The sequence below is a fragment of the Halomonas sp. N3-2A genome, from assembly GCF_002216165.1.
Classification (GTDB): Bacteria; Pseudomonadota; Gammaproteobacteria; order Pseudomonadales; family Halomonadaceae; genus Vreelandella.
In genome coordinates, this window is the sequence record NZ_CP022286.1 from 4,300,793 (window position 1) to 4,531,478 (window position 230,686).

A 230,686-nucleotide genomic window follows, 5' to 3' on the forward strand; every position below is an offset into this window, starting at 1 on the left:
GCGAAACTTACACCCTTACCCAAGCCGATGTGGGCGCTGCTATCAGCGTCCGCGCCAGCTACACCGATGATCAGGGCACGGCCGAAGCGGTGACATCTGGCGCAACGGATAGCATCGCCAACGTTAATGATGCGCCGATGGGCAACGCTATCATTACTGGCACCACGACTGAAGATGAAACACTCACGGCCGACACCAGCGCTCTAGTCGATGAGGATGGTCTGGGCACTTTCAGCTACGTTTGGAAGGCCGATGACACCGCCATCACCGGTGCCACCAGCAGCACCTACACCCTGACTCAGGCTGAAGTGGACAAGGCAATCACCGTTGAAGTCAGCTACACCGATGATCAGGGTACCGCCGAAGCGGTCACATCCGCTGCCACGGATAGCGTGGCCAACGTCAATGATGCACCGACGGGTGGCGTGGCCATCAGCGGCGATGCGGTAGAAGATCAGACACTGACCGCCTCTAATACGCTGGCTGATGAAGACGGCCTGGGCGCAGTAACCTACCAGTGGCTGCGGGATGGTAATGAAATCACCACCGCCACCGGAGAAACCTACACCCTGACGCAAGCGGATGTGGGCGCTGCCATCAGCGTTCGCGCCAGCTACACCGATCAACAGGGCACGGCTGAAGCGGTCACATCCGCTGCCACGGATAGCGTGGCCAACGTCAACGATGCACCGACGGGCGATGTCATCATTACCGGCGATGCGGTAGAAGATCAGACACTGACCGCCTCTAATACGCTGGCTGATGAAGACGGCCTGGGCACGGTGACCTACCAGTGGCTGCGCGATGGCAACGAGATCACCACTGCTACCGGCGAAACCTACACCCTGACCCAAGCCGATGTGGGCGCTGCCATTAGCGTGCGTGCCAGCTACACCGATCAGCAGGGCACGGCTGAAGCAGTCACGTCTGTCGCGACGGATAGCGTGGCCAACGTCAACGATGCACCGACGGGCGATGTCATCATTACTGGCGATGCGGTAGAAGATCAGACACTGACCGCCTCTAATACGCTGGCCGACGAAGACGGCCTGGGGGCGGTGACTTACCAGTGGCTACGCGATGGTAATGAAATCGCCGCCGCCACCGGCGAAACCTACACCCTGACGCAAGCGGATGTGGGCGCTGCCATCAGCGTTCGTGCCAGCTACACCGATCAGCAGGGCACTGCCGAAACGGTGACATCTGGCGCCACGGATAGCGTGGCCAACGTTAACGATGCGCCGACGGGCAACGTCATCATTACCGGCGATGCGGTAGAAGATCAAACTCTGACCGTCTCTAACACCCTGGCAGATGAAGACGGCCTGGGCGCAGTGACCTACCAGTGGCTGCGCGATGGCAACGAGATCACCGATGCCTCCGGCGAAACCTATACCCTGACGCAAGCCGATGTGGGTGCTGCCATTAGCGTCCGTGCCAGCTATACCGATCAGCAGGGCACGGCCGAAGCGCTCACATCCGCTGCCACGGATAGCGTGGCCAACGTCAATGATGCACCGACGGGTGGCGTGGCCATCAGCGGCGATGCGGTAGAAGATCAGACACTGACCGCCTCTAACACCCTGGCCGATGAAGATGGCCTGGGCACGGTAACCTACCAGTGGCTGCGCGATGGCGTTGAGATTACCGATACCACCGGCGAAACCTACACCCTGACGCAAGCCGATGTGGGTGCTGAGATCAGCGTTCGCGCTGGCTACACCGACCAGCAGGGCACGGCTGAAACGGTGACATCTGGCGCGACGGAGAGCGTGGCCAACGTCAACGATGCACCGATAGGTGTCGTTACAATCAGCGGAGATGCGGTAGAAGATCAGACACTGACCGTCTCTAACACCCTGGCGGATGAAGACGGCCTGGGCACGGTGACCTACCAGTGGCTGCGGGATGGCACGGAGATCACCGATGCCTCCGGCGAAACCTACACCCTGACGCAAGCCGATGTGGGCGCTGCCATCAGCGTTCGCGCCAGCTACACCGATGATCAGGGCACGGCCGAAGCGGTGATGTCCGCTGCCACGGATAGTGTTGCCAACGTCAACGATGCCCCCACTGGCGATGTCATCATTACCGGCGATGCGATCGAAGATGAAACGCTCACAGCCGACACCAGCGCTCTGGCCGATGAGGATGGTCTGGGCGCTTTCAGCTACGTTTGGAAGGCCGATGACACTGCCATCACCGGTGCCACCAGCAGCACCTACACCTTGACTCAGGCTGAAGTGGGCAAGGCAATCACCGTTGAAGTCAGCTACACCGATGATCAGGGCACGGCCGAAGCGGTGACGTCTGCTGCCACGGATAGCGTGGCCAACGTCAACGATGCACCGACGGGCGATGTCATCATTACCGGCGATGCGGTAGAAGATCAGACACTGACCGCCTCTAATACGCTGGCTGATGAAGACGGCCTGGGCACGGTGACCTACCAGTGGCTGCGCGATGGCAACGAGATCACCACTGCTACCGGCGAAACCTACACCCTGACCCAAGCCGATGTGGGCGCTGCCATTAGCGTGCGTGCCAGCTACACCGATCAGCAGGGCACGGCTGAAGCAGTCACGTCTGCCGCGACGGATAGCGTGGCCAACGTCAACGATGCACCGACGGGCGATGTCATCATTACTGGCGATGCGGTAGAAGATCAGACACTGACCGCCTCTAATACGCTGGCCGACGAAGATGGCCTGGGCACGGTGACCTACCAGTGGCTGCGCGATGGTAATGAAATCACCACCGCCACCGGCGAAACCTACACCCTGACCCAAGCGGATGTGGGCACTGCTATCAGCGTGCGTGCCAGCTATACCGATCAGCAGGGCACCGCTGAAGCGGCCACATCCGCTGCCACGGAGAGCGTGGCCAATGTTAACGATGCACCGACAGGTGTCGTTACAATCAGCGGCGATGCGGTAGAAGATCAGACACTGACCGCCTCTAATACGCTGGCTGATGAAGACGGCCTGGGCACGGTGACCTACCAGTGGCTGCGCGATGGCAACGAGATCACCACTGCTACCGGCGAAACCTACACCCTGACCCAAGCCGATGTGAGCACTGCTATCAGCGTGCGTGCCAGCTATACCGATCAGCAGGGCACGGCCGAAACTCTTACATCGATGCCAACGTCTGCTATTAGTGCTAATCCTGATAGCGATAATGACGGCATTTCGAATGAAGATGAAAATCGCGTACCATCGCTAGATGGAAGCACTACCGGTGATGGCAACGGCGACGGCATTTCTGACGCCGAGCAAAGCAATGTCAGTTCTACACCGTTTTTATTGACGCCGACGGCTGTCTCTAATCCCGAAGATGCCCCTGAAGCGTTTATCACGCTGACGTCGAACGGCAGCCGTGACGCCGAGAGCGATGATGACTTACTAACGTTGCGTAATGTGCGACAGTTGGATGCGCCGAATGACCGACCAGATGACCTTGATATGCCATTTGGTTTAATCGCTTTTGAAGCGGATATAGAAACCGTTGGTGGGTCTAATGTGTTTTCTCTGTTCGTCGCCGATGATGTTGAGGCCAATGGTTACTGGAAGCAGAACGCGGCTGGAGACTGGGTAAATCTGGCTAGTGCAGCCTTTGGCGGTAGTCTGACAAATGAAGGTAATAAATTACGCTTTGATTTTGTCATTGAGGATGGCGGTGAGTTTGATTCTGATGGCGCCGCTAACGGCGTTATTGTTGACCCTGGTGCCATTGGATTCCGCTTACCGGAAACCCCCGAGGATCCAGAGCCTATACCGGATGTCGATGATGGAGGGGTAAACAGCGCACCTATTGCGCGTGACGATGAATTTTCGAGCCGGTTTGGTTGGTTACTGCGTGGGAACCTGTTGGAAGACAATGGCAACGGCATTGACCAGGAGGTTGATGGTGATGACTTCTCAATCACTGATATTGATGGTCAAGAGATTCTTTTTGATACCGCGCTTGTTTTGTCATCTGGTGCGACTCTCACCGTTCAGGAAAATGGTGATTTCCTCTACGACCAGAGAGGGGCTTTTGTGCCTTCACAAGAGGTAGACCGCGTCAGCGATATCTTTGAATACTCGATTGAGGACTCGCAGGGAGCATCAAGCACAGCGACAGTTTCTGTTGAACTGGGCGATGTCACGGATACGGTCGAGATCTCAGTGCTTCATGCATTATATAAAGTCGCGTTTGATCGAGAGGCGGATGCTACAGGGCTAAATTACTGGTCTGGTGTGCGTGAAAACGGTGTGAGTATGTTTGATATTGCTGATTTCTTCATCGAATCGGAAGAGTTTACCGATGATCACGGGAGTAGCTTCAGTGATGATGACTATCTGACCCTGCTATATGCCAACGCCTTTGATAGAGCTCCTGATGCTGATGGCTTTGCGTACTGGTCAGATGTGCTTGAAGAGCCGACGGTTGATCATGGTGATGTGATGACCTATTTCGCTACTTCTGAAGAAATGCAGGTGAAACATTTAGCGGAAGGTTTTATTTTCGCCTGATGCATTGACGTTAGGCAGAGCACCAGCGGCCACTCTTCGCCTGCGGGAAGAGTGGCCGCTTTTTATGTGTATCCGTTTTTGATGCTTTTGGCCGTGAGATTGCCAGGCCCGGTACTCACGTCTCCGTGGTTGATCCGATGATATCTTTGAACGCCACAACTAAATCATCTGACTGAGAAAGGTCAGGCCGCTAAAGACGTTGGCAATGCCGATATTGAGGCGTTAATCGCCCAAGGCCTGGTGGAAGCACAGCCGATTACCTATGAAGACTTTCTCCCAGTCAGTGCGGCGGGTATTTTCCAGTCGAACGTCGGTGGCACGGGGAGCGAAGCTTACGCGGGTAATGCTAATCGGGATGCCTTTGAAGAGGCACTGGGTGCCCAGGTAACAGATGAGCTATCGCTCTATGCTGAGCGCGAAAACGCCTCTAAAGCGAAGGTGCTGGCAAGTTTATAAGGTGAAATTTTCGCTTAAACCCTGAAAGCTGGTGGCGAAAAGGTGTGCTATCAGCGATTTTCAATCCGTAAAGGTTAGAATGTGCGCCAGACTAATTTTTGGCGCACATACAGCAATAAGACAATAACATGTTACCGATAACGTCTAGCAGTACACCCAGTTATCTGAATCCTAAATTAGCATTACAATCTAGATATCTGCCTTGCTGTTGCTATTAGTAAACCTGATAAATTCTGTTCCAGCTCCTCAGGCATGCTCCGTGCTCGAGACATTGAGATACTGACAGCTGCTCGCGGTCGGTTATGTCTATCTAAGATAGGCACCGAAATTGATATGTCGGATAGAAAATATTCCTCTACCGATATTGCATACCCTTGGCGCCGAAATCTTTCTAAGCGATCCATTATCGCAGGTACTTCGGAGATGGTATTGGGTGTATAAGCCTTTCGCTGAGTTTGCTCCAACAGAGTAAGGGCCTCTTTTTCATCTAATTGCGACAGCATTGCCAGCCCTGGTGCCGTGCAAAAAGCCGGGAGTCGCGATCCGATAGTGATATCGGTATCGAGCATGTTTCGGCTCAGCAGGCGAGATAGATACACCACATCCTGTCCATCCAAAATCGTAAGGCTGACTGAGCCTTCTGTTTCTTTGCTCAGGTTCAGTAAGTAGGGGCGAACCTTATCGACCAATGGATGCGCATGAAGGTAGTGCGCGGCAATATCTAGTGTGCGCACGCTAGGTTCGATCAGTTGTGTTTCCTCGTTGCGCTGCAAGTAGCCTAGCTGCATCAACGTGTGTACAAAGCGCTGTGTTGCGCTTCTGTCCATGTCACAGCGTTCTGCAAGGTTCTTGATGCTCATCGCTGGATGCTCTGCATCGAAAACCTCAAGAATCCGAAACGCTTTAACCACGCTCTTGACCATTAAATGGTCCACCTTTTTCTTTTCGTTCAATTTTTCACCTTTTAATTGAATGGTCTCTGCGCAAGAAAATCATTTTTGTATCTTGATAGCTTTACAGTGAGTATATATCGACTATATTGATTGTATGTTGATCAACATTGATCGCATTATAATCACTCCAAGAGCAAATAGAGAGATAATCATGTCTGAACATATTCTCACCAGCAAGCAAGGTCGCGTAGGTGTCATCACTTTGAACCGTCCAGAAGTTCTTAACGCCTGGCATAGTGAAATGCGCCAGCAACTTATCGCCGCGCTTGAGGAGTTAACAAATGACGATTCGCTCGGCGCCATCGTGCTGACTGGGGCGGGCGGGCGAGCTTTCAGTGCTGGTCAGGATCTCAACGAGACCCGATCTTTTGACGCCGAACGGGCCAAAAGCTGGGTTGGCGAGTGGGAGATGCTCTACGACAAACTGCGCAGCAGTCCTAAGCCCATCATTGCTGGCCTCAATGGAGTCGCGGCTGGTTCGGCCTTTCAAGTAGCTCTACTGTGTGACTTCCGCATAGCCCATGCCGACGTTCGTATGGGTCAGCCCGAAATTAACTCGGGAATCGCTAGCACTACCGGCCCCTGGATCATGCGCGAACACCTGGGGCTAGCTCGAACCATCGACCTGACCCTAAGTGGTCGCTTGATGAATGCCGACGAGTCTTGTGCTCTCGGTTTGATCAATCGACTGGTTGCAGCCGATCAGGTCATGACTGAAGCGCTAGCGCTGGGTGAAGAGCTCGCCGACAAGCCTCCTGTTGCAATGCGTCTGGATCGTCAGCGTTTTCAAGAGATCACCGAGCCCGGTTTCCGCGACTGCCTTGAGGCGGGGATTCGCATTCAGGGGGAGGCTTACGCATCGGGAGAACCGGCACGCATGATGGAACTCTTTCTCAAGCGTTAAGACGGTAGAAAACATAGATTGAACAACTGTCGCTGGAGCGACGCGTGAGAAGCAAAGGACATTCGGATTGCTATGATATTCAACCTCAACGATCCCAGTTTTATTCTCGCGCTGCGCGATATCGCAACGCGTGAGCCAGAACGCTTATTCGGGAACTTCGATCAACGTCCATTGACATTTGGAGAGCTCGATCGTCAGTCCGAGGCTCTCGCCGCCCACCTTCGCAGGGAGCTGGGTATTCACCCTGGCGAGCGTGCCGCAGTTATGATGAACAACGGCCCGGAGGCCATCGCTATCCTATTCGCACTGGCCAAAGCTGGCATCATTTGGGTGCCAGTCAATGCCCGTCAACGCGGCAATGGCTTGAAATATATTATCGAGCATTGCGCTCCTGCGGTCTTGTTCACTGATGCTGATCTTTGGCCTGTCGTTGTCGATAGTGGGGCGGACTTCACGGGCAAGACGTTTCTGCTGGGCGGCGCTAAAGACACAGTATCAGAGCACTTGGAAGGCAGAGAAAGACTAGATGCACCGGCGCCTGCTATGTGGGAACTATATGCTTTGATGTATACCTCAGGCACGACGGGAAAGCCAAAGGGAGTACGCGTTACGCATGCGATGATGGCGTATGCCCTGAAGAGCGTTGAGCTGCTCTGTTCGATCAAACCGGGTGACGTCTTCTTTCAGTGGGAACCCTTCTATCACATTGGCGGCGCCCAAATGCTGTTACTGCCGCTGTTCTTCGATGTGCGGCTCAGTCTGACCGAGCGCTTCAGCGCCAGTCGTTTCTGGGAGCAGGTTCATGCAAGCGGTGCGACTCATATCCATTATCTGGGTGGCGTCTTGCAGATATTGCTGAAGCAGCCACCTAGTAAACTGGAGTCTACCCACAATGTACGTATTGCCTGGGGCGGGGGGTGTCCAAGCGACATCTGGTTAACCCTCCAGAATCGTTTCGGCTTTGAGATCCGCGAGTGCTACGGAATGACGGAAGCCTCAAGTCTAACCACCTTCAATGCGGTAGGAAGGCCAGGGTCGGTGGGGCACGCCGTTCCCTGGTTGGACGTCGCTATTCACGATGATAGGGGGAATCCGTTAGCGCCAGGCGAGCCGGGTCAGATCGTGGTTCGTGAAACGCAGCCAGGCGTGCTATTCGATGGTTACTTCCACAATGCTGAGGCTACTGAGAAGACACTAACGAAGGACATGCTGCAAACCGGCGACCGCGGCTGGCTCGATACGGACGGGTTTCTCTACTTTCTCGGACGTATTACCGATAGCGTGCGCTGCCGAGGAGAGAATGTCTCGGCCTGGGAGGTGGAGTCGGTCACCCAACAGCACCCCGATGTTGAGGAGTGCGCGATGATAGGAGTTGCCGCTGAGATCGGAGAGCAGGAAATCAAGCTCTTCCTGAAGCCGAAAGCTGGACGTGATATCAAACCACGTGAACTTCATCTTTGGCTAAAAGAGCGTTTAGCCTCCTACCAGTGCCCTAGGTACCTTGCCATCGTGGAGGAGTTCGAGCGGACTCCCAGCCACCGCATCGTCAAGCACTGTCTGCCCAAGACCCTACACGAAACCTGGGATAGTCAACGTCTTCACCAAACGTAATCCAGAGGAAAATATGAACAATAACGACAAGAAAAAAGTTCCGGCCACCGTTCCTACAACTAGAAAAAAGGAGACCAACAGCATGGTCCATGTACTGCACAAGACTGCTGCTATTACGACGTTATCTTTAGCAGCCAGTGGCATTGCCTACGCCGACGTCTGGGATTTACCTTCCCCGCAACCGGCGGACAACTACATTACAAAGAACGTAAGCTGGTTCGCCGATCAAGTACGCGAAGTTACCAATGGAGAGTTGGATATACGCGTTCACCCGAGTGGATCGCTGTTTCCTGGCGATCAGATCAAGCGCGCTGTCCAGCGTGATCAGGCTCAGATCGGTGTTCACGTGCTTTCCGCCCATCAGAACGAGAATATTCTTTATGGTATTGACTCAGTGCCTTTTTTGGCAGATTCCTTCGAAGAGTCCGCACAGCTCTGGGAAGTGACTAAGCCGGCGCTGGATGAGTTGATGGCGGAGCAGAACCTTCAATTGCTTTATCACATCCCTTGGCCTCCTCAGGGCATCTTCTTTGACCGAGAGATCGATACACCCGAGGATGCAGAGGGGCTAAATTTCCGAGCCTATAATACGGCTACGGCGCGTTTTGCAGAACTGATGGGCATGACGCCAACCTTGATTGAGGAAGCCGAACTTTCACAGGCAGCCGCCACTGGCATGGTGCAGTCACTGATATCTTCCGGCGACCCCGTCTACAACCACCAGTTATGGGACTACCTCCCTCACTTCTACGATGCCAAAGCGTGGCTCGTGCTTAGCCACGTCTTCGTCAATAAGGACCGCTGGGAAGCCCTTGACGAGGAAATCAAAGAGGATGTTCTGGCCATTGCCACAGAAGCCGAGCAGCGCGGCGAAGAGCAGGCCAGAGAACTTACCGATGAACTCAAGAGCCGACTGGGCGACAAGGGGGTTGCGATCAACCAGCCTAATGAAGACCTGCAAGCGGAATTTAACCGTATTGGTGAAGCTATGCAGGAGGAATGGCTAGAGAAGGCTGGCCCACAAGGCCGGCAACTGGTAGAGGAATATCGTGCCATGCAGTAACGGTACGATTCATGTCCTCATTCCGAAGAATGGGGACTTCGCTTGGCTGGTTGAACTAGGGACTGCTCCTATGAACACCTTCTCTTCCCGTGCAGTTAAATGCCTGGAAACGCTCTATCGTGTCTTCGGCTATCTTGCCGCGCTATGCATTTTTATCATGCTGATAGTGATCGTCGCCCAGGTGGTGCTGCGTTGGAGTGGCACGACTCTGCCTGGTGCTACCAATTACGCTGGCTACCTGATGGGTGCTAGCACATTCCTTGCTGCGGCCTATACCTTTCACGAAGGCGGGCATATCCGTGTTGGTCTCCTGGTGGAGCGACTCGGGCGCTTTCGCCCCATTGGCGAGCTGTGGTGCCTCTTGGTCGCAAGCGGCATTGCTGGCTTTATCACGTGGCATGCTTTCGACGCGGCCTACTGGTCCTATCGGTTTGGTGATGTCTCATCAGGGCAGGATGCGACTGCACTATGGATACCTCAGACGCTGCTCGCGCTCGGTTCCACAGCATTTACGATTTCAATTCTTGACCATTTCGTGCGTACCCTGGCCACGCTGTTTTGTTCTTCGGCTGCCAACCGCCACGAAACCCATCCCATGAGGAGTCTCTGATGGACTTCACCGAATTGGCCATTGCTCTGCTGCTCATCCTCTTCTTACTGCTGGGATCTGGCGTCTGGGTGGCTCTGTCCCTGGTCGGGGTAGCCATTGTATGCATTACGTTTTTCACTGGTCGCCCGATTGGGGCCTCAATGTACAGCACACTGTGGACGTCTTCGACGAGCTGGACGCTAACGGCCCTTCCTCTATTTATCTGGATGGGAGAAATCCTGTATCGCACACGGCTTTCCGAAAGCCTTTTTCGCGGGCTGAGCCCCTGGCTCAGTTGGTTGCCCGGTCGGCTAATGCATACCAATGTCATCGGTTGTACTTTGTTTGCTGCAGTCTCTGGCTCTTCTGCAGCCACCCTGACAACGGTAGGCAAAATGTCTATGCCGAAACTCAAAAAGCGTGGCTACTCCGATTTCATGAGTGTAGGGACTCTAGCAGGCGCTTCTACCCTTGGTCTTATGATTCCACCTTCCCTAACTATGATCGTCTATGGCGTGATTACCAATCAATCAATACCGATACTATTTATCGCGGGTATACTCCCTGGGCTGATATTGGCCACGTTATTTATGGGATATGTCGTTGCATGGGGGATATTGAAAAAGCCTAATATTGACCAAGAGCCATCCATGACAATGAAACAGCGTCTTTATGAGTCGCGACTATTGATACCCGTTGCGTTACTGATAATTACCGTAATTGGTTCAATGTACTCCGGTCTTGCTACTGCGACTGAAGCGGCTGCACTTGGGGTTGTCGGCGCTTTATCACTTGCGGCAATACAGCGTAGCTTGACCTTTGCTTCGCTGGTAGAAAGCCTAATTGGAGCCGCTAAAACCTCTTGTATGATTGCACTTATTTTGGCGGGAGCTTCGTTTCTAACCCTAGCAATGGGGTACACGGGGTTGCCCAGAGGTTTGGCGGAGTGGGTGGGCACACTCGATTTAACGCCTTTTATGCTTCTGATGGCATTAATGGTTGTTTACATTGTATTGGGGTGCTTCTTAGATGGCATTTCAGCCGTGGTGCTGACCATGGCTGTGGTCACCCCCATGTTGAACGAAGCAGGTATCGATTTAATTTGGTTCGGTATATTTGTGCTAGTCATGGTAGAAATGGCTCAGATTACTCCACCGGTGGGCTTTAATCTCTTTGTAATGAAAGGCCTAACAAATCATAGCCTCGGCTTTATTGCCAAAGCAGCCGCCCCAATGTTTTTAATTATGGTTTTTATGGCGCTATTGCTAATTATATTCCCTGAACTTGTAACCTTTCTACCCAGCTATATGAACGAAGCAAAAATGTAAACGGGGAAATGTAGTTGTAGCCAACTACGGTCTGAAATGGTATCAATGCAGGCTTTTAGGCCTGCATTGATGGATTTTTTTGTCTTAGTTAAATTATTATTTTCTCAGATCTTGTTTTGTTTAAATGCTAGGATGTTAAATAATATTAGTTTATGTGTTAGTTTCATTTAATATCCAGCTGAGGCTGATAGCCAAAATTTTTAAGAGGCACTGGGTGCCCAGGTGACGGATGAGCTATCGCTCTATGCTGAGCGCGAAAACGCCTCTAAAGCGAAGGTGCTGGCAAGTTTAAAAAACTAATCCATCGTTAATTAAAGAACGGCAGCACAGGAATGTGCTGCCGTTTTGTTAAGCAATAACACCGTGATTAGATCAGCACTCGTAGACACTGACCTGCATGATACAGCGAGAAACCACCCTCATAGGCGCAGCTCCACAGCGGGCGGGCTTTGATGGGTTTGGGCTTTGACAACGGCAGCGGCAGCAGGCTGTCATCCTCGTTTGCAATGTAATGGGCAAAACCTTGCCCGACCACCGTGCCGGTAGTGATGCCGCGTCCGTTATAGCCAGTGGCTGACAATATCCCAGGGGCCGGTTCAAAAATACGTAAGGTGTGGTCCGGTGTGAACGCGACCTTGCCGGTCCAGGTGTATTCCCAGCGTACGTTGCCGAGCCCAGAGAAGTAATGATCTTTTATGGTATCGGCCCAGCGGGTTAAGTAAGCCAGCGGCTTGCCTTCACCTTTCCCCAGGCTACCCAACAGTAAGCGGCCTGCCTTGTCCCGCCGAATGCTGCTAAGTACCGTGCGTGTGTCCCAAGCGCCTTGCTTTTCTGGCAGTATCGCATCGGCGGCTTCGCCCGTCAGGGGTTCTGACGCCAGTTGATAATAATGGCCGATAAAGAAGTGTTGTCGAACTTGGTTCCAGTCGTCTTCGGTATACGCATTGGTCGCCATGACGACTTTGTTCGCGGTTACGCTGCCATTTTGAGTTAACACCCGCCAGCGGTCTTCCTGTCGCTCGATGCCTGTTACGGGGCTTTGGCAATAGAGAGTGGCCCCTAGGTTTGCAGTAGCGCGGGCGAGCCCTCGTGTATAGGCGCACGGGTTGATAGTGCCAGCGCGCTTATCAAGCAGCGCGGTATGTATCTGAGCGGTTCCCGTCATCCGCTCGCATGCTTCACCTTCCAATAGGGTCACCGGGGCTCCACGGTTTTGTAACTGCTCGTGGCGGCGTGTGAGCTCTTGGCAGCCTTTGGTGTTATGGCCAAGGTGCAGGGTGCCTGTACGCGTTGCATCGCACTCAATGGCATAGCGCTCAATAATGTCGAAGACTTTTGCTGGCGCGCCGCCCAAAATAGTATTAACGCGTTCGCCTGTTTCTTCACCTAGCGCGGCCACGATGTCATCGGGTGGAATCCAAAGCCCGGCATTCACCAAGCCAACATTGCGGCCTGAAGCACCCGTGGGGATATCTCCCGCCTCCAGCAAAATTACCTTGATGCCTTTTTCGGCCAAATGTAACGCGGTGGACAGGCCTGTAATACCGCCACCAACAACACAGACCTCGGCCTCTTCCTGGTTCGCTAACGCAGGATAGTGTACTGGGGCTTCCGCGCTCGTTTGCAGCCAAAGGCAGCGCTCGGAGAGGGTCGTTTGCATCTTATAGTACCTCCTGAAAAGAAGCGCAGGTCGGCCATAGGTCCTGGTACTTTTAGTAAGGGCCCTGCAGGGAAGGGCCCTTATAGAGGGGAAGGGTTAGTCGAACTTAATGCCTTGGGCCAGTGGGAGTTCACGAGAGTAATTCACGGTGTTAGTTTGGCGACGCATATAGCTCTTCCAAACGTCGGAGCCAGACTCGCGACCGCCACCGGTTTCCTTCTCGCCCCCAAACGCACCGCCAATTTCAGCACCGCTAGGGCCGATGTTGACGTTGGCGATCCCGCAGTCACTACCAACCGCAGAGATGAAGGTTTCGGCTTCGCGAACATCGGTGGTGAAAATACACGATGACAGCCCCTGGGGGACGTCATTATTGGTAGCAATAGCCTCATCCAGCTCTTTGTAGGTGAGGACATAGAGAATGGGCGCAAAAGTTTCGTGCTTGACCAGCTCGTTTTGCTCGGTCACTTCAACAATGGCGGGCTCGACGTAGTAGCCTTCGTTGCTGTTGGCGATCTCTACACGGTTGCCACCGAACACATTCGCACCTTGTTCACGCGCCTTAGCCAGCACGCTTTGCATCGCATCAAAGGCTTGATGGTCAATTAGCGGGCCAACCAAGTTACCTTCAAGCGGGTTGCCGATGGACACCGCGCTATACGACTTCTTCAGACGCGCTAAGATTTCGTCTTTAATGGATTCATGAACGACTAGGCGACGCAGTGTCGTGCAGCGTTGCCCAGCCGTACCCACCGCAGAGAACAGGATGGCGCGAGTTGCCATATCAAGGTCTGCGCTTGGCGCTAAGATCATGGCATTGTTGCCACCCAGTTCAAGAATGCTGCGACCGAAGCGCGCTGCCACTTGTGGGCCTACTTCGCGACCCATGCGGGTGCTGCCGGTAGCGCTGATCAGCGCAACGCGAGTGTCATTGACCAACTGCTCGCCAGCAGCACGCTCACCAATAATCACCTGGCTCAGGTGCTCAGGGGCTTCATCGCCGAACTCTTCAATGGCACGTTCCAATAGTGCTTGGCAGGCCAGTGCCGTTAACGGTGTTTTTTCAGACGGTTTCCAAAGTAAGCTATTGCCGCATACCAGCGCTAAGGCTGAATTCCATGCCCAAGGGGCGACGGGAAAGTTAAACGCCGTAATTAGCCCAATCGGGCCTAGCGGGTGCCAACTTTCGCGCATATGGTGACCGGGGCGCTCGGAAGCGATGGTCAGCCCAAACAGCTGGCGAGATTGACCAACGGCGAGGTCACAAATGTCGATCATTTCCTGAACTTCGCCAAGCCCTTCCTGGAGAATCTTGCCGCACTCCCAGGTAACCAGCTCGCCAAGTGCTTCCTTGTGCTGGCGCAGTTGGTCGCCAAACAGGCGAACCAATTCACCACGACGGGGGGCAGGCACGCTTTTCCAAGCTTGAAAGGCTTTTTCTGCGTTCGCGATAGCGGTTTCAACGTCGCTGCTAGAAGCCGTTGTAAGACGGCCAATTTCGCTACCATCAATCGGTGTGGTAACAATCAGGTCGCCGCCTTGATACTGCTCTTTTGCGACACCCATTTTTTCCATCAGGGAATGAATCATTGCTTCACCAAATATTGAATTGTGAGTAAATTGGTTACAGGAGCAGTATTGCCAAGCATGTGGCAGCTCATCAAACGATGTTTGTGAAAAACATCATTCCTTAATTTCACCAAGTAGGAATGCTATGCGTCGTCGAAACTTACCTTCTTTGACCAGCCTGAACTGTTTCGAGGCCGCGGCAAGGCATCTCAGTTTTACGCGGGCTGCGGATGAGCTGAGCCTGACGCAAAGTGCGGTGAGTAAGCAGGTGTCACAACTAGAGGTTACCCTGCAACATCCGTTATTCAGGCGGGTGAGAAAGCGTCTGCACCTGACGCCAGAGGGAGCGGTCTATCTCGGCGAAGCGCGTAAAATATTAGCCCAAGTCGAAATGTCCACGCGTTATATGCAGTCTTACGGCGTAGAGGCAGATGTGCTGAATATCGCCACATTGCCCACCTTTGGGGCGCGGTGGCTTATCCCCAGACTCAACGGGTTCCGCTTTAAATATCCCAATATTAATCTCAATATTGCTAATCGTACCGAACCGTTTGATATGCAAAAAGAGCGTATAGAGGCGGCGTTCTTTTTTGGTCATGGCGTATGGCCGCGGGCGGAATGTATTAAGTTGCTGGATGAAGAGGTGGTGCCTGTCTGCTCGCCTACCGCCATGGAGCAGACAACCGTTCGCGACCCATTAGACTTAACAGACATGGTGTTGTTACAGGTTTCTACTCGGCCCGAAGGGTGGCATGACTGGTTTGAAGCACAAGATCTCTATACGGAGCACAGCTACCATGGCCCAAGATTTGATACGTTCTATATGGCGTTAAGAGCGGCCCGCGCGGGCTGCGGTGTTGCCCTAGTGCCAAAGTTTCTTGCTCAGGAAGAGCTTGATGAGGGGAAGTTAGTCATTCCTTGGCAGTTCTCACTTAAGAGTCAAGATGCTTATTATATGGCGTACCCAGAGCATATGGTTGAAGTTTATAAATTGCGCGCTTTTATTGAGTGGATTCGTGCGCATTTAGATTGATAACGATCAATCTAAATGCTTTGTTGGCGGTGGTTTAAGAATGACTGCTTTTTTATAGAGTCATCTAATAATATGCTAAGTTATTAACCGATATCTTATAAGGAGGGCTAAAATGTCAGACTTAGCCGAAGCATATCTTTGTGCTGAATTCCATTTTCAATGATAGGCTCAGGATAGTTCTTCAAGAAAAAGTCTTTATCAATGCAATCAACCCTAAAGCCCTGGCGTTGGTAGAAGGTCAGTTGATAGCCGAATGTGCCCGTTCCCACCTCTAGGCGCTGTGCACCTGATTCCTTCACTTTTTCGATAACATATCTAAGCAGTTGGGTGCCAACACCATGCTGTTGAACCGATGGTGAAACGGCAATGTTCATCAGTTCCAGTGCTCCCTCATAAATTGGTTTGATAACACAAGCTCCGACGATTGCCCCTTTGTCGTAGGCTGCGAAGCACCTTGATTGATATAGGTACCTTTTAATGGCCTCCTCGGACGGGTCCGCTAAAAGAAGTAGCTCCATTGGTACTTCAGAGGGTGTTATCTCAGCGATTTGCAACGCAACCTACTCCTCTCGTATTCAGAATAATTTACATTCTATTTTTGTATGGATGTCTTTATGTGAGCGTTTGGGTGATTTTTTGACTTTAGGCCGCGTGTTCTGATTTGGATAGGCACACGTGGCCTGTCACTATAAAATTAAAGTATTTATGTAACATAAAAAGCCTGGGTGCAAGCTGCCTTAGGTAGGGGCATTTTGTTGCTGTTGGTTTGAAAAAGCTGATGTGCTAGCTCACCGGCGCGAAGTTATTCACACGAGATCATCATGACCCTACTGGATAAACGTGCATTTTACTTATTTGAGGTAAGCAGCTGCGGCGGCATTCGTGCGGCGGCGGAGCATCTGCATATCAATCCCTCTGTGGTAAGCCGTCAAGTACGGGGGTTGGAGCGGGAATTGGGCATGGCGTTGTTGGAGCGTCAAGGGCGGCATGTGACGTTGACCGAGGCAGGCCAATTGGTAGTGGAAGGGTTTCTTGCTCAGCGGCGGTTGAATTCAGAGCTGGGAGATACGCTGTCCCGGTTACGCAATTTACAGTCGGGGAAAGTGGTCGTCTCGGTAGGTGACGGCTTTGTGGATAGTTTTATCAACCATGTGATGCGCCGTGTTTCCGAGCAGTATCCCGATGTGCTGATCGAGATTAAAACAGGGATTTATTACCCCCGAGAACCCCATGAGATGGTGGCCAGCGACGAGGTAGATATTGCGATTACCTACGGCCCCATTTCAGACCCACGGTTAGTGGTGCACTCCTTTGAACGAGGGCCGTTGTGTGCGCTGGTAGCACCGTCCCACCGGCTTGCTCGCCAAGAGAGCGTGTCGATCACGGAGTTATTACAGCACAAGTTGATTTTTTTACCGGATGTCTCGGGCTCTCAGCAGTTCGTGAATGCGCTATTTGGTGCTGCCGGGCAGTTGGCTACGCCTGCCTATCGTTGCAACCTGCATTCGGTGTCTCGAAGGATGGCTTGTGCCGGGATTGGCGTGTCGTTTATGACGGCTGCTGCTGCACGCAGTGAAATAAATGCGGGTTTGCTGAAGGCGATTCCCATTGATCACCCTATGGCGGCTAGCAGCCAGGGCAATTTGGTGCGTAGAGTCGGCAGAAGGCTTTCGCCCGCTGCCGACTATTTGTGGAAGTTAATGATGGCGATGCAGTGACTTACTGAAGTATCAGTTAGCCATCATGTATACGCCTGGGCCAATTGGCCAGCCCATGGCCAGCCAGAACATCAAAAACGCGGACCAGGCGAGCAAAAAGCCTATGGCTAACGGCAGCATGGTGGCTATCAACGTGCCTAGCCCCATATCTGGCTTATAACGCTGCATATACACCAGTGCTACCGAAAAATATGGGCTCATGGGGGAGATAATGTTCGTGCTGGAATCGCCTATGCGGAACATTGCCAACACAAAGGCTGGGTCGAAGTCGATCATCATCAGCATCGGTACGAATACCGGAGCCATTAATGCCCACTGAGCGGAGCCGCTGGTCATAAAGACATTCAGTACTGCGCTCATCGCAATAAACGCGCCTACTAGCGGTAGCCCAGTAAATCCGGTGCTTTGCAGAATATTGGAGCCTTCAATAGCAATAAATTGCCCCAGTTCTGACCAGCGGAAATAAGCAATAAACTGCGAAATTGCAAAGAACAGTACTAGGGTAGGTGCTAAGTCACTGGCAGACTCCGCCATGCGTTGTGGTACATCACGGCTGCTGGTGATCTTACCGGTGGTGATGCCATAGACCAAGCCAATAGTGACAAAGTAGCCAAACATCAGTGGCACGAGTGAGCGCAAAAAGGGCGAGGGAATCAAACCGCCTTCTTCATTGCGCAGTGGCGATGCTTCGGGTACCACGGCAATTAAGATCAGCGCTAGGTAAATCAGTGTGGCAACGCCTACCCGCTTTAGACCGCGCTTTTCTGCGTCGGTTAATGCCGGTTTTATGATGTCAGTTTTAAAGTCTTTGCTCATCGGTAGGGTGCGTTGCAGCCTCGGCTCTACGATCTTATCGATGACTAACGTGCCAATAATTGCCAGCACAAACACTGAGCAGGCCACAAAGTAGTAGTTATCCACAGGTGAGACGTAGGCGTCTGGGTCTACCAAGCGTGCAGCCTCCGTGGTTATGCCAGCAAACAGCGCATCCCCGACGGTAATAAACAGGCTGGCATCAAACCCGGCGCCTGCCGCCGCATAGGCGGCGGCTGCACCGGCGATTGGGTGGCGGCCCACCGAGTAGTACACCATGGCAGCTAGAGGGATCAGGATCAGGTAGTTGGCATCGGAGGCAATACTGCCGCAAATACCCGCCATAAAAACGCAGAAAGTGAGCAGAGCGGGTGGTGCTTTCGCCACGCTCACCTGCATCAAGGTCGACATTAAGCCCACTTTATCGGCCAAACCAATGCCAAACATCACCACCAAAATAAGGCCGAGGGGAGGGAAGTTAACGAAGTTACTGACCACGCTGGTCAGCATAAACTCAATGCCATCAGCCGAGAGTAGACTGCGTACCTGCACCACCGCGTCGGTTTGCGGGTTAACCGCTGAAACGCCGAGTGACGAAAGCAGGGCTGAGAGGATTACAACAGTGCCCGCTAAAATGGCAAAGAGAATAAACGGGTGTGGGAGCTTATTACCCACACGCTCAATAGATGAAAGAACACCTTGCATCGTATTAATCCTTTTTTCTTAACGTTATTTTTTTAATCGTAATGAGAGGCTTGCAGAGAATTAAGTTCGTGATAGCAACTCTTTTGCCAACGCCACAAACATCCCGCCTGCGACCGGCAGAACAGCATCGTTAAAGTCGTAGTGCTCGTTGTGCAGATAGGCGCTATCGCCATTACCGACAAAGAAGAAACACCCCGGTACTTCCTGCAGGTAGAACGCGAAATCTTCCGCCCCCATGGTGGGCATATAGTCCAACTGCTGAATGTCGTGGCTTACTGCGTGCTTGTTGGCAATCGTTAGCACGCGTTCTGACCACGCTGAGTCGTTAACCAGTGGTGGCACCTGGTGTAGGTGTTCCAGATGAAACTGCGCACTGTGGGCTGCGCATACGCCCGCGGTTACCTGCTCAAGCTTGCCTGCGAGTGCTTCGCGTGAAGAGGGGCGGTCACTGCGGATATTCACTAACAGTTCGGCTTGGCCAGGAATCACGTTGGCGGCGTCGCCCGCATGGAAAGCGGCTACAGTGATCACGCCTGCTTCCAGCGGCGATTTGTGGCGGCTCACTAACCCTTGCAACTGCTGTATTAGTGACGCCCCGACATAAATAGGATCGACCGCCAAGTGCGGCATGGCGGCATGGCCAGAAGTACCTTCAATAGTGACTTTATAAGTGTCGTTACCGCCCATAGCTGGCCCGGGTTTAACAAACAGTTGGCCTGCTGGGAAACCAGGGCGGTTGTGGTAGCCAAATATCGCGTCCACCTTGGGGTTTTCCAAGACCCCTGCCTTGACCATGATGTCGGCACCATTGCCACCTTCCTCGCCAGGCTGAAATAGCAGTTTAATGTGCCCACATAGCTCGTCACGCAGCGCTATGATGGCCTCGGCAGCCAATAACAGCGTGGCGGTATGCCCATCGTGACCACAGGCATGCATCAAACCTTGCCGTTGGGAGCGATGCTCAAACGTGTTGGCTTCATCGATGGGTAACGCATCCATGTCGGCGCGAAAGGCAATCACTGGGCCTTCGCGACCGGTCGCTAGCTCAGCCATAACGCCTGTAGTGGCAATACCTTCGGTAACGCGATAGCCAAGCGCTCTTAGCCGCTCCGCGACCAGCGCGGCGGTGTTATTTTCCTGGAATTTAAGCTCGGGCTGCTGGTGCAACCGATGCCGCAAAGCGGTGGCTTCACCAACTTGTTTATCTGAAAACATTTCCTATCCCTACTGTTGTCGGTGCCTTTATTCGGCTTTTTGTAAGCTAAGCGACTTGGCGGGTAGAAAGGAGTCGTTTTAATGACGAATTTGTTGCTTTCAAAGCAACAATAATGGGGGGATACAACCGAAGCTGCTTCCTAGCGATGTTATCAACGCCCTTGGCAGCTAGCGGTGAAATTTTCAGTGTCACCTTCTTTAATGCTTATTTTTAACTTAAGCATTCTGCTTATCGACTAAATCATACCTCTTTGCGGCAGCCGCACAGCAGGAGATTGCAATCACCCAGCAAAGTAGGCTATTGGTGGCGCAGTTGATAGATCAGCTTGATGCACAAGACACACACGGCCGTGGAGTGCTCGGTATGAAGACCTTGTCGAACATGGGGTTTGCCCTATTTGGTGCAGCGCTGGTCGCGATTAGTTATGGACTTGCGCGCTTTGCGTTTGGTTTGTTTGTACCTTCCATTAGCGCCGAACTAGAACTGACTGCGTACTTAGTTGGTATTATCGGGGCGCTGCCGTTTATTAGTTTTGTCTTGGCGACGTTGTTTGCACCGCTTGCAGCCGATCGGCTTGGTGCGCGTAATTTAGCAGTGTTATCCGGTGGATTCGGTGTGGCCGGGCTGGTCTTTATCAGCCAGTCGTCTGGTGCCTTCTCGCTCGGCGTAGGTGTGTTTGTCTGCGGGATCTGTACTGGCTTGATGATGCCCGCTCTGACGGCTGCTATGCAGGCGTTGGTGAGCCGAACAATGCATGGCCGCGTTAGCTCTATCATGAATGCTGGCACCAGTATTGGCATTATCGTAGCAGTGCCGACAGTCGTGTTCCTGGCCGATGCGTGGCGCTTTACCTACACTAGCTTTGCTGTTTTGGCGGGTTTAGGGGTGATTGCTGCCTGGTACTTTATCCCTTCGGTCTCTCGGGTTGTGCCAGCCAATGCGGCACCGCCACCGCCAATCACGCGGCTACAGTGGTCGCGCCTTACTCGGCTATCACTCTTTGCTTTCGCGATGGGGTTTGTGTCTTCGCCATTCTGGCTTTTTGCGCCTGATTTGGCCGTTACCCTTGGTGGGTTGCCTCCTAATCAAACTGGCTGGCTTTGGTTTGCCGTAGGACTTGCTGGGCTTGGAGGTGCCGTAGTGAGTGATTTGGCTGACCGTAATAACCCTCCTATTACGCAGGCACTAATGCTAATGATGCTGTCTTCAAGCTTGGCGTTGCTTGCTGCCAGTCCCAGCCAGTTAGCATTGGCGATATTTTCCGCCATGGTGTTTGGACTTGCTTACATGAGCTTAACGGGACTGTATCTGATGACGGGCATTCGGCTATTGCCGGGGCGGCTTTCCATGGGGCCCGTCTTACCTTTCATGGCCTGTGCGCTTGGGCAGGCAGTAGGCTCGCCGGTTGTCGGTATGCTGGTGGACGGTTTTGGTTATGCCTATGCATTTTCGCTATTTTCGGTCGTCGGCATTGTGGTGGCGATTATATCGCCAGCTTATCCCGGCCACATTGATTACTGGGCAGACTTGGTGGAAGAGTCAGCGCAAGAAGAACCACTGCAAGAGGAGCAGCCCGCTGCTGAAGAGACGGGTCTCCAAGCAGCCTATGACCACCAATTGCTGGATGAGAATGGCGAGCCCATCGAAGAGCCCGTTACGAAAGAGGATAACGTAGCCTAATGCGTTTCTGATTAGCGTTATACGGTCGAAAGCCATGGAGGAATTGGAGAAGATGCCAGGAGGGCGATTTGCCAGGGTTTGCTATCACCGGTAGCAGAGGGGGGCTAGAGGCAACGGATACCTAGCGGCATCGGCGATAAAAACGACAACGCCAGCTGAACCCAGAGGCTAGCGTTGTCGGACGAACAGCGATCAGGCGAAGGCGTTCAGACACCAGGTAATGGCGGGGATGGCGACAATATCGATCAGCACGGCGCCGCACAGCGGGACGATAATGAAGGCCTTATGCGACACCACACGATAGTGCTCGCACACCGCACTCATATTTGCCACCGCATTGGGAGTCGCGCCTAGGCCGTGGCCAATAAAGCCCGCGGTAAGCACTGCGGCGTCGTAGTTGCGGCCCAGCAGGCGGAACATCACCACCACGGCCAGGAAGACGATGGCCAAGGTCTGCACCAGCAGGATCAACAGCAGTGAGCCGCCCATCTCCTGGAGCTGCCAGATCTTGAGATTCATCATTGCCATGGTCAGGAACACGCCCAAGGCCACGTCGCCCAGAGTGGCGAGGGCGTTGTCCGGCATGCTGACCCAGTGGAAGCGATCATTAAGATTGCGTAGCAGGATGGCGACAAACATGGCGCCCACATAGCTCGGTAGGATGATCCCCAGGTGGGTCGACAGAGCCTCTTTGAACCACACGCCCAGCACCATGATCGGGACTATTACGGCCAGCACGCGCAGCAGGGTGCGGCTGTCGATGGGCGCTTGAGAGGGGCGCTCCTCGGCTTGCAGTTTCTCCAGGTCATGCACGTCCTCGGCGACAACCGGGATCTGCCGACGGTCGATTATCCAGCGGGCGATAGGCGCACCGATCACACCGCCGACAATCATGCCGAAGGTGGCAGAGGCAATGGCGGCAGTAGTGGCTCCCTGGGCGCCTAGGGCTTCCGCCTCAGGGCCAAAGGCCGCTGCTGCGCCGAAGCCGCCCTCTAAGGAGGTGGCTCCGGCCATTAGGCCGATCAGCGGGTCGAGGCCTAGCAGGCTGGCCATGCCAATGCCCACGCCGTTCTGCATCAGCGCCAACAGCCAGCAGGCCACTAGATAGATACCCAGCGCCTTGCCGCCTTTTTTGAGCAGCGCCAGGCTTCCGCCCAGGCCGACGGTGGTGAAGAAGGCGATCATCAATGGGCTCTGCATCGCCGTGTTAAGTTCGAAGGTAACCAAGCCAAGATCGCGCAGCAGCCAGGCCAGCAGAGCGAAGCCGAAACCGCCGATCACTGGGGTGGGAACGCAGAAGTGTTCCAGCCAGTTGAGCCGGCGCTTAAGCCCGGCGCCAAATGCAAGCAATATCAGCGCCAGTGCCGTGGTGGACACGGCATCCAGAGTAAAGTGCATGGTGATGCTCCATGAGTTGTTATGTGCCGCTCAGGGCGGTCGGGTAGGGGTGGCCGTTGACGACCGGTTAATCGTTGGTTAGCGCGCCAGGCGCTCGACCAGACGGGCCGCCACACGGGCTGTTCGCGCGTCTATATCCAGGCTTGGATTGAACTCGGCTACGTCCACTACTGGCAGCGCAACGCGTGCGGCTAGGTGATCAATGACATCCTCAACCAGGGACAGCTCGATGCCCCGGGCGGAAGGGGCGCTGACGCCCGGGGCAATCCAGGCGGGTAGGGCGTCTAAGCAGATGGTGAGGTAGAGCCAGTCAACCCGTGTCAGCAGCCGCTCAAGAGCGGTTTTCATCGCGGGGCTATCCAGCGAGCGACACTGCTCGTCGAGCACCCACTCCACTCCCAGCGACTCGGCGCGGGCGAAAAGCGCTGGCGTATTGCCGCCGCGACTCACGCCAAGGCAGGTGTAGTGGAAGTCGATGCCCGCCTCTTGGCACAGCTCGGCGCACTGCCGAAAGGGCGTGCCGGAGCTGGCGCGCTCGGCCTGGCGCAGATCGAGATGGGCATCCAGATTGAGGATGCCTAGGCGCGGCATCGTCGTCTGACGCTGGGCGTGAGCCAGCAGCCCCGAGAAGCTAGCGAAGGCGATCTCGTGGCCGCCGCCTAAGCCGATAACCCGATGCCCCTGTTCGAGCAGTTCGGACACCCGCCCGGCGAAGGCTTGCTGGGCGCTCTCTAAGTTGTCGCCTTGGCAGACCACATCGCCAGCATCATACAGCGGTGCCGTCAGATGATACGCCTGGTTAGCTAGCTGGCGACGCAGCGCCAGGGGCCCTTCACTGGCCCCCGTCCGCCCTTGGTTGCGGGCTACGCCAGCATCAGAACAGAACCCTAACAAAGCACGCCCCGGCGCCTCGGCCCGAAAGGCCGGACGCATCACCTGATGCCAGCGCCGTGCGTCACCTGTCTCCGTGCTATCGACCCGGCCTTGCCAGGGCGCCATCAGCGCCGCCTCATTATCTGCTTGTGTCACTGCAGGAGTTCTCCCAATCGTTGTGCACTGAGGCGCGTGGCCTCGCTCAGAGTCTCGGCTCGGTCTTGAGCCCGGGCGCTGGGGGCCATCACACTGATCACCGCCTTGAGACGACCGCGGCCGTTGAACACTGGCGCGCTGGCGCCCCACACCCCTTGATCGATTTCGCCCAGACTGACCGCTACGCCCTGCTGGCGAATAGCCTCAAGGCCGATCAGGGCATCGTCCCGCTCCGCCTCCGAGCGAAGCATCAGTGCCATCTGGCGCTCTTCTTCGCTCATCCAGGCCAGCAGCGCTCGAGCGCTGGCACCCTTGAGTAACGGTTGCACCTGGCCTCGGTGGTAGCAGCAACGCAGCGGCTGTGGGCTATCGATCATCTCTACGCAGAGGGCGTGGTCACGCGCTGCCACCAGCAGCGCCGAGCTCTCTTGAGTGGTCTCGGTCAACTCGGTCAACACTGGGCGAGCCCAGCGAAGCAGCTCGTTGTTGTGCTCGAAGCCCTGGTGCAGACGTACCGCCTGAGGGCCCGGCGCATAGGTACCGCCCTCGCGCTCGCTGACTAGGCCCCAGGCCAAAAGTTGGCGCAGGTGGCGGTATGCGGTTGAGACTGGCTGAGCGGTCAGCTCGGCCAGCGACTTCACCGTCATTGCTTCCCCTTGATTGGCTAGGCAGCACAGTAGCGCTAGCATGCGGTCGGATGGTCCCATCGCAATTACCTCAAATTTTGATAAACGATACGCAGCAAAATAGATAAAAGAAAAAAAAGTTATCAATTTTTGATAATTAAAATTCTTAGACTTTAGTCTTGCTATGGGAGGGTGGGGTATTGTCGGCGTGAAATAGCAAGGGGCAACGCGATGTTCCAGCGGTATCAGTAACGTCGGATTTTTTAAAACGCCTAACGCAATGGTTGTGCTTTACCGATGCATTTTTACTCTGTACATCGCGCTATCAGCATGCCTGAGCAGCGTATCTGCATCGTCTCCATCGATGGGGTAGCAAGCTGTACCAATACTGCAAGACGGCATGTTGATCGCACCGAATTCTACGCTCAGTGGCTCGGCCATGATGGCGAGAATCTGATTTACCTTGTGTGTAACGGCCTCCATTGATTGGATGCCCGTCAGTAGAATAGTAAATTCATCACCGCCTATTCGCGCGGCCGTGTCTGTTTCACGTAGACAGCTTTCCAGTCGTCGAGCCACCGTACAGAGCACTTCATCTCCTATGGCATGCCCATAGGTATCGTTAATCACCTTAAAATCATTAATATCCAGAAACAGCAGCGCAAGGCTGCTCTGATGGCGATGAGCCGCGCCCAAGCCTGAAACGAGCCGATCATAGAAGAGTGATCTATTCGTCAGCTTCGTTAGTGGATCGTGATGGGCAAGGAAGCGCAATTCTTCTTCGGCTTGCATTAGGGCGGTTACGTCTCGGGCGACGCCGATGCGAACTTCCTCGTCTTTATACCAGCGAGCAGACCATAGAATGTGCACCGTGCTGCCATCCTTGCGGAGGTAGCGGTTGCGGAAATCGACGTGTTGTTGACCGCTCATGACCCGCACAATGGAAGCTTGCGTGAGCGCGAGATCGTCAGGATGCATGTAATGGGTGATTAAAGTGCCGGTCAGTTCATCGGCACGGTAACCAAGCAGTGACTCACAGGCATCACTCACAAACATGATTTGGTGGTCTTCATCGACCACGAAGACCGTGTCCAGCATCAGATGCACTAGTTTGGGATAGAGCGCTTGCAGGTCAACGGGCATAGGCGAATCCGGTGAACGTTGTTCAGTGGCAGGAAAGCTGCCAAAGAGCGATCATAACCTATGACCCAATGCCTAATACGTTGACCAGACAAAGTCAGTCGTTTAGCTGGTTAAGCCCACTAGCCCCATCATGAGCTTAATTCCCAGTGAAAGCAGTAACAGAACACCAACACTCGACAACCAAAGGGTCATTAACCAGCCTAAACGCTTAGCGAGTGATTTCATTGCATTGCTCCTGTACGTTCCTTAATACCAGTACGTTGATCAACGTCAGCTTGTTCAATGGTAGGCATCACCTGGCTTCACTTTGCCGCGGAAGACGTAGTAGCTCCATGCGGTGTACATCAAAATAATTGGTAAAATAAACAGTGTTCCCACTAGGGCAAAGCCTTGGCTTTGGGGCGGAGCGGCAACCTGCCAGATAGACGCATTCGGTGGAATAATGGTTGGCCACAAGCTAACTCCCAAACCGCTATAGCCTAGAAAAACCAGCCCTAGTACCAAAATAAAGGGAAGCGCGTTGCGCTGATAAGTAATGGCACGCCACAGCCACCAGCCGGTGATTGCCACTAATAGCGGCACCGGTAAGAACCACAGTAGATTGGGTAACGAAAACCAGCGTGACGCAATGTTTGGATAGGCAAGCGGTGTCCATACGCTTATCAGGGCGATCATTATGAGTAGCCCGATGACTAACGGTTTAGTGATCTGGTACATCCGCTGTTGCAAGGGGCCTTCAGTTTTCATAATCAGCCAGGTGCTGCCAAGCAGTGCATAAGCAAACAGCAGGCCGATACCGCAAAACAGCGAGAATGGCGTTAGCCAATCTAGCGCACCTCCGCTGTAGCGAACGCCATCGAAAGCGATACCTTGAATATAAGCACCTAATGCAATGCCCTGGGCCGTCGTTGCCAGCAGCGAGCCGCCAATAAAGGCTTTATCCCATACATGCCGTCGCTCGGGGGATGCTTTGAAGCGAAACTCAAAGGCGACGCCACGAAAAATCAGCCCTAGTAACATCACGATTAGTGGAATAGCGAGCGCTTCCAACACGACTGCATAGGCGAGGGGAAATGCAGCAAACAACCCTGCTCCGCCTAGCACCAACCACGTTTCGTTACCGTCCCACACTGGCGCAACGGTGTTCATCATAATGTCTCGGTCTTGCTCGTTATGAACATGCACAAAGAGCAAGCCAATGCCCAAGTCAAACCCATCCATGACCACATACATCATCAATCCAAACAGAATGATAATGGCCCAGGTGAGTGATAGATCAATTCCCATGGTGCGCCCCGTTCTAATTAGTGAGTCGTGTTGCTCAGCGTTTCATTGGCTGCCGAGAGAGGCCGAGCAGGCGTGCGATGATGGCCCGGACCGCCTAACGTAGGTGCGGAGGGCTCGCTTGGGCCTTTGTTTACCAGGTGCAACATGTACATAACGCCGGTGCCAAAAACCGCCAGATACACCACCACAAAAATAGTTAAGCTAATGCTGAGGTGAACAGCACTGTGTGCGGAAGCTGCATCGGCGGTTCTTAATAATCCGTAAACCACCCAGGGTTGCCGGCCTACTTCTGTGGTAAACCAGCCCGCTAGCAGTGCCACCAATCCTGCTGGCCCCATGCATAGGGTGCAGATAAGAAATCTACGGGACCCATAAAGTCGGCCTTTGACGCGCAGGATGTTGCCCACGATGGCAAGCAAAATCATTAATACGCCCAACCCCACCATCAAGCGAAAGCTCCAAAATACGATGGTCGAATTGGGTCTGTCTTGTGGGGCGAACTCGTTAAGGGCGGGCACCTGCTCGGTCAAACTATGTCGTAACAGCAGGCTTCCCAGCACGGGGATCTCCAGTTTGAAGCGGGTTTCTTCGCGCGCCATATCGGGCCAGCCGAATAGAATGAGTGGGGTGGGCTCGCCGCTGCTGTTATCCCAATGCCCTTCGATAGCGGCGATTTTGGCAGGCTGGTGCTTAAGCGTATTGAGACCATGAAAGTCGCCCACCACGGCCTGAAGCGGAGCGGTGATCGCCAGCATAATCAGCGCCATGGAGAGCATAGTGCGCACCTCGGCGGACTGCTTGCCCCGCAGCAGCAGCCAAGCGCCGGAGGCGGCAACGAATAAGGCTGTGCTCAAAAAGGCGGCTAGCGCCATATGGGCAAGTCGGTAGGGGAACGAGGGGTTAAAGACAATCTTCACCCAGTCAACTGGAATCACAGCACCATTAACGATTTCGTGCCCTTGAGGTGTCTGCATCCAGCTGTTGGAGGAGAGAATCCAAAACATCGACACGATGGTGCCGAGTGCGACCATACAGGTAGCGAAAAAGTGTAAGCCTCGGCCGACACGCTCCCAGCCAAATAACATTACGCCTAAAAAACCGGCTTCTAGGAAGAAGGCGGTAAGCACTTCATAGGTGAGCAAAGGCCCTGTGACGCTGCCTGCAAAGGCGGAAAAGCCGCTCCAGTGGGTCCCAAACTGGTACGCCATCACAATGCCGGATACCACACCCATCGCAAAATTAACGGCGAATATTTTTGACCAGAAATGGTAAAGGAGACGATAGGTATCCCGCTGGGTTTTTAGCCATAGCCCCTCTAATACCGCTAAGTAACTGGCTAGCCCGATGGTGATGGCAGGAAAGATAATATGAAAGGAAATAGTAAAGGCAAACTGAACTCTGGCCAGGTCAATGGCCTCAATTCCGAGCATGGTGCTTCCTCCGGTGACAGCCACTCTCTTTAACTCAATAGTGGGCCGGTATAGCCGCTGTGTGGCTTCATCGGAATAGTCTATTGCCTGCTGTGTTTCATAACAGACTCAGTTTTTCATTAAAAAACCATATCAGTTGAGAGGTGTCACGAGGTAAGCAACATAACAGCAATGAGTTATGGCCGATCTACTAGAGCCGAGTTGTTAAAACAAGGGTATTAAAACAGAGTTAATAGTTGCCCCAGGGTTTCCATGCCCCGCTCGCTGCGTGCTGTCCACGGGTGGCCATAGCTTAAGCGTACACAGTGTCGGAACTGTTGGGTTGCAGAAAAAATAGGGCCTGGTGCTAAGCTAACACCGTGGTCGAGCGCCATGTTAAATAAACGTAGTGAGTCAACTTTTTCAGGAAACTCTACCCATAAAAAGTAGCCGCCATCAGGGCGAGTGATACGTGTTTGGGTGGGAAAGTAGCGATCTGCAGACGCCAGCATACTACCTTGTTGGGCTTCTAGAGCGTGGCGTAGCTTACGTAAGTGACGGTCATAGCCGCCGTGCTGTAAATAGTCGGCAATGGCTGCCTGTGCGGGAATGGAAGGCGAAATAGTCGTCATTAACTTCAGTCGTGAAATAGCTTCGGCATAGCGTCCCCCCGCTACCCAGCCAACGCGATAGCCAGGCGCCAAACATTTCGAGAAAGAGCTGCAGTGAATCACTAACCCCTCATCATCAAACGCTTTCACTGGGGTAGGCGGTGTGCTGCCAAAGTACAGCTCGGCATACACATCATCCTCTAGCATGGGGACTTGGTGCTGCTTTAATAGTTGATAAAGGGTCTGCTTGCGTTCATTGCTTAGGCTGGCGCCGAGCGGGTTTTGCAGATGGCTCATAAACCAGCAGGCTTTGATAGGTAGCGACGCCAATCGCTCTGCTAACACATCAAGGTCGATACCCTCGCGCGGATGCACTGGAATCTCCACTGCACGCAGTTTTAGCCGCTCCAATACTTGCAAGCTGGCATAAAACGCTGGGGACTCGACGGCCACCAAATCGCCAGGTTGGGTCACGCACTGCAGGGCTAAGTTGAGCGCTTCCATCGCGCCATTGGTAATCACCAGCTCTTCCATTGGAAGCTGAATTCCCCCCAGCATGTAGCGCAGGGCGATTTGTCGGCACAGGTCGACATGCCCGGTGGTCATGTCGGCCACTACCTGCTGAGGAGAAAGCTCGCGCAGACCACGTGTCATGCTGGTGCTCAGCCGAGAAAGCGGGAAAAGCTCAGGGCTTGGGAAGGCCGACCCAAAGGGCACCGTTCGATCATCCTGCAGTGAATCTAGCACCGAGAACACTAGCTCACTGACTTCTACTTCCGCGGGGTCGGTGGGCTGCAGCGTCACACGTGGCTCACCCAGCAAGCGCCGAGCATGTTCACGCACAAAATAGCCTGAGCGTGCTCGTGCGGTGATGAGACCACGGTTTTCGAGTAGGTAGTACGCCTGAAACACTGTGGATGGGCTGATCCCATGGTGACGACTGGCCTGGCGAACCGACGGAATTCGCTCCCCAGGGCCAAGCACGCCCTGACGAATCAGTGTGGCGATCTCATCGGCAAATTGTTCGTAACGTTTCATGGGATAAACCGTCGGTGCGTTGAGGATAGCCCCAGGGTACTCCATCACAGTTTTAAGTGGCACAAGTGAAACTCTCTGCTAGAGGGAAATGCCACTGTGACGGATGTGGGAAATTTAAAACAGGCTCAAATTCATTAATAAAAAGCATATCAGAAGGTAAATTTATAAGCTGTTTCGACTCAACTGATACGCAATATTTATCTAAAACTGCGCCTGTTTGTTAGTCAGCGTAGTGGGGATAGTGGTGGTTAATAATCGGCGACGCCCCTCGACCGTATGACCTCCATTCCCTCTATTCTGGATATCGGTATGACGCAACGCATTCCACTGCAAAATTTAACCACTGAGGCAGCGGTTGAATACCACTCGCCTTCTGCCAATGATTCCCGTCATCAGCCTGCTAGTAACAAGCCACCCAGTAATAAGCCATCCAAGCTTGGGCATATTTATGTGCGAGAAATTGGCGGTTTCTTTCAACGCATCCGGCGTTACTCAAACTGGTTGTTAATGGCGCTGTATTTTGGCTTGCCATGGGTTAATTGGGGGGACCGGCCGCTGGTATGGTTTGATCTCGCTGCGCAAGAGTTTCATATTTTTGCGGCGACGTTTTATCCACAAGACTTTATCTTGCTCACCTGGATCTTGGTGCTGTGCGCCTTTGGCTTGTTTTTGATCACGGTAGCGGCGGGGCGCGTGTGGTGTGGCTATAGCTGTCCGCAAAGCGTTTGGACCTTTCTGTTTATCTGGTTTGAGCATCGCTTGGAAGGGCCACGGCACCGTCGTATACGTCGTGATAACGCATCACGCACTTTTGACACGCTGTGGCGCAAAACCGCTAAACATGCGGCTTGGCTGCTAATCGCGCTGGCAACGGGGATCGCCTTTGTCGGTTACTTCACGCCGATTAGAGCGTTAGTGGTGGACTTTGTCAGCTTGAGTGCGCACCCCTGGGCGCTATTTTGGATCGGCTTTTTCACGGTTTTTACGTACCTGAATGCGGGTTGGCTACGCCACCAAGTATGCCTCCATATGTGTCCTTACGCGCGTTTTCAGTCGGCAATGTTCGATGCTAATACACTGATTGTTTCTTATGATGCTGCGCGTGGTGAGCCTCGCCGTAATCATCATCAAAAAGCTGCTAAGACATCCAGTGTTGGTGACTGCATCGATTGTGAGCTGTGTGTTCAGGTATGCCCAACAGGGATCGATATTCGTGATGGGCTGCAGTACGAATGCATTGGCTGCGCCGCGTGTATTGATGCCTGTGACAGCGTCATGGCACGGCTTAATAAACCGCTTGGCCTCGTACGCTATACCACGGAGCGCGCGTTGGAGGGAAAAGGCACCCGTTTCTGGCGCCCTCAACTGATCGCTTATGCTGTGGCGTTGCTCTCTATGGTGGTGCTACTCGTTGGCTTCTTGAATACCCGTGTACCCATTGATGTTGATATTGCGCGAGATCGCCAAGCGTTGTTTGAAGGCACCGAAAGTGGACGCATCGTCAACTACTACAACGTAACGCTGCGCAATCAAGATACCGATCCTCACCGCTATGTGTTAACGGCATCCGGCTTGCCAGGGCTGCGCTTACAAGGCATGGAAACCATTGACGTAGAGGCTAACGAGACTCGTCGCTTACGGGTTGCTCTCAGCGCCGATGAGGGTGTTTTGACTCACCCCAGCCACCCCATTGAGCTGCGCTTTACATCGCTGGAAAAGCCATCGGTAACGCGTGTTAGTGAAACGCGTTTCCTGGGGCCATCGAGCAATTAGTAATTAAAATGCATAGAGTTCTGAGTGACTACTTACTCAGAACTCTATAAAACGCACTCTGCGAACCATTTGTTAAGCATCACCTGACGTTTTGTCAGTCCACATACTCAGTTTATTTATGCATTGTTAATGCAATATGGATCGGTGGATACCGTTGCTGATCAACAAAAATGAATAAGTGCACTGAGGCCGTTATGTCTTCCCCGTTTGAAAACATTCGTGTTGTTGATGCTACCCACGTATTGGCGGGCCCTTTCGCTACCTATCAGATGGCGGTGTTGGGGGCCGATGTGATCAAGGTTGAGTCGCCTAGTGACCCAGACCAAGCACGTATGCAAGGGTCTGACCGAGCGCTTAATGACCAAGGGCTGGGAACCGCCTTTATGTCCCAAGCCAGTAACAAAAAAGCCGTGGCGATCGATTTTAAACATCCCGAGGGGCGTGAGGCGTTAAAGAAGTTGCTCGTCACCGCAGATGTGTTTGTCGAAAACTATCGGCCTGGGGCGTTAGAAAAGCTGGGACTGGGTTACGAAGACCTGAAACTGCTCAACCCTCAGCTGATTTACTGCTCTATTTCAGCCTTTGGCAGCACTGGCCCGCGCCGAGAGCTCACCGCCTACGATAATGTTATCCAAGCCTACTCGGGCATGATGGCAATGACTGGTGACCGGCATACCGGCCCGCTAAAAAGTGGCGCGCCAGTGGTAGATTATGCCACTGGCACCACCGCCGCGTTTGCCATCTCAACCGCCCTGTTCCAGCGTGAGCGCAACGGCGGTAACGGTCAGTTTGTGGATGTATCGATGTCGGATACAGCGCTTATGCTGTCCAGTCCTTATCTGACGGCGTTGCTATGGAACGGCAAAAAACCAGAGCCCAAAGGCAATACTTTTCCCTTTGCCACGATTGGCTGTTACCAAGCGTCTGACCAGCCGTTAATGATTGCTGCCTCTAACTTAACTCAGCAAAAACGCCTGTGGACGGCCTTGGGCAGGGAGGACATGATTAAACAAAATAATAATCAACGGCTTGATAGTCATGCAGAGGAAGCAAAAGTCATTGCTGAGATCATTGGCACCATGACCGCTGACTACTGGGAAACTTTTTTGCAGAAGCGGCGGATTCCTGCCTCGCGGATTAGGCAGCTAGAAGAAACGTTGGACGATCCACATATTCATTCCAGGGGCGTTTTGCATGCTCAGCCGCTAAGCCCAGACATAGAGCAAGCGCTCACTGTTCCAGTGTCAGCGTTTTGTATGTCCGAAGGTACCCGAGGCATTACGTCACCACCGCAAAAAGTGGGCGCGCAAACCGTCGAGGTGCTGATGAGCTTGGGCTATTCAAAGCAGGATTTAGAGACGCTTACCGCTGCTGGGGCAATTGCTGGGCCTTTAGAGAGTACCACTGATGTAGAGATAGGCATGGGTGCAGATAGCAACTCAGGAGATCAGCCTTGAATAACACTATGCCCAACCCGCTTGAACAACTGGCCCAATCTGCTTATTACTGGAGCACCCGCCCGCTGGACGCTGAGACTGACTGGGCCGCTCGTCGGGCACTGTTGGATTGGTTCGCTACGACGCTGCCAGGGTGTAACCAAGCGCCTGCCACGCTGTTATCAGAAGCCTTTTCCTCAACTCGAGGGAAGGGCGGCGCGGTTTGTTATGTGGATGGGCACCTCGGGTCGCCACGTTATGCCGCTTTACTAAATGCCACGGCGAGCCACACCGTTGAGTTTGACGATATTTTCAAGGATGGCGGTTACCATCCAGGTAGCTCAACGGTTGCCGCGGCATTGGCCGTTGCGCAAGATATCCAAGCCACCCGTGAGCAGCTTCATCGCGCCATTATTGGCGGGTATGAAGTGGGCTGCCGCATTGCCCTAGCCATCCAGCCAAGCCACTACCGCTTCTGGCATACCTCCGCCACGGTGGGCACCGTCGGGGCGGCGGTTGCTACCGCGATGCTGCTCGGTGCTACTTCAGTACAAATTGGTCACGCTATTGGGTTGGCCAGTAGTTTTGCTGGTGGTCATCAGCAGAACTTGCAGGGCGAGGGCATGGCCAAGCCGCTGCATGCTGGCCATGCCGCCGATGCAGGATTAATGGCGGGAATGGCGGCGGCAAAAGGGGTAACCGCATCGCTGGATAGTCTGCATGCCAGTAATGGATTTGCGGCCGCCACCAGCGACTCAACCGGTAATTGGAGTGCAGCACTTGAGGGGCTTGATGATTGGACGCCGATTACCCGCATGACAGTGAAAAATCACGGCTGCTGTGGGCATATTTTTCCCGCGTTGGATGGCTTAAAAGCGTTGCAAGCTTCCGCGCCAATCACCGCGGATAGCATTGAATCCATTCATATCGAAGGTTACGGAGCGACGTATTCTATGTGCAATCGCCCGACTCCTTCCACTGCTCAAGAGGCGCGCTTCAGCATTCAGTACTGTATTGCCGCTTACTTGGTGCTGGGCAAGGTCAGGCTGCAAGCGTTTGAACCGTCAGTACTGGAAGATGCGCATATCCGTGCGTTAATGCCCAAGGTGAGTGTTTCTGAATGTGCCGATATTGCCGCCCGTTATCCCCGCCAACGGATGGCCAATGTCATTGTCACCACCGTTGATGGCAATACCTACCAGCATCTTCAGGAGACCCGGAAAGGGGATCCTGAGGATCCGATGACCGATGCTGAGCTGTTTGAAAAGTATCACGAGTTAGCAAGCGACTTGCTTTCACCTGTTGCGCGTCATGCGCTGGAAGAAGTCGTTATGTCAAGTAACGAACTGCCAGGTTCAGTCGAGTTTTTTAATTCATAAGTGACAGACAATAAGTTAACCAAACCCCAATTTATCGTTGGTGGTCGGTAAGTGGGGGCTGTGCCAGTATCGAAAAAGTGGTTATCACAATTATAATGATTGAGGTATTTAACGTGGTTAATAAGAAAACTCCTTTACGTAAGTTAATAGCTGGAGCTGCATTAATATCAGTGGCACTTCCATTGACTGCTGCAAACGCGAGTGATGACAGTTGGCCGCAAGGTCCTGTTAGTTTTGTTATGCATACCCAGGCCGGTGGGTCGGCAGATGTATTTATAAGAACACTCGCCGAGTCATTGGAACCACAAATTGGCCAGCCGATTGTGGTGATCAACTCTCCGGGAGGTGCGGGTGCTACTCAGATGTCGCGTCTTGAGGGGGCAAATCCCGATGGTTTAACGCTTGGTATTAATACGCTATCCCACTTTACTGGGATGCTGACCAATTTAAACGGTGTTTTTGCGCTGGATGATTTTTCCTGGATAGCCTCTACCCAAGAAGATGTTCATATTGTTTTTGCAAACCAAACATCAGAAATAGATAGCATTGATGCACTGATTGATAAGGCGAAAGAGGGTGGCGGTAAAGTTAGTGTGGGCGGGTTTGGCCCTCGAGGATCCACACAAAATATCGCTATTTCGATGCTTGAGAATGCGGCTGATGTCGAGTTTGAATGGATTGCATATAACGGTACCCCTGACATTGTGGCCGCCGTGATGGGCGGGCATGTGGATGTTGGGGTTTCTAATCTTAGTGCGTTAAAAACGTTTTTTGATGCCGAAAGAATTCAGGGGCTAGGCGTTATCGCTGATGAGCGCCTTGCGTCCCTTCCCGATGTGCCGACTTTTTCTGAGCAAGGCGTTGATGTGGATACCAGCTGGGTACAAGTTAGGGGTGTATTTGGGCCACCAGACATTCCGATGGAAACTCAGCAACAAATTGCTGATGCCTTTCATGAGGCCATGAAGAGCGAGCATTATCAAACCTATGCCCGGAATGCGGGAATTACCGACTCTTGGATGGGGCCGGAAGCGTACACCGAGTTTGCGTATCGCATTAGCGAGGTGGCTAGAGCGGAACTAGATCAGTAGGTTTGCAAGTTAGTGGTTTTAGTTTTGCTAACGGGAAGTAATTAACTAACGCTCCTTAGTGAGTGAAAATAAACTCTCAACTATATTTTAATAACGCTATAACAATAGCTATAAAAGAGCTATCAAAAGAGGTGCATGCCCATGTTTACTATAAAGAGAAATGTAATATCTAAGATACTGTTGGGCGCTACAGTCATATCAGTAATGGCGACAAGCGCTATGGTGTCTGCTAGTGAAGAAGAGTGGCCCCAAGATACCGTCCGCGTGATTATGCATACCAAAGCAGGTGGTTCCGCCGATGTGTTTATGCGTACGTTGGCTGAATCATTGGAGCCCCAGATAGGCCAGTCGATTGCGGTAGTGAACTCGCCTGGCGGCGGTGGCGCTAGTCAGATGACACGGGTACGCTCTTCTGCGCCGGATGGGCTAACGCTTGCAGTCAATACGCTTTCTCACTTTACCGGCATGCTGACAAATTTAGAGGGCGTTTTCTCTATAGACGACTTTAGTTGGATCGCGTCTGCACAGGCCGACCCTAACTTGATTTGGACGCGCAGTGACTCGCCGTTAGATGATTTAGATGCCCTGATTGAAGAAGCTAGGCAGCGTGATGGCAAAGTCACCGTTGGTGGGTTTGGCCCCCAAGGCTCCACACAGCATATTGGCCTTAGCATGCTCGAAAATGTTGCTGAGGTAGAGTTTGAGTGGGTGCCATTTAATGCTACGCCCGACATTATTGCCGCCGTGTTAGGTGGTCATATTGATGTGGGTATGTCTAACTTGAGCGGCGCCCAAGCGTATTTTGATGCAGGCCGTTTAAAAGGACTTGGAGTGCATGGTGAAGAGCGACTAGAGAGTCTTCCTGATGTCGCCACCCTTGAAGAGCAAGGTTACGACGTTGACTCAAGCTGGGTACAGGTGAGGGGGATATTTGGCCCCGCTGATATGCCTATGGAACTGCAGCAACAAATTGCGGATGCATTCCATGAGGCGATGAGGACCGAGCATTATCAAGCCTATGCGCGTAGTGCTGGGGTCACTGACTCCTGGATGGGACCTGAAGAGTACACTGAATTTGCCTATCAAATTAGTGAAACAGCTCAAAAAGAATTAGATAAAAGTAAAGATTGATCATAATTGATTTTAATGCGGCGAATTCTTTCGCCGCATTTTTTAACGCCGCTTTCCTAGTATTTAATCTCTTCGTTATTTTAAGTTTTATTTTCTTTGCCTAACTATTTAATAGGCGAACCCTTATTTTTCGTCAATGGAAGGCGTAAAGCATTGTTGTCAAACTAGTCTCCTGGCCTTTTTAGTTTTACTAATTCCGCAAATAATAACTTATTAGAAGGTGTTGTTATGACTCAAGATTCGTTAGTGACCTGCTCAATCAATAATGGTATTGCCCTGCTGACACTAAACCGCCCCGATAAGCGTAACGCTATGAGCGACGCCATGCGCGCTGAGTTGGTAGCCCATTTACTTGATATTCGTACTGACCGTTCTATTCGTGCCTTAGTGCTAACGGGAAGCGGCAAGGGGTTCTGCGCGGGCGGCGATATTGCCGGTATGAAAACGCGGATGGAAGCAGATCCCGCGACCGTTGGCTTTAACGGTTGGGAACGACAGCAGGGTGTTCACTATGCTGCAAGCTTACTCCTCAATTTACCTATTCCTACCGTCGCGGCGGTGAATGGGGCAGCGGCTGGTTTGGGCGCAGATTTAGCGCTTTCTTGTGATTTCGTGATTGCTTCTGATTATGCCCACTTTACCTGGGCTTATATCGCTCGTGGGCTAGTGCCTGATGGCGGTGGCATGTACTTCCTACCACGCCGAGTAGGGTTGCCGCGTGCCAAAGCACTGATTTTTAGTGGGCGAAGGGTGAGTGCGGATGAGGCGTTGCAGTTAGGTATTGCTGATCAGCGCTGCAGTGCTGATGAATTGCTCAGCGTGGCTCACTCGATGGCTGACGAAATGAGCAGCGGTTCGCGTACCGCAGTGGCCCTCACCAAATCAATCATCAATAAAAGCTATGAAATGTCTGAACAGCAAGTGTTTGCTGAAGGCAGTAAAGCTCAAGGTATCTGCTACACCTCCGAAGAACACCGTACCTCAGTACAGGCATTTCTTGATCGTATGAAGGAGGCTCAACAATGAGTCAAATTAACGCCCTCCTTAACCCTAAAAGCATTGCTGTCATCGGTGCCTCAGCGGATCCGAAAAAAACCTCCGGGCTGCCGGTCTCTTATTTACTTAAGCATGGTTTCAAAGGCTCGATTTACCCAGTTAACCCGAAAGCCACTGAGATTCAGGGGCTCACGTGCTATCCCAATGTTGAGGCATTACCCGAGGCTCCCGACGTGGGGCTGGTGTTGCTGAATGCTAAGCGCAGTATTGAGGCGGTGCGCTCTTTAGCACAGCTAGGCTGTAAAGCGGCCGTTGTGCTGGCCAGTGGCTATGCAGAAGCTGGGGAGACAGGCCAAGCATTACAGGACGAGCTGAAAGAAGCCGCGGGCAGTATGCGAATCCTCGGCCCGAACACTATTGGCTTGGTTAATTTATCGGCAGGTATTCCGCTCTCTGCTAGTGGCGCGCTGGAAGTCAGCGAGTTGCCCAAGGGCAGCGTCGCGGTGGTTTCTCAAAGTGGTGGTATTTTGGGAGCGCTCTTGTCGCGGGCGGCAGGGCGGGGTATCGGCCTATCGTCACTTATTTCCACCAGTAATGAGGTGGATCTGGAAGTCAGCGACTTTGTGGATTACCTGGTTGACGATCCGAATACTAAGGTGATTGCGCTGTATCTGGAAAGTATTCGCCACCCCGCTCGTTTTCGTGAAGCTGCCTTGCGTGCTCGTGCGGCGGGCAAGCCGCTGGTGGTATTTAAAATTGGTCGTTCAGAGGCTGGCGCTAGTGCCGCTAGCTCGCATACCGGAGCCCTGGCTGGAGAAGACCGAGTTTACGATGCCTTTTTCCGCGAGTTAGGGGTGATTCGCGTTAACACCTTTGACGAGTTTTTGGATGTGCCTGCGGTTCTAGTCGCTGGCCGCCAGCTTGCTGGTCGTCGTGTTGCTGTGCTTACTTCTACCGGTGGTGCTGGCACATTGATTGCCGATAGTTTGGGCGTCAATGGCTTTGATACGCCAGCGCCCGATCACGCTACGGCAGAAAAATTGCGCGCTTTGCAAGGCGATACGCCTACCGCGCTAGATCGTAATCCGATTGATGTCACTCTGGCGGGGTTGCAACCTGATTTGTTGCGCCAAGCTATTCGCATTCTGCTCGAAAGTGACAGTTACGATGCTTTGATAGTGATTATTGGCTCTTCCGGGTTGGCGATGCCGGACCTTGTGGTTGGAGCGATCAGCGATAGCTTAGCGACCAATAATAAGCCACTGCTGGCCTACGTTAGCCCCTATGCGCCGGGCACCTTGCAGCGTTTGAATCGAGCGTCGATTCCTGGCTTTAGTTCACCGGAGAGTTGCAGCGCGGTGCTGGAAGCATTGCACTTTATTGGCCAACCGCTGCGCGCAGACGGTGAGCCTTCAAAAGTATCACTGCCTGACTTGAGTGCTTTGCCAAATGGTGCAATTGATGAAGCCGCTGCCAAACAGATCTTCGCCCAGGCAGGCATAAACGTACCACCCAGCCGAGTGGTTCATTCTCGTGAGGAAGCAGAGCGTGCGGCCAGTGAGCTAGGTGATCCCGTAGTGTTAAAAGTGATGGATGCCAACTTGCTGCACAAAAGTGACATTGGTGGCGTTGCGCTGCATTTGAATGGCGATACGATTGGTCAGCGCTTTGATCAGATGGTGAGTGACGTTGAAGCGCACGTTGCGCGTCGCCCTGATACCTTCTTGGTGGAAGCCATGGTGGCAGGTGGTCATGAGCTAATTCTGGGGGCTAATCGCGATGCGCTAGGCACGGCAATTCTGTTGGGTGCTGGTGGCGTGACGGCAGAGTTATTTAAAGATACGGCGATTCGCCTACTCCCCGAACAGGGTAGCCTGACGTTAGAGCAGGCGCAGGAAATGATGCAGCAACTGACTACTTGGCCACTGCTCGATGGTTATCGCGGTGCGCCACGGCGTGATACACAGGCGCTAGCTCAAGCAATCGTTGCTTTCTCAGCCTTGGCTGCTGAGTTAGGTGATCGACTGACGACAGCTGAAATTAATCCCCTCTTTGTCATGCCGGAAGGGCTGGGTGTGGTTGCTGCCGATGCGGTTCTAGTGTTGGACGACAATGCAATAGGAGATAGCTCCCATGGCTGATACACAGGGGGCAGGTCGTGTTCACTTTCGCCAGCAAGGCGCGATCGCCATCATTGCCTTGGATAATCCACCGGTGAATAGCAGCAATGACGCGGTGCGCCGAGGAATCTTGGAGGCCTTGGCTAAGATTGATACTCAGCAAAGTCGTGCCGTGGTGCTGATGGGAAAAGGCCCGAACCTAATGGCGGGGGCCGACCTGCGCGAGTTGGAACATGAACCGACTGAGCCCACTCTACCGCAAGTCACCGCAGCGCTTAGTGCCTTTCCAGTGCCGGTGATTGCGGTGATTAGCGGGCATACGCTGGGCGGCGGATTAGAGCTAGCGTTAGCCTGTGACAGCCGCATCGCAACCACTAGTGCACTGCTGGGATTGCCTGAAGTGACAGTGGGAGTCATCCCAGGAGCTGGTGGTACCCAGCGTTTACCTCGGGTAGTGGGTCTACCCCTGGCGCTGGATATGATCGTCTCAGGCAAGCCCATAACGGCGCTTGAAGCCCATACAGTGGGGTTAGTAGATGAGCTGCTCCAGGCCAAGGAAGACAAGGCTCTAGAAGCAGAGATAGTGGACTACGCCAATCGCTACCAGGGTGGCAAACAGCCACTAGCGGAACGCGGTGTGCCACTGGCTGATGAGCAGGCACTACAGGCTAAGGTCAGCAAGCTGCTGGTCCGTGCCAGAGGTTTGCCCGCAGCACCGGTCGCTGCTGAGGTAGTGATGAGGGCGGGTAAGCTAAGCTTTAGCGCCGCTATTGCCGAAGAGCGGGCTCAGTTTCTAGCCTTGCGGGGCAGTGAGTCTGCTCAAGCGCTGCGTTATCTGTTTTTTGCCGAGCGTGAAAAATCCTTCGTGCCTACCCAGCCAGTTAAGGCCATGCCAATTGCACGTATCTCGGTGGTAGGTGCAGGTACCATGGGCAGCGGTATTGCCCTTTGTGCGCTGAAGGCAGGCTATAGCGTCGATTTATTAGAGTTAAATGATCAGGCACTTAAAGCAGGTGTGGCGCGAATTACTCAGGCGTTGGATGAAGGTGTTAAACGCCAGCGGTTAACACAGGCGCGGCGTGATGACGCGCTATCTCGCCTGAAGACTACTCAGCATTTACCTGATGTTGCTGGCACTGAGTTGGTCATTGAGGCCATTGTGGAAGATTTGTCCATCAAGCGCTCGCTGTTTGCTGATTTGGCCAAGTGGGTTAGCGAAAGCACGCTACTGGCAAGCAATACCTCCTACCTTGATATTGATCAACTTGCTGAGGGTATTCCCCACCCGGAGCGTGTACTAGGGCTGCATTTCTTTAGTCCTGCCGACCGAATGCCGCTAATGGAGATCGTGCGCTGTAAAACCACCAGCGAGCAGACCTTAAGCACCGCAGCGGCCGTTACACGGCGATTAAAGAAAAAAGCGATCGTGGTCGCCAATTCATGGGGCTTTGTGGGCAATCGGCTCTATGCGGCCTATCGGCGCCAGTGTGAATTTATGCTGGAAGAGGGGGCTAGCCCTGAGCAAATTGATGCCGCTTTGGAAGCCTATGGTTTCGCCATGGGGCCCTTTAAAGTGGCGGATATGTCTGGGCTGGATATTGCCTGGAAAATGCGCCAGCAAACCGCTGATACCCGGCACTTGAGACGCTACGTCGGCATACCGGATCTACTTTGCGAAGTGGGCCGTTTAGGGCGTAAAACCGGCAGTGGCTATTACCGCTATGACAAGGCAATGCGACTAACTTCTGACCCAGAAGTCGCTCAGATTATTGAAGGCTACCGAGAAGAGCACACCATCGCGGCTAAAGCATTTAGCGAGCAGGAAATACAACAGCGCGCTGTACTTGCCTTGATCAACGAAGCCCTGTTGTTGCTGGAAGAGGGTGTGTGCCAGCGGCCTGAGGATATTGATATTGCGTTGGTCAATGGCTATGGCTTCCCACGATGGCGAGGAGGCCCCCTCTTTATTGCTCGCCAGATGGACAGTGGCGAACTTCAGAGCGAGCTAGATAAGCTGGCCGATATTAGCGGCAAAGGTCATCAGCGTGCTAAGTCGCAGAAAGTAAACCTGAATAATCACAGGCTTGAGGAGTCCTCATTATGATAGACGCATTGATTTGTGATGCCGTTCGCACACCGTTTGGGCGTTTTAATGGGGCACTTTCCGCTATCCGTGCTGATGATCTTGGGGCATTGCCGATTCAAGCGCTAATGAGCCGTCATGAGCAATTAAGCGGGCAACAAATTGATGAAGTGATTTACGGCTGCGCCAACCAAGCAGGCGAAGATAATCGCAACGTAGCAAGAATGTCTGCGCTTTTAGCGGGATTACCTACCAGCGTTTCTGGTGTGACGCTTAATCGGCTGTGTGGTTCTGGGCTGGATGCGGTGGGCAGCGCTGCCCGTGCCCTTCGCTGTGGAGAGGCGCAGCTATTAATTGCAGGCGGTGTTGAGAGCATGAGTCGCTCACCGTATGTTATGGGTAAGGCCGATAAACCTTTTTCACGCACCCAGCAGTTAGAAGATACCACCATTGGCTGGCGCTTAATTAACCCTAAAATGCAAGCGATGCACGGCGTTGATGCTTTACCCTTAACGGCTGAGAACGTTGCTGAAGAAGAAGGGATTTCACGCAATGATCAGGACGCTTTTGCATTGCGTAGCCAACAGCGCTGGCAAGTGGCACACGATGCAGGTTTTTTTGCCAAAGAAATCATACCGGTAACTGTTTCTCAGCGTCGTCAGCAAGACATTATTGTGAATACAGATGAGCATCCACGCCCTGCAACGACGCTGGAGGCATTAAGTGGCTTGCGTGGTGTCGTCAAAGAGAATGGTACTGTAACAGCAGGCAATGCCTCGGGGATTAATGATGGTGCCTGCGCATTACTGCTGGCGAACCCGCAAGCAGTAGAACGTTTTGGGCTACGCCCACGAGCACGCATTGTGGCCATGGCAACGGCGGGGGTCGACCCCAGAGTAATGGGAATGGGGCCTGTTCCCGCTGTTGAAAAAATCTTACGGATGACGGGCCTAACCCTGCAGCAAATGGATGTGATTGAGCTAAATGAAGCATTTGCAGCTCAAGCCTTAGCGGTATGCCGGCGTTTAGGGCTGGCAGATGAGGATCCAAGGGTTAATCCAAATGGAGGTGCTATTGCGCTAGGCCATCCGTTAGGCGCATCAGGTGCTCGGTTGGTGACAACGGCGTTAAACCAGCTAGAAAGCATAGAGGGTCGCTACGCACTGTGTTCTATGTGCGTGGGGGTTGGACAAGGGATTGCACTGGTCGTTGAGCGGCTCTGAAGTGAGTCCCCAGTAACCGTCTTTCAAGCCAATACTTTCCTCCCTTCTCTATTGTCGATAATCCTTTAGTGGTATTTCAGCCTAATGTTAGTGGTGGCCAAACCTGATAAATGGTCAGTTTCTCTTTTGGCCACCCTAAGCCATGATTAAACATAAAATTGCTTCAAAAAAAATGTTGTTAGAAGCTTGGCTGTTAGAAACAGGGTGTCGATAAAACTAAGTGTATGAATGCATTTTTTATTACACCTATTAACTATAAAAATACTGGAGGTCGCCAATGAGTAATGAAAGCTCAAATACCCCTTTATCTGAAGAAGGGGTGAAAATATTGAAAATAAATAAAAAGTGGCTTGAGTTGGTAATTTACTTATTACTACTCATTGCTACTGTTTTATATGTAAGAGAAGCCGTGAACCTACCTAGCTATGGCTCCTCTGGTAGTGTTGGTGCTAGTGGCTTTCCGCTGCTTGTCTCAATGCTGATTGGCGCTTCGTTGATACTCTTGATCGTTGTCAATTTACTGAATAGACCAAGCCAAGAAAGTGAGCTGTTTATTGAAGTTGGTCGACCTCTACAAGTATTGCTAACAATTATTGTGATGGCTGCTGTTGTATTAACGCTCGAGTGGGTAGGGCTAATTGTTGCAATTACGCTACTCGCTTTTTTGTTAATGAAACTTGGAGGTGAAACACGTTACTCGCTATTGCTGACGCTGCCACCGCTGTTGTCTTTTGGCATATACGCAATTTTTGTGCTGGTGCTCGGCGTCTATTTTGATTGAGGTTCGAACATGATTGATAATCTTTTAATAGGGCTGAATGCTTTTGCAGACCCCATGGTACTTGTGGGCCTTGTCGCAGGTGCTTTTATTGGCTATCTAATAGGGGCTATTCCAGGGTTAGGGCCGAGCTTAGGGATTGCCTTGATGATTCCCTTCACCTATAGCATGGATCCGCTTGTTTCTATCGTCATGCTGGTCGCTCTTTTTGCTGCAGCCGAGTATGGCGGTGCGATATCAGGGATCTTATTGAATTCCCCAGGGACAGCAGCAGCGGTGGCAACTGCATGGGATGGCTATCCGCTAACCAAGCAAGGCAAGACCGGTATTGCGCTGAATATCTCGATCATCTCGTCAGGTATCGGCATCTTTGTCAGTACGGTACTGCTATTTTTAACTGCCGTTCCGCTATCTGAGTATGCGTTAAACTTTGGACCCTCCGCTTATTTTGCACTTGCTCTGCTGGGGCTGAGCCTAGTGTCTAGTTTCTCCTCGGGGTCGCTGTTAAAAGGTGCCCTTGCAATGGGCATCGGGCTAGCTTTGGCTACCGTGGGGCTAGATAGTCAGACTGGCGTACCTCGCTTTAGCTACCATCCGGACTTTTTTGAGGGTCTTCCATTAGTACCTGTGCTGTTAGGCTTATTTGCCCTCTCAGAAGTGCTTTTCATGATTGAGGCGGGAGCAAGCCATAAAATAAAGAATCAGCCCATGAGCGGTATTTTAGAGGTGCCTTTCAAAACCTTTTATAAGATGAAGTTCCTGTTTTTACGTAGCTCATTAATTGGTTACTTTGTGGGCGTTATACCTGGTGCAGGGGCGTCGATTGGCTCTTTTGTCTCCTATGCAGTAGCAAAGCGTTTCTCAAAGGAGCCTGAGTTGTTTGGTAAAGGTAGTTACGAAGGCATCGCTGCGTCTGAAACGGCCAATAATGCCTCGGTTTCTGGGTCGCTTTCTCCACTGCTCGCATTGGGGATTCCCGGCTCCGCCACCACGGCCATTATGATTGGTGCTTTAATGATCCATGGCGTACAACCAGGGCCCTTGCTATTTACCACCAGTCCTGAAATTCCCTATACCGTTTTTGTTTCGCTGTGGATCAGTGTGCCTATCATGGTCTTTATTGGCCTTGCTGGCGCGAGATTTTGGGCCAAAGTGGCTGATATTCCACGCCCAGCTATTGCTGCTATTGTAGCCTCGATTAGTTTGATTGGTGCTTATGCGTCGACAAGCTCTATGTTCCCGGTCTATGTAGCACTAACGTTTGGTGTAATCGGCTATTTGTTGCGTAAAGCGAATATTCCTCTAGCGCCGATCATCTTAGCCCTGGTGCTGGGTGATATGTTGGAGACAAACCTGCGTCGTGCGCTGTCTATTTCAAACGGTGATGTGACCACCTTTATTACCAATCCGCTTAGTGCAATATTGCTGATGGTCGCAATATTGTCATTTTTACTTCCTGCGCTTGGTGTGTTCCGAAAAAAAGTGAAGGGGTACCGGCGCGCTAATTAACAAGAGGTTATTTAGAGAACCATTAGCGACATTGACAGGGAGGTCAGCGTGCCATGCAAAAAGGTGCTATGAATAAAGAGTTTGCCTGTATTTGTTTAAGTTTAGGCACCGCTTTTGTCGTACAGACGATGTTGCTGGTAGCGGTGCCACTAGCCGCCATTGAACTAGGCGCAACGCCGTTAATACTGGGCTTAATCGTCAGTGCTCCCTACATATTGCCACTGCTACTGGCACTTCCTTTTGGTTCACTTGTAGCGCGGCTAGGTAGTCCCCGTACGTTGCAGCTTGGCGCTGCCGCAATGGTTATTGGCGCCGGTTTATTGGTAGTTATTCCAGGCTTTCAAGGGCTAATTGCGGGGCAGTTAGTCATTGGTTTGGCCCAGTTGCTGATGATTATTTCTGCGCAAACGGCAATCACCTATCTCGGGCAGGGTACGACACTTGAAAAGTACTTTGGCTGGTACACCACCTACTTATCGATTGGCCAAATGCTAGGGCCGTTACTGGCTGGTTGGATCATTGATCACCGCGGTGGTCCTGGAGCTGCCTTTTATGGTGCCTTTATTGCCTCTTTAGTGACACTGGTGTCACTGCTAATGTCCAACCAGCGAGCGTTGGCGAACAAACAGCCGAGTATTAGTTTTTTAACTAGTGTAGATCAGCAGTGGCATCTACTGAAAACCTCCCTAGGTGTGAAGTTATCTTTAATTATTTCTTTGGCCGCTATGTTGGCACTTGGTGCCCATGGCAGCTATTTTCCTGTTTATCTTGAAAGCTTAGCACTCTCGGGAACTACTATTGGGTTGCTAGTAAGTCTACGTGCGTTTGCCTCCATGGCGGTTAGGCCGTTTACCAGCGCCATTGTTGGCCTACTTCATGGCCGATACGCCACCATGTCACTCACTCTGGTATTTATGGCGTTGGGGTTAATGTTGGTCGGCATGACGGGGAATATTTATTGGTTATGCTTGTTTTCGGTTTTTGTGGGTCTAGGAGTGGGACTTTCACAACCGCTTTCTATGGTGGTTATCGCCGAGTCAGTGCCTGAGCATCAGCGCGCACATGCCCTGGCGGTGCGTTTAATGGCTAACCGGGCGATGCAGTTTGCTGCGCCACTACTGCTAGGGCTAGTTACGCAGCTTAGCGGTTTTACAGTGGCGTATTTCGCCTGTGGAGTACTGCTGCTGTTGCATTTGGCAGTGTTTCAATGGCTGAAACGACAGCACCAAACTTTGTAAACATCAATCAGACTGGCCTAAAGGGTGTCCTATCAGCGCTTTCATCCATTCAAGAAATTTGATGAGCGCATCAGAAGGGCGAGCGTCTTTTGGCCAAGTTAGGTAGTACGCCTCTCCAGTGCGACACACCGTATCTGATAAGGCAACAAAACTCCCTTCCTGCAGTTGGCGTTCGACAAATACTCTAATCGCGATGGCGCAGCCAATATTCATTGACGCTGCTTCATAGGCTAACGCTGAGTTATCGAACTTCATGCCAGACTCTGCATTAGCGACCACGTGACCGCTTTCTGCGAGCCATGTCTTCCAGTCGTCTGGACGCGCCATTGAGTGCAGTAGACGTACCTTGGAAAGATCATCTTTAGCCAAGCCTTCTGCATTCCATAAAGAAGCAGAGACAATCGGAATAAGCTCAATATCAACTAGTTTCTCAGCGTGTAAGCCTGGCCAATCACCATGTCCTGAACGAATAGCGGCGTCGACGCTTTGAGTAGGAAAGTCTACGGGCTTTAAGGACGATGAGAGTTTGACCTCAAGCAATGGATTTTTATTGTGAAAGTCGGCCAATCTAGGAATTAACCAACGCTGCGAGAAGGTGGTATAGGATTGGATCGACAGTACATCGCGTTGATTCCTGCGTGACACCTTGCGTGATGCCGTTTCGAGTTCACGGAAGGCATTCTTAACCCCCGCGTAAAGTTCCGCACCTTCTTGCGTGAGCTCAATGCCGCGATGTAAACGAGTGAAAAGCGCTACCCCAAGATAATCTTCTAACACCTTCACTTGGCGGCTAACCGCTACTTGCGATACATGCAGTTCATCTGCCGCGCGGGTTAGGCTACGTAGACGGGCAGCTACCTCAAACGCTCTGAGAGGATTGAGGGGGAGTAGTGGATGGCTCATAGGGTTACCAACGGTGTCGCTGACAGCTGACGTGTGGGTGAGTGCTGCTGCATAACAATACAGTAACACTCTGATAGTAACCCAATGGCTAGTGTGAATCGAGGCTAGCGAGGGGGCTTTTGCTGAAGCACGTAACGTCTGCCCAGTGGTAAAAGGCCGTTAGCAATTAAAGACGACCCCCTGCTTTGGCCGCTCATCGACGGTTAGCTCGAATACATCAGGGCGGGAGTAATGCCCAACAACATCAAAGTCATAGCGTGCCTGAACGAGTTGGGCGGTATCTACCTGCGCTGTTAGCAAGCCTGACTGTTCGCGCATCGGTCCTGCAAGCACGTCTCCTAACGGGCCAACGATCAGGCTGCCGCCGCGAATCAGCGGGCGATTGCTGTCCCAATCTGCTACCTCAATGCCAAGCTCGGCGGGAGAGGGTTGGATCTGGCAGGCGCTAACGACGAAACAGCGCCCTTCGTGGGCGATATGGCGCATGGATGCTTGCCATACATCGCGTTCATCCACTGTGGGGGCGCACCATATTTCAACCCCCTTGGCGTACATAGCGGTGCGCAGCAACGGCATATGGTTTTCCCAGCAGATAGCGGCACCTGCAGTCCCCGCTTGGGTATTCACAGTGGTTAGGGTGGAGCCATCGCCTTGAGCCCAAATCAACCGTTCTGTGCCTGTTGGCATCAGCTTGCGATGCTTGCCGATAAGCCCCTGTTCAGGGTCGAAGAATAGCGCTGAGCAGTAGAGCGAGCTGCCATCACGCTCAATAACGCCTACCACGAGGGTTGCCCCGGTACGCGCCGAGAGATCAGCAAGAGCTTCTGTTTCAGGGCCAGGAACATCAATTGCGTTAGCAAAGTAAGCAGCGAAAACGTCACGGCCCTCGGGTAGCCGGTAGCCAAGCCGAGTGCCGAAAATCTCCCCTTTGGGATAGCCACCGAGTACGGCTTCGGGCAACACCACTAAGGTGGCACCCGCTTCAATAATTGCAGATTCATAGGAGAGGATGAGATCGAGTGTAGCGGCTTTGCCTGAGGGGAGTGAGCCGATTTGGAGAGCGGCAACGGTCGTTTGCGTCATGCTGGATACCTTTGGAAAAAACGCGTCAAAAGTTGATTACAAAAAAATGCTATAAGCTATAGCGATATTAATGAAGATAGGTTTGTTTCTGTTTGTTATGAATAAAGTTGATATCGCAAAAACGGACCTGAACTTACTCAAGGTATTTGAAGCTCTCTATGAAGAGGGCAGTGCGAGTCGCGCAGCAACGCGGCTAGGGTTGACCCAATCGGCGGTGAGTGCGGCATTAAAGCGCTTGAGAGACGTTTACGGTGATCCGTTGTTTCTGCGTACCGGGCGCGGGCTGGCGCCGACGCTGCTTGCTCAACAGTTGAAGCCCGTTGTTTCAGAGGCGCTGCAAAAAATTCGCCAAAGCCTTGCCATGGTGTCGCCATCAGGACGCAGTTTTGAGGGGCGGTCTGTGACAGTTGGTCTTTCCGATGACTTTGAAATCGCCATTGGATCACGTCTGATCGAGCGTGCGGCGCACGCAATGCCCGGCTTACGCCTGGTTTTCCGGCAAGCTCACAGCCAGGTGGTCGCTGATGCCCTGGCAGGACGAAACTTGGACTTGGCGATTAGCTCAGGAGGATTGGCAAGAAGTGGCTTGAGCCGATGTCTACTCGGTGAGGCGAGTTACGCCTGTGTAGTGGATCCTGAACACTGGACGACAGCAATGCTAGATATCGAAGGCTTCGTTTCCGCTGAGCATATCCTGGTGTCATCGGGTGGTTTTGTGGGTATCGTCGACGAAGCATTAGCGGAGCGAGAGCTGTCGCGCCGTGTCGTCGCTGCTACAACGCATTTTGCTGCCTTGCCCTACTTACTGAAAGGGACGTCGGCGATTGCTACCATACCGGCGCACGCGGCCGTTTCAATTGCTGCCATGACAGGGCTGCGGGTGCTGCCCTGTCCGCTACCGTTGGGCCATTTTTCGGTTGAGCTAGGGTGGAGAACGGCTGATGGGAATGATGTGCTACTAAGGGCAATACGCCCATTGGTAGAGGAGTGTTTTCATTCTATTTAGTCAATGTGGCGAGATAGCGAGGGAGGCCGATTAGCTGTGCCGGCTTCCAAGGTGGCGTTGGCGTCACTCATGCGTGGATATTGGTGGTTCAGGAGAGGCGCCGGCTAAGTAGTGGGTGACTACTTGATCGAGTCACAATTGAGAGCGTGTAGCGACGTTTAGCATATTGATGTCGCTGACCCAGGTTGGGCTCTTCTGCAACCGTCTTGATGTCAACAGGCAATAGGCAAGTCGTCACAGACATCAAGTGGAGAGGACTTGCCGTTTGACCATAGCCTGGGCCATTTTAAGCATTCATCTTGGTTATACACTCACCGATTGGCGAATGAGCTGTGCTTTTTCCATCAATAGCGGCCGGTAAGTTTCTAGCAGCGTAGGCATATCCACGCGGGCGGCATTGGTACTGATATTCATCGCGCCGACCAGTTTCCCATGGGTATCAAATACGGGGACAGCAATCGAACGCAGGCCGGAATCCAACTCTTGATCGGTAATCGCATAACCCTGTTCCCGCGCTTGCTGAATCGCCGCTTTTAGTGATGCGCTATCGGTAATAGTTTTGTCGGTATAGCGCGTTAAGGTGAGCTGGCTCAGGTAGTTATCCAGCTCGCTATCCGGCAGCTGGGCAAGGAGCACTCGACCCATGGATGTGTATGCCGCCGGTAGGCGAGTGCCGACGGAAAGCGTGATTGCCATCAAGCGGTGCGGGGCAGCTGAGCGGGCCAGATAGATAACGTCGTCACCATCGAGCACCCCAAGCGATGAAGACTCACCACACTGGCGGGTAATATCCTCCAGATACTGCTGAATGACGCCTCGGTAATTATTAGACGCTAAATAGGAGTAGCCCAGTTGTAGCACTTTGGGGGTTAGCTCGAAGTAGCGTTGCTGTTTGCGTACATAACCAAGGGCGTGGAGCGTCAGTAAAAATCGCCGTGCTTTCGCGCGGTTCATGCCTGTGCGCTCGGCGACTTCACTGAGTGTCATCCGCGTGTGCGTCTCATCAAACGCCATCACGACTTCCAGCCCGCTGGCCAGCGCGGCAACAAAATCACGATCCGTCGGTTTTAAAGCATCTTCTGGTAGGGCATTACTCATGAGTGTCTCGGCTGCGTCGATGTGGATACGAAGCGAGAAAATAACATTTTGTTCGAATGGCGAACAACAAGAGACGTTTCTCCGTGGTGAATCGGAGTTAACTTACGGGGGCTTAATAAAGACCTAACAGCAAGTCTCTAGAGATTGCTAGCGAGCATTTGCATCTATGCAGGGGCATCAGCGCTCATATATCTCTCTTTCTATCTATGAAAAAGGGTGGACCAAAAGGCCCACCCATTAGCAAATTCCTGATTTAGGAAGGTTGCTGATTACTTCGAATTTCTAATCGGTAACTCAGCAGCACTGAACGTGCTCGCGTCGGTTTGGTGTTGCGCTGATGAATCAGGGTAGGAGATCTTATTGGCTTCACCAGAGCCGCGCTCGGCAAGTGCTGCACCAGAGAATAAAATTAGAGCGGCGGCTGCTACTGTATTGATTAACTTCATAACTTTTAACCTCACGTTAAATAAAACGTCTCTACATTTGCGATGACTGTTCATCGCTATGTGGACGACGAGAGATATTGTAAGCAGGCTAACATAATTATAAAATTGATTAAAAATATTCGAACCATTCTATTATTTAGAATGTTTTTGAGAGGGCTAGGTTTGGTCACTAACGCACAAAAACGAGGCGCGACGGGTGAAACGTCACGTGGCTCCCGTGAGGTCAAACGACTGCTTTGTGTTAGGTAGCGGGTGGCAGGGGGCAAATAGTTGCGAATAGGCTAATGCCGTTGCCAAGCAAGACCGAAAGGCGCTTACTTGGCAAGGCAATGAAGTGGCGAGCGGTGAAGTATTACGCTGCGCTTAGTTTAGCGTAGCTTCAAGGCGTTCTGCTCGTTCACCCGGGGCGGGGTGGCTGGAGAAAAAGCTGCTGTTGTTGCCGTATGCTGCTTCCAATTTGCGTAGCGCAGTCAAAGAGGCTTCTGTATTCAGGTTGTACTGCTGCATCAGCTCAACAGCGTAGTCATCAGCTTCATTTTCCTGACGTTGGGAAAACTGGGCATTCACCAACTTTTCGCCTAGCTCACCAAGTTGAGAGCTTGACAGTGCTGCTGCAGTAGCACTTCCGCTGGCAGCGGCGGCTTCACGCGCAGCCGATGCTGCGTAAGCAACTTGGAAAGCACGTTTGGAGTGTCCTAGCGCCACGTGGCCAATCTCATGAGCGATAACGTAACGCACTTCATCGTCTGTCATTGCGTCCATTAGGCCGGTATGCAACCGGATAGAGCCGTTGGGTACCGCAAAAGCGTTGATGTCATCCAACTGATAGACATTGTACTCAAGGTCGTTTCCGTCGATGTTTTCCCAACCTTGGGTCAGGCTTGCCAGCCGCTCGGCATATTGACTGTTGCTGGCGACAAGCTGGTTTTCGGCATCAAGCTGGGCAATTGTCTGGTCGCCGAGTTGCTGCATTTGCTCGTCGCTCATAGTGGCAGCGCCTGCTAAGCCGGTGCCAGCAGAGATCATGCCGCCTATATCCGCGCCTGATTGACAGCCGGTGAGGGTGAGTACGGCAGCTAAACCTAAGGTGTAGGATGTTTTACGTACTAGGGGCGTTGTTTGCATCGCCAGTTCCTTTGTCGATAGGTATGAATAAATAATGGAAGTCGAGAGTCTAACATGACGCTTATTCCAACAGGCTAACTATACTGTATATTAATAGGTGACTCTATACTTCTAGCAACGTATGGGGATATCTATGGGGATAGATAAGTGCAATATCTGACATATCAGGCTGATTACCTCGACTAAACGACGTTGGCCTTCAGCGTGGTGCTTGTTTAGGATCAAGAGTGATCCTTCATCAATTAGCGAGCTGTTCTTATGAAGCCTGAAACCATTGCCCTCCACCATGGCTATGCGCCTGATTCACAAAACGCAGTTGCTGTGCCGATCCACCAGACCACGTCGTTTTCATTTGATAGCGCCCAGCACGCGGCGGATCTGTTTGATCTGAAAGTGGAAGGAAATATTTACTCGCGCATTATGAACCCAACCTGCGCCGTGCTGGAGCAGCGGGTGGCCGCGCTAGAAGGTGGCATTGCAGGGTTGGCAGTGGCGTCTGGTATGGCGGCGATTACCTATGCGATCCAAACCATCGCTGAAGCGGGCGATAATATCGTCTCGATTAGTGAGCTGTATGGCGGCACTTACAACTTGTTTGCCCACACTTTGCCACGCCAAGGCATCCAAGTACGGTTTGCCGATAAAGATGATATCGATGGCCTTGAAGCGTTAATTGATGAGCGTACCAAAGCGGTATTTTGCGAGAGCATCGGTAATCCATCCGGTGGCGTGGTAGATCTGCAAAAACTGGCTGATGCAGCGCACCGTCATGGGGTGCCGGTGATTGTTGATAACACCACCGCTACGCCGTTTTTATGTCGTCCCATTGAGCACGGAGCGGATATTGTCGTTCACTCGGCCACGAAATATATCGGTGGCCACGGCACCACGGTGGGCGGAGTGATTGTTGATTCAGGTACATTCCCCTGGGCGGAAAATGCCAGCCGTTTCCCGCTGCTTAACGAGCCAGACATCTCCTATCACGGCGTTAGCTATACCCGCGATGTAGGCGCCGCCGCCTTTATTGCCCGTGCCCGCGTGGTGCCGCTGCGCAACATGGGCGCGGCGCTTTCTGCCCAAGCGGCCTGGAACCTGCTTCAGGGGCTGGAAACGCTATCACTGCGTATTGAGCGCATTTGTGCCAATGCGTTAGCCGTTGCCAAGCATTTGGAAAACCATCCGCTGGTGAAGTGGGTGCACTACGCGGGCTTGGAAAACCATCCTGACCATGCGCTGGCCAAGCATTATATGAACGGCCATGCCTCGGGAATTCTTAGCTTTGGTATTGAGGGAGGCCAGGCCGCTGGTGAGCGTTTTTACGATGCCCTGGCGCTGATTCTGCGTTTAGTTAATATCGGCGATGCTAAAAGCTGCTCTTCCATTCCAGCCTCCACCACGCACCGCCAGTTAAATGAGCAGGAGTTAAAGGCCGCAGGCGTTACGCCGGATATGGTGCGCTTGTCGATTGGCATTGAGCATATCGACGACCTGTTAGCAGATATTGATCAAGCGCTAGCGGCTTCTCAAGGGTAACGCGCCTCTCATTCGGATGCCGTCCACGTTTTCTAACGCTAGGTGATAGGTAGTTAACTACTTGGTTGCCTAGCGTTATTACGTTGTGTAACGCAACTTTTAATCGCTACTTTCTTTGCGCGCCCCTTCGGCTAAGTGCATGACGTTAGAGGCTTCGATCCGGTTCAAACAAACGGGTAGGGGCTGATGTTAGGCATGTCTCAACGTTAGATATCACTTTAAATTTGACGATATTGCTAATGCTATCAAAACTAAAGCTAGCACCATAAAGCTAATTCCATAAGCGATAGCAGCGATGCAGGCGCTTTCCCATAGAGTGGGATCACAATAACTAACAAAACCTATCAAAGAGGGAACTGTCATGGAGTTGAATCACAGCGTGTCGACTCATCGTCTCAAGGCAGCGGTAGTGGCTAGCGTATTACTTTTTCCTGCCGCACAAAGCGCATTAGCGGATGAGGTTGTTGAACAGATCGAACTAGGTCTTGAACTCTATCAAGAGCAAGAGTACGGCGCGGCAATTACCGAGTTGGAATTTGCTATTGAAGATATGCGCAAGATGATGTCAGGCCTGATTGCCCAAACCTTCCCTGACGCACCGGAGGGTTGGACGGCACATGAAGCGACCTCCGGCGGCGCAGGAGGGGGAGCCGCCGCCATGTTTGGCGTTGGTGGTACGTCGCTTGAGCGCACTTATCAACAAGATGACGGCGATGGTCAGATAACCGCGAGCATGATGCTTGATAGCCCGCTGATACAAAGCATGGGGGCAATGTTTAACAATCCGGCAATGATCGCCGCGCAGCCAAATATGGAGCGTGTTCGCTTGGGGCGTGAAGCAGCAGTGGTGAAGTGGGAACCTGAGCGCTCCCATGCGGAAGTGACGTTATTACTCGATGGTCGGATTATGATGCAGGTGAAGGGGGAAAACCTGGAATCCCAGGATGTCGCCGTCGACCTAATGCGTGACTGGGATCTTGCTGCTGTGCGTGAGCAAAGCGCACGTTAACGTCGCCTTGCACGTGTGACTCCATGTGATCATCAGTAGCCGTCTACTTCTCAACGACTTCTCAACCTTATTCCGCCTCAACGCTGTGAGCGAAGAGGCGGCAACGCGAAGCGAGACTTACACGCTTAACTTTTCAACACGCTTAGACGCGGCCAGCGTATATAAAAACTCTAGCCCTAACGTGGCTGCGGCGAGTGACGTGATATCGCCATGGTCGTAAGCAGGGTTTACTTCAACAACATCCATGCCTATTAACGGCATGCCGACCATGCCACGGATCACTTTTAGCATCAGGTCGGTAGACATGCCGCCACATACCGGTGTCCCGGTGCCTGGCGCGTAGGCAGGGTCTAAGCCATCAATGTCTAGGCTGATATAAGCTGGATGATGGCCAACACGGGCACGGATACGCTCCAGTACGGCGGCAGGGCCGTGATCATTTACCCAGTCTGCATCCAGCACTTCATAAGGGTGGTTATGGCGGTCATAGCTGGTGCGAATACCAATTTGCAGCGAGTGCTCCGGCACTACCAAGCCCTCTTTTAGGGCATGGTGGAAAATAGTGCCATGGTCAAAGCGCGTGCCTTGCTCGTAGGTGTCGGTGTGGGCATCAAAATGAATCAGTGCCAGTGGGCCATGCACCCGAGCATGAGCGCGTAGCAGGGGCAGGCTGATATAGTGGTCACCGCCCAGTGTCAGCATTTTTTTATCGGCTTTTAGCCACCGCAATGCGTGGGTCTCAAGGTTGTCGACTAGGCTTTCCGGCTCACCGTAGGCGTAGTCCAGATTGCCCGCGTCGCATACCCGCAGCCGCTCTTCCAAGGCGAAGTCCCAAGGCCAGCGTTTGCCTTCCCAGATCAGGTTAGCAGTGCTTTGACGAATGGCGTTTGGGCCCATGCGGGTACCTGATCGTCCTGAACACGCTAGATCAAAGGGCACACCGCTCACCACGACCTCAGCATCGGTCGTTTTAGGGTCGGTGGCCTTCGGCACGCCCATAAAGGTAGAGATAACATCACCAAACAGGCTTGGCATGATCTGAGATGGGGTCACCGATCGTGTACTCCTATGGCGTGCAGTAGCAATAAAACAGGGGGATAGGGCTTGAAGTAGCGCGACGATAAGGAATTTTCAGCAATGAATGAAATGAATGTTTAGAATGAAACCATTCGCTGGGTAAATAGTGAGGCGCTATGCGTTCGCTTCGTCATTTTGATTTGAATCTTCTGCTGGTATTTGAAGCGTTGATGCGTGAGCGTCACGTGACACGAGCAGCGGAAAAGCTGCATTTAAGCCAGCCCGCCCTTAGTCATGCGTTAAAACGGCTGCGCGATGCGTTGGACGACCCATTATTAATACGTACCAACAATGGTCTACAGCCAACGCCTCGTGCGCTGGCGCTGTTGCCAGTCGTGCAGCAGGCACTGGCCATGTTGCAGGAAGGCCTCGCCCCGCCGATCAACTTCTTACCCGCCACCAGCGAGCGGCATTTCACCCTGGCCACCACGGATTATTTTGAAGAGGTGATGTATCCGGCGTTTGTTAGCCAATTGTTGGCTTATGCGCCGGATATCAGCTTTTCCATTGAGCTGATCACCCCCAACGTACTGAGTGAAGGGCTGGAGCAGCGCCAAGTGGATATGGTGGTCGGGCTGGATAGCCAAAGTGTGCTGCCCAGTGGTGTCATACAGCATCTTTGGATGGATGAGGAGTTGGTTTGTTTGGCAGCGACTGACAATGATCGCGTAGGTGATGCACTGACTATTCAGCAGTTTGCCTGTGAGTCCCATGTGGCACTGTCTGATATCAGCGGTTTAAGACCCAGTAATATCGATAATTGTTTAGTGCAGCACGGCTTAAGCCGCCGGGTGATTTCAAAGAACTTAAATTATATTGCGGCAGCGCGGGTCGTTGCGCTCACTGATGCGATCATGACGTTGCCACGCCAAATGGCCGAACGGTTTATCACGATGCTGCCGGTGCGGATCGTCGCGCCGCCTAAAGAGTTACCTGTACTTAATATGACGCTGATTCAGCATGGGCTGTATGCCAACGATCCCGCCCTCATTTGGTTGACGCAATCGCTGATCGAATTTGCTAGCACCTTTAAGCAGAAAGCCGCTGAGCAGTAGCCGGGCTCCGCTTGGTGGTGGGAAGTTGCTTCACTAAAGGCGGATGACCCCGTAGTGGTGACTTAGTAGAGATGACTTAGTAGAGTGTTATAAAAGACACAGTAAGCGGGATTTGGCTAAACCACAGGCAACCATAATAATGACAGCGACATATAAACTCCTGATTGCCGACGATCATCCCCTGGTACGCGATGCCATGGCGCGAGTGATCCGTGAAGCTTACGCAGATGCTGAGGTTATCGAGGTAGAAGACTTTGATTCGGCCCTCGCCCATGCCCAGCAAGATCCTGATCTTGATTTGATATTGCTAGATTTAAATATGCCCGGCATGAACGGGTTAACAGGGCTTTTGCAGTTGCGTAATGAGCAGCCTACGATTCCGGTGGTGATCGTGTCTGCGGAAGAGGATAAGCAGATTATTCTGCAGGCAGTCTCTTGTGGTGCGGCGGGGTTTATCACCAAATCACTGCCCCGTGATCAAATGCGCCACGCCATTGCCCAGGTGTTGGAAGGCAATATCTTTCTACCTGCCGATGCCATGCGCGCACCGGACAGTATCCGCAAGCGTCGCCATCAGGACCAAGGGTTTACCGCGGAACAACTGCGCCTGCTGACCCGCAAGCAGCTACAAGTATTGGAGCATATGACGCGCGGTGAATCTAACAAGATGATTGCCTATCACCTTAATATTGCGGAAACCACGGTGAAGGCCCACGTGTCAGCGATCTTGCGCAAGCTGGGGGTGACCAGCCGAGTACAGGCGATTTTATCCGCCAACGATATCGATTTTTCCCAGTTCCTCAATCGCTGACAAAATAGTGGCCAGCGCTATCCAGCCAGTGGGTTTGCCAGTGGCCCAGGGTGTTTACCTGAGAGAGTAAATTGGTAAGGGCCTGTGAATCGATGCGTTGTTGTCCGAGGCGATGCAGAGGTTGATGGGTGCCAGCCAAGAGGCTTTGCCACTGGAGAACCAGCGCCGCGAGTGGCGTTTCAGGCGGTGTTAGCGTCGACAGTTGCGCCTGCAGAACGCTATCCGACGTTTTCCAGAGGGCGTCGGTGATCGATCGTAGCTGTTCCGCTATCCGTTTTTCCTCTATCGGCTTCCCCCCTGCCGAGCCCGCGTCTTTGCTGATTTTCCCTGCCTTACTAGTTTGCACGACATAGCCAAGCGAGCAAGGCGCGCCGTCGCCCCTGCGAACCGCCGCCACATAGCCCAAGTGATGGTCATAGCGCGCCTGCTGAAAAAAAGCCGCGCTGTGGTGCTGCTCCGCAAATGCCAATAGTAATCGCTGGCTGGGTGTGCCCGGTAGGCTCAGTGTCCGCATGATGGCGGTGCTAGTCGCTAGGCTAGCAGGGGGAGGCTGCTCAGCGCGTATTGCGACGCGGCTCGCTAGGTTTGCTAGCGCTTGGCAAACGGCAGCGGCGCCTGGGTGATGGGAAACCCATGCCACAGGCTCGGCAGGCAATGGTGTTAAGCGCTGTATCAACTGCTGAGCCAGCAGCCCTTGTTGAGCCTTAGAGACAGCCAGTACGGCGTCTTCCAACAGCGCCACCATGGCCTGGTTGGCTTGACTACCCATCGCTATCACCCAACTGCCGTGGGGCGAGTTCTCCTGCTTGAAGACAATAGCCTGAAGCGCCAGCCGCTGAGCGGTGAGCGGGCTGGGTACAATCACTGCGCCGGGCACAAAGCAGGCCGCCCAGGCGGTGGTGGCAAGTGCCGCAAAATCATCGCTAACACCGTACTGACCGCACCAATGCTGCACGGCGGGGTAAGCCGCTGGTTGTCTATCAAAAGCATCAAAAGCGGGTGGTGAGGGCGATGGAGACGGGGACGCGTTATCTAGTAGCCAACGGGCATTACTAGCCGCAAACAGGATTGCGGCTGGCTGATGTTCAGAGGGTGGCGTAGCAAAGCGACGAGCTAGCGCTTGGCGGCGGGCGTGTGCAAACCAAGCCGGGGCTAACTGCACCGTCTCAGCGGGTGGCTGCCAAACGATGTCGTGATCGTTAGGTGCTGTGCCGAGCAGGGTTGCGAAGAAGGCTGCTAAGCGCTCACTGAGGGCCGCCGCAAGGGCTTTCACCTGCTCCTGTGTCGCAGTGCCGCTTAGCGTCAAGCTAAAGGCGTCTGTCGCCCCGCTAGGGGACAGCGTTGCGCGGTAGTCGGTAATCGAATCAGGTAACTGCTCCACTAGGTAGCCTTGCTGTACCGAATCAGCTAAGCCGCTAAGGGCGATAAGCTGATGACGAGCAATGGCCGAGGGCAGCGGCCACAGTAGCTCAACGGCGTTGCCCGTCCTGGCTATCTTCGCGTGGGGCAGATGGCTCCACCGGGGCGTAATGGCAAGCGAAAGAGCGCTGGGTGTGGGTGGGCTAAACAGCGTTGCCATGCGTTTAATCAGGCGGGCCATCGTTTCCGTGTCCCAAGGGCTAATAATGGCGATGCTAACGCGGCCGCCGTGGTAGTGGTCGCGGTGAAACGCGGTGAGCGCTTCAAGTAATAGCGCCATGTCGCTACCTAGGGTTTGCGCATTGCCGTGACGGCAGCCAGCACAGATATGTTGAGGGTCGCTGAGCGTGGCGATGGCTGACAGCCGTTGCATCGCCGAACTGTGCTGGCGGGCCTGCCACTCGGCATCGATAGCGGCGACTTCAGCACAAATGACGGATGGCGAAAACGCAGGCCTGGCGAGCTGGCTGGCAACCGTGAGCGCCGCTGATTCTAAGGTCTCTGCTGGTATCGAGAAATGTACATCGGTGACGTAGTCATCGGTATGGGCGTTCAGGCTACCTTGGTGTTGGGCAAGCCAAGTAAGCAGGCTGATGTTAGAAGACGCTTCCAGCGGCGCGGTAGTGAGCACGTGCTCGAGCAGATGAGCCAGCCCTGGCAGGGCGCGCGGCTCATCCAAATAGCCCGCCGCAATGGCGATGCTAACGTGAGCGCGGGTTAAGTGGGGCGCTTGGGCCAGCACTCCCTGCGCCCCGTTCGGCAGGGAGATACAGTTTTGTTGAAAGCTAAGCTTAGCCATTAAGCAGGCTACGTAGCAGCGCGCGCAGTTTGCCGGGGCGAACGGGTTTGTTTAATTGCGGCACGCCAGCATGACGCAGGCGGCGCTGCCAGTGGTCAGAGCGGTCGGCGCTGAGAATAGCGGCTGGAAGGTGCGGGTCGTGCCAGTGCTGGCGAAGTTGGCGAATAGCCTCCAGGCCGGTCATATGGTCATCTAAGTGCAGGTCGACCAGCAGCATATCCGGTGCTTCCTGGCTGGCTTTAGCGGTATCGACATCCAGGGCTGTATCGCAACTGATCTGCCATTCACTTAACAGCAGCGCCATGCCTTGCAAAATCGTTGGTTCATTATCCAGGATCAGCACGCGAAGCCCTTCAAACTCATTGCCAGCGGAGAGCGGCGCGCTGGGAGCGGGGGCTTGGCTAAAGGAAATAGCGCTGGCACGCGGCACCGTAACAGCAAAGCAGGAGCCTTGGCCGGGTGCAGAACGCACAGAGAGCGGATGCTCAAGGCGCTGGCTAATCCGTTCTACAATGGCAAGCCCCAGGCCAACGCCCTGGCGGTCCCGTGCACGCGTAGCGTTAAGTTGGTGAAACTCGCGAAAAATAAGCTGGTAGTCGCTTTCGGGAATACCAATACCACTATCGACAACTTGCACGGCCAGGCTGTCGTCGTTATGGCGGCGGACACCCAGGCAGATGCCGCCACGCTGGGTATAGCGGCAGGCGTTAGCAAGAAAGTTGCGCACAATGCGGCTGAGTAGATAAGGGTCGCTGGTCACCGCTTGATGAGAAGGCACGTAGCGCAGCGTGAGCCCTTTACGTTGCGCCACCGGGGAAAATTCATCCGCCAGATTGCTGAGGATATCGTCGAGTTTAAAGTGGCGTAGTTGTGGCTGTACCTGGCCGTGATCCAGCCGTGAAATATCCAACAGATCGGAAAGAATCGCTTCGGCGCCTTCCAGTGAGTTTTGCACACTCTCAATCAAAGACAGGTTCTCGCTGTCGGTCAGCCGTTCCTGTAGCGAGGCTACCAATAAGCGTGCAGCGTTCATGGGCTGTAGCAGGTCATGGCTCGCGGCGGCTAGGTAGCGGTCTTTACTTTGGTTAGCAAACTCTGCGGCATCGCGAGCGCTTCTAAGCTCCTCGTTGAGCCGTTCAAGCGCTTGGGTGCGGTCAGCTACCCGTGCTTCCAAATGGGCGTTGAGGGTTTCTAAATGCTGGCGCGCGCGCTCGCGCTCGGTAATATCTGCCACAAAGCCTTCGATCAGGTCTTCGTCCCCGGCAAGCTCGGCGGGCTTACGTATTAGGGTAATTGCCACGGGTACTTGATGCCCGGATGCGCCCTGCAGCCAGGTGGTTTGGCCGGTTACGTGGCCTTGCGCGAGCAGCAGATCGCGCAGTTGTTGCCCAGTCGATGCGTTAACAAACAGCGCGTCAAAGCGCGCGCAGCGCTCGAGTGTATGCACCACGCTACTATCATCAAGCATGGCGGCAAGCGCCGGGTTAGCGGCGCGCAGTTTGCCGGACAGCGATGCTTGAAAAATACCGTGCAGCGCGTTTTCGAACAGCCATTTATAGCGATTACGCTCCACCTCAAGCTCTTCTAAGCGTACGGAAAGCTCGCGATAGTAGCTTTTACGCGCCGACTGCTGGCCAAGCCCGAGTAGGTCGCTGACCGAAAAGCCCGAGGGATCGCTGGCTTTTTTCATAGTGCCTCTTCGTAAACCACCGCCACGTCTCTTGAGCTGGAACGGCGTGGATTGGTCAGGATGCAGGGATCACCTAACGCATGGTTAGTGAGAAATGGCACATCGCTACGCGAGACGCCCATCACGCCAAGGGTTCCGCCTAGGCCAACGGCATGTTTTAAGTCGACTAAGTACTGAAACAGTGCTTTTTTGATCTGCTGCTGTGACAACCCCCGACAGTCGATACCCACGGCGTCGGCCACCCGCTTAAAGCGGTCTGGGGCGGCTTCGTAGTTATAGGCCACCACGTGCTCTAGCAGCATGGCATTGCATAAGCCGTGGGGTAAATCCAGGAAGCCACCTAAACTATGGGACATCGCGTGTACCGCGCCCAAAATGGCGTTTGAAAACGCCAGACCCGCTTGCATACTGCCCAGCATTACCTGGGCACGCAGCTCGCCGTCGGTTGGGTTCGCCACCAGTGCTTCAAGATGGCTACTGATTAAGCGCATGGCTTCTAAGGCATGGGCATCGGTAAGCGGGCCGCTACCGGTTGAAACAAACGCTTCGATGGCATGCACCAGTGCATCGACCCCGGTACACGCGGTGAGATAGGGCGACATGGTCATAGTGACTTCAGGGTCGATCAGCGACACATCCGGCACCACGGCTTTGCTGATGATTGAGAATTTCATACGCCGCTGCTGGTCGGAAATAATCGCAAACTGGGAAATATCCGCCGAAGTACCCGCTGTTGAGGGAATAAAAATTAGCGGCGGAATGGGCACGCGAATCGTATCCACACCTTCGAAATCAAGAATATGTCCGCCGTGGGCGGTGACGATGCCGATCCCTTTGGCACAGTCCATGGGGCTGCCGCCGCCCACTGCCACAATCGCTTTGCAGCCGGTTTCACGGTAGACCTCGGCACCGGCCATAATCTCATCGACCCGTGGGTTGGGTGATACGGCGGTAAAGCGCTCAACGGCAATGTTGGCTTCCAGCAGCTTGGCTTCAATATCGGCGACCCAACCTGCCAGCAACACACCGGGGTCGGAGACCAGGAGTACCTTTTCTGCCCCGAATGTAGTGGCGTAGTTGCCCGCAGCGTGGCGCGCCCCGTCGCCAAAAATAATTTCAGGAGCGACAAACTTACGAAGTTGTGTGAGCGGCGAAGTCATGGGGCGGTCTCGTTTATCGTTGTTAACCATTATCTTAAGCACCTTAAGGGATTGTTGCGCTACGACCTTGGTGCTGTCGTTAGGTGGCTAGATTGATAAAAGGCTAGCTCGCGGGCCAGCATGGTTTGGCGAGCTTTGGGGTGGCGAATGCCGTGGTATTCGTTATCAAACAGCAGTGTTTGTGCTTCGCCACCGTGGAGTTCGATATGCCGCGCCATGGCATGAGTTTGTTCTGGCACCACGATGGCGTCTTTGCCACCCTGAATAAACAGTGCCCGTAATGGGCGCTGACAACGGGTGACGTGGTAGCTAGGGCTGCGCTGGGCGAGCTGGGTCTCGTCTCCAATTAACCAGCCCAGGTAACCGGATTCAAAGCGGTGTGTTTGTGCCGCTAACGTTAATGCATCGGTGACTCCGTACAAGCTAGTGGCCGCAGCAAATAGCGGCGTGGCCGCCAAGGTATTAAGAGCAGTCAACCCGCCAGCGCTTTGGCCACGAATAAAGCAGCGCGCTGTATCGATCGCAAAGCGTGTGCAGGCGGCGCTAACCAAGGCGATGACATCCTCAGTATCGCTGATGCCCCACTGGCCGGCTAAGCATTCGCGATAGCGGCGGCCAAAGTTGCCGCTGCCACGGGGGTTGATATCCAGTACGTGAAAGCCCTGCTGTTGCCAGTAGGCTACCAGCGGGTCGTAAATAGGGTAGGCGGCGGCGGTGGGCCCGCCATGAACGCGCACAATCAGCGGCGCAGCGCGGTTGGCTAAGGCTGAGTAGAAAAAGCCGTGAACCGTTTCGCCTTCGTTGCCAACAGGGGTTTCCAGCCACTGTGTGGTGGCAGAGTTTGCAGTCACTAGGTTTTGCGTTACGTTACCCTCGACCTTACCTACTAGACAGTTACGCGAGCCATTGTCGTTGAAGCGTATAAGCTGACCGCCGCTGGTGGCGCTTTGCACAATGGCGTAGTCACCGTGCTTGGCTAGCGTGATGCTTGCCACGCGGCCGGAGTCTGGTAACAGTGCTTCCACCTGTTCGCTGCAACGGCGATAAAGCTGAGCTGCCCCCTGGTGCAGTTGGCAGTAAACCTGCCGATTGTCTCGCCATAGGTGCTGGCGCTCACCCAGTTGCCACGGTGTGGTGATGTGGTCCACCGGGGCACTGCTCAGGCACACAGGGGTGGCCAAATTTACCTGCCAGGGTTGCCACCAGCCAGCGTGATCGCTCATGCAGATCAGCGCGTTGTGGGGGCCAAACTGTGGCTGGCTAATCGCTGCGCCGAAATCCCAGTGCTCCAATATTTCAAGCTGACCTGTGCTGGTCACCCGCGCGAGATGTAGCTGGCTGCGTTGCCAAGGCATGTGTGGCAACGACCAACTGACCCAGGCGAGGTAGTTGCCATCGTCGCTTAATACCGCTGCGCCATAAAAATCAGCACCTTCAGCCAGCACTTGCCTGTTATCGCCCGTTCTGCTGCTGTCAGTAACGGCGACCAGCCGTTGACCTTGTTGATCCTCTTCTACCGCAATCACCCGCTGGCGCTTTGGGTCGGCGCACAGCCCACCGTAGGCTGTTTGCGGGCGCTGTTGCCAGCAGTGGCTTACACCGTGGCGGTCGAGCTGCATGATGGCTTGATCGTGCTGGCGCACCCATACGACGCCTCCTAATAATGGCGTGTAGCTGCCACCGCCGTACTGGTTTACGCGGCTACCCAGCGCCTCTTCTATTACACAGCGCGGTGTCTCGTTGCTGTCGGCTCGCCACTGCCAAAGCTGCATGTCGCCCGTTTGCGGGGAGCGTGCGAGCCAGTAAATAGCTTGGGCGTCGCTGTGTAACTCGGCCAAGGTATCAGTGGGTTCGGCGGCATCTGCCAGGGTAAGCAGCATAGGTGTGCTCCTTAGTGTGGGGCGCCCCACAGCAACCGTGCTTCGTAGCGTGGGTAAAGCTGCATTACGCTGCGGGTAAACTCATATTCGGTGAGTGCCATGGTGCTAAACGAGTCGGGAATTTCAACGGCCAACGCATGGTTTGCACCTAGCCCTTCGCTAGCCACATCACTGAGACGTTGGTCCAGCCATTCAAGGTAATGCGTGGTTTGGCCAATGATCGTTTCGGGCGGCGCACTTGTGCCATGACCCGGTACCGCAGTGCTGGCGTTGAGCGCGCGCAGATCATTCAGTTCTTCCTGCCACTGTTGCAGGCTTGGGCTGTGGGCAGTGGCGGCTGCGCGTTGGTAGAAGCCCATGTCGCCTAAAAACAGCACGTCGGTAGCATGGTCCATAATCACTAGGTCACCACCGCTATGGCCGCTCATGGCGAAAAGCGTGAGCGGATAGTTGCCAAGGGTTATCTCGCCTGCCTCGACCACCTTGGGTAGGGCAATAGACGAGTGCTCCAAACTGTGCCCGGTTAGTCGCTCTACGTTATCGATCAGTGCGTCACGGTCGCGGGCCATCAACGCACGAGTGCTGGCTAAGGTGAGGTGCTGTGCCTCGCCGAAGGCGGCATTGCCAAAAAAGTGGTCAGGGTGGTGATGGGTATTCAACACCCAGCGTACGGGTTGAGCGGTGTGCTGAGCAATGAGTGTTTTGAGTGCTTCGCCAAAGTGTGGGCTGCTGCCGCTGTCGATAAGGACGACACCACTGGGCGTCACTATAAACGCTTGGTTGCCAATATGGCCGCAGTTGCTGGTGGAAAGCTCTTCTCTTAAGCCTTCCACCATCCAGGTGTTTTCCGCGACCGCTTGGGCGGTTAGCGGACGTTCGCAGAACATCACCGGTTCGCTGGCTGCCAGCGGCGTGATCAGCAGTGTACTGAAGGCGGCCAGAAAACAGGCTTTCATGGCTGCAGACCAATAGAAAAGCGGTTGCCGTTGTTATCCCGCGCGCCAATCACATAGCCGCCTGGTGAGGGGCGCATATGCAGCCCTAAGGTGGGGTTGGCGCTCACCGATGCGTCGATATCCAGGGCGGCCACTTGCTGGCCCTGCTGATCCAACAGTTCAAACGACTGCACATAAAAGGCGGGCTGGCTGGGGATTAAGCCGCTGTCCATGGGGTGAGAAAGGCGCACTCGCAGGCGCTGTTCGTCCTCATTGGCAAATAGCCGACCCTGCAGCTCGCCGAAGGTGGTTTCCCAGTCGGTGTCAGCGCTGGCAATGCCGGGTGTGGTGCAGCCACCGCCTTCCGCTTCAATGTAGGTGCCACCCACATGCCAGGTATCGCCCTGCTTCACTGCGACGCGCACCGCGGAGGCCTGTTCCAAGCGAATATTTAGCGACAGCTTGGCTAATCCATGGCTCATCGGGGAGTAGCGGAACAGGCGGGGAATCGGGTTGAGATCCACCCAGGCAATAATGTCAGTGATCGGCTCGCCGCTGGCTTCTAAGGCGCTGGCGTCTAGTTCTAGGGGCACTTGTCCTGAGTCTTCGGCGAACCCCGGCGCGTTAACGATGACGCGCTCATCAAACACCACGGGGGCATCGCCCAGAAAGCGCTCGCGGTACACAGGCCACATAAAGGAGTTAAGCGGATCCTGTTCAGCCGTGCTCGCTGTGGCCAATGCGGTGGTCGGCAGCGCGAGCAGTAGCCAGCAAAGCGCCGCGAGTGGAAGGGCAAGGGGGGCGGCGAACGTCGCGGCGAGCCGTTGTAACGTGATGATGGGGTGTAGGGTTGCCATGGTGCCTCCCAGTGTTGGGATTATTGTCCGATAGTTTCCATGCTGACCGTTTCCAACCAGGTGCGAATGGCCCACAGCCCTTCTTGGCTAACGTAATCGGACATACGCGGCATTAGCACCCGGCCGTTGCGTTCGGAACCATTGGTGACCAGCTCTTTAAACCACTCATCGCCCCATGCGCCATTTTCCAGCTCGCGCAGGTCGGGAGCGATGCCGCCAGATTTCGCTTCTAGCCCGTGACAAGCGGCGCAGTTGCTGTTGTAAGCGCGGGCACCAATATCGATGGCAAGTTCTTGCTGGGGGTGATCACGGTAGGGGTTCTCTTCCCGCCATTCGTCGCCTAAGCGTTCGAGGTCTTTAATATCAACGGCTTGAGGAGTCACGCTGCCGTGAGACCAGGCCAGCGGCGAAGCCAGCAACGCGGCAACAGCGATAGCACCCACTTGGCTGCTGAGGCGTAGGGGAAATGTTGCGGCGATTGTTTTTGCCAGTACGGTTTCTTTAAGTACGGTTTTTGTAATAGTCATGGGAAATGCTCCTCAGAGGATCAATGTATCGTCACTTGAGTGAGCTTAGGCAGGCAGGCCTTCCGAACCTATAGCACCTTAGGCATCGCTAGGCTCCTCCTTTGGAAGTAGTGCTAAATCAGGATGAGAACGCGACTGGAGGGGTAGATTGGTTTGTTATCCGAGCTTCTAAGCTGGACTTAGTCTTGCTGGCACCACGCAAGCAGCAGCTTGGCCGCTTTGCAGCCATTGCATTGTGATCATTACTCGGATGGAAAACCCATGACATACGCTATCAATAACAACACGTCAGCCCGCAAAATTTCGTGGCCCTTTCGCCTGCGTACACTCACCGCCGCCGTTGCTTACGCTTCTGCCTTAGGCGTCGGGGGCATTGCGCTGACAGCCCACGCCAGCGAGGTGACCTGGGACGATATTCTCAATGACCATAACAACACTGAAACGGTGTTGATGTACGGCATGGGCGTGAAAGCACAGCGCTATAGCCCGCTTGATCAAATTAACGCAGATAACGTCGAGATGCTGACACCTGCGTGGTCTCTCTCCTTTGGCGATGAAATGCAGCGGGGTCAGGAGTCGCAGGCACTGGTTCATGAAGGCGTTATTTATGTCACCGGCTCCTATTCACGTATTTTTGCTATTGATGCGCGCACTGGCCAGCGGCTGTGGTCCTACAACCATCGCCTGCCCAGCGATATTCGCCCTTGCTGTGACGTGGTGAACCGTGGCGCGGCCATTTATGGTGACAAGGTATTCTTCGGTACGCTGGATGCTGGCATCGTGGCGCTGAATAAAGATACCGGTGAGGTGGTGTGGCGCGAGCGCTTTGGTGACCACCGCGCGGGCTACACCATGACCGGTGCGCCAACGATTGTCGAAGATAGTGAAACAGGTCGCGTGTTGCTAATTCATGGCTCTTCGGGAGATGAGTTCGGCATTGTGGGTAAGCTGTATGCCCGTGACCCTGATACCGGCGAAGAGATTTGGATGCGGCCCTTTGTTGAAGGCCACATGGGACGTCTGAACGGTGAAGAGAGCACGCCGACAGGCGATGCCAACGCACCTTCATGGCCCGATGACCCCGATAGCGAAACCGGCAAAGTACAAGCCTGGAGCCAAGGTGGCGGTGCGCCATGGCAGAGCGCCAGTTTCGACCCTGATACCAATACCATCATCATTGGTGCCGGTAACCCTGCTCCTTGGAATGGCTGGGCACGCACCTCGGAAGACGGCGACCCGTCGGACTACGACAGCCTTTACACCTCTGGACAGCTGGGTATCGACCCTTCGACTGGCGAAGTGAAGTGGTTCTATCAGCACACGCCCAATGATACCTGGGACTTCTCGGGCAATAATGAAATCGTCTTGTTTGAGTACGAAGATGAGAATGGCCAAACGGTGAATGCGGGTGCCCACGCTGACCGTAATGGCTTCTTTTATGTCACCGATCGCACCAACGGCGAGCTTATCAACGCCTTCCCGTTTGTCGATAACATTACCTGGGCCACCCATATTGACCTGGAAACCGGCCGTCCGGTTGAGGCTGAAGGCCAGCGCCCACCGCGCTTGGAAGAGGGACAAACCCGCTCTGAGCCGGTTGAAGTTTCACCACCGTTCCTGGGGGGTAAAAACTGGAACCCAATGGCTTACAGCGAAGACACCGGGCTGTTCTACGTGCCGGGTAACCACTGGAAAGAAGATTACTGGACCGAGGAAGTTGAGTACGTGGAAGGCGCGGCCTACCTGGGTATGGGCTTCCGCATTAAACGTATGTACGACGACCACGTCGGTATTCTACGTGCTGTTGATCCGGTCACCGGTGAGTACGCTTGGGAGCATAAAGAGCCCATGCCGCTGTGGGCAGGCGTGCTAGCGACCCACGGTGACCTGGTGTTTACCGGTACTGGCGATGGTTACTTAAAAGCATTCCATGCAGAAACCGGTGAAGAGCTTTGGAAGTTCCAGGTCGGCACCGGCATCATTTCACCACCGGTTACTTGGGAGATGGACGGTGAGCAGTACATTGGTGTTACTGCAGGTTATGGCGGTGCAGTTCCACTATGGGGCGGCGATATGGCTGAACTGACCCGGCCGATTGCTCAGGGCGGCTCGTTCTGGGTCTTCAAGTTACCTTCCTTCGCTCAAGATCTGGCTAACCGTTAAGTTATTGGCACCTCTTGGGCGGCTTTTGCCGCCCTTTTTTGAATGGAGATAACGGTAATGGAGAGAATAACAATGCTAACTCGCAGTGCTCCGCCTTTATGGAGCCGCCAAGCAACGGCGGTTTTCCTCTGCCTTAGCGCGATAGGCAGCGTTGTCGCCGATGATTATGTTGAAGCGTATCAACCGCCAGTGCATAACGGCTGTGAGTTGGTGCCAGGTACTCAGTGCGCCAATATGGATTTATCCGGCGGTGACTTTTCCAATCTTGACCTACAGGGCGCTAACTTTGCGGGCAGTAACCTAGAAGGCTCGGATTTCCGCCACAGCAACCTACGCAGCGTTGATTTTGAAGGCGCATCGCTGAGAAATGCCAACCTCAATCGTGCGCGCATGCCCAACACGCATTTACGCGGTGCCGATCTTTCCCATGCCAGTTTGGTTGGGCTGGATAGCTGGAGTATTTATGCCCAGGGAGCGACATTTGATTATGCCGATTTGACCGGCGCTAACCTTGAGTTTGCCCGGCTTTCCGGGGCCAGCATGCAAGGAGCAACGCTGATGGGCAGCAATCTGGAAATGGCCTGGATGAATAAGGTCAACCTGATCGGTGCAGACCTGCGCGATGCTAATCTGCAAGAAGCCAAAATGAACATCACGCGCCTCAATGATGCGGATATGACTGGTGCACGCATCCACTACGGCAACTTCCAAATGGCCCAAATGGAGGGCTGTACCGGCTGTCCGTTTGATTGGGAGTAATGTCACCATGACGACACAACTTTCGGCGCACTCTGTGTGCCGCTATCTCCTCTGTTTGGTGTGGGGGAGTGGCATGTTCAGCGGGGTGGCAGGCGCTGAAGCGCCCGCCGCGGCATTTAACCAAGAAGGCTACCGCTTGCCGCCTTTTAAAGCGCCGGTTACTGCACCGCTACCAGGGGTGACCACGTTAGATGACCATGCTTTTCAAGCGCTACTGGAGTCACCGTCAGTGATTCTGGTGGATGTCTACGCGCTGCCCTGGCATAACGGGCTTTTTCTTCAGGACAGTGCGCACTTAACGATCCCAGGCAGCGTTTGGCTGCCTAATGTGGGCGCGGCTAGTTTGGAAGAGGAGTGGGTGGATTACTTCACCACAGCACTGGATACGCAGCGTAAGCACGCTGAAGCCGCGCCGCTAGTATTCTTCTGCCGTGCTGACTGCTGGCTTTCCTGGAACGCTGCACGGCGTGCTGAGGCAATGGGCTATGAAGAGCTCTATTGGTACCCAAATGGGGTGGATGGCTGGCAAGCGAGCGGACATTCGTTAGCAGCCGTTTGCCCGCAGCTGCCCGCCCATGCTGAGCGAGCCACCTGCGAGCCTTAATCATTTTATTACTGATAAACAGGTTTATTGCCGATAAATCAGCTCAAGTGGTTGGCGGGGCGAAGGCGCCGCTGAACCAGTTTGATGGTCAGCCTGACGTTCAACCTGATTCTGTAACTGCTTTGTTTGCAACTGCTTTGATTGGCGGGCATTGCGGGGAATCAGCGTCGCTTGATCGGGCGTGTTGCGGCTGTTTTCTGCGATTAGGCTCTCTAACAACCCATGCTGGGGAGAGTGCTGGCATACCGGGTCGGTGGCGTTCATATCGCCGGTTAATAAATAGGCTTGGCAGCGGCAGCCGCCATGGTCCTTGTCGCGATCGTCGCACTGTTGGCAAAGCGTAGGCATCCACTGGGTGCCGCGAAAACGGTTGAACGCATCGCTTTGGTACCAAATGTCCTGCAGCGACGTCTCTTTGACGTTCGGAAATGCCATCGGTAGCTCCCTGGCGCTGTGACAGGGCAACACGGCGCCATCCGGGGCTACGGTCATAAAGATACTGCCCCAACCACCCATGCACGCTTTAGGCGCTTGCTCAAAGTAGTCCGGCACCACAAATAGTAATGACATATCGCGGCCACGTGCCGCGAGTGTTTCACGCCAGCGATTGGTTTCCGCCTCGGCGCGTACCAGCTGTTCACGGGTAGGCATCAACGCCTGGCGGTTCAAAAACGCCCAGCCGTAATACTGGCAGTTGGCCAGTTCAACCGCATCCGCGCCTAGCTCATCGCAGAGGGCAATCAGATCGCCAATTTGATCGATATTGTGCCGATGTAGCACCACGTTTAATACCATGGGGTAGCCAGCGGCCTTGACCGCTTTGGCCATGGCCAGCTTGTTGGCGTGGGCCTTGGTAGAGCCTGCCAGCGCCTGGGCCAGTTCGGGGTCGGCGGCTTGCAGGCTAATCTGGATATGATCCAGGCCCGCTTCTGCCAAGGCGTCTACCCGCTGGGCAGTGAGGCCCACGCCGGAGGTCAGCAGGTTGGTGTAAAAGCCTAGCTGGCGTGCTTCGCTTACCAGCGCTTCCAGGTCTTGACGAATCAGCGGTTCGCCGCCGGAAAAACCAAGCTGTGCTGCCCCCATGGCCCTGGCTTGGCGCAGCACGCTAAACCATGCGTCGGTATCCAGCTCGTTTTGGTAACGGGTAAATTCCAACGGGTTAGAGCAGTAAGCGCACTGCAGTGGGCAGCGGTAGGTGAGTTCCGCCAGCAGCCATAAGGGCGGTGAGGTCGTTCTATTAACCACAATGAACCTCCTTCACGGCTAGCCAGCCGTTACCGCGGGCTTCCTCGATAAACTGCACGACATCGTCTGCTAAGGTGTCCGCGCCTGGGTAGCGCTGCTGTAGGGTGGCTATAATGTCAGCGATGGAGTGGTGGCCATCAACCTGCTCAAGAATCGCGCCGGCAGTCGCGCTGAGCTTGACCATGCCTTCGGGATACAGAATGACGTGGCAGCCCTGAATGGCTTCCCACTGTAAGCGCCAACCGCGTCGCAGCTGGTAAATATCTTGATGTGATATGACGAGTTGCTGTGACATGGTGAATTCCCCAACGCTAGTCGATCATTGCCTAGTAATGAGAGTGCTCAAGCCCACGGTGATACACCGCTTCGCGGGTGACGGTGTGGTAAGGCGGGCGGTCTAACTGATAGGCCATGGTCATGGCATCCAACATGCTCCACAGCACATCGAGCTTAAATTGCAGAATATCCAGCGCGCGCTGCTGCAGCGCCACCGTGGTACACATGCCTAAAGCGATTTCCAGACCGTGCTCGACGTCTCGGCGGGCTTCGCTGAGCCGTTTCCGAAAATAGCGATAGCCTTGCTCGTTAATCCACGGGTAGTGCTGGGGCCAGGTGACCAGGCGGTTTTGGTGGGCAAGCGGCGCAAATAGCTCGGTAAGCGATGAGATCGCCGCTTCCTGCCAGGGGGCTCGGGCGACAAAGTGGCGGTAGGCATCCACCGCAAAGCGCACGCCGGGTAGCACACGCTCCTGGGAAAGCAGTGTATGACGGTGTAGCCCTACGGCTTCACCTAGGGCTAACCAGGCCTCAATCCCGCCTTCATCTCCGGCGTGGCCATCATGGTCAAGCAGGCGCTGCACCCATCGCCTGCGGGTAGCGGCATCTGGGCAGTTGGCCAGCAGCGCGGCGTCTTTTTGGGGAATCATCAACTGGTAGTAAAAGCGATTAGCCACCCAGCCTTGTAGTTGTTCCTGGGTAAGCTCGCCGTTGGCCATCGCCTGTTGAAAGGGGTGATTAAGATGGTAGTACTGCCCTTTACCCATTAGCGCTTCACGGAACGCCTCCCGACTGAGCGGGGTGGCAGAAGCACTGGGCGTTATCGCTGTCATCGCCATAGTCGATTTCCTGGTTATTTTTGTAATATCTAATGTATGTGTTGCTGATTTACATGGTTTTTATTTTTATCCATTTTTTATGCATAGGATTTGTTTGATGAAACAGGTTTTTGGGTTATAGCTCGTTCTGTTTGAATTATTTTATAAAGTTATATGCTTATTTTGGTTTAATTTTATCAGGACCTGTTTCCTCACTTTTTACCGATCTACTATCTTTTAAATTCTACTAACCTAGTGCTTTTTTAATCTAAGATTTAGGTCTAGATGTTAATAAATTAATACTCAATAATTCTAAGATAAGAGAGTGTTTAAGGTCTGGGGAAGTCGACCTAAAACGTCAGTTTCATTCCGTCATAAGCTGTTTCGATGCCTGCGGCCTGCAATGCTTTCGCTGCATCGCTAGCGCCGTCCAAAATCGGGTTGGTGTTGTTGATATGAATCAAAATACGCTGCGTGCTGCTGGGTAGCTCGTTCAATAGCGCACACATACCGCTGCTGCCATTGAGCGCGAGGTGACCCATCTGTTGGCCTGTGGAGGTGCCCACGCCAAGTGCCGGCATTTCGTCGTCTTCCCACAGGGTGCCATCCACCATCACCACATCTGCGGCGCTTAAGAAACGCATGGCCAGCGGTGTCGGGTTGCCAAGCCCGGGGGCGTAGCACAGCGACTTGCCGCTGTTGCGGTCAACAATATATAGCCCCAAATTATCGCCACAGGAGGGCGCGCCGCGCCGTGGTGAGTAGGGCGGGGCATTGCTGTGTAGTGCAAAGGCGGTGAGCGCGATATCTGGCAGAAAGGGAATCGAAAACTCGACAACTTCCTGATGATCTTCCAACTCAATCGGCTGCCAGCGTAGTCCGCCCCAGTGTTCCAGCATCGGGAATAGCGGAAAACCAGTCGATAAATCGCGATGCACATTAGGCGTGCACCACACCTCTAACGGGCAGCCTTCTCTTAGGGAGAGTAGCCCGGTGACGTGGTCGATTTGGGCATCTACCAGTAGCACGCCACGAATACCGCTACCACGCAGATCACTTGGCCATAATTCCGGGTTGGTATTGAGCTGAGCGCGAATATCTGGGGACGCATTGCATAGCAACCACTGCTTGCCATCCACGCTTAACGCAATCGATGATTGAGTGCGAGGTTGATGATCGGCACTGCCCAGGCGAGCGTGGTAGCAGTTAGGGCAGTTGCAATTCCATTGGGGAAAGCCGCCGCCTGCGGCAGCCCCAAGAACTAAAATCTGCATAGACTGACCTCCTACGTGAGTGCTGTGGATGTGCTATGAATCCCGGGTGAAAGCCCCTACCTGATATAAACCCAATAAGTCAGGTAGGGGCCGCGGTTCAGTCGCTAGCGATTAGCGGGTAGAGATATACAGCGTTACTTCAAAGCCAAGGCGCATGTCCTGATACGTCGGTTTAGTCCACATAAGTGACTCTCCTGCGTTGTTAAGCATGTTGTTGTGAGTGTCGTTACAAACGTCGTGACAAATGTCGTTATAAGTACTGTTGTGGGCGTTTTTGGAGGTTAATCATTATTGCCATACCCACTACTTCAGTTAATCATGGGTAGGACGAATTGAATGCGGTACTTTGGAAGTAGTTTTCTCTAACTTTTGGTGGGGAATCGTTGTTAAAAAGGGTAGTGTTGTAGTTAAACAACCCAATTGAATCGAAGGTTGAATAGTAACTGGCGGTCGCCGCGTTAGATCCTAAACTGCTATCTGGCGCGACGACGCATGTCAGTAATAATGCCCAGCGTCCAATAACCAAGGGTGAAAATATGACTGTTTTGGTCATGACGCTGGAAATGGGCTAACCAAGGGAGAAAGCGTGTGAAAATAGGCGCACCGAAAGAGACAGCTCAAGGAGAAGCGCGTGTAGCGCTTACTCCTGAGAGCGCAAAACAGCTTCAAAAGCTAGGCCATGAGTGCTTGGTGGAAGCCGGCGCAGGGGCTGCTGCGGGCTTTAATGACGACACGTATCGCGACGCGGGTGTCAGCGTTGTGGAAAGCGCGGAAGCGCTGTGGCGTGATGCGGACGTGGTGATTAAAGTCCGTGAACCTTCGGAAACTGAGGCTCACTATTTACGTGAAGGTCAGACGCTGATTGCGTTCTTCTGGCCAGCACAAAACGAAGCACTGTTGGAAACCTGTAAAGCTCAGGGCGCGTCTGTTATTGCGATGGACATGGTGCCACGTATTTCCAGAGCGCAGAAAATGGATGCGCTCTCCTCAATGGCCAATATCGCGGGCTACCGTGCGGTGATTGAGGCGGGCAATAACTTTGGCCGCTTCTTTACTGGCCAGGTAACCGCCGCCGGTAAAGTTCCTCCTGCCAAAGTATTGGTGATCGGCGCGGGTGTGGCGGGCTTGTCGGCGATTGGTACCGCGGCTAGCCTTGGCGCTGTGGTGCGTGCGTTTGATGTACGCCCAGAGGTGTCCGAGCAGATTGAATCCATGGGCGCTGAATTCCTGTTTCTCGATTTTGAAGATAGTCAGGACGGTTCAGAAAGCGGTGGCTATGCCTCACCCTCTAGCCCAGAGTTTCGCGAGAAGCAGCTAGAGTGTTTCCGCGAACAAGCACCGGATGTCGACATTGTCATCACCACGGCGCTGATTCCTGGCAGGCCCGCGCCAAAGCTGTGGCTGGAAGATATGGTGGCAGCCATGAAACCTGGCTCGGTGATTGTCGACTTAGCCGCTGAAAAAGGCGGTAACTGCGACTTAACCAAGCCGGATGAACGTGTGGTATCTGATAACGGCGTCGTGGTGGTCGGCTATACCGACTTCCCCTCACGCATGGCCACCCAAGCGTCGCTGCTTTACGCCACCAACATTCGCCACATGCTAGCCGACCTCACGCCTGAGAAAGACGGCGTCATCCATCACAATATGGAAGATGATGTCATTCGCGGTGCTACGGTCACGCACCAGGGCGAAGTCACCTTCCCGCCGCCGCCACCCAAAGTAAAAGCTATCGCTGCGGCGAAGCCAAAGAAAAAAGAGAAAGAACCAACGCCTGAAGAGAAGAAGGCTACTGAACACGCGGCGTTTAAAGCGCAAACCAAGCGTCAAGTAGGCTTGCTCGCCGTTGGTGGCGCGCTAATGCTGCTGTTGGGCCAAATAGCCCCAGCCTCATTTATGCAGCACTTCATTGTGTTTGTGTTGGCGTGCTTCATTGGCTTCCAGGTGATTTGGAAGGTGAGTCATTCGCTGCACACGCCGTTAATGGCGGTCACTAACGCTATCTCCGGCATCATTATTTTAGGGGCAATTTTGCAAATCGGTTCAGGCAGTGGCGTCGTTATCGTGCTGGCGGCCATTTCGGTACTGATTGCATCGATTAATATCGTGGGTGGCTTCCTGGTGACACGCCGGATGCTTGCCATGTTCCAAAAATCCTAAGCGGCGGAGAAACGAGATGTTAGGACAAGGATTCGTATCTGCCGCGGCAATTGCGGCAAGTGTGCTATTTATTTTATCGCTAGGCGGCCTGAGTAATCAGGAGAAAGCCAAGCGTGCCGTATGGTACGGCATTGTGGGTATGGCCGTAGCGGTGTTCTTTACCTCCCTCGGGCCAGGTATTGGCGGCTACTGGTGGCTGGTTCCGGCGATGTTGATCGGTGCAGGGATTGGTGCCTATGTCGCAGGCAAGGTCGAAATGACCGAAATGCCTCAGTTGGTAGCGGCACTACATAGTTTTGTGGGTTTGGCAGCGGTCTTTGTTGCCTGGGGCGCAGATTTAGAGCGCCGCCGGGTGCTGGCCGCACAAGCGGCCGACGGCGCGATGCAAGAGTTTTCTGCGTTTGCCGCATTGGTGGCCACGAAGGCTCCTGCTGAGCTGACCTTTTTGCAGATTGAGGTGGTGTTCGCGATTTTCATCGGTGCGGTGACCTTTACCGGCTCGGTGATTGCGTTCGGTAAGCTGGCAGGCAAAGTGGATGGCAAGCCTCGTCAACTACCGGGTGGGCATATGCTCAACGCCGGTGCTGCGGCGCTTTCGCTGCTGCTCGCGATTATGTACCTCAATGGTGCAGGCTTCTGGACATTGCTCGTGCTGGCGGCGCTGTCATTCTTTATTGGCTATCACCTGATTATGGGCATTGGCGGTGCGGATATGCCAGTGGTGGTGTCGATGTTGAACAGCTACTCCGGCTGGGCAGCGGCGGCGATTGGTTTCACACTTTCCAATGATCTGTTGATTGTTACCGGCGCACTGGTGGGGTCCTCAGGGGCAATCCTGTCTTACATTATGTGTAAGGCGATGAACCGCAACTTCGTTAACGTGATTTTGGGCGGCTTCGGTGGTGCTCAAGGGCCAGCGGCTGAGATTGAAGGCGAGCAGGTCGCGATTGATGCAAGTGGTGTGGCGAGTGCCTTAAACGACGCAGATAGCGTGATTATCGTGCCGGGGTATGGCATGGCGGTGGCTCAAGCACAGAGTGCGGTGAGCGATCTAGTACGCAAGCTGCGGGCATCGGGTAAGACCGTACGTTTCGGTATTCATCCGGTGGCAGGGCGTCTGCCTGGACATATGAACGTGCTCCTGGCTGAAGCCAAAGTGCCTTACGATATCGTGCTGGAAATGGACGAGATCAACGACGATTTCTCAAGTACGGACGTGGTGATCGTGATCGGCTCCAACGACATCGTAAACCCCGCTGCCGAGGAAGATCCCAATAGCCCTATCGCCGGTATGCCGGTATTGAAGGTTTGGGAAGCCAAGCAGGTGTTTGTCAGCAAGCGCGGTCAGGGCACGGGCTACTCTGGCATTGAAAACCCGCTATTCTTCAAAGAGAACACGCGCATGTTCTACGGCGATGCGCGGGATAGCTTGAACGCACTGTTGCCAATGGTGGAGTAAAGGTAAGAAAACGCTACTATCCTGATAGTGGTATGGGCAGGGCGTCTGACGCCCTGCCTTTTTTTATGGGCTAAGTTTTATTGACTAAGTTTTTATTGGCTAAGAAATAGCTAGCTTAATAATAAATAACTATCGATCTATTGGTTTATTACAAATTGTGACTATCGGTGAGGTGCTTTAAAACAGTACATATCAACGCAACGCTTGCTGATTACCTACACTGTAGACAGCAATATGAGATGTCGATCATCTGTTTCCTTGGCGAGTCCAAGGCAAAGAGCAAGAAGGGGAGAGAAACATGAGTGGAAAATGTCCTGTAATGCATGGTGGTAATACGTCTACTGGCACCTCCAACAAAGATTGGTGGCCAGAGGCGTTGAACCTAGACATTCTGCACCAGCATGATCGTAAAACTAACCCGATGGATCCTGACTTTGACTATCGGGAAGAGGTCAAAAAACTCGATTTTGACGCCCTCAAGCAAGATGTTCATGCCTTGATGACTGATAGCCAAGCATGGTGGCCAGCCGACTGGGGCCACTACGGTGGCCTGATGATCCGCATGGCATGGCACTCTGCCGGAACTTACCGCATTGCCGATGGCCGTGGTGGCGGTGGTACCGGTAACCAGCGTTTTGCACCGCTCAACTCCTGGCCGGATAACGTAAGCCTTGATAAGGCGCGCCGTTTGCTGTGGCCAGTGAAGAAGAAGTATGGCAATAAAATCAGCTGGGCCGACCTAATCATTCTTGCGGGTACGGTGGCCTACGAATCTATGGGACTGCCCGCTTACGGTTTCTCGTTTGGCCGCGAAGACATCTGGCACCCAGAGAAAGACATTTATTGGGGGGCTGAAAAAGAGTGGTTAGCGCCTTCTGACGAGCGTTACGGTGACGTTGAACAGCCGGAAACAATGGAGAATCCGCTGGCTGCGGTTCAAATGGGACTTATCTACGTTAACCCAGAAGGGGTTAACGGCCAGCCAGATCCGCTTAAGACAGCTCTGCAGGTGCGCGAAACCTTCGCTCGTATGGCGATGAACGACGAAGAAACCGCTGCCTTAACAGCGGGCGGCCATACCGTGGGTAAATGCCATGGTAATGGCGACGCCGCTGCGCTAGGTGCCGAACCTGAAGCCTCTGACGTTGAAAACCAGGGCTTTGGCTGGGGCAACCCGACCATGGATGGCAAAGCGAGCAATGCCGTGACGTCGGGTATTGAAGGCGCTTGGACCACCAACCCAACCAAGTTCGATATGGGCTATTTCGACCTGCTGTTTGGTCATGAGTGGGAGCTAAGAAAAAGTCCTGCGGGTGCTCATCAGTGGGAGCCTATCGACATTAAAGAGGAAGATAAGCCGGTTGATGCAACCGATCCCTCTGTGCGTCACAATCCGATCATGACCGATGCGGATATGGCGATGAAGATGGACCCGACGTACCGTGCTATTTGCGAAAAATTCATGGCCGATCCGGAGTACTTCAAGCAAACCTTTGCTAAAGCGTGGTTTAAGCTAACGCACCGTGATCTAGGCCCGAAAGCACGCTATATCGGCCCAGAAGCGCCGGCTGAAGACCTTATCTGGCAAGACCCTGTGCCTGCAGGTAGCACCGATTACTGCGAAGAAGTGGTTAAGCAGAAAATTGCTGAGAGCGGCTTAAGCATTAGCGACATGGTCAGCACCGCGTGGGATAGCGCGCGCACTTACCGTGGTTCCGACATGCGCGGTGGCGCCAACGGTGCGCGCATTCGTTTGGCTCCCCAGAAAGATTGGCAAGGCAATGAGCCAACGCGTCTTGCCGATGTGCTAAAAGTATACGAGCAGATCTCTGCTGATACGGGTGCCAGCATTGCCGATGTGATTGTCTTAGCGGGTAGCGTGGCTATCGAAAAAGCGGCCAAAGCAGCGGGCTATGAGGTGCGTGTGCCGTTCCTTAAAGGCCGTGGTGATGCCACTGATGAGATGACTGACGTAGACTCTTTTGAGCCTTTAGAGCCACTTGCCGATGGCTTCCGTAACTGGCAGAAGAAAGACTACATCGTCAAACCCGAAGAAATGCTGCTGGATCGTGCCCAGTTGATGGGGCTCACCGCACCGGAGATGACCGTGCTGTTAGGTGGAATGCGTGTGCTGGGCACCAACTATGGTGGTACCAAGCACGGTGTATTCACTAACCGTGAAGGCCAGTTGACCAACGACTTCTTTGCCAACCTGACCGATATGGGCAACAGCTGGAAGCCGGTGGGCAATAATGTTTACGAAATTCGCGACCGTCAAACGGATGCGGTTAAGTGGACAGCCTCTCGCGTTGATCTGGTGTTTGGTTCTAACTCACTGCTACGCTCATACGCAGAGGTGTACGCCCAGGACGATAACGGCGAGAAGTTTGTCAAAGACTTCGTCGCCGCCTGGACGAAAGTGATGAATGCGGATCGCTTCGACGTCGTATAAACGTCTAAGCAACCATTGCTCTAAGTAACTTCCCTGTTCTAACCCGCATCTCTCGATGCGGGTTTTTTTAATGCCAATGGCTTAATTGCTTCCGATAGGCAATTTGCGCTTGGCTGGCGCTGACAGGGCTCAAACGCACTTCGGTCCCCGGTACGCATTGAGCAAGCAGCGCACAGGCCATCGGGGTGAGCGCACCTAAGCGTGGATAGCCGCCAATGGTTTGGCGGTCATTCATTAAAACAATCGGCTGACCGTCGGGTGGGATTTGCACGGCGCCAAGAGGAATCCCTTCAGAAATAATGCCACCGAGCGTGCAATGCAGAGGCTGACCGGTGAGACGAATACCCATGCGATCAGCGCGGTTATCTACTGTCCAAGGCTGGTTAAAAGCGTTGTACAGGCTGCGTCCGGCGAAACGTGAAGCCTGCGAGCCAAGCACCATGCTGAGTTGGCAGCTTTTTTCCGGCATGGCGGGGGCTGTTCCTTCAGGCAAGCTGCGCTCACTGGGTGAGTTACCTTGCCAGGTGAGCTGGTCGCCGGTTTGTAGCGGTCTGCCGTCGTCATGGAGCCCGCCAATTTGCTCGCGGGCAGTGCAGGCACGGCTGCCCAGAATCGTTGGTGCGTCTAATCCGCCAGGAAACGCAAGATAGGCCCGTAGGCCACGCCGGGGCTGGCTGAAAATGAGTGTTTGACCGGAACGCAGCAGAAAGCTGGTGTTGGTGGCTAATGGCTGTCCATCGATGGTAGCGCCAAGGTCGGCCCCAGTGAGTGCTAAGCGCACCTCGGCATTGGCAACCAAGCTGAGGTTGCCACCCATAACAATTTCCAGTGCCGCGCTATCCGGTGCGTTACCGAGGAGCCAGTTTGCCCAGCGAAATGAAATCCAGTCGGCGGCACCTCCCTGAGTGACACCCAAATGCCCCACGCCGAACCGCCCTAAGTCTTGAATCAGAGCCAGTGGTCCGGCCTGCTTAACCGTTAGCATTGCCTGGCTCATGGCCGCTCCTCCATTGGCGTTGTATCGCCGCCTGATGCTTCAAACTCTGCTTTGCCAATCGCTTTAAAGCGCACCTTATCGCCAGGGCGCAGCAGGGGCTCGCCCCGCTTAGCGTATTCAAATAGCGGTACGGCGGTGCGACCTAAAATATTCCACCCCCCTGGAGAAAGGAGCGGGTAGATAGCCGTTTGTCGATCGGCAATCCCCACACTGCCTGCCGCGACTTTGCGGCGGGGTGTTTTCAAGCGAGGCGTGGCGATGCCTTCGTCTACCAACCCCATAAAACCGTAGCCGGGGGCAAAGCCCAGCGCGAAGACGCAGTAATCATGGCCGCAGTGACGCTCGATCAGAGAGTCAACGCTGAGCCCTGCGCGTTTTGCCACCAGCGGAAGCTCAGGGCCAACGCTTTCGTCATACCACACGGGGATCTCATGCAACTGACCGTTCTGCGATTCGGCAGGCGTTAAGTGGCGCAAGGCATTGCGAATCAGCGTAGCGACTTGGCCAAAGGTTAGTTGCTGGCTGTCGTAGTGCACCAGCAGCGTGGTATAGGAGGGAATCAGGTCAATGAGTGCCTCGCCCAGCGCATCGCGCAGGGTTTGATCGGCAGCGATGATCCACGCCATATTGGATTCATCGATAGTGTCAAACAGCCGTACCGTTACGGCGTCCATGGCCGCCGTTTCTAAACGCAGTTTCACGCAGACTCCAGCGCCGTAAAGGCATCACGAATCGCGCGCACGGCAGCCACCGACTCAGGGTTGTCGCCGTGCACGCACAGGGTGTCGCAGGGTAGGTGCAGCGCGCTACCGTCGCGGGCGGTCAGCGCCTCGCCTTTGGCGAGCGCAACGGCTTGCGCAACGATAGTGGCTTGGTCGTGGTGGACAGCACCCGCCAGACGGCGAGAGGCGAGATGGCCGGTCGCTTCATAAGCGCGGTCAGCGAACGTTTCAAACCACAGGGTAATGCCCATTTTTTTCGCCAACTGACGATGAGGTTCCGGATCAGCAGTTGCCATGACCATCAGCGGAAGGTCGGCATCATAAGCACGTACCGCACGCATGGCGCCTTCCAATAACTCAAGATTCGCCGCCATGTCGTTATACATCGCTCCATGGGGCTTTATGTAGCTCAGCGTCACGCCTTCGGCTTGGCAAATTCCGGCCAGCGCACCGACCTGATACAGCATCATATCCTCTACTTCTGCGGGCGAGCATGCCATAGAGCGACGACCAAACCCCATTAAGTCAGGGTAGCCGGGGTGGGCGCCAATACGCACGCCATGCTGACTGGCCAAAGCGACCGTGCGACGCATGACATGGGGGTCTGAGGCATGATAGCCACAGGCGATATTGGCACAATCGACATAAGGCATTACGTCAGCATCTAAGCCAATCGACCAATTACCGAAGCTTTCGCCCATGTCACAGTTGAGCAGTGGGATTGCCATATCGTCTCCTAGCCTGTTTTGAATTTATTAGAGTCACTTGTTGGTTAACAGCGAGTTGTTAGTTAGCAGCGTTGGCCAAGAACGCTTATTTTTTAATTACGGAGTGCTAATGTTGAAGAATTTGTTGTTAAAGGTGCGGTTGTCTGTGTTTGTTATGACTGCCCAGTGTAAATAGTTAGCTTGATTATTACTGTGACGTCTTAAAACCAATATATGAACCTATCCTGTTAAGTTCCAATCGTTTTTAGCGATACTTAGTATCGGTGCTTCCTATCGTGCTGTTATTTATTGGAAAAATGGTTGACGCTAGGGGGGAATACGATTATCAAATAAATAAAGCGACTCGATAAAAGATTATAAAAAAAACGCTCACGCCAGCCCTAACGAATACCCGCAGCACTAATAATAATCGGGGGTCAGTGAGTCGTTTTGAGGAGTGAAACATGCAAACGTCGGCCATGAGCCAGCTCATCGCTGTTCAGCTAGACACTGTTCAGCGAAAAACAGTGGGTAATCCCACCATGCTGGCCCTAAGATTGCATTACACAGCAATGCGACCATTTCACCCAGTGACACATTGCGCTAGGGGGCGGCACTGCGCGCGACGTTACCTGCGCTGTGTAGGAATCCCCGCCGATGTTACTGCAACCGTTGGTTAGGCAAATGTATGCTTGATTTCAAGGAGCTAGACGCTTTTGTATGGGCGGTAAAGCTTGGCTCTTTTCGCAAGGCGGCGGTACGCCTACATATCACGCAGCCTTCTGTTTCTGAGCGTATTTCACGCTTGGAAAGCACCGTAGGTGAGCTATTGCTTGAGCGCTCGGCGCGTCCGGTTCAGCCGACCATGCGTGGCCGCGAGTTCTTTCTGCATGCTGAGCGCATACTGCACCAGCGTGATGAGGCGCTAAAGCTATTTGATAGTGCCGAGACATTTTCTGCGCCCCTTAGGCTCGGCACCATTGAAACCATTGCACATAGCTGGTTTCCCGCGTTCATTCAGCAGCTTACTGAGCGTTTTCCAGAACTCATTATCGAGTTAACAGTTGATTACTCGCCGGCTCTTAATGATCGGCTGATGCGCAACGAGATTGATATTTTGCTGGCAATGAATGGTTACTTGGCTCCGGAGCAAATTGAGTGCGAGACGTTAAGTCCTTATGAGATGGGCATGTTTGTTTCACCTCGTCATGCCGCGCTGCTAAGCGAACACCCCAACGCTTGGTGCCAGTCGTTGCCGTTTATTTCCTTTGGCAGGCAGGCTCGCCCCTACGAAGAACTGGTTCGTTACCTTTCTGATGTGGGCGTTCAGCAGCCTCGTATCCATAGCGTTAGCACATTGATGACCATTGCACGAATGACGATGGAGGGGCTGGGAATCGGTGCGCTTCCGGTCGCCACCGTATTAGATGAGTGGCGGCGGGGTGATCTATACCGTTTAGCGCTACCCGTGCCGTTACCGCCTATGAACTATGATGTGATATGGCGCAGTGCGAATCATCCTCGCTTTTGCCGAAGTGTGGGGCGGATCGCCCAAGAATGTGCAGCTAACTATGCCATAGAGCGGTGCGCTGACATGGCAAACACAAGTTTTACCGGCCGCTGGGTTCGCCCTAGCGCAACCCCTACCACTCCCGAAGCAACACCTCGATCAACCTGAACTTCCATTAATATGAATAAGAGGACGTCCCCATGCATAAACGTATAACAACGCCATTACTGTTAGTGACCGCTTGCAGTCTTGCCGCTGCGGCGACCGCCCATGCGGCTGAATGGACCATGGCAACGCCTTATGGTGATGCAAGCTTCCATACCCAGAACAATAAACAGTTTGCAGAGGATGTGGCTGAGGCCACAAACGGTGAGTTAACCATTACGGTGCACAGCGGTGGTTCTCTGGTCTCACATGGTGAAATTAAGCCGTCGGTGCGCCGCGGTACGATTGATGCTGGCGAAGTGTTCCTCTCCATTCTTTCCAACGATGACCCTATTTTCGAAGTGGATACGCTGCCGGGGGTAGCCGGTAGCTATGAAGATGCCTATGCCTTGTGGGAAGCCACCAAGCCGATGATTACTGAGCTATTTGACTATGAAGGAATGGTGCCTTTGTATGCTGTCGCTTGGCCAGCGCAGGGCATTTACACCTCTGCGCCGTTAACCGATCCCGATCAGTTCGACGGCTTGCGGGTGCGTGCGCCAAATATTAATACTCAGCGTTTCGTTGATAATTTAGGTGGCAGCCCGACAGAAACCGAAGAGTCTGATATTCCTACTGCGTTTAGCACCGGTCGTGTGGATGCCATGATTACGTCCAGTTCTACCGGTAACTCCATGGCAGCCTGGGACTATGTGACCGACTACACCGATGCCAACTTGTGGCTGCCTAAGAATATTGTGTTTATGAGTCAGCGCAGCTTTGATCGTTTAGATGAAGCTACCCAAGACGCGTTGATGGAAGCGGCTGCTCGGGCTGAAGAGCGTGGCTGGCAGATGAGTCGCGAGAACAATGAAACTAGCTTGGAGGCGCTGAAGGAAAATGGCATCTCAGTTTCTCAGCCTAACGAGACGGTGTCTGCTGCTCTGCAAGCGGCGGGCGATGAGCTGTTTGCCGACTGGGAATCCCGCGCTGACGATGACGCAAAACAAGCCTTAGAGAGCTATCGCGAACAACGCGGTAACTGAGTCTTAACAACTAATGTTGGCTTTAAGGGCGGCTGTTTGTGCCGCCCTTACCACCCACGCGCTCAATGAGACTGCGAACATGATGTTTAAATTCGACAAACTCTACCGCCTCGGTGCTTGGGGTGCTGCCGCGTGTATGGTGGCTATTTGTACACTTATTGCACTGCAGGTTACGTTTCGGTTAGTAGATGCGCTGCTTGTTTTGGTTGGCCTTAGCCGGCTCGGCGTGAGCATCACCGGCGTTTCTGAAATGGCGTCTTATCTGTTAGTTGGGGCAACGTTTCTTGGGCTTGCCTACACCTTTGTTCACCATGCGCATATTCGGGTGACGTTGCTTATCTCGCGACTACCCTCAGCCATACGCGTCTGGTTTGAGGTGTTTGGGTTACTCATTGCGGTAGTGATCAGCCTGTTGCTGGCTTATGGCTTGATTGGGCTAGCAAGAGAAAGCCTTCAATATAACGATGTATCGTCAGGCTTTTTATCGATTCCCTTATGGATACCGCAATCGGTATTAGTTATTGGAGTAGGGCTCTTGGCATTGGCACTTCTGGAAGCCTTGTGGATAGCGCTGCGTATCGCTATCCACGACCCTGCGAGCTTCCGTGAAGCAACCGCCATCGACGACAACGAAGCGCATTAAGACGCTACCCAGGAGACACCCTCGTGCTATTACTTAGTTTGGCTACCATCTTTACCCTTGTGGTGCTGTTAGGCAGTGGCGTCTGGATTGCCTTTGCTCTGATTGGCACTGCTTGGGTTGCGCTTCAGTTTTTTAGTCCCTTCGACCCCGGCCCTATTCTTGCCTCGGATTTTTGGGGAGCAAGCTATGGCTGGGATTTAACGGCGTTGCCGATGTTTATCTGGATGGGGGAGATTCTGTTTCGCTCAGGTCTTGCCGACAATATGTTTCGTGGCTTGTCGCCCTGGTTAAATCGCCTGCCAGGACGTTTACTCCACACCAATATCATTGGCAGCGGCATGTTTGCCGCCGTATGTGGCTCTTCAGCGGCGACCTGTGCAACGGTGGGGAAAATGACCCTGCCGGAACTTGAGCGACGCGGCTATGACAGCAACATGGCGATTGGTACATTGGCCAGCGCTTCAACGCTAGGTTTGCTGATTCCGCCTTCCATCGTGCTGATTGTTTATGGCGTAGTGACTGAGCAGTCCATTACTCGGCTATTTATGGCAGGCATTGGGCCGGGGCTGATGATCTTAGCCATGTTTATGACTTATCTGGTGCTGTGGGCACTGTTGAAAGGTAACCGAAACGGGTTAACTGGTGCTGATGAGTCGGGCATGAGCTTTGTTGAGAAGCTACGCAATACCTGGTCGCTGGTGCCAATTCTGCTGCTGATTGGCGGTATTATCGTATCGATTTATGGCGGCCTAGCATCACCAACAGAAGCTGCCGCGGTAGGCGTTGTGCTGTCGATGGTCATTGCGCATTTTAATGGCCACTTTAACCGAGACATTTTTACCAGCTCGTTATTTGCCGCAGTACGTACCGCGTGCATGATCGCTTTTATTATTGCTGGCGCGTCATTTCTGACCTCTGCGATGGGCTTTACTCAGGTGCCAATGCAGCTAGCTCGCACGATCGGTGAAATGGGGCTATCCCCCACGATGCTGCTAGTGGCCTTAACGGTGCTGCTGTTGATCATGGGCTGTTTTTTGGATGGTATTTCACTGATTCTGCTAGTCACGGCCATTATTATGCCCGTGGTTAGCGCCGCTGGATTTGATCTGATCTGGTTTGGTATCTATCTGGTGATTGTGGTTGAGATGTCGCAAATTACACCGCCAGTGGGCTTTAACCTATTTGTCATTCAAGGACTCACCGGTAAAGATATTGTCACCATCACGAAAGCCACACTGCCATTCTTCCTGCTGATGCTGCTGGCGATTGCTTTTATGCATCTCTTCCCTGAAATCGCCTTGTATCTTCCCCAGGCACTGAACAGATAGTAGACGGCTAACGGTTAATCTTGGCCATGAATGGAGATGCCCCGGCGGCCAGAGCGTTTGATGAAATACATGCTCTGGTCGGCGGCATCTATCAGCTCCCGCTCATTACTGAAGTTGCCATCGCTTAAACACGCAATGCCCATAGAGGCAGTGATATACAGTGCTTCTTGGTCAATTTCCAACATCGGTTGCTCATTTAAATGCAGCGCAATGCGTTCGGCTAACTGTCTCGCAGTTTGAGCGGTCTCATCGGGCAATATAATTAAAAACTCTTCACCGCCATAGCGACCAGCCAAGTCGCCTGAGCGAGTTAATGACGCGAGCGTTTTACCAAAACGTTCCAGAATTAAGTCGCCTGCCTGGTGGCCATATTGGTCGTTAAGCACTTTGAAATGATCTAAATCGATAAACACCACTGACATTGTGCGGCCTTGCTCATTGCAAAGCGCAAAACGTTCCTGGAGTTGCTGCTCTAACCACGCACGGTTAGCCAATTGAGTGAGTGGGTCAATACGGCTGCGTTCTTCTAATGCAGAATTATGTAGCTGTAGTGTATCCAACTGCTGTTGCTGAGCATCTAATCGTGCGGTGAGCGTCAAAGAGTGTTGATAGAGCAACTGTTGTGCGTCCGCCAGCAGTGTTTGGCTATCCACAGGCGCGGGTACGGTGAGCTCCAAAATATCTGTTAATAAATCAATTTGTTCTGACAAGCGATGGAAAAGCGCTTCAATGACATTCGTAGGCAGTGTTTCTGTGACCGCTAACTGCCTAAGCAACATTGCTAAGGTGGTGCTTGGTTCAGGGCTGAGCCATGCATCGGCGATTGGGCCGGATAAACGCAGGCAGAGTGTCGCCATGTCATCGGTTAAAAAACCGTCATGGCTTTGGTCAATAGCATGCACGATCGAGGACGGTAGCCCCCATTTGGCGGCTAACCAAGCACCAATCAGTGTATGGTCACTGCCAAAGTGGCGGCGTTCAGCGTTGACCAACTGTGCGTGAGACATTCTGCGTTCAGCGTATAGTGCCTCGGCCTCGTCTGGGTAGGTAGAGAGGATCGCCAAAATGCCTATATCTTGCAGTAGGGCAAGCGTGAATGCGCTGCCAACCTGTGCGGGGCAGAGTTGGTGAGCCAGCTTGCTTGCTACCACGGCGGCAACAATGGCGCGTCGCCATGTTTGCAGAGCCGCGTTCTCTGTAGGTGGCCAGGGAAACAGAGTGAAGCTCAATACGGTGGCGAGCGTTGCGTCTAATCCCAGTCGCTGGGTGGCTTCCAAGCTGGTTTGTGCAGGATGAGCTGAACGCAGGTAGTGCACGCTATTCGCGGCCGCAATAAGGCGCGCCGTTAACCCAGGGTCGCGTTCAATAACGCGCGCATAGTCACTCAGAGAAGCTCGGGGGGAGCGTGCGATATCAAGCACTTGCATGGCAATAGCAGGAAGCGAAGGTAGGCTAGCCGAGCGTAATAACGCATTACCAAGAAAACTGGGAAGCTCGCTAGTGAGCGAAGTATAAAGTGTTTTGTCTTCCGCTAAACGGCTCGTCATATTATCCCTCAACGTGCTGTCCAGCATAGCGAGCAGCCACTAAGTTATGTGCTAAATAATCAATTATAGCGTCTGCGTGTGTTAGCAGAGTCATAGATAGGCATGGTAAATCAGTAAAATAACTGTTTATGCTGTAGCCCGCTGCATTTTATTGCAACAGCTTATTATAACAGTGCTCTGTGGGCAGCTGCTCTACGATGACAAAAGTGAGTGCGCCAATGCACACCAGAAACGAAGCGTCGGAGATTTTCCGTCAGTTGGCGGAAGGTTTAGGACGTAGCGGAAGACCTGACTTTTATACGACGCTTGTCGAGCAACTTGCCCAACTGCTTGGGATTGATCATGCGTTGATCGCTGTGGTCACCGAGGCGCATATGGCTACAACATTGGCCGTTTGGTCAAATAACGATCATCAGGAAAATATCGCTTATCCTCTTATGGGAACGCCTTGTGAAACGGTTGTAGGTAGAGAACCTTGCTTGTATGCCTGCGATGTTCAGGCGCGCTTTCCTAAAGACGAGCTGCTCAGCCAACTGGGTGCAGAGAGTTACATGGGACTGCCTCTGTTTTCATCCGATGGCTCGGCCATTGGCATCTTGGCGGTGTTAAGCAATAAACCGATGCAGCTCGATGGGCTTGAAAACGAAATCTTGCGCATTGTGGCCGCTCAAGCGGGAGCCGAGCTTGGCCGCTGCCAAGCCGAGCAAGCACTTCGTCAAAGTGAAGAATTGGCCCGAGAGAGTGAGCGGCGTTTAAACACATTGCTTAATCACCTTCCTGGCATGGCCTACCGTTGCCTAAATGATCAACACTGGACGATGCAGTTGGTTAGCCAAGGGGCTGAGGCGCTCACGGGCTATCATCCGGACGAATTACAAGATAATCGACTCATCAGTTTTGCCTCCCTCATACACGAAGCCGATCAAGATCGCGTTCATCTAGTCGCACAACAGGCAATCCAGCAGCGTCAGCCGTATCGTGTGGTGTACCGATTGCGCCATCGGGACGGCAGTTACCGTTGGATGTGGGAGCAAGGGCAAGCTGTTATCGATGATGATGGCCATGTGGCCTATCTCGAGGGCTTTATCTCAGATGTGACCGACCAGCACGAATCACAACGCGTGCAGGATGCGGTGGTACAAGTAGCCTCTACAGTTACCTCACGCGTAGGAGACGATTACTTCCACCAGCTAATCATCACGTTAGCCACGTTATTAGAAGCAGATGCTGGATTTATCGCGTTACTGGATCAACCCGTTCCACAGCCTTTGGGAACATCTAATAAGATAAACGCGGTGCTACCCGCAACAGCAGCCCAGACCGTTAGTTTAGTCGCGAATGGCCAGTTAATAGATAACCAAACGTTTATGCTGCAGGGAACGCCTGCTGAACGAGTCGTGTTTGAAGGCGAAAGCGTTGTTCAAAGTGGCCATGCGTTTACGCTGCCGGGAACCTCGTTAAGTACCCAGGCGTGGATAGGCCGCCGCTTGGATAATGCTAAGGGCGATGCCATTGGTGTGATGATGGTGTTTTATCAAACACCACTGACGACCAATGCGTTTGCAACTTCCGTGTTGAAAATTCTCTCTACGGGTGCTGCCGGTGAGCTAGAACGTCGCCGTGATCATCGTCACATGCAACGTCTTGCCTATACAGACAGCACAACAGGATTGCCTAATCGTGCGCGCTTTATGGAGCTATTGGCCAGTATGGGAAAAGAGGCATCTAGTCAGGGTGACTCTCTTTCGCTGCTGCTGCTGGATATCCGGCGCTTTAAAGAGGTGAATGATTTACATGGCCACGAGGTAGGAGATCAGTTACTCGCAACCGTGGCCGAGCGCTTACGGCAAGCTAGCCTATCTAAAAGCGCTGTCGCACGACTTTCCAGTGATGAATTTACCGTACTGTTGCCCAGCATTGAGGATGTTCGCCTTCAAGAAGTGGTGTTTCAGTTATGCGAACTTATCAAACGCCCTATCCAGCTGGGGCATCGTATTTTTAACCTCGATGTCAGTATCGGGATTGCTAGCTATCCAAGCGATGTAGCGGAGGCCGGTGAGCTGTTTAACGCAGCCAGTATCGCACTCCATCACGCAAAACGCCGTGATAATAGCGTATGCCCCTATACACAAGTGATGCGTCAGACGCTGGAGCGCCGCCAATGGATGACCGAGCGCCTGCATCAAGCCATTACTGAGCGGCGCTTACAGCTTTATTTTCAACCGCAGTTCAGTCTTACGAGCAAAACATTGACGGGGGCTGAAGCGCTGTGCCGCTGGTTTGACCCTGAGTGGGGATGGGTAAGCCCTAGCGAGTTTATTGCTTTGGCGGAAGAGCGTGGCTTGATCCGCATGCTGGGAGACTGGGTGCTAGAAGAAGCGGCACGTCAGTTAAGTGTTTGGCAGGCCGGTAATACGCCACTGCCAGGTAGGCTCTCAATCAATATTTCAGCGCAACAATTTGCCGACCCTCAGCTAACCGCACATGTGGCTAAGCTAACCGCCTGTGTACCTCCAGACACCATTGCGCTTGAACTCACTGAAAGTGATTTTATGCGTGATCCCGATCAGGCGGTCACAATTACTCAGGCTATGCGTCAGGCTGGCTACGCGCTGTTTATTGATGACTTCGGTACAGGCTACTCATCGCTCTCGTATTTACGGCGCTTTGCTGCGGACGCGTTAAAAATAGATATTTCGTTTGTGCGTGACATGCTCGATAACCACCATGATCGGGCGATTGTGCAAACCATTATCGCTATGGCTGACACGCTTGATATGAAAACCCTTGCAGAAGGCGTTGAAAGCCCTGCCCAGGCCGATTTGCTCGCACAAATGGGCTGCAGCGAAGCTCAGGGGTACTGGTTTGGTCGTCCGCTACCCGCCGATGAGTTTGCCTCAATGTGGTTAACCCCTTAAGCCATTTTATTGACAGGTAGGGCGAGCAATTTCCATTCTCAGTAATGGCGTCATCGTCCTGTCATCATCGTTGGCATACCCTACGCGCCGCCGAACTCGCGAAAAAAGGAGTGCCACATGCGCCTCGCTCTGTTTGATCTTGATGACACCCTCCTGGATGGAGACTGCAGCGACCGCTGGAATTTATGGATGATTGAGCAGGGGTGGATCAGTGATGCCGAGACCTTTATAGCCCGTGCCGAACAGATGCAGCAGGCTTACCACGCCGGTAAGTTAAAGCTAGAGGAGTACTTGGCAATGACCTTGGCGCCGCTGCGGGGCCGCCGAGTAATCGATGTACAAAAAGAAGTTGAGCGCTTTGTCGCTACCCATTTGCAGCCCCGTATTTTTGATCAAGCCTGGCGCTGCCTGGACGCGCACCGTCAGTCAGGCGATATCCTGGTCCTTATTTCTGCGTCATCGCATCACCTGGTCGCGCCGATTGCGACGATGTTAGGGATTGAGCATGTGCTGGCGGTAGAGCTTAGTGTCGAACAAGCGGCAAGCGGGGCAAGCTACACCGGCCATAGCAAAGGCGTGCTTTCTTACCGTGGGGGGAAAGTAGTGCGTTTTCAGCAGTGGTTAACCGAGCAAAAAATTGCCCCTAGCCATACAACGTTCTACTCAGATTCCCGCAACGATATCCCGCTGCTGCAGTATGTCGACTGCCCAGTGGCGGTTAACCCTGATCCCGTGCTGGCTGAGGTGGCTAGTGTAGAAGGGTGGCAGCGCTTAGACTGGCGGATGGCAGCGTCGACAGACGCTTCATCGGCCAACGATCTATCAGGAAAATCGGCGCATGCCTGATGCCTACTATTTACAGTTAACGGAACAGCTTCGTTATTTAATTACCCAGCATGCCACGCAGTGGGAAGGCAGGTTGCCCGCTGAGCGAGCGTTGGCGGAGCGCTTCTCTACGACCCGCGTTACGTTACGCCAAGCCTTAGCGCAACTGGAGGGGGAAGGGCTCATCCATCGCAGCAATCGGCGTGGTTGGTTCATTTCACCGGCCCGGCTGGTGTATGACCCCACCCGGGACGCAGGCTTTAATGACTATGTGGGCGCTCAGGGGCGGCAACCACGCACGGCGGTTCTAAAGCTGGAAACCCGCTCACACCTGGCGGCAGCCCGTGCCTTGGGGCTGCCCGATGACCAGCCGTTTCACCATATTCGCCGTCGCCGCTACGTGGATGATCGCGCTGTGCTGGTGGAGTCGCTTTGGGTGGTGCCAGAGCGTGCGCCAGAATTGCTAGACATCTACAGCGGACAATCACTCTGGGGGTTGTTAAGAGGGCGGTGGGGGCATCACTTGGCCAATCGCTCGATACGCATGGTGTCCGAAGCGCTGTCGCCATTAGATGCAGAAGAATTACTCGTTGCCCCAGGTGCGGCCGGGCTAAACATTTGCCGCGCCATTTTTGATGATCAACAGCGCCCCATTGAGTATGACGAAGAGCACTGGTTACACGATTCGTTATGCATCCGTGTTGAGCTGTCGGGTCAGCAGTAGCCTGATTGCAGAGACAAGGACGCTCACGAGATCCCATCCATACGCGTACATAACAACTTAAAAAATCAGTCAAACAAGCGTCATCGCACTGTCATCTAACGACGGCAAACTTCTGGTCTATACCAAAACGCTGGGAGCCTACCATGTCGAAACTTCGCCGTTTGTTCCAACCTACTCAGATTGCAACTGCTCTGCTTGCAACGACTGCCGTTGCCTTCACTTCGATGGCTAGCGCCACTGAGCTAACGGTGTACACCGCCGTTGAGTCAGATGACCTGCAAAAATACGCCGAACGCTTCAATGCCGCTCACCCCGATATCACCATTAACTGGGTGCGAGATTCTACGGGCGTGATTACTGCGCGCTTGCTGGCGGAAAAAGATAATCCCCAGGCAGACGTCATCTGGGGCTTAGCCGCCACCAGTCTGCTGGTGCTTGAAGAAGAGGACATGCTGGAGCGCTATGCGCCCGCAGGCGTTGAAAACCTTGATCAAAAATTTATTGATGCTGCTTACCGTAACGGTGAAGACCCTGCGTGGGTAGGCATGGACGCCTGGGTCGCGGCCATTTGCTACAACACCATTGAAGGCGAGCGTCAGGGCGTGCCGATGCCGACCTCCTGGGAAGACCTGACCCAGCCTGAGTTTGAAGGGCATGTGATTATGCCTAACCCCAACTCCTCGGGTACCGGTTATCTGGATGTAGCCAGCTGGATGCAGCTATGGGGCGAAGAGCAGGGCTGGGATTACATGGACCGCCTGCATAACAATATTTCCCGTTACACCCACTCCGGCTCTGCTCCTTGCAGCCTGGCGGCCACCGGTGAAGCAGCAGTCGGTGTGTCGTTTGCCTTCCGTGGTGCACGGTTAAAATCCCAAGGCGCACCGATTGAAGTGATCTTCCCGGAAGAGGGGCTTGGCTGGGATATGGAAGCTGCCGCCATCGTTGCGGGAACCGCCAAACAGGAAGCTGCACAAACGCTGATGGATTGGGCCGTTTCCCGCGAGGCTAACGAACTCTATAACGAAGGCTACGCCGTGGTGGCCTATCCCGGTGTGGCACAGCCGATTGAAAACTATCCCACTGACATTGCCGATCGCATGATTGATGCCGACTTCCAGTGGGCCGCGGTTAACCGCGAACGTGTGCTAGCAGAGTGGCAGCGCCGCTACGACGGTAAAACCGAACAGTAAGCACGAACAGCTGCCCCGGCCAAGGCTGGGGCTTGGAGATGTTATGCAGACCACACTGACATCGCCGCTGACGGCTCACTCGGCGGCGAAAACCCTCTCACCTTCCGCGCACCTAAGCATAGATGGTGTCACCAAGCGCTTCGGTAGCTTTACCGCGCTGGACAACATTGCGCTACAGATTCAGGAAGGCGAATTTGTATGTTTTTTAGGGCCTTCAGGTTGTGGCAAAACAACCCTGTTGCGCACTATTGCAGGCTTAGCTCAGCAAACAGCAGGTAGCTTAATTCAGCGCGGCAAGGATATTTCCACGCTGCCCCCGCAGGCGCGGGATTTTGGCATCGTGTTCCAATCTTATGCGCTGTTTCCCAATCTGACGGTGTTCGACAACGTTGCCTACGGGTTACGCAACCGTCGCAGTAATCGAGCGACGATTGATGCCCGCGTGGCGGAGTTACTTGCGCTGGTTGATCTTAGTGGCAGCGAACATAAATATCCTGCCGCGCTTTCTGGTGGGCAACAGCAGCGGGTTGCGTTGGCGCGGGCGCTGGCTACTGAGCCCGGCCTGTTGCTACTTGATGAACCGCTCTCAGCGCTGGATGCGAGGGTGCGCGGCCATTTGCGACATCAGATCAAAGCGCTACAGGCGCGCCTTGGCGTGACCACCATTATGGTGACCCACGATCAAGAAGAAGCACTCACCATGGCTGATCGTATCGTAGTGATGAACCACGGGGTGATCGAACAAGTGGGTACGCCTGCCGAGATCTACCACCAGCCCGCTAGCGCTTTTGTGGCGTCATTTATCGGCACCATGAACTTTTTAGAGGTGACCGCACAGGCGAATAACCACGCGTTGCTAGGCACTATTTCCTGCCCTTGTTTGCCGCACGCCTACCCGCAAGGCCAAGCAGCTCAACTGGCCATTCGCCCCGAAGCAGTCGCGCTTAGTGCCAGCACCACTGGGCTGAGCGGTGATGTTATGGGCATTGAGTTTTTAGGTGCGTTTCAGCGGGTATCGCTGCGTCTTAACAATACCGAACAATGGTTGCTAGCTGATGTTCCCAGCCGTGATAGCGCCACACTAGGATTACGGCTAGGGCAAACCTTGGGTGTCCATTTGCCTGCCGATGCTGCCCGCTTATATCCGGCAGGGAGCAACCAGTCATGAAGGCGAGTATATTTTCAGCGCCTGCAGCAACGCCTTCGCTGGAAGCATTGATACGTCTGATCGTGCTGCTAGCGGCTGTGGCGCTGTTAGTGTTCGGCCTGCTGTTTCCGCTATTTGCAATGTTGGTGAAAAGCCTGCAAGACCGCAGCGGCGACTTTATTGGGCTAGCTAACTTTGTGCAGTATTTTCAAACGCCAGCACTGGTCAATTCGATCGCCAATTCATTGCGCGTTGCGTTCACTACGACGGTGGTCGTCGCAGGGCTCGCCTTTTTATGCGCCTACGGCATTACCCGTACCTGCATGCCTGGCAAACGGCTGTTTCGAATGTTGGCGATTTTGCCCATTCTAGCCCCTTCGTTGCTACCCGCCATTAGCTTGGTTTATCTGTTTGGTAACCAGGGGTTTTTGAGCGACGTGCTGGCAGGGCATTCGATTTATGGGCCGATTGGCATTGTGATGGGCATGAGTTTCTGGATTTTTCCTCATGCGCTAATGTTGCTAACCACTGCGCTGACCAATAGCGATGCACGCCTCTATGAAGCAGCAGAAGCATTGGGCACGCCGAAGTGGCGTACGTTTTTGACGATTACGCTGCCCGGGGTGCGTTACGGGCTGATTTCATGCCTGTTCGTTGTCTTTACGCTGGCCATTACCGACTTTGGTGTGCCGAAAATTATTGGCGGCCAATTCAGCGTGCTCGCCACTGATGTGTATCGCCAAGTGGTGGGGCAGCAGAACTTTCAAATGGGCGCGGTGGTTAGCGTTATTCTACTGATGCCTGCAGTGCTATCGTTCATCGTCGACCGCTGGATACAGAAACGCCAAGTGGCTCAGCTCTCGGCTCGGGCAGTACCCTGGCAGCCAACGCCTAGCCCGCTGCGAGACTGGACGTTTGCGCTGCTGTGTTATTCGGTCGCGGGCATTATTCTGCTGGTCATTGGTACCGCAGTGTATGCGTCGCTCATACAGTTTTGGCCCTATAACCTGTCGTTCACGCTGCAGCATTACACCTTTCAGGGCTTAGCCGGCGGTGGCTGGGGGGCGTGGTTTAACTCTCTCAAACTGGCCTTTAGCGTCGCGTTAGTGGGGACACTGGTGATTTTCTTCAATGCGTGGCTGATTGAAAAGAGCGAAGGCTATCGCCCGCTGCGCCAAGGCCTGCATTTTATGGCCATGCTACCCATGGCGGTGCCGGGTATGGTGCTGGGTCTGGCTTATATCTTCTTTTTCAACCAGGCAGGTAACCCCCTTAACTGGCTTTACGGCACCATGGCGATTCTGGTGCTCAACACGCTAGTGCACTTCTATACGGTGTGTCACCTCACCTCTGTCACTGCGCTGAAACAGCTCGATCCGGAGTTTGAAGCCGTGGGGGCCTCGTTAAAAGTACCGTTCTGGACCACGTTTAGCCGCGTGACATTACCGGTATCGCTGCCTGCCGTGCTGGATATTTCTGTCTACCTGTTCGTCAATGCGATGACGACAGTGTCTGCGGTAGTGTTCCTCTACAACAGCGATACGCGGCTTGCTTCAGTGGCGGTGCTGCATCTGGACGAGGCGGGCTATTTTGCTAGCGCCGCGGCCATGGCTGTGCTGATTTTCCTTACCTCCCTGGTGGTTAAACTACTCCACACGGCGCTTACCCACGTTCTCTTAAACAACGCTCAGCGTTGGCGTCAGGCGGGCTAAACAGCCCGCTACGCCAGCGGCTAATATGTGCTTATAATCTGGTATAGACCAAAATGATGAATCATTCACAAGCACCTTATCTCTTAACCCCAGGGCCACTAACCACCTCCCAGGCGACCAAAGCAGCCATGTTGCGGGACTGGGGCTCCTGGGATGACGACTTTAATCGCGTCACTGCCGATGTGCGTGCGCAACTGCTTGCCATGGCCGAGGCGGCAAGCGACGTCTATGCCTGCGTGCCGATGCAAGGCAGCGGCACGTTCGCCGTTGAAAGTGCGCTGGCCTGCGCAACCGACCCCAACGGCAAGGTGTTGGTGCTAATGAACGGCGCTTACGGCAAGCGGGCTGCTCAACTGCTCAATATGATGGGCCGCCGTTATGTGACGCTGGACAAAGGTGACTACCTACCGCCGCAACCCGACGAAGTGGCGGCGCTGCTACAGCAAGATGCTGACATTACCGCAGTGTTTCTGGTTCACTGCGAAACCAGCTCCGGCATTTTGAACCCGCTGGAAGCCATCGCTGAGGTGGTGCGTGATCATGGGAAAACGCTGATCGTTGACGCTATGAGCTCGTTTGGAGGCGTACCGATTAGCCTGGCAAAAACGCCTATTGATGTGCTGATCTCATCGGCCAATAAGTGCATCGAAGGCGTACCGGGCTTTGGTTTTGTGATCATTCGCCAGACGCTACTTGCTGCTGGTAAGGGGCGTGCCCACTCGCTGAGCCTGGATTTACACGCCCAGTGGGACTACATGGAACGCACTGGCCAGTGGCGCTTTACTCCGCCCACGCATACGGTGGTGGCCTTTCAAGCGGCGCTTGCCCAGCACCGGGAAGAGGGCGGTGTGACGGGGCGCTGCGCACGTTATACCCACAACCGTAATGTGCTGGTAAAAGGCATGCGGGCGTTAGGCTTCAGCACGCTTTTAGAAGATGAGTGGCTATCGCCGATCATCACCACCTTTTTGAGCCCTAGCGACCCTGCGTTTGAATTTAAGGCGTTCTATGCAGCGCTGAAGGCGCGTGGCTTTTTGATCTACCCGGGCAAGTTAACTGACGTCGAAAGTTTTCGCATCGGCTGCATTGGCCAGTTGGATGCGGCGGTGATTGAGCAGTTACTCAGTGTTATTCAAGACGCCCTAACGAATATGGGTGTTTCTCTCTTCATTGAATCAAGGAGTGCCTGATGCACTATCAATCTCCTCAATGCCTGCAGGCGGTGATTTGTGACTGGGCGGGTACGCTGGTCGATTTTGGCTCCTTCGCACCGACCCAGATATTTGTCGAAGCCTTTGCCGAACTGGGTGTGGCGATCAGCCTAGCAGAAGCACGCGGCCCGATGGGCATGGGCAAATGGGACCATATCCACACGCTGTGCAATCAGCCTGAGATAGCCGAGCGCTTTCTCCAAGCCGTCGGCCACCTGCCGACTGATGCCGATGTGACGGCGCTTTATGAACGCTTTATGCCGCTGCAGATCGCCAAAATTGCCGATCACTCGGCGGTGATTCCTGGGGCGCTGGATACGCTCACTTGGTTGCGAGCGCAGGGGCTAAAGATCGGCTCGTGCTCTGGCTATCCGGCCGTGGTGATGGAAAAGGTGGTGGCGCTAGCCGCCGATAATGGTCTGAAGGTGGATCATGTGGTAGCCACCGACGAGGTGCCCAACGGTCGCCCACACCCTGCCCAGGCGCTGGCCAATGTCATTGCGTTAGGCATCAGTGATGTTGCTGCCTGTATCAAGGTGGATGATACCGCCCCAGGCATACTTGAAGGGCGCTGTGCAGGAATGTGGACGGTCGCACTCACTTGCTCAGGCAACGCCTTGGGGCTAAGTTACGATCAGTATCAAGCGCTAAGCGATAGCGAGCGCTATGCCGCCCACGAGCGAGTAGCCGCACAGTTTGCTCCCTCAAAACCGCACTACAGCATTGCCACTATCGCCGAGCTGCCAAGCGTTGTAGATGACATAAATGCCCGTTTACAGCGAGGAGAGCGCCCTTGAGCCCAGCCGCACTGGCGTTAGTGCTGTTTTCGGTGTGTATGCATGCTGGGTGGAACGTGCTGGGTAAGCGCAATGCGCCGTCGCTGGCTTTTTTTGCCTTGGCATACGGGGCAGGCGGTGTGTTGTTGCTGCCGCTAGTGTGGCTTGGGCCATCATTAGCGGCGCTACCCAACGCATTTTGGGGATGGCTGGCGCTTTCAGGGCTGTGCCAAATGCTCTATATGGGTGGCTTAGCCTGGGCCTATGCGCGTGGGGAAGTCAGCGTGCTTTATCCCATCGCTCGGGCGCTGCCGGTGGTGCTTGTGCCGCTCGTATCCATTGCGCTGCTCGGCAACCGCGCGCTGGATGTGGCGGATGGCATTGGCATGGCCTTGGTGGTGGCGGGGGCGCTGTGCCTGCCGCTAAGCCATCCAGAGGCGCGTAGGCTATCGACCTACTTAACACCAGCTATGGGGTTTGCACTGTTGGCAGCCGCCGGCACGGTTGGCTATTCGCTGATAGATAAACAGGCATTGGTGTTGATGCAGCTAGCCGGTCATAGCAGCTTGACCGCCGGCGCGGTGTTTATGGCGTTACAAGCAGTGATGACCTTAACCTGGGCGATTCCGCTGCTGATGCTGCTGCCCACGGAGCGTCGCCGGTTGCCCGCCATCCGCCAGCAAGGCCTAGTGATGCTGGTCGTCACTGGGTTGATGATGACCTGCACGTATGGCTTGGTACTCATGGCCCTGGCACTAACCGACGAAGTGAGTTACGTCGTGGCGCTGCGCCAGCTCTCTATTCCGGTGGGGGTATTAATGGGTGTACTGTGGCTAAAAGAGCCTGCATCGACGGCAAAAGCCGCTGGTACACTGATCATGTTGAGTGGGCTGCTGCTGGTGGCACTTTAAGCTCGTGCTAGCTGACCGCTTGCCAGATTAGGTTGATTCCCACCAAGAACATGGCCAGGATCACGAGGCGGTAAAATAGCGCTTCGTTGACGCGGCTTTGCAGCCACAGCCCGTTGCGCACGCCGATCCAAGCGACGGGTACCAACAGCAACGATGCCCAGGCGCTGGTGACATTGATTTCACCCAGCCACATATACGGCGCTAGCTTGATCGTGTTGACTACGGCAAAGGTTACTGCACAGGTGGCAATAAAGGTCTCTTTCGATAGTTTGCGCGGCAGGAGATAAACGTTTAGCGGCGGCGCGCCCGCATGGGCCATAAAGCTAGTAAAGCCGCAGACGCTTGCCGCTGGCAATGCCCAGCGAGTGGAGATTGGTTTTTTAGAAACGGGCTTGAGCAGCATATAGGCGGCGAACAGCAAGGTGATAACGCCGAGCGTCAGGCGTAAGCCCTGTTCGCTTAAGCTGCCAAACAGCAGCGTCCCCACCGTCACGCCGATAAACAGCCCCGGCACAAAGCGCCAGACCTCAGTAGCATCCTGCTTGCCCCACCATGCCTTCACCGCAAATACATCCATCACCAGCAGTAGCGGTAGCAGCAGGCCTGCCGCTTGGGTGGGGCTGATCGCCAGTGCCATTAGCGGCACCGAGAGCGTGCCGAAACCGCCCGCGAAACCACCTTTTGAAACGCCAGTCAGGTAAACAGAAAATACAATCAACACCCAAGCGATGGTGGAGTAATCGGGAAGCATAGGGCCTCTATGGTCTTCTATTAAAGGTAATGCACAAAAAAGCCCCGCATCAGCGGGGCTATAAAGCATAGCATTAGATAAACGTTAGCGGGCGAAGAGTCGTTCCATCAAGCGTTCATCAACCATTCGTGATCCGGGTCGTTGTGAAATTTCCACGCCCGCTTGGGCCCCGCCATGACATTTAAGTAGTAGAGCGAGTAGCCATGGGAAGCGCCCACAGGGTGGTAGCCCTTGGGTACCAGCACGCAGCAACCGTTCTCTACCGCCATGGTTTCATCAAGGCTGCGGTCATCGGTGTAAACGCGCTGAAAGGCGAACCCTTGTTCAGGGTTAATACGGTGGTAGTAGGTCTCTTCCAGGTATGATTCGTGAGGTAAGTTATCCACATCGTGTTTATGTGGCGGGTAGCTCGACCAGTTGCCCGCGGGTGTGAATACTTCAACCACCAGTAGGCTATCGGCGGGCTCGGTTTCCGGCAGAATATCGTGTACGTGGCGGGTATTAGTGCCCTGGCCACGGGTGCTCTGCTTGATGTTGTCGGGGGAAATCAGCCTTGGGGCGTGATTACCATGCCCAGGGGCAGCGCACACCGCTAGCTCTAAGTCCGTGGTCGCTTCCACCGCGTAGCTAACATGGTCAGGCAGATAAACCGCGTAGGGAGGGATCTGCTCAAAGATATCCATGCGCTTGCCGATGTCTTCAAAGCGGTGCTCGCCGCAGGTCACTGTGGCCCGCCCGGTGAGCAGCACCAGGCAGACTTCCTGGTCATCGCTGCTGGCCTCCAGGCGCTGGCCCTTGGCGAGTTTATGCACCCGAAAGCCAACGTGCGTCCAGCCAGCCGATTCAGGGGTAACGTCAATCACGGTGCCTTGGGCATCTGGGGCGGTGGGGCGTACCAGTAGTGAAGCCATATATCGCTCCTTCTGATGGCTAGCTGCTCGGTTGGCAGCTAGTTGTTGTCGATATGCAAGGTCTACACAGACCCGTCTGCGTCTGTTTAGACCGAGGCGTCGAGCAGTATTTTGCGACCTTCACGCAATGAAAGCTCCGCTGCATCGGCTAAGCGCAACGCCTCTAGGCCATCTTGGGCACCGGCGAGTGGCGCACGCTTCTCTTGCCAGGCGGCGACAAAGTCGCCAATTTCAAGTTGGTAGGCTTGGGCGTAGCGCTCCAGGAAGAACCACTTGGGTTTATCCTCCACTTGGCCTGCTTCCCCCGTAAAACGCAGCCGAGTGTCGCTCTCGTTCTGGACTTGCAGCATGCCTTGGCTGCCAAAGGCTTCGATACGCTGATCGTAGCCGTAGCTAGCGCGCCGTGAGTTGCTGATTTGGCACAGCTTGCCACTGGCGGTGGTAAGGGTGACCATGGCGGTATCTACATCACCTGCTTCACCAATCGCTGGGTCAATGATGCTACTACCGACGGCAAAGACACTTTCAATCGGCTCATCCAGCAACCAGCGAGCCATATCAAGATCATGGATCATCATGTCGCGGAACAGACCGCCGGACTCAGCCACATACTCGGCAGGCGGGGGAGAGGGGTCGCGGCTAATAATCGTCAGCGTTTCAAGTGCGCCAATACGCCCTTCGGTAATCGCTTTTTTTAATGCTGCAAACTGAGGATCGTGGCGGCGGTTAAAGCCTAACGCGCAGGTCACCGGGTGTTCGCTAAGTACCTGTAGGGCATCGCGCGTGCGCGCTAAATCCAGGGCGATAGGTTTTTCGCACAGAACCGCCTTGCCTGCACGGGCGGCACGCTCCAGATACTCCGCATGCGTAGGCGTGCTTGAAGCAATCAGTACGGCATCAATTTCATCATCTGCGAAGATTTCATCCACAGAGGCCGCTCGGCTAGCGTACTGCTCGGCCAGGGCTTCTGCGGCAGGCTGATGAAAATCAGCCACGGCAACCAGCGTAACGTTGGGGTGTGAATAAATGGCCTGGGCATGCACCTTGCCGATGCGTCCAGCGCCGATAAGCGCGAGTTTCATAAGCACTCCTGGTTTGTTGTTGCTGTTGGCTTGGTGTTTATGTCTTACGTTTTTTAGTCGAGGCTTTTTCTTGGGCTTTGTCCCGGGATTTGTCTTGCCGCACGCCCAGGGCAATTGCCAAGGCTTGGGTTAAGCAGAGCGATGCGGTCAAGCCGCGAAAACTTTTCACTTCAGCTTCGTTAACCACGAAAGCAACATCCGCGAAACGCGCCAGTGGGCTAAGGCTCGAATCGGTAATCACCACAATGGGTAGGCCGCGCTGATGGGCGTCTTCGCAGGCTTTTTGGCTCTCTTCGGCATAGGGAGAGAAGCTAATGGTCAGTAGCGCGTCGTGTTGGCTCATCGCGCGCAGTTGCTCGCCGTACATTCCTCCCAAACCGCTGACCAGCAACGCAGGTTTATCCACATGCGCCAGGGCATAGGTCATGTAGCTGGCGACCATGAAGCTGCGTCGTGCGCCCATTACATGAATCGCATGGGCCTTTTCAAAAATATCCAGCGCCTTCTCTAGGCTCTCTGGATCAATACGGCTGGGTAGCTGCTCAAGCACGGCGCGGTTGGCGTCAGCGAACTCCCATAATAGTTGGGTGCTATCGGGTGTTTCTCCGGTGGCGCTGCGTACCGCGCGAATGCGTTCGGTGTAGTTAGGCAACTCATCGACCAGACGGCTGCGAAACAACTGCTGCATTTCGGAAAAGCCCTTAAAGCCCAAGCTATTGGCTAATCGAATTAAGGTGGATGGCGTGACATCCGCTTGTTCGGCAATTTTGGCCACGGTCGCTAAAGCAACTTCCTGAGGGTGATCAAGCATAAAGCGCGCGGTTTGCTGTAAGCGTTTGCTCAGTGTGGCGTACTCGGCGGTGATCAGCGTTTCCAACTCACGGTAGCTCTGTGGTGGTTGTGGCATACAAATTCCTTCGCGTTGGCCCATCTAGCAGCCTTCTGCTTATGTACTAGTGGATATGCAGTACTGAGCAAAGTGACTCGTTGCTGTGCAGTCTAGTTGATTGGAATAAATATTCCATTTATACCAAAGTATAGAATAAATAATTTGCTATAACTGATGTTTGGAATCTATATTTCATAACGCCAAGGCATTTAATGCCACTTCCCTACCAACAACGATAACGTTATGAGGAATTATTTATGGCACGTCTATCTCAATGGCTTCTAGCCTCTGCCGCTACCACGGCATTAATGGCAGGTGTCGTTCAAGCACAGGAACCAGAGCAAGAAGAGAGCCGTTTCGTCATGGTGACCCATGGCGTTCCCTCTGATCCTTTCTGGTCGGTGGTTAAAAACGGTGCAGAAGCCGCCGCTGAAACCGTTGGGGCTAGCTTGGAGTATCGCGCGCCCTCCACCTTTGATATGGCCAAGATGCAGCAGCTTGTAGAAGCAGCAGTGGCATCTGGTCCTGATGGTTTGATTCTCTCTTTTACCGACGAAAATGCCCTGGGCGGCGCTGTGCAAAATGCTGTCGATAACGGCATACCCGTCATCACTATTAACTCAGGTGGCGACGTGGCAAGGGATTATGGTGCCCGGCTGCACGTTGGGCAGAGTGAATATGAGGCAGGTAAACAAGCTGCTGAACGCATGCAGGAGATGGGCGTCGAGAAAGGCGTCTGCGTTAACCATGAACAAGGCAACCAAGGACTTGACCAGCGCTGTGATGGTTTTGTCGACGGCTTCGATGGCAATGCTGAGCAGCTAGCGACCACTTACGACCCCACCAATATTCGCAATGCCATTGTCGCTTACCTCAACGAAAACAGTGATGTGCGTGGTGTGTTGACCTTGGGTGCATTAGCCGCTGATCCGATGATTCGGGCCATGCGTGAGCAGGGAGCAACCGATATGTTCACTCTCGGCACCTTTGACCTTTCACCCGGTATTTTGGAAGCCTTGGATGCGGGTGAGCTGGACTTTGCGATCGACCAACAGCAGTACATGCAGGGCTATTTACCTGTCATGTTCCTAGATCAGTTCGTCAAGAACGGTCTGCTGCCCGCAGGGGATGTTGCCACCGGCCCTGGATTTGTTACTCAAGAAAACGCTGCTCAGGTCATTGAGCTGAGTAGTCAGGGCATCCGCTGATAACTACCTAATCGGAAAAGGCTCGGCGGTGTCGAGCCTTGGGAGTCGATCGCTATGAATTCCACTGAAACGAAACCATCGGTTGCGCCAGCAGCGGCTGATCAAGATGAGCGTATCCAGAGAGTCTCTTTCTGGAAGAAAGCGCTTAATCGCCCGGAGTTGGGGGCGCTGGCCGGTGCCGTGTTGGTGCTTGCCTTCTTTATCGCTGCTTCCAGCGGCACCGGGATGTTTACCCCAGCGGGTATTATTAATTTTCTTGAAGTTGCCGCTCAGCTCGGCATTATCGCCACGGCGGCTGCGTTGTTGATGATCGGCGGAGAGTTTGATCTGTCGATTGGCTCGATGATTGGCTTGGCAGGCATCCTGATTGCCATCCCCGCGGTGGAGTATGGCTGGCCGCTATGGGCCGCAATTTTATTGGCGTTCGCCTGTGCGGGCTTGGTGGGCTGGATTAACGGTAATCTGGTCAATAAAACAGGCTTGCCGTCATTTATCGTTACCCTGGGCTTCCTGTTCATTCTGCGTGGCCTGGCTATCGGAACCAGTCGCTTGTTGACGGGGCGTACTCAGGTAGGAGGAGTGCAGGATCATATCCCCGGAGATTGGTTTGCGGCGCTTTTCTCTGGAGAAGTCGCTACGGGCCTATTTAGCTGGATGGCAGCAAATGGCTGGATGGCGACCAACTTTGCGGGCAACCCCACGGTTACCGGTATTCCTGTCTCGATTGTCTGGTGGCTGGGCTTAACCGCTGTAGCGACTTGGGTGCTGCTGTGCACGCCTTACGGCAACTGGATATTCGCTAGCGGTGGCGATGCCAATGCGGCGCGCAACTCAGGCGTTCCCGTCCAGCGCGTCAAGATTTCACTGTTCATGTTCACCGCTTTCTCCGCCACCATCTTTGCTTGCATACAGGTGATGGATACCGGCTCGGCGGACACCATTCGCGGCCTATTAAAAGAACTGGAAGCCATCATTGCCGTTGTCATTGGCGGTGCTTTGCTGACCGGTGGCTATGGGTCTGCCATTGGTGCGGCGCTGGGGGCACTGATCTTTGGCATGGTGCAAATGGGCATTTTTTACACCGGCGTTAATACCGACTGGTTCCAGGTTTTCCTCGGCGTGATGTTGCTGGTGGCGGTGCTATTCAACAATTACATGCGCAAAAAGGCGATGGAGGCCAAATAACATGACCACACGTACGCCAATGATTGAAATGCGCAGTGTCAGCAAACACTTCGGCAGTGTTATCGCCTTAAGTGATATCTCGATGCAGGTCTACTCCGGTGAGGTTATGTGCCTGCTAGGGGATAACGGTGCTGGCAAGTCGACGTTGATTAAAACCCTTTCCGGTGTTCACCAGCCCACCCACGGCGAAATGCTACTGGATGGCAAACCCGCTCGTTTCAAGTCCCCAGCTTATGCATTAGACGCTGGTATCGCGACCGTTTTCCAGGATCTGGCGATGGTGCCGTTGATGTCGATTACCCGTAACTTTTTTATGGGGCGCGAACCGACGGTGGGCTGGGGGCCTTTAAAGCGCATTGATTGGAAATATGCCGACCGGGTTGCCAAAGAGGAAATGTCCAAAATCGGTATTGATGTACGCGACCCAAGCCAGCCGGTGGGCACGCTTTCAGGCGGGGAGCGCCAGTGTGTGGCGATTGCTCGTGCCGTCTATTTTGGTGCCAAAGTGCTGATTCTGGATGAGCCCACGTCCGCGCTTGGGGTCAAGCAGGCGTCTGTTGTACTGCGCTACATTGCCAAAGCCCGCGCAGATGGCCTTGCAGTCATCTTTATTACCCACAATGTCCACCATGCTTACCCTGTGGCCGATGCGTTCACCCTATTGTCACGCGGCGGTAGTTTGGGCTCCTTCCGCAAAGAAGAAGTCAGCCGCGAAGAAGTGCTCAACATGATGGCGGGTGGTGCTGAGCTTGAAAGCCTGGATGCAGAGCTTGCGGAATTCCAGCGGGAGGATAAAGCCAAGAAGGCCAGCTTAGCCGATCAAGACACTCAGCCTGCCGATGCAAGCAGCGCCGAGCAAACTTCACCGCGAGCGGCAAGCGGCTATTAAGGAAGCATGATGAATAAGTTGACCCCATCATCGCCGTTCACGCTGGCTGTCTGTGCTGAAATGATCTTCTGCGATTTGCCGATATTGGAACGCGTTAAGCGTATTTCTGAACTGGGCTTTCAAGTCGAAATCTGGGACTGGACGAAGCACGACATTGACGCACTGGCCAATAGCGGGGCGACGTTTTCATCCATGACCGGCTATGTCACCGGCACCCTGGCAGATGCCGCCGGGGCAGATGAACTGCTACGCACCGCCGCTGAGTCGGTTGAGGTAGCAAAGCGTCTTGGCATTCCGCGCCTTAACCTGCATGGCACCGGGCTAGATGGTAATGGGTTGCCCGTTCAACCTTGCCAGCAGATGACGGGCGCTATGTGGCTCAAAGCCCGCGACACGCTCAATCGGCTGGCAGATCTTGGCGAGAAGAGTGACGTCACCTTCGTGCTTGAAAACCTCAATACCGACGTTGATCACCCCGGCGTGCCGTTTGCTCGCTTGGAAGATGTTCTAGCGCTAGTGGAGAGTGTTGATCGGCCTAGCTTGCGCATCATGCTAGATGTTTATCACGCCCAAATTGGCGAAGGTAATCTGATTGAATTGATTCGCCGCTGCGGGCCGTACATTGGTGAAGTGCAGGTAGCCGATGTGCCTGGGCGCTGCGAACCGGGGACTGGCGAGATTAACTACCCGGCCATTGCTCAAGCGCTGAACGACATAGGTTATCGCGGCACGGTGGGGTTAGAAGGTTGGGCCTCTGGCGATGACGGCCTCGCCCTTGATCGATTCCGTGCTGCCTTCTCATTTTAGGTAAGCCTCATCGATAGCCACCCAAGACGCTTTTATGCCCAGTGCCCTCTTTTGCCCGATACCACGAATTTGTGACGTGGGGAGACATTTATGCTGAATAACAATAGTCAACACCGGCCGCTAGACCTGATTTGCCTGGGACGTGTGGCGGTCGACCTGTACGCCGAGCAAATTGGCAGCCGCTTAGAAGACGTGGCGAGCTTTGCCAAGTACCTAGGTGGTAGCTCGGGCAATATGGCTTACGGTACCGCTCGTTTGGGATTGAAGTCTGCCATGCTCTCGCGGGTCGGCGATGAACAAATGGGCAACTTTGTTCGCGAGGAATTAGCACGAGTGGGGGTGGATACCTCCGCGCTACAAACCGACCCCGAGCGCCACACCGGCTTGGTGCTGCTGGCGTTAAAAGATCGCGAAAGCTTCCCGCTGCTATTTTACCGCCGCGACTGTGCCGATATGGCCATCGACGCCGACGCCATCGACCCTGAATTTATCGCTCGGGCCAAGGCGCTGGCGATTACCGGCACCCACCTTTCTACCGATACCACTCGCCGGGCGTGCCGCAAAGCACTGGACGCTGCCGCCCAGCATGGCGTGAAGCGAGTGCTGGATATCGATTACCGCCCCGTGCTGTGGGGGCTGACCAACCCCGGCGATGGCGAAACCCGCTTTATCGCCGATGATGAAGTGACCACCGACCTGCAGCGCTGGCTGCCAGATTTTGACCTGATTGTGGGCACCGAAGAGGAGTTCCATATTGCCGGTGGCAACACCGACACCTTAACGGCCCTGCGCGCGGTGCGTGAGGTTAGCCAGGCGACCCTGGTATGCAAGCTGGGCCCCATGGGCTGTGTCGTATTTGAAGGGGCGATTCCTGACCGCATTGAAGATGGCATTCTGGTCAAGGGCGTTCAGGTCGAAGTACTCAATGTACTGGGCGCTGGCGATGCCTTTATGAGTGGGCTGCTACGTGGCTGGCTACGCAATGAATCCTGGCAAACCAGTGCCAGCTATGCCAATGCCTGCGGCGCGCTGGTGGTCTCCCGCCATGGCTGTGCCCCTGCCATGCCCACTGAAGACGAGTTATTTGATTACTTGGCGCGCCGGGATGAGGTATCTCGTCCGGATATCGATCAACGCCTGAATCATCTGCACCGCGTCACCACCCGAGTGCCCGTTCAGTGGCCCGAAGTGTTGGGATTGGCATTTGACCATCGTCGCCAACTCACCGATATGGCCCGCGAAGAGCATGCCGATAGTGCGCGCCTTCCTAAGCTTAAAAAACTCCTGGTCAGCGCCGCTGAAGAGGGCGCCAAGCTGGGCGGCATCTCCACTCCCGCTATCCTGGTTGATGACGTGCTGGGTCAAGACGCACTCAATCAAGCCAGTGGAAAAGGCTGGTGGATTGGTCGGCCGGTGGAGCTGCCAGGCTCACGCCCGCTGCGTTTCCAGCATGGCGATGACTTAGGTGCCTGCCTACGCAACTGGCCTAGAGAACAGATCATTAAATGCTTGGTGTTCTACCATCCTGACGATGAACTCTCGCTGCGCCTAGAGCAGGAGGAGCGTCTGCGCCAGCTCTATCAGGCGGCCTGTGCTTATGGGCTGGAGTTACTGATTGAGATAATCCCCCCCGCTGATATGCCAAGCGATAACACGACGCTACCGCGCAGCCTTCAGCGGCTCTACAACCTAGGCATTCGCCCAGACTGGTGGAAGCTACCCTCAATGACGGATGTTGCCTGGCAGGCGGTGGGCGAGACGATTGAGCGCGAGGATGCCTACTGCCGCGGGGTTGTACTGCTCGGGCTCGACGCCCCTATGGACGACATGAAACGCGGCTTTGAAGCAGCCGCCAATCATGCCTGCTGTAAGGGTTTTACCGTTGGCCGCACGCTATTTGCCAGTGCGAGTCGTGATTGGCTGGCCGGACGTATCGACGACGCTAGCTTGGTAGAGCGCGTCGCCCAGAACTATGCCGAACTGATAACGGCGTGGCGGCAATTAAGGCAGGCGCAGCCGCAAACACTGGCCCACACCGAGGAGGCGTAAGATGAGCACCATTCGACTCACCATGGCTCAAGCGCTGGTTAAGTATCTCTCCGCTCAGCGTATTGAGATCAATGGCCAAGAAGTGGCGCTTTTTGAGGGGGTATTTGCGATTTTTGGTCATGGCAACGTGGCGGGGGTAGGCGAAGCGCTTTACCACGTGCAAGACGAATTGCCGACCTTTCGTGCCCACAACGAGCAGTCCATGGCCCACGCGGCGATCGCCTTTGCTAAAGCCAATGGCCGCCAGCGCCTAATGGCGGCGACTAGCTCCATCGGCCCAGGAGCGACCAATATGGTGACCGCCGCGGCGCTCGCTCATGCCAACCGTTTGCCGATCCTGCTGCTGCCGGGGGACACCTTTGCCACCCGCGAACCCGATCCGGTGCTGCAACAAGTGGAACATTTCGGTGACCCGACGATTAGCGTCAATGACTGTTTTCGCCCGGTATCGCGCTACTTCGACCGCATTAACCGCCCCGAGCAGTTGCTGACCAGCTTGCCCCAGGCGATTGCCACCCTGCTTGACCCGGAGCACTGTGGCCCCGCGACCCTGGCGCTGCCCCAGGATGTGCAAACCTTTGCCTACGATTATCCGGAGGCATTTTTTGCCCCCAGAGTGCACCGCATTCGCCGCTCGCCGCCAGATGCTTTCGAACTTCGCCAAGCCATCGCCGCACTGCAACAGGCCAAGCGCCCGCTTATCATTGCTGGCGGCGGCGTACATTACGCGGCTGCCTGCGACGCTTTAGCCGAATTTGCCAAAAAGCGCGCTATTCCGGTGGCTGAAACCCAAGCAGGCAAGGGCGCGCTGGCCGATAGCCACGCTTGCGCTGTGGGTGCCATTGGGGTGACCGGTAGTGCAGCCGCCAACCGGTTGGCGGAGCAGGCGGATGTCATTCTGGCGGTGGGCACGCGCTTGCAGGACTTTACCACTGGCTCTCGGGCGCTGTTTGAAGACAACGATAAAACACTGATCGCCCTTAACGTTGGCCGTTTTGATAGCTTGAAGCATCAAGCGTTGCCGCTTAGCTGCGATGCTTTGATCGGGCTGGGGCAACTCGACGCAGCGCTGGGCGAGTGGCGCGGTAGCGATGAATGGCGCGAACAAACTGGCACGCTCAAACGCGAATGGGCCGACATAGTGCGTCGTGTAACCGCAGATCAAGGGCTGGCGCTGCCCACCGATGCCCAGGTGATCGGTGCGGTCAATCGTCAGGCAGGCAACGATACCACCGTGGTATGCGCTGCCGGTGGTTTGCCCGGCGAGTTGCACAAACTCTGGCAATGTTCGGGCCCCGGCAGCTACCACGTTGAGTACGGTTTCTCCTGCATGGGCTATGAAATTGCCGGCGGGCTGGGCGTCAAGATGGCCAAACCTGACAACGAGGTAGTGGTGATGGTCGGCGATGGCAGCTACCTGATGCACAACTCGGAGCTGGCGACCTCGGTGATGCTGGGCCACAAGCTGATTGTGGTGGTGTTGGATAACCGCGGTTATGGCTGCATCAACCGCTTGCAGCACGCCACCGGCGGCGCGGGGTTTAACAACCTGCTGCAAGATTGCCGCACCGTCGAGGCTGGTGCACCGAAAACCGATTTTGCCGCCCACGCTAAAGCGTTGGGCTGTGAGTCTGAATCAGTGAGCGGCATTGCGGAACTGGAGCAGGCGCTGGTGCGTGCTCGCAGCGCCTCCTCGACTTATGTGATTGCTCTGGATACTGACCCACTGCCCAGCACCCAAGAAGGCGGTGCCTGGTGGGAAGTAGCCGTGCCCGAGGTTTCCGAGCGCGAAGCGGTCAATAAAGCCTATCAAGGTTACCGCAAGGCTAAGCAGCGCCAGGCCCGCTAATCGAATGCAGAACATCAGAGAGTCGGCGATAGGGTAAAGCGCCCTAACGCCAAAAATACTCAGACAAAAATGACAAGGAATACGCTATGCCGACGGTTACTTTAGGCATCAATCCGCTCACCTGGACCAACGATGACTTGCCCAGCCTGGGTGGCGCAACACCGCTGGAAACCTGTTTGAAAGAGGGGCGCGAGGCAGGCTTTAGTGGTTTTGAATTAGGTAACAAGTTTCCCCGCACGCCCGACGCCTTGAATCAGGTGCTTAGCGCCCACGACTTGGCGCTTGTGTCGGGCTGGTACTCTGCGCAGCTGTTGGAGCGCACGCCTGAAGAAGAGATTGACGCTATTCAGGATCACATGAATCTGCTCAAGCAGTGCGGCGCTAAGGTGATGGTGCTATGTGAAGTTACCCACTGTGTACACGGCGATCAGGAGCGCCCGCTCTCCCAGCGTCCGCATCTTTCCGGGCAACAGTGGCAGCGCCTGCTGCATGGTCTTGAGGTGGTGGGTGATTACCTGAAATCCCAGGGCATTCAACTGGTATATCACCACCACCTGGGCACGGTGATCGAAAGCCAGGCCGACGTTGAACGCTTAATGGATTACACCGGCGAAGGCGTGGGGCTACTGCTTGATTTTGGTCATCTGCGCGGTGCAGGCGGCGACCCGCTCGCCATCGCCAAACGCTACAGCCAACGTATCCACCATGTGCACTGCAAAGACCTGCGCTTTCCGGTGCTGGACGCAGTGCGCAACCGCGACAAAAGCTTTTTAAACGGCGTGCTAGACGGCCTGTTTACGGTGCCGGGGGATGGCGATGTAGATTTTCTGCCCGCCTTAACCCACCTGTGCGAACAGGGCTACCAGGGTTGGTTAGTGGTTGAAGCCGAACAAGACCCCGAAGTCGCCCATCCGTTGACCTATGCTCGCCTGGGGTATCGCAACTTGCGCCAACTTGCCGAGCAGGCAGGTTTCGACATTGCCAGCTAAACAGTGCCAGTCGCCGCCTTTTAATCAGGAGCTTGTATGAAGACGTTATCCCATTATCTTAATGGTGAGTTCTCCACCGGTCAGAGCCAGCGCACTTCGCCGGTTTATAATCCGGCCACCGGCGAACAAAGCGCCCAGGTAGCGCTAGCCACCGCCGATGAAACTCGTGAAGCCGTGCGCATCGCCGACGAAGCCTTTGCCGGCTGGTCAAAAGTCTCGCCGCTAAAGCGCTCGCGCATCTTGTTTAAATTTAAAGCGCTGGTCGAGGAGCACTCCGATGAGCTGGCGCGACTTATCTCCAGCGAACACGGCAAGGTGTTTTCAGACGCCAAAGGCGAAGTGACCCGCGGCCTGGAAGTGGTTGAGTTTGCCTGCGGCATTCCCCACCTGCAGAAGGGCGAGCACTCCATGAACGTCGGCACCGGCGTTGATAGTTACTCGATGATGCAGCCGCTGGGCGTGTGCGCCGGTATCTCGCCGTTCAACTTCCCCGCCATGGTGCCCATGTGGATGTTCCCCATCGCTTTGGCCTGCGGCAACACTTTCGTCATGAAGCCTTCGGAAAAAGATCCCTCCACGCCGCTGCGCTTAGCCGAGCTGCTTAAAGAGGCGGGCCTTCCGGGTGGTGTCTTTAATGTCGTCAATGGCGATAAAGAAGCGGTAGATGTGCTGCTCACTGATGAGCGTGTTCAGGCGGTAAGTTTTGTGGGTTCCACACCCATTGCTGAGTACATCTACGCCACCGCATCAGCACATGGCAAGCGTGTTCAAGCGCTGGGCGGGGCTAAAAACCATATGGTGATTATGCCCGATGCGGATCTCGACCAGGCCGTGGGTGCCCTGATGGGCGCGGCTTATGGCTCAGCAGGCGAGCGCTGTATGGCGATTTCGGTGGCTGTACCCGTGGGCGAAGATACCGCTAACCGCCTGCGTGAAAAACTGGTGGCTGAACTGGATAAGCTGACGGTCGGGCCTGGCCTGGTTGATGGCCCTGATAACGATATGGGGCCGCTCATCACCCGCGAGCATCGCGACAAGGTAGCGGACTATATTCAGGTTGGTGTGGATGAAGGCGCAGAGCTCGTGGTCGACGGTCGCCAGACAGCGGTTGACGGTGCAGGTGATGGCTACTTTATTGGCGGCACTTTGTTCGATCATGTGACGCCAAAAATGCGTATTCACTCCGAGGAGATCTTTGGCCCGGTGTTGGCGATTGCTCGCGTAGCGAGCTTCGACGAAGCGGTCAGCATGATCAACGCTCATGAATACGGCAACGGCACGGCAATCTTTACCCGCGATGGCGATGCGGCGCGTCAGTACTGCGAGCAGATCCAGGTCGGTATGGTGGGCGTGAACGTGCCGATCCCGGTACCCATGGCGTTCCACAGCTTTGGCGGTTGGAAGCGCTCGCTGTTTGGTCCGCTGCATATGCACGGCCCCGACGGTGTGCGTTTCTACACCCGAATGAAAACCATCACCCAGCGCTGGCCCAGCGGCATTCGTGAAGAGACTAACCACTTCACCATGCCGACCATGTAAGCAGTCTACGGGGCACGACATCATTCAACGCCGGGCCCAGCCCGGCGTTATTGTTTTAGAACAGGGATAACCACAATGAAAACCCTCAAAATTGGCCTGATCGGCACTGGTTTTATGGGCAAAGCCCATGCCATTGCCTTTAATGCAGCATCCAGTGTTTTTGAACTGCCCGCCAAGCCCGTTTGCGAACTGCTGGCGGATGTCGACCTTGCCACTGCAGAGAGCCGATCGCGGGCCTGGGGATTTGCTCGCGCCACCGATGACTGGCGCGCCCTGGTGGCCGACAGTGACGTGGACGTGGTGGATATCTGCGCGCCTAACTTTCTGCATAAAGAGATGGCGCTGGCCGCCATCGCCGCTGGTAAGCATGTTTACGCCGAAAAACCGCTGGCGCTGAGCACGGCAGACGCTGACGAGATGGTCGCCGCGGCTGAAAAGGCGGGCGTCAAAACTCTGGTGGGCTTTAACTATATTCGCAATTCCGCCACCCAGTTGGCTCGTCAGATTGTCGCCAGCGGTGAAATTGGTGAGCTGATTCACTTTCGTGGGCGGCACAACGAGGATTACCTGCTCGACCCGCACAAGCCCCACGATTGGCATACCAAGCGCGCGACCGCAGGCGCCGGTGCGTTAGGTGATGTAGGGTCGCATATTCTCAATATGGCCGAGTTTTTAACCGGGCAGCGGATTAGCGAGGTATGCGGCCAACTACAGACTGTCATCCCCACTCGGCCCAATGCCGACGGCAGCGGTATGGCCGCGGTGGAAAACGACGATCAGGCCCAGGCCATGCTGCGGTTTGATAAAGGGTTAATCGGCAATATCGAAACGTCTCGGGTGGCGGCTGGTCGCAAAATGGGCTTGGCCTACACACTAACGGGCACCAAAGGTGCCATTGTGTTTGATCAAGAGCGCATGAGCGAGCTGCAGTTATATCGCCACGGCGATGCCCACGGCAGGCGCGGGTTCATTACTCTGTTGGCAGGCCCGGAACACCCCGACTACGCGGCCTTTAGCCCCGCACCGGGCCATGGTTTGGGCTATAACGACCAGAAAATTATCGAGGTGCGCGACCTAGTGGAGGGCATCATCAACCACCGCCCCCTCTATCCAGATTTCCGCGAAGCGGCGCGGGTGAATCGTTTGATAGATGCCATCGAAACGTCAGATCAGACGGGGCAGTGGGTTCAAGTCTAATATCAGCAGCCCCGTGCCTGATGATGCCGATGGATAAAGGCGTACTTCACTTCAGGTTTTTCGCACAGTACACCGCAGCGGCCCCCTCCAGTTGCAACGCTACAAATAACAACTAACAGGACAAGGCCGCTAAGGATCTGTCAGGAAAACGGAGCCAGCATCGCGCCAATGTCTTTGTCCTCATAGGGCGGATAGACATCGACGGTCTTGTCGGCGGGCGAGATCAAAAGCGACTTAGCGTTGCTGAGTGCATCGAACCCCGTCTTGCCGTAATACTTCCCTATCCCTGAATTGCCGACCCCACCGAAGGGCAGCGAGCCGACCCAGCAATGCAGATTGGTCAGGTTTACGCAACCGCCGCCGAAGGACACTGACTGAAGAAAGTGCTCGATCGTCGCCTCATCGCGGCTGAAGATATAGGCGGCCAGCGGTTTGTCTCTTGTCTTCAGCATTTCGATCAGCGTGGCCATGTCGCCGTAGCGCAGGATTGGCAGCACCGGACCAAACACCTCCTGCTGCATCGCTGGGTCCGACCAATCGGAAGGATAAAGCAGGGTGGGCTCGACGTAGCGGGCAGGCACATCGAAGCGGCCCCCGAGTACGGTTTTGTCCGGCAGGATATAGGAGGCAACGCGCTGCGCATCTTTCTCGCTGATCATGCGCGCGAAGTCAGGGCTTTGCGACGGATCGGCCCCGTACATGCGCGTGATCGCCGCTTTCAGTTTCTCGACAAAAATGTCTGCGACACTATCATGTACGCAGACGAAACCGGGCGCGATGCACCATTGACCCGAGATCGCGTTATGCCCCCAGGCGATGGCATCAGCGGCGCGATCAAGGTCTGCGGTCTCGTCGACGATGGTCGGGTTCTGTCCACCCAGTTCCAGAATCACAGGCGTCAGGTGCTCGGCAGCCGCCCGCATGACGACTTTGCCCACCGCCGAACTGCCGGTGAAGAAGATAAAGTCGAAGGGCAATTCCAGCAGCGCTGAGATCTCCTCGCGTCCACCAGTGACCACGGAAACGTCTTCGGGCTCGAAATACTGAGGCACCAGTTCCGCGAAGAGCGCAGCCGTTGCTGGCGTGGTGTTGGCCGGTTTCAGGATCACGGGATTGCCCGCTGCCAGCGCCGCGATGGCCGGATCGAGCAACAGGAGGATCGGCGCATTGAATGGCCCGATCACCAGTGTCACGCCGAAGGGTTCACGTCGGATCACACCGCGCTGGCCGAGCTTTGCCAGCCCCTCAGGGATTTCGACCTCTTCCGGTGCCATCAGCCGGTCCAGATTGTCGCGATAATAGGCGATATTTCCCATCGGCACCGTGATCTCGAACTGCTGTTCGAACGGCGGCTTGCCGAAATCTTGATGAAGTGCCGCACACCAGCGTTCGCGATGTTCAAGCAGCATGCGCTCCATTCTCGCGAGCTGATCTAGCCGCCAGTCGCGTGATTTCGTGCGGTCGCTGAGAAAAGCTGTTTTCTGGCGGTGGAATAGCGTCTCATACGGATTGTTCATATGTCCGGTTCCCCATTAGCGTGCAGGTGTTAACGGTCATTCACTCGACTTCATCCTGTGCTGCGAGGGCCGGTTCAGCTGTCATACTGCTGCTGTAATGTTGTTGTCCGGTGAAGTCGGTCTATTTATTTCCTTCGTTCTTTCCCTCGGCCAGCAGCTTTCCGTTCGACAGTTGTGCCCTGAGCATTGGCATCTTGTGTAAAAGATGACTCGCTCATCAGAATCGCCTATTGCCTGATTCCCTGCGCTATCCGGAGCCGTGCCGCACATAGCAGAAATATATGGGCACCTTCTCCAAGTCAAGCGGTGCTTAGCGATTTCTCCTTTCAAGTGTTGCAGTGCCCGCCAGGGGCACATGGTTATAGGATGATTAAAGTAGCTAACCCCAAGAACGACATAAAGCCGACCACATCGGTAACGGTGGTTAAGATGACGGCACCTGATAATGCGGGGTCTATTTGTAACCTTTTCAACACTAAGGGAATCAGCACGCCTGATAAGTTCGCTAGGCTCATATTCACAAAGATGGCCAGCGTAATCACCAGCGTAATCAGCGGATCGCCGAACCACAGGTAGGAAATACCACCAACGACGAGTGCCCACACCAAGCCGTTACTCATCCCCACCCACAGTTCTTTGTTATAGAGCCACTGTTTGTTATTACCGGCGAGCTGGCCGAGCGCTAGGCCGCGTATCACTACCGTGAGGGTTTGGCTGCCCGCAATCCCGCCCATACTCGCGACCACCGGCATCAGGATGGCTAGCGCTACAATTTGATCCAGGACCTCTTCAAACTGCCCAATTACGAAGGCCGCTAAAAATGCAGTGAGCAGGTTAATGCCCAGCCAAATGCCGCGGCTCTTTGCACTGCGGAGTATCGGAGTGAAGACTTCTTCTTCGTCGCTGACGCCCGACATGTGCTTTAACGTCATGTCAGCATCATCTTGGGTGATTTCTAATACATCAGCGGCGTTCAACTGGCCCACTAACAGCCCGTCGCTATCGCAAACCGGAACAAAAGGCAGCTCTTTAGAGCGGAGCAGTGCGGCAGCCTCGCTTACCTTCATCTGGTCATTGAGTGTGAAGGGGGCAACCATGTACTCATCAACGACGCTCTCCTGTGGTTGTTTGACTAGATCAATGAGCGTCAGCGTGCCCAACAGGCGCTTATCCTTGTCGGTAATCATGATCTGTTGCGATTCATCATCCAACAGCTGATGAATACGGATATAGCGCTGTACGGCTTCCAGCGATACGCCCTGTTTTACATTAACCGTTTCTGGGTCCATGTAACGGCCGACCACGTCATCTTCATAAGAATGCAGGTTCTCAACTTGGGCGCGGATCTCTTGATCTAAGCTGGCATAGACGGTCGTTTTGATCTCTTCGTCGGCGACGTCGAGAACTTCAGCCACTTCCTGGGCATCTAGGCCTTTAACGATTTTTTCTACATCGCTGGCAGAAAGGTCTTCAATGTAGTCGGCACGAATATCTTCATCGACTTCGGCGAGTACTTCGCCGAGCAGTGCTTCAGGAATGTACTCCCACAATCGGTCGCGAGTTTTGGTTGGAAAAGACTCGAGCGTGCGCGCAATCGATAAAATATCGAGTTCAGTAAACAGCTCGCTTAGGGCGGCGGTATCTTCCTCATCTAACCGTTTTTGAAGATAGAGCAGTTGCTCCTCTGAATTTGTGTATTTTTCCTCATCGCGCATAGAGCCCGTCCTTATTGGAAGCTTAGTGTTAAAGAAGTGCAAACTCCTGGCGGCTCGCTTTATGAATGTTATAGACAGGTAGGGTTGAAAGCCATGGCGGTACTGTGATGCAAGCACACGATATACCAGCCCATATCGAGCCCAAGCAGCGCTACAGCTGGAAGTGGCGATCACTTCACTAAACGATGAACTATTCAGTCACACTTAGCTATGAGACGAAGGCTCTGGCCGGGTAGCCAGCCAAAGGGCAATCAGCATTAGTAGGGCCACCACTGCCCCGCTTAACCAGCCAGGCCCGAGTGACCAAACGGTGATTATGGCACTCAACGCTATCGTGCAAACGGCAAAAATCTTAGCGCGCTTGGGTATGGCGCGCTCTTGTTCCCAGGTAACCAGCAGTGGCCCGACATAGTGGCGGGAGCGAATCCAGGCTTCAAAACGTGGAGACCCCCTTGAGGCACAGTAAATAGCGATTAGCATAAACACGGTGGTCGGCAATAAGGGCAGAAAGATGCCTAATACGCCGATGCTAAAACTCATCCCTGCCAGCATTACCCACATGAGGCTGATCAGTCTCATTCTTGCTCCCCAATTGGCACACGGTAATGCATATATTGCCCGTTACGTATGGGATAAGTATGGACTTTTATGAAGGCTTTGCCACTCTGCGGGATAGAGCTCGTTGGCTGCTGAACGTTATCTTAAGGCGTTAGGGCGAGAAGAGGGGCTGCAGCGTTACGGCTATTGATAGGCTGCAGCTCTACGTCATAAACCTCCGCGATGGTGGCGGGGGCAAGCACTAGGGCGGGTGAGCCGTGAGCAATACGCTGACCTTGATGTAACAGCCATACCCGGTCGGCGTAGGTGCTGGCGAGGTTGAGGTCGTGCAGCACGCAGACAATCGCCATGTGGTGCCGTTCTGCCCAGGCGCGTAGTTGACGCATTAAGCGCTGCTGCTGGCCGATATCGAGTGCGCTAGTGGGTTCATCCAGCAGTAAAAGCCCGCCATCTTTAGCGCTAGGAGAGCGCCGTGAGAGTAGCTGGCAGGCACCTCGTGCAATCATTACCCGTTGGCGTTCACCGCCAGAGAGGGAAAGTACGCTGCGTTTAGCTAACTGCGTCAGATCTAGGTCATGCAGCAGTTCCGCAATCAGTGCGTTACTGGGGTTGCTGCCTAAGCTCACCAGCTCAAAGGTTTGCCAATCAAAGCCGGGCAGCTCCTGTTGGGCGACCAGCGCCCGGCGATTGGCAAGCTCGCTGATTGGCCACTCACTCAGGCGTTTTCCATCTAGATGTAGCTCGCCCTGTTCACAGGGGCGAAATCCCGACAGCATGTTAAGTAGTGTGCTTTTGCCCGCGCCGTTGGGGCCAACAATGGCGAGTAGCTCACCAGGGCGAAGAGTGCCGTCCAGCGGCGCGATTGAGGGCGTGGTGGTAAAACCCGCCTGATGTAGAGTTAGCATGCCCGATTCCGACGCATTAGCAGGTAAAGAAAATAGGGGCCGCCCAGTAGGCTGGTTAACAGCCCGACGGGGATTTCGGCGGGGGCACCGAGGGTGCGCGCCAGGGTATCGGCCACCACTAGCAGTAGTGCACCGCCTAACATAGAGGCGGGTAGCAGCAGGCGATGGCCAGGCCCGAGCCAAAGTCGCAGGCAGTGGGGGACGAGCAAACCAAGAAAGCCAATCACGCCGGTCAGCGCGACGCACAGCCCTACACCCAGCGAGGTAGCAACGACCACGCGGCGTTTTAAGCGCGTTGCATCCAGACCTGCCGCATGAGCGGTAGATTCGCCTAGCTGAAGTAGGTCAAGCTCACGAGCGCTGCGTATTAACAGCCATAGGGCAACAGCAATCAGGGCAAGGGCTACGGCGGTGGTGCGCCACAAAGCGTTGGTAAGCGTGCCCATTCCCCATAAGCTGAGCTGACGAAGTTGATCGTCGCTGGCAATAAACGCCAGTACGCCGCCTCCAGCGCCTGCTAACGTGTTGATTGCTAAGCCTGCTAGCAGCAGTGACATGACGGCGGCACTGCCACCCCCTTGGCGCTTGGCAATGCCAAACACCACTAAGCAAACGCTAAGCGCACCGAGAAAGCCCGCTGCAAACTGGCCATAGAGGCTACCGACAGCGCTGTCCTGAAATAGCACAATCCAAAGTGCTACAAATAGCCCTGCACCACTGGCAAGGCCTAATAGCGTTGGGTCGGCCAATGGGTTTCTAAATAGCCCCTGCATGGCGGCACCACTGCCCGCCAGCATCGCCCCCACGGCAACCCCCAGAAGTAGGCGCGGTAGGCGTAGCTGCCACCACACTTGGACACTGAGCTCATCTGCGCTGCCATTAATGAGTGCCCAGGGCGACACACCTAACGCGCCTGAAGCAGCACCCCAGCCAAGGGCGATCAATAACGCCAGGGTAAGGCCACTTAACACTCGTGCTGTTCGACTAAGCGGTAACAAGGGACGATAACGATCATGGGAAGCGCTGGTGATCATCGGCTGACCTGCTCTGTGCCCAGCAGTGCTTCAATGTTCTGACGTAGGGTAAATAGCTGGTCAGGCGTGCGAGGGCCAAAACCGAGCAGGGCCTGATCATCAATCACAATAAGCCGCTGTTCGCGTCCTGCGGGCGTTAAGCGCATACCCGGTAACTGCCATAGCGCATTTTCACCGCCCAGCGCGTCTAACCCCCGTTGGGACATAATCACCAGTGCGGGTGCTTCTTTTGCCAGCGCCTCTGCGGCAACGCTTTGATAGCCCGCCATATCGCCAAAAGCATTGTCGAGGCCAACGGCATCCAAGGCTATATGGGCGGCGGTGTCGCTGCCGGCAACCCGCGGTGTTAGGCCACTATGGTGAAGAATAAACATTGCACGCGTATCAGGCAGCGGGGGAAGAGCCGCCAAGCGCTCAAGCGTCGCGGTGAGTGAGGCTGCTAACTCGTCACCCCTTTGTTGGCGTTGCGTGTGCTGAGCCACTGTGCGGACTTTCTCGGCAATCGAGGAAAGGTCAGCAGGGGCATCAATCACATCAACCGTTACACCCACGGCCTCTAGCTGTTCCAACACCTCTTTCGGGCCGGAATGTCCCGCTGCTAACACACGGTCCGGCGCCACTGAGAGGACGCTTTCTGCCGACAGCTGGCGCAGATAGCCTACCGAGGGCAGTGCGGCCATTTCGGGCGGGTGGAGCACCGTATCATCGCGGGCAACGATCTCGATATCCGCGTCAAGCGCGGCGATGGTTTCAGCGATATCGCCGCCCAAAATGACCCAGCGTTCGTTGGCTAGCGCCCCGCCAGTGGTTAACCAGCCAATCAGTAGCGCGGCAAGCGAGTGGCGTGCGAAGCGTGTGACATTCATGCCACGGCCTCTTGGTTGCCGAGTTCATTCAGCAACTGCCGCCACTCGGGCCGCTCCACGCGACCTTCCTGGCGCTCAGCGTAAATTTGCAGCACCAAAGAACCCTCTGCATCAAAGGCTTCTACACTGGTGACGCCACCGTCGCGGTTAGGCTTGCTGACCTGCCACACTTGCTCAATGGCAGTGTCATTAAGGTGCAGCGTGAACTGCTCGCCAAACAGGTTCAGCCAGCCGCGGGCGCGCTGAGGTTCAGGTAGTGTGCCCGTGCGAATTTGCACGCAGCCAGGACTGGCCACGAACAGCATCAGTGGCAGTGCGCGCTGACTTGCTTTGGTCAACAGGTTTTCCAGGGCATCGACGGGCAGCGCGCGAGTATAACGGCCTTCCATTAGCTGGTTGGCTTCCAGACGCTCTAGATGGTGGCGCTGAAGCAGGGCGAAAAATTGGTGCACATCACGCATCGCCGCCCATTCGCTGGCGAGTGTCGGCGCTTCAGGAAGCGCACGCTTTAAGCGGGGCGCGCTTTGGGTAAACGCGGGGGTATCTAGGGTGCCTAGGGCAGCTAATGCGCCCCATGGGCGGGGCAGCGGATTTTCCAGCGCAAAGCTTTTGTGAATGGCACAGCCATGCTGATTGAAAATTTGCAGGCTCCAGCGCCACTGGCCTTGTTCATTCTCCGTTGGCAGGGGGGCGCGGTTAGAGCCATGGATAGGAGCATGAATAGGGTCGCGGATTAGGCAAGCCCAGTGCCAATGGGAATACAGCAACCGTAAATCTAGGCCACCTGGGTCAAGCAGCAAGCCGGTTTGCGGCCCGCCATCCAGGTCAGGGTAATCACCGGTTTGCTCAAGCACGGCTAAACGAGAGCGGGTGAGCGCTTTGACTCGTCCTAATAGAGGGAGGCGAGCCGCAAGGTCTTTCGGCGCGAGGGGCAGCGTCCATACGTCACGGCCTAAGCGCGCGGCCTGAAGTTCGCCTTCACTGATTGATAAGCGCTCGGCAATATCAATCGCTGGCAGGCGAGGCTGTGCTGCTCGTGCTGCGTCAAAGGCTTCAAGAATTGCGATCTGCTGGGACTCAATCATACGTCACCTCTAGGCTTAACATTGCAAGGAGTTACCACTGCCAGTTGAGGGTGGCGAACAGGCTACGTCCGTCGCCCAGACTGCCATCGGGCCGATACCACACTTTGTCGCCGAGGTTGGCGAGGCGCAGCGCGGTATCAATAGCGGGGGTGATTTGCCAAGCAAGGTGGATATCGTGCAGCCCATAGCCTGGCAGGCGTTCATCGTCGCCCTGTTTGTCGAACGCCTGAGCAAAGCGACTTTGCCAGCCGACCCGTACAGCGCCGTTATAAAGTGCAACGTCACTGCCCAGCGTCATTTCCAGAGGTGTTTGGCTACCCAGGGCCTCACCGCTGTCGCGATCTTTGCCGGATACCTCTGAAAGACCTACAAAGCTGGTTAGCAGCGGGAATGCGCTAGGTTGCCAAGTAAGTCGGGCGTCATAGCCCCATAGCTGAGCACGCTGCACGTTTACGGCCTGAGTGGTGCCCGCCATGATATCGACCTGAGTGTCGATGAAGTCGTCTGCACGAGTGTCGAAGTAGCTGGCGCGCGCCTGCCAGTCGCCTTGGTGCCATACCACACCGCTTTCCCAGGTGCGGCTGGTTTCAGGCGACAGGTTAGGGTTGGGAATCCAGTAGTTATCCGGCGTGCAGAAGGTGGGCCCGGCGCAGAAACCGGCAAAGTGGCGCTCATTAGCGTAAAGCTCGGAAAGACTGGGTGCGCGGAAGGCTTCGGCGTAGCCGGAGAACAGCATCAAGGAGTCGTCGGGTCGCCAGGCAAGACGGAAGCGCGGCGACACTTGGTCGTGCACGCTGTCGGCATCGTTTTGACCGCTGGCGTCATAGCGGTCATAGCGCGCGCCAATGCCGACGTCAAACTGCCCCGCGCCGCCCTCTGCTAAATAGCGGCCCGCAGTAAGCGTGGTGTCAAGATAGGCCGACTGGGTATCGATATCAGCGTGGGGGAAACCATTCGCTTCACCGTTAGGCCGTTGGCGGGCCTGCTCCAGTTCAGCGCCAAACACCAGTGTTTGTGAAAGCCAGCCATGGTCGATGCTGTGATAGCCATCGCTTTGCAGGCCGACCCGCTCAAGGGTACGGCTAGCCTGTGGCTCGTCGATATCCTGTTGGCTAAAGGTGAGTTGTGAGGTGATTTCAGTGGCACCACTCGGTTGCCAGCGGTGGCCAAGTTGTACGTTATTACTCTCAACATCACGGTCGCGTAATGGGTTGCTAGCGTTGGTTGATAGCTGCTGCGGATTAGCGGGTTGGGTGGCGCGCTCATCATAGTGCTGCCAGCTAATAAACACCCGTTGGTCGTCGCTTGGTTCCCAGCCGCCTTTTAAAAGCAGGCTATTGAGGCTGGCATCTTCTACTGCTTCATCACCGCCCGCGCGACGAATATCGCCGGACTCGCTACGGCCCACAGAAAATAGCCCATCCACTTGCCCGTTAGCCGTGTCGCGGCGGCCAAACGCCGTCAGGCTTCCGCGTAGCTCGTCGTTAGCTGTTGCCCCGCCTAAGGAAAGACGTGCACCGCTATCTTCACCTGGGGCTAATAGGTCGCTGGCCTCTACACTGGTAAAGCTAACAACGCCGCCCATGGCATTGCTACCGTACAGGCTGGAAAGCGAGCCACGGGCAATCTGCACTTCTTGGATCAGCGCGGGGTCGAGGAAGAAGTTGCCCACATGGCCAGTGGAAATATCCTGGCGAACACCGTCCAGGCGCACCAGTACACCATTGCTGCCGAAGCCACGCATACTCAGTGTTTGACCGTTACGGCGTCCTTGGCCAGCCACATGCAGACCAGGCTGGCGGCTCAGCACGTCTTCAACGCGACTCGCGGTGGCAAGCGTTGCGTCTTGGCGGTCGATGATGTCGATAATCAGCGGTGCGCGGGACAGGTCCGTCGGTGCGCGGGTACCGGTGACTGTTAGCGGGGCTAAGTCTGAGTCGTTGGCGTTGGCAGGCAAAAGAGGGAGTAAGGTAAGGCAAAAGCCTAACGTGTGAGTTGGTTTCATGGGCCAGACAGTTCCAGCAGAAAGTGATGGATAATGTTGCTGGCTGGGTGCGATGGGCTACCTGGCTGGCTAAAAGGGTTAGTAGTAGGTACGTGATTATTTTAAAAAGGCTTACGCTGTTAAGATCAACTTGCCGCTTTTCGTGCGGCGCAGCACGTAGCGTCGCTGTTCATGGTGAATAACCAACTGACCGTCTTGATCAAGCAGCGCCTGACTTGTCACTTCGCGACATGCGCTAGGCGAGCCTTCTGGCGGAATGTCTTTTTTTCTGGGCTGCATGAGAGGTTGTTTCCCGTGGTAATGATAACTATTAGCATTAATTTAGCAGATTTGACTACCTCTCACAACCATCACTCCCAACCTTACCTAACCACCGTGCAGATGCTTAACCAACAGTTTTTAAAGGTGGGGAATAGCTTGCTAATGAACGTTCACCTAACCGTAGAGTGCTCGTCATTACCCTGTCATTTAAATTGATTAGTGTCCTCTTAACATAAAACTAGCGCGTGTTAACCGTGACGAGAGGACCGTTGTTATGAGCAAGGAAATTGAAGATCATCGCCTGTTTAATCAGAGCAGCAACCAGCCGTTTGCGGATGTGTTAGCGCAGCATGTTTCGCGACGAGCGGTAATGCGGGGCGGCTTGGGTTTGGCCGCCGCTTCAATGCTTGGCTTTGGCGGTGCCGCCCAAGCACTGGCTTCAAACGGGGCGCAAAAAACGCCGTTGACGCTAGCGTTTGAGGCGGTTCAAGGATCGCTAACGGATGCTGTCGTAGTGCCTGAAGGCTATGTTGCCCAAGTGCTGGTGCCGTGGGGCACGCCGTTGAGCGCTGATGACAGCTGGCAATCCGACCAGCCAATGACTGCCGAGCGTCAAGCCGCTAGCGTGGGTATGAACCACGATGGAATGGCTGGTTTTGCCCTGGATGCCGATAACGCCTCACGGCGCTTTGTGCTGGTGCTCAACAACGAATATATCGATCAAGCAGCGCTGTGGGCACCTCAAGGTGGTCCCACTGATGCTGAAGGCAAGCGCCCCGCCGAAGAGTCGCGTACTGAAATCAACGCTCACGGTGTCACTATTGTGGAAGTTGAGAAAGGCGCTAACGGAGACTGGTCGCATGTGCCTGGCTCCCGCTATAACCGCCGCCTTACCAGCGCGACGGTGATGGAAATTGCAGGCCCAGTGGCGGGCAGTGACTATGTGAAAACGCGTTTCTCACCGGCGGGTACGCAAACCCGTGGCACCAATAACAATTGTGGTAATGGGTTAACGCCCTGGGGCACTTATATCGCTTGCGAAGAGAACTGGCCCAATGTGTTTGTTAATCACGGCCAACTCTTCCAGGACGACGCGCGGATTGGTATTCCTACCGATAAAAGCCGCTATGGTTGGGATACCTCGGCGGGTGATGCCTCTGAAGAAAACGATGAATTTGCCCGTTTCAATATCACGCCACGGGGCGAGCGTGCTGAAGATGATTACCGCAACGAAGCGCGCACCTTTGGCTACCAAGTTGAAGTCGATCCCTATAGTGATGCTCACGCGGTAAAACGCACGGCACTTGGCCGTTTCCGTCATGAAGGGTGTTGGCTAGGTAAGCTGGAAGCAGGGCAACCCGTGGTGTACTACTCTGGCCACGATTCCCGCAACGAGTACGTCTATAAATACGTTTCTGACGCTGCCTGGGACCCCGCTGATGCCAATCGCCCAGGCGAAGCGTATGACCGACTCGCCATTGGTAGTAAATATCTGGATAACGGCACCCTCTATGTGGCTCGCTTCAACGCTGATGGCAGCGGTGAGTGGTTGCCGCTAACACCTAGCGCGCAAACACGTGATGGCCGTTCGTTGGCAACGGCTTTGGGCTTGGCAGAGGATGATTTAGCTGGGGTGATTATTAACACCTGTGATGCAGCGGATCTAATGGGAGCGACACCGATGGACCGCCCGGAGTGGGCAACCGTGGATCCTTCCTCTGGCGAGGTGTATCTAACGCTGACCAATAATTCGAAGCGTAGCGAAGAAGCCTCAGCGGCTACTTTCACCAATCAAGGCGATGACATTGCTCAGCTAGGGGTAGGCTATGAGACAGCCCCGGCCAACGCCGTTAATCCACGTGCTAATAACGAAGCAGGTCACATTATCCGCTGGCGTGAAAGCCGCCTGCCGAATGCCTTTCGCTGGGAAGTATTTGTGTTTGGTGCCGCCACTAATGATGAAGGCAATCATTCCGGCCTGACTGAAATGAACCAGTTTGCCAGCCCCGATGGTCTGTGGTTTGACCAGCGTGATGATGGTCAGGGCATACTCTGGATACAGACCGATAATGGTTACGAAGGCATTACCGAGTACACCAACGATCAGCTATTAGCCGTGGTGCCTAACAGCCTGGACGAGATTCAAGGTACCGGCCCGGTGATTAACAATAGCAATCAGCAGCAACTGAAACGCTTCGCCGTAGGGCCTAACGGTTGTGAAGTGACCGGCATTTTTGCGACGCCGGACAAAACGGCGCTGTTTATTAATATTCAGCACCCCGGCAACTGGCCCGCGGATGGTGGCGCACTGACCCAAGATGCCACCACTGAGACCAGTGGCCAAGTACGCCCTCGGGCATCTACCGTTGTTATTCAGAAGCGCGATGGTGGGCCGATAGGAGTGTGAAAATAGCGGTTGAGTCCTAGTCACCATTGTGGGTGCTTAAAACGCTATTGAGAGCTTCCATTAAAAGCTTCGAATCTGTGAAAGGTTCGGAGCTTTTTTTGATCCTGGGCCTTTTGGGCTTACCGCTTTTTCTGCCGGGCTTCTAACGCGTGGATGGCGTCGATCTTCAATGGGAGCTTGTTGGCCCAGAGAATATCTTCGCGGCAATGGCCAATATCTAGCAGCACCTGATCATCGTAGGCCAATAGCGGCAGTATATGGCGGCGGAAAAGACAGCGCCGCCGGAAACGCCACCAGCCCATATCTAGCGCGCGAATTAGCCTCATTGACGGCATGGCAGGCATGTAAAAATCTACTTGTGGTGGCTTTGGGGGCGGCGCCAATTGGCTGGCTTTTACCCATGCATTTTGGGCATGTTGGGCTGAACATTCACACTTCATCGCGCACCTCTTTTTTCACAACGACTGTGCAGGCAGCGGTGTCTGGGCACCGACTGGACAGGTATGGTTTGTGGTCAATAAGTGAGAGGGTCGCGACCTCTTGTGAACAGCTTGGTACTTCGCCTTGGATCAATCAAACGAAAAGATCTACACTAATCGTTAAGTTTTTCTGAAAGGTAGGCGTGATGAATCAACTATCGACCATAGCTCCCAGCCGAGCTGCCTTGCCGCTACTGGATAGCGAGGTGCTACGCACCTTTGTGACGATTGCGGAGAGCGGCAGTTTCACCCGCGCCGCCCAACAGCTATTTCGTACTCCATCTGCGCTGAGCATGCAGATCAAACGGCTAGAAGAAACGCTTGGCCAAACGCTATTTGTGCGCGAGGCGCGCTATGTGCGCCTGACTACCGAGGGGGAAGTTCTCCTGGGCTATGGTCGACGGCTGCTTAAGCTCAATGCGGAAGCCGTTACTCAGTTTTTAGCTCCCACCATTGAAGGGCGCGTCGGGCTGGGTATAACTGACGACGTCGTTGGGCGTATTTTACCCAATGTGCTTGCTCAGTTTGCTCGCTCGCATCCGGCCGTGCAGGTCGATGTCGTCGTTGGACGCAGCAAAGACCTGCTCGCTAGGCTGGATGAGGGAGAACTCGACTTGGCGCTGGTGATGGGCGGAGAGCCTGGTCAGGCGGCGCGCGGTGATGTGGTGCATAGCGAACCGTTAGTGTGGGCGGGTCGTGAGGATGGCGTTGCCGTAGAACGAACACCGCTGCCGGTGACCTTGGCTCAACAGGGGTGTGCGTGGCGGAGGATCGCGCTAAACGCCCTTGACCATGCTGGGGTTAATTACCGGATCGCTTACTCCTGTGACCATTGTGCTGGTCAGGAAGCGGCTATGCTGGCTGATCTGGCTGTGACGGCTTTTCCGAAAAGTTTGATTCGCCCACCGCTCAAACGGCTAAACAACGATGCTCTACCGCCGTTGGGAGATTATCAGGTATTTCTTGTCAAGCGTGCGGGCAGTAGTGATGCCAGTGAGGTATTGGCTGAACGAGTGGTAGAGGCATTACGGGAGGGGTGAGCTTAACGCACTGCATTTAGCGGTAGTGAGATTCCCTGGGATGGCCCGTTCAGGACGAGCCACTACGTCATCACATGATCGTCGCAGGAGGCATGTGCTTGTCATGTCTGTTACGCCTGCTTGCCATACGCCGCCAAAAACACATCCACTGCGTTACTGACCTGACGGTGAATCTCTTCATCGCTGGGGAGCTGACGAACCCCCATACGCACCTCCATAACCAACATGCCTTGCCACATGCTACAGAGTTGGTCGGCGGCTAGTGTGGGTGCGTTAAGTGTTAAATGCCCGGCGCGAGCTAGCCCCTCAAGCTTTTCCTGCAGCCACTTTTTAGTGGCCCAGGGGCCTGATTCGAAAAAGGCCAGTAGCAGTTCGGGGTACTGACTTCCCTGTGTACTCATAACGCGCTCAACGGCTAACACATGGGGCTCTAATAAAAAGCGCACGAGGCTTGTGCCGACTTCAATCAGCGATTGACGCACGGCTTCGTGAGTGTCGGGAAGCTGTTCTAGCCCATGACGAAGGAGGGCGGTTTCACGCTGAATGACGCTGCCAAATAGTGCTTCTTTGTTTGCAAAATGGCCGTATACGGTCACTTTGGAAACACCCGCTTCACGGGCAACGGCTTCCATGGTCACCCCTTCGAGTCCAAAGCGAAAAAATAGGCAGGTCGCCGCGTTTAACATCGCGTCGCGCTTAGCCATATCTTTGGGGCGGCCGACGCTGCGTTTTTTGTCAGGCGGTAAAGGTTGCGAGTCCGTCATTCCGTAAAATCCGTGCCTATCGAATAAATAAATATTGAACGCTGGCGTACACATATTATAGTGAACCGTATCGTTCAAGAATAAACCATTTCGAGGCCATTATGGACACTTCCTTCAATACTTCCTGGCGCCACCGGAGTCGTGGCACGTTGGCGGCCTTAATTATGATGAGTATCACGGCAGTTGCGGTGGTTGCGCTGACTAGCCAGCACAGTCGTGCCCAGTTGGCTAACCAGCAAGAAACGGATAACGCTTTGTTGCAAGTGGTGACGCAGTCTCTTGCCCACTCCGAACAGCTGGAGCGGGACGTGCGCTTAACGGGGCGAGTGGTTGCACGTCAGTCAGTGTCGCTTGCCTTTGAACCCGCTGGCCGTGTTAGCGAAGTGTTGGCTGATAGGGGGAGTGCAGTTGAGCAGGGCGATGTGCTGGCGATACTGGATACCCGTCGTCTTGAAAGCCGTTTGGCAGAAGTGGCCGCACGCAGTGAGGAAGCCCGCGCCGGTCTGGCTTTTGCTCAGCGCCAAGAAGAGCGTGAAGCGCAGCTTAATCAAAGTAACTTCGCCAGCCGTACGACGTTGGACCAAGCGCGCACGGATCGGTTAACGCTTCAAGCCCGTCTTGCGGCACTGGCGGCTGAACGAGACAGCCTTACTGCTGATCTTGAGGACAGCACGTTAAAAGCGCCCTTCGCCGGACGCGTCATTGAGCGTCATGTCAGCGTTGGTAGTTTAGTGACTAGCGGTACCGCCGCGTTTGAGCTGATCGATGTTGAGCAACTTGAAGCGCATCTAGGATTGCCTGCTCGGTTAGCGTCGACGTTTACACCAGGCGAGACGGTAACACTCAACGTTAATCACCATGCTATCGGCGGTAAGGTGCGTGCTCGGCTACCCCATATTGACAGCGACAGCCGCACGCAGACGCTGGTTGTCTCGCTTGACGCCTCAAACAGCGCGGTGCCTGGTGATCTCGTTGAACTTGGCTACGCAGTGGTAGAGCCTGCCAGTGGCTATTGGGTGCCGCTAGATGCCTTACGTGCTGCCGAGCGAGGATTGTGGAACGTACTGGTGGCAGAGCCGCTGGAAGAGGGGCATTTTCGTGTGGCACGGGCGAGCGTGGAGTTGCTACACACTGAAGGCGATCAAGCCTTTGTGCGCGGAACCCTTGAGCCAGGAATAAGGTTAATTACCAGCGGCATTCACCGCATCACCCCTGGGCAGCAGGTCACCCTCAGCGAGGATATGGCTTATGCAGCGCATTGAGTGGTTATTTAACCGCCGTTTAGTGGCACTAACCTTGGGGTTGCTGGTTGTGGCTGGGCTATCGGCTATTCAAACGCTTCCTCGGGCAGAAGACCCTCATCTGATTGCGCGTATGGCTACCGTGCTTGCGCCGTTTCCTGGTGCTACGCCTGAGCAGGTTGAAGCGCTGGTAGCGCGGCCTATTGAAAACGAGTTGCGCACTATTTCAGAAATCCAAGTGCTTGAATCTACGTCGCGCCAGGGCATCGCTGTTATCAGTCTTGAATTAGAAGACGCGGTTATTGATGTCGCCCCCGTGTGGAGCCGAGTACGAGATAAATTAGGCGATATCGCGCCAACCTTGCCAGCCGGTGTGCAAACACCAGAGCTGCTGGATGACCGCGGTTACGCTTTTAGCATGGTGGCCGCCCTGCGCTGGACATTGGATTCTTCGCCCAACCCGCAGTTGATGGAGCGTTATGCTGAACGCCTAGAAGACCAGTTTAGGCGTGTTGCAGGCACGGAGTACACCCATCTGTTTGGTGTCGCAGGAGAGCAGGTCGAGGTCATGGTCGACCCCTTAGAGCTAAATGCGCTGGGGCTTTCCGTAGGCCAGCTGGCCGCCGCCATTGAAGCAAGTGATGGCCGCCGCACGGCAGGCGAAGTGGTTACTCAAGGTCATCGGCTAACGGTCGGGCTGAGCGGTGAATTTGATACGTTGGACAGGTTGCGCGATGTCGACGTGGCTATCCGGCAGGGCCAAACGGTGAGGCTAGGTGAGATTGCCGAGCTGCGCCGCGGCGTGCAGGACCCGCCCGCCGCCATGGCGCTGCTTAACGGCGAGCGAGCCGTATTTGTGGGTGCCCGTATGGCTCCCGGCCAGCGTATTGATGTTTGGGTTGAACGGGCTCAGCAACAACTCATGGCGTTTGCTGACGAGCTGCCCGTGGGCCTTGATGTTGACGTGGTGTTTGAACAAGCCAGTTACACCAATCAGCGCTTAAGCGATGTCGCTAGCAGCCTGCTGATAGGGTTAGTGCTGGTAGTGGCTATTCTGTTTTTAAGCATGGGCTGGCGCTCGGCGATCACGGTGGGACTAGCGATTCCCGCCACGGCGCTGCTCACGTTGGCGTTTTTCAAGCCACTGGGCATTGATATCCACCAAATGAGCATTACCGGCATTATTGTGGCGCTGGGGTTAATGGTGGATAACGCCATTGTCATGACCAACGCCCTTCGTGAGCGTTTCTTGCAAGGGGACTCAGTGATTGCCGCGACCCGAGATGCCTTGCGCCATTTAGCCGTGCCGTTACTGGCCAGCACCCTGACGACCATTCTGGCGTTTATGCCAATTGTGCTAATGCCTGGGCCCGCCGGAGAGTTCGTAGGACCGCTAGCCCTGGCCGTTATTGTAGCGCTGGTGAGTTCTTACTTGGTATCGCTGCTGTTAGTGCCAGCGCTCTCTCCGATGCTGCTGGCCAGCGTGGCGAAGAAACCGTCAGGCTCACAAGATAACGTGATTAAGCGTGGTTTTCGGGGGGCCGTACGTAGCTCGCTGCGTCATCCGGTGGCTGCCATGATCATTACCTTATGCGTGCCTGTGAGTGGTATCGCGCTAATGCCAACGTTAGACGTCGCGTTTTTTCCACCGGCAGACCGTGACCAATTCCACATTGAAGTACGCTTGCCACCGGCTAGCAGCATCGCCAATACCGCTGCGTTGGCCGATGAAGCCGTAACCCTTATCCGAGAGCTGCCGGGCATCAAGCGGGTGTCGGCATTTATCGGCGAAAGCGCCCCCATGATGTACTACAACGTATTGACCAATGAGGATAACAACCCGGCGTTTTTACACTTGATTGTTGATGCCGAGTCGTTAGCGGTGACTAACCAGCGGGTGCCAATGCTGCAGCAAGTGCTTGATCAACACTTTCCGCAGGCGCAAAGCGTGGTGCGTAAGTATGAGCAGGGGCCTCCGTTTAAAGCACCGATTGAGCTACGAGTCTATGGCGATGACTTGGACATACTGTCATCGCTGGGACTTGAACTAGCGCATCTAATGCATCAGTTGCCTCAGGTAACCCATGTGCGCGCAGGCATGCAGCGCGACCTGCCCAGGCTAACGCTGGATATCGACCAAACGGCGCTCCACGATGCAGGCCTTACGCCACAACGCCTAGCGGAACAGGTTGGTGCTGCACTGTCGGGCCAGTCTGCAGGCATGCTGTTGGAAGATACTCAGCAGCTTCCCGTCCGAGTGCGTTATGTTGGTGAATGGCGCACCGATGCTGAACAGCTTGCTGCGCTGCGCTTAGTCAGTGATGGCGTCGCAGAGGGGTTGCCGCTAGCGGCAGTGGCGGAGGTATCGCTAACGCCAGCCTGGAGTGTGATTACTCGCCGTAATGCGGAACGGGTGCAGTTAGTGCAAGGCTACTTGGTAGCCGATGCGTTGCCGGCAGTTTCCATGGCACAGCTAGAGGACGCGTTGCAGAACGCGCTCAATGCAGGAGAAATTCACCTCCCTTCTGGCTATCGCATTGAAACCGGTGGTGAGGCCGCCGAACGTAGCGAAGCCGTGGGTAACCTGCTGGCCTCGGTGATACTGTTGGTGATTGCCATGGTGGCAACGGTCGTGCTGGCGTTTAATTCCTTTCGCCGCGCTGCCATTGTGTTTATTGCCGGTGCCCAGGCGATGGGCATGGGCATTGTAGCGCTGCTGCTCAGTGGTCATGCATTCGGTTTTGTCATTATTGTCGGCATTATGGGGCTGGTGGGTGTGGCGATTAATGCCACTATTATCATCATTGCTGCGTTTGACGACGATGAAGCGGCACGCCAAGGCGATATCGATGCCATGTTAGCGGTCATTAGCGGCCCCACCAGTCGGCATATTATCTCAACGACGATCACCACTTTCGCAGGATTAATTCCATTGATGATGGCGGCAGGTGGATTGTGGCCACCTTTCGCGCAAACCGTCGGATTTGGGCTACTTTTGGCAACGCTGGTGTCGTTTTTCTTTACCCCAGCGCTTTATCGGCTTTGGGTGGCAAGAGCAAGCTCGTCTACCGATAGCAAGCATGCGGTAGCGGGAAACGCAATCTGAGCATCCTTGATAAGGTGGTGTGAGTTCTAGGCGACGATGCCCTTTACCTGGAGTGGCATCGTGCCTAGTCAACTACAGCTGTCGGCGCCAGCGATTCTCAATGGTGTCCAACTCTGCCGGGCCGTAATGCGCCTGCTGATGTGACCCGTAGTAGGCCCATAATTGATCGCCGTAATCGAAGTGCCACCACTCGCTAGGCAGGTTAGTGAAGCCTTGCTGTTGCATGGTGTGATACAGCAGGCGGCGATGATCTCGGGCGTTAACTTGCTGCGGCGTTAGCGTTTCCAGGTGCTCGAAATAGTCGCTATGAGAGGCGGGGATCGCTTCATCAAACAGTGTCCCCATATCCAGCGGCAGGCCATCGGCATCACATAGCGTGACATCGACGGCGCCGCCGGTGAGATGTGGGCTGGGTGCTAATGGGTCGCGGCTGGGGACCGAGACAAATTCCCGTGTGCGCTCCAGTAGCTCCGCTTCACTGAGGTCGGGCTGATGATGTTGGATAGCTTCGTGCAGGGTATCAAATAAGTACTGCTGTACCCGCCATGGACGCCAGCCGTCGAGCACGATTAGACCGATCCCTTCGGGCAAGCTGCGCGCTGCGGCGAGTAGCGCCCGATAAACGCTTTCCCGAACGAAACACTCCGGTACCGCGCCGGGAATGCCCAGCCGAGCATAGGCGGGGAATACGCTAATCGGTGCCGGGGCGAGGCTCATTGGCACCAAGCGCTCACCGTTATCTTCAATAGATGTTCGGCGCAGCTGTTCCCAGTTTGGCGCTAGGTGGCTGGGTAGAGGCGGCAAGGCCTTCAATAGTGTGTTCAAAGACATCATGTTGTCCAAGCAGAGTGTTATCAAAACAGGTTCTTAAAACAGGCTCTTAAAACTGAGCAGGCAGCCACAGCGTCAGTGATGGAAACAGGATGAGTAGAATAAGCACCGCAATCGCTGTCAGTACAAAGGGCCAAATGGTTCTGAACAGCGACACTATCTCAAGTCGACTGACCGCGGCGGCGACAAACACGCAGGCACCTAGCGGCGGGGTGATTAACGCAATGGTAATGTTAAGCGTGATGATGACACCCAGATGAATGGGGTCGATACCCGCCATCATCGCCACTGGCGCAAAGATAGGCGTCAGTAGCATCAACGCTGACACTTCCTCCATAAACATTCCCGTGACGAAGGTGATCGCGCTGAGCAGCAATAAAATAACCACGCTATTGTCTACGTAGGGCGATAGCAGCGAGACAAATTGCGCGGGCACTTGCGCATAGGAGAGTAACCAGCTAATTGTCGCTGAGGCGGCCATAATCAGAAAAATCGCCGAGGTTAAGCGTGCCGTATCGACGATAGCTTTCCAGCACTCTTTAAAACGCAATCCTCCCAACACGACCCCGCACAACGCGACATACAGCGCTGTCAATGCGCCTGACTCTGTTGGCGTCACGAAGCCCAGCACGATGCCAGCAACAATAATAAAAGGGGCAATAAGTGCCGGCAGAGCGGCTACGAAGGCTACGCCAAGTTGGCTGAGTGAGGGCAGCTGGCCACTTTTGGGTAACTGATGGCGCCAAGCATACCAAGCGTTCATGCCCATAAAGGCAACGCCCAGTAGCAATCCCGGCACAACGCCTGCCAGAAATAGATCGCCGACCGAGGTGTTGGTCAGTGAGGCGTAGAGAATCATAAAGATACTGGGTGGAATAATCGGGCCGATTAACGAACTGCCGGCGGTCAACCCAGCGGCAAAGGCTCGTGAGTAGCCCTCTTTCTCCATAGCAGGCACTAACAGCGACCCAAGTGCCGAGGTGTCCGCCACTGCTGAGCCATTAACACCCGCGAAAAATACGCTCGACACCACATTGACGTGACCCATTCCGCCCCGCAAATGCCCTACCATCAGGCGGGCGAGCCCCATCAAGCGTTCAGTTAAGCCGCTGACGTTCATCAGGTTGCCAGCGAAGATAAATAACGGAATCGCCATCAAGGAGAATACATTGATACCACCAAAGAATTGCTGGGGCAGCATGCGTGGAATCATTGAGGGGTCGACAAACAAAAAACCGACTATTGCGGTGGTAAGCAGGGCGATAAACAGAGGCAGCCCAAGCAAGACGTGGCCCAGGAAAACAACCAGCATAGTGACAATCATAGGTCGTCCTCGATGGTCTTGAGTGGCGCAGGGCCATAGAGAAGCACATGCCAAGCCAGTAGCAGAAAGCCAATAGGTAGCGAGAGCAGTGGCACCGTGCGGCTAATGCCGAGCCCAGAAGTGGTAAACATGCTGACCGATAGCGCATAGCGATAGCTAACCCATGCACCCCCCGCTGCAATTAGCAGGGTGAGTAGCCATTGGTACACGTTTAGCAAGCGAGCAAAGGTGGCGGGCAGCCGTTTCTCTAACAGGCCAACGCGCATATGTCCTCCTTCAGACCAGACAGCGCCAGCCGCGAGCATCACGGTGGTGATGATCAAAAAACGTGAAAGCTCATCTGTCCAGATAGGCGCGCCACCAGCGATGTAGCGTGCAAACACCCCAAACAGAATGGCCGCAACATTGAGCGATAACAGTGCGCCCGCCAGAGTTAAGGTAACAGGGCGGCTGATCGCTAAAAGACGGGATCGAAGCGTATTAAACATGGCAGCCTTCCATGAAGCACAGAAACGTTAAGCACTTGAACATTAAGTGCTAGGGTCTTAAGTACCGGAGTATTAAGTACTAGGATATTAAGTACTGGAAATAGGGGGCCGGTAAGGTGCCAGCCCCTGTTGTTAACAGCCGTTAGTCGAGCAGTTCGCTCATGCCTGCATCTTCCAACGCCATATCGATCCAGCGCTGCTCGATATCACGCTCACCGAGCCACTCAAGGTAGGCAGGCTGGCCGATTTCGCGGAAAGCGGCTAGCTCTTCTTCAGAGGGACGAATGACTTCCATACCTTGCTCTTCCAGATAGGCGATACGCGCCTCTACCTGCTCCTCATTGTGCTCACGGGCATTGTGATTAGCTTCGGAGACGGCCTCCATAAAGGCGCTGCGAAGCTCATCATCCCAACCTGCGATCATGTCGCTGTTGCCTACCAGGAACTGGTCGGAGTACTGGATATTGGCGAGGGTCAGGTAGTCCTGCACTTCGTAAAGGCTGCCTAAGATGATATACATCGGCGGGTTCATTTGCCCGTTAGCCACCCCGGTGCGCAGTGCCATATAGGTCTCTGTCCAGGGGATGGGAGTGCCGGAGGCGCCGAAGGCCTCATAAAGAGCGACTTGGCTAGGGTCCATGGCGCGGAAGCGGAGTCCTTCGAAGTCGTCAGGATGGCTGATCGGTCTTTCGTTATTGGTGAACGCCAAAAAGCCGCCCTCTTCCACAACGGCTAGCATATCGATACCGGCACGCTCCTGCAGAGCGTTGCTGACTTCCTGCCAATACTCACCCTCATCGAAGAAAGTGTGGGCTGCAGAAAAATCGTCGAACAGAAACGGAATAGCGCTAACGAAGATTTCATCCACAAGAGGAGAAACACCCGCAAATGACGCCACATTGAGCATGGGCGTATTCATGGTTTGTTCCATGCGCTCCTCTTCTTCGCCGAGCATGCTATTCGGATAGAGCTTAAGCTGGATCTCACCGTCAGTTTTTTCGTCTACCAACGTTTTAAGATTCTCTGCAAAGACGTGGACAGCGTTCTTTTCCGGGTCTGGGGCACCGTTGTAACTTAGATTAATCGTAGTCGCTGCAAGCGCGTTCCCTGCCATCAAAGCAGAGCCTACTAGGCATGCGGAAATAAGCTGTTTAGGCGAAAAGTGTTGGCTCAATTTTGCTGGGTACATAGTCAGTCTCCTGGTTTATTGTCGTGAGCTACGGGGCGCTATGGGCGCGTTATTAGATTTATAAGGAGTGCCTACTAGAAGACTATGTATTGAGGTGTTGACTATGCAATACCTAAACTGTGGCTTTTATTGCAACAGTCGTGGTGCATCGGCGGAGAAAAAGCGCATGCCTTTGTGCAAATGATTGATGCAAGTGATTGAAGCAACGGGGAGTTCCTGTCCTTTCAGGCTAACAATTTGTGCCCGCGTACCGTTCATCACCGGGTACTGCATGGGGAGTGTGAAGATCTCACCGCGCTCAATCTCATCCGCTACGGTGAGTTCGGGCATGAACGTAACGCCGATGCCTGAGCGGACAAAATTCTTTAACACCGCAACAGAGTTTGTATGCAGGCGTGCTTCAAGATGAATGCGCTCCTGGTGAGCCACCATATTGACCATTTGCCGCATACCAAAAGGATTGTCCATTAACGCCAGAGGCCACTCCTTTAAGTCATGCAGCGTTACCGGGCGATTAAGATCACTAAGTGGGTGATTGGGGGGGACAATGACATCGAGCGGCTGGCGCGTTTCCACGTGGCAGAAAAGTTGCGGGTCTACCGGCGGTGCATAAAGTAGCGCTATATCCACCTCGCGATCGTGGAGTAACGACATTGCTTCATTGACACCCGCCATGCGGATTTCAACTTTGATACCGTCAAACGCTGACATGAAAGTGCCTAACGGTGCGGCGATCAGGTCAGCAATAAATCCTTCTCCCACGGCAATGCGAACTTCCCCTTTCGCGAGACTTTGCAGTGCCATTAGTTGGGAGAGCACAGCTTCTTCTGAAGCCCGCTGGGCATGAAAATGGTGCACCAGTAGCTGGCCCGCTGCAGTGGCACGCATTCCTCTTCCGTGTCGCTCGCATAGCTGGGTATTCAGCTCTTCTTCTAGTGCTTTTAGTTGGCGGCTAACGGCAGAGGCATCGACATTCAGGTGGGCGGCGGCACGCCTGAGCGAACCGCGCCGAATCACTTCATTGAGGTAGGTTAATGCACGCTGGTTAAGCATAAAACACGCCTATGTTGGGGTGCTCTATATCTTACCGGAAGCCTGCCCGGACTTGTCATGGTTGGCACTAGCTAAGCGGTTGGGGGGCTGGCTCGCGGAGGATATTTTTCTCTTCCACCGCATCCGCCAGCATTTCGGCGGTAATGGCTGACAGTGTCCAGCCTAGATGGCCGTGGCCAGTGTTATAGAAAACAGTCGGTAAACGGCCAGGTCCAACTTTGGGCAGCATATTAGGTAGCATCGGCCGCAGGCCTGCCCAGGGCACTACGCGTTGGGTGCTCACGCCAGGGAAACACTCTTCTACCCAGCGAACCAGCGGTTGAATGCGGTCGTTGCGTATATCGCGATTCGCGCCGTTAAATTCAGCGGTGCCAGCCACGCGGAAGCGGTTGAGCCCCAAGCGGCTGGTTACCAACTTGGTTTCATCGTCTAGCAGGCTGACGGTTGGCGCGGCTTGCTGAGAGGCCTCGTCATCTAGCTGTACGGTTATCGAGTAACCTTTTACGGGATAGATATTAACGCGATCGCCTAATTTGGCGGCAATGGCGCGGCTGCCGGTCCCCGCACAAACTACCACGCTGTCAAAACGTTGGCTCATGCTGTTGTTATCTACCGTGGCGCTTACCCAAGCCCCATTCTCGTCAGCACCAATATCGTCAATATGGTGGCCATAGTTAAGCTGCACGCCACGCTTGGCGGCTGCTTGAGCAAGGCCGTTGGTATATTTATGGATATCGCCAGTGGCGTCGCTTTCGGTATAGAAACCGCCATAGTAACTACCTGCCAGGGTTGGCTCGATGGCGCGCATTTCATCCGGCGTGACCGACCTGCGTTCAAGGCCGCCTTTCGCTAACAACTGCGACACGCGCGAGGCGTGATCAAAGCCAGCTTTGTCGCGGTAGATATGCAGAATGCCTTGCTGTTTAAGATCAAAATCAATCTGCTCGTCTTTCGCCCACTGGAATAAGTGTTCTCGGGCAGCAATGGCTAACCGAGTGGTTTCCGTGGTGTTGTCGGCATAACGGGGGATGGCGGCGATGAACTCTGCAAACCAGCTGAGTTTGTGCCAACTAGGGCGAGGGTTGACCAGGAGCGGCGCGTCGTTTTTTAGCATCCAGCGCAGGCCTTTAAGCACCGTCGGCCAGTGGTTCCACACTTCAGCATTCGATGCCGACAGCTGCCCGCCGTTGGCAAATGACGTTTCCATTGCCGCATAGCGGTGTTTCTCAAAAACAGTCACATCAAAGCCGCGCTTTGCCAGAGCATAAGCACTTGTAATACCAGTGATCCCACCGCCAATAATAGCAATGCGTTGCATAAGTCTCTCCAGATTGTATGAGCGTCAAGCGATACCCCTAGCAACATTGGCTAGGCGTACCCCTTCCGTCATGGAACCTGAGAGATTCACGCATCTGTGGAGGCGCTTGCTCCTTCGGTGTGCTGAGTGACGCAGTCATCAGCCGCTCTTCGGAAAATGTTAGTAGTTACTGTGTTAGTAAATACCATAACGATAGCGGTCCGGTGGCCTGAGAGTTTCCGGGGTCGTTGCTCCTTCGGCGCTGGTGGCTAGCACCAGTCTCTCCCGCTATTGCTTTAATAAATAACGTTGTAACGCGTCAGTCGAAAAAGTGAAATAGGGTAAACGTCTTAAGGGGGGGACGCAAAGACGCAAAAGAGAGGAGCACGCTGCTTAATGGGCATGCTTTGCAATAGCGTGGTTTTAACTGACAATATCGAAAACCTTTTAGCGATGGAAATAACGCATGCAGGCAAACGGATTTTTTGATGGTGTAGGCGAAGCGATTGGCGATGCTATTCGCGTGGTGGTGGAGTTTTTATTGGGCTTCTTCACCAACTTTTTCGGCGCGTTTGATGACTTTATTGATGGTCTAACCCGCTCTCTGGGTATCAATGCGTCGTTCTTTAGCATTCTGGTGTTGGTAATTGGCTTGTGGCTGTTATGGCGCGGCTTTCGAGCGCTGCTACGAGGCTCCTTACTAGGAGCCATCGTGCGTATTGTGCTGGCGCTGTTTATCCTGTCGTGGCTAATGATGTAGAGAGGGCGAGCGCCCTTGAGTCAGTTTCATTAGATAAGTGATCAATTGTCATTTGCTTATTTGGTGCATTTTGCCATTATCTGCACTCTTTTTGTGCAGAGAGGGAGCAATGAAAGCTTATCTTGGCAAGATGCGAGGAGAGCCAACGGCGCGCCGCCCCGTCGGCTGGCAAGATGCCTGCTGGTCATGGCTGGGCGCTTTTACTGGCATGGCCGTTATATGCTGGCTAAGCGCCGCTTGGCTCTCGCAGCAGTTATTAATCGTGGGCTCCTTTGGGGCAACGTCGGTGTTAGTTTATGCAGCGCCTGAAAGCCCGTTCGCCCAGCCAAGCCATGTACTGTTTGGCAGTGTTTTGTCGGCGCTGGTAGGGGTGGGTTGCTACCAACTGCTGGGCGCGACGCCTATCTCGATGGCACTAGCGGTGTCGCTTTCCATACTGGTGATGCAACTGACACACACCGTACATCCACCGGGGGCTGCCGCTGCGCTGATTGCAGTAGCGGGTGGGGCGAGTGTCCACAAACTGGGCTGGTGGTATCCGCTGATCCCCATTGGCGCTGGATGCGTGGTCATGCTGGTAGTGGCCATCTTGGTGAATAATTTAGCGCGCCATCGCCGTTACCCACGCTATTGGTAGCGGTGTAGCTGCTCCTCAATGGCGAAAACGTGCGCATCGTCTGTGCCTAATTCGCGTAACGCCTGGGCTAAGTTCAGTAAGTAAGCTTTATTCGAGCCGCTCGGGCCATGGGAATGGGCAATTTGGTGTGCAATATCATCCAACGATGCCTCGCCCAGAAAGGCTGGGTTATCTTCAGTAGCTAAGTAAATTAGCCCTTCCGTTGTTGCCTTTGCCGCCTGCACATTGCCCCGCTGAGCTAGAAAAGTGAGCGGCACTTTTTCACGCAGATAGCCGTTCTTTTCACGTACATCTAGCGGTGCCAGCACGTCGGGTGTAATGCGGTACGCCATGCCGTGACATACTTCCCCTTGGGCACGAATCAGCGTAGCGACGCGCCCCGGTGCGTCCGGCGTGCCACGGTGATCGTGGGAGCCTTGCCAAAAACGTCGCGCCCAGCCGGTAATGTAGGCGGGCTGACGTTCCAAGTAGGCAAAGTCGGCCTTCCAGATCAGCGAGCCATAACCAAACAGCCAGATATCGGTATGGCCGTCGAAGAAGTTTCTTTGCTGGTTCAGGGCGGTAGTATCAAACATCGCTATCAAGCATCATGAGTACGGTACATCGGTTAAAGCGCTCATCTTATCATGCCTTTAGTGATGACTTACTTGACCATCTCCGGAGACCGACATGCGCGCTATTTTTCTCGTCGATAACGGCTCATTACGGCCTCAGGCAACCCATAATCTGCGCCGCGTAGCGTTTGCGCTCAGCCAGCAGTTAGGCGAAACCGTACAGGCGGCTTCCTTACTACACTCCAATAAAATCCCACCCGACGAGGTCGACGGCATCCCCGCGATGACTCTGGGCCCGGCTGCTGAGCGCAGTGCCGAGAATGGGGCGACAGAGATCATTGTGCTGCCGTTTTTCTTTGGCCCAAGCAAAGCACTGACGGGCTACTTGCCAGAGCGCATGGCAGCACTGCAGACGCGTTTTCCTCAGGTGAGCGTTCGGGTGGCCCAGCCGCTGGTGGATGAGCGGGGCAATAATGACCTGCGCTTAGCCAAACTGCTGGCCGACAACGTGCGCGATAAGCATCAAGCGGGAACGACGCCGCATGTGGCGCTGGTCGATCACGGTAGCCCGATTCCTGAAGTGACCGCCGTGCGCAACCGCTTAGCCGGTCAGTTAAGCGTGCTACTGGCAGATGAGGTTAGCTGCGTAGTGGCAGCCTCTATGGAGCGTCGTGAAGGTGACGAATATCGCTTTAACGAGCCGCTGTTGGAGCATTTATTGGATACACCGGAGTTCCAAGCAGGCCCGGTCATCTTAGCGATGCTGTTTCTCTCGCCTGGGCGTCATGCGGGGGAAGGTGGCGATATCGCCGAGATTTGTGAAGCCGCGGAACAGCGCCACCCAGGTTTGAGTGTGACAACCACCGCGCTGGTTGGCGAACACCCTGACATCGTCGCGATACTGCACGCACGGCTGCGCCAAGCACTTGATGGTGAACGTTTTCTACTCGAACTTCCGGCTACGCTAGACAATGCGCACTAGGTGGGAGGTGTAACGCTGCCCAAAGGCGCGTAGAATCGCGAGCCTTTGAATGCGCAATTACACTGTTAACCAGGGCTCACATCTTGATCGCAACCGCCAATATCACCATGCAGTTTGGGGCCAAGCCCCTGTTTGAAAATGTCTCCGTCAAATTTAATAACGGCAATCGCTACGGTTTGATTGGCGCCAATGGTTGCGGTAAGTCCACCTTTATGAAAATTTTGGGTGGCGAGCTTGAGCCTTCTTCCGGGCAGGTCATGCTGGATAGCAGCACGCGGCTGGGTAAGCTACGCCAGGATCAGTTCGCCTACGAAAATGAGCGAGTCATCGATACCGTTATCATGGGGAACGCTGAGCTGTGGAAAGTGGCCGCCGAGCGCGAGCGGATCTACTCCCTTGCAGAAATGAGTGAAGCGGATGGCATGGCGGTGGCCGACTTGGAAGTACGCTTTGCTGAGCTTGACGGCTATACCGCTGAGTCTCGCGCCGGGGAGCTACTGCTGGGGCTAGGTATTCCCATTGAACAGCACACCGGCCCGATGAGCGAAGTTGCCCCTGGCTGGAAACTGCGTGTGCTGCTGGCCCAGGCACTGTTTTCCGACCCGGATGTGCTGCTGCTCGATGAGCCGACTAACCACCTGGATATCAATACTATCCGCTGGCTGGAAGATATTCTCAAAGCGCGCAGCAGTACCATGATTATCATCTCCCACGACCGCCACTTCCTGAACAGTGTGTGTACGCACATGGCGGATCTGGATTACGGGGAAATTACCCTGTTCCCCGGCAACTACGACGACTACATGACTGCCGCCACTGCTGCCCGCGAGCGCCAGCACTCGGATAACGCCAAGAAAAAAGCCCAAATTGCCGAGCTTCAGCAGTTTGTTAGCCGCTTCTCGGCCAACGCCTCCAAAGCCAAACAGGCCACTTCACGGGCGCGCCAGATCGACAAAATCAAGCTGGAAGATATCAAGCCTTCGAGCCGGGTTAGTCCGTTTATCCGCTTTGAGCAGAATAAAAAGATTCACCGCAATGCCGTGAATGTAGATGCCATTACCAAAGGCTACGACGATGAGAAGCCGCTCTTCGAGCGTTTCTCGATGACCGTAGAAGCGGGTGAGCGCATTGCTATTATCGGCCCCAACGGCATTGGTAAAACCACCCTGCTGAAAACCCTGGCGGGTGATTTACACCCCGATGCCGGTGAAGTGAAGTGGACCGATGCGGCGGAAGTTGGCATGTTTGGCCAAGATCACACCGACGACTTTCCTGTTGATGCCACGCTCTTCGAGTGGATGAGCCAGTGGACCAAAGGCGGCGAGCAGGTGGTGCGCGGCGCGTTGGGCCGGATGCTGTTTTCCAGCGACGATATTGGTAAATCGGTGAAGGTCATTTCCGGTGGCGAGCAGGGGCGCATGCTGTTTGGCAAGCTAACGCTCACCAACCCGAACGTGCTGCTAATGGATGAGCCGACCAACCACCTGGATATGGAATCGATTGAGGCGCTGAACTTAGCGCTGGAGAACTACCCAGGCACGCTGATATTTGTCAGCCACGACCGCGAGTTTGTTTCCTCGCTGGCCACGCGCATTATCGATATGCAGCCCGAGGGCCTTGTCGACTTTAGCGGCAGCTACGACGACTACCTGCGTAGTCAAGGCGTTGTTTGATCGCTAACCGATCAACCAATAATGTGTGTGTAAGTCGACTCTGAGGCGGGTTGCTGCTCGGCATCGAGTAAGTTGCCGCTAAAGGTTTCGTTTAGCTCTTTGGCGAGCTCTACATAAACGTACATCTGCTGATTGCGACGTTTATGTAGCGGCGGCTTAACCAGCAAGCTAATCCCACGAATGGGTTCGTGGGTCTCGCCTTGCAGTAGGTCGGGCATTTCTCCAGGTGGAAAGGCGTTGGCGATTGTGATTGGGTTCGAGGGTTGTTTGCCTTTGATAAAGAAAACCTTTTTGACCGCATCATAGCTGGCTTCTTTTCCCCGTAGCCATTCGGTCAGGCGTTCGTCTGTCGTCGCATCGGGGTGAGAAAAAATCACAAACAGAGAGTGCTGCTTTACTTTCGCTGTGCGCTTGGCGGGCACCGGTTCTTCTGGTTCAGGCGAAGGGGGCTGTGGTTCTGCTTTGGGTGCTGGCGGCGGCGTGGCGGCCTTTGCTTTGGCGCGGCGTTGTTTGGGAATAACCACATAAACGAAAATAGCCGCAGCCACGACCCCCAGCACTAATGAAGCAATAGCGAGCAAGAACGGAAGTGAAGTGGTGTCCATCTCATTGAGTCCTATCTGTCGGCGCTTAGGCCCTATTATTTAGTCGTAAAATAGCGGCATTCAGTGTTAACGCAAGCGCCACCCAAAGCCAATGAGGAATACCAGTAGAGTGAACAGCGAACTGAGCATGACTCACCAGTATATGCAAACTAAAGAATCAATAGCCTAGCAGCGTTTTGGCGTGTTCAGATATAAAAAAGCACCACCTAAGTGATGCTTTTCATTCATAAGGGTTCTGGCTTGGCAAGAAATCTAGCCAATACGATCGTAGCCGTTATCCATAAACGGATAATCGGTGTAACCCTTTTCATCGCCGCCGTAGAACGTTTCATGGTTCGGCTCGGTAAGGGGGGCATTCACTCGGAAGCGTTCCGGCAAGTCGGGGTTAGCGATATAAGGTCGACCAAAGGCCACGGCATCGGCGGTGTTTTGATTAATGCGTGACTCCGCGCGTTCTGCATCATAGTTGCCGCAGTAAATCAGGCTGCCGTTAAAGCGCTCGCGCATTTGCTCGCGAAAGCCGTCAGGGAAAGTGATATCGCCACCGATCCAGTTAGGCTCGTTTAAATGCAGATAGGCTAAGCCGCGTTTGGACAGTTGTTCCGCCAAATAGAAAGCCATGGCTTCAGGTTCATCATCGGTCAGGCCGAACAGTTCGATAAAGGGCGTCAAGCGAATGCCCACACGCTCTGCACCGAACACCTCAATCACCGCATCGACCACCTCTAGCGGGAAGCGCGCGCGGTTTTCCAACGAGCCGCCGTACTGGTCGGTGCGCTGATTGGTGCCGGTGGCCAGGAACTGGTTAAGCAGGTAAGCGTTAGCCGCGTGGACTTCCACCATGTCGAAGCCTGCGCGTTTGGCGCGAACAGCGGCTTGGCGGTAGTCATCAACAATGCCTGGGATCTCATCGGTTTCCAGTGCCCGGGGCGTGCTGGTAGGGTGCTGACCAGCGGTGCCGTCTTCAAATTCAACAAAGCACTGAGCGCCTTCACCTTTTAACGCGCTAGGGGCAACAGGCTGTTGTCCATCCGGTTGCACCATTTCATGGGACACACGCCCAACGTGCCACAGCTGCAGCGCGATACGGCCACCTTTGGCATGCACCGCATCCACTACGCCTTTCCAGCCAGCTTCTTGTTCATCCGTCCAGATGCCAGGTGTATACACATAACCCTTGGCTGTGGGGGAGATGTTGGTTGCTTCACTAATAATCAGCCCTGCGCCTGCCCGCTGGCCGTAATAGGCTTCCTGCAGGGTGCCCGGCACGCTATCTGGAGTGCGCGAGCGTGTCAGGGGAGCCATGATGACTCGGTTTGGAATCGACAAGCTACCTAACTGAAGAGGGGTGAAAAGCGCTTCATACGCCATGAACAGACTCCTTTTTGAAGCGGTCAATTAAATCGTGGCGAACAGAATAGACCAGTTTACTAGTAAATGCTAACTCAGTAATTGCCAGCCGCTACGGCGCAGTTATGGGGTAAGGTTTTTGAAGGCAAAACATAGAGGGCTCCGCAGACCAGTGTGAAAAGGCAACGAACAACCCACGCCATTAAAGAGAAGGTTGCATGCTTGCTAATTGCATTTACAGGCACCGTTCTACATCATGAGGTTAACTTAAATGTTATAAGGCTTAACACGTGTTATATGACGCCAACCAAACGCCTGAGCAAGCCGCTCGGGACAAGATAGATGGGCGCTTGCGGGCATGTGGTTGGCACGTTCAAGGCAAGGGCTCGCTCGACTTCAATACTGATTTAGGCATCGCCGTACGTGAGTATCAGACGCCGCTTGGCCCCGCTGACTATGTACCGAAAGTAAAGAAACGGAAGCAGCATGGCGCCTAATAAACTTCCCATCAACATCGATGACTTACTCCACCACCGCACAGTGGAAAGCGAGAGAGTTGAGTATAAGGAAGGCTGGAACCCTGAATCCATCCTGCGTACCTTGTGTGCCTTCGCCAACGACTTTCACAACCTGGGCGGCGGTTATGTGCTGGTCGGGGTTGCGGAAGAGAATGGCCAGCCCCAGTTGCCGCCTGCTGGTCTGTTACCTGAACAAATCGATGCCATCCAAAAAGAGCTGTTAAACCTGGGGCATTCGGCCATTGCGCCGCATTATCATCCGCTAACCGCTACCTATGAGATTCAGGGCAAAACTATTCTGGTCCTGTGGGCCCCAGGTGGGGAATCACGCCTTGAGTAAGAAGGGTGATTGGGCCTATTACCTGCGTAAACATACCAGCACGGTCAAAGCATCAGTCCAGGATGAGCGCGAGCTGTTAAGCTTGGCGGCAACTGTGCCCTTTGATGATCGCTATCGCCAAAGCGCGGACTTAAGTGATCTTTCGCCCTACTTGATGCGTGATTTTTTGCACGATATTGGCAGTGAGTTATTGGCTGAAGCCCGCGAGCTGGATATTGAAACCCTGGGGCGCAGAATGAACGTGGTGGGTGGGCCAAGTGAAATGGCCTTTCCCAAGAATGTCGGCCTACTGTTTTTTAATGAGCAACCCGAGGGATTTTTTCCAGCCACTCAGATAGACGTGGTGTACTTTCCAGATGGTGCTGGTGGTGACCATTTCGAAGAAAAAATTTTCAAGGGCCCGCTGGGCCGCATCACTCGCGATGCCTTGGGCTACATTAATCGCAACTATTTAAAAGAGGGCGTAACCAAACACGCTGATCGACCTCAGGCGGAGCGTTTCTGGAATTTCCCGCTGGCTGCCATTGAAGAGGCGGTGGTGAATGCGGTGTACCATCGTTCCTATGAAATTCGTGAACCCATTGAAATACGTATCGATGGCCAAGAGCTGGTAGTGCTGAGCTTCCCTGGGCCAGACCGTTCTATCCGCTTACAAGACCTGCAGGCAGGCAAAGCAGTCTGCCGCCGCTACCGTAATCGGCGCATTGGCGAGTTTTTAAAAGAGTTGGATTTAACGGAAGGCCGTTCAACGGGCGTGCCAAAGATCCTTCGAGTCATGAAAGCGAACGCTTCTCCAGAGCCGATATTCGAAACCGACGATGATCGCAGTTACTTTGTCATTCGTTTGCCAGTTCACGAAGGATTCCTGGTTGATACAGCGGCAGTAGCCGAAGTCACCCCCGAAGTCACCCCCGAAATGTTACGCCTGCTGGGGGCGTTGGAGGGTGAGATGGGGAGAGTAGATTTAATGGCGGCCTTGGGGCTGCAAGATGAAAAGCATTTCAGAGAACATTATCAGCAAAACGCCATTCAACAGGGGTTAATCGAGATGACGATCCCTGATAAACCCCGTAGTCGTCTGCAAAAATACCGATTAACCGTTTTAGGTCAGCGAGTGCTGGCCATCAAGAATATGCATTAATGAACACTGCCCCTATTATTTCCAAGATCTGGAGCTTCGGTACCACGCTACGCGCAGCGGGGCTTGTAGTATTTGTTGTCTAAAGGCCTTTCAACTTCTCTTCATCCAAGGCCAGCGGCGTTTGGCTGGTATGTTGATTTGCTCAATAGCGTTGGTCAGCGCCAGCATGATGGCGCTTAACTGGCGGTGGCAAACGGCGCTGCTCAGCACGCCGGGGCACTGCTTGAGGAGTAAGTCACACTGCTGTGAGGCAATGAATATTTGCTCGGTGACGGGAGGGGCGAAGAGCGGCTTCGCTTGCTGGCTGCAGCGGGTTAGTTCCCGTGACAGTAGGGTGAGCATGCTGGTGTCTAGCCAGCAGGGCAGCGGGTCGTCTAGCCGACCGGCAATCGAGTGTTGCACTGCTTCGAAAGAGGTGCGTAAAAAAATCAACGTTTGGCGAAGCTGGCGCTGTTCACTAGTCATGGTACTTATCCATAGTACTTACTCTTAGTACTTATCCATAGAACTTACTCATAGAGCTCATTCATAGTACTTATCGTTACCTCAACTGATCGTCACCTCAGTTAAATGAGATCATGAAAAGATAGTGTTTCTCATTTGCATCTTTGGTGACGATAGCGCTGGTTAATCGTACTGTCAATCTTGGGCTATAAGTGTGGTTCTCTATTCGCTACTTATCCATTGCCTGATAAAGCTGCCAGTCGTTGTTAGTGAGTGGCTTGGCGCCGTGTTGAGTGACCACCACGGTATCACTGATCCCTACGCCCCACTGGCCAGGAACGCGTAGGCAGAGCGGTAAGTGGAAGACCATGTTCTCTTCGAAGGGACGATGCAGGCCTTGGGCAATATAGCCGGTGCCTTCAACCCAACTAGGAGGGAACTGTGCACCCACCGCGTAGCCAAACACCCCCGAAAAGAATAGTTGATCACGGGTAGGTGCCAGCAATGCATCCGCTGCCTTCGCGGCATCATCAAAGGTGTGGCCTGGTTTCATATGGCTGCACAGGGTCTCGAACAGCGAGCGGCACAAGTCGCGGGTGGCGGTTAACTCGGTGTTAGGTTTTCCAGTCACCGCTGTGCGCATCATCGGCGCGGTATAGCGCTGGTAAGCGGCGCCAAATTCTAAAAATATCGGTTCATTGGGCTGTATGACGCGACGCTTGTGGTTCACGTGAATCATCCCGATGCGGTGTCCGCTGGTCACGATAGGCTGCAAGCTCATGAACTCGCTGCCGTTTTCTAGCAGTGCTTTAGCACCGATAGCGGCAATATCGTTATCAGTCATGCCTGGGCGAATAGCGGCCATCGCAGCCTCTAAACCTGCCGCAGTGATTCGTGCACTTTCGCTGAGCATTTCAAGTTCGGCGCTACTTTTAACAATGCGAATCGTATCGAGCAGGTCGCCTGCTTCACAGAAGCGCTCTTTACCCACCGAGCGGGCCAGCGCGTCCATCACGCCCACTCGCAAACCGCTGCTCCAGCCATCAATGCCAATTTGCTCGCAAGCAGTGAGTAAGTCCGCGAGCGGCGTGATGATCTCATCCAGGTTTTCCCATCGGTAACCAATGATTTCATCGACACGAGCGGTGACCACTGCTGCCCCTGTTTCAATGGATGCCACCTGCAGTACCAGCTGTGTAGGTGTGCACACTAAGCAGGCGTGAACCGATACCTCGAAGGTGTGATAGCCGGTTAAGTAGTTAATGTCGGCAGGGTCGGTGAGCAGTAAGGCATCTAGCCCGCGTTGTGTCATTGCATGGCGCACTTTGTCTAGGCGCGTTTGGTATTCGGCAGGTGCAAAGGGCAACTCACTTTGGGCAAGCGTCTCGGCAAGGGCGGTGCGGTAGTGTTGATAATCCATAGCGGTCTCCGGTGGGGGCTATGGTGAGTATAGGCAGCTGCTCTAGCGTTACGCCGCTGTGGTTATCAACGCTAGCAATAGTAGCGAGTTGTGCCTCAATCGTACCCGGTAATACGACGCAAACAGGAAGCACGTGGCCTCGCCCTCAATGGGGGCGGTGCATAAAAACGTGTGGTGATTATTTTCAGTGTAGTGGTCGTGTGTTTTATATCCTGGTGTTGCTTTTTTAATAACATTTATCTTATGGAAAAAGGTGTTGTTCGCCTCTATAAGCCCATTTAATGCTGTTGCTTGCGCATTTGCACGTCGGTCTATATGATCAGATTGGTTAAAATAATCAACAAAAGGAAGGTGGCAAATGCAACCTCAAGCGTCTTCTGGTCATGTCGCGTCTTACTACGCGGCATCGTCAAACTCCACATCTCAAAGGCCCATGCTGGAGGGGGATGTTGAATGTGATGTCTGTGTCGTGGGGGCTGGCTTTACGGGCATCTCTGCAGCACTACATTTGGCGGAGCGTGGTCATCGGGTAGTGGTGCTGGAGAGTGTGGCGATTGGCTTTGGGGCGTCCGGGCGCAACGGTGGCCAGATCGTTAATAGCTATAGCCGTGATATGGATGTTATCGAGAAACAAAACGGCGCTGAAACCGCTCGGGCGCTGGGTGCGATGGCATTTGAGGGTAACCAGATTATTCGTCAGCGCATTGAAAAGTATCAGATCGACTGCGACCTAAAAGAAGGCAACTTGTTTGCTGCTTGTAACAAGAAACAGTGGCAAGGCTTAAAGGAGCAAAAAGCTTTATGGGAGCGCTACGGCCATCAGAAACTTGAGCTGTTGGAAGGTGAAGAGGTCAGACGAGAAATAGGCAGCGATCGTTATGTGGGTGCGTTGGTGGATCACTCTGGTGGGCATCTTCATCCTCTCAATTTAGTGTTGGGGCAGGCGGCAGCGTTGGAGTCGTTAGGTGGCAAGATTTTTGAGCACTCCCCCGTGACTCGCGTGGAGCACGGTGAACCGGTGACGCTGCATACCCCCAAGGGTCGCGTGACCGCTCAACGGGTCGTTATGGCTGGCAATGCCTATTTGCAAGGGTTGCTACCCAAGCTGGAAAGCAAGGCAATGCCGTGCGGCACCCAGATTATTACCACTGAGCCGCTGTCTGCAGAGTTAGCAGCACGATTACTACCTAACGATAAAGCGGTAGAGGATTGTAATTATCTCTTGGATTACTACCGCCTGACCGCCGATAACCGTTTGCTGTATGGCGGCGGAGTGAACTATGGCGGGCAGGAGTCCGCCAGTATTGAGGCAGCTATTCGACCGAAAATGCTGTCTACCTTTCCAGAGCTTGGCGATGTCCGCGTCGATTACGCCTGGAGCGGTAACTTTTTGCTGACACTCAACCGCCTGCCGCAGTTTGGCCGCATTAATAGCAACGTTTACTACGCCCAGGGGTACTCTGGCCACGGGGTAACGTGCTCTCATCTGGCTGGCAAGTTAGTGGCAGAAACGATTAGCGGTGAAGAGACGCGTTTTGAAGCTTTTGCACAGATTTCCCACCTGCCAATGCCCGGCGGACGGCTGTTACGTGTTCCGCTTTCCGCGATGGGAGCGTGGTTCTACGCCATGCGTGACCGGCTGGCTGTTTAGCGCTGATTAGTTTGAGGATTGCTTGGAAGCGGGCTGGCGAATACGTTCGTCAGCCCGTTTTTATTTGCCACGGATGCTCACGGATAACACGGCATAAAAAGCTAATAGAAGGACGGGGATAGCAGCATAAGATAGGCAGAAGCAATAAAAGAGAGACGCCGAGCAGCGCCTCTCTCTATTCTCTTGGTGGGTTCTATTGGTGGTTTATCAGCTTATACGTGGCGCAGGTACCAGTCATACTCCATGGCACTAACTTCGCGCATGGTTTCGGCGCGCTCTGCTTGGCGGTTGGCAATGAACACTTCAATAAAGTCTTCGCCAAGCTGTTCGCCAAGTACACGGTTGTTGCTTAACAGGTGCAGCGCTTGGGTCCAGCTGTTAGTTAGCTGGGGTGCGATTTGGTCATAGGCGTTGCCGATGATTGGCTCCGCAGGTGTAGTCTGCTGAGTTAGGCCATGGTGGATAGAGGCCAGTACGGTGGCCAGTAACAAGTAGGGATTAACATCGGCACCCGCTACGCGGTGTTCTATGCGCCGCGCTTCTTTTGGCCCGGCGGGAACGCGTATGGCCACAGAGCGGTTATCGTATCCCCAGGTAGGTGCCAAGGGCACATAGAGTCCTTCCTGAAAACGGCGGAACGAGTTGAGGTTGGGAGCCAGCAGTGCCATGGAGTCTGGCATCAGCTCCAGCAGTCCTCCTACGGCGTGTTGCAGTGCGGTGCTCTCCAGCGGATCGTCGCCGTTTTCGGCAAAGATATTGTGTCCGTCACTATCTACCAGACTAACGTGAACATGGGTGCCGCTACCCGCTTCTAAGCCGTAAGGCTTGGCCATAAAGGTAGCTTCAAAGCCGTGCTTTAATGCAACGCCCTTGATCAATCGCTTGAGTAGTACTGAGTGGTCGCAGGCACTTAACGCATCATCTGTGTGAATCAGATTGGCTTCAAACTGGCCGGGTGCACACTCTTTCAATACCGTATCCAGCGGCAAGCCTTGCGCCTGGGCGGCACTCTGCAAGTCATTGATAAACTCAGCGTACTCGTCTAGCTCAAGCACCGAATACAGCTGACTTTGAGTGGCTCGCTCGCCGCTGCAGGGAGACTGCGGTGGCTGAATCAAGTTTTCTTCGTCGCGTAAACGATCAACCAGATAAAACTCTAACTCAAGGGCGACGACAGGGGTTAAACCACGCTCGGAGAACTGCTCAAGAATGCGCCGCAGAATCTGGCGAGGATCGGCAAAAAATGGCGCGCCGTCCATCTCCTCCATGGTCATCAATAGCTGGCCATACTGGTTGTTATTCATCCAGGTGACCGGATTGAGCGTGCCGGGAATGGCGCGACATACGCGGTCGCCGTCGCCGCTGGAAAGCCCCAGCCCCGTCTCTTCAACGGTGTTGCCATTGATGTCCAACGCAAATACCGAAGCAGGCAAATAAATGCCTTTTTCAAACACTTTGCCAAGGTTATCGCTAGGGATGCGTTTACCACGAATGACACCGTTAAGATCACTGATTAACAGGTCAATGCTGGTGATCTCTGGGTGACTGTCAAGAAAGTCCGAGGCTACGTTTTGAGCGTCTGTGTTATTGGCAGAGGACATACGTTGTACCTTATTTTTATGCCGTTTTAGTTGTGTTTCTGCTAACAGTATCCTTGCTTCGGCAGCCGCTTGTGTCAAATATTTAATAACAAAAATAGTGTCATTATTTTTTGTCGGTAACAGATGTGTTTTTTAATTCTTTGTTTATCAATGATTTAATATGTTTTTTCATAAAAATACTATTTTGCTATTGGAAAATAAAACAAGCCACGCTATGTTGAAGTGACTGTTGAATAAAACATAACAACTGACAAAGTGGTTTGACTATGCAAGCAACGCATTCCCCACGCCCACTGGTGGGTGTTATCGCCTGCTGCCGAGAAGTGGAAGGCCATCCCGCGCAGATAGTGACCGATAAATTCCTGCAGGCGCTTTACCACTACGGCATCACGCCGGTGATTCTTCCTGTGTTAGCCGCCGATACATTGACGCCCGAGCAGCATGCTGAACAGGCCATTGCTCTGTTGGGCAGCCTGGATGGCTTGCTGCTAACTGGCAGTTATACCAACGTCGCTCCTGACCGCTATGGTGCAGAACGCGCCCCAGAGAATACCCGTGCTGACGCACGGCGCGATGAAGCGGCACTTTGCTGGGTGCACGAGGCATTACGTCAGGCGTTGCCTCTATTTGGCATTTGTCGCGGCTTTCAGGAAATGAATGTCGCCTTTGGAGGCACCCTTCATCAGGCAGTTCAAACGCTACCAGGCATGCTCGATCATCGTGAGCCGCCCGCTGACGACATGGCGGGCCATTATGCGCCCTCTCATACGGTAAAGATCCGCCCGGATGGCGCCCTGGCGGCGCTCTATAGCAGCGAGCATGCTGAGGTGAATTCACTGCACCAGCAGGGGATTGATCAGCTTGCACCAGGTCTGGATGCAGAAGCCTGGGCACCTGATGGATTAGTTGAAGCGATTTCGGTGCGCGACGCGGCTGCGTTCGCCCTGGCTGTGCAGTGGCATCCGGAGTGGCGTCCTAAAGAACATCCTTTCTATGACGCACTATTTCAGGGGTTTGCGGCGGCCTGCCGTCAGCATCGTACCCAACGCGCCGCCCAGCCAGTTAATAGCTGAATGCTTGTTGCAACGACTTGAACAGGAGCCGACCTATGCAGACCCAGGACTATCAGGCGTTGGATCGCCAACACCACCTTCATCCATTCACTGACTTTAAATCACTTGGCGAAGAGGGTAGCCGCATCATCACCCACGCCGATGGGGTATACATTTACGACAGCCAAGGCAATCGTATTCTTGATGGTATGGCGGGTCTTTGGTGCGTCAATCTCGGCTACGGCCGGCAAGAGTTGGTGGATGCCGCCACCGAGCAGATGCAGCAGTTGCCGTATTACAACAACTTCTTTAAAACCACCCATCCTCCGGCAGTAAAGCTGGCCGCTAAGCTGAGTGAGCTGGCACCCGAGCATATCAATCATGTGTTCTTCACGGGTTCCGGGTCTGAAGCCAACGATACCGTGCTGCGCATGGTGCGGCGCTACTGGGCGATCAAAGGCAAGCCGGAGAAGCAATGGGTCATCTCGCGTGAAAATGGTTATCACGGCTCTACTGTCGCGGGCATGAGCCTTGGTGGCATGGCGCCGATGCATGATCAAGGTGGCCCGTGTGTGCCGGGGATTAGCCATATTTGCCAGCCTTACTGGTTTGGTGAAGGGCGCGACATGAGTCAGGAAGCCTTTGGCAAGCAGTGTGCCCAAGCGTTAGAAGAGCAAATTCTGGCGTTAGGTGAAGACAAAGTGGCGGCGTTTATTGCTGAGCCGGTGCAGGGTGCAGGCGGTGCAATCATTCCGCCGGACAGCTATTGGCCAGCGGTGAAAGAGGTGTTGGCCAAGTACGATATTCTGTTGATTGCCGATGAAGTGATTTGCGGGTTCGGGCGTTTAGGCGAGTGGTTTGGCAGTACTCACTATGGCTTACAACCTGACCTGATGCCGATTGCCAAAGGGTTGTCGTCGGGCTATCTGCCCATTGGCGCGGTGCTGGTGGGAGATCGCGTGGCCGATACGCTGATCGAAGACGGCGGTGAGTTCTTCCACGGTTTTACTTATTCCGGCCACCCTGTGTGTGCAGCGGTTGCGCTTAAAAACCTCGAATTGCTGGAAAGTGAACGGGTAGTCGAGAAAGTCCGCGATGAATTGGGGCCCTATCTGGCTAAGCGTTGGCAGGAACTGGCTGAGCATCCGTTAGTGGGTGAAGCCCGTTCGTTGGGCTTGATTGGGGCACTAGAGCTGGTCGCCGACAAGCGCACCGGTGAACGCTTCGATAAGTCTCTTTCCGCGGGCAACTTGTGTCGTGATTTGTGCTTTGAGCATGGCCTGGTGATGCGCTCAGTGGGCGATACGATGGTGATGTCTCCGCCGCTAATTATCACTCGCGATGAAATCGATGAATTGGTCAGTAAGGCACGTTTGGCGTTGGATAAAACCGCTGAAAAGCTGGCGATAACACACCCTATGGAGAGTGCATAATGGCGGCAGATACACCGAAAACCCTCGCCGACTGGCAATCAAAAGCCGCATCACTGAGCTTTGAAACGCGCGCTTTCATTAATGGTGAGTTTGTCGCTGCCGCTGATGGTAGCACGCTGAGCAGTATCAACCCTGCCACCGGACATGTTCTTGCTGAAGTAGCCAGCTGCGATGCGCAAGAGGCTGAGCTTGCAACGCAAGCAGCCCGTGCAACCTTTGAAAGTGGTGTCTGGTCGCGTTGCCACCCGAGTAAGCGTAAGCGGGTGCTACTGCGTCTAGCCGAGCTGGTAGAGACACACCGCGATGAACTGGCGCTGTTAGATACGTTGGACATGGGCAAGCCGATTTCCAGTTCGCTAGGTGACTTGGCAGGCACCGTCGCCTGTCTGCGCTATCAGGCGGAGTGTATCGACAAGCTTTACGGTGAAGTGGCTCCTACTGGAGATCGTGCGCTAGGGTTGGTGCTGCGCGAGCCAATGGGCGTTATCGCTGCCATTGTGCCGTGGAATTTCCCACTAATGATGACGTCGTGGAAGATTGCTCCGGCACTGGCGGCAGGCAACAGCGTCATTCTCAAACCGTCGGAAAAATCACCTTTGTCAGCGCTGCGCTTGGCCTACCTTGCCAAGGAAGCGGGTATTCCCGATGGCGTCTTTCAGGTGCTGCCAGGGTACGGCCATACGGTGGGCAAGGCTCTGGCACTTTCCATGCAGGTTGATGGTCTGGCGTTTACCGGCTCCACCGGTGTGGGTAAACAGCTGATGCAGTACGCGGGACAATCCAACTTGAAACGCGTGTTTCTGGAGTGCGGTGGCAAAAGCCCCAACATCGTTTTTGCCGACTGCCAACACCTTGATGCCGTCGCCCAAAGCGCTGCGGAAGCTATTTTCCACAACCAAGGCGAAGTCTGTATTGCCGGTTCGCGCCTGCTGGTGGAAAACAGCATTCGCAAAGATTTTGTGGCTCGCGTAGTGAAAGCTGCTGAGCACATGCAGCCGGGAGACCCGCTCGATCCGGGTAGCTTCATGGGTGCCATGGTTGATGAAGCGCAGTACCAACGAGTACTGGCGTATATTCGCCAAGGCGAAAGCGAAGGCGCCACCCTGAAACTGGGCGGCGAGCCTAGCGATTCCAATGGGTATTTCCTGCCGCCTACGGTCTTCGATGATGTGACTCCCGAAATGCGTATTGGCCGCGAAGAAATATTTGGCCCTGTGCTGAGTGTGTTTGGGTTCGACAGCGAAGAGCAAGCCATTGCTCTGGCCAATGACAGCGACTACGGCCTTGCTGCCGGCGTTTGGAGTCAAGATATTGACCGCATCATGCGGGTCTCTCGGCGGCTGCAATCCGGTCAGGTCTATGTGAATAACTGGGCCGGTATCGATCAGACCGTTCCCTTCGGCGGTGTTAAGCAGTCGGGCAATGGACGCGATAAATCGCTTCACGCGCAGGAGAAATACTGTGAAGTGAAGACGGTATGGATGTCGCTTAGCCCTTAAAACATCTTTACCACGTATTGATTTGAGTCATCCACAGCGCCAGACGCCGCCGTATAAGCGGTGGCTCTGGCCATGGCTTCCCTGTGCCTGAGCGCCGTATCAGAAAGGTAATAACAATCTCTGCGATGGTCTCTGCAATGGTCTCAGCGATGACCAGCACAAAGGTTTCTAACGCGGTTACATCACTATCAACACCAACAACAAGCAAATGCTGAGTGAGGACATTATGTCGACCGACACCACTGTTAAGGAAGATCAGGAAATACCACGGCCAAGTTTAAAAGCGACCATGATCCCCACTGTGTTTATGGCAGCATCTTTGGGTGTATTTATTGGCTACTTCGAAACGGATCCGCACTTGCCGCTGTTTTTAAGTGCGATTGTGGCAACGGCGGTGGCCCTTGCGACAGGTAGCCGCTGGAAACAGCTTGAAGCGGGCATCATGCGCTCTATTGGCCTGACGACTCAGGCGATTGTCATTCTGATCATTATCGGCACCATTATTGGCTACTGGATTGCCGGTGGAATTGTGCCCACCATGATCTATTATGGCCTGAGCATTCTGGCACCGGATTACTTTTTGGTCGCGGCGTGCTTAATCTGCTGTTTGGTATCGTTGGCTGGTGGTAATGCCTGGACGGCGGCCGGCACCATTGGTATCGCCTTGATGGGCGTCGGTGAAGGGCTAGGCCTTAACCCGGCCATGGTCGCGGGAGCCGTGATCTCCGGCGTGTATTTTGGTGACAAGATTTCTCCGCTTTCCGAAACCACCAATATGGCGCCGGGTGTGGTTGGTGTCGACCTGTTTGAACACATTCGCTATATGCTCTACACCACGGTTCCTGCGCTAGCGGTTGCTCTGGTGCTTTACACCATTATCGGCCTGAACATGACGCCTTCCGGTGATGGCGCGGCACAGGTAAACGAGTTACAGCAGAGCCTCAATGAGCTGTTTATCATTAGCCCCTGGCTGCTACTGGTGCCAGCGGCCGTCATCGTGATGATGATTAAGAAAGTACCTGCCATTCCGGCACTTTCTATCGGTTCGCTGATGGGAATTGTCTGTGCAATTGTGGTTCAGGGCGTCCCGTTAGGCGATAGCTTTACTATTTTTGTGGAAGGCTACGCGGTAGACACTGGAAACGTTACGGTGGACGACCTGCTAACCAACGGCGGCGTTAGCGCCATGATGTGGACGGTTTCGCTGATCATTATCGCGATGAGTTTTGGCGGGATTCTTGAGTCAGCAGGGTTCTTTCGCACCATCGTGGAAAGTCTGCTCAAACTGGCCAAGACCACTGGCAGCCTGATTGCTACCACAGTGGCAACATCAATGGCCGCTAACGTCGTAGGTTGCGATCAGTATCTCAGTATTATTCTGCCTGCCCGTATGTATGCCAGCGAGTACAAGCGTCGCTCGCTCAAACTGAAAAACCTGTCTCGCACAGTGGAGGATGCAGGCACCATGACATCACCCCTGGTGCCCTGGAATACCTGCGGTGCCTTTATGTTTGCCACGCTTGGGGTCAGTGCCTTTAGCTACGCGCCCTACGCCTTTCTGGCGCTGCTGAGCCCGATGTTCGCGATTATTTATGGCTTTACCGGCTTCCGTATCGCCTATGAAGATGGGGCGAAAACGGCAAGCGCCGACTCGGAGTTGGCGGGAGTTCGTAGCGCCTGAGTGGAACATGATGATTGAGGCTGATCAAGACGATTATTTTTTCATAACGCCACGTTAATTGAGAGCTTACCCCACAGCCGTGGGGTTTTTTTTGCGCTATTATGTGCCCGTCAATAGACCGTCAACGTAATTTAATTTACTTATTGATAGGGAGTGAAAAAAGCATGTCGGATGACGTGGGTGCGAGCTTGCGCTCCTTGCGCAAGCAGCGAGGGATTTCGCAGCGTGAACTGGCAAAGTTGTGTGGGGTGACCCACTCAAGTCTTTCGCTAATAGAGCAAGGAAAAGTTAGCCCATCAGTCAGTTCCCTGAAGAAAATCCTAAACGCATTCTCTATGAGCGTCGGTGATTTTTTTACGATGGATCTTGATAGTCAGGAGCAGATTTTCTATTCGGCGGATGACTTGGTTGATATCGCATCCGGTGATATTTCCTTCAAGCTTGTCGGGGCAAATCGGCCTAACCGTGCGCTGGCGTTTATGGTTGAGCGATATCTGCCGGGGGCTGACACTGGGCAAGCCATGATTACCCACTACGGTGAAGAAGCTGGCTTTGTTGTAGAAGGCGAGATCGAAATCATTGTGGGGAGCACCGCCAGGCGCTTAGGGCCGGGGGAGTCTTATTATTTCAAGACAAGCGTTCCACATCGTTTCCGAAATATTAGTGATGCCCCCTGCAAGATAATTAGCTGCGCTACGCCCGGTAAGGCGTTCTGATATTACTGGTTTGCATTGTGCGGCAATTGTCGCAGTAATGGTGGCGTGCACATAGCTTGGGCACTGCCCAACGTTAGCGGGTGAGTAGAAAGAGCCCTTGCAGGAAATAGAAACTCCCAATACCGGTCACGATCCAGCGCGTCCAGATGCGGAAGTTGGCATCAGTGAGGCGCTGCAAAATACGGTTGCCGGTGTGGGTGCCAAAAATCGCAAACGGCGCTGCTAGCAGCACAATACCCCATTCGCTGGTGCTAAGCGCCATGGCTGCGCCCAGATAAAAGAGAATCTTGATGCTGTGAGCCACTACCTGAATCATCGCCTTGGTGGCTACCACTTGTCGTCGATCCATTTGGGAGCGCACAAACAAGATATCAATTAGTGGCCCAGAAACCCCCGCCGCAATGGTAAGGCTCCCAGCGGCAATGCCACAACCTAGCGCGTGGCTGGCGCGATTAGCATCTAAGTGAAACCAACGTTTGGGAATCCATACGAGTATTGGCATTAAGCCAATGAACAGGGAAACCGTCGCGGCATTGGGGCTATAGCTGAACAGCAGCAGCAAACCAGCGGCGATCAACACGCCCAATGTCATCAGCATAACAATTCGCCAGACGATAAAGCGCCGCGACAACCATGCTCGCGATCCGTTAGACGTGAGTTGAATGACCCCGTGTACGGCCATGGCAGTCCCTGCAGGAAACATGATCAGCAGAAACCACAGCATTACTAAGCCGCCCGCCATGCCAAATACGCCAGACAGCATCGATGTCAAAAACACGACACTAATTAAGGCCAAGCCACTCATTAGAGACATGGGTGGGGCCCTTAACTACGACAAAACGGCCAGACCTGATAAAACTTGCGGCACTTAAACTCTGCTTCGCAAGCGTTGAGCTGCGCTTGATAACGGTTAGCGCGGGCAGCCACTTGGCTGCCTGCGCGCAGCACGTGGGGTTTACTGCGATAGGAGCCTCGCTGATAGCCACCTGCGCCTTCATGGTAAGCGTAGTAAAGGTGTTCAGGGTTACTCAGCGAGATACCTGCCTGCTGCTGAGAACGGCGGTTATACCAGCCAATAAAATCCGTAGCGTGCTTCATATGGGTTCGGCGGGCAAACAGGCTGCCCGCTTGATCCTCATACTCCTCCCAAACGGGGTCTTGGGCCTGGGCATAGCCTTTGGCGGAGGAGGGGCGTGGGCCGGGGATAAAGCCCAGGTAATACTTGCGGTCTGGGCGCACATGACTGCGAAATGAAGACTCCTGCTGAATAAATGACATCTGCGTGGCAATCGGTGTGCCCCATTTCTCTTCGGATTCCTGGGCATAGTCATACCAGCTTGGCTGCTCACGAAAGATTTCACAGATATTGCTCTGATCTTCCGGCGGGCTAGGTGCAAAAATTGCGCAGCCTGAAACTGCCAGCACGGCGCACAGCACCATCAATAGGCGAAGCGTTGAGAGAAGCACCGAATTATCAACAGGGTGGCGCATGGCAAAATCCTTGTGAATAAGTTTTTTTAACTAGGCATACAGTGTGATGCTCAACACGGTCTAAGCCTACCTCGCCTAGCGAAGTAGTAACTCTAAACAGCGCCGCAGCCGTTGGGCTTCACGCACTAATGTCTCTCCCGATAGCATGCCCACGCCCATTACCAATCCTGTCCGTGAGTCCTTGTCAGCGCACACGGGGCTTAGCGGGCGAACAATTAAGTGTTCTTTGAGCAGTGCTTGGGCAAGTGCTACATCATTAACCCCAGGCTCAAACTCAACGCACAAGCTAATCGCGCTAGTCGGGGGGGACACATTGCGTACTTTGGGTAGTGAGCTAAGCTGGTCGTGCAGCACCTGCTGACGACCTAGATAGTCGCGCTGGATGCGGCGACACCAGACGTCTAAGTCACCATCAAAAATAAACTGCGCTAATACCGCTTGATCAAGCATACGGCCTTCGCGAAACAACTCGCTGCGTAGGCGGTTCATTGGACCTGCCAAATGGCGTGGCACCACCAAATAACCAAGCCGCAGGCCGGGAAACATCATTTTAGAGAATGAGCCTACCAGTAAATGGCGTTCCGAGTTGGGATCAAACAGTAGGTTAGTGTGATCGTCGCGAGTGAATTCGTAATCGTCTTCAACGATGTAGGTGGGCGATAACGCATCGCAAAACTGCTGCTTATGAGCAGCGCGTGTGGGCACGCTGAGCGGATAGTGATGAGAGCCGGTCAAATATGCGAGCGCAATATTGCCGGTCGTCTGCGGTAACACATGCCCACTATCGGAAAACCAAGGCAGCATCTCAATCGAAAGCCCTGTGGCTGTGAATACGTTGCGCGCCCCCCAATAGCAGGGCGACTCCATCGCCACGGTATCGCCCACATCGGCCAATGCCATGGCGCATAGCTCAATACCGTTATGGGTACCATCGGTGATGATGATCTGCTCAATGTCACAATGAATATTGCGCCAGCGCGCCAGAAACTCCCGGATTGCACGCTTAAGCGGCCCATAGCCACCAGTAGAGTAAGAGAGCAGTAAGGCATTTTGCGGCACGGTGACGCTGGCATACAGCTGACGCCACTTGCGCATTGGAAACTGGGCGATATCCGGTATGCCAGGCACAAAGGCACCGCTTTGAACGGTGCTGGCGCCAGGCCAACGCAACACTTGTTGAGCGCGTTTTGAAAGTTGAACGCTGGTTGATGTGGTCGCGACAGAAGTTTCCTTCTTACAACTCCAAGTGCCCTTGCCATGAAACGTCGTTAGTAGGCCTTCTTCAATGAGCGAGGCTATGGCACGGGACAGTGTGTGTCGCGCAACGCCCAACGTTAATGCCAACTGACGGTGCGACGGCAATCGAGTTTGGTTTGGCCACGCCTTAGTAACCGCCTGCCTCAATGCCTGCTCCAGTCGTACTTGTTTGCTTAAACGCTCAGGTTGCTGGGCATAGTGTTTTACAAGCTGCTGTAACACGTCCTGGCGGTCCATTCACATCCTCTTATTGTCATGATGCTTCCCGTTTAGATAGTAAAACAGAAAAGTGGTCTGGTTGAACGCGAAAGTGGTGCATTCGTTCACCAGCGCATTACTGCTAGCGTGCATACCATGTTGCAGATCAGGAGAAGATCATGAGCTTTATCGAACAGTGGTTACACGATGCAGTACCCACCCTGGTGGGTGGCGAGTGGCGCAAGGGCCAACAGACCTTTGCCGTCGATAACCCCGCAACCGGCGAGACGATTGCCCGGGTTGCCGACTTAGGCGCTGATGACGCCCGCGACGCAGTGGCCGCAGCGTATGCCGCTGGGCCAGCCTGGCGCGCAACGCCAGTGAAACAGCGCTCGGCATTGCTGCGCCGCTGGTTTGAGCTGATCAATGAGCACGCCGATGACTTAGCCCGCTTGATGACCCTAGAGCAGGGCAAGCCGCTAGCAGAAGCCAAGGGCGAAGTGACTTACGGCGCCTCATTTATTGAGTTTTTCGCTGAAGAAGCCAAGCGTATGGCTGGGGAAACCCTACCCAGTCACGGCGCGGATAAGCGCCTTATGGTGCTGCGCGAGCCGGTCGGCGTGGTAGCAGCGATTACCCCGTGGAACTTCCCCCTGGCGATGATTACCCGTAAGTGTGCCCCGGCCTTGGCCGCAGGCTGCACCGTGGTGATTAAGCCCGCCGAAGCCACGCCGTTAACTGCGTTGGCAACGGCTTACTTGGCGCTTGAAGCAGGCCTGCCAGCCGGCACTATTAACGTGATTACCGCCTCAAAACCGGCAGCGGTGGGTGAAGTGCTCACCACCGACTCACGGGTGCGTAAAGTCTCGTTTACTGGCTCGACCCCTGTGGGTAAACACCTGCTCGCTCAGTGCGCGAGCACGGTGAAGAAAACCGCTATGGAACTGGGCGGCAACGCGCCGTTTATCGTCTTTGATGACGCTGATGTGGACGCCGCCGTAGAAGGGGCGATTGCTTCAAAATTCCGTAATGCCGGGCAAACTTGCGTGTGCACCAACCGCTTCCTAGTGCAGGACGGGGTTTACGACGCGTTTGTCAGCAAGCTGACCGAGCGTGTTAGCGCGCTGAAGGTCGGCGATGGTTTAACGGAAGGCAGCACTATCGGCCCGCTGATTAACCAAGCGGCGGTAGAAAAAGTGCAGAGTCACGTAGACGACGCGGTAAATCACGGAGCGCGACTGCTCTGCGGTGGCAAGCCCCACGCCGCAGGCGAGCGCTTCTTTACCCCCACGGTGCTTGCTGACGTAACCACCCAGATGGCGGTGTCCGATGAAGAAACCTTCGGGCCCGTCGCGCCAGTGTTCCGTTTCCAGCGTGATGAAGAAGCGATCGCCATGGCCAACGATACCCCGTTTGGCTTGGCAGCCTACTTCTACGCCACGGGTTACCGCCGTATCTGGCACACCATGGAGCAGTTGGAATACGGCATGGTTGGCGTTAATGAAGGCCTGATTTCTACCGAACTGGCGCCGTTTGGCGGCGTGAAAGAGTCTGGATTAGGGCGTGAAGGTTCCCACCACGGGTTAGATGAGTTTACTGAACTGAAATACGTCTGCGTTGGCGGTCTATAAGGAAAACGATGATGAATAACCAAGAATTGAACGAACTGAAAAATCGCTATGTGGCCAACGGTGCCGCCACGCCTACCACCCAGTTTGCCGAGCGTGCTGAAAACGCCGAGTTATGGGATGCCGATGGCAACCGTTGGATCGACTTCGCGGGCGGTATTGGCGTGCTGAACCTGGGCCACCGCCACCCGAAAATTGTCGCGGCAGTAGAAGCGCAGCTCAAGAAAGTCATGCACACCAGCGCGGCGGTGATCTCCTACGCCCCTTACGTGCAGCTGTGCCAAAAACTTTGTGAACTGACGCCGGTACGTGGCCCCGAGCGTAAAGCAATGCTGGTTAATACCGGTGCTGAAGCGCTGGAAAACGCCGTGAAGATCGCCCGCGCGGCGACTGGTCGTACAGGCATTATCACGTTCGACGGTGCTTTCCACGGCCGTACCATGATGACGCTGGCCATGACCGGCAAGGTACTGCCCTATAAGAACGACTTCGGCCCTATGCCGGGTGATGTTTTCCGCGCGCCGTTCCCCAACCCGCTGCACGGTATCAGCGAAGAAGCGTCGTTAGACGCCATTCGTACGCTGTTCAAAACCGATATTGCCCCGCATCGCACGGCGGCTATCGTGATTGAGCCGGTACAGGGCGAAGGCGGTTTCTACATCGCCTCACCGGATTACCTGAAAGCGCTACGTGCGCTGTGTGATGAGCACGGTATTCTGCTGATCGCCGATGAAGTGCAGTCTGGCTTTGCCCGTACCGGCAAGCTGTTTGCGCTCGAACATAGTGGTATTGAAGCGGACATCCTGACCACCGCCAAGAGCCTGGCGAACGGCATGCCGCTATCGGCGGTTGTGGGTAGTGCCAAAGTGATGGACGCCTCTGGCCCCAACTCCCTGGGTGGCACCTACAGTGGTAACCCGCTCTCCTGCGCAGCGGCGTTAGCGGTCATCGAGGTGATCGAAGAAGAAGATATCCTGGCGCGCAGCGAACAGATGGGCAAAATGCTGGCCGAGCGTTTTGCAGTGTGGGAAGCGCGTTTCCCTGCCGTTGCCCACGGCCGTCAATTAGGCGCCATGGCCGCTTTTGAATTGCTCGATAGCGAAGGAAAACCCGATACAGCGCTAACCGGTGCGCTCTGTGCCAAAGCCCGCGAGAAAGGCTTGATCCTGCTCTCCTGTGGCTTCTACGGCAACAGCATCCGCATTCTGGTGCCGCTGACGGTCTCTTCTGCCGTGCTGGAAGAGGGCTTGAGCATTATCGAGGAATCTCTGGAAGCGCTTAGTTAAGCCGTCCTTCTAGGCATCATCAAACCCGTCATCGCCAAACAGTGAAAGCTGTTGGCGATGGCGGGTTTTGCTTTTCTAGCGCGCTTATTCACAATGGATTGATGCCCAGGTTTCCGAGTGGCGGCGAAGCTACAGCATTTACTTCCAGCGGTACTGTCTTGGTTGAATTCATGTATATTAGAATTTTACGTCTACAATATATTCTCTATGAGTTTTCTTAAGTAAGTAAGTGTCGACTAAGGAGATGCATGAATGAAAGTTCCTCAATGGATTGTTTGGGATCTTGGTGGCGTTGTCGTTGAATTGGATTTTAGCGGCATGATGGAAGATGCCACTGAGAAATTTAATATCGATAAATCAGAATTGCTCCCGTTAATTCGAGAAGAATTTAAGGTGTCTCCATCAAGTTACAGTCTTACTGAAAAAGCAGTCGCAGGGTTGATAACAAAAGAGATTTATATTTATGAAATAAAGAGTGCAATAAGTAGAGATGTTCCCGAGTACGGGATAGAGAGCTTGCTAAAAAGAGTATTGGTCGGCGAAAAAAACGAAACAGTATTGTTAATTAAGAAATTAGCTCAGCGTGGTTTCCGCCAAGCTTGCATGTCAAACATCGATCAAACACATTGGGAGAAAATACAGTCCTTTCCGAATGTTGATAACTTATTTGAGAAAAAGTTTTTATCTTTTGAGCATAAGCTTGTCAAACCTAATGCCGATGCTTTTTTAAAAATGTTGGAGATTTTAGGTTGCGATAGAGATGATGTTGTTTTTATCGATGATCGTGAAGATAATGTTAAAAGTGCTAGGGATAGTGGTATTGATGGGATTGTTTTTGAAAACCATGCTCAGCTCTTGAAAGATTTATCAGCGCGTGGCCTGTTAACTTAATTGGCAAAGGAGGGAGGGCATGAGTGGAATAAAGAAAGGACAGTTTACTGTTACCTCAAGCAAAACAATTTATAAGAACCCCTGGATTGAAGTTACCGAAGACAGTGTTATCCGGCCTGAGGGTGATAGGGGGATATTTGGCACTGTTGATATGAAAGACGGTGTTGCAATTCTTCCTTTATTTTCTGATGGTACGGTATTGCTTGCCCGTGAGTATAAATATGCTCAAGATGCTGAAATGATAGAAATCATTGGTGGAGGGATAGACGAGGGGGAAGCTCCTGAGCAAGCGGCTGCTCGGGAGCTTGCAGAGGAGGCTGGCATCGGTGCAGGCCACTTTAAATCTATCGGTGTAACGGATCCTTTTACAACTCTAGTTAGAACAAGAGATCATCTTATCATTGCAACAGAACTCTATGAGCTAGCTGCTAGGCCTCCTGCCGATGATATGGTTGAACCTTTCAATGTTTCTCTTAATACTGCTGTTGAATACGTTTTAAATGGAAGTATTACACATACTACTTCATGCCTTTTGATTTTAAGAGCAGCATTCGAATATCCACAATACGTAAATGCAAAAGTAGCTGGTTTGTAGTGTGTGGTTGTCAGCTTTTTCGCGTTTGAACCAAACGACCTGGATGGGGGCCTTAGCCATGCTGTATCCTGATGGTTTGCTCGGCATAACGCCTATTCGTCATAAAACCATGACGTTATCATCAAGTGATAGACGTCGTAAGCGGCAGGCCGCTACGCTAGCGTGTTAGACAAACTCAATAGGAGAGAGTGCATGTATATCGCCATGAACCGTTTTCGGATTGCCCCAGGCCGCGAAGAGGATTTTTTAGAGGTGTGGCGCAACCGCGATTCTCATTTGGATGAAGTGCCGGGCTTTAAACAATTCCAAATGCTGCAGGGCGAAAGCCAGGAAGACCACACCGTGTTTATCTCCCACAGTGTGTGGGAATCGGAAGAAGCCTTCCGCGCCTGGACCAAATCAGAAGCGTTCCGCAAGGCTCATGCTAACGCCAAAGCGCCGGAAGGTATCTATCTTGGCCCACCTAAGTTTGAAGGGTATGACGTGGTGCTGTAAGCCAAATCCAATAAGGTTGGCGCTGGAGATCCAGACGTTTGGGGGGAGTGTATCGGTATGGCGTTTCAACCCTCCCCCAGCGAGCCGCTTATCGCTCATGAGGCGACCTTGGCCTCCTCTTGGCCGCTCTGTTTGAGCGCTTCGGCAACGAAGCCATTTGCCTTACGCGCTTGTAGGAAACTCTCTACCCAAGCGATCACGTCCTGACGATCTCGCGGCAACGCCATGGCCTGCTCGATCTGGGTAAAAGCATCCGGCAACACGCGGTATGCTGAGTGCTCTTGAGCAAAACGTTCGAGGGGTTGACGCACTCCGGCGGCGGCTTCCAGGCCTTGATCGACAAACCAGTCAACGGCAGCCGTAGAAGTGGGGGCACGCACCAGCGATGCGCATTGCAAGGTGCGTGTTAGAAAGAGGTCATAGGCAGCCCCCTGCCCAACGGAGATGCGCACTCCCTCCTGGTCTAAATCCGTCACGCGCACGTTAGACGATTCCCTCGGCACTAAATATGTCCCTTCAATGATCACATAGGGGTCGGTAAAGCATATCGTTTCGGCCCTTTTGGGGTCTCGGGCTAGAAAGGCTAGATCCCAAGCATCCTCTCCCAGCGCGGTCACCACCTTACCAGCGGCGTCGAAGGGCACGAGGCGAAGCGGTACGTCGATCCATTCAGCCAATGCCCGAGCCAGGGCGACGGAGACGCCCGTCAGCTCGCCGCTGAAACTTTTTTGTGCCAAGACGGGATTGCCCAGGTTGATGGCAGCTCTCAATTCTCCACCCGGGGCCAGACGTCGTTTCAACTGATCGTTATTTAAAGCCATGACGGGTACCTTTTATGCTTGTAAATGTTGAAAAATGTCCCGGCGTTTACCGGGACGAAAAGAATCAACTCCTCAGGGAATGGGTATGCTGGTGATAAGTGCCCTTCAGTCGCCTTCTGGATTGCCAGTGGTGGGGGGCGATACTCTCATTCGACGACGCAGGATCGGGCCCAGGATATAGGGCAGTACTAATCCCAGTGTCGCAAAAGCCCACAAGCCGATAGCCAGTCCACTGCTCCATAGGATCATCCAGTCCCCATCGGAGATATCCATGGCATGGCGCAGGTTCTTCTCCATCTCGGGCCCCAGCAACAAGCCAAGGATCACCGGCACCAGCGGAATCTCCAGCTTGCGCAGAACGTAGCCGCCCACCCCAAAGGCCACCATGAAGTAGAGGTCAAAGATGGTGTTACTGATCGAGTAGATACCCACGAAAGCGATCATTGTGACGATCGGCAGCAGGTACATCGGTGGTACGGAAAGCAGCTTGACGAAGATGCCTACCAACGGAATATTGAGGATCAGCAGTAAGAAGTTACCAATTAACAGCGCAGCAATAACGCCCCAGACGATGTCGGCATTCTGGGTGAACATCAACGGACCTGGTGTGATATTCAACGAGATCAACAGCGCCAACAGTACCGCTGTGGTGCCGCTCCCCGGCACACCGAGGGTCAACATGGGAACCAAAGCACCGCTGGAAGCGCCATTATTACCCGCTTCAGGCGCTGCGACACCGCGAGGGTCACCCTCTCCGAAGTAGCCTTTCTTACCCAACACACGCTTTTCCAGGGTATAGCTGATGAAGCTACCCAACGAAGCACCGGCACCCGGTAGCACACCGGCAATAAACCCCAATACCCCACCCCGGAAGCTGGTGGGCAGGATATCGCGGATATCCCTCCAAGAGAGCGAAAGCTTGTTGACCTTCATCTTCTCCTTGCCGCCACCGGCTCGCTCTTCAATAAAGAACAGCAGCTCGGAAATAGCGAACAAGCCTACGATAGCGATGATGAAGTCGACGCCTTCGAAGAGTTCGAGCACGCCGAAGGTGTAACGCTGAACGCCAGTATTATCGATACCCACAGTGGCAATCATTAGACCAATACAGGCGGCGACCACCGTTTTGATAGGGTTTTTGCCGGTAATGCCACCCAAAGTAGCGAACGCTAACAAGAAGAGCGCGAAATACTCCGCAGGGCCGAACGTCAGAGCGAAATTAGCCAGCAGCGGCGCCAGCAAGATCAAACCGACGGTGGCCACCAGGCTACCAATGAAGGAGGCCACTGCCGAGATAGCGAGCGCCTCCGACGCCTTGCCTTTTTGGGCCATAGGATAGCCGTCCAGGCAGGTCATCATGGCCGGTTCATCGCCGGGAATATTCAACAGAATCGACGAAATACGCCCACCGTACATGGCCCCGGCATACACTGAAGTCAGCATAATCAGGGCGGTTTCTGGCGCGAGTCCCAAACTGAACGCCAGCGGAATCAGGATAGCCACGCCATTGGCCGGGCCTAACCCCGGTAAGGCGCCGATCAAGGTGCCTAGAAAAGCCCCCAGCAGGGCGAACATCAGGTTATGGGGCTGCAGAGCAACGCCAAAACCATCCATTAGATAACCTAGAGTTTCCATTAGTTTACCTCCAGGAATGACAGCAGACCCAGCGGCAAGGCGAGATCAAGTGCAAAACTAAACAGAAAGTACACCACCACTCCCGATACTGCCCCGGTAATGTAAGCATTGAGCGGGCGAGCCCCCATGCGCCAGCAAAGCGTTCCCACCGCCAGCGTGGTGCTAATGATGAAGCCCAGCGGCTGAAGCAGCATGGCGTAAAAGATCAGCACCACTATGGCGATGATTAGCTCAATACCGGTACGGCTCCACGGCCAGGCGTTGTCGGGATCAGGACGTACAATCAGATATAGGCTGGAAATGGCTAAAACGATGGCAAGCAGCGTTGGGAATGTCTCCGGGCCAACAGCTTCGCCACCACCGAACGGTTCCGGGAACTGAGTGGCGCCCCAGCCGTACGCAGCGGCCAGGACGATCATCAAAACCCCAAAGATGCGGTCATTGAATGTCATTACTGAATCATTCCCAGCTCAATGGATAGTTCGCGGATATCATTGATTTGCTCTTCCATGAACTCCTTGAATGCTTCACCGGTGTAGTGAAAGGGCATGAGGCCGTTGTTTGCCATTACCGTTTTCCACTCATCACTGGCATACAGGGTTTCGATAGCACCAACCCAGTATTCATAGGCATCATCCGAGATGCCTGCTGGCATATAGAAGCCGCGCCAATTCGGCCCGACAGCATCAATACCCTGCTCTTTGGCAGTCGGGATATCTGCAAAATCACCCGGTAACCGTTCAGGCGCCAGAACGGCTAGGATTCTCAGGTCGCCCGATTCCCAGAAGCCACGCGCTTCAGAGATATCGCCAGTAAAAGCATCGAGGTGGCCTCCCACGACCTGAGTCAATGCCTCACCGCCATTGTTGTACGAAAGGTAAGGAACCTCTCTGAGTGTCTCGACCCCTGCCGCTTTAGCGGCGATAAGCGCTTTTAAGTGATCCCAGCCACCCTTGGCACTGGCGCCGGCAAATTTAACGGATCTGATGTCATCTTTGATGGCATCCATGAGCTCATTAAGGTTTTGGTAGGGGGAGTCATCAGGCACCGCGATAACCCCATAATCAGACCCGACAGTACCGATCCAGCGCACCATATCAACGTCCATGCCAGGAAATTGCTCCTGTGCCAGACGCGTCGGCACAGCCGTTGAGGCGGCGATGAGAACGTTCTCCTCACCTTCGCGTTTGCTGACGACGTGAGAGTAAGCTACACCGCCCCCGGCCCCCGCCATATTGATCGTCTGTACGTTACCAGGGACAAGCCCCAGATCGGACAACACCTTACCGCCGGTACGGCATGTGAAGTCCCAGCCGCCACCGGGGTCTGAAGGGGCGATGCACTCTACTCTGCGGGCTGGTTCATATGAAAAAGCAGAAAATGAAGCGGTACTCAGGGCTGCAGAAAGGGCAGTAAGGGCGATAAGGCGCTTGTTCATTAGTAAACTCCGCGGTCGGAAGACTGTTCGTTATTGTTGGCATTCGTATGGTTCACGAGTGATGCTAGGGAACTTGTCTCGACAGGAGAATCTTCGTTTGGGAAACGCCCCTTTTCCATATGGGTTAAGCGACTCAAGTATCTGTTAAATAATGAATTAATCGTTTACTTATTAGAAGGAATTAGACTTATGTCTAGCTCTTGGATATGCCATGCTGATTAAAAAAATGCCCCAGCATTAAATGCTGAGGCATGTTGGCGCGTTTTCCTCAAACTAATAGTCACTAAACAGACACTAATAAGCACCCTGATCAGGCAGCAACACGGCCCCTTATTTGACGATGTCCATCACCTCACGCAATGACGCCACCTGTGCGTGGAAAAAATCTTCGAACTCATCGCCGGTTAAATGGAAAGGCATCAGACCTCGCCGCGCCATGATGTCCTGCCAATACTCGCTTTCATAGACATGCGCTATGGACTGAATCCAGAACGCTTTATCTTCTTCGCTAATACCGGCAGGCGCATAAAAACCGCGCCAATTCGGGGCTACAACATCGACGCCCTGCTCCTTGGCCGTGGGCAAATTATCAAACGGTGCGGGCAGACGCTCCTCCGCCAGAATCGCGAGCACACGCAGACCCCCGCTTTCCAGATAGCCCGTGATGCCGGAAATATCGCCAACGAACACATCCAGATGGCCACCCAATACCGGCGTTAGTGCACTACCGCTATTGTTATAATCAAGGAATGTAACGCCGCTAAGCCCTTCGATGCCCGCCGTATGCAGCACTCTAAGGACATTGATCTGATCCCACCCCAGCACACCACTGCCCGTGGCAAACTTGACCGATTTGATATCGCTCTTGAGTGAGGTAATCACCTCATTAAGATCCTGTATCGGGGACTCTTCTCGCACGGCCAGAATGGCATAGTCCGCACCCAAGGTACCCAGCCAGGTGACATCGTCGGCGCTCATGCCCGGGTAGAGATCCTGGGCAAGCCTTGTCGCATTGGAAGAGGAGGCCGCGACAATCAAGCCGTCGTTCCCCTCCCGTTTGCTGACCACATGGGCAAAGGCCACGCCACCGGCGCCACCCGCCATATTTTTAGTCTGCATGGTTTGGTCAATCAGCTCCGTTTCACGCAAGCCTTGTGCAAATTGGCGACAGGTAAAGTCCCATCCACCACCGGGGTCAGCAGGCGCTAGGCACTCAAGCCGTTCAGCAGGATGCTCAGCGCTGACGGGGTTGCCCAGCGCCATGAAGGGCCAGAATAGGGCAGTGATGGGGACTAGCTTTAAAGCAGTCGATAGCGTTGGCATAAGACACTTCCTATTGTTGTCATAATGTTGTTGTCATCATATTCGGCATCTTTTCATGATGACGGTGTATTGCCACAACGCCACGTCGTGGCGAGTTTCAACTCAGCTCATGGGTATCGCAGGGGCTGGCTAGGCTTGTGGATTTGGTTTTAATCCTCCCGAAAGGTTAGGCAGACGGGGCTCGGCGTCGTCAACTGATGAAGCGGGGCGGGCTGCCGACTCATAAGGGTGGTGATATCGAAGGTGGCGACGGTATCGTCGTCTTCATTGGCGATGTGAAGGTGGCCAGGGCCGCAGTCAAAACCCAGAAAGCGTGGTGTTTTGCCGCCGGAGGGGAAGCTTCTGATGTAAGCCAGATGACCACTTCGCGGATTGACTTCAAATACAGCGACACTGTCCTCTCCACGATTGGAGGTCAGCACATGGCGCCCAGAGGGGTGGACAACAACGCCTGCCGCGCGGTTGTTCCCCGTATAAAAGGGAGAAACACTGGGCAGAATTTGCAGTGGCGTCATCTCGCCACTGGCGTAATCAATTTGATAGGTCGCCACGGTCGAGTCCAGCTCGTTGATGACGTAGGCGATGTTTAGTTCGGTGTGGAAGTCGATATGCCGTGGACCTGCTCCTTCCCGCGTTGGCGTTTTAACCACCTGAGGGGCGTGGAACTTGCCACGATGGCCATCGAACGGGATCGCAAACAGGCAATCAAGCCCCTTGTCGGGCACTAAGACGTGACGCCCATCCGGTGTGAAAGGGTTGGCATGCGGCTTGGGAAAGGGCTGTTCTATACGATGAGGCCCCAATGTACCGCTTAGTTCAATGAAGTCAGTAACCCCAGTAAGGGTGCCATCCGCGGCCAAACCAATCACCGCCAGCGAACTGGAGATATGGTTGGAGACCACGATGAAACGTTCACTGGGGTCGAGCGCCAAGTGCACTGGATTGGCGCCTCCCGTGCTCATCTGGTTAAGCAGCTTTATCTCACCACTCACCGGGTGAATAGCGAAGGCGCTTATTTCACTGCGATCGCCGTGAATGCAGTAGAGTCGATCACCATCACGGTTGAGCGCTAGGTAAGAGGGGTTGGTAAGCCCTTCCAGCAGTTGGATCTGTTCCCATTGCTGCGCTGTATCGTCAACACGATAGACGCTGATGCCTTTGCCGCGGGCCTTGCGCCGCAGCGTGGTACGACAGCCAATGTAAGCCAGCATAAGTTGCTTCCTGTGTCATTTGGAACGGGTCATCAATAGCGGTAGGGCTCAGTGGCTAGACTGGCCTTCCTCCAGTGTCTTACGCACCACAAAGGGCAGAATGCCGCCGTGCATGAGGTAGTACACTTCCTGGGAAGAGTCGATGCGCAGATCCAGCATTAACGTAACGTCCTCTCTTCCAGTACCACTTAGGTGTAGCAGCACCGGGTTTTTACCCACCGCCAAGGGTTCTCTAACGTCGATGGCAACGCTTTCATCACCTGACAACGCCAAGCCATCGGCAGTCACACCAGCGGGGAATTGCAGCGGCAGTACCCCCATACCGATTAAATTGCTGCGATGGATGCGCTCGAAGCTACCGGCGACCACCACCCTTACCCCCATTAGCGCTTGGGCCTTGGCTGCCCAGTCGCGGCTCGACCCCGCACCGTAATTAATGCCCGCGAAAACCACTAAAGGGATATCTTTGTCGAGATAGCCTTGGACAGCCTCGAACAGTGGCTGTGGCTCGCCGCCATCAACGGGGCGCGCCCAGACGCCCTGACCACTTGGCATGCCCGGCAAAAGGTTATCGACCCGCTGATTGGTGAACGCCCCCCTCAGCATCACTTCATGGTTACTGCGCCGAGTCGAATACTGATTGAGGTTGGCGGGGTCCTCACCCATTCTGATTAGATAGCGTCCCGCTTGGCTATCCTCAGGAATGGCCCCTGCAGGCGAAATATGGTCGGTGGTAACGTTGTTACCCAGTTGCATCAGTACCCGCATATCCGTGAGTGACAGAGAGCTGCGTGGCTGGGGTGATACATGCTCCAGGTAACGTGGACGGCGCAGATAGGTCGATTCAGAATGCCAGTTGAAACGTAGGCTGCTCTCAGCATTGAGTTTTTGCCAGTGATGCGTTCCCTCCCAAAGCGTCGCGTTACGAACGGCATGCCCCTCGGGGGTGACAAACGCATTCACTAGCTCGGCAACCTCGTCGTCGCTAGGCATCAGCTCTGACAGGTACACTGGCCGTCCAGAGGCATCTTCGGCGATGGGCTCGCAGGTAATATCCCGAGTCACATCACCCGCAATGGCGTAGGCAACCACAAGCGCAGGCGACATTAGATAGCCAGAGGAAAGACGTGGGTTTACCCGCCCCTGGAAGTTACGGTTGCCAGACAACACGGCGACGCCGTCCAGACCCGTGTCGACGCGCGCCTCCACCGCAGGAATCAAGCTGCCTGAATTGCCAATACAAGTCATGCAACCGATGCCCGTCAGTGAAAACCCGAGTGCATCGAAATCCTGCTGCAGACCTGCACTTTTTAGGTAATCGGCGACGACCCGCGAGCCCGGTGAAAGCGATGTCTTCACCCACGGCTTGCGCGTCAAACCACGCTGGCGTGCACGCCGCGCTAGCAATCCAGCTTGAATCACCTCAGTGGGGTTGGCGGTATTGGTACAGCTTGTGATCGCTGCAATCACTACCGCGCCATGATCGATCGTGCGAGCCCAGCCGCTCAGATCAGCGGCGCTATCATGGCTGGTTGCCAATAGATCAACGGCCTTGTGCGATGGACGACCGAGCCGCTGATACGAGGCTGCCAATTCACTGAGTGCATGCCGCTGATGAGGTTGGTGGGGACCGGCAACACTGGGTTCTATACGGGATAAGTCGATCTCAAGGCAGCGATCAAAACAGGGGGCGGGAGCGTCGCTATGACGCCACAAACCTTGGGTTTCTAAATAAGTCGCTACCCGGGTGCGCAACGCCGCATCGCGTCCACTCAAGGTTAAGTACTCCATGGTGCTATCGTCGAACGGAAAAAACATGACGGTTGCCCCGTACTCTGGCGCCATATTGGCAACGGTGGCCCTTGCCGCTAGATCCAGACCAGCCAGCCCAGGGCCACAGAATTCGACGAATTTGCCTACCACTCCCTCAGCGCGCAGTAACTCAGCAATAGTGAGGGCTAAATCCATGGCAGTGACTGTTGGGCCAAGCTGGCCGGTGAGACGAATCCCGATGACCTCGGGAAGGGTGAGCGTCACGGGCTCCCCCAGCAAGGCTGCCTGCCCCTCAAGCCCACCAACCCCCCAGGCGAGCACGCCCAAAGCGTTAATCATCGGGGTATGGCTGTCTGTCGCCACCATATTGTCGGGATGCAACCAGGATGGGCCACCATTTTCGCTTTCACTCACCCACACCACTTCAGCCAGTGACTCCATATTCACTTGGTGAATGATACCGGTGCCGGGGGGGACCACTTTAAAGTTATCCAGGCTCTGTTCAGCCCACTTCAAGAAGCGGTAACGCTCCTCATTGCGATGAAAATCGATGTCCAGATTGCGTGCAAATGCCTCTGGCTGATCGAAATGCTCAACGATCACCGAATGGTCAATGGCTAATACGGCGGGTATTGCCGGGTTTATTCGGTTAGGATCGCCGCCCATCTCAGCCACCGCATCTCGCATCCCAGCAAAGTCGGCTAACGCAGGCAGGCAGGTGGTATCGTGAAACATCAAGCGATTAGGATAATAATTAACCTCTCCTTCACTCGTCTGACCTGCTAAAAAGCGAAGAAAGCCAGGCACGTCGTTAGGGGAGCGGCGTGCCACGTTCTCTAGCAGAATGCGCAAGGAGTAGGGCATTTGCTTAAGCCGTTGCTTATCGACCAAGTCAGCCAGGGCAATGTAACGGTACTCCTGGCCGTCTACTGTCATCCTGCGCGGCTGGAAGGTAGGGCGCTTATCTTGGGGCATTGGGGGTCTCCTTGGGCACCGAGCTGAGGCGCAATGGAAACCACGTTATAGGAAGATCTTCAAAGGGAAAATTGAAGCTTCGCCAAGCGAGCGTTCGTCAGCGGGTAACAGTCGAACGCGACCTGCTACTCCAGAGGCTCAGATAGGTAACCTTAAGCCGATGAAGAGAGTCGAAGATGCTCGACAAAGGCTTTTACTGTCGGGGGTAGCATACGAATATCCCTAATCCCGATTTGTAGTTGCCGCTCTGCCCAACTTTCGTTAAGCGTAATGCCGACAATAGGGATTGACTGTGCATAGATGTTGATAACATGACGAGGCAAAATCGCGATGCCCAGGCGGGAAGCCACCAACTGGCACATGCAGTCAAAGCTACTGACCCGAATTTTGACCTTGGGCGTAATGTCCAGTTTCTGAGCTTCACGGGTAATTAAAGCGTAGAGAGCACTTTCGCTGTGTGAGGCAATCAGCTCGTGGCGAATAAACTCAGCAAAATGTAGGCTTTCCCGCTCTGCTAGCGAGTGACTCACTGACACCGCGACGGCGAGCTCATCGCTACGGTAGGGAAACGTTTCAAGCTCAGGCGATGCGGTGTGACTGGCAAAAACACCCAGATCCGCATGCCCGTCAACGACCTCGCGCACGATAGCAGCCCCCACGCGTTCCTCGATATCGAGCTTTATGCCCGGGTATTCGGCGGTGAATGATTCAATATCGGCGGGCAGAAACTGTGCCAATGCAGAGGTCGTGGCGTGGAGCTTAATATGTCCCTTGATCCCCCCCGTGTAGTCGTTTAACTCCTCCTCCATCTGGTGCAGGGTCTCGAAAACCTTACGGGTGTAGGAGAGCATGGATTGACCCGCAGGCGTTAGCTCCACCCCCCGTGAAAAGCGTGTGAACAAAGGTGCCCCCACGCGACTCTCAAGTTCAGCAATGCGCTTGCTAATGGCCGACACCGCTAAGTGCGCTCGTTTCGAGGCCCGGGTAAGACTTCGCTCTTCGGCAACGCAAAGAAAGATTTTCAAGGTAGTCAAGTCATAGCGCATTGAGCCGCTCACAAGCTGATAAGAGTGAATGATAGCCGTGGCAAGTTTGGATGGTTTATCTGCACTCAGCCGTATAAGCCCTAACGCTGAAACGGCAGATCAGCCATATTTTCTGGATAGTCTATATGGTAAGCATGATGGCTGTTCAATGGAAACTTCCCTGTAATGGCTCATCTCCTTGCAGCGGGCTCTTCTTGAGTTGGTCGATGAACGTTGACCTCGATCAGTTGATGTCCATTGCGATTGATGAAGTCGCCTATCCCGCGATCAGGGCGCCAATCATTGCTAAGCTCCGCCGGATGCCTGCCTGGATAGCGGATCATCAAGAGGCCAAAAAGTCGCGTAGAGCCTTTATTTCTGTGGTATGCCATCTGAGTAATCATGGCACTGGACTTCGGCCTCTTGTAGTAACCAGGCCCTGAATGCCTCCGCATGAGGGTGAAGATATTGCTGATCAGAATAGGCTAGGTGAAAAGCCTCTGATGTGGCGATACGCTGCTCAAAGGGGGCGATCAGTTTGCCGCTTGCGATCATTCCTTCCACCAATGAGCTACGCCCAAGCGCGAACCCTATTCCTTGGGACGCCACTTCTAGCGCGGCAATCAAGGTATCGAACTGGAGCCCTTGGGAAGTATCGAGATGACTTCCTCCCGTCTTATTCAGCCAGTAGCCCCATCCTTCCTCATAGCCGATCACGTGCAGCAGGGTATGCTCGGCCAGGGCCTCGAGAGAGTCGGTGGGTGATGTTCTTGTGAATAGCGATGGGCTGCATACTGGAAATAACTCATCCCAAGTGAGCCGCTCTGACTTCATCCCCTCCCAACCTCCCTGGCCGTAGCGGATCTCCATGTCGGCCTCCTCCTTCTTATAGCCCTCTCCAGCCCAGATATTGCTCGTGAAACGCAGGCCGATGTTGGGGTACAGAGTCCGGAAGCGAGAGAGGCGTGGGGCGAGCCAGGTGGTGAGGAATACTAAATTGACTCTGACAGTAATCAGCTTGGGACGCCCCTGACCGAAGATCTCATCGGTGGCGACCGCTAGGCGCTCAATGGCCTCGTGGATAGCTGGCAAGTAGGCCAACCCTGCATCGGTCAAAGCAATACCTCGGGGGAGGCGCTTGAACAGTTGGGTGCCAAGCTGTGACTCGAGCGCCTTGATCTGCTGGCTGATAGCCGCTTGGGTGAGATTGAGCTCAACCGCCGCCCGGGTAAAGCTTTGAAGGCGGGCGGACGATTCGAAGGATCGCAACCAATTCAGCGGAGGAAGCCTTTTCTTCATGATTATCTTCATCGCAGTAGGTCACCGAGTTTAGTCGGTCAATTTATCAGATGTGGGCTTGCGTATCAGTCGCTACGAGCTACTCACGAAGGAAAAAATGAGATGTCCTACGAGGGTCATGGATTCTTCCTGTGTTAAAAATTTAGGGGGACGACCAAAGCCGTTGGTAGAGCCCAATGATCTCGTCGGCGTCGGGAACTCGAGGGTTGTTTCCGGGCGAACCGGAGGCCAATGCCTGTTCGGCCATGTTGGTCATCAGCTCAAAGAAGCGCTGACGCTTGATGCCAAACTGCTCAGGAGTGGGAACTTGAAGCTCATCGTTGAGGGCATTGAGTTCATCAAGCAGTTTGTGATTGGCGACGTCGATACTGTCCTGCTCGCTGGCGATGCCAATGGCACGAGCGCAGTCGGCATAGCGCTCCGGGGAGGCCGGTATCGAGAACGCGGTCACGGTGGGCAGCAGCATCGCGTTGGAGAGGCCGTGCGGCACATGAAAATAGGCGCCAATGGGACGGCTCATGCCATGTACTAGTGCCACAGAGGCATTCGAGAAGGCCATGCCCGCAAGGGTCGACCCCAGCATCATCGCCTCACGGGCGCGTTGGTCATCACCGTGGTGATAAACGCGACGGAGATTAGGGCCAATCAGTCTCATCGCTGAGAGAGCTTGGCTGTCGCTGAATGGGTTGGCTTTCTTGCTGATATAGGCTTCGATCGCGTGGGTCAAAGCATCAATTCCGGTATCGGCGGTCGTCCGCTTTGGCAGGCTCAGGGTCAGACGGTAGTCGATTATAGCTGCCACCGGCATGAAGCCAGATCCAACACAAAGCATCTTTTCGTCGCTGTCTTCGTCAGTAATGATGGTGAATCGGGTTACCTCGGAACCGGTACCCGCTGTCGTAGGGACCGCGATGATGGGGAGGCCCACTTCACTCACCTGGCGGGGGAACTTGTAATCTCGCATTTCACCGCCGTGCTTGGCCAGGATGGCAATCGCCTTGGCGCTATCGATGGGACTCCCACCTCCCAGGGCGATGATACTGTCGTAGTGACCTCTACATGTCTTTTCCACGCCGGCTTGTATGGAGCTAATGGTAGGCTCTGGTACGGTATCGTCGAAGACATCTGCAGCAATCATATGGTTAGAGAGCGTTGCTTGAATTTGCCCGACGTAGCCCAGTTGGACCATCATCTTATCGGTGATGATGAGAGGGCGCTGGCAGCCGAGGTTTGCCAGGATATGGGGAATCTCCTGGCTTGCGCCTTCGCCCACCTGCATAAGACGAGGAAAAGAGATCTGAGTGGACATGACGTCTCCTTTGGTAATGGGTCTCAAGGACGGCGGTATAAAGACAACCCCCGTGAAATTTGTGTTTATTTATTAACGAGTTCCGAAAGTTCGGCGGTGGAGCAGGGGGCGAGCGCCTCCAAGGGGGCTTCTCGTTCGGCTTGCCCAGAACGCGGTTCTTCTCTTAGCGACTTGCATAGGCCATAGATGGCCAGCACTACCACGACTGAGCACGGCAGGGCGGAAACGATCGAGGCGGTCTGCAAGGCTTGCAAGCCTCCGGCGAGTAATAGCACTGCGCCCACTGCACCCACCGCGATCCCCCAGAATACCCGCAAGCGTGTCGAGGGGTGTTCATTACCCATGCTGACCAGAGTGCAAATCACCAAGGCTGCGGAGTCTGCGGAGGTGACGAAATAGGTCACCAGCATGACGGTACAGATCGAGGCAAACAGTAGCGTCAGTAACTGCCCCAGCCCCATCAGTTCAATGGTCGTGAACAGTGCTATGGTGACGTCGTCATTAACCGCTGCGGTCACGCCACCGCTTCCGTAGAGCTCTATGAAGAGAGCAGTGTTGCCAAATACGGTGATCCATAGGGCCCCCAGAAGCGTTGGCGCTAACAGTACACCGAGTACGAATTCGCGGATCGTGCGTCCCCGGGAAATGCGCGCGATGAACATGCCAACGAACGGGGCCCAAGCTATCCACCACCCCCAGTAGAAGATGGTCCACGCTCCTTGCCACTGGCTCTCAGGGTCGGGGTCGACCCAAAGTCCTAGCTCCACCGCATGAAAGAGATAGTCTCCTAAGTTGGTAAAGAAGGCTCCTAGCAGGTAAGCAGTCGGACCGAAAATGAGAAACAGCGCCAGAATAATCCCTGTCAGTTGCATGTTCAGCATGCTGAGGAGTCGAATGCCCTTGTTGACACCGGTGACGACCGAGACAGTAGCGATAGTCGAAATTAGGATGATCAGCATCACCTGATGAGAGGTCGATACCTCGAAGCCGAACAGATACTGGAGGCCTGCGTTGATCTGCTGGGCACCCATTCCCAAGGAGGTGGCGATGCCGAACAAGGTTCCGAACACGGCCAACAGATCTACCACATGCCCGATGGGGCCATAGATACGATCACCGAAGATTGGGTACAGGCTGGAACGAATGGAGAGAGGAAGCCCTTTTCGATAGGAAAAATACGCCAGCGCCAAGCCGATCACCGCAAACAGTCCCCAGCCGTGTAGCCCCCAATGGAAGATGGCGATGCGCATCGCCACTTGGGCTGCCTCAACGCTCATCTCTTGGCTTTCGCTGATGAAGGGGTTGCCTTGGAAGTGAAAAATCGGCTCTGCGATACTCCAGAAAAGAATGCCAATGCCGATACCAGCACCAAATAACATCGAGAACCAGGCAAAGTTACTGAACTCCGGTTTTTCCCCTTCGCTCCCTAGACGGATACTTCCGTAGCGGCTAAAGATGAGCCAGATCGAGAAGAATAGGATGAGAGTTATTAAGGCGATGTAATACCAGCCAAAATTTGAGCTAACAAATTTATTGGCGTCACTGTAAATGGCGCCAGCGTACTCTGGATCAATAACGGTAAAGATAATAAAAGCTATCACCAACAGGGCGGATCCGATCGTCATGGTCGGATGACCTCCCCCTAACAGGCCTATCTTTCGCATCGCGTCTTTATTGTGCTTGTACATGATGCATATTCCTCCTTTCTCGCTCTGGTGAGACGAACCTAGAGCACAGGTTGTCTCGTTATCGGCTTGAAGCGACTGACCCACACTTTTATCGCTTCGGCAAAATTTCCACGTTGCGAACAAATGTGGCTTGGGGGTCATTCTTGTGAAGGCCGGGAGGGATAACAAGCAACGAAACATCGCCCTAAGACCTCGTTATTTTTATGGATAAGCCGTTAGGCTGTTTTTTCTTGGCCTGCGTTGAAGCAAGCAGTGCCGTGGTTGAGTTAAAGGATTTCTACCTTTTGAACGCAGTCGGTGTAGCTCGTCATCGCTGCCCTACCGGACGTATTGTTGCCTTGGGGAAGTTTTGCCCTATCAGATCGTCTGCTTTCCCGTTGTTCTCCACGCGCAGCTTCACTTAGGCATCAAAAAACTTATGCCTCAGGGGGATTTTTTATTGCTGGTTAGGCAAGTTGCCACATCCTAGTATCCCGGTTGTCAATCAGGCGAAGGGGCAGTCACTGCGTTCTGTTTTCACTCGCCGGACGTTATCCAGTTCCACTTCATTTCTAGGGAAACACCGCCATGACAACCAACAAATCGCTCCCCTTGTCCGGCGTCCGTGTCGTCGACTTTGGCCAGCAAATCGCCGGTCCCGCTACCGCAATGGTACTCGCTGACCTCGGTGCCACCGTGATACACGTCGATCCTCCGCAGGGGCCTCAGTGGGATCATCCGGCTAATGCGGTCTTGAACAGAAATAAGCGCTGCCTACGCCTTGACATGAAAACGCCCACTGGCCTGGAGCAGGCTTTGGCATTGATCGATACGGCCGACGTCATCATTGAAAGTTTTAGGCCCGGTGTCATGGCGAAACTGGGGGTGGATTTTGCCCGTTTGCAGGCCGAACGTCCGGCGCTGATCACGCTTTCAATGCCAGGCTTTGCCAGTAACGATCAACTACGCAGCGAATGGAAAGCCACTGAGGCCGTTGTCGCTGCCACGTCAGGCGCCTTTACCGATATGGGCTTCAACCGTGTGCTAATGGGGCTCAATCCTAGTTTCTCACCGCTGCCTCTGGGGTCCGCCTACGCGACTACCCTGGCGGCCAGTGCGGTTGTAATGGCACTGTTTGAACGTGAAAAGACGGGGCGCGGTGATGTCATCGAGGTGCCCATTGCGTCGGCGTTGATGGAAGGGTTGTCCTACAACTCCATCGTGATCGACGGCCTGCCTGAACGCTACAAAACCATGCGTGAGAAGGAGATCGAGTATCGCAAGGCCAACGATATCCAGATGGATGTCGCTTATACCGACTTGCAGGAGTACCTTGATCCTTTCTATCGCACCTATGAATGCGCAGACGGACGCATGTTTTACTGTGTATGTCCGTCGCATCGTAACCATGCACGCCGTGCTCTTGAGGCTCTGGGGCTTTACCAGGAACTGGTCGCTGAGGGGCTGCCGGAGGTATCTGATCTGCACTTGCCCGTCAGCGAATGGGAGGGCGAAACGTCCATCGGTGTGTACCCGCTTCCCAAGAAGTGGGCAGATATCATTTCGGCTAAGATGAAAAAAGCCTTTCTCACCAAAACGTCTACTGAATGGGGCATTATTTTCGGTGAAAACGGCATACCAGGTGCTCCTCACCGCACCACACAGGAGTGGGTTAACGACGAGCACACTAACAAGGCTGGCTTAATCGTTGAGGTTGACGACCCCGAATTTGGCCGTATGAAGCAGCCAGGACCGATCGCCTGGCTGGAAGGCTATAGCGAACAAATGTTAGTGCCTCAGCCCAGGAAGCAGGTCGGTTTCGAGGAGGCGCTTGCAGAATTGAAGGCCGTTGCATACCAAGAGACGCTTACCCGTCCGCTGGGTGCGGACATCAAGCCTGCCCAAAAGCAGGGCTGGCTGGAGGGGCTGCGAGTACTGGACTTGACCAATGTTATTGCAGGGCCGCACTCCACCACATTCCTGACTCGTTTCGGTGCGGAAGTGATCAAGCTGGATCCCGTTAAGCCTCTTTATGACCCGCTGATCGGAACGCTTTTCACCTTTCAGACTGGCATGGGCAAGCGCAGTGCACTGGTCGACATCATGACCCCTGAAGGTCGGGAAGTTTTCGAGCAGTTGGTCAAGCGCGTCGACCTAGTGGTTATAAACGCTCCAGAGCGCCAGATAGAGCCACTAGGCTTAGATCATGCCACTCTTCAGTCGGTTAATCCGGGGGTTCTGTTCTGTCGTCTGGATTGTCTCGGCGGCCCGCGCCGTGGGCCGAAGACGAATTACATCGGTTATGACGATATCGTCCAGGCCAATAGCGGCATCATGAGTCGTTTCGGCGGTCCTGACACGCCCGAAGAGCACGCCCACCTTGGCACGCTTGACGTCAATTGTGGATTTGCCGCCGGGCTGGGTATTGCTGTGGCGCTTTATCATAAGCACAAGACGGGTGAGGCAACCCGTGCTAGGACGTCGCTGTCGGCGGTCACAAACCTGGCTCAAGTTCCCTTTGCCTTCGACTACGTGGGGCGCGGGCCCTTCGATGAGCCCTCTGGCCGCGAGGCGCTGGGCTATCATGCCCTCTCGCACTTCTATGCGACCAGCGATGGCTGGATCTATCTGGATTCGAACCAGGCTGAATTGCCTCGGTTGGAATCTGTCGAGGGCCTAGCGGGGATCGAAACGGCCGAGCACAAAGGCGACTTCCTAACCGAGGCCTTTAAACGGGCACCCGCGTCTTACTGGCTGGAAGCCCTACATGCTGCTGACATCGCCGCCGCGCTACCGCTGGGTATCGAGGAGTTGAGGAACAAGTACAGCCGTCGGGCAGATGGTCGAATGGGAATCGACAAGGGCAGCTACGCCTTTTCAGTCTATGCTGATCATCCGAGTGGTCACTGCATTACACAAATCGATCACTATGCTATTCGCCCCACGCAAGCTCAGATCCTCGCACCGACACCAACAGAAAGGTTTGGCGCCTCGACCCGACTTATCCTGGAGGAGCTGGGGTATAGCGCAGATGATATCGACGCGATGATCGCGCGGAAGGTGGCTGGCGTAGGCTGGGGGCGTGAGTTCTTGCCGAGTTAAGCGTGGTGGACTCGCTATCGGAGGGGGATCCCCTCCGATTAACCATTAATTAGGTGGTGTCAGCGGTGGCAAGTAGCGCTCAAGTAACTGGGCGGCATGCAGCACCTTGAGGTCTTGATATTTGCCCGCCACTAAATGAAGGCCTACTGGCAGCCCTTGATTATCCAAACCGCAAGGAAGGGATGCCGCGGGCTGCTGGGTGAGGTTGAAGGGGTAGCTGAACGGCGTCCAGTCCATCCAGTCTCGGTAGGTTCCCCCTGGTGGTACGTTGTGGCTCGCTGCAAAGGGGGCAATGGGCATCGTAGGTGTAACCAGTAAGTCATAGCGTTCATGAAAGGCTGCCATTTGGGCAGTCAATTCACTGCGCTGACGTCGGGCGGCGAGATAGTCGGAAAGCGATACATCCTGCCCGCGTCGGGCAATATCGAGAAACCCAGGGTCGAGTGATGCCTGCTGCTGTTCGTCCAGTTTTTCTAGCGCTTGGGTAGCACCTGCAAACCAGAGGGTGTTAAACGTCTTGATTGGATCGCTAAAGCCAGGATCAACGCGGGTTACTGTGGCGCCCAGCTCTTCGAAATAAGCAATGGCTTGCTCTACCTTTCGAGCAATGTCTGAGGCTACTTCTACGTAGCCAAGATCTGCACTATAGGCGATGCGCCAGCCCTTTAGGTTAGCAGGCGGCGGCGTTAGCCAGTCTGGCCCAAGGGGATTGCCGGAGTAACCATCCCTGGCATCTGGCTGCGCCATCACGCTAAGCATTAGAGCACTGTCGGCCGCTGTGCGGGTCATTGGCCCTAAATGGGAAAGTGTACTCATGGCGCTGGCGGGCCACTGGGGAACCCAGCCAAAGGTTGGCTTTATGCCAAAGGTACCGGTAAAGCTGCATGGGATGCGGATAGAGCCACCCGCGTCACTGCCTTGGTGTAATAGACCTAGATTAAGCGCCGCTGCTGCCCCTGCGCCGCCGGATGATCCCCCTGGCGTCAGTGCGCTATTCCACGGGTTGCGGGTAATGCCGTGCAGGGGGTTATCAGTGACGCCTTTCCAGCCGAACTCGGGCGAAGTCGTTTTGCCAATGACGATGGCTCCAGCATTGCGAAGGTGACGACTGATTGGCGCATCTACCTCCCAAGGGCCGTCTGATGGAGTGGTGGTTGAACCCAGGCGTGTCGGTAGGCCCTTCGTTAAGGTTAAATCTTTAATAGTGACAGGAATGCCATCTAGCGGGCCGCAGGGTTTATCTGCCTGCCAGCGCTGGGCAGACGCTTCTGCCAAGCGCCGAGCCTCTATCTCGTTCACGCAAGTAAACGCATTGACCTTTGGGTTGTCGCGGGCAATCCGCTCCAAGCAGTCGTTTACCAGCGCCTCTGGGGAAAGAGTCCCCTGGCGGAAGCGGTCTAATGCTTCCACAGCCGTGAGTGTCTCAAATGTCTCGGTCATTGTTACTCCCCAGCTATGCTAACGCTGTCTTCAACACCGGCCGCATTCAACATGGCCTGTAGAAGGACGTTACAGCCAGCGTGAACATGCTCTGGGGTAGCGCTTTCAATTTCGTTGTGGCTAATGCCGTCCTTGCAGGGCACAAAGATCATTGCAGCCGGGGCTACACGACCGACGAACATGGCATCGTGACCAGCACCGCTGATGATATCCATGTGCGATAGGTTGAGTTGCTCGGCCCCTTCGCGCACTGCATCAACACAGGCTTTATTGAAGTGCTCAGGGGCAAAATCTGCGGTGGGTGTTAATTCATATTCCAGCCCATGACGTTGGCAAATTTCCTCGACGACCGTCGCTAAGGATTGACTCATTGAGATCAGGGCTTCTGGCTCCCAGTGGCGCATATCCAGGGTCATTTTAACTTGGCCGGGAATAACGTTACGCGAGCCAGGATGTAGTGACATACAACCAACCGTACCGCGCCCGTGGGGCTGATGATCCAAGGCAATTCGGTTAAGTGCTTGGGTGACTTCCGCAGCGCCCATCATGGCGTCGCGGCGCAGATTCATGGGCGTGGGACCCGCGTGGGCTTCAAGCCCGGTTAGGGTTAAATCAAACCACTTTTGACCAAGACCACCGATAACCACGCCGATGGTGGTGTCGGTATCTTCTAAAATCGGCCCCTGTTCGATATGTGGTTCAAAGTAAGCTTTTATCTCACTGGGTGAGACCTCATCGCTACCACGGTAGTGAATGGCATCCAGTGCATCACTTACCGTGACGCCATCGGCGTCAGTGCGTGCCATCATGGCGTCAAATTCAAGCACGCCAGTAAATACTCCAGACCCCATCATGCAGGGTGGGAAGCGACAGCCCTCTTCGTTAGTCCACGCAACGACTTCAATGGGCGATTTTGTGGTGATGTTGTGTTCATTAAGCGTTCGGATTACTTCTAGACCGGAAAGTACCCCAAAACAGCCGTCATACTTCCCACCAGTGGGCTGGCTATCCAAGTGGCTGCCCGCCATGACGGTTTTGGCTGTTGGATCGCTGCCTTCCCGCCGGGCAAAAATATTACCGATATTATCAATGCGGATGGTGCAGCCTTCAGCACGACACCAGTGGATAAATAGGTCGCGTCCCTGGCGATCAAGATCCGTTAGCGCCTGTCGGTTAACGCCGCCCTTAGCCGTCGCGCCCAGCTTCGCCATGTCCATCAGCGATTGCCAAAGCCGATCGCTGTCGGTGCGCAGGTTAGTGATTGCGTTTGTTGGCGTTATGTAGGTAGTCAATTTGCTATCCTCTTAGGATGAAAAGGGTGCTAAAGAACGCATTTTTCATTTATAAATCATATAGTTTTGAACGATTGGCTAGAGTGCCCAGCAGGTCGTTGCTGACTAGCATTTGTGCGGCCATTTCGGCTTCCAGCGCGCTCATGTGGTGCTCTGCATCTAGCATATGCTCGGCCATCACTTGACGGACACGCGAGGTATCTTCGGCTCGGTAGGCATCTAGCAACTGTCGGTGATAGTCCTGGTTAGCGTGATCGAATTGTTTACGCTCAGGCACGTAAGCTTTTTTGATCACGACTAGGTCGCGCAGCATGTCGTTTAAAAACTGGCATATAAATGCCAGCAGTGGGTTCGGGCAGGTGCGCGCCAGCAGTTGATGGAACTCCAGCTCTAAAAAGCGCTGGCGCTTATGGTCTTCCTCGCCGCTACAACAAGTGCAGGATGCTATATTCGCTTCAAGCTGTTGAAAGTCTTCTTCCGTGAGTCGGCCGACGACGGATGCCGCCAGCTCGACCTCTAACAGCTTGCGCAATTGATACACTTGCTTGCCATCTAACTGTTGGAAATGCAGAAAATTACGTAGCATGCGGCTGGCGGGCTCCATGCCCGGCTGATTAATAACGGCTCCTCCTTGAGGCCCGGTTTTTAAAGTGATGAGCCCCTCAACCTCAAGAATCTTAAGCGCTTCGCGTATAGTGGCTTTGGCGCTGCCATAGAGCTCCATCAGAGCTCGCTCATTTGGCAGGCGATCACCTTCACCGAGCCCCTCCGATGCAATCCAGCGTTTGATATCATCACTGGTAAGCTCGGCGAGTTTAGGGCGACGCTTAACGGTTGAACTAGTAGTTGAACTAGCAGTTGAAAAAGGGGCTTTGGCCATCAATACACTCCTTTGTTGATTGTTAGCGATCAGCTATAGAGGGTTTAGCTTCTTGTGCATAAGATGGTTTAGGTTCTTGTGTATAGCTAGGTAAACGCTCGGGATGGTACTCCGCATCATAGTCGTAGCGTGCCTGGGTAAAGCGTTCCACAACCGCTGTGTCACGGCGATGCAATGCATGGCTTAGGCCAACAAACAGTGCGATGTTGAGCAGTAGCCCCCAAATACCTGCATGGAAGCCAAGAGGGGCACTTAGCGGGCCAAAGGTCATCAGAAGCACGCAGCCAACGCCGCTCCACAAACCTGCTAGAGCAGCAGTAGGGTGAGCTTTTTTCCAAGTGATGGCACCGAGTGTCGGGATCACTAATTGTGCAGTACCAGCCAGAGCAGCAATGCCGATAGTGACCAGAACACCGGGTACGGTAAGCGCCATGATATAAGCCACCAGTGAGAAGCCCACCAGTGATAAGCGACCGATATAAACAATACGGGCTTGGCTTGCGTCACGGTTCACATAGCGTTTGTAAATATCCATGGTCACTACCGTGGATACCGCGTGAATCTGTGAGTTTGCCGTTGACATGGCGGCTGATGCGCCCGCTGCCATAATCAGCGAAGCAAGTAGATATGGCGCATACTCCATTAGCATGATGGGCAGGATTTGGTCGGGATTTTCCACATTCGGCTCAAGCAGTACTCCCGAGTAACCTGATAGCACAGAACCTACATAGGCAAAGGCTGCTAAGCCCAATAAGAAGGGCATTAAGTTAAACAGCTTGCCGTGTTTGACTGAGTACATGCGCAACCAGATTTGTGGGCCCATAAAGGCGCCAATAGCCGTTATAGCAAACAGCGAGAACCACATGGGATAGCCCATCGTGCCGTTCGGTCCTGGCATAGTGAGGTGTTCAGGAGAGGTTTGCTGGAGTTGGCTAAACAGAGCGGATGGCCCACCCACTTGGGTGGAAATATAGTAGCCTGCGTACATCATGCCGAAGAATAGCAGAGCCCCATAAATGACGTCGGTCCAGGCAATGGCACGAATGCCACCAATCCATACATAGATAATAATAATGAAGTAAAACAGCAGCGCGGCGAGCCAGAAAGGAATTAAGCCACCAGAGGCAACTTCAATTAAATAGGCACCACCCGTTAACTGGATCTGTAAATACGGTACGGTGAAAATCAGCGTAATAGCAGCAACGGTAATGCGCAGCGCTTCGCTGTTATAAAAGTCGCCAATTAAATCTGATGGCGTTAAATAATTGAATCGCTTTCCTAAAAACCAAACCCGCTTGCCGATCCAGTAATACATAAAGCCAAACAGCAAGTTCCAGGCTAGCGCAGTCAGAAAGACTGGACCATTGGTATAGAACGTAGCGTTAGAACCCAAGAAGGCAAATGCACTCCACCACGTGGCCGCTACGGTGAAAAATACCGCTATGCTGCCCATAGCACGGCCTTGAACGAAGAAGTCTTCACTCGTTTCTTGCGATTGACGTGCCGATAAAACCCCTACCAGTAAGGGGATGATCATAAATGCGGCAATAATTAATAAGCTACCGGTCATGCGTTATCCCCCCTTTTATGGCTGCTTAATGGTGTGGTTAGCCGTTGATGATGGGCTGCCCCAGTTTGTCAAATACGCCACTAAAAACAGCGCCGTTAATGCAAACCACCAAAAGAGATTCCAGGCCAATAAAAAGGGGATGCCCATCAACATGGGTTCTATACGATTGGCTAGCATGATGATGGGACTTTCTAGCATGAAGAACCCAAGCAGCATGCCGCTATAAAGCGCTAGTTTAAGAGGAGGTAGATATTTCATAACACGTTTGCCCTTTGTTTATGGTTTGTGTGTGAGCTTGGTTTTCAGCGCAAAGCAATCCAGCAAAAGCTATCCAACAGCAGCGTTATTAAGCGCAGCGCGGTTGCCAAGCGTTAGTGGGGCGTGAACCACTCATTTGTTGTATTTATTCGTATAGATATAACAAATAGGCGTTTTTCAAAATATCGTCAAGCCAGAATGGATAACGAGAGCCTGCTTATTACGTATAAATTTTCTAACGTGAACACAAGAAAAGCGTAATTTTATAAACATGTTCAGTGGCGCATGCTGAGGCTATGTCTCATAGTGATGGAGCTGGACACCATGTTTGACCTACAAAACAACACGACCCCTCAAGCGTTTATTGACGAACAAAACGCTTCTCCCAGTGCGCTTAATCAGCACTATTGGATGCCGTTTAGCGCTAACCGTGATTTCCGCGCCAATCCGCGCATGATTACTGGCGCGGAAGGGCGCTATTACATCGATGACCAGGGCCGTAAGCTGTTTGATTCACTCTCTGGCTTATGGACCTGCGGCGCAGGTCATAACCGTGAAGAGATCCAAAAAGCGGTGGCGGCGCAGCTCGGCTCTCTCGACTTTGCGCCAGGTTTTCAAATTGGTCATCCGCTGGCGTTTAAGCTGGCAGAAAAAGTGACCAGCCTTACACCTGCTGGCTTGGATCATGTGTTTTTCACTAACTCTGGTTCAGAAGCCGCTGATACCTCTGTCAAAATGGCCAAGGCCTACTGGCGGCTAAAAGGTAAGCCCGAGAAGACGCGCATGATTGGCCGTGCCAAGGGCTATCACGGGGTGAATATTGGTGGCACCAGCCTGGGTGGCATCGGTGGCAATCGTAAGCACTACGGCCAATTGATGGACGTAACGCATCTGCCGCACACGCTGCAGGCAGGTCACGCCTTCACCCGTGGCCAAGCCGAAACCGGCGCTGAGCTTGCTGATGCGCTGCTTGATCAAATCGCCCTGCACGATGCATCCACCATTGCGGCGGTGATCGTTGAGCCGATGTCTGGCTCTGCTGGGGTGATTGTGCCGCCTAAAGGCTATCTGGATCGGCTGCGCGAGATCTGTACCGCCCACGATATTTTGCTGATATTCGATGAAGTCATCACTGCTTTTGGCCGCAGTGGCGCAACCACCGGCGCGGAAGCGTTTGGCGTTACGCCGGATATCATGAACGTTGCCAAGCAGATCACTAACGGTGCTATTCCTATGGGCGCGGTGATTGCTTCCAGCGAAATTTTCGACACTTTTATGCACGCTGGCGGTGCCCAACACTCCATTGAGTTTTCCCACGGTTATACCTATAGCGCTCACCCCGTTGCGTGTGCAGCTGGTTTAGCGGCGCTTGACATGATGGAGCGTGACAACTTCCCTGCCCAGGTAAGTGCTATCGCGCCCGCTTTTGAACAAAAGCTGCACGCTCTAAAAGGTCGCAATCACATTGTTGATATTCGCAACTATGGCTTAGCGGGTGCACTTCAATTGGCACCCCGAGATGGCGACCCCACCATTCGCCCTAGAGATGCTCATTTAGCCTTATGGGAAGCTGGGTTCTACGTGCGTTACGGCGGTGACACGCTGCAGTTCGGCCCTCCGTTTGGCTCCACCGAGGCTGAACTAGAGCGGCTGTTTGATGCCGTTGCCACCACCCTGGATTCGTTAGCATAAGTTTTATCAACATAAGTTTTATGAACATAAGATTCGTCGGCATAACCGACTGACCTAAATTTCAGAGAGTTTAAATATGAGTGTTGTTTCCCATCTGATTAACGGTGAATTAATCGACAGCCAGCGCACGCTGGACGTGACCAACCCTTCAACGGGTCAAGTGATTCGCCAAGTGGCGGACGCCAGCGCCGCCGACGTAGAGCGTGCTATTGCTGCCGCCCAAGCTGCATTTCCTGCTTGGCGAGATACGCCACCTGCTAAGCGCGCCCAGGTGATGTACCGCTTCAAGCAATTGCTAGAGGAGCACGCCGACCGCTTGGTGCAATTGGTCAGTGAAGAGCACGGTAAAACCCCTGAAGATGCGATGGGCGAACTGAAACGCGGCATCGAAAATGTCGAGTATGCCTGCGGTGTGCCTGAGCTATTAAAAGGTGAGTATTCCCATAACGTTGGGCCGGGCATTGATGCGTGGTCCAATTTCCAGCCATTGGGCGTAGTGGCTGGCATTACTCCGTTTAACTTCCCTGCCATGGTGCCGCTGTGGATGTATCCGATGGCGATTGCTTGCGGCAACACCTTTATTCTCAAGCCTTCGGAAAAAGACCCTTCGGCGGCGATGGCGGTAGCCGAGCTGTTGCAAGAAGCAGGGTTGCCAAAAGGCGTGATGAATGTGGTGCACGGTAGTCGCGAAGCGGTGGAAACGCTGCTAGATGCTAAGGCCGTTAAAGCCATCTCGTTTGTTGGCTCAACGCCGGTAGCGGAAGCTATCTATTCCCGTGGTTCGGCCGCTGGCAAACGCGTTCAGGCTCTGGGTGGGGCGAAGAATCATGCCGTGGTGCTTCCCGACGCCGATTTGGAAAACGCTGCCAATACCCTGATGGGGGCGGCTTTTGGAAGCTGCGGCGAACGCTGCATGGCAATCTCGGTGGCGGTATGCGTGGGTGACGAGACGGCAGATCGACTAGTTGAAACGCTGCTGCCTAAAATTGCTGAGCTCAAGGTTGGCCCTGGTACCGATAAAGGCTTGGATATGGGCCCGCTGGTGACGGCAGAGCACCGTGACAAGGTATTGGGCTATATCGAAGACGGCATAAAGGCCGGCGCGTCGCTAGTGGCCGATGGCCGTGAGCTGAAAATCGCGGGTCATGAAGATGGCTATTTCGTTGGTGGTTGCCTGTTCGATAACGTCACCACCGAGATGCGCATTTACCAGGAAGAGATTTTTGGGCCAGTGCTGTGCGTGGTGCGGGTCGGCAGCTTAGATGATGCTATGCAGTTGATTAACGACCATGAATACGGCAATGGCACCTGCCTGTTTACTCGCGACGGCGAGGCTGCTCGACGCTTTACCGATGGCATCGAAGTGGGCATGGTGGGTGTTAACGTACCGCTTCCCGTACCGGTGGCCTACCACAGCTTTGGCGGCTGGAAGCGCTCTTTGTTTGGCGATCTTCACGCCTACGGCCCCGACTCTGTACGCTTCTATACCCGCCGTAAAGCGGTTTCCCAGCGCTGGCCTTCGGTGAGCGAAGCCACACGTGCCGAGTTTTCGTTTCCCACTAACCAACGTTGACGCCGTAAGCTAACTACGCCATCTTCTCTGCACCACTGCTAAGCGGTGGTGCACTTTTTTGGTGTGCGTATCTTAGTCGTAAAGGGACGAGCAGCGTGGCGAGAACACAGGACGAAATTCGGCAAACCAACGTAAAAAAGATTCTTCAGGCGGCGGAGCAATTGTTTGCTGAAAAAGGCTATGCCGGAGCGTCGATGGGGGAAATTGCCCAGTTGGCCGATCTGCCCAAATCCAACGTGCACTACTATTTTTCCACTAAAAAGGCGCTCTACCAGGAAGTGCTGCTAGCGCTGCTGGAAATCTGGAAACAGGACGCGCTGTGCTTTGAACTCTACGACGACCCACGAGTCGTGCTTTCTAGCTATATTCGCGCCAAAATGAATCATTCTCGCTACCGCGCTCACGGCTCGAAAATATGGGCGGCGGAAGTAATGCAGGGCGCACCCATTCTGAAAGAGCGCCTGCGCGATAACTTATACGAATGGGCTAAATTGAAAGAGTCGAAAATTCGCGAGTGGGTTGAGTCGGGCCAAATTAACCCCGTTGAACCGTCCTATCTCCTTTATATGATTTGGGCCTCCACCCAGCACTACGCTGATTTCGACTACCAAATCTACCTGCTTAACGACGATAAACCCTTAGACGACCTGCAGTTTGAAAAAGCCGTGCAGTCGGTGACCTCGGTAATTTTGCGAGGGATTGGGTTGACGGCGTAGAGTTCAGGCCATATCACACCAAAATTTATAGCATGAACTCGGATGGGATTTTCTAACCTTAATTGATGGAAATCTTGCTATGAAAAGCTTCTGGCCGACAAGCTACTGGAAGTTGGCCGTCCGACATCACATTGAGCAGTGTCGAATCAGTGAGAGCTCCTCCGGTCACTCTCACTAATCGTAGTCCGAATTGTTCAGAAATCCTAAGGGGACATGATATGGCAACATCCACACTACAATTAGCTAAAAAACTATATTCTTATCTAAGTATGAGATCTTACTTCATGGAGGATATTGACCTGATTGTGGTCTGTTGCTCTTATGATCTCCGTGTGTGCGATTATGCTTGTCATGTTTTTAATAAAAAATTACCAAAGGCCATGATTTTTTCTGGATTAACAGGGAATTGGACAAAACACTTGTGGGACGAGCCAGAAGCGGTTGTTTTTGCTAATCGGGCTAAAGAGCTAGGTGTTTCTAAAGAAAAGATATTTATTGAAGATAAAGCTACCAACACAGCAGAAAATATTTTCTTTTCAAGGGAAATGTTCCCGGATGCTAATAATGTTTTATTTATATCTAAGTCAAATTCTTTGCGTAGAATATATCGTACAATCCCTATTCAATGGCAGGGGATAAATTTTTATACAGATGCTCCAAGTTTAGACTACCCAGATGATGCTTCGAAAATGGTTGGAGTGCTAGGATTGATTGATGAAATGGTCGGCGCTATTCATCGTTTAATTGTATATGCTGAAAAAGGGTTCCAAACTAAAGAAAGTATACCAAGTGATATTATTGAAGCATGGGAGAGTTTGATTAAACGCGGCTTTGATAGACATTTAGTGAAATGATTAGTCGCACATGTAGATCAAATCTAAGCCCAATATAGCTTTGTCAGAGAATGATTCATGGCGGGTCTCCGCTGGTGATATGTAAAGGAACGAGTGATGAGCAGCATCGAACAATCGATTATCGGCGTTGGCGCTATTGTTATCCGTCCAGACGGAGCCGTACTGCTTGGATACCGTGACAAGCCCGGTGAATCGCCATGCTGGTGTTTACCTGGCGGTCATGTTGAGGCAGGTGAGTCATTTGAGACAGCGGCCGTGCGCGAAATTGCAGAAGAAACGGGCATTACTGAGTTGCAATGCCTGGATATGTTGGCGGTAATCCAGCACCTGAATAGCTCAGTCTCAAACGCGACGGGAGCAGTGCTAGCGACGGTTCAGCAGGATGCTGAAGCACTCGTGCTTGAGCCAGAAGTATTTACTGAATGGCGCTGGTTTAGCCCCAGCGCTATTCCCACTCCGTTATTTCCGGCAAGCCAGGCGGTACTTGCGCACTGGTTGGGTGATGAGTCGCCAACCGGTTGGCAGACGTACTCTATTAGCCAAGCAGTGTGAACCTTGCTATGTAGAGAGTTGAATATCCACCTGCACAGACGTATCAAACTTATGCCGTTTTCGCGATAGTAACGTGCGGAACTTGCGTAGGTTGTCGTGGGCATAGAGCACGCTGTCGCAAAAGCGGTCGTACTCATCTAAGTTAGCGACGGCCACGATCAACACAAAATCACACTCACCCGTTACTTGATAGCACTGCTTCACTTCAGGGGCGTTGACCGCTGATGTTAAGAACTGCTGGTAGAGTAACTTGTTATCCCGCTCCATGGTGACTTCCACCACCATATGTAGGCGCTGGCCTAGGGCGTCAGGGTTGAGTAGCGCCACTTCACGCTCAATGACGCCAGCATCGCGTAATCGATTAACCCGCTTTAAACAGGCAGAGGGGGAAAGCCCTATTTCATCCGCTAATGCTTGATTGGTCAGGCTGGAATCGCGTTGAAGCTGGTCAAGAATTCTTCGATCAATAGCGTCCATGAAATAAGATTCTCTTTGTATGTTTATAAAGAACGAATAGTGATTGTAGGCACCGTATTGGACAGAAGATTCTGCGTCACCTCCATTATCATAACGTTTGTTAAAACGATGGCAATGGAGGGCTTGATGCGGATCACAATTCACTATTTATTGGCGGTGGTAGGTCGTGTACTGCAAGACGCGCTGCGCGTGTATGTGACATTACTCAAAATCCTGATACCTGCGTTGCTCATCGTCAAAGGGTTAGAACTACTCGGTATGATCGAGTGGCTGGGGGCGGTATTAGCTCCTTTAATGAGCACACTCGGTTTGCCTGAACAAATGGGTGTTGTGTGGGCGGCGGCGCTCTTCACCAATTTGTACACCGCCATTGCGGTGTTTTTCCAAGTCGTCGGTGAAACGCCTTTGAGTGTTGAGCAGGTAACGGTGCTAGGGGCATTGATGCTGGTAGGGCATTCGCTTCCCGTTGAGGGAGCGGTAGCCAAGCGCGCTGGCGTACCGTGGTGGGGAACGTTGGTTCTGCGTGTCGGCGGGGCGTTACTGCTTGCTTGGCTGTTACACTGCTTCTACTCGTATTTTGGTTTGTTGCAAGCACCCGTTGAATTGGTATGGCAGCCAAGTTTTTCATCAGCACCAACGCTCAGCAGTTGGGCGTGGGCGCAGCTGGAAACGTTAGCGCTTATTTTTGTGATTATTTTAGCGCTGATTGTGCTCTTAAAACTTTTAAAAAAGCTGGGCTTAGAGCGTTGGATTCATCTTGGCTTGCTACCGTTGCTCAAGCTATTAGGCATTGGTCGTTCGGCTGCGAATGTGACGGTCATTGGTTTCACGCTGGGATTAAGCTATGGCGCAGGGCTGCTGATTCGTGACGTGCAAAATGGAGTGCTAAGCAAGCGCGACAGCACGCTGGCGCTGTGTTTTCTCGGCCTCTGCCATAGCGTTATAGAAGATACGCTGCTGATCTTGATGCTTGGAGCCGATATAACGGGCATTTTATGGGCACGGCTGTTGTTTGCCGTTATTGTCACCGCGGTGATTGCCCGCTGGCCCAAAACTACGGGGAATCAGCTAAGCCCCTCATAAACAAAGGCGGGCGAGCCACCATGGCTTGCCCGCACTGATAGCGATTGGCTTGATATGTCGCGAAATCAATACTTTTATTGTTTTGTTAATAGCTTCAATCGTTCAAGTAAAGCTTACCTTCGCCAGCGATGATCGCTTGCCCAGCTACGGTTACAAACCCTTGCTCTACAGTGCCATTGGCGGCGGTGTGGATAACGCTGGGCCGCCCCATTTCAACACCCTGGTGAATCTTGCAGTGCAGGGGCTCTGGCTTGAGTGACGCTAAATAGCCGGTTAACGCTGCTGCAGCGCTGCCAGTGGCGGGATCTTCGCAGAGACTGGCGTGCATGCAGAACATACGGCTCCGTACAATCGTCTCTTCGTTATCGTGTTGCTCCATCACATAAAGGTATATCTGCTCAGTGCCGCTGCGCGCAACGGCATCCGCCCATACTGCACCGGCGATTTGTATGTGCTCAAGGGCTGCTAGGTCAGCTAGTTCAATAAGATGAAAGGGCAGCCCGAAAGAAGCAATGATGGGATCGCCAATGACTTGGTGGATGTCTAGCCCCAGTAGCTCAACGGCCGTGAGGCGATCAATCGTGCTGCCCGTGACCATGACGGGCTGGGCGGTTTTGAAGGTTGCTCCCTCTCGTTCATAATTAACCGCTAATGCACCGACAGGTGGCTGTAGCACAATGCCTTGCTCGCGGTTGACGAGGTTTAACTCCGCTAGTAGATGCGCGGTACCTACCGTGGGGTGGCCAGCAAACGGCAGCTCAGCCGTGGGTGTGAATATCCGCATAGGGTAGTGATTAGCAGTCGTCGGCGCGCCTAAAAATACCGTCTCTGCCAAGTTAAGCTCATTGGCAATTGCCTGCATGGTGCTGGTTTCAAGCCCATCGGCATTTAAAAAAACTGCCAACTGATTGCCCGAAAAAGGCTTATCAGTAAACACATCCAACAGGTAATACTCAGCAGTTTTCATAGGGACCTCTTTTGCATGACGAGTGCTTCCAAAACGGTTTACATCCCTCTTTTTGCGCTTGAGTGCGGGTGATGCCGATATCTTTCAGCAATCGGTCATCAAGGGCTAGTAACTGGCGACGGCTACAGCGGCGTTGATAATAGTGGCGTAACTGACAGCGAATTTGGGTGAGGTTGAAGCGTAGCATGGCAGTTCTCCTTGATGGCGATATGCTCAACCAGATTACGCAGCCATGCTCGATCAATACAGATATAGGATTTTCTATTTTTAAGATACAGATGGTGTATGTTATACCTCTGTATGCTTGCTGGGCAGGGTATCTGTATTGTTTTTAAAACGTCTTCAAGAACGTCTTGAAGAGCGATTTTAAAAGCGTTTCAAAGATAGAGGGCTGGAGTTATGACGCGCTACGAAGAGGTCGCTTGTATTTTGCGGGAGCGAATTGAGCACGGTATTTACCGCGTGGGTGATCGCCTGCCTTCTATTCGAGCGGTATGTCAGGAGCTTGATGTCAGTATCTCGACTGCTCAGGAGGCTTACAGGCAGTTGATGGATGTGTCGCTGATCGAATCACGACCGAAATCGGGCTACTTTGTACTTCCAAGCCGGGTGCCTGCGGTGCTGCCTTCTGTCTCTCGTCCTGCACAGTGCCCGCTGGATGTCTCCCAATGGGATCAAGTATTAGAGCTGGTCGCTACCGAGCGTGACGATAGTCGGCTGCTGCTTGGGCGCGGTGTGCCGAACCTGGCTTATGAAACGCTTAAGCCGCTGTCGAAAATATTGGCGGGACTGCACCGTAAGAGCGATCTGAATGGCTTTAACTACGACAAGCTGAATGGTAGCCCCGAGCTGCGTCAGCAGGTAGCGCGCTTGGCCATTGCCTCCGGCTGTTTGCTGCACCCGGATGACATCATGATCACCACCGGTTGCCAGGAAGCATTGTCGATAGCGCTGCGCACCCTCACTCAGCCTGGCGACGTGGTGGCCGTGGACTCGCCCAGCTTTTACGGCACCATGCAGATCCTAAAAGCCAATGGTCTAAAAGCGTTGGAGATCCCCACTGATCCGCAAACCGGTATCAGTTTGGAAGCATTGGAGATGGCGTTGGAGCAGTGGCCGATCCGTGCCATCCAGGTCACTCCTACATATAACAATCCGCTGGGCTACACCATGAGTGAGGCGCGCAAACAGGCGCTGTTTCAACTCGCCCAACGCTTCGACGTGGCCATCATTGAAGACGATATCTACGGTGATCTCGCCTATGCCCACCCAAGGCCGGTGACGGTGAAGTCTTTCGATGACGATGGGCGGGTGCTGTTGTGCAGTGGCTTTTCGAAAACGGTTGGGCCAGGGCTACGAGTGGGTTGGCTGGCGCCGGGGTGTTATCGAGATAAGGCACTGCATATGAAGTATGTCTCTACCGGTGCCTCGGCCACATTGCCGCAGTTGGCGGTGGCGGAGTTTGTCGCCAAAGGCCACTACGAGCGTCACCTTCGCTATGTTACCCGCCAATATCAGCGCCAACGGGACATCATGATCAACTGGGTGCAGCGCTATTTTCCAGAAGGCGCGGGCATCAGCTATCCACAAGGCAGTTTTTTGCTATGGGTGGAGTTACCTGCCGCCGTGGACTGCGTACGTCTTAATGAACGCTTAGCCAAGCGCGCCATCCATGTGGCTCCTGGCTCGCTATTTTCAGCCTCGGGCAAGTTTCGCCAGTGCTTGCGACTTAACTACGCATTTACGCTAACACCGGCCATTGAAGATGCCGTGCGCACCGTGGGAGAACTCGCCACCGAGATGGTGGGGGAGGCACAGCGGTATGAGGTATCGCTAAGCTAAAACGCCTCTTGAGCGGTACGCCATACGCACATGCCGATGAAGTAAACGGATGCAATGCCCCACCCCCATAGGGCCCAGGCGGCGTGCACGGGGCTGGAGAGCACCAGTGACGTTGTACATGCGCACCATAATAGCGTGACGGCGATATTGAGTGGCATGAACTGACGAACACGAAACGGATGCAGGAACTTCATCTTGGTCACGGTAAGAATGGCGAGAAAAACGATAGATGCGAAGGTGATGAAGGGCGGTAAATCGAGAATATAAAAATAGGCCGCAGCAATGTTCCAGGCAGCAGGAAAGCCAACGAAATAATTATCCTGGCTTTTCATATTAGTGTTGCAGAAACAGAACATCGATGACAGCAGAATGATAAACACTGACAGCAATTCGAAATTGGGCGGTAACTCGATAAAGAAGTAAATAAACAGAGCGGGAATAAATGCCCAGGTTAGGTAATCGATGACCATATCAAGCGTCGAGCCATCGAAGTGGGGCAGGATGGTTTTTACTTCATACTTGCGTGCCAGAGTGCCATCGAAACCATCGACCATCATCGCTGCGCCAAGCCATAGTAAGCAGGCGACTGGATTGTTGTCGATCAGCGAGAGCAGCGCCATTGTGCCGAGCAGTACGCCGCTGGCCGTGAATATATGCACGCTCCAAGCTTTCCATATCGAAGCGCGGGATTCTGTGTGCGAAGAGAGCGTTTGGACCACGTTGACCCCATTGGGAACGTGATGTCCCCTTGCTGTTCGGTGTATAGATGAGTGTGTAAAAACCATACCCTACTACAAGACGGCACCCAGCGAATACGTAGGCCAGCTATCTGGGTATGGCACGTTTGTGCAAAAAGTATCGTGTCTTGTGCCTCTGTGGCTATTTTGGTCGTTGAAATTGCTGCCTTGCCTGTTCGACGTGCTCTCGAGTGATGCACGTTGGCGAGTGATCATTGAGTAGCCCCATCGCCTGCATAAACGCAAACGCAGTGGTTGGACCAACGAATTTCCAGCCGCGTTTTTTCAAATCTTTAGCAAGTGCGATGGATTCAGGCGAGGTGGTCTGAGTTTGTGGTGCGGCAAGTGAGTCGAGAGTTGGCTCGAAACGCCAGAAATATGTGGCCAGTGAACCTTCCTGCTTGACCATCTCCAGCGCCCGTTGGGCATTATTAATCACCGCCTCGATTTTGCCACGATGGCGAATAATGCCTGCGTCCTGCAGCAAGCGCTGCACATCCTCTTCGCCAAAGCGGGCAACGTGATGGAAGTCAAAGTGATGGAAGGCAGCGCGAAAGTTCTCGCGTTTGTTGAGAATGGTGCGCCAACTTAAGCCCGACTGAAAACTTTCCAGGCAGAGCTTTTCGAATAGCCGCTGGTTGTCAACCACCGGAAACCCCCACTCGTTGTCATGGTAGGGCAGAAATTCGGCGGCACCGCCACACCACTGGCAGCGTGGAAGATTATCTGGGGCAATAAAGTCAGGCATTGGGCGCTCCTTAGCAATATCCCAAACGTCATAAGTTGAGTGTGTTACCGCGCATAGGTATCAAACGCCCGTGATCGATGATGGGGCCTGTGGGTTGACCGTCAGGTGCCCCCCCTTGTGGTTCTATACTGACGGCGAGGTCGGCATTGAATAGTTGCGCACGTAGCTCCGCGCTAGGGTGTAGCCGTAGGTTACCTTGCTCAGGTAGTAAACCTAACGAGATTGGGGTGCCTTCGGCGATTAACCACAGTTCCCCAGTCTGATTGCTGCTGACTTGAGTAGGTTGAACGGCTTGCACGATCAGTTCGCCCCCAGTGGTCGCGCTAATGATCCAGCCCGGCGTGCGCGATTCATCCTGAACCACAAAGACCGCCTCGCCCTGAGGCAATGTAGACAGTTCAGCCTGCTGCCAAAGAGTACCAAAAACTATTGCGACTGCCCCAAATCCGGCAGCGATTGTTTGCCATACGCCTAAGCGTTGCCACCAGGGAGGGGGAAATGCCCCGGTTGCTTGGGTAATACGCTGCCAAACTTCTTTGGGAGGTGTTCTAGGATCAAGTTGCTCGTTGAATAACTGCAAGTGCTCTCGCCAACTATCCACATCATTTTGTAGATCATGGCTGACGGCCAGCAGCGCTTCAAAGTGTGTTTTCTGTTCTTTATCCAATACGCCGAGTACATACTCACCAGCCGCTAGGTGGCGTTCATCGGGGTTGGTTAAATCCCATTGGTTAGACATGTTTTTAACCTCTCAAGCCCACGACGAATCCAGCTTTTAACGCTGCCCAGCGGTTGGGACAAAGAGTGAGCAAGCTCGCTATGCGTTAACCCCTGAAAATAAGCCATCTCCATTAACTGACGCTGATGAAGGCTTAGTGTGTCCAGACAATCATTAAGTCTGTCTTTTTTCTGGCCGCTTATGCTGTCACCTTCAGGGTCTTCGGTACCTAACAGCGTTGCTAATATAGGTTCGTCGGTGGTTGCATCCTGCGGCTTCTGGCGGCGTAGCCAGTCGATGCCAGTATTGCGGGCAAGTGTTGAAAGCCAGGTCATAGGTTTAGCACGAGTGGCATCGTACTGATTGGCAACGCGCCATATGTTGATAAAGACATGCTGCAGGCAATCCTGGGCAGCGCTTTCCTCTCTTACTATACGCAGCAGTTGGGCATATAGATGCGCACTAGTGGCACGATAAAGGCGCGCAAATGCTTGGCGGTCGCCTTGGGCGCAGCCACTGAGCTGATCAATAAGGTACTGTTGGCGTTGCGTGGCATCTTGCATTCAGGCATCTCTGCGCATTAAACCGAACTATCAGTCTTGGGTAGCGTGGCGTTGAAGGCAATAGACTTCATATTAGTGGCCGATAAAAAATTCTGAAAAGTTTGCATCCACCTGGGCATTAGCCACGTAAGTGTTAATGAGCTTGCATTGTTGAGCCATTTTAATCACAAGTAGGAGATGCCCCAATGAAACTCAAACTTCTTACTGCTAGCCTTTGTGCCGCTGCTCTTTATGCTAGTGCTGCCGTTGCTGATCATGGCCCTACCATGGTGGGCGGAGCCAGCATGCTTCCCGAGCGTAATATTATCGAAAATGCCGTTAACTCAGGTGACCACGAAACGCTGGTGGCTGCAGTGCAGGCAGCTGAGCTAGTGGATGTGTTACAAGGTGATGGCCCTTTTACCGTCTTTGCACCCACGGATGAAGCCTTTGCGGACTTGCCCGACGGCACCGTTGATACGTTGCTACAGCCTGAGAACCTTGAGCAGTTGCAGACCGTTCTGACTTATCACGTGGTGCCAGGCAACCTGACGCGGGACGCGTTGTGGGAAGAGGTTATGGAGAACGACGGCACCGTGGCTTTTAAAACCGTACAAGGCGGGCATCTTTCCGTTATTCGTAACGGTAATAACCTGATGGTGATGGATGCGCAGGGCAATAGTGCCAATATAACGGTGATTGATGTTGCCCAAGCTAACGGCGTTATTCACGTGGTTGATCGTGTATTAATGCCTTAATCGATCGGATGCTGGCGACTAATGAACACTCATTCGCCAAGTGACTGTCCCGCTGCCTTGAGTCTTAAGGCAGCGGTAGTTTTAATATTTGACGACTGACAGCTTCCTCTCGCTGCCAACCAATGACAGCGCGGCCGCTGAACGCCCTTAGCGAATAGATATTACCCCTGGCGTAAGTTTAACCATGCGTTGCTAAGCCAAGCACCTGCGTTGATAAGTTCGCTTTCCGTTGAACCTGCATAGCCGAGCACTAAACCAGGTCGCTTATTCTCACCAAGGTAATAGCGGGAAAGAGGAGAAAGCGTAATACCCGCTTCATTAGCACGCCTTACCAGTATCTCTTCTGTTTCAAAATTATCGAGCTCAGCCAGAAGGTGCATGCCTGCATGGCCGTCAGAAAGCTGAAGCCCTGCGGCCACCGCAGGCGCTAACGCAGTGCGCAGGCAGGCTTGGCGTTGGCAATAAGCAGCCCGCATGCGAGCGATGTGGCGAGTAAAGTGGCCGTTGGCAATAAGTTCAGCAAGCGCTGATTGTATGGGGTAGTTACCCTCGCGGTGCAGCCGCGTATGGGCGCGCTTAAAGTCTTCGGCAAGCCTATCAGGCAATACCAAATAGCCTAAACGCAAACCGGGGTAAAGCACTTTACTGAAGGTGCCCACATAAATCACCGGCGTCTGTTCGGCGAGGCCTTGTAGAGAGGGAGTAGGCGGCGTGTCGTACCGAAATTCACTGTCGTAATCATCTTCGATGATCCAGCTGCCAGCATGAGAAGCATACTCTAACAATGCTAGTCGGCGTGGTATTGGCATGGTAACGCCACTGGGGTATTGGTGAGAAGGTGTTACATAGATTAGCCGGGGGGAGGGGGCGCCTGCAGGCGCTAGTGAAGGGTTTAGTCCTTCTTTATCTACGGGTATGAGCGTTGTCGTTAAGCCCGAGGCTAGGAAACATGCTTGCGCTCCGCGGTAACCAGGCTCTTCCATCCAAACCGAATCGCCGCTATCGGTGAGCAGTTGGGTAGTCAGCTCAAATGCCTGCTGAGCTCCTTGGGTAATCACGATCTGCTCTGGTTGACAGCGCACCGCGCGGGAGAGGCGTAGATAGTCACAAAGGGCTGCTTTAAGTTCAGGCAGCCCACCGTTGGTTTGATAATCCATCCATGACATTTCTGCGTGATAATAGTGACGTCGCAAAAGGCGTTGCCATAGCTCGCGGGGAAACAGATCGAGTGCCGGAACGCCAGGGGCAAATGCTCGATGGCCGTGGCTTAACGCGCCGCTTAGCGTTAGTAGTGTGTTGCCCCGGTTTGAATAGCGAACAGGCACAGGGGAGGGAAGTTCGGTTCTGTTTAATCGTGTGGGTAGTTGTGCCACATAGAGCCCCGCTCCCTGGCGAGCGATCAGCAATCCTTCCGCCAGTAGCCGGTCCATAGCGGCCAGCACCGTATTGCGGCTAATACCTAAAGCGGTGGATAAATAGCGAGAAGAGGGAAGTGCATCGCCTGCCGTCAATTCGCCATGTTGAATCCAATCCTTAAGCGAACGGTAGAGCTGTTGAACAAGCGTGGCTGCTTCATCCGCTGCTAGCCTTATCGCTAGCGCCTCCGTAATCCAATCGCTAGCAGCGTTACGTCGTTTCACTGGTTCCCTCAATTTAGCGATAAGTGGCTCTTTGTTATAGACCACTATAGCGGCAAGCTGAGTTTGTTCACCATCTTAATGGAGTAGTTGCCATGGTTAATATTCGTTCAGCGGTACTGTCTGACTTAGAGGCACTTAGTGGATTACTCGACGGCTATCGACAGTTCTATAATCAGCCGAGTGATCTCGGTGCGGCGCGGGATTTCTTGCGTCAGCGCTTTGGGCTGGCGGATTCGCGCATTTTAGTGAGTGAAAATAGCGACGCTAACCTCACTGGTTTCGTGCAGCTTTATCCTGGGGTTTCCACGGTGGGCTTGAATGCGCGTTGGACGCTAAATGATCTTTTTGTGTTGCCGGAGTGTCGCGATAAGGGCACGGGAAGGGCGTTGATGGAAGCCGCCACCCAACTGGCTCGCGAGCATGGTGTCGCGCGCTTAATCCTTATGACTCAGGTAGAGAACGAGCGCGCCCAGCACCTTTATGAGTCCTTGGACTGGCAGCGCAACACGGCGTTTTACGGTTATCTGCTGGATATCAAATAACGAAAATGATGGCTAATAAGCAGCCATTTCAAGCCCGGCGTTCAGCCGGGCTCAGACGACAGTGACTTACAACACAGCTTTTTAAGCGCAATACAGGTTTATGCGTTGCTTAGCTTGCGCGCTCGATGCAGGTTTTCCATCGTATTCAGACACGCCTGGGCGGCTTCTTGCCCTTTGGTAACAAAGTGCTGGGTGTAGAAGTCGTGGTGAGTGCTGTGCTCATGGAAGTGGTGTGGTGTTAGGACGACCGAGATAATCGGTACTTGCGTATCTAACTGCACGCGCATTAAGCCATCAATGACCGCATGGGCGACAAAGTCGTGGCGATAAATGCCGCCGTCTACCACAAAGCCTGCCCCGACAATGGCGCCGTAGCGGCCACTTTCGGCGAGTACCTTTGCCTGGAGGGGGATTTCGTAAGCACCTGATACGGTGAAGATGTCCACTTGTTCGGCGTTAAGACCGCAGCGTTCTACTTCAGTGATAAATGCTTCATAGGCCTTCTCGACAATGTCGTGATGCCAGTGGCCTTGAATAAACGCAATGCGCTGGGCCGTGGTGTGTGTTGAAAGCGTTAGCGGAAATGTCTGATTCATGGTCATTCTCTTGGATAAGTTGTACCAGAATCAGGGCACGCGGGACCGGTCGTCAGGCAACCGAAAAAGGTGGCTGAAGCCACTTTTTAAGTTGCGTGTCTAAGGTACCGTTCTCTTTCATCCGGACTATCACCGTCGGCTTCGGCTTCTCACCGAATCTGCTGACCTCAAGAAATAAAAAAACCGTCTTGAGCGCTCGCGGGCTTAGATGACAAAAATTTATTCAGCCATCATCACCGCCGGTGGGGACTTTCACCCCGCCCTGAGAACTTTGCTGATTATCAGCCCGGCTATATTACGCTTTTTCTAAATACCAAGCCACGGGGGTGTCGTAATCTTTGCGGGGTCGCGCTGCATAATGATCTCACCGTGGCGAACGGAAAGTAGCACCTCGCCCTGAGTACGCAGCACGCTGTAGTCATCCTCGCCCTCCAGCAGGTTGAAGCTGGCGGGTTTGCCGACCTCGATACCGTAACGCGCTTCAATATTGAGTGTGCGTGCGCTGTTGTCAGTGATAAGCGACAGCGCCTGGCTGAAATCCTGATAGCCCATCATTTGGCAGATATGCAAGCCAAAATCGAGCGTCCGCAACAGCTTACCGTTACCCAGCGAGTACCAGGGGTCGAAGATCGAATCCTCGGCAAAGCAGACATTAATGCCCGCGGCGTTTAGTTCTTTTACGCGGGTAACACCACGACGTTTTGGGTAACTATCAAAGCGTCCCTGCAGGTGAATGCTTTCGGTGGGGCAGGAGACAAAGTTGATGCCCGAACGTTTGAGCAGCAGAAACAGCTTAGAGCAGTAGGCGTTATCGTAGGAGTGCATCGCCGTCGTGTGGCTAGCGGTCACGCGGCTGCCTAAATCGTTAAACAGCGCTTCGCAGGCCAGCACCTCAAGAAAGCGCGAGTTAGGGTCGTCTATCTCATCGCAGTGCACATCCACCAAGCGGTCATATTTGATCGCTAGCTCTATCACCCGCTTCATGGAAGCGACGCCTAGTTCTCGGGTGTACTCAAAGTGGGGAATGCCGCCGACAACGTCCGCACCGATCTCCAGCGCCTCTTCCATCAGGCGGTCGCCGCCGGGGTAGGAAAGCAGGCCATCTTGCGGAAAAGCGACCACTTGGATATCGATTTTATCTTTCAATTCATCGCGCAAGGCGCATAGGGTTTTAATGCCGATTAGACTGGGGTCGCTGGTGTCAGCGTGTGTACGCACAAACTGGACGCCGTTGCCTATCAACAGATTCAGGGTGTTAAGCGCGCGTTCGCGAATATCCGCTTCGGTGAGCATGGGCTTACGCTCACCCCAACGCTCGATGCCTTCAAACAGCGTGCCGCTTTGATTCCAGCTTGGCTCGCCCGCTGTTAACGCGGCGTCCAAGTGAATATGCGGTTCAATGAACGGCGCGCAAAGCAGCTTGCCGCCCGCATCAATTTGCCCATCCCCCGCCGTTTGTGGCGCGTCTTGAGCGGTAATTGCTGTGAACGTACCGTTCTCAATCTCAAGCCGGTAAAGCTCGGGGCGCTGGCGTAGGCGGGCGTTAATGATCTGCATGCTCATATAGTTAGTGGCTCACTTATTGTTTGGCAGTCGAAGGGGAGGTATCACTTAGCGTAGCGTGGTTTAAACGAAGCAGTACAGCGTAGCTAACTGCCGCTACCACGACACCTACCAATGGGGGGAGCAACGGGGAGAGGTAAGCGGCTCCAGCGCCTAATGCATAGGCGGCTAACCCTCGGCGATTAAAATTGGGTAGCTGAGTGGATTCCAGAGTAGGGTAGCGGCCTTTATGTTTGAGCCAGAAGTCCGCCATGATCACCCCGCCCATGGGAGGAATAAAGGTGCCTAGCAGTACTAGAAAGGGAATCAGCAGATTATACATACCGCCTACCGCCAGTACGGTGCCAATCGCTGCGCCACACACCGTGACTAAGCGGCGTTTCTCGGTGCGCAGCAAATTGCAGCCCGCTACGGCAAAGTTGTAAATGGTGTTGTCCTGGGTGGTCCAGATATTTAGAAACAGCATCAGCACCGCGATGGTGACAAAGCCCTGCGCGATCAATACATCGACGATATCCGCCTGCTGGTAAATCATGGTACCCAGTGCGCCAGTCAGCACCATTAAGCCGTTGCCCACAAAAAAAGCCGCCAGAGTCGCGATCACGGCAATTTTCGGCGTCTTGGCGAAGCGGCTCCAGTTAGTCGCTTGGGTGCCTCCGCTAATAAAGGTGCCAATGATGACGGTAATCGCTGCCGCTACGCTCATGCTTTCCGTGGGCGTTTGCTGGCTTAGTCCGGCAAATCCGTGAGCATCCACCAGCCCGGTGAACAGGCTAATCAAGATAAACAGCATCATGGCGGGGACGGCAAAGCGCGAAAGCCAGTCCATCCCTTTATAGCCAATCATGGCCGTCACGCAGAAACCAAACCCAAATAGCACCATTAAGGGGATTTCCAGCCATTCAGGCATTCCTGTGGTGCGTACTAACACTAGGGCAATGGTGGCGGTGCCCCAGGCGTACCAACCAATCTGGGTAAAGCCGAGAATAAAATCGGAAAGTTTGCTGCCTTTTTCACCGAAGCAGAAGCGTCCCATCAGCACGGAGTTAAGACCGCTTTTACAGGCAATGTAAGCGAGAGCTGCCGCGTATGCGCCCAGCAACAAGTTACCCACCAGTATGATCCAGAGCAGTTGGCCAATCGGGAACGACTGGCCAAGCGAACCACCGGCCCACATGGTGGCAGTGAAAAAAGTAAAGCCGAGTAGCACAACGGAGGTGGAGAGCAAGCCCTTACGGGCGCTAGTGGGGACTTCACTTAGCGGATAGTCAGAGTGGTGCATGGGGAGACTCCAGGTGAGTATTATTATCCTAGGAACCTCTGATTAACTATTGCGCTTGGCCATACTGCGTTAAAAATCGCCTCGTGCGCGAGCCCGGTCAAAATGCTCATTTACAACCCGTAAACTCCGCTTTTTCGTTGATTTTTTCCTTGTCTGGCCTGCGCTCATCACATTAATCAGAGGCTCCCTTGTTATATAAGCAACCTGCGTGCCAAGCTTAGCTCCCCAAGGCGTTTAAAGCGTCCTCTCCAACAACCCTCGCATTAACGTTTCGATCATACTCTCGTACTCGTCTGCTAATGAGAATTGCTGCGGATCTTGTAGCCAATCAAAGCAAATGCCGATTAAAAAGCTATGGTACTGACGCCGGGCGCTGGCGGGCGTGAGATCAGCGCGCAGATGGCCGGCTTGCCGGGCTTTCTCAAACAGCTGCTCAACCTGCATTTCGGCATGCTCAGAAAGCCGAGTGATCATGCTGATACGTGGATGATCATCTTCCAGCTTTTCGCAGCGATGCAGCACGATGGTGGCGGCGCGCTGTAACGGAAGGTTATGGCAGATAGCGCCAAGAGCACTCAGGGCAATCTCTTGCAGGCATTTGGTGGGGGTGTGGCCCAGTCGCAGCACAGCATCATCGACGATTTCATCGAGCGGCACGCGAACACGCTCTAGCAGGGCATCGAATACCGCCGCTTTATCCTCAAAATGCCAGTAAATCGCGCCTCGGGTAACGCCAGCCGCTGCGGCAATATGGGCCAGTGTAGTGCGCGAAACCCCTTGAGCGAGAAACTGAGTTTCTGCAGCATCAAGAATGGTCTCGCGGGTGCGTTCAGCCTCAGCTTTGCGGCGTGACATAGCGGCTCCTAACAAAAAAGTGCACTTATATTGGCATTACTGAATGGCAAAGTCGCCAGTAGGCGATTAGTATACACATTCACTGACATTCATGAATGTCAGTGAAATTTTTATGACTACGTATTGATAACACCACCGAGGAGTCCGCTGTGCGTAACACTGTGATTCGATTGCTTCCAGCGCTGCTGGCCCTGCTGCTGGCAACAGGTGACGCTTATGCCGAGAGCCAGAATGAACCTCCTCCTCGGCCGGTGAAGCTGGTGACATTAGAAGCGTCTGGTGCCGCGCTGCAGCGCCAATTTCCTGCGCGCGTTGAGGCCACTACACGCAGCAATCTATCGTTTCGCATGGCGGGTGAGCTGTTAGAGATTAACGTGAGTCCCGGTCAGCGGGTAACGGAAGGTACCCTTATCGCGCGTATTGATGATCGTAATATGCGCAGTGAATTGGATAGCGCCCGTTCACGGTTAGAGCTAGCGCGGGCCACTCACGAACGCATGCGCTATACCCTAGAACGTGGAGCGATTAGCCAAGCACGGTTTGATGAATCAGAGGCGGAGTTGCGTGCCGCTCGGGCGACCTTTGAACAGGCCGAAGAGCAACTGGAAAATACCCAGCTGCGCGCACCTTACGATGGTGTGATTGCCCAGGTGCCGGTAGATAATCGGCAGATTGTCCAGGTGCAGGAAACCGTGGCGGTGATTCAGCAGCCAGGGCAGCTTGATGTGATCTTTCATTTACCGCAGCAAATCGTTCAGCAGATACCCCACAGTGACGAGGTGACCCCGTTTGAAACGGCGATGGCCTTTGAAGTGCGGTTTGGCAATAGCGAAAAACCTTACCTTGCGCAATTGGCGTCTTACACCACCCAGGCCAGCGCCCAAAGCTTGGCTTATGAGGTAACGCTTCGGCTACCGCAGCCCGACGATATCACGCTGCTTGATGGCATGAGCGCCACCGTGCGGCTTGATTTAGGCCAACTGTTACCCGCGTCTGAAGGTCTTGTTTGGCATTTGCCGCCTGACGCCATTAGCTATCAAGGTGAGAACTCGGAGCAGGCGGTGGTGTGGCGTTTTCAGGCACCGAACCGTGTAGAGGCGGTGCCGGTCGAGGTGGGGCGTTTAACCTCTAAAGGGTTAGAAGTGAGTGGCGAACTAGCCGCGAATGATCGTGTGGTGGCAGCGGGAGCCCATCGTGTCAGCGCTGATATGCGTGTAACACCGTGGGAAAAGGAACAGGGGCTATAAGATGGTTGATTACTTCTTACGCCACCGGGCCGCTAGTTATTTAATGACCGTGGTGCTGCTCTTCGGCGGGGCGCTTGCTTTCACTGGCATGGGGCAGCTTGAGTTTCCTGAATTTACCATTCGCAATGCGCTAGTCACTACCCAGTATCCTGGTGCTACGCCAGAAGAAGTGGAGCAGGAAGTCACCTCGACACTGGAAGAAGCCATTCAGGAAATGCCTGCGATTAAACGTATCAGCTCGGTGAGTTCAAACGGGTTTTCGCAAATTACCATCGAGCTGCAAAGCACGGTGCAAAACGATGAGCTTCAGCAGCTGTGGGATTCATTACGCCGTAAAGTTGGCGATGCGCAGGCCGCACTGCCGCCAGGCGCCAGCCAGTCACGAGTTAACGACGACTTTGGCGATGTGTTCGGCTTGATGATTAACCTGACCGGTGATGGCTATGCCATGCCCGATTTGAAAAGCCAGGCCGAGTTTCTTAAGCGTGAACTCGCCTTGGTCGACGGCGTTGAAAAGGTGTCGCTGGCGGGGGTGAGAGACGAGCGCATTTTCATTGAAGTCGACCGAGAGCGGCTACGTGCGCTGAACATTCCGCTAAGTTCACTCCAGCAATTGCTGAATACGCAAAATGCCGTAGTGGACTCGGGTCACTTGAAGCAGGGGGGGCAGCGTTTCCGAGTAACGCCTTCGGGTAGTTCCGCCGATATTGAGGATTTACGCGCGTTAATCGTTAGTGAAGGTAACGGCGAGCTGGTAAGGCTGAGCGATATCGCAGAGGTTTCCCGTGGCTTGACCGAGCAACCACAGCAGCTTTATCGCGACATGGGGCGACCGGCTATTTCCCTGGGCATCTCGTTTGAAAGCGGCGTCAACGTGGTCGAAGTAGGTGCCCGACTTGAACAGCGGCTTGACGAACTGGAGGCACGCACCCCGTTAGGTATGGAGCTCAACGTGGTCTATGACCAGCCGAGCGTGGTGGATGAGGCGGTATCCGGTTTCTTAATCAGTCTGATCCAGGCGGTGGCCATCGTCATTGTGGTGCTCATGCTGTTTATGGGCTGGCGCAGCGGCCTACTAATGGGCTTTATTCTGCTGATTACCATTATTGGCACCTTTATGCTGATGCGCATTCACGGTTTGCAATTGGAAAAAATCTCGCTGGGGGCACTGATTATCGCCTTGGGGATGCTGGTCGATAATGCCATTGTGGTCACTGAAGGCATGCTGGTGGGCCTAAAGCGTGGCCAAAGTATTCGTGAGTCAGCGCATCAGGTGGTTCGACAAAACGCATGGCCTCTGCTGGCAGCCACGCTGATTGCAGTTGCTGCCTTTGCACCGATTGGGTTGTCGCCAGATACCACCGGTGAATTTATCGGCTCGCTGTTCTATGTGTTGCTCTATTCACTGCTGCTAAGTTGGCTGACAGCGCTGACGCTCACGCCGTTCTATTTCAAACTGCTGTTTCGCAATGTGGCGCCTAGCAGCACTGATGAAGATCCTTACAAAGGGGTGGTGTACCGCTTGTTTAGCCGCGTGATTGTGGCGGGTATCCGGCTGCGTTGGCTAACACTTGGTCTGGTGATGGTCATACTGGCAGGTGCGGTTGTCGGTTTTGGTTCCGTCAAAAATGCCTTTTTCCCTGCCTCGAATACGCCCATCTTCTTTGTTGATTACCGCACGCCGGAAGGCACCGATATTCTGGAAACCCAGCGGCGGGTGGCAGAGTTGGAAGAGGTGGTGATGGAGATGGAGGGTGTCCGCCATCTCACCACCGTGGTCGGCGGCGGTGCCCAGCGCTTTACCCTGACCTATGCGCCGGAAGACCGCTATGCCAGCTATTCACAGCTAATTGTTGAAACCGATAACAAAGCGATACAGCAAGCGCGCATGGCGGATATCGAAGCGGTACTTGAGCGCGATCACAGCGATATCGACTATAAAATCGCCCCGCTGGAAGTTGGCCCTGCCCCGAAAGCCAAGATCGAAGCCAGGTTTTACGGCAGCGACCCCGCCGTATTACGCCAGCTAGGTGATCAAGTCGCGGCACTGTTTAGTGATACGTCCAATATGGTCAGTGTTCGCACCAACTGGCGTAACCGTGTTCAGGCCGTGGTGCCAATTTTTGCCGAAGACACAGCGCGACGGCTGGGCGTTACGCGCGAGAATTTGGCGGCCACACTGGCGCTGAGTACGAGTGGTAGTCAGGTGGGCATCTACCGTGACGGCAGCGACCTGATTCCGATTGTCGCCAGAGCGATACCCGAGCAGCGCAACGATATCGATAATGTCGGGTCGCTTAACGTATGGAGCGCCGAGCAGGGGCGCTACATCACTGCGGATCAAGTGATGCGCGATGTGACGACCCAGGTAGCAGATCCACTAATCATGCGCCGCGACCGCGAGCGCATGCTGGCGGTATATGGCGAACCCGACCCGCTAAGCGGAGTGACGGCGGCTAGTGTATTGGCTCAAGTTCGACCCCAAGTAGAAGCGCTTGAATTGCCACCCGGTTATCGGCTTGAGTGGGGTGGTGAATTTGAGACCGCCGGTGAAGCCCAGAGCGGCCTATTTGCATCGTTGCCACTTGGGTTGGTGATGATGTTTATTATCACGGTGGTGTTGTTTAACAACTTCCGTCAGCCGCTGGCGATCTGGTTTTTGGTGCCGTTGACCATTGTCGGCGTAGTGGCCGCGTTACTGCTAACCGGGTTGCCTTTCTCGTTTATGGCGCTGCTGGGCACGCTGAGTTTGATCGGGATGGTGATCAAGAATGCCATTGTTCTGGTAGAAGAGATCAATGTGCAACTGCCGTTGCACAAAGATCGCTACCACGCCGTGGTGCGCGCCGCCATTAGCCGCGTGCGCCCCGTTTCAATGGCTGCGCTAACCACCATGCTGGGGCTGATCCCGCTGATTAGTGATGCATTCTTCGCCAGCATGGCGGTCGCGCTGATTGGTGGCCTTGGTGTTGCCACGCTGCTCACCCTTATCGTGCTACCGGTGATCTATTGCGTGCTTTACCAGATCAAGATTCATGAGGATTCATCGAGCACTTAATTCAGCGCCGCAGCGACCTCTTCAACTTGTAGCGCTAAGCTTTGTAGGCCGCCACCGGAGAGGTACCAAAGTGCTGGGGTTAGCATCACTAGCTGGGGGGTAGTACCTGCCTCGGCTAGTGTTTGGCGCAGTTGGTCGGCATCCGCAGGTTCATCGCCAATGGCGGCGCTGCGATCAATGACCAGCACAACGTCTGGTTTGATGTCGGCAATGGCATCAGCAGAAAGCGGTGTAAAGGTGCGTTCACCACGGGTTTCTGAGGTCACACTCTCCGGCATGTTGAGCGCTTCCACGCCTAGTACATCGTGAACGACGGGATGTTGGTTAAGCATCAGGTTGCCGCCGTTGTGAGTGACGACCAGTGTCCTGGGGGCAGTGCTGAGTGCTTCGCGTAGCGCGTCAATCTCTGTATGGAGCGTTGCCAGTGCCTCATCAGCTTCACTTTCCGCCTCAAATTGGCTGGCGAGCTCACGCACGTTGTCGTCAAACGCTGTGAGGTAGTTATCGCCTTGCAAACTGGTGTTAAGTAGCGGTGCAATATCGCCAAGCTCTTCTTCCCAATCGCCCTGGCGGCCAGTGTAGAGAATCAGGCTAGGTTCGCTAGCGCTAATGGCCTCCATGTCCGGTGAGCGTAGGCCACCAATATCGCTATAACGGTCGCTAGCGTATTGCTCTAGGTAGGTGGGCAGGCTCTGCTTGGGGACGCCAACCACTTGTTCGCTTAAGCCCAGTGCATCTAGCGTATCTAGACTGCCTAAGTCGAAGGTGGCGATGCGCTGCTCGGCATGGGCGCTTGCGCTAACGACTGAAAACAGCACAGCTGTGGCGAATGTAGTAGTGAGTGTAGTGGCGGATGTAGTGGCGAACGAGGTAGGCTTCATCGTAGTTCCTTTTATGAGAAAGTATTTTATATGCGATAGTTTCTCATAGTCTCAAGGGAAGAGACGCTATGTCGCCTTTTTATAGCGGAACAAGCTGTTGCGCAAAGCGTGACCGCCCTCACAGAGGAGGGCGGTGCCATTATCGAAGGTTAGGTCGTGGTGCGTTGTTTATGAGATAAGCTCATAAGACAAGTTCATGAGGCGACACGGAAAGGGTTACGAGGGTCGTTGTCCCAGGCCAAGAATGGTTTGCCGGTTTCTTGAGGCACCATGGTGATGCAATTCTCCACTGGACAGGTGATTTGGCATAAGTTGCAGCCAACGCACTCGTCTTCGATTACCTCGTAACGGCGTGCGCCATCTTGCTCGGTGAGCTTGGCAATCGACTGATGGGAGGTATCCTCGCAAGCGATATAGCAGCGACCGCACTCAATGCACAGGTCCTGATCAATCTTGGCAATGGTTTTAAAGTTGATGTCCAGGTGTTTCCAGTCGGTGGTTTGGGGCACGGCTTTGCGCGAGAACGATTCAATAGAGTCGTAGCCTTTTTCTGCCATCCAGCGTGAAAGGCCATCTTTCATCTCTTCTACAATGCGAAAACCGTTGAGCATTGCAGCGGTACATACCTGCACGCTACCTGCTCCCAGGGCGATAAATTCTGCCGCATCCCGCCAGGTGGAAATACCGCCGATACCGGAAATCGGCAGCGTTGGCGTTGCCGGGTCGCGGGCAATCTCTGCCACCATATTCATCGCGATAGGCTTCACGGCGCTGCCGCAGTAGCCACCGTGGGTACTCTGATGGCCGACCGTGGGTTTGGCGACCATATTGTCCAGGTCGATACTAGTGATCGAGTTGATGGTGTTGATCAGCGATACCGCATCGGCGCCACCCCGTAGCGCGGCCTGGGCACCCACGCGGATATCGGTAATGTTGGGGGTGAGTTTTACAATCACCGGTTTGGAGTAGTGCTTCTTACACCAGTAGGCAACTTTTTCGATCAGGTCGGGATTTTGGCCGACCGCTGCCCCCATGCCGCGTTCCGGCATGCCGTGAGGGCAACCCAGGTTGAGCTCGATACCATCTGCGCCCGTTGCTTCCACGAGTGGCAAAATATACGCCCAGGCTTCTTCATTACAAGGCACCATGATGGAGACAATCAGCGCTCGGTCGGGCCAGTCTTTTTTCACCTGGGTAATTTCTTGAAGATTGATCTCCAACGAGCGATCGGTAATGAGCTCGATATTATTGAAGCCGATCACCTCGCGGTTTTTGCCATAGTGAGCAGAGTAACGTGAAGAGACATTCACCGCAGGTGGCTCTTCGCCAAGGGTTTTCCAGACGACGCCGCCCCAGCCTGCTTCATAGGCGCGCACTACGTTATAGGCTTTATCCGTGGGCGGGGCAGAGGCTAGCCAGAACGGGTTCGGGGCTTTGATACCCGCAAAGTTCACCGACAGGTCAATGCCGTTCACCACGCTGTCGCCGCTGTTTTTCTTACCCGGTGGAGTGAAAGGAAGTGTGTTCATGCGGCCTCCTGATTGGCGGCAAGCGCTTGGTGAATGGCATGGGCAGCCAGTTTGCCGTGTTGAACGGCTTGAACGGTGAGATCTTGGCCGGAGTTGACGCAGTCGCCACCCGCGTAAACATTGGGCATTGAGGTGCGGAAGAATGCATCAACTTGGATACGTTCGCCGTCGCGGGCAAGCTCTCTGGCGGCTTCATCCGTCAGGCTAGCGCTATCAAAGCCTTGGCCAATCGCCTTGAAGATGGCATCGGCGGCAAGGTCGAATGTTTCACCAGTGGGTGTTAACTGACCAGCCTGGTCGTGGGTCTTGGCAAAACGCATACCCGCCACGCGCCCTTGATCATCCAATAAAATTTCGTCTGGCTGGGCCCACGTCACCATGCGTACGCCGTTAGCTTTGGCGATTTCTTGCTCATGATCGGTAGCAGACATCGCCTCTGTGCCGCGGCGGTAGACCAGCGTTACCTCTGTCGCACCAAGCCGGGCCATTTGAGTCGCCATATCAATGGCGGTATTGCCTGCGCCGATCACAATGCAGCGCTTGGCGACAGGTAAGCTCTCTAGGTCTTTGGTTTGGCGCAGGGTTTTAATGTAGTCAACGGCTGGCATTAAGCCGGGAGCATCATCCCCAGTGAGCCCTAAAGCACGGCTGGCACCAAGACCTAAACCGAGGAAAACGCTATCAAACTGCTGGTGCAGCGTCGCAAGCGACAAATTATCACCGAGGCGCTGGCCGTATTGAAGCTCAATGCCGCCTATTTCTAGTAGAAACTCCACTTCTTTACGGGCGAAGTCATCGGTCATCTTATAGCGGGCGATGCCGTACTCATTCAGTCCGCCTGGTTTTTGTTCGGCCTCAAAAATGGTCACTTGATGGCCTAGCATCGCCAAGCGGTGAGCACAGGAAAGGCCGGCGGGCCCCGCGCCTACCACGGCGATATGGCGGCCGCTGTTAGCCGCCCGCTTGAACGGGTGGCTTTCGAACTGCATATGGTCAGTGGCGTGGCGTTGCAGCAGGCCAATTAACACAGGCTGGCACTCTGCGTCATGGTTGCGCACACAGCTACGCTCGCAGAGGATTTCAGTGGGGCACACCCGGGCGCAACTGCCACCTAAAATGTTGGCTTCCAGAATGGTTTCTGCGGCGCCATTAATATTGTTTTCGCTGATTTGGCGAATAAAACTGGGGATATCAATATCCGATGGACACGCCTCAACGCAGGGGGCGTCGAAACAGTACAAGCAGCGCTGGCTTTCGATCATTGCTTGGCGGTGGGTTAACGGCGGATGGAGGTCGCTAAAGTTGCTTGCCAGTGTCGGTGGGTCGTAGGTGCCGACCTCTTGTGCGCTTGGCAGGTGGTCAAGTGAATGGTTCACGGTCATCTCTCCTGTTGGCTTTTTTCTTTTCTTGAGGAGCTGTTCAGCGCGTTACGGCTACCGGCGCATTTAATTCGGCACGTTTAGCCAGTAGCTCAAACACACCTGGGTAGGCGGGGCGTTTTAAGTAGCGCCCAGCACCCCGCTCGGCGTGCAGTTCACCGTCTCGCCATACCCATTTCCCTTGGCTAATCGTGTGGCGAGCAATACCGCGCACCGTTTTGCCCTCGAAAATGTTGAAGTCGACATTTTGATGATGGGTTTTGGCGGAGATCGTACGTGTGCCATTCGGATCCCACACCACAATATCGGCATCGGCGCCCACTTGGATGGCCCCTTTACGGGGGTACAGGTTGAAAATTTTGGCGGTATTGGTGGAAGTGACTGCGACAAACTCCTGGGGGGAGAGCTTGCCGCTGTTAACGCCTGCGTCCCATATCACTGCAAGGCGATCTTCTACCCCTGCGGTGCCGTTAGGGATCTTGGTAAAGTCATCTTTGCCTGCGGCTTTTTGCTCTTCGCAGAAGCAGCAGTGGTCAGTGGCAGTGGTTTGCAAATTACCAGACTGCAGGCCATGCCAAAGCGCTTCCTGATGCCCTTTGGGGCGGAACGGTGGACTCATTACGTGGGCCGCGGCAGTTGCCCAGTCGGGATGCTGGTAAACGCTGTCATCAATGAGTAAGTGTCCTGCCAGGCACTCGCCGAATACTGGATGGCCTTGCTGGCGGGCATAGGCAATTTCATCGACGGCGTCTTTGGTGGATACATGTACCAGATAAACCGGCGCGCCTAGCGTGCTGGCAATTCGAATCGCTCGGCTGGCGGCTTCACCTTCTACTTGTGGTGGGCGCGAAAGTGGGTGAGCTTCCGGCCCGGTAATGCCCTGGGCCAGTAGTTTCTGCTGCATGTGGTAAACCAGTTCGCCGTTTTCGGCGTGTACCGTAGGTACCGCGCCCAATTCCAGGCAGCGTGAAAAGCTTTCCACCAATATGTCATCAGTGGCCATAATCGCGCCCTTGTAGGCCATAAAGTGCTTGAAACTATTCACGCCGTGTTCGCGCACCAGGGTGCCCATTTCCTCTTTGACGCTCTCATCCCACCAGGTGATTGCCACGTGGAAAGCGAAATCGGTAGCCGCTTTTTCCGCCCACCCTTGCCACGTCTCAAAGGCTTCTAAGAGTGATTGGCCTGGGCTTGGAATGACAAAGTCGATAATCGTCGTGGTGCCACCCGCCATAGCGGCGGCGGTGCCGGTGTAAAAATCTTCGCTAGCCACTGCGCCCATAAATGGCATTTGCATATGGGTATGAGGGTCAATGCCACCGGGCATTACCAACTGATTGCTGGCGTCAATAATGTCGCAGTTATCGGGGAGGTCTAAGTCGGTGCCAATGGCGTGGATTTTTCCGTCGACGCACAGAACGTCGGCGCGGTAAGTATCGGCATGGGTGACGACGGTGCCGCCTTTGATCAATAAACTCATCATGCAGTCCTCGTATGATTCATCAACAGGGCTACTCACCATCAGTGAGGCGGGTGTAGGCATCGGGGCGACGATCGCGGAAGAACTGCCAGTTATTGCGCACCTCGCGCACCATATCTAAATCAATTTCATGCACTAGTAGCTCGTCTTCCGTTTCGCTGGCCTGGGCTTCGATTTTGCCGCGGGGGTTGACGATGTAGCTGGAGCCGTAGAAGTTGCCAATATTCCAGGGTGCCTCTGTGCCCACGCGGTTGATAGCAGCAATGAAGCAACCGTTAGCCGCAGCGGAAGCAGGCTGCTCAAGCTCCCATAGGTACTGGGAAAGCCCGGCTACGGTAGCGGAAGGGTTGAAGATTACCTCAGCACCGTTGAGTGCCAGCGCACGCCAGCCTTCAGGGAAATGGCGGTCATAGCAGATATACACACCAATTTTGCCGTAGGCAGTGTCGAAGACTGGCCAGTTCGATTTCCCTGGTTTGAAGAAGAATTTCTCCCAAAAACCGGCCACTTGAGGGATATGAGTTTTATGATATTTGCCGAGGTAGCTACCGTCGGCATCAAACACGGCGGCGGTGTTGTAGTAAACGCCGGTCTCTGTTTCTTCATACACGGGCACGATAATGACCATGCGGTGTTCGGCAGCCAGTTTTTGCATCATCTGACAAGTGGGACCTTCTGGAACCCGCTCTGCGGCGGCGTACCATTTGCCATCTTGGCTTGGGCAGAAGTACGGCTGGTTAAAGACTTCTTGAAAACACAGTACTTGCACACCCTGTTCGGCGGCCTGCTGAATCATCGGTAGGTGTGCTTCGTTCATCGCATCGCGGATCGCCGCGGGGTCTAAATCGGTGCTGGTTTTGAGCCCCATTTGAATTAAGCCAATTTTCATTTTCTGCATAGAACAGCCCTCTCAAGTCATACGCGCCAACCGCATGCATACGCATGTCGGTAGGTTACTGGTCAAGTAACAAGTGTGTGATTACGTGGCGTGCAGTGGTGTCTTATTGTTGTTCAAAAAGTTGTCTTGATTGACAGCTTTTTGAACATAGTCCTTTGTGAGGTGTTGTTTCAAGTGTTTTTTAATAATTTTTATTTACTGGTTTAACTCTTTGATTTTTTAATGTTTTTATTATTTTTAGTGCTATTTTTGCTAAGTTGGTGAGGTGTCGTTCGATATTGGTGATATTTAATTTTTTGTTTTAAAACATTGCTTTATGTTGTTTTGTTTTTGATTTTGATATTTTTTATGCGTCTTTTTGGTGCGTATTTTGTTTAAATGGCTACGCTTATTAATGGCTTTTAAGATCTGCAAGGCGAATAACAACAATCACGCTAAAAGTATGTGTATGTCTGCCTGTTAAGTCAGCTTTTTGATCAATGGGTTAGTGTTTGTGATTTTGTTTTAGGCACGCTTATTGCTCTTAAAAGACTGACACCGTGAATTTACTGGGCTACAGCACTGCTGAGGAGACTATATGACTGGCTCAACATCCCGAATGGTGGACAGAGAGGGGTTAATTGAACTCGATGTAGGCAAAGACGTAGGTGATAGTCCTCGTTTCAATAAAGATATTGCGCCCACTCAGGCGAGTGAGCGCACTTGGAGTAAATGGAACATTGCGGCACTTTGGGTGGGGATGTCGATTTGTGTGCCGACCTACACATTGGGTGGTGTGTTAACCGCCTACTTTGGCCTGAGTGTGGGCGAAGCGCTTTTTGCCATTTTTCTAGCCAACGTGATTGTCCTGATTCCGCTCACTCTAAATGCCTTTCCTGGCACTAAATTTGGTATTCCATTTCCAATTGTACTGCGATCATCGTTCGGTATTTTAGGTTCTAATGTGCCTTGTTTGGTGCGGGCTCTCGTAGGCTGCGGCTGGTTTGGCATTCAAACGATGTTTGGTGGTTTGGCTATTCATCTTCTGTTATCCGAACTGGTCCCCGCTTGGGCTGCGCTGGGTGGGATAGGTGAAGTGATTGGCTTTTTTGTATTTGGTGCAATGAATCTTCTTGTGGTCATTCGTGGGGCTGAGTCGATCAAGTGGCTGGAAACCCTAGCGGCGCCATTGCTGCTTGCTGTGGGGGTTGGATTAATGATGTGGGCATGGCCGCACATGTCGATGACTGAGTTATTAGCGCAACCGCCTTCGCGCCCAGAAGGAGCGTCGGTATATGGCTACTTCTTTGCAGGGTTAACCGCGATGGTGGGGTTTTGGGCGACGTTGTCGCTGAACATTCCTGATTTCAGCCGGTTTGCCAAAAGCCAAAAAGATCAAATTGTTGGCCAAGTGATTGGGCTACCGCTGACAATGTTCTTCTTTGCAGCGTTGGGCGTTGTATTGACTGCAGCTTCAGAATCGTTGGTGGGACAAACGATCGCTGACCCAGTTAACTTGATAGGGATGATCGATAGTCCTTTTTGGGTCGTGTTAGCGATGGTGTTGATCATTGTTGCAACGCTGTCTACCAATACAGCCGCGAATATTGTCTCGCCAACCAATGACTTTCAAAATATTGCGCCAAAATGGATTAATCAGACGCGTGGCGTTCTGATAACCGGAGCAGTGGGTGTTTTATTGATGGGCTACGATCTTTTGCAGAAAGCGGGGCTCATTGCTCAAGGGGTGTCGCTTGAGCAGATGTATTCAAACTGGCTGCTAGGATACTCCAGCTTGCTTGGCCCCATTGCAGGCATCATGGCAGTGGACTATTTCCTAATTAAAAAGCAGCGCTTAGATGTGCCTAGCTTATATATGGATAACCGTGCTTATCCTGCGTTTAATGTGGCGGGTTTTATCGCGTTCGGCGTGCCGGTGGCACTGACGCTACTAGCACTGTTAACCGGCACCATGAACTGGTTCTATGACTATGGCTGGTTTACCGGTTCTGCGCTTGGCGCGATTGTTTATTACGCCGCAAGCCACGTTTTAACACCGTCTTCTCAGGTAGGACCCGCGCCACACATGGCCAGCGAGACGGCAAAACTGCCATAAACTCGTTATATGTAAACGTCGTTAATAATCAAAGCTCGGCTAAGTGCCGAGCTTTGATTATTTTGTGCTTGGCATAACCAAGTGAGCTATTTTGCGCCTTTTACAAATCCTAAAAATGCATCGACCACCCGGTTGGGTCGGCGATCATGGCGAGTGATTAGCACAAACGGAATCTGATAACGCTGAGTACCCGGCTGAAGGGCGCGCATCTTATTGGCATTAACCCATTGGGCGGCAACATGTTCTGGGAGAAAACCGATAAACCGCCCAGTGAGAATCAAAAACGCAGCGCCCTCCCGATCAGAGGCAGACGCTTGTAAATTTAACGCATCATGTGCTTTACGCGCATCGCTAGGGAGTGGGTAGCGAGGCGTTATCGCTGGATAAGCGGCAATCTGTTCAGCTGTGAATACTTCATCAGTTTCATCAAACAAGGGGTGGTCAGCGGCGCAGTAAAGAAACGAAGGCTCCTCGTACAATAGATACGTTTCTAAGCTGGAGGGTAAGTTAACCGCGGGCACTACGCCGACATGCAAGTGGCCATCCATTACGCTTCGAATAACGGCATCTGAAGGCTCCATGTGAATATTAACCGTGACTTCATGGTTTGGCGCTGTCAGCTCGGCGAGCGCATGGGTAACATGCATGGCAGGCAAGGTGACCAAGTTGTCGGTGATACCGATATTCAGCTCGCCCTTGATGGTATGATGTAATGCGTTTACATCGCTTTTAAAGGCTTCGAGCGCGGTCAGTAGCGTCAAACCTGCTTGGTAAATTTCTTTGCCTTCTTCGGTTAAACTAAAGCCGCCTCGGCCACGCTGGCATAGCGAAAAGCCTAGCCTGCCTTCTAAATCATTCATGTGTTGGCTAATGGCTGAACGGCTGATGCCTAAAGCGGTTTCCGCAGCGGTGAAACCACCGCATTCCACGACCGTTTTAAAAATACGCACCAAGCGTACTTCGTAGTCACTCATTTGGCCTAACGATGCCATGGCAGCCTCTTATTAAGTAAAATAACGACTTTTATGAGCTTTTTTGCTGAAAATAGCTATACATCAAAAACAAGCCGCGCCACTATTTAGAACCGCTTACGAGGAGCCGCTGTGGTCTATCTTTCACCGTTCTTTTTATACTGTATCAGGTGTGCTCTGGGATATTTGAATAAGGCCTACATATAATGCTGCTACTTCGCAGTGATCGGGTAACTAACAAAAGCCAGGCAATGCCTGGCTTTCGGCGCCAAAAGCAGCGCGTTATTACGCTCTATGTTTTGTCGTTATGTATGATGATTGCGCTGTTTGGCTGGTTGCTCAAAGGCCAATATCACCAAGAAGTCAATGCGGCTGAGTCCCGTGTGATTGCCCGTGCGAATGTGGTGTCAGAATGGGTAACAGGCATGTTTGGGCAGAGCAGCCAAGGTTTGTTTAGCCTGGCCGAGTTGCTCAATGTTCACCAAGAAAACTCTTTGGGGTTGGATGGTTTAGAGGCGGAAAGTGCAACTGCCGTCCAGCGAGCGCTCGACAATCTTACCGAGTATGTGCCACTGATCGATAGTGTTAGTGTCTTAGACCCTCAGGGGCGCCTACGTTTAAGCAGTAACGCTAATCGACATGTTGGGGAGGGGATTGGCGACAGCGCCTTTTTCCGCACCTTTCAACAAGGTGGCCAAGACGAAATGATGACGCCGCTTATTTGGTCGACAAGCAAGCAGCGTTTCTTTCTCTATCATGGCAGGCGTCTAGTGAATGACCAGGGCGACTTCGCTGGTGTGATTATGTCTCGTATCATGCCGCATATCCTCAATAGTGCGCTGCAGCAAATGCGACTGTACGACGGTGAGAGTATGGCGCTGATAGATGAGAGTCTAAAAGTGGTTGCTCGGCACCCGGCTCCCCATGAAGGAATGCTCATTGGTAGCCAACTTGATGCACCTGAGACACAGCAGTGGTTAAACAGCGGTAGTGTTACTCGGACATTAGCCGCAATCTCGCCCCTTGACGGAAGTAAACGCTTATTTCACATGCAACGCATTAGTGGCTATCCGGTATTTGTTGCAGTGGGCGTTGACCTTCATACGCTGATGGCAGGATGGCGCCAGCGTTTGCTGGTGTTATTGCTGGTCGTTGGTTTGATTACGCTGTTGGGGGCTTGGGGTGTTCGCCACTACTTAAACCGCCTTGCGTTAGCTTACCAACTACATGAACGAATAAAAGAACGAGAGCTAGCAAGAGCCGAAGCGCAAGCGCGTGGCGCGCGTATGGATGCCTTAGTCCACTCGATTCAGGATTTGATTTTTGTATTTGATGTGGAAGGGCGCTTTAACTATATCCATGCGGCTTCCCCTGAGCAGTTGCTTGTTAAAAGCCAAGATGCGCTGGGAAAACACTTTTCACATGTCTTGCCTGTTCCCTTAGCTCGTGCATTTGCCGCCGTTTTTGAGCGAGTGCAGCAGTTGCATAAAGTAGAAAGGTTTGAATATCCGCTGACCATTGATGCACAGCCACACCATTTTCATGCCACCGTGAGTCCGCTAATCAGTAGTGCTGGACAGTTTGAGGGAGTGTTATCGGTGAACCGTGATATTACCGAAACGAAGCGCGCAGAAGTTGAGCTGCAGATTGCAGCAGCTGCTTTTCAAGCACATCTGGGCATCATAGTGGCGGATGCACGGGGAAATATTTTAAAAGTTAATGAGACGTTTAAGCGTATAACCGGCTATAGCGATGCTGAGGTGATCGGTAAGAACCCGCGTATATTTAGCTCTGGCCACCATAACGCAGCGTTTTATCGTCGTTTGTGGAAGCGGGTGATGACCACAGGAAGTTGGGAGGGAGAAATCTGGAATCAGCGCAAAAATGGTGAGCTATTCCCTGAGTGGCTGACGATTAGTGCTGTTTACGATGCAGACGGTGTACTGACTAACTACGTTGCCACCATGAGTGATATTAGTGAGCGCAAAGCCGCTGAGCAAGAGATCCACCAGCTTGCGTTTTATGATCCATTAACGGGCTTCGCAAATCGACGCTTGTTTATGGACAGAATGGAGACAGCACTTAAAGAGCTAAACCGCCATCAGCGCTGTGGAGCGTTGTTGGTAATCGATATTGACCGTTTCAACCATATTAACGATACCTTGGGGCACCTCGCCGGCGATCAGTTGCTTCAGCGGGTTGCCCAGCGGTTTGGCCAAATGTTGCGCGATACCGATACGTTGGCTCGCCTGGGTAGTGATGAATTTGCGGTGCTTATTGAAGACATCGATGGAAGCCCACGCCAGACACGCCGCTTAGCAGAACATATTGCCCAGAAACTTCTGGTGGCGCTTGATGAGCCGGTTAATTTTTCTGAAGAGCAAGTTATGGTCACCGCATGCGTTGGGATTACGGTTGTGTCCGATAGCCAGCGAAGTGCCGAAGACTACCTTCAGCAGGTCGATATGGCCTTGTTACAGGCGAAAGCGAGTGGGCGTCGTGCCATACGCTTTTTTGATCCTTCGATGCAGGCTACGCTACTGGCGCGGGTTAAGCTTGAAGCCGACTTGCGGCAGGCATTGGAGAGTCACCAATGGCGCCTCTATTACCAGCCTCAGGTTAATCGCTTTGGCCACTGTACGGGAGTTGAGGCACTGCTGCGCTGGCAGCATCCAGAGCGTGGCATGGTGTCACCTGGCGAGTTTATTCCACTCTTAGAGAGTACCGGGCTGATTAATGAGGTTGGTGAGTGGGTCATTGAAGATGCATGCCGTCAGCTAGCTTGCTGGGCAGCAACGCCACACCTGCGTGAACTGACGATTTCGGTGAATATCAGCCCACTGCAGTTTCGCGATAGTGAGTTCTTATCTCGCTTACAGCAGGTTTTTGTGCGTACAAAGGCACCGCTTGAGCGCCTCAAGCTTGAAGTTACCGAGTCGTTGTTTGTGGAAGCGCGCGACGATGCCCGTGACAAAATGCTGAGCCTGAAAGCCCAAGGTGTACGTTTTTCTCTGGATGATTTTGGAACCGGTTATTCATCGCTGGCGTATCTTGCGCAGTTGCCACTTGATCAGCTTAAGATCGATCAGTCGTTTGTCCATCAAGTGTTAGAAAGCAGTGCTAATGCGGCCATTGTGGAGAGTACGATTGCCCTGGCAAAAAGCTTAAATCTTGATGTCATTGCCGAAGGCGTCGAATCAGAGAGCCAGAAAGCGTGGCTGCTGGCTCATGGCTGCCAAGCTTTTCAAGGTTATTTATTTGGACGCCCTATGCAGGTAGACGCTATTGAGAAAACGTTTTTAGCTCAACAGCGCTCCTGATGATTGCAGTTCTGTCAGTAAATTGGTGTGGGTATCAGCGTCATTGTCGGGGGTAATCACCTCAAGCCGCGAATCCTGCCGCCAGGCGCTATTGCCGAGACTAAGTGTTCCATCGGCTCGATTGAGCTGCTTCCAGCCCTGCTCGGTATGAAAGACGCCTTTTACTCGCGCAGATGAGGGAAACTCACCTAAGTGGGCGGCCAAACGATCAAGGTCAAAGCGTTCATTGGGGTGCCAGCGAAGGCCTGTGCTGGTGTATCCAAGGGCGCTAGCCGTCTTATGCTGAGGTTGGCCCTGCGGAGGGGGAGCATCAAAAAAAGCGCCTTCCAGCGTGGGGGTTGTTATCATTTGACGATGCGTATCAGGGACAGCGGTATCTTGTTGGGCACGGGTCTGGGTGCTGTTCAACAGCAGCGATAGCGGCATCGTGCCATGCTCACTGCGATGAACCCATTTGCGTGGTGGCCAGAGTTCCGTCACAAACTGCTGCGCATGGTCGTGTTGTTCGGTACTAGCCTGCTCACCCATCGTAATGGCGATGGCATCGGCCATGGCTAACTGATCTTGAAAGGTCTCGTGTTCACGGACCCGAGATTCATCTAACCGGCGCGGATCTAGGGTAGCAATAATATCGTGAACGGCCACAACGTCTTGAAAGGCTTCGCCGCGCAGCAGATCGAGTAAGCCGGCGGGATGGCCAAGCCCCGAAGGCTCAATTATGACGCGGTCTGGTTTGTTGCGGGCGAGCAAATTGACCAGTGCAGCCTGCAGCACAAAAGCTAATTGGCAACACAGGCAGCCGCCGGGGAGCCCCTTGACGACGACATCGTCACGCTGCTCAAACATCGCTTGATCAATGCCAATCTGGCCAAACTCATTGACTAAAATGGCCCACTTCTCATCCACAGGCTTTTGCTCGATTAGGCTGTGGATAAGCGTGGTTTTGCCGCTGCCGAGAAAGCCTGTAATGATATGCACGGGCACGCGAGTGGCTGACAACGTTTAACCCCCTGTCATATTCATAAAGCGCACCACCTGGACATCGCCATCGGTCGTAAAGTGATGGCGCTCGGGCTTGAGCGGCAAGGCATTAATAATGGCGGTTTTCAACGCCTGCATATTGCCAGGATGTCGGCGCAGTACGGCACGCAAATCGACAGAGTGTTCATTACCGAGGCAGAGCAGTAGACGGCCTTCAACGGTTACCCGCACGCGGTTGCAGCTATCGCAAAAGTTGTGGCTATGGGGCGAAATAAAGCCAACCCGACTGCTGCTATCGGCCATTTTAAAATAGCGCGAAGGCCCAGGTGTGGTTTCCGTTGAAGGCATGAGCGGGTAGCGTGTCTCGATCAGCGCTTGAACGTCGTCACTAGAGTAAAAGGTCTCGGCCCGAGAGTGATCAGACACATCGCCCAGCGGCATCTCTTCGATAAAGCTGATATCCAGCTCTTCTTGGCGAGCGAACGTGACAAGGTCCAGCACTTCATCATCATTGCGCCCCTTGAGAATCACAGCGTTAAGCTTGATGCGTGAAAAGCCAGCTTCTTTAGCGGCGTGAATGCCGTCAATCACTTTCGCTAACTCACCTGTACGGGTTAGCTGTTTGAAGCGCTCAGGGTTAAGAGAGTCGAGGCTGATATTGAGCCTGCGCAGCCCCCCTTGATAGAGCCGTTTGGCGTGTTTGCGCAGACTGGCCCCGTTCGTGGTCATGGTGAAGTCGTTGAGCCCTGGCAGCGCGCCAATGTCGTCCACGAGCTGCTCAATGCCTTTACGCACTAGCGGTTCGCCCCCGGTTAAGCGGATCTTCTCAACGCCTAGCTCGGTAAACGCCTGGGCCACCATGGCAAGTTCTTCCAGCGTAAGCACCT

General features: G+C 53.9%; 193 protein-coding genes and 3 riboswitches (1 of these 196 only partly in view). Of the genes, 91 read left to right on the forward strand and 102 right to left on the reverse strand.

Annotated elements, in window-relative coordinates; genetic code table 11:
- On the forward strand, positions 1-4,517 hold a 4,517-nt coding region (locus CEK60_RS19970), incomplete at its 5' end, for a DUF4214 domain-containing protein (protein WP_198361402.1).
- Positions 4,518-4,685: 168 nt separating this feature from the next.
- The gene (locus CEK60_RS19975; RefSeq protein ID WP_157698096.1) at positions 4,686-4,973 is read left to right on the forward strand and encodes a 2-oxoadipate dioxygenase/decarboxylase family protein; all 288 of its coding nucleotides are present in this window, start codon (positions 4,686-4,688) and stop codon (positions 4,971-4,973) included.
- A gap of 182 nt (positions 4,974-5,155) precedes the next feature.
- Here CEK60_RS19975 and CEK60_RS19980 read toward each other — a convergent pair whose 3' ends face one another.
- A complete protein-coding gene (locus tag CEK60_RS19980; RefSeq protein ID WP_089040490.1) occupies positions 5,156-5,926 on the reverse strand; it encodes an IclR family transcriptional regulator in 771 nt (256 codons plus the stop codon).
- A gap of 151 nt (positions 5,927-6,077) precedes the next feature.
- Here CEK60_RS19980 and CEK60_RS19985 point away from each other — a divergent pair, with 151 nt between their 5' ends.
- The 5 genes from CEK60_RS19985 (at position 6,078) to CEK60_RS20005 (ending at position 11,421) form a co-directional block, all read left to right on the forward strand.
- Positions 6,078-6,830, forward strand: a complete 753-nt coding sequence (locus tag CEK60_RS19985) for an enoyl-CoA hydratase/isomerase family protein (protein WP_089040491.1) — start codon at positions 6,078-6,080, stop codon at positions 6,828-6,830.
- A 72-nt stretch (positions 6,831-6,902) separates the two neighbouring features.
- Complete coding sequence (locus tag CEK60_RS19990) at positions 6,903-8,441, forward strand: class I adenylate-forming enzyme family protein (protein ID WP_089040492.1); 1,539 nt, start codon at positions 6,903-6,905, stop codon at positions 8,439-8,441.
- Between the two features lie 82 nt (positions 8,442-8,523).
- Positions 8,524-9,504 (forward strand): TRAP transporter substrate-binding protein, encoded by a 981-nt coding sequence (locus CEK60_RS19995; RefSeq protein WP_157698066.1) that lies wholly within the window; start codon positions 8,524-8,526, stop codon positions 9,502-9,504.
- A gap of 70 nt (positions 9,505-9,574) precedes the next feature.
- A complete protein-coding gene (locus tag CEK60_RS20000; RefSeq protein ID WP_089040494.1) occupies positions 9,575-10,114 on the forward strand; it encodes a TRAP transporter small permease subunit in 540 nt (179 codons plus the stop codon).
- Positions 10,114-11,421, forward strand: a complete 1,308-nt coding sequence (locus tag CEK60_RS20005; RefSeq protein WP_089040495.1) for a TRAP transporter large permease — start codon at positions 10,114-10,116, stop codon at positions 11,419-11,421. The genes CEK60_RS20000 and CEK60_RS20005 overlap by 1 nt, the downstream gene beginning before the upstream one ends.
- Positions 11,422-11,788: 367 nt before the next feature.
- On the opposite strand, the gene amaA is transcribed toward CEK60_RS20005, so the two are convergent.
- Complete coding sequence (amaA, locus tag CEK60_RS20010) at positions 11,789-13,081, reverse strand: L-pipecolate oxidase (RefSeq protein WP_089040496.1); 1,293 nt, start codon at positions 13,079-13,081, stop codon at positions 11,789-11,791.
- 96 nt (positions 13,082-13,177) lie between these two features.
- Positions 13,178-14,671, reverse strand: coding sequence for an L-piperidine-6-carboxylate dehydrogenase (gene amaB / locus CEK60_RS20015; RefSeq protein WP_089040497.1), 1,494 nt, complete (start codon positions 14,669-14,671; stop codon positions 13,178-13,180).
- A 124-nt stretch (positions 14,672-14,795) separates the two neighbouring features.
- Here amaB and gcvA point away from each other — a divergent pair, with 124 nt between their 5' ends.
- Positions 14,796-15,683, forward strand: coding sequence for a transcriptional regulator GcvA (gene gcvA / locus CEK60_RS20020; protein WP_089040498.1), 888 nt, complete (start codon positions 14,796-14,798; stop codon positions 15,681-15,683).
- A gap of 107 nt (positions 15,684-15,790) precedes the next feature.
- Here the strand turns inward: gcvA and CEK60_RS20025 are convergent, their stop codons facing one another.
- A complete protein-coding gene (locus tag CEK60_RS20025; RefSeq protein ID WP_232471415.1) occupies positions 15,791-16,237 on the reverse strand; it encodes a GNAT family N-acetyltransferase in 447 nt (148 codons plus the stop codon).
- Positions 16,238-16,504: 267 nt separating this feature from the next.
- On the opposite strand from CEK60_RS20025, the gene CEK60_RS20030 reads away from it, so the two are divergent.
- Positions 16,505-17,401 carry a LysR family transcriptional regulator gene (locus CEK60_RS20030; protein ID WP_089040499.1) on the forward strand — a complete coding sequence of 299 codons (897 nt, stop codon included), beginning with the start codon at positions 16,505-16,507 and terminating at the stop codon, positions 17,399-17,401.
- Between the two features lie 12 nt (positions 17,402-17,413).
- Here the strand turns inward: CEK60_RS20030 and CEK60_RS20035 are convergent, their stop codons facing one another.
- On the reverse strand, positions 17,414-18,919 hold the full coding sequence (locus CEK60_RS20035; protein WP_089040500.1) for an AbgT family transporter: 1,506 nt from the start codon (positions 18,917-18,919) through the stop codon (positions 17,414-17,416).
- A 60-nt stretch (positions 18,920-18,979) separates the two neighbouring features.
- On the reverse strand, positions 18,980-20,134 hold the full coding sequence (locus CEK60_RS20040) for a M20 metallopeptidase family protein (protein WP_089040501.1): 1,155 nt from the start codon (positions 20,132-20,134) through the stop codon (positions 18,980-18,982).
- Between the two features lie 364 nt (positions 20,135-20,498).
- On the opposite strand from CEK60_RS20040, the gene CEK60_RS20045 reads away from it, so the two are divergent.
- Positions 20,499-21,815: an MFS transporter gene (locus tag CEK60_RS20045; protein ID WP_089040992.1), complete on the forward strand. Its 1,317-nt coding sequence runs from the start codon at positions 20,499-20,501 to the stop codon at positions 21,813-21,815.
- A 192-nt stretch (positions 21,816-22,007) separates the two neighbouring features.
- On the opposite strand, the gene gltS is transcribed toward CEK60_RS20045, so the two are convergent.
- The 8 genes from gltS to mapR form a co-directional block, all read right to left on the reverse strand.
- A complete protein-coding gene (gltS, locus tag CEK60_RS20050) occupies positions 22,008-23,213 on the reverse strand; it encodes a sodium/glutamate symporter (protein WP_089040502.1) in 1,206 nt (401 codons plus the stop codon).
- A gap of 78 nt (positions 23,214-23,291) precedes the next feature.
- Positions 23,292-24,242 carry a formimidoylglutamase gene (gene hutG, locus CEK60_RS20055; RefSeq protein WP_232471416.1) on the reverse strand — a complete coding sequence of 317 codons (951 nt, stop codon included), beginning with the start codon at positions 24,240-24,242 and terminating at the stop codon, positions 23,292-23,294.
- Positions 24,239-24,949, reverse strand: coding sequence for an IclR family transcriptional regulator (locus tag CEK60_RS20060; protein ID WP_089040503.1), 711 nt, complete (start codon positions 24,947-24,949; stop codon positions 24,239-24,241). Before CEK60_RS20060 ends, hutG begins: the two co-directional genes overlap by 4 nt.
- Positions 24,950-25,159: 210 nt before the next feature.
- Positions 25,160-26,011, reverse strand: a complete 852-nt coding sequence (locus CEK60_RS20065; protein ID WP_089040504.1) for a sensor domain-containing diguanylate cyclase — start codon at positions 26,009-26,011, stop codon at positions 25,160-25,162.
- Between the two features lie 102 nt (positions 26,012-26,113).
- Complete coding sequence (locus tag CEK60_RS20070; RefSeq protein ID WP_089040505.1) at positions 26,114-26,236, reverse strand: DUF2474 family protein; 123 nt, start codon at positions 26,234-26,236, stop codon at positions 26,114-26,116.
- Positions 26,237-26,290: 54 nt separating this feature from the next.
- Complete coding sequence (gene cydB, locus CEK60_RS20075) at positions 26,291-27,298, reverse strand: cytochrome d ubiquinol oxidase subunit II (protein WP_089040506.1); 1,008 nt, start codon at positions 27,296-27,298, stop codon at positions 26,291-26,293.
- Between the two features lie 17 nt (positions 27,299-27,315).
- A complete protein-coding gene (locus tag CEK60_RS20080; protein ID WP_089040507.1) occupies positions 27,316-28,728 on the reverse strand; it encodes a cytochrome ubiquinol oxidase subunit I in 1,413 nt (470 codons plus the stop codon).
- A 218-nt stretch (positions 28,729-28,946) separates the two neighbouring features.
- Positions 28,947-30,356 (reverse strand): GntR family transcriptional regulator MpaR, encoded by a 1,410-nt coding sequence (mapR, locus tag CEK60_RS20085; RefSeq protein WP_089040994.1) that lies wholly within the window; start codon positions 30,354-30,356, stop codon positions 28,947-28,949.
- A 309-nt stretch (positions 30,357-30,665) separates the two neighbouring features.
- Here mapR and ccoG point away from each other — a divergent pair, with 309 nt between their 5' ends.
- The 12 genes from ccoG to CEK60_RS20145 all read left to right on the forward strand — a co-directional run bounded on the left by ccoG (position 30,666) and on the right by CEK60_RS20145 (position 47,113).
- Positions 30,666-32,129 carry a cytochrome c oxidase accessory protein CcoG gene (gene ccoG, locus CEK60_RS20090; RefSeq protein WP_089040508.1) on the forward strand — a complete coding sequence of 488 codons (1,464 nt, stop codon included), beginning with the start codon at positions 30,666-30,668 and terminating at the stop codon, positions 32,127-32,129.
- Between the two features lie 194 nt (positions 32,130-32,323).
- Positions 32,324-33,586, forward strand: coding sequence for a CaiB/BaiF CoA transferase family protein (locus tag CEK60_RS20095; protein WP_089040509.1), 1,263 nt, complete (start codon positions 32,324-32,326; stop codon positions 33,584-33,586).
- Positions 33,583-34,944, forward strand: coding sequence for an MmgE/PrpD family protein (locus tag CEK60_RS20100; protein ID WP_089040510.1), 1,362 nt, complete (start codon positions 33,583-33,585; stop codon positions 34,942-34,944). Before CEK60_RS20095 ends, CEK60_RS20100 begins: the two co-directional genes overlap by 4 nt.
- 182 nt (positions 34,945-35,126) lie before the next feature.
- The gene (locus tag CEK60_RS20105; protein WP_232471417.1) at positions 35,127-36,035 is read left to right on the forward strand and encodes a tripartite tricarboxylate transporter substrate binding protein; all 909 of its coding nucleotides are present in this window, start codon (positions 35,127-35,129) and stop codon (positions 36,033-36,035) included.
- 219 nt (positions 36,036-36,254) lie between these two features.
- Positions 36,255-37,166 (forward strand): tripartite tricarboxylate transporter substrate binding protein, encoded by a 912-nt coding sequence (locus CEK60_RS20110; RefSeq protein ID WP_232471418.1) that lies wholly within the window; start codon positions 36,255-36,257, stop codon positions 37,164-37,166.
- 228 nt (positions 37,167-37,394) lie between these two features.
- On the forward strand, positions 37,395-38,192 hold the full coding sequence (locus tag CEK60_RS20115) for an enoyl-CoA hydratase/isomerase family protein (protein WP_089040512.1): 798 nt from the start codon (positions 37,395-37,397) through the stop codon (positions 38,190-38,192).
- Entirely contained in the window at positions 38,189-40,303 is a 2,115-nt protein-coding gene (locus CEK60_RS20120; RefSeq protein WP_089040513.1) for an acetate--CoA ligase family protein, read from the forward strand. Before CEK60_RS20115 ends, CEK60_RS20120 begins: the two co-directional genes overlap by 4 nt.
- Positions 40,296-42,386: a 3-hydroxyacyl-CoA dehydrogenase NAD-binding domain-containing protein gene (locus CEK60_RS20125; RefSeq protein WP_089040514.1), complete on the forward strand. Its 2,091-nt coding sequence runs from the start codon at positions 40,296-40,298 to the stop codon at positions 42,384-42,386. The genes CEK60_RS20120 and CEK60_RS20125 overlap by 8 nt, the downstream gene beginning before the upstream one ends.
- On the forward strand, positions 42,383-43,588 hold the full coding sequence (gene pcaF, locus CEK60_RS20130) for a 3-oxoadipyl-CoA thiolase (RefSeq protein WP_089040515.1): 1,206 nt from the start codon (positions 42,383-42,385) through the stop codon (positions 43,586-43,588). The genes CEK60_RS20125 and pcaF overlap by 4 nt, the downstream gene beginning before the upstream one ends.
- Positions 43,589-43,865: 277 nt before the next feature.
- Positions 43,866-44,369 carry a tripartite tricarboxylate transporter TctB family protein gene (locus CEK60_RS20135; protein WP_089040516.1) on the forward strand — a complete coding sequence of 168 codons (504 nt, stop codon included), beginning with the start codon at positions 43,866-43,868 and terminating at the stop codon, positions 44,367-44,369.
- A 9-nt stretch (positions 44,370-44,378) separates the two neighbouring features.
- A complete protein-coding gene (locus CEK60_RS20140; RefSeq protein WP_089040517.1) occupies positions 44,379-45,875 on the forward strand; it encodes a tripartite tricarboxylate transporter permease in 1,497 nt (498 codons plus the stop codon).
- A gap of 53 nt (positions 45,876-45,928) precedes the next feature.
- A complete protein-coding gene (locus CEK60_RS20145; RefSeq protein ID WP_089040518.1) occupies positions 45,929-47,113 on the forward strand; it encodes an MFS transporter in 1,185 nt (394 codons plus the stop codon).
- A 3-nt stretch (positions 47,114-47,116) separates the two neighbouring features.
- Here CEK60_RS20145 and CEK60_RS20150 read toward each other — a convergent pair whose 3' ends face one another.
- Both CEK60_RS20150 and CEK60_RS20155 read right to left on the reverse strand, forming a co-directional pair.
- Positions 47,117-48,016: a LysR substrate-binding domain-containing protein gene (locus CEK60_RS20150; protein ID WP_089040519.1), complete on the reverse strand. Its 900-nt coding sequence runs from the start codon at positions 48,014-48,016 to the stop codon at positions 47,117-47,119.
- 159 nt (positions 48,017-48,175) lie between these two features.
- Positions 48,176-49,099 (reverse strand): carbon-nitrogen hydrolase family protein, encoded by a 924-nt coding sequence (locus CEK60_RS20155; protein WP_089040520.1) that lies wholly within the window; start codon positions 49,097-49,099, stop codon positions 48,176-48,178.
- Between the two features lie 70 nt (positions 49,100-49,169).
- Here CEK60_RS20155 and CEK60_RS20160 point away from each other — a divergent pair, with 70 nt between their 5' ends.
- Positions 49,170-50,105: a LysR family transcriptional regulator gene (locus tag CEK60_RS20160; RefSeq protein ID WP_198361403.1), complete on the forward strand. Its 936-nt coding sequence runs from the start codon at positions 49,170-49,172 to the stop codon at positions 50,103-50,105.
- Positions 50,106-50,408: 303 nt separating this feature from the next.
- On the opposite strand, the gene CEK60_RS20165 is transcribed toward CEK60_RS20160, so the two are convergent.
- The 3 genes from CEK60_RS20165 to CEK60_RS20170 all read right to left on the reverse strand — a co-directional run bounded on the left by CEK60_RS20165 (position 50,409) and on the right by CEK60_RS20170 (position 52,774).
- Complete coding sequence (locus tag CEK60_RS20165; protein ID WP_089040521.1) at positions 50,409-51,203, reverse strand: IclR family transcriptional regulator domain-containing protein; 795 nt, start codon at positions 51,201-51,203, stop codon at positions 50,409-50,411.
- A 269-nt stretch (positions 51,204-51,472) separates the two neighbouring features.
- Positions 51,473-51,649 carry a hypothetical protein gene (locus CEK60_RS22440; RefSeq protein ID WP_193059691.1) on the reverse strand — a complete coding sequence of 59 codons (177 nt, stop codon included), beginning with the start codon at positions 51,647-51,649 and terminating at the stop codon, positions 51,473-51,475.
- 363 nt (positions 51,650-52,012) lie between these two features.
- Positions 52,013-52,774 (reverse strand): M48 family metalloprotease, encoded by a 762-nt coding sequence (locus CEK60_RS20170; RefSeq protein WP_089040522.1) that lies wholly within the window; start codon positions 52,772-52,774, stop codon positions 52,013-52,015.
- A 258-nt stretch (positions 52,775-53,032) separates the two neighbouring features.
- Here CEK60_RS20170 and CEK60_RS20175 point away from each other — a divergent pair, with 258 nt between their 5' ends.
- Both CEK60_RS20175 and CEK60_RS20180 read left to right on the forward strand, forming a co-directional pair.
- Positions 53,033-54,307 (forward strand): O-acetylhomoserine aminocarboxypropyltransferase/cysteine synthase family protein, encoded by a 1,275-nt coding sequence (locus CEK60_RS20175; protein WP_089040523.1) that lies wholly within the window; start codon positions 53,033-53,035, stop codon positions 54,305-54,307.
- 361 nt (positions 54,308-54,668) lie between these two features.
- Positions 54,669-55,316 (forward strand): hypothetical protein, encoded by a 648-nt coding sequence (locus tag CEK60_RS20180; RefSeq protein WP_089040524.1) that lies wholly within the window; start codon positions 54,669-54,671, stop codon positions 55,314-55,316.
- A gap of 117 nt (positions 55,317-55,433) precedes the next feature.
- Here CEK60_RS20180 and speB read toward each other — a convergent pair whose 3' ends face one another.
- The gene (gene speB / locus CEK60_RS20185) at positions 55,434-56,351 is read right to left on the reverse strand and encodes an agmatinase (RefSeq protein ID WP_089040525.1); all 918 of its coding nucleotides are present in this window, start codon (positions 56,349-56,351) and stop codon (positions 55,434-55,436) included.
- 158 nt (positions 56,352-56,509) lie between these two features.
- Here speB and CEK60_RS20190 point away from each other — a divergent pair, with 158 nt between their 5' ends.
- Both CEK60_RS20190 and CEK60_RS20195 read left to right on the forward strand, forming a co-directional pair.
- The gene (locus tag CEK60_RS20190; RefSeq protein ID WP_089040526.1) at positions 56,510-57,448 is read left to right on the forward strand and encodes a LysR family transcriptional regulator; all 939 of its coding nucleotides are present in this window, start codon (positions 56,510-56,512) and stop codon (positions 57,446-57,448) included.
- A 139-nt stretch (positions 57,449-57,587) separates the two neighbouring features.
- Positions 57,588-58,259, forward strand: coding sequence for a response regulator (locus CEK60_RS20195; protein ID WP_089040527.1), 672 nt, complete (start codon positions 57,588-57,590; stop codon positions 58,257-58,259).
- Here CEK60_RS20195 and CEK60_RS20200 read toward each other — a convergent pair.
- Genes CEK60_RS20200 through pedF form a run of 7 tightly spaced genes read right to left on the reverse strand, consistent with a single transcriptional unit; the run spans position 58,249 to position 67,526 of the window.
- Positions 58,249-60,477 (reverse strand): insulinase family protein, encoded by a 2,229-nt coding sequence (locus CEK60_RS20200; RefSeq protein ID WP_089040528.1) that lies wholly within the window; start codon positions 60,475-60,477, stop codon positions 58,249-58,251. The two genes, CEK60_RS20195 and CEK60_RS20200, sit on opposite strands and share 11 nt — an antisense overlap.
- On the reverse strand, positions 60,470-62,167 hold the full coding sequence (locus tag CEK60_RS20205) for a PAS domain-containing hybrid sensor histidine kinase/response regulator (RefSeq protein WP_089040529.1): 1,698 nt from the start codon (positions 62,165-62,167) through the stop codon (positions 60,470-60,472). The genes CEK60_RS20200 and CEK60_RS20205 overlap by 8 nt, the downstream gene beginning before the upstream one ends.
- Positions 62,164-63,327, reverse strand: a complete 1,164-nt coding sequence (gene ercA, locus CEK60_RS20210; protein ID WP_089040997.1) for an alcohol dehydrogenase-like regulatory protein ErcA — start codon at positions 63,325-63,327, stop codon at positions 62,164-62,166. The genes CEK60_RS20205 and ercA overlap by 4 nt, the downstream gene beginning before the upstream one ends.
- A 59-nt stretch (positions 63,328-63,386) precedes the next feature.
- Positions 63,387-65,207: an alpha/beta hydrolase family protein gene (locus tag CEK60_RS20215; protein ID WP_089040530.1), complete on the reverse strand. Its 1,821-nt coding sequence runs from the start codon at positions 65,205-65,207 to the stop codon at positions 63,387-63,389.
- A gap of 11 nt (positions 65,208-65,218) precedes the next feature.
- A complete protein-coding gene (locus tag CEK60_RS20220) occupies positions 65,219-66,163 on the reverse strand; it encodes a quinoprotein relay system zinc metallohydrolase 1 (protein ID WP_089040531.1) in 945 nt (314 codons plus the stop codon).
- Positions 66,160-66,999, reverse strand: a complete 840-nt coding sequence (locus CEK60_RS20225) for a quinoprotein dehydrogenase-associated SoxYZ-like carrier (protein ID WP_232471419.1) — start codon at positions 66,997-66,999, stop codon at positions 66,160-66,162. Before CEK60_RS20225 ends, CEK60_RS20220 begins: the two co-directional genes overlap by 4 nt.
- A gap of 20 nt (positions 67,000-67,019) precedes the next feature.
- Positions 67,020-67,526 carry a cytochrome c-550 PedF gene (pedF, locus tag CEK60_RS20230; protein WP_232471420.1) on the reverse strand — a complete coding sequence of 169 codons (507 nt, stop codon included), beginning with the start codon at positions 67,524-67,526 and terminating at the stop codon, positions 67,020-67,022.
- A gap of 261 nt (positions 67,527-67,787) precedes the next feature.
- Between pedF and CEK60_RS20235 the strand changes: the two genes are divergently transcribed.
- The 3 genes from CEK60_RS20235 to CEK60_RS20245 are packed head-to-tail and all read left to right on the forward strand — an operon-like array spanning position 67,788 to position 71,052.
- Positions 67,788-69,689 (forward strand): methanol/ethanol family PQQ-dependent dehydrogenase, encoded by a 1,902-nt coding sequence (locus CEK60_RS20235; RefSeq protein ID WP_089040532.1) that lies wholly within the window; start codon positions 67,788-67,790, stop codon positions 69,687-69,689.
- Positions 69,690-69,746: 57 nt separating this feature from the next.
- Positions 69,747-70,448, forward strand: coding sequence for a pentapeptide repeat-containing protein (locus CEK60_RS20240; protein WP_232471421.1), 702 nt, complete (start codon positions 69,747-69,749; stop codon positions 70,446-70,448).
- A 7-nt stretch (positions 70,449-70,455) separates the two neighbouring features.
- The gene (locus CEK60_RS20245) at positions 70,456-71,052 is read left to right on the forward strand and encodes a rhodanese-like domain-containing protein (protein WP_089040534.1); all 597 of its coding nucleotides are present in this window, start codon (positions 70,456-70,458) and stop codon (positions 71,050-71,052) included.
- A gap of 24 nt (positions 71,053-71,076) precedes the next feature.
- On the opposite strand, the gene pqqE is transcribed toward CEK60_RS20245, so the two are convergent.
- The 5 genes from pqqE to pqqA all read right to left on the reverse strand — a co-directional run bounded on the left by pqqE (position 71,077) and on the right by pqqA (position 74,848).
- Positions 71,077-72,297, reverse strand: coding sequence for a pyrroloquinoline quinone biosynthesis protein PqqE (pqqE, locus tag CEK60_RS20250; protein WP_089040535.1), 1,221 nt, complete (start codon positions 72,295-72,297; stop codon positions 71,077-71,079).
- Positions 72,290-72,592: a pyrroloquinoline quinone biosynthesis peptide chaperone PqqD gene (gene pqqD / locus CEK60_RS20255; RefSeq protein WP_089040536.1), complete on the reverse strand. Its 303-nt coding sequence runs from the start codon at positions 72,590-72,592 to the stop codon at positions 72,290-72,292. Before pqqD ends, pqqE begins: the two co-directional genes overlap by 8 nt.
- A gap of 31 nt (positions 72,593-72,623) precedes the next feature.
- Positions 72,624-73,412, reverse strand: a complete 789-nt coding sequence (pqqC, locus tag CEK60_RS20260; RefSeq protein WP_089040537.1) for a pyrroloquinoline-quinone synthase PqqC — start codon at positions 73,410-73,412, stop codon at positions 72,624-72,626.
- A gap of 329 nt (positions 73,413-73,741) precedes the next feature.
- Positions 73,742-74,665 carry a pyrroloquinoline quinone biosynthesis protein PqqB gene (pqqB, locus tag CEK60_RS20265; RefSeq protein ID WP_089040538.1) on the reverse strand — a complete coding sequence of 308 codons (924 nt, stop codon included), beginning with the start codon at positions 74,663-74,665 and terminating at the stop codon, positions 73,742-73,744.
- Positions 74,666-74,776: 111 nt separating this feature from the next.
- Positions 74,777-74,848: a pyrroloquinoline quinone precursor peptide PqqA gene (pqqA, locus tag CEK60_RS22830; protein WP_009722990.1), complete on the reverse strand. Its 72-nt coding sequence runs from the start codon at positions 74,846-74,848 to the stop codon at positions 74,777-74,779.
- Between the two features lie 405 nt (positions 74,849-75,253).
- Here pqqA and CEK60_RS20275 point away from each other — a divergent pair, with 405 nt between their 5' ends.
- The 3 genes from CEK60_RS20275 (at position 75,254) to katG (ending at position 80,736) form a co-directional block, all read left to right on the forward strand.
- Complete coding sequence (locus tag CEK60_RS20275) at positions 75,254-76,825, forward strand: Re/Si-specific NAD(P)(+) transhydrogenase subunit alpha (protein ID WP_089040539.1); 1,572 nt, start codon at positions 75,254-75,256, stop codon at positions 76,823-76,825.
- 16 nt (positions 76,826-76,841) lie between these two features.
- Positions 76,842-78,284, forward strand: coding sequence for an NAD(P)(+) transhydrogenase (Re/Si-specific) subunit beta (locus tag CEK60_RS20280; protein ID WP_089040540.1), 1,443 nt, complete (start codon positions 76,842-76,844; stop codon positions 78,282-78,284).
- Positions 78,285-78,582: 298 nt separating this feature from the next.
- Positions 78,583-80,736: a catalase/peroxidase HPI gene (katG, locus tag CEK60_RS20285; protein ID WP_089040541.1), complete on the forward strand. Its 2,154-nt coding sequence runs from the start codon at positions 78,583-78,585 to the stop codon at positions 80,734-80,736.
- 67 nt (positions 80,737-80,803) lie between these two features.
- Here the strand turns inward: katG and CEK60_RS20290 are convergent, their stop codons facing one another.
- Genes CEK60_RS20290 through CEK60_RS20300 form a run of 3 tightly spaced genes read right to left on the reverse strand, consistent with a single transcriptional unit; the run spans position 80,804 to position 83,183 of the window.
- Entirely contained in the window at positions 80,804-81,733 is a 930-nt protein-coding gene (locus CEK60_RS20290; protein WP_089040542.1) for a 5-oxoprolinase subunit C family protein, read from the reverse strand.
- Positions 81,730-82,434 (reverse strand): 5-oxoprolinase subunit PxpB, encoded by a 705-nt coding sequence (pxpB, locus tag CEK60_RS20295; RefSeq protein ID WP_089040543.1) that lies wholly within the window; start codon positions 82,432-82,434, stop codon positions 81,730-81,732. Before pxpB ends, CEK60_RS20290 begins: the two co-directional genes overlap by 4 nt.
- Entirely contained in the window at positions 82,431-83,183 is a 753-nt protein-coding gene (locus CEK60_RS20300) for a 5-oxoprolinase subunit PxpA (protein WP_089040544.1), read from the reverse strand. Before CEK60_RS20300 ends, pxpB begins: the two co-directional genes overlap by 4 nt.
- A gap of 667 nt (positions 83,184-83,850) precedes the next feature.
- On the opposite strand from CEK60_RS20300, the gene CEK60_RS20305 reads away from it, so the two are divergent.
- The 4 genes from CEK60_RS20305 (at position 83,851) to CEK60_RS20320 (ending at position 87,833) form a co-directional block, all read left to right on the forward strand.
- Complete coding sequence (locus CEK60_RS20305) at positions 83,851-84,840, forward strand: LysR family transcriptional regulator (RefSeq protein WP_089040545.1); 990 nt, start codon at positions 83,851-83,853, stop codon at positions 84,838-84,840.
- Between the two features lie 32 nt (positions 84,841-84,872).
- On the forward strand, positions 84,873-85,862 hold the full coding sequence (locus tag CEK60_RS20310) for a TRAP transporter substrate-binding protein (RefSeq protein WP_089040546.1): 990 nt from the start codon (positions 84,873-84,875) through the stop codon (positions 85,860-85,862).
- Between the two features lie 79 nt (positions 85,863-85,941).
- Positions 85,942-86,505 (forward strand): TRAP transporter small permease, encoded by a 564-nt coding sequence (locus CEK60_RS20315; RefSeq protein WP_089040547.1) that lies wholly within the window; start codon positions 85,942-85,944, stop codon positions 86,503-86,505.
- A gap of 23 nt (positions 86,506-86,528) precedes the next feature.
- A complete protein-coding gene (locus CEK60_RS20320; protein ID WP_038478843.1) occupies positions 86,529-87,833 on the forward strand; it encodes a TRAP transporter large permease in 1,305 nt (434 codons plus the stop codon).
- 14 nt (positions 87,834-87,847) lie between these two features.
- Here CEK60_RS20320 and CEK60_RS20325 read toward each other — a convergent pair whose 3' ends face one another.
- Positions 87,848-89,380: a GGDEF domain-containing protein gene (locus CEK60_RS20325; RefSeq protein WP_089040548.1), complete on the reverse strand. Its 1,533-nt coding sequence runs from the start codon at positions 89,378-89,380 to the stop codon at positions 87,848-87,850.
- Between the two features lie 218 nt (positions 89,381-89,598).
- Between CEK60_RS20325 and CEK60_RS20330 the strand changes: the two genes are divergently transcribed.
- From CEK60_RS20330 to CEK60_RS20370, 9 genes are all read left to right on the forward strand, one after another.
- Entirely contained in the window at positions 89,599-92,298 is a 2,700-nt protein-coding gene (locus CEK60_RS20330; protein WP_089040549.1) for a bifunctional diguanylate cyclase/phosphodiesterase, read from the forward strand.
- 117 nt (positions 92,299-92,415) lie between these two features.
- A complete protein-coding gene (locus tag CEK60_RS20335) occupies positions 92,416-93,144 on the forward strand; it encodes an HAD family hydrolase (RefSeq protein ID WP_089040550.1) in 729 nt (242 codons plus the stop codon).
- Entirely contained in the window at positions 93,137-93,847 is a 711-nt protein-coding gene (locus CEK60_RS20340) for a UTRA domain-containing protein (RefSeq protein WP_089040551.1), read from the forward strand. The genes CEK60_RS20335 and CEK60_RS20340 overlap by 8 nt, the downstream gene beginning before the upstream one ends.
- A gap of 143 nt (positions 93,848-93,990) precedes the next feature.
- Complete coding sequence (locus tag CEK60_RS20345; protein ID WP_089040552.1) at positions 93,991-95,040, forward strand: putative 2-aminoethylphosphonate ABC transporter substrate-binding protein; 1,050 nt, start codon at positions 93,991-93,993, stop codon at positions 95,038-95,040.
- A gap of 43 nt (positions 95,041-95,083) precedes the next feature.
- Positions 95,084-96,208 carry a putative 2-aminoethylphosphonate ABC transporter ATP-binding protein gene (locus CEK60_RS20350; protein ID WP_089040553.1) on the forward strand — a complete coding sequence of 375 codons (1,125 nt, stop codon included), beginning with the start codon at positions 95,084-95,086 and terminating at the stop codon, positions 96,206-96,208.
- The gene (locus tag CEK60_RS20355; RefSeq protein WP_089040554.1) at positions 96,205-97,899 is read left to right on the forward strand and encodes a putative 2-aminoethylphosphonate ABC transporter permease subunit; all 1,695 of its coding nucleotides are present in this window, start codon (positions 96,205-96,207) and stop codon (positions 97,897-97,899) included. Before CEK60_RS20350 ends, CEK60_RS20355 begins: the two co-directional genes overlap by 4 nt.
- Before the next feature lie 53 nt (positions 97,900-97,952).
- Positions 97,953-99,089: a 2-aminoethylphosphonate--pyruvate transaminase gene (locus CEK60_RS20360; protein WP_089040555.1), complete on the forward strand. Its 1,137-nt coding sequence runs from the start codon at positions 97,953-97,955 to the stop codon at positions 99,087-99,089.
- Positions 99,089-99,907 carry a phosphonoacetaldehyde hydrolase gene (gene phnX / locus CEK60_RS20365; protein WP_089040556.1) on the forward strand — a complete coding sequence of 273 codons (819 nt, stop codon included), beginning with the start codon at positions 99,089-99,091 and terminating at the stop codon, positions 99,905-99,907. Before CEK60_RS20360 ends, phnX begins: the two co-directional genes overlap by 1 nt.
- Entirely contained in the window at positions 99,904-100,797 is an 894-nt protein-coding gene (locus tag CEK60_RS20370; RefSeq protein WP_089040557.1) for an EamA family transporter, read from the forward strand. The genes phnX and CEK60_RS20370 overlap by 4 nt, the downstream gene beginning before the upstream one ends.
- 7 nt (positions 100,798-100,804) lie before the next feature.
- On the opposite strand, the gene CEK60_RS20375 is transcribed toward CEK60_RS20370, so the two are convergent.
- From CEK60_RS20375 to CEK60_RS20390, 4 genes are all read right to left on the reverse strand, one after another.
- Entirely contained in the window at positions 100,805-101,548 is a 744-nt protein-coding gene (locus tag CEK60_RS20375; RefSeq protein ID WP_089040558.1) for a sulfite exporter TauE/SafE family protein, read from the reverse strand.
- A gap of 107 nt (positions 101,549-101,655) precedes the next feature.
- Positions 101,656-102,459, reverse strand: coding sequence for a 5-deoxy-glucuronate isomerase (iolB, locus tag CEK60_RS20380; protein WP_089040559.1), 804 nt, complete (start codon positions 102,457-102,459; stop codon positions 101,656-101,658).
- Positions 102,460-102,545: 86 nt separating this feature from the next.
- Positions 102,546-103,541 (reverse strand): inositol 2-dehydrogenase, encoded by a 996-nt coding sequence (iolG, locus tag CEK60_RS20385; protein WP_089040560.1) that lies wholly within the window; start codon positions 103,539-103,541, stop codon positions 102,546-102,548.
- 37 nt (positions 103,542-103,578) lie between these two features.
- A complete protein-coding gene (locus tag CEK60_RS20390) occupies positions 103,579-104,448 on the reverse strand; it encodes a MurR/RpiR family transcriptional regulator (protein WP_089040561.1) in 870 nt (289 codons plus the stop codon).
- Positions 104,449-104,687: 239 nt separating this feature from the next.
- On the opposite strand from CEK60_RS20390, the gene CEK60_RS20395 reads away from it, so the two are divergent.
- The 9 genes from CEK60_RS20395 (at position 104,688) to CEK60_RS20435 (ending at position 116,142) form a co-directional block, all read left to right on the forward strand.
- Positions 104,688-105,638: a sugar ABC transporter substrate-binding protein gene (locus tag CEK60_RS20395; protein WP_089040562.1), complete on the forward strand. Its 951-nt coding sequence runs from the start codon at positions 104,688-104,690 to the stop codon at positions 105,636-105,638.
- A gap of 54 nt (positions 105,639-105,692) precedes the next feature.
- Positions 105,693-106,823 carry an ABC transporter permease gene (locus tag CEK60_RS20400; protein ID WP_089040563.1) on the forward strand — a complete coding sequence of 377 codons (1,131 nt, stop codon included), beginning with the start codon at positions 105,693-105,695 and terminating at the stop codon, positions 106,821-106,823.
- A gap of 1 nt (position 106,824) precedes the next feature.
- The gene (locus tag CEK60_RS20405) at positions 106,825-107,712 is read left to right on the forward strand and encodes an ATP-binding cassette domain-containing protein (protein WP_089040564.1); all 888 of its coding nucleotides are present in this window, start codon (positions 106,825-106,827) and stop codon (positions 107,710-107,712) included.
- 9 nt (positions 107,713-107,721) lie between these two features.
- Complete coding sequence (locus tag CEK60_RS20410; RefSeq protein WP_089040565.1) at positions 107,722-108,519, forward strand: TIM barrel protein; 798 nt, start codon at positions 107,722-107,724, stop codon at positions 108,517-108,519.
- Positions 108,520-108,609: 90 nt separating this feature from the next.
- Positions 108,610-110,568, forward strand: coding sequence for a bifunctional 5-dehydro-2-deoxygluconokinase/5-dehydro-2-deoxyphosphogluconate aldolase (locus CEK60_RS20415; protein WP_089040566.1), 1,959 nt, complete (start codon positions 108,610-108,612; stop codon positions 110,566-110,568).
- 1 nt (position 110,569) lies between these two features.
- Positions 110,570-112,417: a 3D-(3,5/4)-trihydroxycyclohexane-1,2-dione acylhydrolase (decyclizing) gene (iolD, locus tag CEK60_RS20420; RefSeq protein ID WP_089040567.1), complete on the forward strand. Its 1,848-nt coding sequence runs from the start codon at positions 110,570-110,572 to the stop codon at positions 112,415-112,417.
- 86 nt (positions 112,418-112,503) lie between these two features.
- Positions 112,504-113,406 (forward strand): myo-inosose-2 dehydratase, encoded by a 903-nt coding sequence (iolE, locus tag CEK60_RS20425; protein WP_089040568.1) that lies wholly within the window; start codon positions 112,504-112,506, stop codon positions 113,404-113,406.
- A 36-nt stretch (positions 113,407-113,442) separates the two neighbouring features.
- Positions 113,443-114,945 (forward strand): CoA-acylating methylmalonate-semialdehyde dehydrogenase, encoded by a 1,503-nt coding sequence (locus tag CEK60_RS20430; RefSeq protein WP_089040569.1) that lies wholly within the window; start codon positions 113,443-113,445, stop codon positions 114,943-114,945.
- A gap of 75 nt (positions 114,946-115,020) precedes the next feature.
- Entirely contained in the window at positions 115,021-116,142 is a 1,122-nt protein-coding gene (locus tag CEK60_RS20435; protein ID WP_089040570.1) for a Gfo/Idh/MocA family protein, read from the forward strand.
- A 140-nt stretch (positions 116,143-116,282) separates the two neighbouring features.
- Here CEK60_RS20435 and CEK60_RS20440 read toward each other — a convergent pair whose 3' ends face one another.
- The 9 genes from CEK60_RS20440 to hemP all read right to left on the reverse strand — a co-directional run bounded on the left by CEK60_RS20440 (position 116,283) and on the right by hemP (position 126,106).
- A complete protein-coding gene (locus CEK60_RS20440) occupies positions 116,283-117,659 on the reverse strand; it encodes an aldehyde dehydrogenase family protein (protein ID WP_089040571.1) in 1,377 nt (458 codons plus the stop codon).
- A 359-nt stretch (positions 117,660-118,018) separates the two neighbouring features.
- Entirely contained in the window at positions 118,019-119,374 is a 1,356-nt protein-coding gene (gene mgtE, locus CEK60_RS20445; protein ID WP_089040572.1) for a magnesium transporter, read from the reverse strand.
- 204 nt (positions 119,375-119,578) lie between these two features.
- On the reverse strand, positions 119,579-119,953 hold the full coding sequence (locus CEK60_RS20450; RefSeq protein ID WP_232471422.1) for a YbaN family protein: 375 nt from the start codon (positions 119,951-119,953) through the stop codon (positions 119,579-119,581).
- Positions 119,954-120,075: 122 nt separating this feature from the next.
- The gene (locus CEK60_RS20455) at positions 120,076-120,837 is read right to left on the reverse strand and encodes an ATP-binding cassette domain-containing protein (protein ID WP_089040573.1); all 762 of its coding nucleotides are present in this window, start codon (positions 120,835-120,837) and stop codon (positions 120,076-120,078) included.
- Entirely contained in the window at positions 120,831-121,871 is a 1,041-nt protein-coding gene (locus CEK60_RS20460) for a FecCD family ABC transporter permease (protein ID WP_089040574.1), read from the reverse strand. The genes CEK60_RS20455 and CEK60_RS20460 overlap by 7 nt, the downstream gene beginning before the upstream one ends.
- On the reverse strand, positions 121,868-122,737 hold the full coding sequence (locus CEK60_RS20465; protein WP_089040575.1) for a heme/hemin ABC transporter substrate-binding protein: 870 nt from the start codon (positions 122,735-122,737) through the stop codon (positions 121,868-121,870). Before CEK60_RS20465 ends, CEK60_RS20460 begins: the two co-directional genes overlap by 4 nt.
- Positions 122,734-123,822 carry a ChuX/HutX family heme-like substrate-binding protein gene (locus tag CEK60_RS20470; protein WP_089040576.1) on the reverse strand — a complete coding sequence of 363 codons (1,089 nt, stop codon included), beginning with the start codon at positions 123,820-123,822 and terminating at the stop codon, positions 122,734-122,736. The genes CEK60_RS20465 and CEK60_RS20470 overlap by 4 nt, the downstream gene beginning before the upstream one ends.
- Positions 123,823-123,853: 31 nt before the next feature.
- Positions 123,854-125,827, reverse strand: a complete 1,974-nt coding sequence (locus CEK60_RS20475; protein ID WP_089040577.1) for a TonB-dependent receptor domain-containing protein — start codon at positions 125,825-125,827, stop codon at positions 123,854-123,856.
- A gap of 111 nt (positions 125,828-125,938) precedes the next feature.
- The gene (gene hemP / locus CEK60_RS20480; RefSeq protein WP_089040578.1) at positions 125,939-126,106 is read right to left on the reverse strand and encodes a hemin uptake protein HemP; all 168 of its coding nucleotides are present in this window, start codon (positions 126,104-126,106) and stop codon (positions 125,939-125,941) included.
- Positions 126,107-126,362: 256 nt separating this feature from the next.
- On the opposite strand from hemP, the gene CEK60_RS20485 reads away from it, so the two are divergent.
- Positions 126,363-128,495 carry a PhoX family protein gene (locus tag CEK60_RS20485; RefSeq protein ID WP_089040579.1) on the forward strand — a complete coding sequence of 711 codons (2,133 nt, stop codon included), beginning with the start codon at positions 126,363-126,365 and terminating at the stop codon, positions 128,493-128,495.
- A 119-nt stretch (positions 128,496-128,614) separates the two neighbouring features.
- Here CEK60_RS20485 and CEK60_RS20490 read toward each other — a convergent pair whose 3' ends face one another.
- Entirely contained in the window at positions 128,615-128,935 is a 321-nt protein-coding gene (locus tag CEK60_RS20490) for a hypothetical protein (protein WP_089040580.1), read from the reverse strand.
- 185 nt (positions 128,936-129,120) lie between these two features.
- Between CEK60_RS20490 and CEK60_RS20495 the strand changes: the two genes are divergently transcribed.
- Positions 129,121-130,014, forward strand: coding sequence for a LysR substrate-binding domain-containing protein (locus CEK60_RS20495; RefSeq protein WP_089040581.1), 894 nt, complete (start codon positions 129,121-129,123; stop codon positions 130,012-130,014).
- Between the two features lie 110 nt (positions 130,015-130,124).
- Here CEK60_RS20495 and CEK60_RS20500 read toward each other — a convergent pair whose 3' ends face one another.
- A complete protein-coding gene (locus CEK60_RS20500) occupies positions 130,125-130,778 on the reverse strand; it encodes a TetR/AcrR family transcriptional regulator (protein WP_089040582.1) in 654 nt (217 codons plus the stop codon).
- A gap of 101 nt (positions 130,779-130,879) precedes the next feature.
- On the opposite strand from CEK60_RS20500, the gene CEK60_RS20505 reads away from it, so the two are divergent.
- Together CEK60_RS20505 and CEK60_RS20510 are read left to right on the forward strand one after the other, a co-directional pair.
- On the forward strand, positions 130,880-132,040 hold the full coding sequence (locus CEK60_RS20505; RefSeq protein ID WP_089040583.1) for an efflux RND transporter periplasmic adaptor subunit: 1,161 nt from the start codon (positions 130,880-130,882) through the stop codon (positions 132,038-132,040).
- The gene (locus tag CEK60_RS20510; protein ID WP_089040584.1) at positions 132,027-135,125 is read left to right on the forward strand and encodes an efflux RND transporter permease subunit; all 3,099 of its coding nucleotides are present in this window, start codon (positions 132,027-132,029) and stop codon (positions 135,123-135,125) included. The genes CEK60_RS20505 and CEK60_RS20510 overlap by 14 nt, the downstream gene beginning before the upstream one ends.
- Before the next feature lie 72 nt (positions 135,126-135,197).
- Here CEK60_RS20510 and CEK60_RS20515 read toward each other — a convergent pair whose 3' ends face one another.
- The 6 genes from CEK60_RS20515 to CEK60_RS20540 form a co-directional block, all read right to left on the reverse strand.
- Entirely contained in the window at positions 135,198-135,959 is a 762-nt protein-coding gene (locus CEK60_RS20515) for a M15 family metallopeptidase (RefSeq protein WP_198361405.1), read from the reverse strand.
- 46 nt (positions 135,960-136,005) lie between these two features.
- Positions 136,006-137,280, reverse strand: a complete 1,275-nt coding sequence (locus CEK60_RS20520; protein WP_089040585.1) for a TRAP transporter large permease — start codon at positions 137,278-137,280, stop codon at positions 136,006-136,008.
- Positions 137,277-137,768, reverse strand: a complete 492-nt coding sequence (locus CEK60_RS20525) for a TRAP transporter small permease (protein ID WP_089040586.1) — start codon at positions 137,766-137,768, stop codon at positions 137,277-137,279. The genes CEK60_RS20520 and CEK60_RS20525 overlap by 4 nt, the downstream gene beginning before the upstream one ends.
- 142 nt (positions 137,769-137,910) lie before the next feature.
- Complete coding sequence (gene dctP / locus CEK60_RS20530) at positions 137,911-138,957, reverse strand: TRAP transporter substrate-binding protein DctP (protein WP_089040587.1); 1,047 nt, start codon at positions 138,955-138,957, stop codon at positions 137,911-137,913.
- Positions 138,958-139,083: 126 nt separating this feature from the next.
- Positions 139,084-140,010 (reverse strand): LysR family transcriptional regulator, encoded by a 927-nt coding sequence (locus CEK60_RS20535; protein ID WP_089040588.1) that lies wholly within the window; start codon positions 140,008-140,010, stop codon positions 139,084-139,086.
- A gap of 67 nt (positions 140,011-140,077) precedes the next feature.
- Positions 140,078-141,328 (reverse strand): D-amino acid dehydrogenase, encoded by a 1,251-nt coding sequence (locus CEK60_RS20540; RefSeq protein WP_089040589.1) that lies wholly within the window; start codon positions 141,326-141,328, stop codon positions 140,078-140,080.
- 55 nt (positions 141,329-141,383) lie between these two features.
- Positions 141,384-141,491, reverse strand: a riboswitch (glycine riboswitch).
- 23 nt (positions 141,492-141,514) lie between these two features.
- A riboswitch (glycine riboswitch) is annotated at positions 141,515-141,605 on the reverse strand.
- A gap of 168 nt (positions 141,606-141,773) precedes the next feature.
- Here CEK60_RS20540 and CEK60_RS20545 point away from each other — a divergent pair.
- Positions 141,774-142,067: a hypothetical protein gene (locus CEK60_RS20545; protein WP_038478731.1), complete on the forward strand. Its 294-nt coding sequence runs from the start codon at positions 141,774-141,776 to the stop codon at positions 142,065-142,067.
- A 109-nt stretch (positions 142,068-142,176) separates the two neighbouring features.
- Positions 142,177-142,704: an HPP family protein gene (locus CEK60_RS20550; RefSeq protein WP_089040590.1), complete on the forward strand. Its 528-nt coding sequence runs from the start codon at positions 142,177-142,179 to the stop codon at positions 142,702-142,704.
- Here CEK60_RS20550 and CEK60_RS20555 read toward each other — a convergent pair.
- Positions 142,695-143,279 (reverse strand): gamma-glutamylcyclotransferase, encoded by a 585-nt coding sequence (locus CEK60_RS20555; RefSeq protein ID WP_038478724.1) that lies wholly within the window; start codon positions 143,277-143,279, stop codon positions 142,695-142,697. The two genes, CEK60_RS20550 and CEK60_RS20555, sit on opposite strands and share 10 nt — an antisense overlap.
- Before the next feature lie 94 nt (positions 143,280-143,373).
- Here CEK60_RS20555 and CEK60_RS20560 point away from each other — a divergent pair, with 94 nt between their 5' ends.
- Positions 143,374-144,240: a sirohydrochlorin chelatase gene (locus CEK60_RS20560; RefSeq protein ID WP_089040591.1), complete on the forward strand. Its 867-nt coding sequence runs from the start codon at positions 143,374-143,376 to the stop codon at positions 144,238-144,240.
- Between the two features lie 83 nt (positions 144,241-144,323).
- Positions 144,324-145,913 carry an ABC-F family ATPase gene (locus tag CEK60_RS20565; protein ID WP_038478718.1) on the forward strand — a complete coding sequence of 530 codons (1,590 nt, stop codon included), beginning with the start codon at positions 144,324-144,326 and terminating at the stop codon, positions 145,911-145,913.
- Positions 145,914-145,924: 11 nt separating this feature from the next.
- Here CEK60_RS20565 and CEK60_RS20570 read toward each other — a convergent pair whose 3' ends face one another.
- Together CEK60_RS20570 and CEK60_RS20575 are read right to left on the reverse strand one after the other, a co-directional pair.
- Positions 145,925-146,518, reverse strand: coding sequence for a cell division protein ZipA C-terminal FtsZ-binding domain-containing protein (locus CEK60_RS20570; protein ID WP_089040592.1), 594 nt, complete (start codon positions 146,516-146,518; stop codon positions 145,925-145,927).
- Positions 146,519-146,770: 252 nt separating this feature from the next.
- Positions 146,771-147,889 carry an alkene reductase gene (locus CEK60_RS20575; RefSeq protein ID WP_089040593.1) on the reverse strand — a complete coding sequence of 373 codons (1,119 nt, stop codon included), beginning with the start codon at positions 147,887-147,889 and terminating at the stop codon, positions 146,771-146,773.
- Positions 147,890-148,158: 269 nt separating this feature from the next.
- Between CEK60_RS20575 and CEK60_RS20580 the strand changes: the two genes are divergently transcribed.
- The 3 genes from CEK60_RS20580 to CEK60_RS20585 are packed head-to-tail and all read left to right on the forward strand — an operon-like array spanning position 148,159 to position 149,867.
- Positions 148,159-148,365 carry a hypothetical protein gene (locus CEK60_RS20580; RefSeq protein ID WP_089040594.1) on the forward strand — a complete coding sequence of 69 codons (207 nt, stop codon included), beginning with the start codon at positions 148,159-148,161 and terminating at the stop codon, positions 148,363-148,365.
- Positions 148,355-148,726: an AlbA family DNA-binding domain-containing protein gene (locus tag CEK60_RS22445; protein WP_198361406.1), complete on the forward strand. Its 372-nt coding sequence runs from the start codon at positions 148,355-148,357 to the stop codon at positions 148,724-148,726. Before CEK60_RS20580 ends, CEK60_RS22445 begins: the two co-directional genes overlap by 11 nt.
- Complete coding sequence (locus tag CEK60_RS20585; RefSeq protein WP_198361407.1) at positions 148,719-149,867, forward strand: Fic family protein; 1,149 nt, start codon at positions 148,719-148,721, stop codon at positions 149,865-149,867. The genes CEK60_RS22445 and CEK60_RS20585 overlap by 8 nt, the downstream gene beginning before the upstream one ends.
- 90 nt (positions 149,868-149,957) lie before the next feature.
- Here CEK60_RS20585 and CEK60_RS20590 read toward each other — a convergent pair whose 3' ends face one another.
- Both CEK60_RS20590 and CEK60_RS20595 read right to left on the reverse strand, forming a co-directional pair.
- Positions 149,958-150,332, reverse strand: coding sequence for a hypothetical protein (locus CEK60_RS20590; protein WP_089040595.1), 375 nt, complete (start codon positions 150,330-150,332; stop codon positions 149,958-149,960).
- A gap of 208 nt (positions 150,333-150,540) precedes the next feature.
- The gene (locus CEK60_RS20595; protein ID WP_089040596.1) at positions 150,541-151,731 is read right to left on the reverse strand and encodes a M24 family metallopeptidase; all 1,191 of its coding nucleotides are present in this window, start codon (positions 151,729-151,731) and stop codon (positions 150,541-150,543) included.
- Positions 151,732-152,089: 358 nt separating this feature from the next.
- Between CEK60_RS20595 and CEK60_RS20600 the strand changes: the two genes are divergently transcribed.
- Positions 152,090-153,382, forward strand: coding sequence for an NAD(P)/FAD-dependent oxidoreductase (locus CEK60_RS20600; protein ID WP_089040597.1), 1,293 nt, complete (start codon positions 152,090-152,092; stop codon positions 153,380-153,382).
- Positions 153,383-153,594: 212 nt separating this feature from the next.
- Here the strand turns inward: CEK60_RS20600 and CEK60_RS20605 are convergent, their stop codons facing one another.
- A complete protein-coding gene (locus CEK60_RS20605) occupies positions 153,595-154,983 on the reverse strand; it encodes a glutamine synthetase family protein (RefSeq protein ID WP_089040598.1) in 1,389 nt (462 codons plus the stop codon).
- A 266-nt stretch (positions 154,984-155,249) separates the two neighbouring features.
- On the opposite strand from CEK60_RS20605, the gene CEK60_RS20610 reads away from it, so the two are divergent.
- The 5 genes from CEK60_RS20610 to CEK60_RS20635 all read left to right on the forward strand — a co-directional run bounded on the left by CEK60_RS20610 (position 155,250) and on the right by CEK60_RS20635 (position 161,364).
- Entirely contained in the window at positions 155,250-156,056 is an 807-nt protein-coding gene (locus CEK60_RS20610; RefSeq protein WP_038478694.1) for a gamma-glutamyl-gamma-aminobutyrate hydrolase family protein, read from the forward strand.
- Positions 156,057-156,091: 35 nt separating this feature from the next.
- Complete coding sequence (locus tag CEK60_RS20615; protein ID WP_089040599.1) at positions 156,092-157,468, forward strand: aspartate aminotransferase family protein; 1,377 nt, start codon at positions 156,092-156,094, stop codon at positions 157,466-157,468.
- Entirely contained in the window at positions 157,468-158,967 is a 1,500-nt protein-coding gene (locus tag CEK60_RS20620) for an aldehyde dehydrogenase (protein ID WP_089040600.1), read from the forward strand. The genes CEK60_RS20615 and CEK60_RS20620 overlap by 1 nt, the downstream gene beginning before the upstream one ends.
- A gap of 226 nt (positions 158,968-159,193) precedes the next feature.
- A complete protein-coding gene (gene nhaC / locus CEK60_RS20630; RefSeq protein WP_089040602.1) occupies positions 159,194-160,648 on the forward strand; it encodes a Na+/H+ antiporter NhaC in 1,455 nt (484 codons plus the stop codon).
- 164 nt (positions 160,649-160,812) lie between these two features.
- Complete coding sequence (locus CEK60_RS20635) at positions 160,813-161,364, forward strand: cupin domain-containing protein (RefSeq protein WP_051626371.1); 552 nt, start codon at positions 160,813-160,815, stop codon at positions 161,362-161,364.
- Between the two features lie 73 nt (positions 161,365-161,437).
- Here CEK60_RS20635 and CEK60_RS20640 read toward each other — a convergent pair whose 3' ends face one another.
- The 3 genes from CEK60_RS20640 to CEK60_RS20650 form a co-directional block, all read right to left on the reverse strand.
- Positions 161,438-162,178 (reverse strand): sulfite exporter TauE/SafE family protein, encoded by a 741-nt coding sequence (locus CEK60_RS20640; RefSeq protein ID WP_089040603.1) that lies wholly within the window; start codon positions 162,176-162,178, stop codon positions 161,438-161,440.
- 11 nt (positions 162,179-162,189) lie between these two features.
- Positions 162,190-162,855, reverse strand: coding sequence for a transglycosylase SLT domain-containing protein (locus tag CEK60_RS20645; RefSeq protein WP_198361408.1), 666 nt, complete (start codon positions 162,853-162,855; stop codon positions 162,190-162,192).
- Positions 162,856-162,930: 75 nt separating this feature from the next.
- Entirely contained in the window at positions 162,931-164,349 is a 1,419-nt protein-coding gene (locus CEK60_RS20650) for an aminotransferase-like domain-containing protein (RefSeq protein WP_089040604.1), read from the reverse strand.
- Positions 164,350-164,489: 140 nt separating this feature from the next.
- Here CEK60_RS20650 and CEK60_RS20655 point away from each other — a divergent pair, with 140 nt between their 5' ends.
- The 5 genes from CEK60_RS20655 (at position 164,490) to CEK60_RS20675 (ending at position 169,205) form a co-directional block, all read left to right on the forward strand.
- Complete coding sequence (locus CEK60_RS20655; protein WP_089040605.1) at positions 164,490-165,941, forward strand: NAD-dependent succinate-semialdehyde dehydrogenase; 1,452 nt, start codon at positions 164,490-164,492, stop codon at positions 165,939-165,941.
- A gap of 11 nt (positions 165,942-165,952) precedes the next feature.
- Complete coding sequence (gene gabT / locus CEK60_RS20660) at positions 165,953-167,224, forward strand: 4-aminobutyrate--2-oxoglutarate transaminase (protein WP_089040606.1); 1,272 nt, start codon at positions 165,953-165,955, stop codon at positions 167,222-167,224.
- Between the two features lie 252 nt (positions 167,225-167,476).
- Positions 167,477-168,115, forward strand: coding sequence for an HAD-IA family hydrolase (locus tag CEK60_RS20665; protein WP_089040607.1), 639 nt, complete (start codon positions 167,477-167,479; stop codon positions 168,113-168,115).
- Between the two features lie 19 nt (positions 168,116-168,134).
- Positions 168,135-168,710, forward strand: a complete 576-nt coding sequence (locus tag CEK60_RS20670) for an NUDIX domain-containing protein (protein WP_089040608.1) — start codon at positions 168,135-168,137, stop codon at positions 168,708-168,710.
- Positions 168,711-168,902: 192 nt separating this feature from the next.
- Positions 168,903-169,205 (forward strand): antibiotic biosynthesis monooxygenase family protein, encoded by a 303-nt coding sequence (locus tag CEK60_RS20675; protein WP_009722905.1) that lies wholly within the window; start codon positions 168,903-168,905, stop codon positions 169,203-169,205.
- Between the two features lie 95 nt (positions 169,206-169,300).
- On the opposite strand, the gene CEK60_RS20680 is transcribed toward CEK60_RS20675, so the two are convergent.
- From CEK60_RS20680 to CEK60_RS20730, 11 genes are all read right to left on the reverse strand, one after another.
- Positions 169,301-170,026 carry a transporter substrate-binding domain-containing protein gene (locus tag CEK60_RS20680; protein WP_089040609.1) on the reverse strand — a complete coding sequence of 242 codons (726 nt, stop codon included), beginning with the start codon at positions 170,024-170,026 and terminating at the stop codon, positions 169,301-169,303.
- Between the two features lie 105 nt (positions 170,027-170,131).
- Positions 170,132-171,661 carry a tripartite tricarboxylate transporter permease gene (locus tag CEK60_RS20685; protein ID WP_089040610.1) on the reverse strand — a complete coding sequence of 510 codons (1,530 nt, stop codon included), beginning with the start codon at positions 171,659-171,661 and terminating at the stop codon, positions 170,132-170,134.
- Positions 171,661-172,113, reverse strand: coding sequence for a tripartite tricarboxylate transporter TctB family protein (locus CEK60_RS20690; protein WP_089040611.1), 453 nt, complete (start codon positions 172,111-172,113; stop codon positions 171,661-171,663). Before CEK60_RS20690 ends, CEK60_RS20685 begins: the two co-directional genes overlap by 1 nt.
- Positions 172,113-173,099 carry a Bug family tripartite tricarboxylate transporter substrate binding protein gene (locus CEK60_RS20695; RefSeq protein ID WP_089040612.1) on the reverse strand — a complete coding sequence of 329 codons (987 nt, stop codon included), beginning with the start codon at positions 173,097-173,099 and terminating at the stop codon, positions 172,113-172,115. The genes CEK60_RS20690 and CEK60_RS20695 overlap by 1 nt, the downstream gene beginning before the upstream one ends.
- A gap of 330 nt (positions 173,100-173,429) precedes the next feature.
- A complete protein-coding gene (locus tag CEK60_RS20700; RefSeq protein ID WP_089040613.1) occupies positions 173,430-174,422 on the reverse strand; it encodes a Bug family tripartite tricarboxylate transporter substrate binding protein in 993 nt (330 codons plus the stop codon).
- A 149-nt stretch (positions 174,423-174,571) separates the two neighbouring features.
- On the reverse strand, positions 174,572-175,633 hold the full coding sequence (locus CEK60_RS20705) for a lactonase family protein (protein ID WP_089040614.1): 1,062 nt from the start codon (positions 175,631-175,633) through the stop codon (positions 174,572-174,574).
- 48 nt (positions 175,634-175,681) lie between these two features.
- Positions 175,682-178,381 carry an aconitate hydratase AcnA gene (acnA, locus tag CEK60_RS20710; RefSeq protein ID WP_198361409.1) on the reverse strand — a complete coding sequence of 900 codons (2,700 nt, stop codon included), beginning with the start codon at positions 178,379-178,381 and terminating at the stop codon, positions 175,682-175,684.
- A gap of 152 nt (positions 178,382-178,533) precedes the next feature.
- Positions 178,534-179,427, reverse strand: coding sequence for a LysR substrate-binding domain-containing protein (locus CEK60_RS20715; RefSeq protein WP_089040615.1), 894 nt, complete (start codon positions 179,425-179,427; stop codon positions 178,534-178,536).
- A 351-nt stretch (positions 179,428-179,778) separates the two neighbouring features.
- Entirely contained in the window at positions 179,779-180,705 is a 927-nt protein-coding gene (locus tag CEK60_RS20720; protein ID WP_089041004.1) for a LysR substrate-binding domain-containing protein, read from the reverse strand.
- 142 nt (positions 180,706-180,847) lie between these two features.
- A complete protein-coding gene (locus CEK60_RS20725; protein WP_089040616.1) occupies positions 180,848-182,014 on the reverse strand; it encodes an iron-containing alcohol dehydrogenase in 1,167 nt (388 codons plus the stop codon).
- Between the two features lie 65 nt (positions 182,015-182,079).
- A complete protein-coding gene (locus CEK60_RS20730) occupies positions 182,080-183,702 on the reverse strand; it encodes a BCCT family transporter (protein ID WP_198361410.1) in 1,623 nt (540 codons plus the stop codon).
- A gap of 567 nt (positions 183,703-184,269) precedes the next feature.
- On the opposite strand from CEK60_RS20730, the gene CEK60_RS20735 reads away from it, so the two are divergent.
- Positions 184,270-186,783 carry a CoA transferase gene (locus CEK60_RS20735; protein ID WP_089040617.1) on the forward strand — a complete coding sequence of 838 codons (2,514 nt, stop codon included), beginning with the start codon at positions 184,270-184,272 and terminating at the stop codon, positions 186,781-186,783.
- A gap of 45 nt (positions 186,784-186,828) precedes the next feature.
- Here the strand turns inward: CEK60_RS20735 and CEK60_RS20740 are convergent, their stop codons facing one another.
- From CEK60_RS20740 to CEK60_RS20760, 5 genes are read right to left on the reverse strand one after another with little or no spacing between them, the layout of a single operon-like run.
- Entirely contained in the window at positions 186,829-188,223 is a 1,395-nt protein-coding gene (locus CEK60_RS20740) for an amidase (RefSeq protein WP_089040618.1), read from the reverse strand.
- Positions 188,224-188,225: 2 nt separating this feature from the next.
- On the reverse strand, positions 188,226-189,515 hold the full coding sequence (locus tag CEK60_RS20745) for a Zn-dependent hydrolase (protein WP_089040619.1): 1,290 nt from the start codon (positions 189,513-189,515) through the stop codon (positions 188,226-188,228).
- Positions 189,516-189,564: 49 nt separating this feature from the next.
- Positions 189,565-190,395, reverse strand: coding sequence for a FadR/GntR family transcriptional regulator (locus CEK60_RS20750; RefSeq protein ID WP_089040620.1), 831 nt, complete (start codon positions 190,393-190,395; stop codon positions 189,565-189,567).
- 22 nt (positions 190,396-190,417) lie between these two features.
- The gene (locus CEK60_RS20755; RefSeq protein WP_089040621.1) at positions 190,418-191,965 is read right to left on the reverse strand and encodes a sodium:solute symporter family protein; all 1,548 of its coding nucleotides are present in this window, start codon (positions 191,963-191,965) and stop codon (positions 190,418-190,420) included.
- A 15-nt stretch (positions 191,966-191,980) separates the two neighbouring features.
- Entirely contained in the window at positions 191,981-192,223 is a 243-nt protein-coding gene (locus CEK60_RS20760) for a hypothetical protein (RefSeq protein ID WP_089040622.1), read from the reverse strand.
- Between the two features lie 324 nt (positions 192,224-192,547).
- Here CEK60_RS20760 and CEK60_RS20765 point away from each other — a divergent pair, with 324 nt between their 5' ends.
- From CEK60_RS20765 to CEK60_RS20785, 5 genes are all read left to right on the forward strand, one after another.
- Positions 192,548-193,915, forward strand: coding sequence for an aspartate aminotransferase family protein (locus CEK60_RS20765; RefSeq protein WP_198361411.1), 1,368 nt, complete (start codon positions 192,548-192,550; stop codon positions 193,913-193,915).
- Between the two features lie 76 nt (positions 193,916-193,991).
- Positions 193,992-195,488: a CoA-acylating methylmalonate-semialdehyde dehydrogenase gene (locus tag CEK60_RS20770; RefSeq protein ID WP_089040623.1), complete on the forward strand. Its 1,497-nt coding sequence runs from the start codon at positions 193,992-193,994 to the stop codon at positions 195,486-195,488.
- A 95-nt stretch (positions 195,489-195,583) separates the two neighbouring features.
- Complete coding sequence (locus tag CEK60_RS20775) at positions 195,584-196,204, forward strand: TetR/AcrR family transcriptional regulator (RefSeq protein WP_089040624.1); 621 nt, start codon at positions 195,584-195,586, stop codon at positions 196,202-196,204.
- Between the two features lie 218 nt (positions 196,205-196,422).
- A complete protein-coding gene (locus CEK60_RS20780; RefSeq protein WP_089040625.1) occupies positions 196,423-197,058 on the forward strand; it encodes a YdcF family protein in 636 nt (211 codons plus the stop codon).
- Positions 197,059-197,154: 96 nt separating this feature from the next.
- A complete protein-coding gene (locus tag CEK60_RS20785) occupies positions 197,155-197,610 on the forward strand; it encodes a nucleotide triphosphate diphosphatase NUDT15 (protein WP_089040626.1) in 456 nt (151 codons plus the stop codon).
- Between the two features lie 6 nt (positions 197,611-197,616).
- On the opposite strand, the gene CEK60_RS20790 is transcribed toward CEK60_RS20785, so the two are convergent.
- Positions 197,617-198,087, reverse strand: coding sequence for an Lrp/AsnC family transcriptional regulator (locus CEK60_RS20790; RefSeq protein ID WP_089040627.1), 471 nt, complete (start codon positions 198,085-198,087; stop codon positions 197,617-197,619).
- Between the two features lie 126 nt (positions 198,088-198,213).
- On the opposite strand from CEK60_RS20790, the gene CEK60_RS20795 reads away from it, so the two are divergent.
- Positions 198,214-199,170, forward strand: a complete 957-nt coding sequence (locus CEK60_RS20795; RefSeq protein WP_089040628.1) for a hypothetical protein — start codon at positions 198,214-198,216, stop codon at positions 199,168-199,170.
- 94 nt (positions 199,171-199,264) lie between these two features.
- Here CEK60_RS20795 and CEK60_RS20800 read toward each other — a convergent pair whose 3' ends face one another.
- Both CEK60_RS20800 and CEK60_RS20805 read right to left on the reverse strand, forming a co-directional pair.
- Entirely contained in the window at positions 199,265-200,137 is an 873-nt protein-coding gene (locus CEK60_RS20800) for a PhzF family phenazine biosynthesis protein (RefSeq protein ID WP_089040629.1), read from the reverse strand.
- Complete coding sequence (locus CEK60_RS20805; protein ID WP_089040630.1) at positions 200,124-200,324, reverse strand: DUF1127 domain-containing protein; 201 nt, start codon at positions 200,322-200,324, stop codon at positions 200,124-200,126. The genes CEK60_RS20800 and CEK60_RS20805 overlap by 14 nt, the downstream gene beginning before the upstream one ends.
- Positions 200,325-200,536: 212 nt before the next feature.
- Between CEK60_RS20805 and CEK60_RS20810 the strand changes: the two genes are divergently transcribed.
- Positions 200,537-201,979, forward strand: coding sequence for an aminotransferase-like domain-containing protein (locus CEK60_RS20810; RefSeq protein ID WP_089040631.1), 1,443 nt, complete (start codon positions 200,537-200,539; stop codon positions 201,977-201,979).
- Here CEK60_RS20810 and pcsA read toward each other — a convergent pair.
- From pcsA to CEK60_RS20830, 4 genes are all read right to left on the reverse strand, one after another.
- Complete coding sequence (gene pcsA / locus CEK60_RS20815) at positions 201,976-202,656, reverse strand: phosphatidylcholine synthase (protein ID WP_443601937.1); 681 nt, start codon at positions 202,654-202,656, stop codon at positions 201,976-201,978. The two genes, CEK60_RS20810 and pcsA, sit on opposite strands and share 4 nt — an antisense overlap.
- 202 nt (positions 202,657-202,858) lie before the next feature.
- Positions 202,859-203,464, reverse strand: coding sequence for a DNA-3-methyladenine glycosylase I (locus CEK60_RS20820; protein ID WP_089040633.1), 606 nt, complete (start codon positions 203,462-203,464; stop codon positions 202,859-202,861).
- A 28-nt stretch (positions 203,465-203,492) separates the two neighbouring features.
- On the reverse strand, positions 203,493-204,203 hold the full coding sequence (locus CEK60_RS20825; RefSeq protein WP_089040634.1) for an anti-sigma factor: 711 nt from the start codon (positions 204,201-204,203) through the stop codon (positions 203,493-203,495).
- The gene (locus tag CEK60_RS20830; protein WP_038478628.1) at positions 204,182-204,745 is read right to left on the reverse strand and encodes a sigma-70 family RNA polymerase sigma factor; all 564 of its coding nucleotides are present in this window, start codon (positions 204,743-204,745) and stop codon (positions 204,182-204,184) included. The genes CEK60_RS20825 and CEK60_RS20830 overlap by 22 nt, the downstream gene beginning before the upstream one ends.
- Positions 204,746-204,930: 185 nt before the next feature.
- On the opposite strand from CEK60_RS20830, the gene CEK60_RS20835 reads away from it, so the two are divergent.
- Positions 204,931-205,482 carry a fasciclin domain-containing protein gene (locus CEK60_RS20835; RefSeq protein WP_089040635.1) on the forward strand — a complete coding sequence of 184 codons (552 nt, stop codon included), beginning with the start codon at positions 204,931-204,933 and terminating at the stop codon, positions 205,480-205,482.
- A 161-nt stretch (positions 205,483-205,643) separates the two neighbouring features.
- Here the strand turns inward: CEK60_RS20835 and pdxR are convergent, their stop codons facing one another.
- Positions 205,644-207,122, reverse strand: coding sequence for a MocR-like pyridoxine biosynthesis transcription factor PdxR (gene pdxR / locus CEK60_RS20840; protein ID WP_089040636.1), 1,479 nt, complete (start codon positions 207,120-207,122; stop codon positions 205,644-205,646).
- Positions 207,123-207,214: 92 nt separating this feature from the next.
- On the opposite strand from pdxR, the gene CEK60_RS20845 reads away from it, so the two are divergent.
- Positions 207,215-207,664 carry a GNAT family N-acetyltransferase gene (locus CEK60_RS20845; protein ID WP_089040637.1) on the forward strand — a complete coding sequence of 150 codons (450 nt, stop codon included), beginning with the start codon at positions 207,215-207,217 and terminating at the stop codon, positions 207,662-207,664.
- 98 nt (positions 207,665-207,762) lie between these two features.
- Here the strand turns inward: CEK60_RS20845 and CEK60_RS20850 are convergent, their stop codons facing one another.
- From CEK60_RS20850 to CEK60_RS20865, 4 genes are all read right to left on the reverse strand, one after another.
- Positions 207,763-208,260 carry a 6,7-dimethyl-8-ribityllumazine synthase gene (locus CEK60_RS20850; protein WP_089040638.1) on the reverse strand — a complete coding sequence of 166 codons (498 nt, stop codon included), beginning with the start codon at positions 208,258-208,260 and terminating at the stop codon, positions 207,763-207,765.
- 105 nt (positions 208,261-208,365) lie between these two features.
- Positions 208,366-208,534, reverse strand: a riboswitch (FMN riboswitch).
- A 32-nt stretch (positions 208,535-208,566) separates the two neighbouring features.
- Complete coding sequence (gene codA / locus CEK60_RS20855) at positions 208,567-209,823, reverse strand: cytosine deaminase (protein ID WP_089040639.1); 1,257 nt, start codon at positions 209,821-209,823, stop codon at positions 208,567-208,569.
- 16 nt (positions 209,824-209,839) lie between these two features.
- A complete protein-coding gene (gene codB / locus CEK60_RS20860; RefSeq protein WP_089040640.1) occupies positions 209,840-211,105 on the reverse strand; it encodes a cytosine permease in 1,266 nt (421 codons plus the stop codon).
- 234 nt (positions 211,106-211,339) lie between these two features.
- Positions 211,340-211,960 (reverse strand): TetR family transcriptional regulator, encoded by a 621-nt coding sequence (locus CEK60_RS20865; RefSeq protein ID WP_089040641.1) that lies wholly within the window; start codon positions 211,958-211,960, stop codon positions 211,340-211,342.
- A 149-nt stretch (positions 211,961-212,109) separates the two neighbouring features.
- Between CEK60_RS20865 and CEK60_RS20870 the strand changes: the two genes are divergently transcribed.
- Complete coding sequence (locus CEK60_RS20870) at positions 212,110-213,207, forward strand: efflux RND transporter periplasmic adaptor subunit (protein WP_089040642.1); 1,098 nt, start codon at positions 212,110-212,112, stop codon at positions 213,205-213,207.
- Between the two features lies 1 nt (position 213,208).
- Positions 213,209-216,265 carry an efflux RND transporter permease subunit gene (locus CEK60_RS20875; RefSeq protein WP_089040643.1) on the forward strand — a complete coding sequence of 1,019 codons (3,057 nt, stop codon included), beginning with the start codon at positions 213,209-213,211 and terminating at the stop codon, positions 216,263-216,265.
- Here the strand turns inward: CEK60_RS20875 and CEK60_RS20880 are convergent.
- The 5 genes from CEK60_RS20880 to CEK60_RS20900 form a co-directional block, all read right to left on the reverse strand.
- Positions 216,262-217,146 carry an ABC transporter substrate-binding protein gene (locus CEK60_RS20880; protein WP_089040644.1) on the reverse strand — a complete coding sequence of 295 codons (885 nt, stop codon included), beginning with the start codon at positions 217,144-217,146 and terminating at the stop codon, positions 216,262-216,264. The two genes, CEK60_RS20875 and CEK60_RS20880, sit on opposite strands and share 4 nt — an antisense overlap.
- Positions 217,147-217,340: 194 nt before the next feature.
- Positions 217,341-218,675: an NAD-dependent dihydropyrimidine dehydrogenase subunit PreA gene (gene preA / locus CEK60_RS20885; RefSeq protein WP_089040645.1), complete on the reverse strand. Its 1,335-nt coding sequence runs from the start codon at positions 218,673-218,675 to the stop codon at positions 217,341-217,343.
- Positions 218,672-220,057: an NAD(P)-dependent oxidoreductase gene (locus CEK60_RS20890; RefSeq protein ID WP_269768682.1), complete on the reverse strand. Its 1,386-nt coding sequence runs from the start codon at positions 220,055-220,057 to the stop codon at positions 218,672-218,674. The genes preA and CEK60_RS20890 overlap by 4 nt, the downstream gene beginning before the upstream one ends.
- A 37-nt stretch (positions 220,058-220,094) precedes the next feature.
- Entirely contained in the window at positions 220,095-221,534 is a 1,440-nt protein-coding gene (hydA, locus tag CEK60_RS20895) for a dihydropyrimidinase (protein ID WP_089041008.1), read from the reverse strand.
- Positions 221,535-221,565: 31 nt separating this feature from the next.
- Positions 221,566-222,432, reverse strand: coding sequence for a nitrilase-related carbon-nitrogen hydrolase (locus CEK60_RS20900; protein ID WP_089040646.1), 867 nt, complete (start codon positions 222,430-222,432; stop codon positions 221,566-221,568).
- A 577-nt stretch (positions 222,433-223,009) separates the two neighbouring features.
- Between CEK60_RS20900 and CEK60_RS20905 the strand changes: the two genes are divergently transcribed.
- Entirely contained in the window at positions 223,010-224,527 is a 1,518-nt protein-coding gene (locus CEK60_RS20905; RefSeq protein WP_089040647.1) for an NCS1 family nucleobase:cation symporter-1, read from the forward strand.
- An 86-nt stretch (positions 224,528-224,613) separates the two neighbouring features.
- Here CEK60_RS20905 and CEK60_RS20910 read toward each other — a convergent pair whose 3' ends face one another.
- Positions 224,614-225,519, reverse strand: a complete 906-nt coding sequence (locus CEK60_RS20910) for a LysR family transcriptional regulator (RefSeq protein WP_089040648.1) — start codon at positions 225,517-225,519, stop codon at positions 224,614-224,616.
- A gap of 185 nt (positions 225,520-225,704) precedes the next feature.
- Between CEK60_RS20910 and CEK60_RS20915 the strand changes: the two genes are divergently transcribed.
- A complete protein-coding gene (locus CEK60_RS20915; protein WP_089040649.1) occupies positions 225,705-228,818 on the forward strand; it encodes a bifunctional diguanylate cyclase/phosphodiesterase in 3,114 nt (1,037 codons plus the stop codon).
- Here CEK60_RS20915 and CEK60_RS20920 read toward each other — a convergent pair.
- Together CEK60_RS20920 and moaA are read right to left on the reverse strand one after the other, a co-directional pair.
- Positions 228,798-229,817, reverse strand: a complete 1,020-nt coding sequence (locus tag CEK60_RS20920) for a CobW family GTP-binding protein (RefSeq protein WP_089040650.1) — start codon at positions 229,815-229,817, stop codon at positions 228,798-228,800. The two genes, CEK60_RS20915 and CEK60_RS20920, sit on opposite strands and share 21 nt — an antisense overlap.
- Before the next feature lie 3 nt (positions 229,818-229,820).
- On the reverse strand, positions 229,821-230,686 hold the 3' portion of the coding sequence (moaA, locus tag CEK60_RS20925; RefSeq protein WP_232471424.1) for a GTP 3',8-cyclase MoaA. Its footprint extends 142 nt past the window's final position; only the last 866 of its 1,008 coding nucleotides appear in the window; its start codon lies off the right edge, out of view; it ends in the stop codon at positions 229,821-229,823.

What these genes read in the sequence shown, in the direction of transcription:
- CEK60_RS20355 (WP_089040554.1), top strand. Translation starts at nt 96,205, where the DNA reads ATGAAGGCGAGTATATTTTCAGCGCCTGCAGCAACGCCTTCGCTGGAA.
- CEK60_RS20325 (WP_089040548.1), bottom strand. Translation starts at nt 89,380, where the DNA reads ATGACGAGCCGTTTAGCGGAAGACAAAACACTTTATACTTCGCTCACT.
- CEK60_RS20150 (WP_089040519.1), bottom strand. Translation starts at nt 48,016, where the DNA reads ATGAGCCATCCACTACTCCCCCTCAATCCTCTCAGAGCGTTTGAGGTA.
- CEK60_RS20120 (WP_089040513.1), top strand. Translation starts at nt 38,189, where the DNA reads ATGAGTCAAATTAACGCCCTCCTTAACCCTAAAAGCATTGCTGTCATC.
- CEK60_RS20155 (WP_089040520.1), bottom strand. Translation starts at nt 49,099, where the DNA reads ATGACGCAAACGACCGTTGCCGCTCTCCAAATCGGCTCACTCCCCTCA.
- gltS (WP_089040502.1), bottom strand. Translation starts at nt 23,213, where the DNA reads ATGCACTTTACTCTGGATGCCGTGTCCACCACGGCACTGGCGCTGATA.
- CEK60_RS20510 (WP_089040584.1), top strand. Translation starts at nt 132,027, where the DNA reads ATGCAGCGCATTGAGTGGTTATTTAACCGCCGTTTAGTGGCACTAACC.
- CEK60_RS20640 (WP_089040603.1), bottom strand. Translation starts at nt 162,178, where the DNA reads ATGTCTCTAATGAGTGGCTTGGCCTTAATTAGTGTCGTGTTTTTGACA.
- codA (WP_089040639.1), bottom strand. Translation starts at nt 209,823, where the DNA reads ATGAGCATGCAGATCATTAACGCCCGCCTACGCCAGCGCCCCGAGCTT.
- CEK60_RS20670 (WP_089040608.1), top strand. Translation starts at nt 168,135, where the DNA reads ATGAGTGGAATAAAGAAAGGACAGTTTACTGTTACCTCAAGCAAAACA.
- gcvA (WP_089040498.1), top strand. Translation starts at nt 14,796, where the DNA reads ATGCGTCGTCGAAACTTACCTTCTTTGACCAGCCTGAACTGTTTCGAG.
- CEK60_RS20570 (WP_089040592.1), bottom strand. Translation starts at nt 146,518, where the DNA reads ATGGACACCACTTCACTTCCGTTCTTGCTCGCTATTGCTTCATTAGTG.
- CEK60_RS20600 (WP_089040597.1), top strand. Translation starts at nt 152,090, where the DNA reads ATGCAACCTCAAGCGTCTTCTGGTCATGTCGCGTCTTACTACGCGGCA.
- CEK60_RS20405 (WP_089040564.1), top strand. Translation starts at nt 106,825, where the DNA reads ATGACCACACGTACGCCAATGATTGAAATGCGCAGTGTCAGCAAACAC.
- CEK60_RS20845 (WP_089040637.1), top strand. Translation starts at nt 207,215, where the DNA reads ATGGTTAATATTCGTTCAGCGGTACTGTCTGACTTAGAGGCACTTAGT.
- hydA (WP_089041008.1), bottom strand. Translation starts at nt 221,534, where the DNA reads ATGAGTTTATTGATCAAAGGCGGCACCGTCGTCACCCATGCCGATACT.
- CEK60_RS20410 (WP_089040565.1), top strand. Translation starts at nt 107,722, where the DNA reads ATGAATAAGTTGACCCCATCATCGCCGTTCACGCTGGCTGTCTGTGCT.
- amaB (WP_089040497.1), bottom strand. Translation starts at nt 14,671, where the DNA reads ATGATTCATTCCCTGATGGAAAAAATGGGTGTCGCAAAAGAGCAGTAT.
- gabT (WP_089040606.1), top strand. Translation starts at nt 165,953, where the DNA reads ATGAATAACCAAGAATTGAACGAACTGAAAAATCGCTATGTGGCCAAC.
- CEK60_RS20915 (WP_089040649.1), top strand. Translation starts at nt 225,705, where the DNA reads ATGCTGCTACTTCGCAGTGATCGGGTAACTAACAAAAGCCAGGCAATG.
- CEK60_RS20590 (WP_089040595.1), bottom strand. Translation starts at nt 150,332, where the DNA reads ATGACTAGTGAACAGCGCCAGCTTCGCCAAACGTTGATTTTTTTACGC.
- pedF (WP_232471420.1), bottom strand. Translation starts at nt 67,526, where the DNA reads ATGACTATTACAAAAACCGTACTTAAAGAAACCGTACTGGCAAAAACA.
- CEK60_RS20400 (WP_089040563.1), top strand. Translation starts at nt 105,693, where the DNA reads ATGAATTCCACTGAAACGAAACCATCGGTTGCGCCAGCAGCGGCTGAT.
- CEK60_RS20750 (WP_089040620.1), bottom strand. Translation starts at nt 190,395, where the DNA reads ATGGCCAAAGCCCCTTTTTCAACTGCTAGTTCAACTACTAGTTCAACC.
- CEK60_RS20205 (WP_089040529.1), bottom strand. Translation starts at nt 62,167, where the DNA reads ATGAAAAAAGCCAGCGATCCCTCGGGCTTTTCGGTCAGCGACCTACTC.
- CEK60_RS20740 (WP_089040618.1), bottom strand. Translation starts at nt 188,223, where the DNA reads ATGACCGAGACATTTGAGACACTCACGGCTGTGGAAGCATTAGACCGC.
- CEK60_RS20195 (WP_089040527.1), top strand. Translation starts at nt 57,588, where the DNA reads ATGACAGCGACATATAAACTCCTGATTGCCGACGATCATCCCCTGGTA.
- phnX (WP_089040556.1), top strand. Translation starts at nt 99,089, where the DNA reads ATGCACTATCAATCTCCTCAATGCCTGCAGGCGGTGATTTGTGACTGG.
- CEK60_RS20890 (WP_269768682.1), bottom strand. Translation starts at nt 220,057, where the DNA reads ATGACCGTGAACCATTCACTTGACCACCTGCCAAGCGCACAAGAGGTC.
- CEK60_RS20560 (WP_089040591.1), top strand. Translation starts at nt 143,374, where the DNA reads ATGCGCGCTATTTTTCTCGTCGATAACGGCTCATTACGGCCTCAGGCA.
- CEK60_RS20690 (WP_089040611.1), bottom strand. Translation starts at nt 172,113, where the DNA reads ATGACATTCAATGACCGCATCTTTGGGGTTTTGATGATCGTCCTGGCC.
- CEK60_RS20575 (WP_089040593.1), bottom strand. Translation starts at nt 147,889, where the DNA reads ATGGCGTATGAAGCGCTTTTCACCCCTCTTCAGTTAGGTAGCTTGTCG.
- CEK60_RS20665 (WP_089040607.1), top strand. Translation starts at nt 167,477, where the DNA reads ATGAAAGTTCCTCAATGGATTGTTTGGGATCTTGGTGGCGTTGTCGTT.
- CEK60_RS20375 (WP_089040558.1), bottom strand. Translation starts at nt 101,548, where the DNA reads ATGCTTCCCGATTACTCCACCATCGCTTGGGTGTTGATTGTATTTTCT.
- CEK60_RS20350 (WP_089040553.1), top strand. Translation starts at nt 95,084, where the DNA reads ATGCAGACCACACTGACATCGCCGCTGACGGCTCACTCGGCGGCGAAA.
- CEK60_RS20850 (WP_089040638.1), bottom strand. Translation starts at nt 208,260, where the DNA reads ATGAATCAGACATTTCCGCTAACGCTTTCAACACACACCACGGCCCAG.
- CEK60_RS20910 (WP_089040648.1), bottom strand. Translation starts at nt 225,519, where the DNA reads ATGGCATCGTTAGGCCAAATGAGTGACTACGAAGTACGCTTGGTGCGT.
- CEK60_RS20390 (WP_089040561.1), bottom strand. Translation starts at nt 104,448, where the DNA reads ATGCCACAACCACCACAGAGCTACCGTGAGTTGGAAACGCTGATCACC.
- mapR (WP_089040994.1), bottom strand. Translation starts at nt 30,356, where the DNA reads ATGAAACGTTACGAACAATTTGCCGATGAGATCGCCACACTGATTCGT.
- CEK60_RS20760 (WP_089040622.1), bottom strand. Translation starts at nt 192,223, where the DNA reads ATGAAATATCTACCTCCTCTTAAACTAGCGCTTTATAGCGGCATGCTG.
- preA (WP_089040645.1), bottom strand. Translation starts at nt 218,675, where the DNA reads ATGAACACACTTCCTTTCACTCCACCGGGTAAGAAAAACAGCGGCGAC.
- CEK60_RS20300 (WP_089040544.1), bottom strand. Translation starts at nt 83,183, where the DNA reads ATGGCAATCCCACTGCTCAACTGTGACATGGGCGAAAGCTTCGGTAAT.
- CEK60_RS20490 (WP_089040580.1), bottom strand. Translation starts at nt 128,935, where the DNA reads ATGAAGTGTGAATGTTCAGCCCAACATGCCCAAAATGCATGGGTAAAA.
- CEK60_RS20335 (WP_089040550.1), top strand. Translation starts at nt 92,416, where the DNA reads ATGCGCCTCGCTCTGTTTGATCTTGATGACACCCTCCTGGATGGAGAC.
- CEK60_RS20785 (WP_089040626.1), top strand. Translation starts at nt 197,155, where the DNA reads ATGAGCAGCATCGAACAATCGATTATCGGCGTTGGCGCTATTGTTATC.
- CEK60_RS20245 (WP_089040534.1), top strand. Translation starts at nt 70,456, where the DNA reads ATGACGACACAACTTTCGGCGCACTCTGTGTGCCGCTATCTCCTCTGT.
- CEK60_RS20495 (WP_089040581.1), top strand. Translation starts at nt 129,121, where the DNA reads ATGAATCAACTATCGACCATAGCTCCCAGCCGAGCTGCCTTGCCGCTA.
- CEK60_RS20880 (WP_089040644.1), bottom strand. Translation starts at nt 217,146, where the DNA reads ATGAAGCCTACCTCGTTCGCCACTACATCCGCCACTACACTCACTACT.
- CEK60_RS20550 (WP_089040590.1), top strand. Translation starts at nt 142,177, where the DNA reads ATGAAAGCTTATCTTGGCAAGATGCGAGGAGAGCCAACGGCGCGCCGC.
- CEK60_RS20605 (WP_089040598.1), bottom strand. Translation starts at nt 154,983, where the DNA reads ATGTCCTCTGCCAATAACACAGACGCTCAAAACGTAGCCTCGGACTTT.
- CEK60_RS20465 (WP_089040575.1), bottom strand. Translation starts at nt 122,737, where the DNA reads ATGAATGTCACACGCTTCGCACGCCACTCGCTTGCCGCGCTACTGATT.
- ccoG (WP_089040508.1), top strand. Translation starts at nt 30,666, where the DNA reads ATGACGCAACGCATTCCACTGCAAAATTTAACCACTGAGGCAGCGGTT.
- CEK60_RS19990 (WP_089040492.1), top strand. Translation starts at nt 6,903, where the DNA reads ATGATATTCAACCTCAACGATCCCAGTTTTATTCTCGCGCTGCGCGAT.
- CEK60_RS20340 (WP_089040551.1), top strand. Translation starts at nt 93,137, where the DNA reads ATGCCTGATGCCTACTATTTACAGTTAACGGAACAGCTTCGTTATTTA.
- CEK60_RS20395 (WP_089040562.1), top strand. Translation starts at nt 104,688, where the DNA reads ATGGCACGTCTATCTCAATGGCTTCTAGCCTCTGCCGCTACCACGGCA.
- codB (WP_089040640.1), bottom strand. Translation starts at nt 211,105, where the DNA reads ATGCACCACTCTGACTATCCGCTAAGTGAAGTCCCCACTAGCGCCCGT.
- CEK60_RS20535 (WP_089040588.1), bottom strand. Translation starts at nt 140,010, where the DNA reads ATGCTTAACCAGCGTGCATTAACCTACCTCAATGAAGTGATTCGGCGC.
- CEK60_RS19985 (WP_089040491.1), top strand. Translation starts at nt 6,078, where the DNA reads ATGTCTGAACATATTCTCACCAGCAAGCAAGGTCGCGTAGGTGTCATC.
- CEK60_RS20175 (WP_089040523.1), top strand. Translation starts at nt 53,033, where the DNA reads ATGAAGCCTGAAACCATTGCCCTCCACCATGGCTATGCGCCTGATTCA.
- CEK60_RS20430 (WP_089040569.1), top strand. Translation starts at nt 113,443, where the DNA reads ATGAAGACGTTATCCCATTATCTTAATGGTGAGTTCTCCACCGGTCAG.
- pqqB (WP_089040538.1), bottom strand. Translation starts at nt 74,665, where the DNA reads ATGCAGATTTTAGTTCTTGGGGCTGCCGCAGGCGGCGGCTTTCCCCAA.
- CEK60_RS20235 (WP_089040532.1), top strand. Translation starts at nt 67,788, where the DNA reads ATGACATACGCTATCAATAACAACACGTCAGCCCGCAAAATTTCGTGG.
- CEK60_RS20240 (WP_232471421.1), top strand. Translation starts at nt 69,747, where the DNA reads ATGGAGAGAATAACAATGCTAACTCGCAGTGCTCCGCCTTTATGGAGC.
- CEK60_RS20755 (WP_089040621.1), bottom strand. Translation starts at nt 191,965, where the DNA reads ATGACCGGTAGCTTATTAATTATTGCCGCATTTATGATCATCCCCTTA.
- dctP (WP_089040587.1), bottom strand. Translation starts at nt 138,957, where the DNA reads ATGTACCCAGCAAAATTGAGCCAACACTTTTCGCCTAAACAGCTTATT.
- CEK60_RS20545 (WP_038478731.1), top strand. Translation starts at nt 141,774, where the DNA reads ATGCAGGCAAACGGATTTTTTGATGGTGTAGGCGAAGCGATTGGCGAT.
- CEK60_RS20170 (WP_089040522.1), bottom strand. Translation starts at nt 52,774, where the DNA reads ATGCAAACAACGCCCCTAGTACGTAAAACATCCTACACCTTAGGTTTA.
- CEK60_RS20165 (WP_089040521.1), bottom strand. Translation starts at nt 51,203, where the DNA reads ATGAGTAATGCCCTACCAGAAGATGCTTTAAAACCGACGGATCGTGAT.
- CEK60_RS20035 (WP_089040500.1), bottom strand. Translation starts at nt 18,919, where the DNA reads ATGCAAGGTGTTCTTTCATCTATTGAGCGTGTGGGTAATAAGCTCCCA.
- CEK60_RS20045 (WP_089040992.1), top strand. Translation starts at nt 20,499, where the DNA reads ATGAAGACCTTGTCGAACATGGGGTTTGCCCTATTTGGTGCAGCGCTG.
- CEK60_RS20060 (WP_089040503.1), bottom strand. Translation starts at nt 24,949, where the DNA reads ATGGGACCATCCGACCGCATGCTAGCGCTACTGTGCTGCCTAGCCAAT.
- CEK60_RS20215 (WP_089040530.1), bottom strand. Translation starts at nt 65,207, where the DNA reads ATGCTGCTTACCCTGGCAGATGCCGCCGAACCCACTGATACCTTGGCC.
- CEK60_RS20415 (WP_089040566.1), top strand. Translation starts at nt 108,610, where the DNA reads ATGCTGAATAACAATAGTCAACACCGGCCGCTAGACCTGATTTGCCTG.
- CEK60_RS20685 (WP_089040610.1), bottom strand. Translation starts at nt 171,661, where the DNA reads ATGGAAACTCTAGGTTATCTAATGGATGGTTTTGGCGTTGCTCTGCAG.
- CEK60_RS20005 (WP_089040495.1), top strand. Translation starts at nt 10,114, where the DNA reads ATGGACTTCACCGAATTGGCCATTGCTCTGCTGCTCATCCTCTTCTTA.
- CEK60_RS20620 (WP_089040600.1), top strand. Translation starts at nt 157,468, where the DNA reads ATGGCGGCAGATACACCGAAAACCCTCGCCGACTGGCAATCAAAAGCC.
- katG (WP_089040541.1), top strand. Translation starts at nt 78,583, where the DNA reads ATGAGTGGAAAATGTCCTGTAATGCATGGTGGTAATACGTCTACTGGC.
- CEK60_RS20540 (WP_089040589.1), bottom strand. Translation starts at nt 141,328, where the DNA reads ATGCAACGCATTGCTATTATTGGCGGTGGGATCACTGGTATTACAAGT.
- CEK60_RS20900 (WP_089040646.1), bottom strand. Translation starts at nt 222,432, where the DNA reads ATGCAGAAAATGAAAATTGGCTTAATTCAAATGGGGCTCAAAACCAGC.
- CEK60_RS20715 (WP_089040615.1), bottom strand. Translation starts at nt 179,427, where the DNA reads ATGCGCTATGACTTGACTACCTTGAAAATCTTTCTTTGCGTTGCCGAA.
- mgtE (WP_089040572.1), bottom strand. Translation starts at nt 119,374, where the DNA reads ATGCGCGATGAGGAAAAATACACAAATTCAGAGGAGCAACTGCTCTAT.
- amaA (WP_089040496.1), bottom strand. Translation starts at nt 13,081, where the DNA reads ATGCAAACGACCCTCTCCGAGCGCTGCCTTTGGCTGCAAACGAGCGCG.
- CEK60_RS20825 (WP_089040634.1), bottom strand. Translation starts at nt 204,203, where the DNA reads ATGTCTAACCAATGGGATTTAACCAACCCCGATGAACGCCACCTAGCG.
- CEK60_RS20080 (WP_089040507.1), bottom strand. Translation starts at nt 28,728, where the DNA reads ATGCTCGGAATTGAGGCCATTGACCTGGCCAGAGTTCAGTTTGCCTTT.
- CEK60_RS20705 (WP_089040614.1), bottom strand. Translation starts at nt 175,633, where the DNA reads ATGCTGGCTTACATTGGCTGTCGTACCACGCTGCGGCGCAAGGCCCGC.
- CEK60_RS20345 (WP_089040552.1), top strand. Translation starts at nt 93,991, where the DNA reads ATGTCGAAACTTCGCCGTTTGTTCCAACCTACTCAGATTGCAACTGCT.
- CEK60_RS20450 (WP_232471422.1), bottom strand. Translation starts at nt 119,953, where the DNA reads ATGAGACTGATCAGCCTCATGTGGGTAATGCTGGCAGGGATGAGTTTT.
- CEK60_RS19995 (WP_157698066.1), top strand. Translation starts at nt 8,524, where the DNA reads ATGGTCCATGTACTGCACAAGACTGCTGCTATTACGACGTTATCTTTA.
- CEK60_RS20515 (WP_198361405.1), bottom strand. Translation starts at nt 135,959, where the DNA reads ATGATGTCTTTGAACACACTATTGAAGGCCTTGCCGCCTCTACCCAGC.
- cydB (WP_089040506.1), bottom strand. Translation starts at nt 27,298, where the DNA reads ATGGGAATTGATCTATCACTCACCTGGGCCATTATCATTCTGTTTGGA.
- CEK60_RS22440 (WP_193059691.1), bottom strand. Translation starts at nt 51,649, where the DNA reads ATGAAGTTAATCAATACAGTAGCAGCCGCCGCTCTAATTTTATTCTCT.
- CEK60_RS20065 (WP_089040504.1), bottom strand. Translation starts at nt 26,011, where the DNA reads ATGCCCGTTGACCTGCAAGCGCTCTATCCCAAACTAGTGCATCTGATG.
- CEK60_RS20440 (WP_089040571.1), bottom strand. Translation starts at nt 117,659, where the DNA reads ATGAACAATCCGTATGAGACGCTATTCCACCGCCAGAAAACAGCTTTT.
- CEK60_RS20110 (WP_232471418.1), top strand. Translation starts at nt 36,255, where the DNA reads ATGGTGTCTGCTAGTGAAGAAGAGTGGCCCCAAGATACCGTCCGCGTG.
- CEK60_RS20180 (WP_089040524.1), top strand. Translation starts at nt 54,669, where the DNA reads ATGGAGTTGAATCACAGCGTGTCGACTCATCGTCTCAAGGCAGCGGTA.
- CEK60_RS20160 (WP_198361403.1), top strand. Translation starts at nt 49,170, where the DNA reads ATGAAGATAGGTTTGTTTCTGTTTGTTATGAATAAAGTTGATATCGCA.
- iolB (WP_089040559.1), bottom strand. Translation starts at nt 102,459, where the DNA reads ATGGCTTCACTACTGGTACGCCCCACCGCCCCAGATGCCCAAGGCACC.
- CEK60_RS20595 (WP_089040596.1), bottom strand. Translation starts at nt 151,731, where the DNA reads ATGGATTATCAACACTACCGCACCGCCCTTGCCGAGACGCTTGCCCAA.
- CEK60_RS20030 (WP_089040499.1), top strand. Translation starts at nt 16,505, where the DNA reads ATGACCCTACTGGATAAACGTGCATTTTACTTATTTGAGGTAAGCAGC.
- ercA (WP_089040997.1), bottom strand. Translation starts at nt 63,327, where the DNA reads ATGACTTCGCCGCTCACACAACTTCGTAAGTTTGTCGCTCCTGAAATT.
- CEK60_RS20820 (WP_089040633.1), bottom strand. Translation starts at nt 203,464, where the DNA reads ATGCCTGACTTTATTGCCCCAGATAATCTTCCACGCTGCCAGTGGTGT.
- CEK60_RS20720 (WP_089041004.1), bottom strand. Translation starts at nt 180,705, where the DNA reads ATGAAGAAAAGGCTTCCTCCGCTGAATTGGTTGCGATCCTTCGAATCG.
- CEK60_RS20190 (WP_089040526.1), top strand. Translation starts at nt 56,510, where the DNA reads ATGCGTTCGCTTCGTCATTTTGATTTGAATCTTCTGCTGGTATTTGAA.
- pcaF (WP_089040515.1), top strand. Translation starts at nt 42,383, where the DNA reads ATGATAGACGCATTGATTTGTGATGCCGTTCGCACACCGTTTGGGCGT.
- CEK60_RS20695 (WP_089040612.1), bottom strand. Translation starts at nt 173,099, where the DNA reads ATGAACAAGCGCCTTATCGCCCTTACTGCCCTTTCTGCAGCCCTGAGT.
- CEK60_RS20290 (WP_089040542.1), bottom strand. Translation starts at nt 81,733, where the DNA reads ATGAGCCAGGCAATGCTAACGGTTAAGCAGGCCGGACCACTGGCTCTG.
- CEK60_RS20725 (WP_089040616.1), bottom strand. Translation starts at nt 182,014, where the DNA reads ATGTCCACTCAGATCTCTTTTCCTCGTCTTATGCAGGTGGGCGAAGGC.
- CEK60_RS20635 (WP_051626371.1), top strand. Translation starts at nt 160,813, where the DNA reads ATGTCGGATGACGTGGGTGCGAGCTTGCGCTCCTTGCGCAAGCAGCGA.
- CEK60_RS20115 (WP_089040512.1), top strand. Translation starts at nt 37,395, where the DNA reads ATGACTCAAGATTCGTTAGTGACCTGCTCAATCAATAATGGTATTGCC.
- CEK60_RS20780 (WP_089040625.1), top strand. Translation starts at nt 196,423, where the DNA reads ATGGCAACATCCACACTACAATTAGCTAAAAAACTATATTCTTATCTA.
- CEK60_RS20040 (WP_089040501.1), bottom strand. Translation starts at nt 20,134, where the DNA reads ATGTTTTCAGATAAACAAGTTGGTGAAGCCACCGCTTTGCGGCATCGG.
- CEK60_RS22445 (WP_198361406.1), top strand. Translation starts at nt 148,355, where the DNA reads ATGGCGCCTAATAAACTTCCCATCAACATCGATGACTTACTCCACCAC.
- CEK60_RS20730 (WP_198361410.1), bottom strand. Translation starts at nt 183,702, where the DNA reads ATGTACAAGCACAATAAAGACGCGATGCGAAAGATAGGCCTGTTAGGG.
- CEK60_RS20200 (WP_089040528.1), bottom strand. Translation starts at nt 60,477, where the DNA reads ATGGCTAAGCTTAGCTTTCAACAAAACTGTATCTCCCTGCCGAACGGG.
- CEK60_RS20145 (WP_089040518.1), top strand. Translation starts at nt 45,929, where the DNA reads ATGCAAAAAGGTGCTATGAATAAAGAGTTTGCCTGTATTTGTTTAAGT.
- CEK60_RS20645 (WP_198361408.1), bottom strand. Translation starts at nt 162,855, where the DNA reads ATGCGCCACCCTGTTGATAATTCGGTGCTTCTCTCAACGCTTCGCCTA.
- CEK60_RS20220 (WP_089040531.1), bottom strand. Translation starts at nt 66,163, where the DNA reads ATGAAAGCCTGTTTTCTGGCCGCCTTCAGTACACTGCTGATCACGCCG.
- CEK60_RS20315 (WP_089040547.1), top strand. Translation starts at nt 85,942, where the DNA reads ATGATGTTTAAATTCGACAAACTCTACCGCCTCGGTGCTTGGGGTGCT.
- CEK60_RS20555 (WP_038478724.1), bottom strand. Translation starts at nt 143,279, where the DNA reads ATGTTTGATACTACCGCCCTGAACCAGCAAAGAAACTTCTTCGACGGC.
- CEK60_RS20330 (WP_089040549.1), top strand. Translation starts at nt 89,599, where the DNA reads ATGCACACCAGAAACGAAGCGTCGGAGATTTTCCGTCAGTTGGCGGAA.
- iolG (WP_089040560.1), bottom strand. Translation starts at nt 103,541, where the DNA reads ATGAAACTCGCGCTTATCGGCGCTGGACGCATCGGCAAGGTGCATGCC.
- CEK60_RS20835 (WP_089040635.1), top strand. Translation starts at nt 204,931, where the DNA reads ATGAAACTCAAACTTCTTACTGCTAGCCTTTGTGCCGCTGCTCTTTAT.
- CEK60_RS20125 (WP_089040514.1), top strand. Translation starts at nt 40,296, where the DNA reads ATGGCTGATACACAGGGGGCAGGTCGTGTTCACTTTCGCCAGCAAGGC.
- CEK60_RS20460 (WP_089040574.1), bottom strand. Translation starts at nt 121,871, where the DNA reads ATGATCACCAGCGCTTCCCATGATCGTTATCGTCCCTTGTTACCGCTT.
- CEK60_RS20795 (WP_089040628.1), top strand. Translation starts at nt 198,214, where the DNA reads ATGCGGATCACAATTCACTATTTATTGGCGGTGGTAGGTCGTGTACTG.
- pqqD (WP_089040536.1), bottom strand. Translation starts at nt 72,592, where the DNA reads ATGTCACAGCAACTCGTCATATCACATCAAGATATTTACCAGCTGCGA.
- acnA (WP_198361409.1), bottom strand. Translation starts at nt 178,381, where the DNA reads ATGCCCCAAGATAAGCGCCCTACCTTCCAGCCGCGCAGGATGACAGTA.
- iolE (WP_089040568.1), top strand. Translation starts at nt 112,504, where the DNA reads ATGCCGACGGTTACTTTAGGCATCAATCCGCTCACCTGGACCAACGAT.
- hemP (WP_089040578.1), bottom strand. Translation starts at nt 126,106, where the DNA reads ATGCAGCCCAGAAAAAAAGACATTCCGCCAGAAGGCTCGCCTAGCGCA.
- CEK60_RS20805 (WP_089040630.1), bottom strand. Translation starts at nt 200,324, where the DNA reads ATGCTACGCTTCAACCTCACCCAAATTCGCTGTCAGTTACGCCACTAT.
- CEK60_RS20280 (WP_089040540.1), top strand. Translation starts at nt 76,842, where the DNA reads ATGTTAGGACAAGGATTCGTATCTGCCGCGGCAATTGCGGCAAGTGTG.
- CEK60_RS20505 (WP_089040583.1), top strand. Translation starts at nt 130,880, where the DNA reads ATGGACACTTCCTTCAATACTTCCTGGCGCCACCGGAGTCGTGGCACG.
- CEK60_RS20455 (WP_089040573.1), bottom strand. Translation starts at nt 120,837, where the DNA reads ATGCTAACTCTACATCAGGCGGGTTTTACCACCACGCCCTCAATCGCG.
- CEK60_RS20865 (WP_089040641.1), bottom strand. Translation starts at nt 211,960, where the DNA reads ATGTCACGCCGCAAAGCTGAGGCTGAACGCACCCGCGAGACCATTCTT.
- CEK60_RS20305 (WP_089040545.1), top strand. Translation starts at nt 83,851, where the DNA reads ATGCTTGATTTCAAGGAGCTAGACGCTTTTGTATGGGCGGTAAAGCTT.
- iolD (WP_089040567.1), top strand. Translation starts at nt 110,570, where the DNA reads ATGAGCACCATTCGACTCACCATGGCTCAAGCGCTGGTTAAGTATCTC.
- pqqC (WP_089040537.1), bottom strand. Translation starts at nt 73,412, where the DNA reads ATGGCGATGACAGCGATAACGCCCAGTGCTTCTGCCACCCCGCTCAGT.
- CEK60_RS20615 (WP_089040599.1), top strand. Translation starts at nt 156,092, where the DNA reads ATGCAGACCCAGGACTATCAGGCGTTGGATCGCCAACACCACCTTCAT.
- CEK60_RS20225 (WP_232471419.1), bottom strand. Translation starts at nt 66,999, where the DNA reads ATGGCAACCCTACACCCCATCATCACGTTACAACGGCTCGCCGCGACG.
- CEK60_RS20655 (WP_089040605.1), top strand. Translation starts at nt 164,490, where the DNA reads ATGAGCTTTATCGAACAGTGGTTACACGATGCAGTACCCACCCTGGTG.
- CEK60_RS20800 (WP_089040629.1), bottom strand. Translation starts at nt 200,137, where the DNA reads ATGAAAACTGCTGAGTATTACCTGTTGGATGTGTTTACTGATAAGCCT.
- CEK60_RS20000 (WP_089040494.1), top strand. Translation starts at nt 9,575, where the DNA reads ATGAACACCTTCTCTTCCCGTGCAGTTAAATGCCTGGAAACGCTCTAT.
- CEK60_RS20810 (WP_089040631.1), top strand. Translation starts at nt 200,537, where the DNA reads ATGACGCGCTACGAAGAGGTCGCTTGTATTTTGCGGGAGCGAATTGAG.
- CEK60_RS20360 (WP_089040555.1), top strand. Translation starts at nt 97,953, where the DNA reads ATGATGAATCATTCACAAGCACCTTATCTCTTAACCCCAGGGCCACTA.
- CEK60_RS20875 (WP_089040643.1), top strand. Translation starts at nt 213,209, where the DNA reads ATGGTTGATTACTTCTTACGCCACCGGGCCGCTAGTTATTTAATGACC.
- CEK60_RS20310 (WP_089040546.1), top strand. Translation starts at nt 84,873, where the DNA reads ATGCATAAACGTATAACAACGCCATTACTGTTAGTGACCGCTTGCAGT.
- CEK60_RS20525 (WP_089040586.1), bottom strand. Translation starts at nt 137,768, where the DNA reads ATGTTTAATACGCTTCGATCCCGTCTTTTAGCGATCAGCCGCCCTGTT.
- CEK60_RS20475 (WP_089040577.1), bottom strand. Translation starts at nt 125,827, where the DNA reads ATGAAACCAACTCACACGTTAGGCTTTTGCCTTACCTTACTCCCTCTT.
- CEK60_RS20650 (WP_089040604.1), bottom strand. Translation starts at nt 164,349, where the DNA reads ATGGACCGCCAGGACGTGTTACAGCAGCTTGTAAAACACTATGCCCAG.
- CEK60_RS20735 (WP_089040617.1), top strand. Translation starts at nt 184,270, where the DNA reads ATGACAACCAACAAATCGCTCCCCTTGTCCGGCGTCCGTGTCGTCGAC.
- CEK60_RS20070 (WP_089040505.1), bottom strand. Translation starts at nt 26,236, where the DNA reads ATGAAATCACTCGCTAAGCGTTTAGGCTGGTTAATGACCCTTTGGTTG.
- CEK60_RS20520 (WP_089040585.1), bottom strand. Translation starts at nt 137,280, where the DNA reads ATGATTGTCACTATGCTGGTTGTTTTCCTGGGCCACGTCTTGCTTGGG.
- CEK60_RS20830 (WP_038478628.1), bottom strand. Translation starts at nt 204,745, where the DNA reads ATGCAAGATGCCACGCAACGCCAACAGTACCTTATTGATCAGCTCAGT.
- nhaC (WP_089040602.1), top strand. Translation starts at nt 159,194, where the DNA reads ATGTCGACCGACACCACTGTTAAGGAAGATCAGGAAATACCACGGCCA.
- CEK60_RS20680 (WP_089040609.1), bottom strand. Translation starts at nt 170,026, where the DNA reads ATGGCTTTAAATAACGATCAGTTGAAACGACGTCTGGCCCCGGGTGGA.
- CEK60_RS20765 (WP_198361411.1), top strand. Translation starts at nt 192,548, where the DNA reads ATGTTTGACCTACAAAACAACACGACCCCTCAAGCGTTTATTGACGAA.
- CEK60_RS20140 (WP_089040517.1), top strand. Translation starts at nt 44,379, where the DNA reads ATGATTGATAATCTTTTAATAGGGCTGAATGCTTTTGCAGACCCCATG.
- CEK60_RS20435 (WP_089040570.1), top strand. Translation starts at nt 115,021, where the DNA reads ATGAAAACCCTCAAAATTGGCCTGATCGGCACTGGTTTTATGGGCAAA.
- CEK60_RS20790 (WP_089040627.1), bottom strand. Translation starts at nt 198,087, where the DNA reads ATGGACGCTATTGATCGAAGAATTCTTGACCAGCTTCAACGCGATTCC.
- CEK60_RS20135 (WP_089040516.1), top strand. Translation starts at nt 43,866, where the DNA reads ATGAGTAATGAAAGCTCAAATACCCCTTTATCTGAAGAAGGGGTGAAA.
- CEK60_RS20770 (WP_089040623.1), top strand. Translation starts at nt 193,992, where the DNA reads ATGAGTGTTGTTTCCCATCTGATTAACGGTGAATTAATCGACAGCCAG.
- CEK60_RS20905 (WP_089040647.1), top strand. Translation starts at nt 223,010, where the DNA reads ATGACTGGCTCAACATCCCGAATGGTGGACAGAGAGGGGTTAATTGAA.
- CEK60_RS20610 (WP_038478694.1), top strand. Translation starts at nt 155,250, where the DNA reads ATGCAAGCAACGCATTCCCCACGCCCACTGGTGGGTGTTATCGCCTGC.
- CEK60_RS20470 (WP_089040576.1), bottom strand. Translation starts at nt 123,822, where the DNA reads ATGATTGAGTCCCAGCAGATCGCAATTCTTGAAGCCTTTGACGCAGCA.
- speB (WP_089040525.1), bottom strand. Translation starts at nt 56,351, where the DNA reads ATGCCAAGCCTGTTTGGTGATGTTATCTCTACCTTTATGGGCGTGCCG.
- CEK60_RS20675 (WP_009722905.1), top strand. Translation starts at nt 168,903, where the DNA reads ATGTATATCGCCATGAACCGTTTTCGGATTGCCCCAGGCCGCGAAGAG.
- CEK60_RS20700 (WP_089040613.1), bottom strand. Translation starts at nt 174,422, where the DNA reads ATGCCAACGCTATCGACTGCTTTAAAGCTAGTCCCCATCACTGCCCTA.
- CEK60_RS20500 (WP_089040582.1), bottom strand. Translation starts at nt 130,778, where the DNA reads ATGACGGACTCGCAACCTTTACCGCCTGACAAAAAACGCAGCGTCGGC.
- CEK60_RS20095 (WP_089040509.1), top strand. Translation starts at nt 32,324, where the DNA reads ATGTCTTCCCCGTTTGAAAACATTCGTGTTGTTGATGCTACCCACGTA.
- CEK60_RS20485 (WP_089040579.1), top strand. Translation starts at nt 126,363, where the DNA reads ATGAGCAAGGAAATTGAAGATCATCGCCTGTTTAATCAGAGCAGCAAC.